General features: G+C 52.1%; 215 protein-coding genes, 2 tRNA genes and 6 pseudogenes (2 of these 223 running past the window's edge). 93 read left to right on the top strand and 130 right to left on the bottom strand.

All coding sequences use genetic code 11. The features are described from left to right. On the bottom strand, positions 1–826 hold the 5' portion of the coding sequence (locus RI501_RS02050) for an acyclic terpene utilization AtuA family protein (protein ID WP_313820120.1). The gene continues 515 nt to the left of window position 1, outside the view; the window shows 826 of its 1,341 coding nt (coding positions 1–826); the start codon lies at positions 824–826; its stop codon lies off the left edge, out of view. 219 nt (positions 827–1,045) lie between these two features. Between RI501_RS02050 and RI501_RS02045 the strand changes: the two genes are divergently transcribed. The 4 genes from RI501_RS02045 (at position 1,046) to brnQ (RI501_RS02030) (ending at position 6,413) form a co-directional block, all read left to right on the top strand. Continuing rightward, positions 1,046–1,927 (top strand): LysR family transcriptional regulator, encoded by an 882-nt coding sequence (locus RI501_RS02045; protein WP_313820119.1) that lies wholly within the window; start codon positions 1,046–1,048, stop codon positions 1,925–1,927. Positions 1,928–2,159: 232 nt separating this feature from the next. Further along, a complete protein-coding gene (locus RI501_RS02040) occupies positions 2,160–3,410 on the top strand; it encodes an MFS transporter (protein WP_313820118.1) in 1,251 nt (416 codons plus the stop codon). Positions 3,411–3,434: 24 nt separating this feature from the next. Continuing rightward, positions 3,435–4,379, top strand: a complete 945-nt coding sequence (locus RI501_RS02035; protein ID WP_313820117.1) for a 3-hydroxyacyl-CoA dehydrogenase family protein — start codon at positions 3,435–3,437, stop codon at positions 4,377–4,379. Positions 4,380–5,051: 672 nt separating this feature from the next. Further along, positions 5,052–6,413, top strand: coding sequence for a branched-chain amino acid transport system II carrier protein (brnQ, locus tag RI501_RS02030; protein ID WP_313820116.1), 1,362 nt, complete (start codon positions 5,052–5,054; stop codon positions 6,411–6,413). Positions 6,414–6,489: 76 nt separating this feature from the next. On the opposite strand, the gene RI501_RS02025 is transcribed toward brnQ (RI501_RS02030), so the two are convergent. Further along, complete coding sequence (locus RI501_RS02025) at positions 6,490–6,954, bottom strand: hypothetical protein (RefSeq protein ID WP_313820115.1); 465 nt, start codon at positions 6,952–6,954, stop codon at positions 6,490–6,492. A gap of 335 nt (positions 6,955–7,289) precedes the next feature. On the opposite strand from RI501_RS02025, the gene RI501_RS02020 reads away from it, so the two are divergent. From RI501_RS02020 to RI501_RS02010, 3 genes are all read left to right on the top strand, one after another. Further along, positions 7,290–7,730, top strand: coding sequence for a hypothetical protein (locus RI501_RS02020; RefSeq protein WP_313820114.1), 441 nt, complete (start codon positions 7,290–7,292; stop codon positions 7,728–7,730). A gap of 103 nt (positions 7,731–7,833) precedes the next feature. Further along, positions 7,834–8,616, top strand: coding sequence for a glutamate racemase (murI, locus tag RI501_RS02015; RefSeq protein WP_313820113.1), 783 nt, complete (start codon positions 7,834–7,836; stop codon positions 8,614–8,616). Between the two features lie 88 nt (positions 8,617–8,704). Continuing rightward, entirely contained in the window at positions 8,705–9,178 is a 474-nt protein-coding gene (locus RI501_RS02010; protein ID WP_313820112.1) for a hypothetical protein, read from the top strand. A gap of 40 nt (positions 9,179–9,218) precedes the next feature. Here the strand turns inward: RI501_RS02010 and RI501_RS02005 are convergent, their stop codons facing one another. The 3 genes from RI501_RS02005 to RI501_RS01995 form a co-directional block, all read right to left on the bottom strand. Further along, positions 9,219–9,722 (bottom strand): hypothetical protein, encoded by a 504-nt coding sequence (locus RI501_RS02005; RefSeq protein ID WP_313820111.1) that lies wholly within the window; start codon positions 9,720–9,722, stop codon positions 9,219–9,221. Positions 9,723–9,821: 99 nt separating this feature from the next. Continuing rightward, positions 9,822–10,664, bottom strand: coding sequence for an SDR family NAD(P)-dependent oxidoreductase (locus RI501_RS02000; RefSeq protein WP_057734522.1), 843 nt, complete (start codon positions 10,662–10,664; stop codon positions 9,822–9,824). Positions 10,665–10,973: 309 nt separating this feature from the next. Next, positions 10,974–11,255, bottom strand: a complete 282-nt coding sequence (locus RI501_RS01995; protein ID WP_313820110.1) for a hypothetical protein — start codon at positions 11,253–11,255, stop codon at positions 10,974–10,976. 229 nt (positions 11,256–11,484) lie between these two features. Here RI501_RS01995 and map point away from each other — a divergent pair, with 229 nt between their 5' ends. Further along, positions 11,485–12,279, top strand: a complete 795-nt coding sequence (gene map / locus RI501_RS01990) for a type I methionyl aminopeptidase (RefSeq protein ID WP_087741316.1) — start codon at positions 11,485–11,487, stop codon at positions 12,277–12,279. Between the two features lie 68 nt (positions 12,280–12,347). Here the strand turns inward: map and RI501_RS01985 are convergent, their stop codons facing one another. From RI501_RS01985 to RI501_RS01970, 4 genes are all read right to left on the bottom strand, one after another. Continuing rightward, positions 12,348–13,325, bottom strand: coding sequence for an aldo/keto reductase (locus RI501_RS01985; RefSeq protein WP_313820109.1), 978 nt, complete (start codon positions 13,323–13,325; stop codon positions 12,348–12,350). Positions 13,326–13,432: 107 nt separating this feature from the next. Beyond that, on the bottom strand, positions 13,433–16,006 hold the full coding sequence (locus RI501_RS01980; protein WP_313820108.1) for an FtsX-like permease family protein: 2,574 nt from the start codon (positions 16,004–16,006) through the stop codon (positions 13,433–13,435). A gap of 10 nt (positions 16,007–16,016) precedes the next feature. Beyond that, positions 16,017–16,718 (bottom strand): ABC transporter ATP-binding protein, encoded by a 702-nt coding sequence (locus tag RI501_RS01975; RefSeq protein WP_057734503.1) that lies wholly within the window; start codon positions 16,716–16,718, stop codon positions 16,017–16,019. A 105-nt stretch (positions 16,719–16,823) separates the two neighbouring features. Then, complete coding sequence (locus RI501_RS01970) at positions 16,824–17,381, bottom strand: TetR/AcrR family transcriptional regulator (protein WP_313820107.1); 558 nt, start codon at positions 17,379–17,381, stop codon at positions 16,824–16,826. 137 nt (positions 17,382–17,518) lie between these two features. On the opposite strand from RI501_RS01970, the gene RI501_RS01965 reads away from it, so the two are divergent. Both RI501_RS01965 and RI501_RS01960 read left to right on the top strand, forming a co-directional pair. Further along, the gene (locus RI501_RS01965; protein WP_313823112.1) at positions 17,519–18,550 is read left to right on the top strand and encodes an SDR family oxidoreductase; all 1,032 of its coding nucleotides are present in this window, start codon (positions 17,519–17,521) and stop codon (positions 18,548–18,550) included. 172 nt (positions 18,551–18,722) lie between these two features. Then, complete coding sequence (locus tag RI501_RS01960; RefSeq protein WP_313820106.1) at positions 18,723–19,823, top strand: family 20 glycosylhydrolase; 1,101 nt, start codon at positions 18,723–18,725, stop codon at positions 19,821–19,823. Between the two features lie 95 nt (positions 19,824–19,918). Here the strand turns inward: RI501_RS01960 and RI501_RS01955 are convergent, their stop codons facing one another. Continuing rightward, positions 19,919–20,671, bottom strand: a complete 753-nt coding sequence (locus RI501_RS01955; RefSeq protein ID WP_313820105.1) for a hypothetical protein — start codon at positions 20,669–20,671, stop codon at positions 19,919–19,921. A gap of 587 nt (positions 20,672–21,258) precedes the next feature. Here RI501_RS01955 and RI501_RS01950 point away from each other — a divergent pair. Together RI501_RS01950 and RI501_RS01945 are read left to right on the top strand one after the other, a co-directional pair. Further along, the gene (locus RI501_RS01950; protein WP_313819825.1) at positions 21,259–22,188 is read left to right on the top strand and encodes an IS30-like element ISLpl1 family transposase; all 930 of its coding nucleotides are present in this window, start codon (positions 21,259–21,261) and stop codon (positions 22,186–22,188) included. Between the two features lie 501 nt (positions 22,189–22,689). After that, on the top strand, positions 22,690–23,691 hold the full coding sequence (locus RI501_RS01945; RefSeq protein ID WP_313820104.1) for a choloylglycine hydrolase family protein: 1,002 nt from the start codon (positions 22,690–22,692) through the stop codon (positions 23,689–23,691). Between the two features lie 68 nt (positions 23,692–23,759). Here the strand turns inward: RI501_RS01945 and RI501_RS01940 are convergent, their stop codons facing one another. From RI501_RS01940 to RI501_RS01925, 4 genes are all read right to left on the bottom strand, one after another. Then, on the bottom strand, positions 23,760–26,432 hold the full coding sequence (locus tag RI501_RS01940) for a MucBP domain-containing protein (RefSeq protein WP_313820103.1): 2,673 nt from the start codon (positions 26,430–26,432) through the stop codon (positions 23,760–23,762). A gap of 552 nt (positions 26,433–26,984) precedes the next feature. After that, positions 26,985–28,478: an MFS transporter gene (locus tag RI501_RS01935; RefSeq protein WP_313820102.1), complete on the bottom strand. Its 1,494-nt coding sequence runs from the start codon at positions 28,476–28,478 to the stop codon at positions 26,985–26,987. 195 nt (positions 28,479–28,673) lie between these two features. Beyond that, complete coding sequence (locus RI501_RS01930; RefSeq protein WP_313820101.1) at positions 28,674–29,117, bottom strand: hypothetical protein; 444 nt, start codon at positions 29,115–29,117, stop codon at positions 28,674–28,676. After that, positions 29,114–30,613, bottom strand: a complete 1,500-nt coding sequence (locus tag RI501_RS01925; protein ID WP_313820100.1) for a Y-family DNA polymerase — start codon at positions 30,611–30,613, stop codon at positions 29,114–29,116. Before RI501_RS01925 ends, RI501_RS01930 begins: the two co-directional genes overlap by 4 nt. Before the next feature lie 182 nt (positions 30,614–30,795). Between RI501_RS01925 and RI501_RS01920 the strand changes: the two genes are divergently transcribed. Together RI501_RS01920 and RI501_RS01915 are read left to right on the top strand one after the other, a co-directional pair. Continuing rightward, a complete protein-coding gene (locus RI501_RS01920; protein WP_313820099.1) occupies positions 30,796–31,473 on the top strand; it encodes a type 1 glutamine amidotransferase domain-containing protein in 678 nt (225 codons plus the stop codon). 102 nt (positions 31,474–31,575) lie between these two features. After that, a complete protein-coding gene (locus RI501_RS01915; RefSeq protein ID WP_313820098.1) occupies positions 31,576–32,370 on the top strand; it encodes an SDR family NAD(P)-dependent oxidoreductase in 795 nt (264 codons plus the stop codon). Between the two features lie 38 nt (positions 32,371–32,408). Here the strand turns inward: RI501_RS01915 and RI501_RS01910 are convergent, their stop codons facing one another. Together RI501_RS01910 and RI501_RS01905 are read right to left on the bottom strand one after the other, a co-directional pair. Further along, positions 32,409–33,101 (bottom strand): TVP38/TMEM64 family protein, encoded by a 693-nt coding sequence (locus RI501_RS01910; RefSeq protein WP_313820097.1) that lies wholly within the window; start codon positions 33,099–33,101, stop codon positions 32,409–32,411. Positions 33,102–33,475: 374 nt separating this feature from the next. Beyond that, positions 33,476–34,897, bottom strand: coding sequence for an APC family permease (locus RI501_RS01905; protein WP_313820096.1), 1,422 nt, complete (start codon positions 34,895–34,897; stop codon positions 33,476–33,478). Between the two features lie 225 nt (positions 34,898–35,122). Here RI501_RS01905 and RI501_RS01900 point away from each other — a divergent pair, with 225 nt between their 5' ends. Further along, a complete protein-coding gene (locus RI501_RS01900) occupies positions 35,123–35,803 on the top strand; it encodes a matrixin family metalloprotease (protein WP_313820095.1) in 681 nt (226 codons plus the stop codon). A gap of 241 nt (positions 35,804–36,044) precedes the next feature. On the opposite strand, the gene RI501_RS01895 is transcribed toward RI501_RS01900, so the two are convergent. The 5 genes from RI501_RS01895 to thiD all read right to left on the bottom strand — a co-directional run bounded on the left by RI501_RS01895 (position 36,045) and on the right by thiD (position 41,601). Then, positions 36,045–36,884 carry an alpha/beta hydrolase gene (locus RI501_RS01895; protein WP_313820094.1) on the bottom strand — a complete coding sequence of 280 codons (840 nt, stop codon included), beginning with the start codon at positions 36,882–36,884 and terminating at the stop codon, positions 36,045–36,047. Between the two features lie 256 nt (positions 36,885–37,140). Continuing rightward, complete coding sequence (locus RI501_RS01890; protein ID WP_313820093.1) at positions 37,141–39,345, bottom strand: lectin-like domain-containing protein; 2,205 nt, start codon at positions 39,343–39,345, stop codon at positions 37,141–37,143. Positions 39,346–39,741: 396 nt separating this feature from the next. Beyond that, positions 39,742–40,293: a TIGR01440 family protein gene (locus tag RI501_RS01885; protein ID WP_396442505.1), complete on the bottom strand. Its 552-nt coding sequence runs from the start codon at positions 40,291–40,293 to the stop codon at positions 39,742–39,744. A gap of 5 nt (positions 40,294–40,298) precedes the next feature. Beyond that, a complete protein-coding gene (locus RI501_RS01880) occupies positions 40,299–40,820 on the bottom strand; it encodes an ECF transporter S component (RefSeq protein WP_396442504.1) in 522 nt (173 codons plus the stop codon). Then, positions 40,792–41,601 carry a bifunctional hydroxymethylpyrimidine kinase/phosphomethylpyrimidine kinase gene (thiD, locus tag RI501_RS01875; RefSeq protein ID WP_313820089.1) on the bottom strand — a complete coding sequence of 270 codons (810 nt, stop codon included), beginning with the start codon at positions 41,599–41,601 and terminating at the stop codon, positions 40,792–40,794. The genes RI501_RS01880 and thiD overlap by 29 nt, the downstream gene beginning before the upstream one ends. Positions 41,602–41,714: 113 nt before the next feature. On the opposite strand from thiD, the gene RI501_RS01870 reads away from it, so the two are divergent. Then, positions 41,715–43,127 carry an aminotransferase-like domain-containing protein gene (locus RI501_RS01870; RefSeq protein ID WP_313820088.1) on the top strand — a complete coding sequence of 471 codons (1,413 nt, stop codon included), beginning with the start codon at positions 41,715–41,717 and terminating at the stop codon, positions 43,125–43,127. A gap of 111 nt (positions 43,128–43,238) precedes the next feature. On the opposite strand, the gene asnS is transcribed toward RI501_RS01870, so the two are convergent. From asnS to RI501_RS01835, 7 genes are all read right to left on the bottom strand, one after another. Continuing rightward, on the bottom strand, positions 43,239–44,633 hold the full coding sequence (gene asnS, locus RI501_RS01865) for an asparagine--tRNA ligase (protein WP_313820087.1): 1,395 nt from the start codon (positions 44,631–44,633) through the stop codon (positions 43,239–43,241). Positions 44,634–44,996: 363 nt separating this feature from the next. Beyond that, positions 44,997–45,560 carry a matrixin family metalloprotease gene (locus tag RI501_RS01860; RefSeq protein ID WP_313820086.1) on the bottom strand — a complete coding sequence of 188 codons (564 nt, stop codon included), beginning with the start codon at positions 45,558–45,560 and terminating at the stop codon, positions 44,997–44,999. Between the two features lie 776 nt (positions 45,561–46,336). Further along, positions 46,337–47,227 carry an EamA family transporter gene (locus tag RI501_RS01855; RefSeq protein WP_313820085.1) on the bottom strand — a complete coding sequence of 297 codons (891 nt, stop codon included), beginning with the start codon at positions 47,225–47,227 and terminating at the stop codon, positions 46,337–46,339. Positions 47,228–47,369: 142 nt separating this feature from the next. Next, positions 47,370–49,295 (bottom strand): copper-translocating P-type ATPase, encoded by a 1,926-nt coding sequence (locus RI501_RS01850; RefSeq protein ID WP_313820084.1) that lies wholly within the window; start codon positions 49,293–49,295, stop codon positions 47,370–47,372. After that, on the bottom strand, positions 49,292–49,555 hold the full coding sequence (locus RI501_RS01845) for a cupredoxin domain-containing protein (protein WP_313820083.1): 264 nt from the start codon (positions 49,553–49,555) through the stop codon (positions 49,292–49,294). The genes RI501_RS01850 and RI501_RS01845 overlap by 4 nt, the downstream gene beginning before the upstream one ends. A gap of 14 nt (positions 49,556–49,569) precedes the next feature. Then, positions 49,570–49,941 carry a cupredoxin domain-containing protein gene (locus RI501_RS01840; protein ID WP_313820082.1) on the bottom strand — a complete coding sequence of 124 codons (372 nt, stop codon included), beginning with the start codon at positions 49,939–49,941 and terminating at the stop codon, positions 49,570–49,572. 136 nt (positions 49,942–50,077) lie between these two features. Further along, entirely contained in the window at positions 50,078–51,433 is a 1,356-nt protein-coding gene (locus RI501_RS01835; RefSeq protein WP_313820081.1) for a threonine/serine exporter family protein, read from the bottom strand. Between the two features lie 165 nt (positions 51,434–51,598). Here RI501_RS01835 and RI501_RS01830 point away from each other — a divergent pair, with 165 nt between their 5' ends. Continuing rightward, positions 51,599–51,829: a PLDc N-terminal domain-containing protein gene (locus RI501_RS01830; RefSeq protein WP_313820080.1), complete on the top strand. Its 231-nt coding sequence runs from the start codon at positions 51,599–51,601 to the stop codon at positions 51,827–51,829. A 54-nt stretch (positions 51,830–51,883) separates the two neighbouring features. On the opposite strand, the gene RI501_RS01825 is transcribed toward RI501_RS01830, so the two are convergent. After that, positions 51,884–52,522 (bottom strand): type 1 glutamine amidotransferase, encoded by a 639-nt coding sequence (locus tag RI501_RS01825; protein ID WP_313820079.1) that lies wholly within the window; start codon positions 52,520–52,522, stop codon positions 51,884–51,886. Positions 52,523–52,672: 150 nt separating this feature from the next. After that, the gene (locus RI501_RS01820; RefSeq protein ID WP_313820078.1) at positions 52,673–54,280 is read right to left on the bottom strand and encodes a cation:proton antiporter; all 1,608 of its coding nucleotides are present in this window, start codon (positions 54,278–54,280) and stop codon (positions 52,673–52,675) included. Between the two features lie 265 nt (positions 54,281–54,545). On the opposite strand from RI501_RS01820, the gene RI501_RS01815 reads away from it, so the two are divergent. After that, positions 54,546–54,863: a DMT family transporter gene (locus RI501_RS01815; RefSeq protein WP_057730357.1), complete on the top strand. Its 318-nt coding sequence runs from the start codon at positions 54,546–54,548 to the stop codon at positions 54,861–54,863. A gap of 368 nt (positions 54,864–55,231) precedes the next feature. Here the strand turns inward: RI501_RS01815 and RI501_RS01810 are convergent, their stop codons facing one another. The 4 genes from RI501_RS01810 to RI501_RS01795 form a co-directional block, all read right to left on the bottom strand. Then, positions 55,232–57,619 carry a phosphoketolase family protein gene (locus RI501_RS01810; RefSeq protein WP_313820077.1) on the bottom strand — a complete coding sequence of 796 codons (2,388 nt, stop codon included), beginning with the start codon at positions 57,617–57,619 and terminating at the stop codon, positions 55,232–55,234. A 155-nt stretch (positions 57,620–57,774) separates the two neighbouring features. After that, positions 57,775–58,704: an IS30-like element ISLpl1 family transposase gene (locus RI501_RS01805; protein WP_313820076.1), complete on the bottom strand. Its 930-nt coding sequence runs from the start codon at positions 58,702–58,704 to the stop codon at positions 57,775–57,777. A 106-nt stretch (positions 58,705–58,810) separates the two neighbouring features. Beyond that, positions 58,811–59,638: a LysR family transcriptional regulator gene (locus RI501_RS01800; RefSeq protein WP_313820075.1), complete on the bottom strand. Its 828-nt coding sequence runs from the start codon at positions 59,636–59,638 to the stop codon at positions 58,811–58,813. Continuing rightward, complete coding sequence (locus tag RI501_RS01795) at positions 59,631–60,167, bottom strand: GNAT family N-acetyltransferase (protein ID WP_313820074.1); 537 nt, start codon at positions 60,165–60,167, stop codon at positions 59,631–59,633. Before RI501_RS01795 ends, RI501_RS01800 begins: the two co-directional genes overlap by 8 nt. 136 nt (positions 60,168–60,303) lie before the next feature. Here RI501_RS01795 and RI501_RS01790 point away from each other — a divergent pair, with 136 nt between their 5' ends. From RI501_RS01790 to RI501_RS01780, 3 genes and pseudogenes are all read left to right on the top strand, one after another. Next, complete coding sequence (locus RI501_RS01790) at positions 60,304–60,786, top strand: MerR family transcriptional regulator (RefSeq protein WP_057730363.1); 483 nt, start codon at positions 60,304–60,306, stop codon at positions 60,784–60,786. 289 nt (positions 60,787–61,075) lie between these two features. After that, positions 61,076–61,792: pseudogene (locus RI501_RS01785) on the top strand (sulfite exporter TauE/SafE family protein). Positions 61,793–61,916: 124 nt separating this feature from the next. Further along, complete coding sequence (locus RI501_RS01780; protein ID WP_313820073.1) at positions 61,917–63,245, top strand: dihydrolipoyl dehydrogenase family protein; 1,329 nt, start codon at positions 61,917–61,919, stop codon at positions 63,243–63,245. A gap of 73 nt (positions 63,246–63,318) precedes the next feature. On the opposite strand, the gene RI501_RS01775 is transcribed toward RI501_RS01780, so the two are convergent. From RI501_RS01775 to uidA, 3 genes are all read right to left on the bottom strand, one after another. Beyond that, positions 63,319–63,900: a uracil-DNA glycosylase family protein gene (locus tag RI501_RS01775; RefSeq protein WP_313820072.1), complete on the bottom strand. Its 582-nt coding sequence runs from the start codon at positions 63,898–63,900 to the stop codon at positions 63,319–63,321. Positions 63,901–64,079: 179 nt separating this feature from the next. After that, a complete protein-coding gene (locus tag RI501_RS01770) occupies positions 64,080–65,495 on the bottom strand; it encodes an MFS transporter (protein WP_313820071.1) in 1,416 nt (471 codons plus the stop codon). Positions 65,496–65,507: 12 nt separating this feature from the next. Continuing rightward, positions 65,508–67,316, bottom strand: a complete 1,809-nt coding sequence (uidA, locus tag RI501_RS01765; RefSeq protein ID WP_313820070.1) for a beta-glucuronidase — start codon at positions 67,314–67,316, stop codon at positions 65,508–65,510. 138 nt (positions 67,317–67,454) lie between these two features. On the opposite strand from uidA, the gene RI501_RS01760 reads away from it, so the two are divergent. Together RI501_RS01760 and RI501_RS01755 are read left to right on the top strand one after the other, a co-directional pair. Continuing rightward, positions 67,455–68,546 (top strand): helix-turn-helix transcriptional regulator, encoded by a 1,092-nt coding sequence (locus tag RI501_RS01760; RefSeq protein WP_313820069.1) that lies wholly within the window; start codon positions 67,455–67,457, stop codon positions 68,544–68,546. An 87-nt stretch (positions 68,547–68,633) separates the two neighbouring features. Then, positions 68,634–69,053, top strand: a complete 420-nt coding sequence (locus tag RI501_RS01755) for a Zn-Finger Containing protein (protein WP_313820068.1) — start codon at positions 68,634–68,636, stop codon at positions 69,051–69,053. Positions 69,054–69,325: 272 nt separating this feature from the next. Here RI501_RS01755 and RI501_RS01750 read toward each other — a convergent pair whose 3' ends face one another. After that, positions 69,326–69,667, bottom strand: a complete 342-nt coding sequence (locus RI501_RS01750; RefSeq protein WP_313820067.1) for an FUSC family protein — start codon at positions 69,665–69,667, stop codon at positions 69,326–69,328. Between the two features lie 53 nt (positions 69,668–69,720). Continuing rightward, positions 69,721–70,368, bottom strand: coding sequence for a hypothetical protein (locus RI501_RS01745; protein ID WP_313820066.1), 648 nt, complete (start codon positions 70,366–70,368; stop codon positions 69,721–69,723). Positions 70,369–70,517: 149 nt separating this feature from the next. On the opposite strand from RI501_RS01745, the gene RI501_RS01740 reads away from it, so the two are divergent. Further along, positions 70,518–71,201, top strand: a complete 684-nt coding sequence (locus RI501_RS01740; RefSeq protein ID WP_313820065.1) for a YjjG family noncanonical pyrimidine nucleotidase — start codon at positions 70,518–70,520, stop codon at positions 71,199–71,201. Between the two features lie 232 nt (positions 71,202–71,433). On the opposite strand, the gene RI501_RS01735 is transcribed toward RI501_RS01740, so the two are convergent. After that, on the bottom strand, positions 71,434–71,973 hold the full coding sequence (locus RI501_RS01735; protein WP_313820064.1) for a phenolic acid decarboxylase: 540 nt from the start codon (positions 71,971–71,973) through the stop codon (positions 71,434–71,436). A gap of 171 nt (positions 71,974–72,144) precedes the next feature. Here RI501_RS01735 and RI501_RS01730 point away from each other — a divergent pair, with 171 nt between their 5' ends. Then, the gene (locus tag RI501_RS01730) at positions 72,145–72,693 is read left to right on the top strand and encodes a PadR family transcriptional regulator (protein ID WP_313823110.1); all 549 of its coding nucleotides are present in this window, start codon (positions 72,145–72,147) and stop codon (positions 72,691–72,693) included. Positions 72,694–72,735: 42 nt separating this feature from the next. Here the strand turns inward: RI501_RS01730 and RI501_RS01725 are convergent, their stop codons facing one another. After that, entirely contained in the window at positions 72,736–73,272 is a 537-nt protein-coding gene (locus tag RI501_RS01725; protein WP_313820063.1) for a hypothetical protein, read from the bottom strand. Positions 73,273–73,498: 226 nt separating this feature from the next. Between RI501_RS01725 and RI501_RS01720 the strand changes: the two genes are divergently transcribed. Continuing rightward, complete coding sequence (locus tag RI501_RS01720; protein WP_313820062.1) at positions 73,499–73,924, top strand: flavodoxin family protein; 426 nt, start codon at positions 73,499–73,501, stop codon at positions 73,922–73,924. A gap of 49 nt (positions 73,925–73,973) precedes the next feature. Here the strand turns inward: RI501_RS01720 and arsC are convergent, their stop codons facing one another. Then, positions 73,974–74,387 (bottom strand): arsenate reductase (thioredoxin), encoded by a 414-nt coding sequence (gene arsC / locus RI501_RS01715; RefSeq protein WP_313820061.1) that lies wholly within the window; start codon positions 74,385–74,387, stop codon positions 73,974–73,976. A gap of 100 nt (positions 74,388–74,487) precedes the next feature. Here arsC and RI501_RS01710 point away from each other — a divergent pair, with 100 nt between their 5' ends. Together RI501_RS01710 and RI501_RS01705 are read left to right on the top strand one after the other, a co-directional pair. Then, complete coding sequence (locus RI501_RS01710) at positions 74,488–75,447, top strand: zinc-binding dehydrogenase (RefSeq protein ID WP_313820060.1); 960 nt, start codon at positions 74,488–74,490, stop codon at positions 75,445–75,447. A gap of 27 nt (positions 75,448–75,474) precedes the next feature. Beyond that, positions 75,475–76,095 (top strand): GyrI-like domain-containing protein, encoded by a 621-nt coding sequence (locus RI501_RS01705; protein ID WP_313820059.1) that lies wholly within the window; start codon positions 75,475–75,477, stop codon positions 76,093–76,095. Positions 76,096–76,178: 83 nt separating this feature from the next. Here RI501_RS01705 and RI501_RS01700 read toward each other — a convergent pair whose 3' ends face one another. Continuing rightward, positions 76,179–76,799, bottom strand: coding sequence for a MarR family winged helix-turn-helix transcriptional regulator (locus RI501_RS01700; protein WP_313820058.1), 621 nt, complete (start codon positions 76,797–76,799; stop codon positions 76,179–76,181). Between the two features lie 180 nt (positions 76,800–76,979). Between RI501_RS01700 and RI501_RS01695 the strand changes: the two genes are divergently transcribed. Then, positions 76,980–77,375, top strand: coding sequence for an iron-sulfur cluster biosynthesis family protein (locus RI501_RS01695; protein ID WP_313820057.1), 396 nt, complete (start codon positions 76,980–76,982; stop codon positions 77,373–77,375). A gap of 92 nt (positions 77,376–77,467) precedes the next feature. Here RI501_RS01695 and RI501_RS01690 read toward each other — a convergent pair whose 3' ends face one another. The 3 genes from RI501_RS01690 to RI501_RS01680 all read right to left on the bottom strand — a co-directional run bounded on the left by RI501_RS01690 (position 77,468) and on the right by RI501_RS01680 (position 81,517). Then, complete coding sequence (locus RI501_RS01690) at positions 77,468–77,878, bottom strand: type II toxin-antitoxin system HicB family antitoxin (RefSeq protein ID WP_313820056.1); 411 nt, start codon at positions 77,876–77,878, stop codon at positions 77,468–77,470. 152 nt (positions 77,879–78,030) lie between these two features. Beyond that, the gene (locus RI501_RS01685; RefSeq protein ID WP_313820055.1) at positions 78,031–79,797 is read right to left on the bottom strand and encodes an ABC transporter ATP-binding protein; all 1,767 of its coding nucleotides are present in this window, start codon (positions 79,795–79,797) and stop codon (positions 78,031–78,033) included. Then, positions 79,790–81,517: an ABC transporter ATP-binding protein gene (locus RI501_RS01680; protein WP_313820054.1), complete on the bottom strand. Its 1,728-nt coding sequence runs from the start codon at positions 81,515–81,517 to the stop codon at positions 79,790–79,792. The genes RI501_RS01685 and RI501_RS01680 overlap by 8 nt, the downstream gene beginning before the upstream one ends. 870 nt (positions 81,518–82,387) lie before the next feature. Between RI501_RS01680 and RI501_RS01675 the strand changes: the two genes are divergently transcribed. After that, positions 82,388–83,113, top strand: a complete 726-nt coding sequence (locus tag RI501_RS01675; RefSeq protein ID WP_313820053.1) for a WxL domain-containing protein — start codon at positions 82,388–82,390, stop codon at positions 83,111–83,113. A 310-nt stretch (positions 83,114–83,423) separates the two neighbouring features. Here the strand turns inward: RI501_RS01675 and RI501_RS01670 are convergent, their stop codons facing one another. Continuing rightward, positions 83,424–84,344, bottom strand: a complete 921-nt coding sequence (locus RI501_RS01670; RefSeq protein ID WP_082265524.1) for an IS30-like element ISLsa1 family transposase — start codon at positions 84,342–84,344, stop codon at positions 83,424–83,426. A 107-nt stretch (positions 84,345–84,451) separates the two neighbouring features. On the opposite strand from RI501_RS01670, the gene RI501_RS01665 reads away from it, so the two are divergent. Beyond that, entirely contained in the window at positions 84,452–85,351 is a 900-nt protein-coding gene (locus RI501_RS01665; RefSeq protein ID WP_313820052.1) for a DUF916 and DUF3324 domain-containing protein, read from the top strand. A gap of 32 nt (positions 85,352–85,383) precedes the next feature. Continuing rightward, on the top strand, positions 85,384–85,863 hold the full coding sequence (locus RI501_RS01660; RefSeq protein WP_313820051.1) for an LPXTG cell wall anchor domain-containing protein: 480 nt from the start codon (positions 85,384–85,386) through the stop codon (positions 85,861–85,863). 148 nt (positions 85,864–86,011) lie between these two features. Here RI501_RS01660 and RI501_RS01655 read toward each other — a convergent pair. After that, positions 86,012–86,786 (bottom strand): IS5-like element ISLpl3 family transposase gene (locus tag RI501_RS01655; RefSeq protein ID WP_313820050.1). Its coding sequence is split into 2 segments (ribosomal slippage): positions 86,012–86,459 and positions 86,458–86,786, totalling 777 coding nucleotides; the frame shifts between segments, so codons are not numbered across the junction. A gap of 285 nt (positions 86,787–87,071) precedes the next feature. Between RI501_RS01655 and RI501_RS01650 the strand changes: the two genes are divergently transcribed. Then, complete coding sequence (locus tag RI501_RS01650; RefSeq protein WP_313820049.1) at positions 87,072–88,409, top strand: hypothetical protein; 1,338 nt, start codon at positions 87,072–87,074, stop codon at positions 88,407–88,409. A gap of 41 nt (positions 88,410–88,450) precedes the next feature. Here the strand turns inward: RI501_RS01650 and RI501_RS01645 are convergent, their stop codons facing one another. From RI501_RS01645 to RI501_RS01630, 4 genes are read right to left on the bottom strand one after another with little or no spacing between them, the layout of a single operon-like run. Further along, positions 88,451–89,767 carry a TIGR03111 family XrtG-associated glycosyltransferase gene (locus tag RI501_RS01645; RefSeq protein WP_313820048.1) on the bottom strand — a complete coding sequence of 439 codons (1,317 nt, stop codon included), beginning with the start codon at positions 89,765–89,767 and terminating at the stop codon, positions 88,451–88,453. A 32-nt stretch (positions 89,768–89,799) separates the two neighbouring features. Beyond that, positions 89,800–90,402: an exosortase family protein XrtG gene (xrtG, locus tag RI501_RS01640; RefSeq protein ID WP_313820047.1), complete on the bottom strand. Its 603-nt coding sequence runs from the start codon at positions 90,400–90,402 to the stop codon at positions 89,800–89,802. Further along, the gene (locus tag RI501_RS01635; RefSeq protein ID WP_313820046.1) at positions 90,399–91,715 is read right to left on the bottom strand and encodes a Firmicu-CTERM sorting domain-containing protein; all 1,317 of its coding nucleotides are present in this window, start codon (positions 91,713–91,715) and stop codon (positions 90,399–90,401) included. The genes xrtG and RI501_RS01635 overlap by 4 nt, the downstream gene beginning before the upstream one ends. Positions 91,716–91,767: 52 nt before the next feature. Continuing rightward, the gene (locus tag RI501_RS01630; RefSeq protein WP_313820045.1) at positions 91,768–92,166 is read right to left on the bottom strand and encodes a 6-carboxytetrahydropterin synthase; all 399 of its coding nucleotides are present in this window, start codon (positions 92,164–92,166) and stop codon (positions 91,768–91,770) included. 178 nt (positions 92,167–92,344) lie between these two features. Here RI501_RS01630 and RI501_RS01625 point away from each other — a divergent pair, with 178 nt between their 5' ends. The 3 genes from RI501_RS01625 to RI501_RS01615 all read left to right on the top strand — a co-directional run bounded on the left by RI501_RS01625 (position 92,345) and on the right by RI501_RS01615 (position 94,724). Continuing rightward, the gene (locus RI501_RS01625; RefSeq protein ID WP_313820044.1) at positions 92,345–93,916 is read left to right on the top strand and encodes a TIGR03766 family XrtG-associated glycosyltransferase; all 1,572 of its coding nucleotides are present in this window, start codon (positions 92,345–92,347) and stop codon (positions 93,914–93,916) included. A 143-nt stretch (positions 93,917–94,059) separates the two neighbouring features. Next, positions 94,060–94,380, top strand: a complete 321-nt coding sequence (locus RI501_RS01620; protein WP_313820043.1) for a PadR family transcriptional regulator — start codon at positions 94,060–94,062, stop codon at positions 94,378–94,380. Positions 94,381–94,382: 2 nt separating this feature from the next. Then, positions 94,383–94,724 carry a DUF1048 domain-containing protein gene (locus RI501_RS01615; protein WP_313820042.1) on the top strand — a complete coding sequence of 114 codons (342 nt, stop codon included), beginning with the start codon at positions 94,383–94,385 and terminating at the stop codon, positions 94,722–94,724. A 70-nt stretch (positions 94,725–94,794) separates the two neighbouring features. Here the strand turns inward: RI501_RS01615 and RI501_RS01610 are convergent, their stop codons facing one another. Next, on the bottom strand, positions 94,795–95,115 hold the full coding sequence (locus RI501_RS01610; RefSeq protein WP_313820041.1) for a type II toxin-antitoxin system HicB family antitoxin: 321 nt from the start codon (positions 95,113–95,115) through the stop codon (positions 94,795–94,797). 208 nt (positions 95,116–95,323) lie between these two features. Between RI501_RS01610 and RI501_RS01605 the strand changes: the two genes are divergently transcribed. Next, entirely contained in the window at positions 95,324–96,250 is a 927-nt protein-coding gene (locus RI501_RS01605; RefSeq protein ID WP_313820040.1) for a DNA/RNA non-specific endonuclease, read from the top strand. A gap of 86 nt (positions 96,251–96,336) precedes the next feature. Here the strand turns inward: RI501_RS01605 and RI501_RS01600 are convergent, their stop codons facing one another. Genes RI501_RS01600 through RI501_RS01590 form a run of 3 tightly spaced genes read right to left on the bottom strand, consistent with a single transcriptional unit; the run spans position 96,337 to position 97,406 of the window. After that, entirely contained in the window at positions 96,337–96,768 is a 432-nt protein-coding gene (locus RI501_RS01600) for a hypothetical protein (protein ID WP_313820039.1), read from the bottom strand. A gap of 56 nt (positions 96,769–96,824) precedes the next feature. Beyond that, positions 96,825–97,130, bottom strand: coding sequence for a hypothetical protein (locus tag RI501_RS01595; protein ID WP_313820038.1), 306 nt, complete (start codon positions 97,128–97,130; stop codon positions 96,825–96,827). Beyond that, positions 97,131–97,406: a Mor transcription activator family protein gene (locus RI501_RS01590; protein WP_313820037.1), complete on the bottom strand. Its 276-nt coding sequence runs from the start codon at positions 97,404–97,406 to the stop codon at positions 97,131–97,133. 361 nt (positions 97,407–97,767) lie between these two features. Between RI501_RS01590 and RI501_RS01585 the strand changes: the two genes are divergently transcribed. From RI501_RS01585 to RI501_RS01570, 4 genes and pseudogenes are all read left to right on the top strand, one after another. Continuing rightward, positions 97,768–98,838: a mandelate racemase/muconate lactonizing enzyme family protein gene (locus RI501_RS01585; protein WP_313820036.1), complete on the top strand. Its 1,071-nt coding sequence runs from the start codon at positions 97,768–97,770 to the stop codon at positions 98,836–98,838. Between the two features lie 51 nt (positions 98,839–98,889). Then, on the top strand, positions 98,890–100,521 hold the full coding sequence (locus RI501_RS01580; protein WP_313820035.1) for a peptide ABC transporter substrate-binding protein: 1,632 nt from the start codon (positions 98,890–98,892) through the stop codon (positions 100,519–100,521). A gap of 144 nt (positions 100,522–100,665) precedes the next feature. Further along, entirely contained in the window at positions 100,666–101,853 is a 1,188-nt protein-coding gene (locus RI501_RS01575) for a CocE/NonD family hydrolase (RefSeq protein WP_313823108.1), read from the top strand. After that, positions 101,850–102,560, top strand: a pseudogene (locus tag RI501_RS01570) (CocE/NonD family hydrolase); the annotation flags it as partial. The gene RI501_RS01575 and the pseudogene RI501_RS01570, both read left to right, overlap by 4 nt. Positions 102,561–102,894: 334 nt before the next feature. Here the strand turns inward: RI501_RS01570 and RI501_RS01565 are convergent. From RI501_RS01565 to RI501_RS01550, 4 genes are all read right to left on the bottom strand, one after another. Next, positions 102,895–103,542, bottom strand: coding sequence for an arginase family protein (locus RI501_RS01565; RefSeq protein WP_313823106.1), 648 nt, complete (start codon positions 103,540–103,542; stop codon positions 102,895–102,897). 15 nt (positions 103,543–103,557) lie between these two features. Beyond that, positions 103,558–103,761, bottom strand: coding sequence for an arginase family protein (locus tag RI501_RS01560; protein ID WP_313820034.1), 204 nt, complete (start codon positions 103,759–103,761; stop codon positions 103,558–103,560). A 169-nt stretch (positions 103,762–103,930) separates the two neighbouring features. Then, complete coding sequence (locus tag RI501_RS01555; RefSeq protein ID WP_313820033.1) at positions 103,931–105,205, bottom strand: ISL3 family transposase; 1,275 nt, start codon at positions 105,203–105,205, stop codon at positions 103,931–103,933. 130 nt (positions 105,206–105,335) lie between these two features. After that, entirely contained in the window at positions 105,336–106,259 is a 924-nt protein-coding gene (locus RI501_RS01550) for an IS30 family transposase (protein ID WP_099267109.1), read from the bottom strand. A 175-nt stretch (positions 106,260–106,434) separates the two neighbouring features. On the opposite strand from RI501_RS01550, the gene RI501_RS01545 reads away from it, so the two are divergent. Next, a complete protein-coding gene (locus tag RI501_RS01545; RefSeq protein ID WP_313820032.1) occupies positions 106,435–107,211 on the top strand; it encodes a MerR family transcriptional regulator in 777 nt (258 codons plus the stop codon). A gap of 226 nt (positions 107,212–107,437) precedes the next feature. Continuing rightward, the gene (locus RI501_RS01540; RefSeq protein WP_313820031.1) at positions 107,438–108,415 is read left to right on the top strand and encodes a D-alanyl-D-alanine carboxypeptidase; all 978 of its coding nucleotides are present in this window, start codon (positions 107,438–107,440) and stop codon (positions 108,413–108,415) included. Between the two features lie 71 nt (positions 108,416–108,486). Here the strand turns inward: RI501_RS01540 and RI501_RS01535 are convergent, their stop codons facing one another. From RI501_RS01535 to RI501_RS01525, 3 genes are all read right to left on the bottom strand, one after another. Further along, complete coding sequence (locus RI501_RS01535) at positions 108,487–108,831, bottom strand: hypothetical protein (RefSeq protein ID WP_313820030.1); 345 nt, start codon at positions 108,829–108,831, stop codon at positions 108,487–108,489. Positions 108,832–108,840: 9 nt separating this feature from the next. Then, the gene (locus RI501_RS01530) at positions 108,841–110,310 is read right to left on the bottom strand and encodes a hypothetical protein (RefSeq protein ID WP_313820029.1); all 1,470 of its coding nucleotides are present in this window, start codon (positions 110,308–110,310) and stop codon (positions 108,841–108,843) included. A 150-nt stretch (positions 110,311–110,460) separates the two neighbouring features. After that, complete coding sequence (locus RI501_RS01525) at positions 110,461–110,853, bottom strand: DUF2255 family protein (RefSeq protein ID WP_313820028.1); 393 nt, start codon at positions 110,851–110,853, stop codon at positions 110,461–110,463. Positions 110,854–110,959: 106 nt separating this feature from the next. On the opposite strand from RI501_RS01525, the gene RI501_RS01520 reads away from it, so the two are divergent. After that, the gene (locus tag RI501_RS01520; protein ID WP_313820027.1) at positions 110,960–111,847 is read left to right on the top strand and encodes a LysR family transcriptional regulator; all 888 of its coding nucleotides are present in this window, start codon (positions 110,960–110,962) and stop codon (positions 111,845–111,847) included. Positions 111,848–111,875: 28 nt separating this feature from the next. Here the strand turns inward: RI501_RS01520 and RI501_RS01515 are convergent, their stop codons facing one another. Further along, on the bottom strand, positions 111,876–112,622 hold the full coding sequence (locus tag RI501_RS01515; protein WP_313820026.1) for an SDR family oxidoreductase: 747 nt from the start codon (positions 112,620–112,622) through the stop codon (positions 111,876–111,878). 19 nt (positions 112,623–112,641) lie between these two features. Continuing rightward, positions 112,642–113,154: a DapH/DapD/GlmU-related protein gene (locus tag RI501_RS01510; protein ID WP_313823104.1), complete on the bottom strand. Its 513-nt coding sequence runs from the start codon at positions 113,152–113,154 to the stop codon at positions 112,642–112,644. Positions 113,155–113,513: 359 nt separating this feature from the next. Here RI501_RS01510 and RI501_RS01505 point away from each other — a divergent pair. Further along, a protein-coding gene (locus tag RI501_RS01505; RefSeq protein ID WP_096109514.1) for an IS5-like element ISLpl3 family transposase occupies positions 113,514–114,289 on the top strand; the annotation gives its coding sequence in 2 pieces (ribosomal slippage) (positions 113,514–113,838 and positions 113,838–114,289; 777 coding nt in all). A gap of 34 nt (positions 114,290–114,323) precedes the next feature. After that, entirely contained in the window at positions 114,324–115,490 is a 1,167-nt protein-coding gene (locus RI501_RS01500) for a DUF2075 domain-containing protein (protein WP_313820025.1), read from the top strand. Between the two features lie 312 nt (positions 115,491–115,802). Here RI501_RS01500 and RI501_RS01495 read toward each other — a convergent pair whose 3' ends face one another. Then, positions 115,803–116,288, bottom strand: a complete 486-nt coding sequence (locus RI501_RS01495) for an RpiB/LacA/LacB family sugar-phosphate isomerase (protein WP_313820024.1) — start codon at positions 116,286–116,288, stop codon at positions 115,803–115,805. A gap of 180 nt (positions 116,289–116,468) precedes the next feature. Between RI501_RS01495 and RI501_RS01490 the strand changes: the two genes are divergently transcribed. The 3 genes from RI501_RS01490 (at position 116,469) to RI501_RS01480 (ending at position 117,801) form a co-directional block, all read left to right on the top strand. After that, entirely contained in the window at positions 116,469–116,672 is a 204-nt protein-coding gene (locus RI501_RS01490) for a helix-turn-helix transcriptional regulator (protein WP_057730414.1), read from the top strand. After that, the gene (locus RI501_RS01485) at positions 116,669–117,109 is read left to right on the top strand and encodes a hypothetical protein (protein ID WP_313820023.1); all 441 of its coding nucleotides are present in this window, start codon (positions 116,669–116,671) and stop codon (positions 117,107–117,109) included. The genes RI501_RS01490 and RI501_RS01485 overlap by 4 nt, the downstream gene beginning before the upstream one ends. A 254-nt stretch (positions 117,110–117,363) precedes the next feature. After that, complete coding sequence (locus tag RI501_RS01480; protein ID WP_313820022.1) at positions 117,364–117,801, top strand: hypothetical protein; 438 nt, start codon at positions 117,364–117,366, stop codon at positions 117,799–117,801. Between the two features lie 171 nt (positions 117,802–117,972). On the opposite strand, the gene RI501_RS01475 is transcribed toward RI501_RS01480, so the two are convergent. Together RI501_RS01475 and RI501_RS01470 are read right to left on the bottom strand one after the other, a co-directional pair. Beyond that, entirely contained in the window at positions 117,973–119,190 is a 1,218-nt protein-coding gene (locus RI501_RS01475; RefSeq protein ID WP_313820021.1) for an NADH:flavin oxidoreductase/NADH oxidase family protein, read from the bottom strand. Between the two features lie 63 nt (positions 119,191–119,253). After that, positions 119,254–119,568, bottom strand: coding sequence for an ArsR/SmtB family transcription factor (locus RI501_RS01470; protein ID WP_313820020.1), 315 nt, complete (start codon positions 119,566–119,568; stop codon positions 119,254–119,256). A 186-nt stretch (positions 119,569–119,754) separates the two neighbouring features. On the opposite strand from RI501_RS01470, the gene RI501_RS01465 reads away from it, so the two are divergent. Genes RI501_RS01465 through RI501_RS01455 form a run of 3 tightly spaced genes read left to right on the top strand, consistent with a single transcriptional unit; the run spans position 119,755 to position 121,962 of the window. Continuing rightward, on the top strand, positions 119,755–120,768 hold the full coding sequence (locus tag RI501_RS01465) for an NADP-dependent oxidoreductase (RefSeq protein ID WP_313823102.1): 1,014 nt from the start codon (positions 119,755–119,757) through the stop codon (positions 120,766–120,768). A gap of 3 nt (positions 120,769–120,771) precedes the next feature. Continuing rightward, positions 120,772–121,257 (top strand): hypothetical protein, encoded by a 486-nt coding sequence (locus RI501_RS01460; protein WP_313820019.1) that lies wholly within the window; start codon positions 120,772–120,774, stop codon positions 121,255–121,257. Between the two features lie 15 nt (positions 121,258–121,272). Then, positions 121,273–121,962 carry a type 1 glutamine amidotransferase domain-containing protein gene (locus tag RI501_RS01455; RefSeq protein WP_313820018.1) on the top strand — a complete coding sequence of 230 codons (690 nt, stop codon included), beginning with the start codon at positions 121,273–121,275 and terminating at the stop codon, positions 121,960–121,962. 105 nt (positions 121,963–122,067) lie between these two features. Here RI501_RS01455 and RI501_RS01450 read toward each other — a convergent pair whose 3' ends face one another. Beyond that, positions 122,068–122,964 carry a LysR family transcriptional regulator gene (locus RI501_RS01450; protein ID WP_313820017.1) on the bottom strand — a complete coding sequence of 299 codons (897 nt, stop codon included), beginning with the start codon at positions 122,962–122,964 and terminating at the stop codon, positions 122,068–122,070. 118 nt (positions 122,965–123,082) lie between these two features. On the opposite strand from RI501_RS01450, the gene RI501_RS01445 reads away from it, so the two are divergent. Then, complete coding sequence (locus RI501_RS01445; protein WP_313820016.1) at positions 123,083–123,811, top strand: DUF554 domain-containing protein; 729 nt, start codon at positions 123,083–123,085, stop codon at positions 123,809–123,811. Between the two features lie 88 nt (positions 123,812–123,899). Here RI501_RS01445 and RI501_RS01440 read toward each other — a convergent pair whose 3' ends face one another. Continuing rightward, on the bottom strand, positions 123,900–124,535 hold the full coding sequence (locus RI501_RS01440; protein ID WP_313820015.1) for an HAD family hydrolase: 636 nt from the start codon (positions 124,533–124,535) through the stop codon (positions 123,900–123,902). A 91-nt stretch (positions 124,536–124,626) separates the two neighbouring features. Between RI501_RS01440 and RI501_RS01435 the strand changes: the two genes are divergently transcribed. From RI501_RS01435 to RI501_RS01425, 3 genes are all read left to right on the top strand, one after another. Next, the gene (locus tag RI501_RS01435; RefSeq protein ID WP_313820014.1) at positions 124,627–125,562 is read left to right on the top strand and encodes a LacI family DNA-binding transcriptional regulator; all 936 of its coding nucleotides are present in this window, start codon (positions 124,627–124,629) and stop codon (positions 125,560–125,562) included. An 82-nt stretch (positions 125,563–125,644) separates the two neighbouring features. Then, on the top strand, positions 125,645–126,742 hold the full coding sequence (locus tag RI501_RS01430; protein ID WP_313820013.1) for a glycerol dehydrogenase: 1,098 nt from the start codon (positions 125,645–125,647) through the stop codon (positions 126,740–126,742). A gap of 216 nt (positions 126,743–126,958) precedes the next feature. Then, positions 126,959–127,519, top strand: a complete 561-nt coding sequence (locus RI501_RS01425; RefSeq protein ID WP_313820012.1) for a GNAT family N-acetyltransferase — start codon at positions 126,959–126,961, stop codon at positions 127,517–127,519. Here the strand turns inward: RI501_RS01425 and RI501_RS01420 are convergent. From RI501_RS01420 to RI501_RS01400, 5 genes are all read right to left on the bottom strand, one after another. Beyond that, entirely contained in the window at positions 127,488–127,841 is a 354-nt protein-coding gene (locus RI501_RS01420; protein WP_313820011.1) for a maltose acetyltransferase domain-containing protein, read from the bottom strand. The two genes, RI501_RS01425 and RI501_RS01420, sit on opposite strands and share 32 nt — an antisense overlap. Positions 127,842–127,950: 109 nt before the next feature. Continuing rightward, positions 127,951–128,904, bottom strand: coding sequence for an aldo/keto reductase (locus RI501_RS01415; RefSeq protein ID WP_313820010.1), 954 nt, complete (start codon positions 128,902–128,904; stop codon positions 127,951–127,953). A gap of 3 nt (positions 128,905–128,907) precedes the next feature. Then, positions 128,908–129,840: an amidohydrolase family protein gene (locus RI501_RS01410; protein ID WP_313820009.1), complete on the bottom strand. Its 933-nt coding sequence runs from the start codon at positions 129,838–129,840 to the stop codon at positions 128,908–128,910. A gap of 27 nt (positions 129,841–129,867) precedes the next feature. Further along, positions 129,868–130,509, bottom strand: a complete 642-nt coding sequence (locus RI501_RS01405; protein ID WP_313820008.1) for an NAD(P)H-binding protein — start codon at positions 130,507–130,509, stop codon at positions 129,868–129,870. 39 nt (positions 130,510–130,548) lie between these two features. After that, complete coding sequence (locus RI501_RS01400; protein WP_313820007.1) at positions 130,549–131,556, bottom strand: aldo/keto reductase; 1,008 nt, start codon at positions 131,554–131,556, stop codon at positions 130,549–130,551. Positions 131,557–131,630: 74 nt separating this feature from the next. Here RI501_RS01400 and RI501_RS01395 point away from each other — a divergent pair, with 74 nt between their 5' ends. Continuing rightward, entirely contained in the window at positions 131,631–132,005 is a 375-nt protein-coding gene (locus tag RI501_RS01395) for a MerR family transcriptional regulator (protein WP_313820006.1), read from the top strand. Positions 132,006–132,248: 243 nt separating this feature from the next. On the opposite strand, the gene RI501_RS01390 is transcribed toward RI501_RS01395, so the two are convergent. Continuing rightward, complete coding sequence (locus tag RI501_RS01390; RefSeq protein WP_313820005.1) at positions 132,249–132,581, bottom strand: NAD(P)H-binding protein; 333 nt, start codon at positions 132,579–132,581, stop codon at positions 132,249–132,251. Between the two features lie 110 nt (positions 132,582–132,691). Then, complete coding sequence (locus RI501_RS01385; RefSeq protein WP_313820004.1) at positions 132,692–133,246, bottom strand: TetR/AcrR family transcriptional regulator; 555 nt, start codon at positions 133,244–133,246, stop codon at positions 132,692–132,694. Positions 133,247–133,333: 87 nt separating this feature from the next. Here RI501_RS01385 and RI501_RS01380 point away from each other — a divergent pair, with 87 nt between their 5' ends. Beyond that, complete coding sequence (locus RI501_RS01380) at positions 133,334–134,668, top strand: MFS transporter (protein ID WP_313820003.1); 1,335 nt, start codon at positions 133,334–133,336, stop codon at positions 134,666–134,668. A 77-nt stretch (positions 134,669–134,745) separates the two neighbouring features. Here RI501_RS01380 and RI501_RS01375 read toward each other — a convergent pair whose 3' ends face one another. Further along, the gene (locus RI501_RS01375) at positions 134,746–135,207 is read right to left on the bottom strand and encodes a hypothetical protein (RefSeq protein ID WP_313820002.1); all 462 of its coding nucleotides are present in this window, start codon (positions 135,205–135,207) and stop codon (positions 134,746–134,748) included. Between the two features lie 199 nt (positions 135,208–135,406). Between RI501_RS01375 and RI501_RS01370 the strand changes: the two genes are divergently transcribed. Next, positions 135,407–136,630 carry a chloride channel protein gene (locus RI501_RS01370; RefSeq protein WP_313820001.1) on the top strand — a complete coding sequence of 408 codons (1,224 nt, stop codon included), beginning with the start codon at positions 135,407–135,409 and terminating at the stop codon, positions 136,628–136,630. A 119-nt stretch (positions 136,631–136,749) separates the two neighbouring features. Here the strand turns inward: RI501_RS01370 and RI501_RS01365 are convergent, their stop codons facing one another. The 3 genes from RI501_RS01365 to RI501_RS01355 all read right to left on the bottom strand — a co-directional run bounded on the left by RI501_RS01365 (position 136,750) and on the right by RI501_RS01355 (position 140,722). Next, entirely contained in the window at positions 136,750–139,500 is a 2,751-nt protein-coding gene (locus RI501_RS01365) for a MucBP domain-containing protein (protein WP_313820000.1), read from the bottom strand. A 271-nt stretch (positions 139,501–139,771) separates the two neighbouring features. Next, positions 139,772–140,344: a YdeI/OmpD-associated family protein gene (locus tag RI501_RS01360; protein ID WP_313819999.1), complete on the bottom strand. Its 573-nt coding sequence runs from the start codon at positions 140,342–140,344 to the stop codon at positions 139,772–139,774. A gap of 66 nt (positions 140,345–140,410) precedes the next feature. After that, positions 140,411–140,722 carry a nuclear transport factor 2 family protein gene (locus RI501_RS01355; protein ID WP_313819998.1) on the bottom strand — a complete coding sequence of 104 codons (312 nt, stop codon included), beginning with the start codon at positions 140,720–140,722 and terminating at the stop codon, positions 140,411–140,413. A gap of 173 nt (positions 140,723–140,895) precedes the next feature. Here RI501_RS01355 and RI501_RS01350 point away from each other — a divergent pair, with 173 nt between their 5' ends. Further along, positions 140,896–141,810 carry a helix-turn-helix transcriptional regulator gene (locus RI501_RS01350; RefSeq protein WP_313819997.1) on the top strand — a complete coding sequence of 305 codons (915 nt, stop codon included), beginning with the start codon at positions 140,896–140,898 and terminating at the stop codon, positions 141,808–141,810. 204 nt (positions 141,811–142,014) lie between these two features. On the opposite strand, the gene RI501_RS01345 is transcribed toward RI501_RS01350, so the two are convergent. From RI501_RS01345 to RI501_RS01335, 3 genes are all read right to left on the bottom strand, one after another. After that, the gene (locus RI501_RS01345) at positions 142,015–145,032 is read right to left on the bottom strand and encodes a type I restriction endonuclease subunit R (RefSeq protein ID WP_313819996.1); all 3,018 of its coding nucleotides are present in this window, start codon (positions 145,030–145,032) and stop codon (positions 142,015–142,017) included. A gap of 71 nt (positions 145,033–145,103) precedes the next feature. Continuing rightward, a complete protein-coding gene (locus RI501_RS01340) occupies positions 145,104–146,249 on the bottom strand; it encodes a restriction endonuclease subunit S (RefSeq protein WP_313819995.1) in 1,146 nt (381 codons plus the stop codon). Beyond that, positions 146,242–146,589, bottom strand: coding sequence for an N-6 DNA methylase (locus RI501_RS01335; protein ID WP_313819994.1), 348 nt, complete (start codon positions 146,587–146,589; stop codon positions 146,242–146,244). Before RI501_RS01335 ends, RI501_RS01340 begins: the two co-directional genes overlap by 8 nt. A 93-nt stretch (positions 146,590–146,682) precedes the next feature. On the opposite strand from RI501_RS01335, the gene RI501_RS01330 reads away from it, so the two are divergent. After that, on the top strand, positions 146,683–147,603 hold the full coding sequence (locus tag RI501_RS01330) for an IS30-like element ISLsa1 family transposase (RefSeq protein WP_011373852.1): 921 nt from the start codon (positions 146,683–146,685) through the stop codon (positions 147,601–147,603). Here the strand turns inward: RI501_RS01330 and RI501_RS01325 are convergent. Further along, positions 147,600–148,868, bottom strand: coding sequence for a type I restriction-modification system subunit M (locus RI501_RS01325; RefSeq protein ID WP_396442503.1), 1,269 nt, complete (start codon positions 148,866–148,868; stop codon positions 147,600–147,602). The two genes, RI501_RS01330 and RI501_RS01325, sit on opposite strands and share 4 nt — an antisense overlap. A gap of 116 nt (positions 148,869–148,984) precedes the next feature. On the opposite strand from RI501_RS01325, the gene RI501_RS01320 reads away from it, so the two are divergent. Beyond that, positions 148,985–150,154: an IS256 family transposase gene (locus tag RI501_RS01320; protein WP_313819991.1), complete on the top strand. Its 1,170-nt coding sequence runs from the start codon at positions 148,985–148,987 to the stop codon at positions 150,152–150,154. Positions 150,155–150,483: 329 nt separating this feature from the next. On the opposite strand, the gene RI501_RS01315 is transcribed toward RI501_RS01320, so the two are convergent. Beyond that, a complete protein-coding gene (locus RI501_RS01315) occupies positions 150,484–152,007 on the bottom strand; it encodes a type I restriction-modification system subunit M (RefSeq protein WP_313823100.1) in 1,524 nt (507 codons plus the stop codon). Between the two features lie 81 nt (positions 152,008–152,088). Next, positions 152,089–152,640, bottom strand: a complete 552-nt coding sequence (locus RI501_RS01310) for a hypothetical protein (RefSeq protein ID WP_313819993.1) — start codon at positions 152,638–152,640, stop codon at positions 152,089–152,091. Positions 152,641–153,122: 482 nt separating this feature from the next. Here RI501_RS01310 and RI501_RS01305 point away from each other — a divergent pair. The 4 genes and pseudogenes from RI501_RS01305 to RI501_RS01290 all read left to right on the top strand — a co-directional run. Beyond that, positions 153,123–153,821 (top strand): annotated as a pseudogene (locus RI501_RS01305) (IS30-like element ISLpl1 family transposase); the annotation flags it as partial. A 106-nt stretch (positions 153,822–153,927) separates the two neighbouring features. Then, positions 153,928–155,145 (top strand): IS21 family transposase, encoded by a 1,218-nt coding sequence (gene istA / locus RI501_RS01300; protein ID WP_048734103.1) that lies wholly within the window; start codon positions 153,928–153,930, stop codon positions 155,143–155,145. Positions 155,146–155,156: 11 nt separating this feature from the next. Beyond that, the gene (gene istB / locus RI501_RS01295; protein ID WP_048734105.1) at positions 155,157–155,894 is read left to right on the top strand and encodes an IS21-like element helper ATPase IstB; all 738 of its coding nucleotides are present in this window, start codon (positions 155,157–155,159) and stop codon (positions 155,892–155,894) included. A gap of 59 nt (positions 155,895–155,953) precedes the next feature. Then, positions 155,954–156,190: pseudogene (locus RI501_RS01290) on the top strand (transposase); the annotation flags it as partial. Between the two features lie 9 nt (positions 156,191–156,199). On the opposite strand, the gene RI501_RS01285 reads toward RI501_RS01290, so the two are convergent. The 4 genes from RI501_RS01285 to RI501_RS01270 form a co-directional block, all read right to left on the bottom strand. Beyond that, positions 156,200–157,000, bottom strand: a complete 801-nt coding sequence (locus tag RI501_RS01285; RefSeq protein ID WP_463673216.1) for a DUF4393 domain-containing protein — start codon at positions 156,998–157,000, stop codon at positions 156,200–156,202. Between the two features lie 47 nt (positions 157,001–157,047). Continuing rightward, positions 157,048–158,217, bottom strand: a complete 1,170-nt coding sequence (locus RI501_RS01280) for an IS256 family transposase (RefSeq protein WP_313819991.1) — start codon at positions 158,215–158,217, stop codon at positions 157,048–157,050. A gap of 70 nt (positions 158,218–158,287) precedes the next feature. Beyond that, entirely contained in the window at positions 158,288–158,449 is a 162-nt protein-coding gene (locus RI501_RS01275; RefSeq protein ID WP_313819990.1) for a hypothetical protein, read from the bottom strand. A gap of 87 nt (positions 158,450–158,536) precedes the next feature. Beyond that, positions 158,537–159,418, bottom strand: a complete 882-nt coding sequence (locus RI501_RS01270; protein ID WP_313819989.1) for a LysR family transcriptional regulator — start codon at positions 159,416–159,418, stop codon at positions 158,537–158,539. 83 nt (positions 159,419–159,501) lie between these two features. Between RI501_RS01270 and RI501_RS01265 the strand changes: the two genes are divergently transcribed. Both RI501_RS01265 and RI501_RS01260 read left to right on the top strand, forming a co-directional pair. Next, positions 159,502–159,747, top strand: coding sequence for a hypothetical protein (locus RI501_RS01265; protein ID WP_313819988.1), 246 nt, complete (start codon positions 159,502–159,504; stop codon positions 159,745–159,747). Position 159,748: 1 nt separating this feature from the next. Then, positions 159,749–160,756 carry an alpha/beta hydrolase gene (locus RI501_RS01260; RefSeq protein WP_313819987.1) on the top strand — a complete coding sequence of 336 codons (1,008 nt, stop codon included), beginning with the start codon at positions 159,749–159,751 and terminating at the stop codon, positions 160,754–160,756. 92 nt (positions 160,757–160,848) lie between these two features. Here RI501_RS01260 and RI501_RS01255 read toward each other — a convergent pair whose 3' ends face one another. Continuing rightward, positions 160,849–161,253: a winged helix-turn-helix transcriptional regulator gene (locus RI501_RS01255; protein WP_396442502.1), complete on the bottom strand. Its 405-nt coding sequence runs from the start codon at positions 161,251–161,253 to the stop codon at positions 160,849–160,851. A gap of 147 nt (positions 161,254–161,400) precedes the next feature. Between RI501_RS01255 and RI501_RS01250 the strand changes: the two genes are divergently transcribed. Both RI501_RS01250 and RI501_RS01245 read left to right on the top strand, forming a co-directional pair. After that, positions 161,401–162,051 (top strand): nitroreductase, encoded by a 651-nt coding sequence (locus RI501_RS01250; RefSeq protein WP_313819986.1) that lies wholly within the window; start codon positions 161,401–161,403, stop codon positions 162,049–162,051. A gap of 15 nt (positions 162,052–162,066) precedes the next feature. Further along, positions 162,067–162,732, top strand: coding sequence for an NAD(P)H-binding protein (locus RI501_RS01245; RefSeq protein WP_313819985.1), 666 nt, complete (start codon positions 162,067–162,069; stop codon positions 162,730–162,732). A gap of 928 nt (positions 162,733–163,660) precedes the next feature. On the opposite strand, the gene RI501_RS01240 is transcribed toward RI501_RS01245, so the two are convergent. The 9 genes from RI501_RS01240 to yycF form a co-directional block, all read right to left on the bottom strand. Further along, positions 163,661–164,053, bottom strand: coding sequence for a hypothetical protein (locus RI501_RS01240; protein ID WP_313819984.1), 393 nt, complete (start codon positions 164,051–164,053; stop codon positions 163,661–163,663). A gap of 82 nt (positions 164,054–164,135) precedes the next feature. Then, the gene (locus RI501_RS01235; RefSeq protein ID WP_313819983.1) at positions 164,136–164,903 is read right to left on the bottom strand and encodes a hypothetical protein; all 768 of its coding nucleotides are present in this window, start codon (positions 164,901–164,903) and stop codon (positions 164,136–164,138) included. 175 nt (positions 164,904–165,078) lie between these two features. After that, complete coding sequence (gene rlmH, locus RI501_RS01230; RefSeq protein WP_313819982.1) at positions 165,079–165,558, bottom strand: 23S rRNA (pseudouridine(1915)-N(3))-methyltransferase RlmH; 480 nt, start codon at positions 165,556–165,558, stop codon at positions 165,079–165,081. A 1,002-nt stretch (positions 165,559–166,560) separates the two neighbouring features. Beyond that, entirely contained in the window at positions 166,561–167,904 is a 1,344-nt protein-coding gene (locus RI501_RS01225) for a S1C family serine protease (protein ID WP_396442501.1), read from the bottom strand. Between the two features lie 231 nt (positions 167,905–168,135). Further along, on the bottom strand, positions 168,136–168,951 hold the full coding sequence (locus RI501_RS01220) for an MBL fold metallo-hydrolase (protein WP_313819981.1): 816 nt from the start codon (positions 168,949–168,951) through the stop codon (positions 168,136–168,138). A 353-nt stretch (positions 168,952–169,304) separates the two neighbouring features. Then, positions 169,305–170,162, bottom strand: coding sequence for a two-component system regulatory protein YycI (locus RI501_RS01215; RefSeq protein WP_313819980.1), 858 nt, complete (start codon positions 170,160–170,162; stop codon positions 169,305–169,307). Between the two features lie 24 nt (positions 170,163–170,186). Beyond that, a complete protein-coding gene (locus RI501_RS01210; RefSeq protein WP_313819979.1) occupies positions 170,187–171,479 on the bottom strand; it encodes a YycH family regulatory protein in 1,293 nt (430 codons plus the stop codon). Then, entirely contained in the window at positions 171,466–173,322 is a 1,857-nt protein-coding gene (gene walK, locus RI501_RS01205; RefSeq protein WP_313819978.1) for a cell wall metabolism sensor histidine kinase WalK, read from the bottom strand. Before walK ends, RI501_RS01210 begins: the two co-directional genes overlap by 14 nt. A 44-nt stretch (positions 173,323–173,366) precedes the next feature. Continuing rightward, entirely contained in the window at positions 173,367–174,083 is a 717-nt protein-coding gene (gene yycF / locus RI501_RS01200) for a response regulator YycF (protein WP_313819977.1), read from the bottom strand. Between the two features lie 608 nt (positions 174,084–174,691). Here yycF and RI501_RS01195 point away from each other — a divergent pair. Further along, positions 174,692–174,764 (top strand) — tRNA-Lys (locus tag RI501_RS01195). A gap of 142 nt (positions 174,765–174,906) precedes the next feature. Here RI501_RS01195 and RI501_RS01190 read toward each other — a convergent pair. Further along, positions 174,907–176,190 carry an ISL3 family transposase gene (locus tag RI501_RS01190; protein ID WP_010620868.1) on the bottom strand — a complete coding sequence of 428 codons (1,284 nt, stop codon included), beginning with the start codon at positions 176,188–176,190 and terminating at the stop codon, positions 174,907–174,909. A gap of 208 nt (positions 176,191–176,398) precedes the next feature. Between RI501_RS01190 and RI501_RS01185 the strand changes: the two genes are divergently transcribed. Next, positions 176,399–176,471: transfer RNA gene (locus RI501_RS01185), tRNA-Lys, on the top strand. A 180-nt stretch (positions 176,472–176,651) separates the two neighbouring features. Here RI501_RS01185 and RI501_RS01180 read toward each other — a convergent pair. The 4 genes from RI501_RS01180 to RI501_RS01165 all read right to left on the bottom strand — a co-directional run bounded on the left by RI501_RS01180 (position 176,652) and on the right by RI501_RS01165 (position 181,023). Next, entirely contained in the window at positions 176,652–177,257 is a 606-nt protein-coding gene (locus RI501_RS01180; RefSeq protein WP_313823094.1) for a DUF3021 family protein, read from the bottom strand. 169 nt (positions 177,258–177,426) lie between these two features. Next, positions 177,427–179,049, bottom strand: a complete 1,623-nt coding sequence (locus tag RI501_RS01175; protein WP_313819976.1) for a peptide ABC transporter substrate-binding protein — start codon at positions 179,047–179,049, stop codon at positions 177,427–177,429. Positions 179,050–179,507: 458 nt separating this feature from the next. Beyond that, positions 179,508–179,783: a hypothetical protein gene (locus tag RI501_RS01170; protein WP_313819975.1), complete on the bottom strand. Its 276-nt coding sequence runs from the start codon at positions 179,781–179,783 to the stop codon at positions 179,508–179,510. A 64-nt stretch (positions 179,784–179,847) separates the two neighbouring features. After that, the gene (locus RI501_RS01165; protein WP_313819974.1) at positions 179,848–181,023 is read right to left on the bottom strand and encodes an MDR family MFS transporter; all 1,176 of its coding nucleotides are present in this window, start codon (positions 181,021–181,023) and stop codon (positions 179,848–179,850) included. Positions 181,024–181,259: 236 nt separating this feature from the next. Between RI501_RS01165 and RI501_RS01160 the strand changes: the two genes are divergently transcribed. Beyond that, positions 181,260–181,796 (top strand): flavodoxin family protein, encoded by a 537-nt coding sequence (locus RI501_RS01160; RefSeq protein ID WP_313819973.1) that lies wholly within the window; start codon positions 181,260–181,262, stop codon positions 181,794–181,796. Positions 181,797–181,809: 13 nt separating this feature from the next. Beyond that, positions 181,810–182,313 carry a methylated-DNA--[protein]-cysteine S-methyltransferase gene (locus RI501_RS01155; protein ID WP_313819972.1) on the top strand — a complete coding sequence of 168 codons (504 nt, stop codon included), beginning with the start codon at positions 181,810–181,812 and terminating at the stop codon, positions 182,311–182,313. A gap of 49 nt (positions 182,314–182,362) precedes the next feature. Here RI501_RS01155 and RI501_RS01150 read toward each other — a convergent pair whose 3' ends face one another. From RI501_RS01150 to RI501_RS01135, 4 genes are all read right to left on the bottom strand, one after another. Then, entirely contained in the window at positions 182,363–184,132 is a 1,770-nt protein-coding gene (locus RI501_RS01150) for an ABC transporter ATP-binding protein (RefSeq protein ID WP_313819971.1), read from the bottom strand. Positions 184,133–184,840: 708 nt separating this feature from the next. Beyond that, a complete protein-coding gene (dnaB, locus tag RI501_RS01145; RefSeq protein ID WP_313819970.1) occupies positions 184,841–186,235 on the bottom strand; it encodes a replicative DNA helicase in 1,395 nt (464 codons plus the stop codon). 388 nt (positions 186,236–186,623) lie between these two features. Continuing rightward, positions 186,624–187,082 (bottom strand): 50S ribosomal protein L9, encoded by a 459-nt coding sequence (gene rplI, locus RI501_RS01140; RefSeq protein ID WP_313819969.1) that lies wholly within the window; start codon positions 187,080–187,082, stop codon positions 186,624–186,626. Between the two features lie 63 nt (positions 187,083–187,145). Continuing rightward, positions 187,146–189,161 carry a DHH family phosphoesterase gene (locus RI501_RS01135; RefSeq protein WP_313819968.1) on the bottom strand — a complete coding sequence of 672 codons (2,016 nt, stop codon included), beginning with the start codon at positions 189,159–189,161 and terminating at the stop codon, positions 187,146–187,148. Between the two features lie 253 nt (positions 189,162–189,414). On the opposite strand from RI501_RS01135, the gene RI501_RS01130 reads away from it, so the two are divergent. The 4 genes from RI501_RS01130 to RI501_RS01115 all read left to right on the top strand — a co-directional run bounded on the left by RI501_RS01130 (position 189,415) and on the right by RI501_RS01115 (position 194,282). After that, positions 189,415–190,176 carry a MerR family transcriptional regulator gene (locus RI501_RS01130; protein ID WP_313819967.1) on the top strand — a complete coding sequence of 254 codons (762 nt, stop codon included), beginning with the start codon at positions 189,415–189,417 and terminating at the stop codon, positions 190,174–190,176. Between the two features lie 85 nt (positions 190,177–190,261). Further along, the gene (locus tag RI501_RS01125; protein ID WP_313819966.1) at positions 190,262–190,906 is read left to right on the top strand and encodes a nitroreductase; all 645 of its coding nucleotides are present in this window, start codon (positions 190,262–190,264) and stop codon (positions 190,904–190,906) included. Positions 190,907–191,418: 512 nt separating this feature from the next. Next, entirely contained in the window at positions 191,419–193,020 is a 1,602-nt protein-coding gene (locus tag RI501_RS01120; RefSeq protein WP_313819965.1) for a peptide ABC transporter substrate-binding protein, read from the top strand. 80 nt (positions 193,021–193,100) lie between these two features. Continuing rightward, entirely contained in the window at positions 193,101–194,282 is a 1,182-nt protein-coding gene (locus RI501_RS01115; protein WP_313819964.1) for a metal-dependent hydrolase family protein, read from the top strand. Between the two features lie 62 nt (positions 194,283–194,344). Here the strand turns inward: RI501_RS01115 and RI501_RS01110 are convergent, their stop codons facing one another. From RI501_RS01110 to dnaA, 12 genes are all read right to left on the bottom strand, one after another. Continuing rightward, a complete protein-coding gene (locus tag RI501_RS01110) occupies positions 194,345–195,037 on the bottom strand; it encodes a YoaK family protein (RefSeq protein WP_313819963.1) in 693 nt (230 codons plus the stop codon). A gap of 449 nt (positions 195,038–195,486) precedes the next feature. Then, a complete protein-coding gene (gene rpsR, locus RI501_RS01105) occupies positions 195,487–195,723 on the bottom strand; it encodes a 30S ribosomal protein S18 (RefSeq protein WP_045807732.1) in 237 nt (78 codons plus the stop codon). Positions 195,724–195,754: 31 nt separating this feature from the next. Further along, positions 195,755–196,345, bottom strand: coding sequence for a single-stranded DNA-binding protein (ssb, locus tag RI501_RS01100; RefSeq protein ID WP_313819962.1), 591 nt, complete (start codon positions 196,343–196,345; stop codon positions 195,755–195,757). Positions 196,346–196,385: 40 nt separating this feature from the next. Continuing rightward, the gene (gene rpsF, locus RI501_RS01095) at positions 196,386–196,682 is read right to left on the bottom strand and encodes a 30S ribosomal protein S6 (RefSeq protein ID WP_313819961.1); all 297 of its coding nucleotides are present in this window, start codon (positions 196,680–196,682) and stop codon (positions 196,386–196,388) included. Positions 196,683–196,895: 213 nt separating this feature from the next. Further along, entirely contained in the window at positions 196,896–197,381 is a 486-nt protein-coding gene (locus RI501_RS01090; RefSeq protein WP_313819960.1) for a hypothetical protein, read from the bottom strand. Positions 197,382–198,001: 620 nt separating this feature from the next. After that, on the bottom strand, positions 198,002–200,527 hold the full coding sequence (gyrA, locus tag RI501_RS01085) for a DNA gyrase subunit A (RefSeq protein WP_313819959.1): 2,526 nt from the start codon (positions 200,525–200,527) through the stop codon (positions 198,002–198,004). A 66-nt stretch (positions 200,528–200,593) separates the two neighbouring features. Further along, positions 200,594–202,540, bottom strand: a complete 1,947-nt coding sequence (gene gyrB, locus RI501_RS01080) for a DNA topoisomerase (ATP-hydrolyzing) subunit B (RefSeq protein ID WP_313819958.1) — start codon at positions 202,538–202,540, stop codon at positions 200,594–200,596. A gap of 21 nt (positions 202,541–202,561) precedes the next feature. Then, positions 202,562–203,704 (bottom strand): DNA replication/repair protein RecF, encoded by a 1,143-nt coding sequence (recF, locus tag RI501_RS01075; protein WP_313819957.1) that lies wholly within the window; start codon positions 203,702–203,704, stop codon positions 202,562–202,564. After that, positions 203,704–203,931 carry a S4 domain-containing protein YaaA gene (gene yaaA, locus RI501_RS01070; RefSeq protein ID WP_313819956.1) on the bottom strand — a complete coding sequence of 76 codons (228 nt, stop codon included), beginning with the start codon at positions 203,929–203,931 and terminating at the stop codon, positions 203,704–203,706. The genes recF and yaaA overlap by 1 nt, the downstream gene beginning before the upstream one ends. Then, positions 203,928–204,131 (bottom strand): hypothetical protein, encoded by a 204-nt coding sequence (locus tag RI501_RS01065; RefSeq protein ID WP_313819955.1) that lies wholly within the window; start codon positions 204,129–204,131, stop codon positions 203,928–203,930. The genes yaaA and RI501_RS01065 overlap by 4 nt, the downstream gene beginning before the upstream one ends. A gap of 607 nt (positions 204,132–204,738) precedes the next feature. Continuing rightward, positions 204,739–205,878, bottom strand: a complete 1,140-nt coding sequence (gene dnaN, locus RI501_RS01060; protein ID WP_313819954.1) for a DNA polymerase III subunit beta — start codon at positions 205,876–205,878, stop codon at positions 204,739–204,741. A gap of 276 nt (positions 205,879–206,154) precedes the next feature. Further along, positions 206,155–207,510, bottom strand: a complete 1,356-nt coding sequence (dnaA, locus tag RI501_RS01055) for a chromosomal replication initiator protein DnaA (RefSeq protein ID WP_313819953.1) — start codon at positions 207,508–207,510, stop codon at positions 206,155–206,157. A gap of 538 nt (positions 207,511–208,048) precedes the next feature. Here dnaA and rpmH point away from each other — a divergent pair. The 6 genes from rpmH to mnmG all read left to right on the top strand — a co-directional run bounded on the left by rpmH (position 208,049) and on the right by mnmG (position 214,155). Further along, complete coding sequence (rpmH, locus tag RI501_RS01050) at positions 208,049–208,183, top strand: 50S ribosomal protein L34 (protein ID WP_083484058.1); 135 nt, start codon at positions 208,049–208,051, stop codon at positions 208,181–208,183. A gap of 138 nt (positions 208,184–208,321) precedes the next feature. After that, complete coding sequence (rnpA, locus tag RI501_RS01045; RefSeq protein ID WP_313819952.1) at positions 208,322–208,678, top strand: ribonuclease P protein component; 357 nt, start codon at positions 208,322–208,324, stop codon at positions 208,676–208,678. A gap of 2 nt (positions 208,679–208,680) precedes the next feature. After that, positions 208,681–209,514, top strand: a complete 834-nt coding sequence (locus RI501_RS01040; protein WP_313819951.1) for a YidC/Oxa1 family membrane protein insertase — start codon at positions 208,681–208,683, stop codon at positions 209,512–209,514. A 208-nt stretch (positions 209,515–209,722) separates the two neighbouring features. Further along, on the top strand, positions 209,723–210,514 hold the full coding sequence (gene jag / locus RI501_RS01035; RefSeq protein WP_313819950.1) for an RNA-binding cell elongation regulator Jag/EloR: 792 nt from the start codon (positions 209,723–209,725) through the stop codon (positions 210,512–210,514). Positions 210,515–210,699: 185 nt separating this feature from the next. Continuing rightward, positions 210,700–212,091: a tRNA uridine-5-carboxymethylaminomethyl(34) synthesis GTPase MnmE gene (gene mnmE, locus RI501_RS01030; protein ID WP_313819949.1), complete on the top strand. Its 1,392-nt coding sequence runs from the start codon at positions 210,700–210,702 to the stop codon at positions 212,089–212,091. Between the two features lie 153 nt (positions 212,092–212,244). Then, positions 212,245–214,155, top strand: a complete 1,911-nt coding sequence (gene mnmG, locus RI501_RS01025) for a tRNA uridine-5-carboxymethylaminomethyl(34) synthesis enzyme MnmG (RefSeq protein ID WP_313819948.1) — start codon at positions 212,245–212,247, stop codon at positions 214,153–214,155. Between the two features lie 688 nt (positions 214,156–214,843). On the opposite strand, the gene brnQ (RI501_RS01020) is transcribed toward mnmG, so the two are convergent. The 3 genes from brnQ (RI501_RS01020) to RI501_RS01010 form a co-directional block, all read right to left on the bottom strand. Beyond that, on the bottom strand, positions 214,844–216,184 hold the full coding sequence (gene brnQ, locus RI501_RS01020) for a branched-chain amino acid transport system II carrier protein (protein ID WP_313819947.1): 1,341 nt from the start codon (positions 216,182–216,184) through the stop codon (positions 214,844–214,846). A 97-nt stretch (positions 216,185–216,281) separates the two neighbouring features. Beyond that, entirely contained in the window at positions 216,282–216,929 is a 648-nt protein-coding gene (locus tag RI501_RS01015; RefSeq protein ID WP_313819946.1) for an NAD(P)-dependent oxidoreductase, read from the bottom strand. Between the two features lie 106 nt (positions 216,930–217,035). Then, entirely contained in the window at positions 217,036–217,596 is a 561-nt protein-coding gene (locus RI501_RS01010; RefSeq protein WP_313819945.1) for an acyl-CoA thioesterase, read from the bottom strand. Between the two features lie 128 nt (positions 217,597–217,724). Here RI501_RS01010 and RI501_RS01005 point away from each other — a divergent pair, with 128 nt between their 5' ends. The 8 genes and pseudogenes from RI501_RS01005 to RI501_RS00970 all read left to right on the top strand — a co-directional run bounded on the left by RI501_RS01005 (position 217,725) and on the right by RI501_RS00970 (position 225,100). Continuing rightward, positions 217,725–218,942, top strand: coding sequence for a phthiocerol/phthiodiolone dimycocerosyl transferase family protein (locus tag RI501_RS01005; RefSeq protein ID WP_313819944.1), 1,218 nt, complete (start codon positions 217,725–217,727; stop codon positions 218,940–218,942). Positions 218,943–219,356: 414 nt separating this feature from the next. After that, positions 219,357–219,620, top strand: coding sequence for a hypothetical protein (locus tag RI501_RS01000; protein WP_313819943.1), 264 nt, complete (start codon positions 219,357–219,359; stop codon positions 219,618–219,620). Between the two features lie 124 nt (positions 219,621–219,744). After that, complete coding sequence (locus RI501_RS00995) at positions 219,745–220,290, top strand: restriction endonuclease subunit S domain-containing protein (RefSeq protein WP_313819942.1); 546 nt, start codon at positions 219,745–219,747, stop codon at positions 220,288–220,290. A gap of 87 nt (positions 220,291–220,377) precedes the next feature. Continuing rightward, on the top strand, positions 220,378–221,568 hold the full coding sequence (locus RI501_RS00990) for an MFS transporter (protein WP_313819941.1): 1,191 nt from the start codon (positions 220,378–220,380) through the stop codon (positions 221,566–221,568). 119 nt (positions 221,569–221,687) lie between these two features. Beyond that, on the top strand, positions 221,688–222,509 hold the full coding sequence (locus tag RI501_RS00985) for a Cof-type HAD-IIB family hydrolase (RefSeq protein WP_313819940.1): 822 nt from the start codon (positions 221,688–221,690) through the stop codon (positions 222,507–222,509). Positions 222,510–222,876: 367 nt separating this feature from the next. After that, positions 222,877–224,043 carry an RNA-guided endonuclease TnpB family protein gene (locus RI501_RS00980; protein WP_313819939.1) on the top strand — a complete coding sequence of 389 codons (1,167 nt, stop codon included), beginning with the start codon at positions 222,877–222,879 and terminating at the stop codon, positions 224,041–224,043. Between the two features lie 125 nt (positions 224,044–224,168). Next, positions 224,169–224,732, top strand: a pseudogene (locus RI501_RS00975) (MFS transporter); the annotation flags it as partial. Positions 224,733–224,878: 146 nt separating this feature from the next. Continuing rightward, a complete protein-coding gene (locus tag RI501_RS00970; RefSeq protein WP_313819938.1) occupies positions 224,879–225,100 on the top strand; it encodes a hypothetical protein in 222 nt (73 codons plus the stop codon). Positions 225,101–225,172: 72 nt separating this feature from the next. On the opposite strand, the gene asnA is transcribed toward RI501_RS00970, so the two are convergent. From asnA to RI501_RS00950, 4 genes are all read right to left on the bottom strand, one after another. Then, entirely contained in the window at positions 225,173–226,180 is a 1,008-nt protein-coding gene (gene asnA / locus RI501_RS00965; RefSeq protein WP_313819937.1) for an aspartate--ammonia ligase, read from the bottom strand. Between the two features lie 544 nt (positions 226,181–226,724). Beyond that, positions 226,725–227,108: an HAD family hydrolase gene (locus RI501_RS00960; RefSeq protein WP_396442529.1), complete on the bottom strand. Its 384-nt coding sequence runs from the start codon at positions 227,106–227,108 to the stop codon at positions 226,725–226,727. 37 nt (positions 227,109–227,145) lie between these two features. Next, positions 227,146–227,373, bottom strand: a complete 228-nt coding sequence (locus tag RI501_RS00955) for an HAD family hydrolase (protein WP_313819935.1) — start codon at positions 227,371–227,373, stop codon at positions 227,146–227,148. Positions 227,374–227,459: 86 nt separating this feature from the next. Then, the gene (locus RI501_RS00950; RefSeq protein WP_057733003.1) at positions 227,460–228,632 is read right to left on the bottom strand and encodes an iron-containing alcohol dehydrogenase; all 1,173 of its coding nucleotides are present in this window, start codon (positions 228,630–228,632) and stop codon (positions 227,460–227,462) included. Between the two features lie 342 nt (positions 228,633–228,974). On the opposite strand from RI501_RS00950, the pseudogene RI501_RS00945 reads away from it, so the two are divergent. Continuing rightward, positions 228,975–229,988 (top strand): annotated as a pseudogene (locus RI501_RS00945) (cation diffusion facilitator family transporter). 68 nt (positions 229,989–230,056) lie between these two features. On the opposite strand, the gene RI501_RS00940 reads toward RI501_RS00945, so the two are convergent. Further along, positions 230,057–230,686: the 3' portion of a S66 family peptidase gene (locus RI501_RS00940; protein ID WP_313819934.1), read on the bottom strand. It continues 432 nt past the right edge of the window; the window shows 630 of its 1,062 coding nt (coding positions 433–1,062); its start codon lies beyond the right edge, outside the window — the gene reads right to left on this strand; its stop codon occupies positions 230,057–230,059.

The raw sequence follows: 230,686 nt of genomic DNA, 5'->3' as shown, positions 1-230,686 counted from the left end.
TATAGTACTTCGTCGGATCTTGAATTTCATAAATTAGCTGTTCCTTGACGGTGTCCTCGTTCAACAAACCACCAGTATTTGGCAATTTATGTAAGACAATATCGCCATCAGCTTGAACATCTGCGTACGGAAATCCTAATTCCCACAAGTTGTCGACATCCTTATAGCCCGGATCGGCAAAATAGCCACCGCTAACTTGTCCCGCACATTCCAGCAAATGCCCCAGTAAGGTTCCTTTGCCTAACTTATCATAATCCTCAAACGACCACCCAAATTCGTGGACTAAGGGAGCAATAAATAATGACGGATCGGCTACCCGCCCCGTGATAACAATGTCAGCACCCTGGTCTAGCGCTTCGACAATTGGCTGAGCCCCCAGATAAGCATTGGCAGAAATAACGTGTCGGTTCAACGTCGATAACGCTTGGTGATTTTCCATCATCGGTTGTTGTCCGAATTGACTAATCTTATGCGTTACATCATCGCCCGTTACCGTCGCCACTTTTAGATGCGACAATCCCGCCTTTTGCGCCATCTCCACAACCTTGGCGGTAGCTGCTTGGGGGTTCGCAGCGCCCATATTCGTGATGACCTTAGTGGGATGTGCTTTAATGGCCGGTAAGATTTTACTAAACCTATATTCTAACAAGTCATTGTAACCTTTGGTTGGATCCGCCTGCTTTTGATTTTGAGCAATGGCAATCGTTCGTTCCGCTAAGCATTCGAAGCCAATATAATCAAGATTTCCGCGATTAATTAAATCAATCGCCGGTTCAATCCGATCATCTGCATAGCCGGCACCAGAACCTATTCGAATCTTTTTCATGGGTTTGACCTCCTACAATTTCAATTCGCGTTTCTGGTGCCATTATAAAAAGCGCTCCCAACAAATTACAATGCCCAATTATTTTACCAAAATGAAAATTTTAAAGTCGTTATCGTTTTATCTTTGTGAATATATTATCATTACAATGCTCCGAGTAGTTTACATATTCTGATAATTCATATAAAATCAGAATTAAAGCTATACGAGGAGGTCACTCTATTGAACATCGTCCAGCTTATTTATTTTATCGAAATTGTTTCTTCCGACTTCAACATCAGCCTAGCTGCAGAGAAAGTCCACGTTTCCCAATCAACCATGAGTAAATCTGTGCTTAACTTTGAGGAAACCGAACAAGTTAAATTATTTGCTCGCCATGGTAAACGACTTATTGGGCTAACTAACGAAGGCAAACGATTCTATCGTGACGCCAAAAAGGTGGTCCGTGACTACAACCACATGATCACTAACGTTCACCAGCGACAACAATTTTCAGGTAAAATTCGCCTGGGAATTGCTTCGGCCGTACTGGTCTCCCATTTCGCCCAAATCCTTCCAGAGTTCATTCTAGAGCACCCGGATATTCGAATTGAAATTGATGACGACGGCGGTGAAAGCCTTCAACAGAAATTACTCTTAGAGAAAGTCGACCTTGCCTACGTCGTCGCTCCCTTAAAGTACGATTCCCTGGAAAAGAAAAGCTTAATTCGCGATAGTGGTGCCCTTGTCTTCAACCCCAAGCTGATTAAAGTCACCCCCGACATTACCATAGCGGCACTTTCCAGATTACCCTTAATTTTATTAAACCGTTCGTTCACGATTCGTGAGCAATTATATACACTCTTTGGCTACGAAAAAGAAGCGCCCAATATCGTCATGTCCTCATCATCTGAGAGCTTTCTATTGAATGCTTGTCGAACTCAACCGCTAGTTACCGTGCTGCCGCGTAACATCCTTAAAGGTTACCAAATCAACGACCTCAGTGTCGTTCCCTTTCCTCAATTAAGTTGGGAACTCTTATCAGCAGTGTCCAAGAAAAACACAGATCCACTAGTAGCGCAGGTTCGTCGAATTTTTGATCAGGCGGTTAGTTCCCAAGCGTAAGTCATTATATTATTTCCTAATATTTTATATGAATAAAAATCATATAAAAAGCAATAATAAATGCTACTCTCAACCAATATTCTTCAGATATTTTCCTAAACAACTATCAGTTTTACATTTTGATATTTTTTTCACATATTGTCTTTTCCTAATAGACCCGCTATGCTTTTGATTGTACAGAAATAAGTAAGCGCTTACCGTTATTGATACTCTATTTAGGAGATGATGAATCGTGCATAAAATTCATTATGGCTGGTGGATCTTTCTAAGTACCTGTGTTATCTCATTAGTTGGTTTTGGGATGGTCGTTGATACTATTGGGCTATTCTTCGAACCCGTTAGCGCTTCCTTCGGGATTACTCGTGCTGGGGTATCCCTTATGGTCACATTCCAGAATATCGCTTGTGCCATTACGTTACTTTTTGCCGGTAAACTCATGGAAAAGATTAATATCCGCTTATTACTAACCATCTGCTTTACCATCATTGGTTTAGGTTTTATTAGTTTGGGCTTCGCACACAGCATCGTTCAGTTTTACGTTGTTTGGACCATCATTGGTATTATGCAGCCCTTCGCCTTAACTCTGTCCATTCCCGTCTTGCTAGGAAATTGGTTTCAAAAGTATCTCGGAACCGTTTTAGGCATTGCTTTAGGATTGTCAGCAATTGGTGGATCATTATTTAATCCCATCGTTAGTTCTGTTATCACTAATTTTGGTTGGCGCTCTGGTTGGATTGTTGAGGGAGCCATCACCTTAATTGCCATATTACCGTTTACGCTCTTCGTCATTCGATACAAGCCCACTGGACAAACTAAACCCTTTGGCTACCAAGAAGTGACAACCACCGAAACTAGCGAGGCAGACTGGCAAGGCTTGTCATTCAAACAAGCCCTTAAGACGCCGATGTTTTACCTCATCACCTTCGCTATGATTGCCTTACAATGGGTCGCCGGTCTTGTTCAACACGTTTCCCCCTATATTGTAAGCATCCATCTTCCCTTAACGATCGGTGCAACCGTCGTTTCCGGGATTATGCTAGGGGCCGCCGCTGGTAAGGTCAGCATCGGATGGTTCCTGGACCACTTCAATAATCAAGTCGTCATTATTATGTACGCTGTTTTTGGCATTGTTGGTTGGTTGAGCTTACTGATTTTCAGGGACACCTCCTTATTAGTTGGTTCCGGTTTCGTTTTGGGGTTGGGCCAAGGAATTATGCTAGTTTCGTTGCCCTACTTTATTCGCAAACAATTTGGTCCCAAGGATTATAACAATATCCTGTCTATCATTTCTATGTTTGGTAATTTTGCCACCGCCATCGCCGTTTCGGTGGATGGTAAGATCTTCGATATCACCGGCTCATATAGTCTACCTATCACGACTAATGGTGTTCTGTACGCCCTAGGTGGCGCAGCTGTGGTCATCTCAATCACACTCTCCCATCACTATTTAAAGCAAAAATCAGCCAAAAAAGCTGTTGCTTAAAGAACAGAAAGGATCTATTACATCATGGACTTATCAAAATTTAAAGTTATTGGCAATATCGGTGCTGGTACTATGGGTCATGCCACTGCATTACAATTCGCCATGCATGGCTACACCGTCAACTTATTAGACACCAGCGACGACGCCTTAAACAACGGAATGGCTGGCATCAAACATGACCTTGAAACGTTTGAACAAGCGGGAATTCTATCCGACACCCCCCAGACTATTTTGAGCAGAATTCACCCCACTACCAATTATCAAGAGGCACTGACTGCCGCCGACTTTGTAATTGAATCCGTTGTGGAAAAATTAGACGTTAAGCGCCTGGTTTGGCAAGAAGCTGAAAAATACGTTTCCGATCAGACCATCCTCGCCACCAACACCTCCGGCCTCAGCCCCACCGCCATTCAACAGACGTTGACGCATCCCGAACGCTTCGTGGTCGCCCACTTCTGGAACCCCGCGCAACTGATGCCACTGGTCGAGGTGGTGCCTGGCGAACAGACTGACGCGGCCACCGTCACCACCACCGTGGCGCTAATGACCCACATCGGCAAACACGCGGTTCCGTTGCAAAAGGAAGCACTGGGCTTCGTGGGCAACCGGATTCAACTGGCCGTCTTGCGCGAAGCTCTGCACATCATCGATGACGGCATCGCCACGCCCGAAGCGGTCGACGACATCATCAAGTACAGTCTGGGCCGACGTTGGAGTCTGGTGGGTCCCGTGGCCAGTGCCGATCTCGGTGGCCTAGACGTGTTCAACAATATCAGTGCCTACCTCTACGCCGACTTAGCCAACGATACCGGGACCGACCCCGCGCTAGCCAAGAAGGTCGCGGCTCATCAGCTGGGGCTCAAAACCGGCCAGGGTTTCTACAACTGGACCGGGACGGCTGGCCAAGAGGTCGTGGCCCAACGCGACCGCGACCTGCTGAACTTACTGAAGGCTGATCAGTCTCATTAAAATAATTTTTCTCCGCCATTAATCCTCGTACCAATCAGTCCCTCCATGCGTTGAGGGGTGGCGGTCATGCTCGCCGTGGTCTCCCGCCACCCAACCATTTACGATTAACTTGCACCAAATGCGATCCGCCGCTGGGCAGATCGCATTTTCTCATCAAATTAACAGATATCGTATTTCCCTAGTTTAGCCGTAGTCAACCGCCATCACCAAATCATTGTTATACCAGCGATTCCAGTCTAAAAGATAGGTTGATTCGGCAATTGTCGCTCCTAATTAAAATTAGAATTTCCTCATATTCCCTATTGACTTCTCGAAAAATCCGACTATGATAAACAGCATAGTTAAATAATTTTTAACGACAATGCGTAGAAGAGTAGTCGGTGTCACGATGCTCAGGGAGCTCCGGGTCAGTGCAACGGGGCCATCACCACACCACACGAAAGTAATCTACAAGTCGTGGCCGCGACGGCTCAGCCGAAGTGGTCACTGGGAATGCGCCCATTACAGCAATGAAGTCTCATCACCGGTCTGCGCAGGCGGTGGTGGTACTTGTCGAGCTGATCATCGTGAGGTGGTCAGAAATTAAGGTGGTACACGTTCAGTCACGTCCTTAGCAATTCTTGCTAAGGGCGTTTTTTTCGTCCCACCGCACCTACACAGGAGGTCATTTTTATGAATAAACCATTAACCAAACGGCAATACTTAATCTTAGGGTCCTTACTCTTCGGTCTTTTTTTCGGGGCCGGCAACCTGATTTTTCCGATTCACCTGGGCCAACTCAGCGCCGGCAACTGGGGACCAGCCACCATCGGCTTTCTACTGACGGCCATTCTGTTGCCCCTCTTGTCCATCCTGGCCATCAGCCTGACGCGCAGCAATAGCGCCTACGACCTGGCCGCGCCCGCCGGTAAAAAGTTTGCGCTCTTCTTCCTAATCTTGATTCACCTGACGCTGGGGATCTTAGTCGCTTCCCCCCGGACCGCGACCACGACCTTTGCCATCGGGATTCAGCCCTTCTTGCCCCAGCGCTACGACCATCTCGGCCTGTTGATTTTCTCCGCATTGTTCTTCGGCATCGCCTACCTGATGGCCTACAATCAAAATAAAATTGCTGATTACGTGGGCAAATTCTTAAACCCCATCCTGCTAGCCTTATTGGCCTTCATCTTCTTCATGGCCTTCGTCATCAAGGGCGACCTGCGCCACATCAACCTTTTCCCCACCTCGACCGGTGCCGGGAGTAACCTAATCAACGGGTTCTTGCAGGGTTACAACACCATGGACGCTCTGGCTGGTCTGGGCTTTGGGGTCACCATCATCGCCGCACTCAAATTGTTTGGGCTGACCGATAGCCGTCAACGGTCCCGTGCCGTTGCGAAGGTCGGCGCCATCAGTATGAGTCTCGAGGCGTTAATCTACATCTTCTTGATTGCCCTGGGGGCGTCTAGTCTCAGCTACCTGCACCTTTCCGCGGAAGGCGGCACCGCCTTTACCCAAATTATGACCCACTACACCGGCCTGGCCGGCACCGCCATCCTGGGCGCCGTTACCTTTCTGGCCTGTATCACCTCGTGTATCGGCATGATGGCCGCCCTGTCGCAGGACTGGGGCGAACGGTTCCCTAAGTTAGGCTACCACTTCTTCTTGACCATCAGTTGCCTGGGCGCCTTTATCATCGCTAACTTCGGCCTGACGCAGATCATCCTCTACTCCACGCCGCTATTGAGTTTCATCTACCCGTTTGCCATGGCGCTGATCTTCTTGGGCGTGCTGCATCCCCTGATTGGGCAAAACCCGCTCATCTACAAAACCACGGTGGCCTTCACCTTGATTCCGGCCATCCTGGACGCCATCCACAACCTGCCCCCGTTCTTCGCCAACCTGACGTTCTTTAAAACCATCGACGCCTGGGCGGGCAACACGATTCCCCTGTTCAACGTGGGCTTAGATTTCTTCCCGTTCGTCCTGGTTGGACTGGGCGGGAGTTGGGCCCTAACCGCGTTGCTGAAACGCCGGACGCCCGCCGCCGATTGATCTAAGAAATAGGCGCCAACCCGAAACGCCCCCGTCATCAAATCATGGTGCCGGGGGCGTTTTTGGCCACTAATCTTCACAATCGCTTGCGCCACCCGTAAAGTAGGAGCATCCCCAGCAAAACGAACGGCGTAAAAATCAACCCTAAAACGAGAAGAACCAGTCGAATCAACGGCACGTCGCCGGGCCCGAGCAGCCGCAAGTTAAGCGGCAGTTGGCGCAGCAGAGTTGACGTCCGGGCAACGGTATCGGGCTGATCAGTGGGGGCATGGCGTCGTACGGCGGCCGGAGAACGCCCGGACCGGTTCAAAACCGCGCCAAAAATTCGTTCCACCGGTAGCAGTAAGTAGCAGCCCGTCACGTACCACGACGCCCAATCCCAGTTAAAAATGAACGTGCCCCGAATAAACCGACAATTAAGGACGATCAGCACTAGGTAGCCGGGCAATCCCAGGCAGTAGACCACGAGATAATTGGTGAGCCGGTGAAAGTCGGGACTGACCCGCACCGGCGTATTCAGAAACTTCTTCAACCGTTTCAAGTTATCCTCACCTGCCTCGAAAATTAGCCCTAGTATAGGCCGGCTTAGCGCAACGACTAGCTGGTGCTCATTCGCCGCGAGTGGTTGGGTAATTATCTACGAAAATAGCCACTAATCAGTTTAATGGCTTAAGCCGGTAGTGCCGATCCATCAGTCGCTTCGCCCGTTTTGCTAACCGTCACCAGCGTACGGCCCCAAGCACAATTGACTTTATTAAGTCCCAACTAAACGGACTTTAGTTTTGCCGCTCCCCCCCCGACCGCCTAATAATAGGGTCAATCCACGGGGCCCACTTGCCCCACGAAAATCCAGTTCACTCTAACCAGGTGATTCGAATGCTCGCAAAGTTAACGTCTCTACTCAAAGCCTACCTCAAGGGTCTCTTTCCCCTAAGTCTCATCCTGTTGTTTACGGCGCGCACGGTGGGGCTGGCCGTTCATCTCGACTGGACGGGCTTTGATACCTACTTTTTGATTGCTGTTCTGGGCTTTTACCCGGTCGTGGCGCCCCTGGAGAAACGGTACACGACTCACCTTGCCAACCAAACGCCCCGCCAGCTGGTCACTCGGTTGCACGGTGCCGATATCGTGAACGCCGATCGGGGGTCCCTGTGGCGTGTCGCCCATACCAAGGCCACGCTACTGCCCTTCGACGACAACCCGTTGGCCGACCTCTTGAACTTCGTCTGCCGGCAATTGGTCCGCATCCTCCTGATTCTCTTAGCCCCACTCCTCGCCAGCGTGATCTGGTGGCGGCGCGCCCACCGTTCCCGTTAGCGGTCCCCGCCTTCCGGTTAATTTTTCTGGACGTTTTCGCAAACTCAGGTCTTGCAGAAAACGCCAAAAGGGACTTTAATGGAAGCTTAGGAGGCGTTTCGTTATGTCAAAGCAACAAGCACCCATCGGCGTGTTCGATTCTGGCGTCGGGGGCATCAGCACCTTGCGGACGCTCGCAAAAGTGCTCCCAAACGAAGACTTTGTGTTTTACGGGGATTCCGCCAACGCCCCATACGGTGAAAAAAGTTCCACGGCGGTCCGACACCTGGCCGCCAACGTCATGGCGCAACTTAAACTGCACCAGGTCAAGGCGGTGGTCATCGCCTGCAACACGGCGACCAGCGCGGCCAAACGCGACCTCATGGCGGCCAATCCCGAGATGACCATCTTAGGCATCGAGCCGGCCCTGAAGCAGGCGGTCGACGCCGGTAAGCAACACATCTTGGTGATGGCCACGCCGCTGACCATCGGCCTACCCAAGTACAACGCCCAGGTGGCGCGTTTTCAGGAGCGGACCCACATCGAGTCGTTGCCCTGTCCCGGTTTAGCGGACCATATTGAAAAGGGCTACGCCGGCATCGACCAGACCCAGGCACTGGTAGATCAATTGATGGCCCCGGTCCTCGACGATCCGATTGACGCAATCGTCTTGGGCTGCACGCACTACCCATTCATCGCCGACATGATTCGGCGCGAGTACGACCACCCCGTGACCGTCTACACCGGCTACGAGGGCTTGGCGAACAACCTCGCCACCCACCTTAAGCAGCAGGGGTTGTTGCGCCCGGAAAATGCTAACCGGCAAATTGAATTCTATAGTAGCCGCGATACCCCGGCCGAGTTGGCCCTGTACCAGCACCTTTACGAACACGGTATTGCCAAATAAGACAAAAAACGTCACCCGTTGCGGTGGCGTTTTTGCGTGGTGTCGGCGGTCCTGCGGTATACTGGAGACCTGAAGGAGGCGGCGTATTTTGAGGTTAATTAAAAGGATTGGTCTGGGGCTCACCGCCCTGACACTGGGGGGGCTCCTCGGTCTGGGGACCGTCACCCCGGCGCACGCGGCCACCCACGTTGGGACGCCCGCGGTACTGCGGGGGACCTGGCACACTGTTTATCACCGCTACGCCCACCCCACGGCGCGCCACTACTATTGGCGGGTGCGCTACACCACTAAGGTCGCCGGGCAATCGCGGGTCAACCGCTTGGACTATACCCGGCAAAAGCATTTCACTACGAGCCACCAGACTAGTGGCATCGTCCGGCGGGTTCACTACGCGCCGTTGGTGGACAACGGCGTCTTCCTGTATGGTAAGAACGCCCGGGGCAAAACCGAATACCAGGTCGCCGATTTTTCACAACACAACCACAAGATGATTCTGTTGCATTCGACCAGCGTGACATTTACGCCTTATTATTCTTACGGGACCTTTTATCGCGATAAGTAGCTAAAAGCCCAACGAAATTAAAATTTCGTTGGGCTTTTCGTTAATATGGAAAATGTTTAGCCATGGTCTTGGTCTTGAAATAATAGTCTGGATGTTTTTGCAAATCTATGCGAGAAGCAAGGACCTTAACCCGCTTCCCCTTATATTTAATGGTGGTAATTTTCATCATCTCACTATAGTTTTTGCGCCAGGTTGTCTTCGTGTAATCGGGCCAACTAGCGAGGACCAATTGATGTCGGTTCATAAAAGCAGCGTTCCAATCGCTATTCTTAGCAGTTAGTTTGGCGGCCTTGGAGCGGTTCAAATTGAGTTGATGAATTCGATACTTAGTTGGTACTTGATACTTGATATTGATGGTGAACCAGGTATACGATTTTGCGGAAACTCTAACGGCCATGTACGAAGTCGGGGCTCCCTTCACCCCTTGATACCAAGTCCCCCGATAGGCCTTTGGAATGCTTTTCATGCTCATTTTGGTTTGCGCCTGCGCCGTGCTGGTTGGCGTTGCGATGACGCCCACCACCCCAAACGTTGCGACGGCCAAAAGTGACGCTAAAAATAAATTGAATGCTGATCACCAAAAATCCGTCACGCGGCACCTCTGCCCCGTGACGGATTTTATAATCAAAATTGAAGTTAACCGTTACTTTTCCGGTTGGTCCGCCGATGCAGACAGGTCATGCAAGGCCTTGAAGTTCGCCAAGGTCTTGGTGTACTTGTCGATGGCCGTATCCGTCGACCACTGGCCTAGTGGCAAACGCAACGGCAAGTCCGCCGCGTGGTTGGTGACTTGGTCGTAAATGATGGCCGCGGCCTTGTCGGGATCGCCAGCCTCGTGGTGGGCCCCCTCTTCACTGCCTTCGATGCGGCTGGCGAATTGTTGGTAATCCGCCAACTTCGGCATGGTCTTTTGGGACGAACGCCCTGCCCAGTCGGTCCGGAAGCCGCTGGGTTCGATCAACATGAACTTGATGCCCAAACCGGCCACTTCCTGTGCCGCGGCTTCGGTGACCCCTTCGACCGCGTACTTACTACTATTGTAGAAGGATAGCGTTGGGAAGGAAGCCAGCCCGGCGATGGACGAGAAGTTGACCACGATACCGCGCTTTTGCGCCCGCATGGTGGGTAAGACCGCCCGGGTCATGTCGATTAGGCCCCAGACGTTCACGTCAAACATGTACCGAACGGCATCCCGGTCGCTTTCTTCGAAGGTCCCGAAGTAACCCAGACCGGCATTATTGATCAACACGTCGATGCCGTGGAACTTGTCGGTCGTGGCTTTGACCACGGCGGCGATTTCGTCGCGGTTGGTGACGTCCAACGTGGCCTTCAGGATTTGCCCGTGATCGTATTGGTCCAGGTAGCCCAGTTGGTCGGTGTGCCGCGCCGTAGCGACCAGGTTCACGTCATCCTTTTGGGCCAAGAAAGTGGCTAAGGACTTGCCAAAGCCCGTCGAAGTTCCCGTAATTAACCAAGTTTTTGTCATAGATTTGCACACTCCTATTCTTTAATCCACTGACCAGCTTACAACCTATAGTCCACTCGAGGTCAACTAAAAGGCCTGACTTTTCTGAAAAAAGCCAGACCCGCTCAGTGACCTAATTAATTTTGCCAATCGTTATCGGGGTGATGCGTAATCAGAACGCAACCTAACGCACCGTTGTTTCACGTGAAACACTCAATTCTGGGTTGCTGGCGTTAGTTGCATTTGCAAGTTACCAATCCGTTCAGCACCGTTCCACCGTTAATCTATCTTGATAACAAAAAAGCCGTTCCTCTCAAGAACGACCGGTCGTTAATCCTTTAATTTCTGAAAATAGTGCGGGTCCAAGCGATTCAAGTTCTTTTGGACATTATCGGGACCAATCTTGGTCAAAACCCGGTAGACCGTCCCGCTGGAAACCACTAAATCTCCCCGGTGATACGTCTTATCGGGTGAGTAGTTACTAATATTAGGGTTGGTCTGCGCCGTTAAGCTCGAGGATGACGAGGACCCCGTCGATTTACCTTGAACCATAAACACCAGGACGCCCAACATCACCGTTAAGACTAACGCATACTCTATGATTCTTTTCATTCAGATTTTTCTCCTAAATTGCAAACGCGACATTATGGGTCAGTTGCCTAAGTTTATCCCCTTCAACTAGGGTCGACAACGTCCACTTTTGCCAAAGTGGACAGCTCACCCCCCGAAACACTTGCTGCTTTCCTCACACGCCGCCGTTTTTGTCCGGCCATTATCTGGATATCGGGCCCCAAGTAGTGTACATTTGAACTCGTAGAGAATATTTTAGGGAGGTTTTCCATTGATTACCATTAAGTCACCACGTGAAATTGAAAAAATGAACGAAGCGGGGACCCTGCTAGCCAACATCCACATCGGCCTGCGCGATTTGATCAAACCGGGCATCGACAGCTGGGAAATTGAAAAGTTTACCACGCAATACTGTGCCGACCACGGCGCCATCCCGTCCGAAAAAGACGTCGACGGTTACCACTACGCCACCTGCATCAGCATCAACGATGAAGTTGCCCACATGGCCCCACAAAAGGGCCGCCTGTTAAAGAACGGCGATTTGGTCAAAGTCGACATGACCGTTTCCTTAGACGGCTACCAAGCCGACTCCTGCTGGGCTTACGCGGTCGGTGACGTGAGCGACGACGTCAAACACATCATGGACGTCACCAAGAAGGCCCTGTACCTGGGCATCGACCAATCCGTCATCGGTAACCGCATCGGGGACATCGGCGCGGCCATCCAGGACTACGTCGAAACCCAGAACCACATGGGCGACGTCCGCGACCTGATTGGCCACGGCATCGGTACCGAAATGCACGAAGAACCCGACGTTCCCGCCTACGGGGAAGCCGGCCACGGCATTCGGTTACGCGAAGGCATGGTCATCACCATCGAACCCATGGTCAACCTGGGCACCTTCGAACTGACCGACAAGCTCGACAAGGACAACTGGGAATACTACGTGTCCGCCGACGGTTCCCTGTCGTGCCAATACGAACACACCCTGGCCATCACCAAGGACGGTCCCAAGATTTTGACGTCCCAAGATCCCGAATTCGATGCCAAGTACCTGTTGAAATAAGTTATTTAACTGCAAAAAAATCGGCGCTGCTCGCTAGAAGAGCAACGCCGGTTTTGTCGTCCCGTCGGTTACCAGAGGTAGTCCACGGGGTTCTTAATGTATTGGTCGTAAACGTCACGCACGATGGCCATCTGCGCCTCGCTCAGTGCCGGTAACTCGGCCGCACTGGTGTTGCGTTCGATCTGCGTCGGGTTGCTGGCACCCGGAATCACCGCGGAAACGGCATCGTACATCAAGATGTACCGTAGCGCCGTGGCCGCCAAGTTATCCGTGCCCAACCGTTCCTTGAGTTCGGCCGCCGCCTTGACTCCGGTCAGGTAATCCACGCCGGAGAAGGTTTCCCCTTTGTCGAAGTGTTGGCCGTCCCGGTTGTTGTTCCGGTGGTCGGCCGTGGAGAACTTGGTGTCGGCGGTAAACTTCCCGGTCAACAGACCACTGGCCAACGGCACACGGGCTAAGACACCAATGTTATTTTGCTTCGCTAAATCGAAGAACAGGTTGGCCGGCCGCAACCGGAACATGTTAAAGATGATTTCTACCGCGGAAATGTCGTAGTCCATGGCTTTGATGGCCTGTTCGACCTTTTCAACGCTGACCCCGTAGTTACGGATCTTACCGGCCTTTTTCAGTTTATCCAACTCGAAGAAGGTTTCCGGCGTGTAGTAGATGTCGGTCGGTGGGCAGTGTAACAGGACCATGTCCAGCGCATCGACGCCCATGTTTTGCAGCGACTCGTCCACGTAGCGGTCCACGTGAGCCGGGTTAAAGTGTTCCAAGGATAGTGGTTCTTCCTTGCGGCCCAGCTTGGTGGTGAAGTGGACGTCGGGGTGCGTCTTGATGAACGTCCCCACGGCTTTTTCACTCAACCCACCCTGATAGCCATCAGCGGTGTCAAAGAAGTTCACGCCGCGGTCGTAGGCTTCGGCTAGGGTATCCAAGGCATCCTTTTCGCTAAATTCGGCGCCCCATTTGCCCCCGAGTTGCCAGGTGCCTAACGACACTTCGCTAATATTGAAGCCGGTCTTCCCAAATTGTCGGTATTCCATGTATTTTCTTCCCTTCATGCTTAAAGTTAATTGTTCTATTTATTTAAACCGTCATCTAATTGATTGACCCTAGTGTACAAGTTAGAGCCGCCTCTAAGTCAAGCGATTTAATCGACTGATTTTAACGCGTCTAACATGTTGACCTGCTTCAGCTTGACGTGCATGATGCCCATCACGAGCAGGCTAAAGACCAGGGTCAACGCCGCCGCGTACAGATAGCTGACCGGATGAATCCCCGGCGAGAACATTAACGCGTTGGTTTCCGCCGTTTGGAGAATGTAGGCGTGGAGCCCATCCCCCAGCAGGCAGCCCACCAGAATCCCCAGCACCGTTAGAATCAGGTTTTCTCTGAAGATGTAGAGGGTGACTTCGTTGTCGTAAAAGCCCAGCACCTTGATGGTCGACAACTCGCGAATCCGCTCGGATACGTTGATGTTGGTCAGGTTGTAGAGCACCACCAGCGCCAAGGCGCCCGCCGAGATCACGAAGATCAGGACCACGAGATTCATACTGTCGAACATCTTGAAATTGGTCTGGCGTTCGGTCTGCATCAACGTCACGTTGACTATGCCCGCCTGTTTCAACAGTCGGTTGGCGTAGGCGTTGCCGGCCGCTTCACCAGAATGGTTGAGTTGCACGAAATTACTATTATAGGTCGGTGCGGTATGAAACACCTGGCGGTAGTAACGCGGACTCAGGTACACGAAGTGGTTGATATAGTTTTCGGCGATGGCGGCGACCTTCACGTGCCGGGTGGTCTGCCCCGCCGCCTTCAAGGCCAGGGTGTCGCCCACCTTCACGTGGGTCAGCTTGGCCAACTTCTCGTCGATGATGGCGCCGTGATCGGTCAAGCGGTAGTTGCGCTGCGTTTGCCGGTCGCGTAAGGTCACGAACCGGTTCAGCTGGCGTGGCGTCTGCGGGACCCCCAGGGTGACGGTTTGTTCCGCTACCCCGGCCTGCTTGACCGTCACCTGACTGGATTTCAGCGTCAGGCTGCGCCGGTAGTTGGCCGGTTGACGCAGGGCTTGTCGCTGACCAGCCGTTTCCGCCCCGCTCCGGGTCACGATGGCGTCGTAGTGCCACAGGTCGTTGAACTGCTTGGTGCTGATGTCGCCGATGGAGTCCTTCAGGCCAAAACCGGTGATCATCATGGCCATGCAGCCAGCGATACCCAGCACCGTCATGAACAGGCGTTGCTTGTAGCGTAAGAGGTTGCGTAGCGTGATCTTGTGGTTAAAACTCAACCGCCGCCATAGACCGGTCCAGCGTTCCAGCCAGAGGGTCTTGCCGGCCTTGGGCGCCTTGGGCTGGAGAAGTTGCGTCGGCAGGCTGCGCAGGTCGACGCGCAGGACCACCCACGCGCTACCCAACGTGCAGGCCAGCGCAATTGCCAGGGCGACCCCAATGTCGCCCCAGAGGTACTGGACCTGAATCGCGGGCAGATTGTACATACTGCCGTACGCCTGGGCGATGAACCGGGGGAAGAAGTTGACGCCAAACAGCACGCCCAAACCGGTTCCCAACAATGCGGCCAAACCACCGTACAGCATGAACTCGCTGCCGACCGCGGCGTTGCCGTACCCCAGGGCCTTGAGCGTTCCCATTTGTAGGCGCAGTTCCTCGACCATCCGGGTCATGGTGGTCAGACAGATCAACGCGGCAATCGCGATGAAGAATAGCGGGAACACGGTCGCTAAGGCCACCACCCGTTGCGTGTTTTCGTGATATTCGGTGTATCCCGGATTATCGGTCCGGTCCGTGTACAGGTAGGTCGGCCGCGGAATCGCGGTGACCTGCGCCTGAGCGGCCCGGAGCTTGGCCGTTAGTTTGGTGAGAACCGGGCTGGTCGCCGGCAGTTGTTGGCTCAACGCGGCCACCTGCCGTTTCAGCGGCGCTAATTTCGCGGTGGCCTGCGTTTGTAGCTGGCCCTGGCGTTGGCGGGCTTGCGGGGCCAACCAGGTCTTTAGCCGCTGCGTGTTGGCCCGGTTAAGCTTTTTATAGCGCGCCGAATACGGCGTGACGTGGCGCAGGTTCTGGAAGTTGACGTCCAAGCGGGTAATCACCCGCGACTTCAACGTGCCCGGCCGCACGTAGGCCAGGTAATCCAGGGTCCCCTTGCCCACCGTGGTGACGCCCCGGTCCACGTTTTCCACGTAGCGCGGCGAATTGACGAACCCCACGATGGTAAACGTCCGCCGGGTCAACTGGCGGTTCTGAGCGGCCGTGCTGGCGATACGGTAAGTTCCGCCCACCTTAAGTTGCGGCTGCAGGCGCCGGGCCTGGGCGTCCAACACGATTTCGTTGGCCCGCCGTGGCAGGCGCCCGCTAGTCACCGTCAAGCGGTCGAGTTTCTGGGTGGTCGGTAACTCGGTCACCCGCACCACCCGGTTATTGTTCAGTTGGGTGAGATCCAGGTACCGTACGGCCTGCGCGGTCACCCCGGCGTGTTGGTTCACGGCTTTTAGGTCGGCGGTGGTCAGGCCCAGGGTCGATTGCACGCTGTTGGTCGCCAGGCGCTGAGTCCGGTAGTAGCGGGTGGCGGCTTGGGACATGTCCGGTCCAGTCGCCCGGATACCGGTGTAGAAGGCCACGCCCAGAAAAATAATAATCAGAATCGAGCAGAAACGGGCCTTCGAGCGCCAAATTTCCCGCAAAATGGTTTTAAAATAGGCTGGTGTCATTCTCCATCACCTACCATTCAATCTCGGCCAGCGGCGTCGGGTGCGCGTTGGGCGTGATCGACTGAATCTGCGCGTCGTTGATTCGAATCACCAGGTCACCCATCTGCGCGATGGCGCTGTTGTGGGTCACGATGATCACCGTGGTCGCGGTCTGTTTAGCGGCGTCTTGGATCACCTGCAAGACCTGCTTACCGGTCTGGTAATCTAGCGCCCCCGTGGGTTCGTCGCACAGCAAGAGTTTCGGGTTCTTGGCGACGGCGCGGGCGATGGCCACGCGTTGTTGCTCCCCACCAGACAACTGGGCGGGAAAGTTTTGCGCGCGGTCCTGGAGCCCCACCAACGCCAGCGTGTCGTCGACGTCTCTGGCGTCCTGGGTGATCTGGGAGGCCAGTTCGACGTTCTCGCGGGCGGTCAGGTTGGGAATTAGATTATAGAATTGAAACACGAACCCGACGGCTTGGCGCCGGTAGGTCGTGAGTTGTTTTGGGGAAAACTGGGCGATGTCCACCCCGTCGATCAAGACGCGACCGCTGGTGGGTGAGTCCATCCCCCCAAGAATGTTGAGTAGCGTGGATTTCCCGGCGCCGCTGGGTCCCAGAATGGTCACCACGGCGCCCTGGTCCACGGTAAACGAGATGTCGCGGTTGGCCACCGTGGTCTGGTCGCCGCTGCGAAACTCGCGGGTCGCGTGTTGGACTTCGATATAGGCCATGTGCCTACCTCCTTTTGTGTATCCGGTTACATAGATTCATTTTAGCACGTTCCCCCGTAAACCTGCCGGCCGATATCATTGCCGACCAGTAACCGGGGACCGCTCCTAGGCCCGTAGACTCGCCATAGTCTGCGTCTGAAACCCCGCAATCAACCCGTGGATCGTGGTTAACGACTCGCGTTGACCGGTCAACAGCCACTTGCGCCAAATCGCGTAGACCCCGGCACTCATGAACTTAGTCCAGTAGCGCCGCTGCACCGGCGTTAGGAGCGTCTCCGCCAAAGTGGTCTGGTAAAAAGCCTCCATATTCTGGTTAAACACCTGCCGAATGATCTCCTCAAATCCCCGTTGGGTGGCCAGCTGCAGGGTCGGCGCCAACTCCTGGAAAAATTGGCCCATCGCCGCTAGTTTTTCGGCTTGTGGAACGCCGTTGACCACGTCGTTGAAGCGCGCGGTCAGTTTGGGCCGAAAGTACGCCGCTAAGAGATCGTCGAGCGTTTCAAAGTTGCGGTAAAAGGCCATTCGACTGACCCCCGCGCGTTTGACCACCTGGGTGACGCTGATGGTGTTCAAGTCGTGCGTTTCCAATAACTGCAAAAGCGCCGTGGTCAGGTACGTTTGCGAGTCCTGTTTCAGTTGTTGAGCATGTTGGGTCGCTGCCATAACAATTCCTCCGTTCTGTCACAGATGCCCGGTAGTCGCTTGTTTTCGGGCTAAGTCCATTGTATAGTCTGGTCACAGATGTTACAAGTGTCACGCAAAACTAAATTCGATTTAACTGAAAATTGGAGGAATTTTTCATACAAAAACAACTCGTGAGCGTTACCGGCGGCAGCGGCTTCATCGCCATTCACATCATCTTACAACTCCTGCAACAAGGTTACGCGGTCCGGGCCACGGTCCGGAACCTGGCCAAACGTGCCGTTATCGAAGACATGCTGACCAACGGCGGCATCACCGACTTCAGCAACCTCGACGTCGTTGCCGCCGACCTGGGTAGTGACGCGAACTGGGACCAGGTCATGGCCGGTGCCACCTACGCGATTCACGTGGCCTCGCCCACCCCAAAGCTGAATTTCAAGCATGAAGACGAGATGATTCGCCCGGCCGTCGACGGCGTCCGCCGCGTACTTCGGGCCGCCCGCGACGCCGGGGTCAAGCGCGTGGTGCTGACCTCGGCCTACGGTGCCATTTTCGCCGGCCACCCGCACCGGACCACCCCCTATACCGAAGAAGACTGGTCCGACCTGTCCGCCAAGAACATTCACCCCTACCAAAAATCCAAGACGTTAGCCGAACGAGCCGCTTGGCAATTCATCCGCGAAGAAGGCCAGGGCCTCGAACTCGCCGCCGTGAACCCGGTCGGCGTGATGGGTCCCGTCTTATCGGCCAAGTACTCGCATTCCAACGTGCAAATTCAACAGCTCCTCGAAGGTCAGGTTAAGGCCGTCCCGCACGTCGATTCCGGTTACGTGGACGTGCGCGACGTCGCCAGCCTGCACCTGCTGGCCATGACTAGTCCCCAGGCCAACGGGCAACGTTTCCTGGCCACGACCGGCGAGACCTTATCGATGCTCGACGTCGCCAATCTTTTACGGGACGCCTTCCCGCAATACGCGGCCAACTTACCGACCAAGACCATCCCCAACTTAGCCGTCAAAGCTGCGGCCGTTGCCAACCCGCAACTGCGGATGATTGCGTCCATCGTGGGTCAGTACGCCGGCACCAGCAACCACAAGGCCCAGACGCTGCTCAACTGGCACCCCCGCTCCGCCAAGACCGCCATCCTCGCCACGGCCCAGTCCATGATCGACCTGGGCATCGTCAAATAATTTCATTAAAACCGGCCCGTCAGATGACACCTGATGGGCCGGTTTTGGCGCTAGGCCACTGATGTTTCTAATCCCACAACCGGCCACTTTTGCGTCCCGTGAGCTAATGCGTGGTCAAACCACCTGGAAACTCGTATATTAATGGTAAACACTATGAAACGAGGGGATTGGAATGCGTCATTGGCACATTTGGCTGGGGCTCATCACCCTAGCCCTCACGCTTAGTCTGGGTGTTCCGACCGCTCAGGCCGCCACTAAGTCCAAGGGGTTGATCCTGGACAACGCGCGGCAGTACTATTCCGTGACCACCATCAAGAAATTTATTCGCGAGATTCACGCGGGCGGCGGCACCTTTTTACAGCTCCACCTGACCGACGACAGCCGCTACGGCGTGGAAAGCGCTAAGCTCGGCCAGACCGTCAAGGCCGCGAAAAAGAAGGGCGACGTCTACTACAACCGGAAAACCAAGCTAGCCTTCTTGAGCAAGAAACAGTTGCGGGCCTTAGTGGTCTACGGGCACCAACGCCACGTCGAAGTGATCCCGGAGATTGATACGCCCGGGCACACGACCGCGCTGATCAAGCTCCTCAAAACGTCGAGCAAGGCGAACCGCAAGCTGGCGCAGCAAATCGCCCACGGCAACGAACTGAACCTCCACGTCAGTCAAACCCAGCGCTTCGTCAAATCACTATTGGGTGAATACACCGGCCTCCTCTACCGGGGCCAACACCTGGCCATCGGTGGCGACGAGTACAGCAGTACCACCAAGGCCACCCAGCCCACGGCGGTCAGCTATACCAACGGGTTAAACCGCTACCTCAACCGCAAGGGGCTCAAGACCAGTATGTGGAACGACGGGTTGATGCGCGCTGATTTACCCAAGCTCGACCACAATATTCTGGTCACCTACTGGAGCTACGACGGGGAAACCAACGACGCCAAGCTGATCCAAACCCACCGGCAGATTCGGGCGACGTTGCCCCAGCTCAACGCGGCCGGGTTTCAAACCATCAACGCCAACCTTTGGTACCTCTACGTCATCACCCGGCCCAAGACCTTCGTCCCCGCCAACGTGACCTATTGGCAACAAGATCTGACCCGTAACTGGACGGTCCAGGTCTGGGACAAGACCAGCCATCAGAATTTAGCCACCAGCACTAAGAACATCGGCTCAGCCATTTCTATCTGGGGCGACGGAAAGAAGACCTATTCACAAACCCAGGTCTACCAGAAGACACGGCCCTTCTTGACCACGTACTTTCAGTTGAAGTAAGGCCCACCTTATTAAAAATGACGTACTTTAGGCTAATGACTCAGCCTAAAGTACGTCATTAAGTGTTGATTAAATTGTTGACCTCTGTGTATCTATTATTCGGTATCGATATCTGTGTAGGAACGAATATAAGAAGATTTGACCCAACCAGCGTAGTGATATTGGTCGGTTGAGACGATGTAATCAAAGACGTCACCCTCGCGAGTTCGTTTAGCGGCCTTGACAATCTTAAACTTTGCGGCGTGTGGTAATGAAGTTGCGACGGTTTCTTTCATTTGGCCTAATTTCTTAGTGGGATATTGGGTGTAAGGGACAACATTCCATAATATGCCTGGAACGGCAATCCCAACAGATTCATTTGCATGATTATAGCTCGTAACGGTAGAAGTAGTTTTGGCAGTTCTGAGACCACCAGCAAATTTATTGATCTTTTTACCACCGTATACGTAGCCCCGATATTTTTTATTCATGGAAACCACGCGATAGTAAACCGAACCGGTATTAGTCACTTTATAACCGTAAGCTCGGAAATAGTAGGTTGATCCCTTATAGGCTGGGTTTTTAGTGGTATCAGCATAAGTTTGGGCGTCTTTAGTTGTATAGGTGCCAAACTTTTTCATTAGGGATTTGGAAGCAACTAACTTAGCACCTTTGATCGTACCTGGCTTAGTATATAAAGCGTATTTTCCAGTTGTGGCGACATTGCGTTTTGAAGCGGCTGTTTTAAGCGTGGTATAACCAGTCTTTATGGTGGCGGCATGTACTTTTTGCTGAGATTCTAATGTCATACCTAAAGTACCCAGTATGAGCATCGACGATAGTAGTAAGTGCTTGGTAACTGGTTTCATTGGGCAAACCTCCTTTGATGGTGTTAAGTATAACGCCAATCATATGTAAATTACATTACAAAAACAATAATTTTATACCTTAAAATATTCTTAAACGTTAAATATATCAATTGATACATTTAGTTGATGTTAAGCTTCCTGTTTTATGGTTATCTTGTTTTCTAAAGTTCTATTTAAAACCAACTGGAGGCGGTTTAAATGGATAAACTGGATGAACGTTTTGATTTGGGACAGATATCGTCTATCCATTTAAAAGTTTCTGGAACGCACCACAATACACCCAATACAAAGCAAAACTCATTGCACAGGCCTATGACTACCCAACTGACAAATTAACGGTTGTGAAATCAGTCATCCGAACTAGAGAACATGATAGTTTTCTGTACGTTAACAATCAGACACATCCCAAATTAAGTGGTTGGACAAGACTCGTAGCGGGTTATCCAAACGAGAATTGGGTCTAGTCTATTTCAGAAATCATAGCTTAAGGTAGATTGTAAAATTAATCCGAACGCTGTTCGGACAAAAAAGATCAGCTTCCTTTAAAATGGTGTTTACCACAAACCCATCTTTTAGGAGCTGATCTTTTGTCTAGTATAACCTATTCCGAACGAATTAAAATCGAAACCTTTTGTGAACTAGGGCTGTCCAATATCCAAATGGGCGTTCGGCTGAACCGATCACCGTCAACAATTTCTTATGAATTATCTCGATGTCAACCTTATCAGGCTGAATTAGCACAAACAGATGCCGAATACAAGCGATCACGATGTGGTCGGAAAACTAAGCTGAGCGATGAGTTAAAGCAAAAAATTCTCAACCATTTACGTCTAAGCTGGTCACCAGGAATGATTGCTCACGAATTTAAACTAGCTACTAAATCTATTTATAATTGGCTAAATCAGGGGAGAATTGATTTCTCCTTGAATGATCTACCTGAACATGGCGTACGCCAACGGCGTAACGTTGACCAACGATCCAAATATAATCAATCTTTGGGGCGATCAATTGAACAGCGTCCCATGATGATTAATCAACGTAATCGCATCGGCGATTTTGAACTAGATACAGTCGTTGGTCCTCGTGGGCATAGTAAGGCAGTTTTATTAACTTTAATCGATCGAAAATCACGGTTCCTTTGGGCATACCGGTTAAAAGATCGAACGACAGCGAGTGTTAATGAAGCACTGACTAAGTTCCTAACAACTTTTAATGGACCGGTGCACAGTTTTACTGTGGACCGTGGTACTGAGTTTAGTGGGCTAGTATCATTTGAATCACAATATGGTATTAAGACCTATTACTGTCATGCTTATACGCCAGCTGAACGTGGTAGTAATGAACGCTTTAATCGGAATTTACGTTATTTTTATCCTAAGGGGACTCGTTTTGAGCACATTAGTGCTCAAGATTTAACGACGACGTTACTCCAAATTAACCAGCGACCGCTTAAAATACTCGACTGGCAAACACCGTATCAGGTTATGCTGACCAATTTGTCCAAAAATTCGGATTAAATTTGCAATCTACCTTAATACAAGCATCTAAAATGAACCACAAAGCTCCCAACAACGATTGGACAGATACGTCTAACGATTGTCGGGAGCTTCATTAGTTTTACATGTAGTTGACTAGAGAGCTGTCTTAGGCGCTGTATAGCTGACATGACTTACCGCTTGTGCGTCAACGTTCTCGCTAAATTGGGAGTTATTGATTTTCAGCTATACTCACCAACAATTGCCGCTTCACTTCTGACACGGCAACGTCTTCTTAATCATCAGCGCCCGTCAGAGGTGACTTCAGTAGTCCGGCCACCTTGGCGTTGTGCTGGTGACTTAACCAATCCCCCTCCGGAACCGCCCCCCGGTCGCATAACCTTTCGGCCCCACAACAGCGACTAACCCCACCAGTTCAAATAATCGACTTACTATTGACGCAATTAATTAGCCAATCAATCATCATTTTGCCGGTCAGGCCTTAGAATGGGGGCAACTACTAAAAGAAATGAGATGGTTTTGATGTGTACCAGTTTAACCTATGAAAACAGTCGCGGGGATCATTTCTTGGCCCGGACCATGGACTTTGATATCGATTTTGGGGCTCGAATTATGGTAATGCCCCGCAATCGTACCGTTGCTGGCGATGCCGGGGAATACACCACCCAGTACGGGTTCGTCGGGGCCGGTCGCTTACTCGACCACGAGATGTACACCGACGGGGTCAACGAATGTGGGGTCGGGGTCGCCACGTTATATTTCCCAGGAAATGTCTACTATTTCGACGACACTCCGGCCGATAAGTTGGGGATTGCCCCCCAAGACTTCGTGGCCTGGGCGCTGGGTAACGCCGCCAGCGTGGACGACTTAGCCGAAAAGGTTGAACAGGTTGCTTTGATTAACAAGGCCGCCGACTTCATCGGGGCGGTTCCACCCCTGCACTTCATCATCAGTGACACCACCGGCAAGACCATGTTGCTGGAACCACAGGGCGGGGAACTACATTTAATTGACGATCCCGTCGGCGTGATGACCAACTCGCCCGACCTGGCCTGGCAACTCCAAAACCTCAGCACCTATGGCACCCTGACCAACCAGGAACGGCCGTTAACGCCGCTGATGGGCCACACGCTCGCCACCCAAGGGCCCGGCACCGGTGCCCTGGGGTTACCCGGTGATTTCACGTCACCATCGCGGTTCGTCCGAACTACCTTCCTCAAGAATTATGCCGCGCACACCAGCACCGTGCGCGAGTCATTGAACCTTCTGCAGCACATCTTAAATTCGGTCACGATTCCCAAGGGCGTCAAGCTCAAGGACAATGGTGACAGTGATTACACCGAATACCGGGGCTACATGAGTCTCGACGAACGGGCCTATTACATGGAGCCCTACGATAATCTCGTTCTCCAACGGGTCGCGTTAACCGACGACTTGCTGGAAAATTTAACCGAACCACAAGAATACCCCATCAGCCATCAGGTCCACGTACAGGAACTGACGCCCGATGCCGTTTCCGATTAGGTTCAACTCAGTCAAAGACGCCCAACGGGAAATTTCCGTTGGGCGTCTTTTAGGCGATTAAACAGCCGTTATTCAGATTTCTTCTTCCGCCAACCGGCTAAGCCTAACAGGCTCAACAGTAGGCCCAGGCCCCCAACGAACCAGCTGTGTTGCGATTGTTCGTTAGTTTGTGGTAACTGTGTCGTCGTGGTTGGCGTCCCCGCAGCCGTAGCAGGCGTTGTGGCGGCCACCGTTCTTGACACTGATTGGCCAGACTTAGTCCCTAACGCGGTGGGCCGGCTGGTAGTCGAGATCGCCGCAGCGCCCCCCGTCACTACCTGGTCCGGCTTGGTTGCCGTAGGTTTAGTGGGCTTAGTTGGCTTGGTTGGCTTGGTTGGCTTGGTTGGTGTCGTCGGCTTGTCGGGATCGACGGTATCCCCGCCACCACCTTGGGTCGTCTTCACGTACACGTAGGTCACGTCAACGTTCCCCGCGGTGTAGGTCCCGGTAGCGTTGTCTGGCGTCGTGGTTAACTGGTAGCCATTAATCGTAGCTGGCGTCGTGGCGTAAGCATCTCCCGCGGTTCCCGTCATGGTCGTTGGCGCTTGGATGACGTTCCCCTGGTCATCGACGTAGTGGACCGTCACCGTCCCGGTCGTCACGGGTGGGACAACGGGCGTCGTGGCGTCCTTGCGGTACACGTAGGTCACGTCGACGTTAGCCGCGCCGTAAGTCCCGGTAGCGTTGTCTGGCGTCGTGGTTAACGTGTAACCGTTAATCGTGGCCGCCGTGGTGGTGTAAGTGTCTCCCTGATTTCCAGTTAAGATGTCCGGATCCTGGAGAACGTTTCCTTGATCGTCGACGTAGTGGACCGTCACGCTACCTTGGTCGCGGGTATAAACGTAGGTCACGTTGATGGCGTCCTTGCCATAAACCCCGGTGGCGTTCGCCGGTGTGGTCTTCAACGTGTAATACTGAATGACTTCCGGTGTGGTCGTGTATTCTGCGCCCTGGTCCCCTGTCAGTGTGACGGGGTCGTGAATAGTCTTACCCTGTTCATCCACGTAATTGACCGTCACCGTTCCTTGGTCCTTTGCATAAATATAAGTAACGGTCTGCGGCGAAGTGGTAAATGTCCCCGTAGCTGCACCTTGAACTTCCTTTAAATGGTAACCATCAAAGGTCTTCTCGACGGTTGTATACTTGTCATTGACAAATCCTGTTAACTTCAGATCGCCAGTAAGTTCAGTTCCATCTTGCGTCTGATACTTAACCGTCACAGGTTGTGCTAAATCACCCAGCTGATATCGCTGAACAATTGAAAAAACGGCCGTTCCGTTAGCATCCACCGCTGAACCGGTTAAATAAAACATTTCCGGTAATTGGTCAACCTGAACCCACTCCTGGCCTGGAAAGTAATCAATCCCCGGGGTTATCTGATTACGAATGTTCGTATATAGCAAACCGCCTTGACCATCCGCTGTCACATTATTTGCATCCGAAGCCGAATAGTACAGCCTGTACGTTAACGGCGACGCTTTCACCGGATAACCAACTCCCTGAGCTGGGATTAACGTCGCTTTCGAGCCGTCCGGAAGGTAAAACTCCGGCGTAAAGTGATAAGTACGGGCGTTTTGATCAATCTTTACAATATCATCAAGCATAATAAATTGATTGTTATATTGAAAATCACCGTAATGATTTCCCTTCAGACTAGAAAAATCCGAAATACTGTTAAATTGGAGTTGTAATAAATCTAGATTATTGAGGCCAGCAATGGGGGTAACGTCTTGGATGCGATTACTAAATAGGCTTAATTTCTTTAACTTAGTTAATTTCTTCAAGGGAGAAATATCAGTAATATTGCCATAATAGGCCGTATCTAGATTAGAAACTAAATATAAGCTCGTTAAGTTGGTTGCATATTGGAGACCCTCCAACGAATATTGAGAACCATCTTCATTGTACGTATTACTATCAGATAGTGATGTTAAAAATAACATATCATTTTGAGTAATATCTGAGGGACTCGCCCATGTCTTACCGTCCGGTTTTAACCGGTTTAATTGTGCGAAAACTAGGTTTTGTAGCTTCTTATTGGGCATCCACTGATCAATTGTCTGGTCGGCATCGCTCAATGCCGTTGTTTCGGCGACCGGGGCCACCACATGGCGTAACTTAACGTTAGTCGTCATTGGTTGAACCTCGGCCAGCTTCTTAGTCGAACGCAGGGCCGGGGTGACACCTTCCGGCTGGGCATCCACCTTAGCCGCGGCCTGCTTAACCGTTGGCTTGGCCGTCGTTGCCGCCTGAGGCGTTGAGGTCTTAGATGCCGGGGCCTGCGCCCCCGCTGATTCGGTGGCTGGAGTGGTCGGCTCAGACGTCGAGGCCGATTGTGTCTTGGCTGGATCCGTGGTCGTAGTATCCGTCGTTGCCGGATCAGTTTCCGGTAAAGCGGTCTCATTCTTGGTCGTTTCAGTGGAACTCGTGGCGGTCTGCGCCGGGTCCGTTTCTTGAGCGTCGTTTTCCGCTGTCGACGCCGTTGCTGCCGAGGTGGTCTTCGTCGAAGTCAAGGCGACCTCTTTAGGCTGCTGGGCCGCGGCCCCCGTGGTTTCGGTTTCCGCAGTTGCCTTGGCTGGGGTGGCGTCCGCATGGGCCACTTGCCCGCCTAAAGTCATCATCGCCAGCGTCATTGCCGCTGCGCTAGTTAACACCCAACGATTTTGTCGGGTTTTTCCGGTCAACAATTTTTTCGTATTCAAAACAGTCTCCCCCTTAAGTTTTGCAGCATATGGGCTTGAAATTATCCATTTTAATCCGAATATAAATGCTGTAATCGTTTCATTGAGGCCAGTATAACATCATTTGTGGGGATTAACTACAGTCTGAAACTTTTGAGGGCGTTTTTATTTTATTTAATTTAATCAAAATCGTTTGAAAGCATTGATATCACTGGATTAGCGTAAAAGTTATTCACTAACGACGTTCTTTTAAATCCGTTGCCACACATTCAACTATTTGTGATATTATTTAACACCGATAATCATCTCTGCCGACTCATAATGTCCCTTCAGAATCATCATAAATCCAAACCATCGCTCATGGTTCATGGTATTCATGGTTAACCATCGACGAGCCGGTAACTCCTGCAATCTACGACAGTCACGACCTAGGGCCCCACCGGGACATCTCTAGCCGCAATATTTCCCGGGACATTTTTCTCCCCCTTGCGGTCGGTAAACTGCGCGTGGTCGTTTGATTTGTTCCCGTGAACCTAAAAAATGGTCACCCAGCGCGACTGGGTGACCATTCGATTAAGCGGTATGCCGTTGTCGTTTCAGGACTAAGGCGTGGCGATGTTGACGGAATAACAGCCAACCGATCAGTACGACAATCACCAAGACCAGCCCCAACGCCAAGACCATAATGTTGTGCATCCCCTGATACAGGATGGTGCGCATGGCCGGTAATAGTTTGGCTGGGAGCCCACTGGCCGTTTGCGAATTGGTCAATTTATTGAGCATCCCCATGGTGATCCGCCCGTGATTAGCTTGCACACCCGCGGCCAAGGCCTTACTCAAGACAACCCCGTAAATCGAGGACATGAAGGTCTGACTGAGAATCCGGACCAGGTAGGCAAACGACGTGGCAATTGGTACATCGTTTACGGCCACATCACTTTGGACGGCAACCTGCAGAGTCGTGAAGCAGACCCCGATACCGAAGCCGTTGAAGGCTCCCATCACCAACAAGAAGGTGTAGCTGGCCGTCTGCGCCACCCAGCTCATGCCCACGAAGGTCACCAGAAACGTGAGGGTCCCCATCGCGAGGACCCCGTACCGGCCAATTCTGGGTTGAACGGCCGGCGCCAGTTCGGAACCAATGAAGTTAGCGATGGATCCGGGAATCTGCGTCATACCCCCGATTAATGCGCTAAGGCCCATAATTCCCTGCGCCCACATCGGCACGTAGATGTTAAAGGCTACAAATGCGCCCCAGAGAACGGCGAAGATAATTAAATCGATGACTAGCTTAGAATTGCGAAACAACCGGTTGGGGACGATGGGGTCCGTGACCTGGTTCTCTACCCGGTGCATCCAGCCCAGGAGTCCTAGACCCACGATGACCAGACCAATGGTCCAGCCCAACGGTTGAGTGCCCAGTAACTGAATCCCCGTCAGGATGGCGACTAAGCCTAAGACCATTAGGACCGATCCCTGATAGTCTACCGGCTGTTGGTTCCGTTCACGTGTCGATTTGAAGAAGACCGCCACGATCCCCACGGACACTAACGCCAATGGTAGGTTGACGTAAAAGACCCAGTGCCAGCTGAAGGTGTCGACGATCCAACCCCCGAAGAGCGGACCGATGATCGACGCAGTACTGAAACTGGCCGAGGTGATCCCAATCACCTGGGCCCGCCGTTTCAAGTTTTCGAACAATTGGGCGTAGATGATGAAGGGAATGGTACTCATTCCCCCAGCGCCTAACCCCATTATTCCCCGGGCAATAATGAACCAGGTAATATTCCCGGCTAGTCCTTGAAACAACGCCCCCACGGCAAATACCGTGGTCGCCGTGATGTACGCACATTTATTGCCCTTCCGCTCACCGAACTTACTCCATAGCGGTGTGGCCACGGCCATCCCTAACAGGAAAATGGCCACGATCCACCCCATGTACTGAATCCCGTGTAGGTCACTGACGATGGCCGGCAGGGCCGTGTTGATGATGGTGCCGTCTAGCCCCGCCATGGCGTTCGATAGCAGTAAGGCAAACGTGATAATAATTTTCCGATTTCGACTCACTAATCTTCTTCCCCTCAATGAACTAATTTAAGAATAAGTGCAAAAGAATACAACACTTAAAATGTTAGGCCGGCAAGCAATTGCTTGTCAATAACTTCTCCTGAGCGTAAGGGGTTTCATTGGTAAATAAACTTATTCCGGGACAGTTTCCCCGTAAATTCGGCACTTAAAAACCCACTTGCGTTCAAGTGGGCCTCAGTGATTATTTTTCAACAACTGAATTGCCTGGAGATTCTCCACCAAGATCACCTGGCCGTCTAACAGCGTTAACCGCGTCTCGTCGGCCGCCCTGAGTCGTACCTGAATCGTCTGACATTCCCCGGTCTCCGGTTCAAAATAGGTTAATTCGACCCGGGGCTTGGTGGCGATGACCTGCCGGACAGCTTGTAGATTTCGCCGACACTTCGCCATCGCCTCGAACGGTAAATCCGAGCGCTGGCGCAAAGCCTGGGCGCTGTCGGCTAGTAAGTCGTCATACCCCGTGAGCGCCGCGAACGGGGCAAACTGGGCCGCTCGGTCGCCTCGCGGCATGGCCGGGTGACGGGACGACACGTGGTGCGGTAAATCCATGATGTCGGCGTAGGCGCTGGTGTCGTTAAAGAGTTGTTCGGCAATCCGCCGTTTAAGTTCCCGACTCATGCACGGTGGCCCCCAATCTCGTGATTGCATTTCTTAAACGTGGCGCCGTCCAGCAGGTCGGTCGCGCGCATGATGGCGTCCCGGCCGAAGCGATCCTGCACCTGCAAGATCGATTCCTGCACCTTACGTTCGTTGCGTCGCGCCCGCCGTTCCTGGGGCGTGGGGCCCGTGACCTGACCGAACAGATCCAACTGCTGGCTGTACTCGGTGGCCTGCGCCTGCTTCTCGGCAATCACGTGGTTGACGCTGACCGTGACCTTACGGATCAGGTAGTGCGGGTTAACCTTACGCCGATAGATGGCCGACACCGCGCGTTTTAAATCCGTGGTTAGCGACGTGGGTACTTGGAAGTCGTAGCTGCCGTGGGCCGGCTTGGGCGTTGGCCGCCCGTAGTAATCGTGGGTGGTCGATGCGGTCGGTTGCCCGGACAAGCTCTTCCTATCGTAAGCAATGTGCAACACCACCTGATCACACACTAATCGTTGGCGAACCAGGTCCAGGGCCAACCCGTCAATCATTTCGCGGGCAACCAACTCGCCGTGCGCAAAGTCGTAGGGCGAGGGTAGGACCTGGCCCGACCCGAGACTATGTGCGGCCGGACGGTAGCTTTTAATGTAGCGCAGGGTCGCGGATTCGTAACCCCAGGCATGGTCGATGATCAGCTCGGCCACCACCCCAAATTCGCGGTACAACGTTTCTTCATTACGAAAATCCGTGGGCTGCCCCAGCGAACAGCGGGCGATATCACCCATGGTGTGTAACCCTAGCTTCTCCAGCCGCTTGGCGTACCCCCGCCCGATACGCCAAAAATCGGTCAAGGGTTGATGGGCCCAGAGATACTTGCGGTAACTATGTTCGTTTAGTTTGGCGATGCGCACCCCGTCTTGGTCGGCGGGAATCTTCTTGGCCACGATGTCCATGGCCACCTTGGCCAGATATAAATTGGTGCCGATGCCCGCCGTGGCGGTGATTCCGGTCTGGCGCTGAACGTCTTGGATGATTTGCTTAGCCAACCCGTGCGCCGAGATCTGGTACAGCTTCAGGTAGTCGGTCACGTCCATCAAGACCTCGTCGATCGAATAGACGTGAATCTGCTCGGCCGCCACGTACTTTAAGTAGATCTGATAGATTTGGTTGCTGACCTGCAGGTAGTACGCCATCCGCGGCTGGGCCACCCGGTAGGTCAGCTTCAACCTGGGGTTGCGTAACAGGTCATCCTTGTGATCCGACTGACCGTGCAGCCGCTGATGGACGGCTAAATAGCGCTCGCGATTCAGGTCGGCCACCCGCTGCTCCACCTCAAATAACCGGGGCCGCCCGGATACCCCAAAACTCTTGAGGGCCGGCGACACCGCGAGACAAATGGTCTTGTTGGTTCGGCTGGGGTCCGCGACCACCAGGTTCACGTTCAACGGATCCCAACCGCGCGCCGCACATTCCGCCGACGCGTAAAACGATTTCAAATCAATGGCTAGATACACCCGCTTTTGCGCCACGAAATCCCCCTCCTTCACTCATTCGTGACCTTATTATACCGAGTTTTGATTAGGGGAACAAGTGTTCAATCGCAAAATTAAAGTGATGCAACTTTTACGGGACTGTTGAGTCGTCCGCACGGGCCTGAACCGTTGTGTGTGGTAAGTTTAAGACAACTAGGTTTACGTGAGGAGGACTTTTCATGACTAAAGTTTTAATCGTTTTAACCAATACCACCCGCTACCACGGGACCACCGACGCAACGGGGCTGTGGCTGGGCGAAGCCACCGAATTTGCCGAAGAAATGCACCAAGCCGATATTGCCGTCGACTACATGAGTCCCCTGGGCGGATTCGTACCGCTTGATCCGCGCGGCATGAAGTACGCCGACGAAGCCATCCTGTCCTGGTACGAGACCGAGGACTTCCAGAAACGCGCGCTGTGTAACTCCTTAACGCCCAGCGCCATTCATCCGCAAGACTACGCCGCCATCTACTTTGCCGGCGGCCACGGCGTGATGTGGGATTTCCCCGAAAATGCCGATCTGCAGAAGATTACCTTAGCCATCGCCGAAAACGGCGGTTGGTTAACGTCCGTGTGTCACGGCATTGCCGGCCTGCTCAACGTCAAAGACGCCGCCGGTCACTACCTGGTTGCCGGTAAGAAGATCACCGGTTTCACCACCGCCGAAGAGGTCCTGGCCGGTAAGAAGAAGGTCGTCCCGTTTCTAAACGAGACCCTGGCCCGCCAACACGGGGCCGATTTCCAGAAGAAACACGCCTACAGTGAATTTGCCGTGGAGGATGGCCACCTGATTACGGGTCAAAACCCCTTCTCCGCACGGGCCGTGGCCAAGAAGCTAATCAACGAACTGATCTAAACTTACTAATTGGTGCCTATCCCACTTGAAAGTGCCGACTAGCTTTTGCGCCCGTTTCCGGGTAAGCTAGACCCATCAATTACTTATGGGAGGGATTCACCAATGGATTTACATTTAACGGCAAAAACCGCACTGATTACGGGCTCAACTAAGGGCATTGGCAAGGCCATCGCCACCGAACTGGCTCGCGAAGGCGTCAACGTCATCGTCAACGGTCGTCAACAGACCAGCGTCGATCAGGTCGTCGCCGAACTCGCGACCGCCTTTCCGGCCACCCAGCCCCAAGGCGTCGTGGCCGACATCGCCCAGCCCGCCGAACAACAAAAGCTGTTCGCACAGGTGCCGACGGTGGACATCCTGGTCAACAACATGGGGATCTTCAAACCTATGGATTACTGGGATATCGACGACGCTACCTGGAAAAAATTCTTCGACGTCAACGTGCTGGCCGGTAACGCCCTGGCAAAATTCTACCTCCCACACATGCTTGAACAGGACTTTGGCCGCGTCATCTTCATCGCCAGCGAAGAAGCCGTGATGCCGTCCGGTGAAATGCCACAATACAGCATGACCAAGACCATGAACCTGTCGTTAGCCAAGAGTCTCTCGAAGCTCACGGTGGCCACCCACGTGACGGTTAACACCATCATGCCGGGCTCCACGCTAACCGAAGGCGTCCAACAGATGCTCACCGACATGTACGCCGACAGTGGCTTACCACAAGACCAATGGGAAGCCGACTTCATGAAGCATCACCGTTCCCGTTCTCAGATTCAACGGCTGATTCGGCCGGAAGAAATCGGGCGTTTCACCGCCTTCGTGGCCAGCCCCGACGCCTCGTCATTCTCCGGCGAAGCCTTACGCTTAGACGGTGGCTTGGTCCCAACAATTATGTAAACGACTTAAAAAATTGAGCACCGCCACCATGGCGATGCTCAATTTTCATTGGTCACTTGGTTATCAGCCTTCCGGCGTTGATCACGGCGAATGACTTCATATAGTCCAATCATTAACAGGGTCAGGCCAATCGCCACCACGGCGGTCTTGGTATTCCCGAAGAGTAAGGCGTTGCCACCAAAGGCGTAGAGGTACGAAACCGGCAACGACCCGATGAAGATGCATAACGCCTTATTGGCCAACGAAAAGTTCAATTCCAAGGCGGCGTAATTAACCAACAACGTCGGTAACATTGGCACCGCGTACCCGATGCTCAGCCCCAGACGCGGATGGCGCATGGCGTTTAAGCGGTTGGTGATGAACCGAAACCGACTGGGCCGGACCCGGTGGGGAAACTTCCCCAGAATGTAGATGGCCAACAAATTGCCCAGTATGATGCCCACCACGTTGATGCCAAACCCCAGCCACTGACCGAAGCAGACGCCCACTAGCACCGCGACGGCGGCAATCGGCATCCCCGGAATCGCTGAGCCAATCGCAATCACGGCCATGAATAACGGCACGTTATGTTTCCCCTGGTGGCGCAACAAATCAATCAATCGTTGGCGGTCGAAGGCTTGCACGATAAACGTTTCAATCACGTGGCGATAGTTGAGCCATAGAAGGGCCAGCAGCCCCACTAGGCCCACCATCCCCAGCGTGATCAAGAGAAATTTTAACCACGATTTCACCGGCGACACCGTCCCTTCTACGTTACTAAGCTCAACTTACCACAGTTGGGACAGAAAGTAATCCGTTAACCCTTCGGCTCGGCCGGGGAACTTTAGGTTGACTTCCCGGAGTCACCGTGCGATACTAGCTCCTGGTGCCAAACCACGGTGAGGGTACGCGATCGGCGCGCAAGCGTTCCGAAGGTCGCCGCACCTCACCACTGAGTCCTCCGTTTACGCGGAGGACTTTTTAGTTCCCTTGGTGGGGGCTCAAATGGCCGGTTGCGGTCACCGATTGGCTATGATAACGTTTAAATTAAAAGAGCTCCGAAAAATCATAGCGATTTTTCGGAGCTTTATTGTATCCAGGCTAATTTTCATTCAGTCGCAACGCCTTAGTCTTCAGCATCCGCAGCTACCGGATGTTGCAGCTTTGAGTGGCGCACGCCGTAGACAAAGTAGATCACGATGCCTAAGACCAGCCACAGCCCAACCGACACCTTGGTGATGTTGGGCAGCATGATGATGAAGTACACGCTGGACAACCCCGCCAGGATCGGCAAGAACGGGTACAGCGGCATCTTGAAGCCGGTATTAACGATGTCCTTGCGGTGGCGCAACGGAATCACCCCAAACGAGATAAACGCAAAGGCCAATAACGTCCCCGCGTTGATCAGTGACGCCAGTTCGGTCAGCGGCACCAGTCCGGCAAAGAACGCCTGGACCACGGTCGCCACAATGATGGCGTTCATGGGAACCGTGTGTTTGTAGCTGATGGCCCCCATTTTGGCCGGTAACAGCCCGTCACGACCCAACGCGTAGACCAACCGCGACCCCCCAAAGAACATGGTGATCATGGCGGTAAAGATCCCAATCAGCGCCCTGATGGTAATTAACTTGTTCCAGGTGTTTAAGTGAATCAACTTCAGGGCGTAAGCCGCCGGGTCGTCCACGTTCAATTGTTTGTAGTTGACGATCCCCGTCAAGACGAACGAGAAGGCCACGTACAAGACCACGGAAACCAAGACCGTTCCCAGAATCCCGCGGACCACGTTCTTCTCAGGGTGAATGGTCTCGGCGGAATTGGCCGCCAAGGCGTCAAACCCGATGAAGGCAAAGAAGACGGTCGCCGCCGCCGTCGAAATCCCCCCCAAACCAAACGGCGTGGTCTGGAACTGCTTCGGGTAAAACGGCGTGTAGTTGCTGGTGTTGATGTAGAAAACACCCACGACGATGAACAGGATGATAATGGCCACCTTGATGACCACCGCCACGTTTTCCACCCGCTTCGAAAGATTAGCGCCCTGGGAGATAATCAGCGCGATCACCAACACAATCAGGGTGGCCGAGAGGTTGATGACGCCCCCCTCCATCGGACCAGCCTGCAGGGCCTTGGGAAGGTGAATTCCGATGGCGTCCAGGATGTTATTGTTAAAGTACGAGGCAAACCCCGTCGCTTCGGCGGACACCGCCAAGAAATACTCCAAAATCAGGGCCCAACCGAGAATCCAGCCGACAATCTCACCGTAAATCACGGACCCAAAGGAATACGCGGAGCCGGCCACCGGCATGGCCGAGGAGAATTCGGCGTAGGCCATCCCCACGATCCCCGAGACTAGCGCGGCCAGTAAGAACGCGATGGACACCGCCGGCCCCGCGTGTAGCGCGGCTTCGTGCCCCGGTAAGATGAAGATCCCGGTCCCAATCACGGCGCCAATCCCCAAGGCGACTAAATCGCGCGCACGTAAGGTCTTGGTCAACCGCGCGTCAGCTTTCAAATAAGTGCTCACGGATTCTTTCTTAAATATGTCTGTCATCTAATACTCCCTTTATTGAAAATTTCGGTTTAATGCCAATTTTCTAACCTTAATCTAATTTAAGGAAAATTTCAAGGGAATTCATGATTTAACTCACTTTGCGGCCGACTTTTTTTGGTGTGAAAGCGGCTTATAATGAGAGTTTTCTCATCGTAACTTGTTCCCGATCGACAATTTATGGTATAAATAATTATAAATTATTTCGTTTAGAAAAGAGGCCCCACCATGCGAAACGGACGTCGCGTTATTTTAGTCGTCATTCTCTTCATCCTGCTGGGCATCGGCGTTGCTTACCGCAGCGGTCGGTTCCCCGCGCTGACCCAACGCATCACCACGCTACGGACGGCCGCAGCCCAGGCACTGGGCGATTCCAGTCAACCAACAACCCACACTTCAGCCACCACCACGACTCCCAAGGGCGGTACTCCCATCGAAAGTGTCGTCCAGGCCGCTAACCTGCATCCGACCTACTACTACCACTTCAGCGACAAGCTTCCGGCCGCCGGCATCCGCGTCTTTAACGACGCCATTGATACCTACAACCGGACCGGCATCGTCCACCTGGTCGAAGGCACCGCCGCGAACCACGACAATCGGCTGACCTTTTCGGTCTACTACAAGCAGATGTCGCCGAAGCAACGCCTAGTCGAACTGGGACACGGGGGGCCGGAAATTATTCAGGAAACCAGCACCTGGGGCATGGCCACTTGGAACCACGCCACGGCCAGTCTCAACGGTAATTACCGTAAGGCCTACACGGATACGGTGGCTATCCACGAGTTAGGGCACGCCCTAGGCTTAGGCCACAGCAAGTCCCGCCAATCCGTGATGTATCCGTACAGTGAAGGCCGAACCCGGTTAGCCCCAGCCGATCTGACCAGTCTCAAAGCCATCTATCGTCAATAGGTGCTGGTGGAGAGTGGGACAGAAGGCGGTTAGCTAGCTTACGGGGTTAAGCGGAACCAGCTGCCTTTTGGCGCACGTTTCGACACCAAATATTCAGAGACACTACAGAGCCTGGGGCTTCTGTCCCAGACTTTTCCCCGTCAGTGATGGAACGCAGGGCTTTAAGCTAGAATTCAATTTCTCTTCAGCAAAAACGGACGACTCCCGCGTCAATTGACGTGGCGTCGCCCGTTTTTGGGATTTACCATAAGAATTTAATCAGGAGCTGATCAACGTGCTTGTTGTTGTGGAGACGGCTGTGTTGCGCACCGGCCCCGACGAGTTGCTTACTCCGGTAGCTCTTCGCCCGCCCGGCGACCAAGTACTTCAACGACCGCGACGAATTATTGCTGACGCGCCCGTCCGAATCCGTCCCGTTGTGCAGATCTCCGTAAATATTGAGGACCTTCGCCGATTTCGGATACAGCTTACGTAGCCGTAACATGTAGCGGTAGGCCGTATTCATGTGGTTGGGCTTGCCAGACTTGGCCAACTTCAAGTAGTGGGGATAATCCCCCTCACCAAAGACCCCGTCAAAGTGCCCACCCAACGCGACTTGCTTCTGTAATTGCGGTAGCTTCCGATTCTTGGCGTTGGCGATCAGGTAGTACACAATCGCCATATTGCCCATCGAATGCCCGACCATGTTCATTTTCTTAAAATGGTAGGTTTTCTGTAACTTCACCACCACGTTTTTGGCCCAGCGGCCCCAGGTTTGATAGTAGTGATTGTTACTGTTGAGGTAGTTAACCTCGACAATTGGATTTTTCGCCGTTGCCGGCAGTTTTCCGATTAACTTGACCTTCCCCTTCGACGACACATCCGCCCGAATCACCGATTTTTTCGTGGTGACCTTGGCCTTCTTAATGGCCCCCACCATGTGCACCTCAGCCTTATAGCTGCTGCTGGAGCCGTGGAAAAAAAGCGTTGGTTGCTGATCCGATAAATTAGTCGCCGCGTGAGCTGGGACCGTTCCCCAAAGTCCCCAAATCCCCACTAATGATAGTATCAATATCCCCAATTGTCGCTTAACGTTTCGCATAACTTCTGCTTAACCCTCCAGTTATTGTCTGGTTGGTAATAAATTTAGCGGTTGGGCTTCAAACCCGATTTAGGAAACCCGCTAAACATATTACACAATCTAAACAATTTGATTTTATGACTAAAGACTGTCCCCTAGTGTACCAAGTCCCGTCCCGGAATGAAACCACGAGTTTCTCATGGTTTCCTGTTTCGGTCGAAAATGAAAAGGGATTGAAACATTTAGCTTCAATCCCTTCAAGGTCTTCAATTATCGGTTAAGAAGGCACACTGTTGGTTAGCGTCCAGGTAATGCTCCCGGAATAACTCCCGGCCAACGCGTCACCGTTAACCTTCAACATAATCCCGTTCTTATCGGTCCAACCGCCCGCCACGTCGGTCGTGTCACTGACCTGTGTGGAGGTCTTAGACATAATCGTGGTTGGGGTCGCCGAAAGCGTGTGCGTCTGGTCCGCATTGTCCACGTAAATCACTTGGCCGCTCAACTGGTTGCCTAGGCCATCCGTAAACTTGCTAGCCGCCGCCTGCAACGTCCAGGACGTGCCACTGCCTAAGGTATTTTCCACTTCGACCTGCCAATCGTTCTTCCGCAGAACTTCTTGGTCGCTTCCGGTCAACGTGGTGTCCTTAAACGAGCTATTGGCGTTCACGGTTCCAAACTTCAGCTCACCGTTTAACACGATATCGAACGTGACCGTGTTGGACTTGTGTCCCCGGTCGTCGGTCGCGTACATGGTGATCTGGTTGACCCCCGGTGAGAGCTTGGAGGCTGGCAACTTAAAGTTAAACGCGCCCTCTTCGTCCGCATTACTGGTGGTCCCGTTTAGGGTAAAATCATCCAAGGTGTTGCCGTTAGACATCGTGGTGTGCAGGGTGATGTCCTTATTTTCAATCGGATCATCCGGCTTTTCAGAACTGTCGACCGACACGGTCCCGGAGAGCGGCAAGGTTTCGCCGGTCTCGACCGAACTACCGTTAGTCGACGACATCCGTAGGTACAGGCTCCGGGCCGGGTAGATGGTGTAAGCGGGTGAAGTTGTGCTGACCACGCTGTTCGACCCGTTGAACGACTGGTTTGCCGTCGCCACGGTCGTGGTCGTAGTTACCGCATCAGCCTTCCCGGTTAGTTTCACGGTAGCCGTCTGATTGGTACTAGATAAGGCCTTCCCCAACTTGTGCGTGATGGTGGATCCGCTGAGCTCGGCACTGGTTAAGTTCTCCGTGGACCCATCCGCATAAGTGATGGTCCCCCCGGAGAAGGTCACGCCGTTCGGATGCGGCAGCTGGGTCACAATATCTGACCACGATTGCTTCCCCCCGTTATACGTTAACTTGTATTGGTAGGTCAGGCTGTCGTTCCCGTTGACATAGTCGTCGCTGGACTTCAACGTCTTATCTAACGTCTCATCCTTGATGGTCATGTCCGCGGTTGCGTCCACCAACCCGGGCACCTGGTCAAAGGCCACCACGTTGTTGGCGTAAGCTCCCCCGGTGGATCCGGTGAAGCCCCAGTAGATGTCCCGGGCGGACCTAGCTGCATCGATTGGTGCCAGGTCCAGCTTAGCGATGTCCACCGTGGTTGACTGCGTCGAAGTTGGCGTTTGCGCCATGCCCGTGGTGGGGTTCTTATCGTTAAAGTCATAAGTCATGGTTCCAGTAGTTTCACCCACGGCCGGCGCCTTCCAACTTAAGGTTAAATGGTGCCAGGAACCATCGGATAACTTAGTAGCCGTTATCCCCTCATGCTCCATGGTGTAAAAATACTTAGCCCCGCTGCTAGACGTCCCGTGGCGAACGTAGGTACTGGCTTCACCCGGGTAGTTAAAAGCAATATGGGCCCCATCCTTCTTGTTTCCACTATCAAATCCGCCGTTATCATTCCCGTTGGTACTCCCATTATCGTATTCGTCAAACTCTAAGGCCCAACTCTTTTGAATAGCCCCTTTCGCGATGGTCGCGTTACTAGTGATTGTATTGTTAACATCCAGCCCCCAAACCCCTAGTGTTTGCCCAGGAGCTACCGTACTACTGATACCACTGGTGATTGCTGAAGTTCCCCGCTCGTCGTTCTGCAAGACGAAGGCCATCCCATCACCGGTCCCATTATCGGGCGTACTAGACGTTCCCCCAAAGTACAGCCACATCGAGGCGGTTTCGTCCTTGCTCAAGTCCAGCATATTCTCGGCCGTCGACCAGACCGCACCGACTTGGTTCTTGGCATCGGTGATCTGTACGGCGGGTTGACCGGACGTGCTGCTATTCGTTGAGGTGATTAACTTGGCACTGTTACTTAATTTTCCTGACAGGCTCGGCATCGTGAAGATGTTCTCGAGCGAGCTCACGCCTTGGGGCATCTCCGCGGTCGCGTTCGCATCCGTGGCATGAGCCGTCACGGAACTACCTAATAACATTGCGCCCATGACACCCAGCAATCCCAACCATTTTAACCGTCTCAATTGCATGGCAACCCCTCCCTCGTGGTCAGAAAAATACGTTCAAATTAGTTAAATGTTTCACAGTAAAAATCGATGATGTCATACTTCATTTAACTATAGTATGGCCATTATTAATAAACAAATAAAACAATCAGTTATCCGATAGTTCCGGTAAATTGTGACAAAACTTAATGGTCGTCACCATGATATCTAGTGACCATTGAACTAAAAAAGAGAGACCGTGGCAGAAGTCACGGTCTCTCTGGCATCTCCGCATGGATGGTGCCGAAACGTGCGCCAAAGGGCAGCTGGTTCCGCTTAACCTCGTAAGCCAAACAATCCAAGTTCAGGATTGTCCGTCTTACGACGTTAATGCTCACCAGCTAATCGCCCTTCGTCCCACTCTCTAACGCTCAACACTTTTTATTTAATCGGCTCGTAATTGGCCCGCGGACCACCGACATACTTCGGCCGGGACCGCAATGCCGTAACGTGGGCACCGCCCAGTTCTTGTTTCGTTGGCCGCACCGGTACCTGAACGAACTTCACGTGCATCCCAATGGCCGTGTCCCCAATGTCTAACCCGGCTTGGGCCACAATGTGTTCCACTTCGACCGGATCGTCGAACTGCTTGAACGCAGCAACGGAGCAAGCGCCCCCCGCGTGCATGGCCGGAACCACGTTGACGATTTCGAAGCCCATTTCTTCGGCTACTCGGCGTTCAACCACCACGCTGCGATTAATGTGTTCGCAGCCCTGCACGGCCAAGTTAATCTTTAGTGGCCGCAACTGGGCTAACATGGTCTTGATGATCCGTTCACCGACTTCGGGATTTGAGTCCTTGCCGATGTGGCCGCCCACCACTTCACTGGTGGAGCAGCCCAATACGAAGAGGTCGTTCGGCCGTAACTTGGCCGCTGCCAAAACGTCTTGAACCATTTGTGCTAAATCTGTTTCTAAGTTATCTAAAGTCATGTCAATCATCCTCTGCTTAATTTGGGACTAAATTTCATTAAACTGGCAACTAAGGCCAACGTCACGACCAGGCCAAAGCCGACCTGGATCAGGTTGCCCGGGATCGATGCTAATCCCGCTGGCCAACCGAATAAAAGACTGGTGGCGAAGTAGTAGCCGACCACCATGATCAGACTACCCAGCAGCATGGGTCCCACCATGCCACGCCAAATGCCGTGTTGCTTATTCGCAAAGTAAGCCACGGCAAAGCCCTGTAACCCGTGAATCACTAGCGAAAACAGACACCATTCCGGAAATCCGGACAACACATCGATCATGAATCCACTGGCCCCGCCCACGAAGGCGCCGACCGGGTTGCCGAATAAGATGGCACTGGTATAGATGCCGACCTCACACAGCGTCACCATCCCGTGAGTCGCCGGGACGGGAATCACAATCATCAACGATAATGCAATGGTCAACGCCGCTAACACGGCCGCGAGAATCTCTTGTTTCAACTTATGATTTTGCACGTTGGTTGCCCCCATATCTGCGCCAGGCCCCTTGCCAGACGCTGCCAAATTGATCGTTAAATTGAACGCCATAGACGATGCCGGCCCGCACAAACGCCTTGGCCCGGTCGACCGCTGCCGTTACCGGCACCCCACGAGCCAACCATGCCGTAATCGCCGCGGAGAAGGTACAGCCCGCGCCGTCCGTTGCCGGTGACGCCACCTTCAACGCCCGGAACCAGGTCTCCCCCTGGGGGGTAAACAGGTAGTCCACCGCGGTATCGCCGGCCAACCGACTGCCCCCCTTGATCACCACGTTGGGACAGCCCAACGCCTGAATCCGTCGGGCGGCCGCCGGTAGTTGCTCCGCGCTGGTCAACGTCAGGCCGCTCAGCAGCTCAGCTTCCTTCAGGTTCGGCGTGACCACCGTGGCTAGTGGCAGTAGCTCTTGTTTCAATGCTGCTATGTAGGCCGCTTGAGTGGCCGTCTTTCCTTCCTTAAAGACCAAGACCGGGTCGACGATGATCGGCACCGTCTGCTGCCGCAAAGCCGTCACCACCACCCGTAGCGTGGCCAGGTCCGGTAACAAGCCCGTCTTGATGGCGCTTAACGGAACCTGGGTCAACACGGATTTGAGTTGGCTTGCGATGAGGTCCGGACTTAACGGCGTCACCGTAAAGTCGTCCGGTAACACGGTGGCGATACTGGTCACCGCGCTGACCCCAAAGGTTTCTAGTTCCTGAAACGTCTTGAGATCCGCCTGCAGGCCGCCGCCGGCCAGGCTATCCGATCCCGCAATCGTTAACACGTTTTCCATCTCGTCATCTCCTCCCCTAACCATTATTTCAATGTAAGCGTTTTAAATCAACCGCCAATTGGCTTGTTTTAAATCCAGCCAATTTATATAATGGAGAAAAGGACGTGATAGTCATGATTAATTGGGCAACGAATCTTCCCGACCTCAAACCCAAGTACCTCGCCATCATGCAGCTGATCAAGTCGTTAATCCAAACCGATCAGCTCTTGCCCGGGCAACGCCTGCCCGCCGAACGCCAACTCGCCGCCTGGTTGCAGGTCGACCGTTCGACGGTTAGCCGGGCGCTAGCCGAGCTAACCACTCAGGGACTCCTCCGCAAGAAGCGGGGCAGTGGGACGTTTGTCTCCCAACTCCCCCAGCTGAAGCCCCTGACCACGACCGTCAATTGGCAACTGATGCTCCATCCCACCCACTCCACGGCCACCGCGATTCGTAACCAGATTGCCCAGGCCCAAGGCTTAGATCACGGGCAGCTGATTGACGGTTCCCGAGCCGACCTACCGACCGACCTGACCCCGCAACTGGGCCAGTTCACGCTAGATTGGCAAACTCATCTGGACCATCAGGCGCAGATCACCGCTACCGGCGACCCCGCGTTACTCACGACCCTGAGTCGACACACCGACCTCTTCCCCCAACTCGACCTCTCCCAGCAAACGTTGATGATTTCCGGTGGGGCGGAGCAGTCCCTCTTCTTAGTCCTAAGTAGCCTGTTACAACCCGGTGACGCGGTGGCCTGTGTGACGCCCTCGTACTTTAACGCCACGGCCGTCTTCCAAACGCTCGACATCCGGACCTATCCGGTGCCCCTCACCACCAGTCACTTCGACCTCGACCAGTTAGAACGCACGATTCGCCAACACCGGGTCAAGCTACTTTTAATGAACCCCACCTTCGAGAATCCAACGGGAGAAACCCTGACGCTAACCCAGCGTCAACAGCTTCTGCAGCTCTGCCAACACTACCAACTGCCCATCGTCGAAGATGACGTGTTCGGGTGGTTGGTGACCGACAAAGCCGCGATGCCCCCGCTGAAGGCCCTCGCACCGGCCAACGTGATCTACATCAGTTCCCTCTCTAAACTCCTAGGCCCCAATACCCGGATTGGCTGGTTAATTGCCCCCCAAGCGATTGGTCAGCGCCTGCTTCAGGTCCAAAAACAGTTGGACATGGTGCCTAGCCTACTAGCCCAAGAATGGGTGAACCTAGCGCTAAACAGCCCCCGCTTTAGTCAGGAACTGACCCGGGTCACAACCGCATTAACCCGGCGCCGGGCAGCCGTCGCTGCCATCTTTCGTCAGTACCGGCCCGAGTGGCGCTTCACCCTTCCCCAGGGGGGCTTCTACCTCTGGGTGACCCAGGACGATCGCGATATTTTCCATAAACTACTGGCCCAAGACATTTTAGTCCGACCGGGGACCCTGTTCGGAGCCAGCCGCAACGCCTTTCGGTTCAACGTCGCCGGCATGACACCGAACCGACTCACCCAACTCGCTGACCGGTTAAAGGCGCTGGACCCAGCGTAAAATGTTTCATGTGAAACAACGCTCCGTGGTGCTCACCAAATTTAAAATTTCCGGAAACCCAAAAGGCCGTGATGCGAATTTTCGCATCACGGCCTTGATTGAAATGATAATTTAGAATTCGGCGTTTCCTGGCGTCCGAGGGTAAGGGATCACGTCGCGGATGTTTTCCATCCCGGTGACGTACATCACTAACCGCTCGAACCCGATACCGAAGCCGGAGTGGACGGTCTCCCCGTACTTCCGGAGGTCTTCGTACCAGTCGTACTCGTCTTCCGGCATCTGGTTGTCGGCGATCTTTTGCTTGAGGACGTCGAGGCGTTCCTCACGCTGACTGCCCCCAACCAGTTCCCCAATTTCAGGAACTAACAGGTCGACCGCGGCGACGGTCTTGCCGTCGTCGTTGGCCCGCATGTAGAAGGCCTTAATTTCCTTCGGGTAGTCCGTCAAGAAGACCGGCTTGTTGTAGATGTGTTCACACAGGTAACGTTCGTGTTCCGCTTCCAGGTCGAGACCCCAGTAGACGGGTACGTCGAAGTCGACGTCGGCGTTCTTCAGTTCCTCGATGGCTTCCGTGTAGGTCAACCGGGCGAATTTCTCATCGCGGGTCTTTTCCAACCGTTCGATCAGGTGCTCATCGACGTTGTCGTTCAAGAAGGCCAATTCGTCTTGGGCGTGGTCCAGCACGTAGCTCACCACGGCCTTGATCAGCGCTTCGATGGTCACGATGTCGTCATCCAGGTCTTCGAAGGCCATTTCGGGTTCAATCATCCAGAATTCGGACGCGTGCCGTTGGGTGTGGGAATTTTCTGCCCGGAAGGTTGGGCCGAAGGTGTAGACCTTCCGCAAAGCCAAGGCAAAGGCTTCGGCTTCCAACTGACCACTCACCGTCAGGTTGGTTTCCTTGCGGAAGAAGTCCTTGCTGTTGTCGACCTGGCCATCCTCGGTCAGCGGCAAGTGGTTCAAGTCCAGCGTCGTGGCCCGGAACATCTGCCCGGCCCCTTCGGCGTCACTCCCGGTGATGATCGGGGTGTTCAGGTAGTTAAAACCGTGTTCTTGCAGGTATTGGTGCACCGCAAAGGCCGCCAACGACCGAATCCGGAAGACCGCGTAGAACGTGTTGGTCCGGGGCCGTAAGTGGGCGATGGTCCGCAGATATTCGTAGGTGTGGGCCTTCTTTTGTAACGGGTAGTCGCTATCCGAAGTGCCTTCGAGCACCACGGCGTCCGCGTGGATTTCTAAGGGTTGCTTGGCGTCCGGCGTGTAAACGACTTTCCCGGTCACCGCAATCGTGGAACTGATGGGGAACTTAGCGATTTCGGCGTAGTTGTCCAGGTCGCTAGCCTTCATCACGATCTGCGCGTTCTTAATGGTCGAGCCGTCGTTTAATTCGATGAACCCGATCTTCTTGGAACTCCGAATCGTCTTGACCCAGCCGTGAAGCGTGATGGTCTGATCTTCAGCGTAATGTTGGTCGCTGAATAAATCTTTTACTAAAATGTCTGACATGGTGGATTCTCCCTTCGTGTCCTGTCCTTGGTTAAAACCATAAAAAAAGACCCATCATCCCCTGGAATAGGGACGAAAGATCTTTCCGCGGTACCACCCAATTTGTTTATTGTTAAACCGACTTTAATGGGCATCTTATGAGATGCCCCGAACGATAACGTGTCGGCCACGGTGCTTCCTACTAACGGTGCGTTCAGAAGACAACAGAAAAGGTGTTTTTCCGATAAGTAACCGGGCTAAGCTTTCACTGACCTTAGCTCGCTAGACACGGTGGCGTTACCGTACTCTCGTTTTCTATAGTTTTTAACACTATTCAGATAAGCACAGGTTACCACGGATTACGATTAGACGCAATCCCTCGGCTTAGGCTCGTTGATGGGCGTAGGCCCCGCGTAACGCGATGCGGTCCTGCGCACTGATGGTGGCGTAACGGTTGGTGGCGTTCATCACGCTACGTTTATCTTGCGAATGGCTCAGGCCCAACGCGTGCCCTAATTCATGGGTGGCAACGTTGACGCGTTGCGTTTTAGTGTAGCGATAACTCGTGAGGATGCCCCGGTCCAAGATCGACTTGGCGAAGACGATGCGGTTGTCGTGGGGCCGTTTATAATAGCTGTAATCGGTATAGCCCGCAAAGACTTGGGCCCGGGTAATCGACTGTGCCGAGGTCAGTTCAATGTCGGCCTTCTGCCCCGTCGGCACGGCCCGTAACCGGACCACGCCGGTGCGATTCCACTGGCCAACGGCTTGTTGCCAGATACTCCGATAATAGGCCGACTTGGACGCACAATGGTAGGTAATGGTGAGCGATCCCCAGTGGCCCCAGGTCGGCGTCACCGTTGCTGCCGAGGAGGTTTGACTGCTTAGCCCCGTTAAGGCCCCCGCAGTGAGTAGTACGGTCAGGGTTTTCATGAGTAATTTGAACATCAATCAGCACTCGCTTTCGTTGAGAGAAATTTAGGAACCACATCAGCTAGCTAAGCTATGATGCTGGCCGCCAAGAGGGGCGGTCCAACCGGTTGGGTTTATTTGACATTTCAAATTGTACGCAATTGAATTGTGAAGAAAATTGTGACGCAGTTTTAACCGGTTTCCCGTGATTTATTTCGTCAATCCCCTCAGGCATGAGCGGCCTTCATCATCAGTCCGGATCACGACTTATTCACTGATTAACCACCTAAAAACGCCTACAGGACAAAGCCTGTAGGCGTTTTTAGGCGACACTAATTTTCCATGATTGGCTAACGGATTCACCCATTGGGCTGTCAGCCAGAACCTATTTCTAAGCGTTTTCACCCCACGCAAATTGCGTAAGTGGTGTCGGTCGCGCTTTCACGTCTCCCGCGAATCCCTTGCGTAACAAGGGATTTCGGTAGCCTTAAGCCGTTCGTTCAAATTTGAGCGCTCACCACTGGACGAAGTCACTAAACTCACTTAACCGCAGCAATCCGCGTCCCACCGGGGTTTTACCAACAGTGTTTCACCAAAGCGGGCCGGGCGTTCGTCGTCTACTTAACTTGTACGCAAAAATCATTTCATTACGCATAAAACTTGAAAATAACCAAAAAAACACTTCGTTTCGGCCGATTACCGAAGCGAAGTGTCCATTTCTGTTTAGCAGTCTAGCTATTCTGTCAGCTCATGATCCCCCGACAACTACTAACGTCACTAGTGCCTGCCGTTTCAGCCCATTGCTGACCAGGCTAATTCACCTGCTCGCGGTGCCACATCCCCCAGACGTTGGGGATAATCACCGCCGTGATAATTAGCAGGACCCCCACGATTTGCAGGCCGCTAACCGTTTCACCTAAGACCGCAAAGGCCACCACGATCGACGCCGGCAATTCCAGCGACGAGAGGATCGGGCCAATGCCGAGTTCTAGGTGCGGCATGAAAATCGAGTACGCCACCAACGGAAAGACCATCGAGAACAGCGCGATCCAAAAGCCCCACTTCAACGTCGGCCAAGTCGTCGGTGCCGTCACGATTTGCGGGCCCCAGACGATGGAAATCAGGATAAACGCCCCGAAACACAACAGCCAGGTCTTGGTCAACGGGTCGAGGTTGTTGCCCAGGTGCGCCGTGAACTGCATGGTGCAGGCGTACCCGCAAGCTGCCAGGAAGGCGTAAAACAGGCCCAGCGGCGATAACGCCTGGGTAATCGGGAACAGTCCCGCCGCCAGCACGGTCCCAATCAGGACCAAGATGATGCTTAGCACCTGCAGCCGTGACGGCCAGCGGCGCTGAATCAACGAGCCCAGTAACACGGACAACCACACGGCCTGCATCAGCATGACCGCGGCCGCCGCCACGGGAATCAACTTCAACGCCTGAATATAGAAGGTGTTGGTGAACCCCGAACCGGTCCCCGCCGCAATCACCAGCAGGAGTTGCTTCCAGTTCGTATGTTGATACCGTAGCCATTTGCGGCGGGCTAGATGCACGATGCCCAGCACGATCACCGCACTCAAAAACGACCAGAATAACAGGGGGCCGTTGACGACCCCTTCTTGGCGGGCAATCTTAAACAGTGTCGCGGGCACCCCAAAACTAATGGCCCCCAACGCCACAAAAATTGGCGCAATTTTCTTCACTTCACTCATCCTTTATGTAGTAAAAAGTTCTACTATCTTATGATACACGGCCAATTTACGATTGCCAAATCCCCGGGAGAAATTCCGATCAGATGAAAAACCCCACCGTATTTTTTCAACGGTGGGGCTGGCGATATTTAAGTTAAGCTGTTACTACTTTTGACGTAATCTTCGCTTTGTTCAACAGGACCGAACTGGTGACTACGGACAGAGAACTAAAGGCCATCGCCAAGCCGGCCAATTCCGGACTCAGGGTTAACCCAATGGCGAAGAAGACGCCGGCCGCCACCGGAATCCCCAAAACGTTGTAGACGAACGCCCAGAAGAGGTTGAGCTTGATGCGGTTGAAGGTCTTTTGGCTTAACGCCAAGGCCCGGTCCACGTCACGCAGGTCGTTTTTCATCAGCACGATACCCCCGGAATCGATGGCAATATCGGTGCCGGAGCCCATGGCGATGCCGACATCGGCGGTGGTCAGCGCGGGCGCGTCGTTGATTCCGTCACCCACGAAGGCCACCTTACCGGTTTGCTGGTACTGGTGAACCCGGTCGGCCTTGTCCCCCGGTAAGACGTCGGCAATCACATCGTCGATGCCCACCTGTTGGGCGACGGCGGCCGCGACCCGCTGGTTGTCCCCGGTCAACATGACCGTCTTCAACCCGCGCGCCTTTAAGGCCGCGATGGCCGCACGCGACGTCGGTTTGGGCGCGTCTTGAATGGCGATTAACCCGATGACCCGGTCAGCTAACCCGACCAGCACCACCGTCTTAGCTTCATTCTGCAGCCGCACCATTTCTCGCTTTAGGGTTGCGCTGAGTTGGTCAGCGGTGATCAACTTCTGGTTGCCGACAAAGCCGGTCTGACCGTCGAGTTGGGCCGTGACACCCTTCCCTTCAACGGCGCGAAAGGCCGTCGTTTCAATCGGTGTCAGGCTTAACGCCTTGGCCCGGGCCAAAATGGCGGCGGCCAAGGGGTGTTCCGAGGCGGCTTCCAGACTGGCGGCGACTTGCATTACTTGGGTTTCGTCGCCCACCACGTCGGTCACCTGCGGCTTGCCGACGGTGATGGTGCCCGTCTTGTCGAAAATCACGGTGTCCACGTCGTTCACGGCTTCGAGGACCTCCCCGTTCTTAATCAGGATGCCCATCTTCGCACCGCGGCCGGTCCCGACCATCAAAGCCGTGGGCGTGGCCAAACCCAGGGCACACGGACACGCGATGACCACCACGGAGACCGCAAAGATCAACGCGTTCGCCAGGCTGGCGCCCAGGAAAACGTACCAAATCAGGAAGGTCACGATGGCCAGATTCAACACCACCGGCACGAAGATATCGGACACCTTATCGGTCAACTTTTGAATTGGCGCGTGACTGTTTTGGGCCTTTTTAACTAATTCAACAATTTGCGCCAACATGGTCTTGTCGCCGACCTGGTTGACCCTAAACTGGAAGGTTCCCGTGCTGTTCAGGGTGGCGCCGATCACGGCGTCGTCGACGTGCTTGGCGACCGGCATACTTTCCCCGGTAACCATCGATTCGTCCACGTTGGAACTGCCGGCGGTGATTACACCGTCGACCGGCACCTTCTGCCCGGGCTTGACCCGCACGATGTCGCCCAATTGCACGTCCGCGATGGGGACCCGGACAAAGTCGCCGTGGCGTAAAACCTCGGCGTCCTTGGCCTGTAGCTTCATCAGTTTTTCCACGGCGTTGGCGGAGTTATTGCGCATCCGCTCCTCAAAGACCTGGCCCAGCAGGACGAAGGTGGTCACGAAGGCCGCACTTTCGAAGAAGACCGCCTGGTGGGTGAGCATGGCGTACAGACTATAGACGTACGCCGTGGCGGTCCCGATCGCCACTAAGGTGTCCATGTTGGCGTGGTGCTTGGTAAACGACGCCCAGGCACTCTGCCAAAACGGCCGCGCCGCCACCAGCATCACGATCGTGGTCAGAATTAACTGGGTCCAATCCCCGCCCGGCAACATCCAGCCGAACGGCATCCCGATCATCCCCGCCAACATTGGTAACGAAAAGATCAGGGAGACCCAGAAACGCTTGGTAATACTCATCGGTCGATCACCACTTTCCCGTGTACCATGTCCATGCCACAACTGAAGTCGAATACCCCGGCTTGATCCGTGGGAATCGTCACGGTTTGGGGCGCGTTTAGCGGTAAATCTAACTTAAACGCCAACTTTTCAGAATGGACTTGGTTTAAACAGCCACGGTCGCTGACCCGCTTAAAGGTCAGTTGTGTCGGTTCGCCCTGCTTTACGTGAATCTCTTGTGGGTCATAGCCCCCGTCTACCGTAATTTGTTTTTCAGTCATCTGTTTGTCCTCCGTTATTTGATAATCAATTTGCCGTGAAACATGTCCATCCCGCAGGCCCAGTCGTATTCGCCGGGCTTGCTGGTATCAATCTGGATGGCTTGCGGTTGGTTTTGTGGTAACTCCTGGTTGATGCCGAAGTCGCTAAACACCACCCGGTCCAAACAACTTGAGGCATCCTGCCGGGTAAAGTTCAACACGGCGGGCACCCCTTGTTTGAGCACCACTTGTTCGGGCGAATAGCCCCCGTTAACGTCGATATCCACGCGTTGTTGGTCGGCCGTTACGTTGGCGTGAACTTCCTGCACCGCGTGTTTGCCGAAGAACCACCAGGTGATGAAGCCCATCAGGACTAAGCCCCCCACTAGCACCATTAATTTGATCATGAGTTAACCGCTCCTTTTGTAGTTTACATTTGTAATCGATAAATACAGATTACCGCCATCGTTTACATTTGTCAATAGAAAGTGATTAAAAAAAACGGCGGTCACCCTCGCGATGACCGCCGTCCACTCATTTCAATTAATCGCAATGCCGCCAACGCTTATCCATCAAGGCGCGGGCTACGAACAACCCTAACGGCAGAAACATGATGATCAACACGGCCTTGGTTAGCCATAGGGCCCCCACACCGATCTGGTTCATCCCGATATTGTAGATGGCTCGATAGATGTACAACCCCGGGACCATGATGACGATGGCTGGGACCGTCAGCGAGATGCGTGGATACCCGTTATACCGGTTGACCAGTGAGGCAATCAGTCCCGCAACCAGCGCTCCGGTAAAGGCCGCCGCGGCCGGAGGCATCACCGTCCAATCGACCAATTCCAGCCGCAAGGTGTTGGCCACCGCCCCGATACAACCGGCCACCGTGGCCATTTTCTGCGAGCTATTGAACATAATGGAGAAACCGTAGACCCCACAGAAGCTAGCCGGAATCCGTAACAGACCAATCACCAGCGGGGAGAGCCCCAAGGGAAGAAAGTCGGCCGGCTTAAAGTGAAAGAGCGTGGCCACCAACCACCCGACTAGCGTAGCCACCAGCGTAATCATGATGGCATAGGCTAACCGTTCCAGACCAGACCGCATGTCGAGCTTTGAGATATCCAACATGCTGGTGATGAACGGGAACCCGGGAATCACGAATAACATGGCACCGATGTAGCCGGCTTCGTGTTGCGCCAGCACCTGAAACGACGCCTCGAATAACCGAAAGCTAAACATGTAGACCAGACAGGCTACCGCCACACTCACGGCAATCTTGGCAATCGTCGAGATGGTGTGTTTCCCCATCACGGCACGGACATAGTTCCCGATGCCGGCCCCCAGAAAGGAGCAGACCATTTCGGGAATTCCGCCGCCCAGCAGAAAAATAAAGGCACTGCAGGCCAAGGCCGCGGCCAGGCCCGAAATCAACGGGCTATACTGCTTGGGCCGCTGCTGAACCTCGTCGATCATGGTGTGAATTTCCCGGACCGTGAGAAAGGCAAAGTCGTTCTCGAAGTTCTTGACCAACTCTTCCATGATGTTAAGTTTATCGGTATTAACCCCCGTGTTCGGCAACGCGAGGACTTGGGTATAACTCTGCTCGCGACTGCTGAAGCAAGTGAATTGCAGCGAAATCAACCCAATGTCGGCCGAACAGGTCAGGTTCAGGCTGCGGGCCACCCGATCCATGGCGTCACGCACCCGCCAGGCCCCGGTGCCACACGATAACAGGGTGATCCCGATGCGCCCCACAATGGACGCCCGGGCCTGCACACTGGCCTCTCTGGCCGGAACGTTCTTATCTTGAATGAAATTTTTCCAACGAATCTGCATGTGATGCCGGCGAGACAGCTGACCCTCTGGGGCGCTCGCCGTTGGCTTCTTATCCATATTCTCCTCCGTTAACCCTTAACTAGTTTTAGGAAACGTTATTCAGTTAATCATCCTTTTCATTATAGAAGCATTGCCCTACCGGCTTCAATACAGGATTGTGCCGTTAGCGCTTACAATTGAAAGGGCGTATACTTAACCTAATTAATCTAGGAGGGGTTGTCGATGTTAAATCACCTATGGTCTACGCACCACCGTCCACTCTCTAAACGCGCCCGTCAGCGCTTATTACCGCTAGCGGCCTTCGAATTCACGGCGAGCACCCTGGCCCTCAGCGATCTGCTGCGCGCCAAGTCCTTCCGCCACGGCAATAAATTCTTGTGGTTCTGCCTGGCCTTCGTGCAGCCAATCGGGCCGTGGCTCTACTTTGCTTTTGGTCAGGAACGCGACGATTAAGTTCCCCCGACCCACCAAAAATGGATTCGACCACCCGGCCGAATCCATTTTTAATTATGAATTAATATAGTCCAATAACTGGAACAGGATCCGCCGATTTTGACGGGGAAGCGGATGAATCACCGACCCAATCAGGTAGGGATAGTCATTGACCATCATCTCGCGGACGTTGTTGCGCCGCGGTTCCAGGTGAAATTGAAGACCAATTACCCGGTGATTTAAGACAAAGCCCTGATTGCGGACCCGGTCGCTCGAAAACAGTAAGTCAGCGTGGGCCGGGATCTCGAACATGTCCTCGTGCCAGTGCAACACGTCGGCCTTTAGTGGAATCCCGCGAATCGCAGTGGTCTGCCGGTAAACCGGCGCCCAGCCCACCTCTTTGACCGGGGCCTTGGTCACCGGATAACCCAGCGTCTTGGTAATCTGTTGGGCGCCGAAGCACACGCCAAAGAGCGCCTTATTTTGGGTCAACAATTCCTTGATTAACTGCCGTTCCCGCGCAATCCACGGCAGGTCGTCGTTGGGACTCATCGGCCCGCCCAAGATGACCAGCATGTCGGTCTGCGCCGCACTGGGCAGGTGGCCGAACTGGTACGGGTGGTACACGTAGAGGTCAAATCCGTGGGTGTTGGCCCAATCCTCAATCATTCCGGGCCCCTCGTTGGGGGTGTGCTGCAAGACATTAATTCGCATAGAATCCCTTCCATCAACGGCAATGTTTGGCTGGGGATCGCCTGCAATTCCCCAAGATGGGCCTATTATAACATGTTTAATAAAGGGTCCCTAGCGCCCACCATTTAAAGCTCCCCTGCTTGCTGGCGTCTCTTCGCATCAGACGATCGTTTAATTCCGGCTTCCGTAATCCAACACCATCAGTTCGGCCATGGCGACTTCGCGATACAAATTATTGAACAGTTCCTCAGAGACCTCGTGTTGGGTGTAGTACAGGTCGATCAAGTATTGCCGCTCGGTCTTAAAGACCCGTTGATAGGTCGCAATCAATAGATTCATTTCGGCCTGCGTGTACTCGGGATGCCGGACCATCCGCCGCCACTCGCTGACAAACTGCCGCACCGTGGTGTGCCCGTCTTGGGATTTCAAATCAAACGTGACGGCCTGCTTAAACTCGTCAGACAGCTCCGGTAAATCATCCAGATGGTCGATGCCGCGCTGAATCATCTGCTCGCGCACTTGGCGGATATCTTGGGCCAACGCCTCATCAGTTTCGGTCTTGGGTAACATCAGCCGGAACAGAATCGTCGGCACCACCATGCTCAGGATGATTAGCACACTTTCCGACATCAACACCAGATTAAAGTCCTGCGTCTTGACCTGCGTTGCGGCCACGGTAAAGGCCAACGCGAAGGTGACCGCCCCGTGAATGCCGCCCAACGCAAAGATCCAAGCCAACCGGTTATCACGTCGTTGAACCAGCCGACAGTAGGCGTAACGCCCCAGTAGGTTGGCCACGTAGAGAATCACCCCAACTCCAATCCAAATTAAACTGCCGTGATAGGTCACCGACTTGTCCAGCGACGTCCGGACTAGCATGATTCCCAGCACTACGAAAACAACGCTATTGAGCAGGTCGCTGACCAGATCCATCAATTGAAAACTATCGTAGGCCAGTTTGGGGTTGGCTAAGGCGCTCCGTTCCCCTTCGGCGTTGTGCACCAGACCGGCGAAGACCACGGCGATAATCCCGGAGACGTGAAGCTCCTCGGCCCCAAAATATAGGAAGAACGGCGTCAACATGTAGATGACCTTCAACGGCGTTCCCCGGTTATAGGTATTGTTGATGAAGTTCAACCGCGACCGCAACATGCTTTGCCGCAGATAAATCAAAATGCCGCTAACCAGGGAGCCGAAAATCACGCCACCCAGGGCGGAATAGAGGAAATCACTCAACGTTTGGCCGTAATTAATGTAGCCGTTAACGTACCAGAGGATCGCCATGTTCAGTAGGATAATGCCAGATGCGTCGTTGAATAACGATTCGAGTTTCAACGACGTGGCTTCCCGACGCGGCAGTTCCAGCCCCATCACCACGGACTCAGTGGCCGTGGCGTCGGTCGGCGTGCTGATAGCCGCCAAGATAAAGGCCAACGGCAGCCCCAACGAGGTGAGCCAGGCCGTACTAAAGCCGGCAATCACGGCACACACGATGACCATCCCCACGGTTAAACTAATAATCTGGCGAAAGTTTCGCCCCACGCTATTCATCCGGGTGCCTTGGCCCTCGAAGAACAGCAGGGGCGCCACGATCAATCCAATAAACACGTCTGCATCAAACCTCGCCACCAACCCGTTTAGCACGGGAATTGCCGCTAACACACCACCCAAAACCATACTAACGTAATTGACCGAAATATTCGGTACCAATTGGCGGTTAACGATGATACTTAGGGTGGCCACCAAAATCAGGGTGGTCGTTGAGACTAAAAGCCCCATGCCCATCACTTCCTTATCCACCGGCTATTTCATTACACTAAAAACCATTACTAGCCATCATTATTTTTTAATTTCATCATACCGTTTCCGGTTTCTGCTGACCATCAAAGCGACCTTGCATAAAAAAATTTTTAGTCACCAGCACTTTTTTTAACCCATAACGGGCAAAATCGTGGTAGAATATCTTGATTCACAATATGCTGAATCATTAGTGATGTGTTATTTGTCCACACCACATAACTTTACGATGCGGAGGCGCACAAGCATGGGATACTTATACTTAGGCATTGCTATCACGGGGGAACTCGTGGGCACGAATTTGTTGAAGGCTTCGGCCGGATTCACACGGTTGTTTTTCACAATGGGGAGTTTAGCGGCGTATGTACTTTGCTTTTATTTCTTATCGTTAGCCATTAAAACGATTAACCTGAATATCGCCTATGCCTTGTGGGCCGGCGTCGGCATCGTGGCGACCACCGCGTTATCCGTGCTGGTCTGGCACGAGCAGCTCAATCCGGTGATCATCTTTGGCATTGGGTTCATCGTGGTCGGCACCATTCTATTAAACATCAACGTAAGCTAACACCGCTAAAACTAGGACCTGTCTTAAAAATCAATCTGGAGAATTCAACGCTTCCTGGCCAGTCAGAAACGGGCTGGAACGGAGTGGGCACGGCTTCAAGCCCACAGTTCAGGTCTTGAAGACCGACCTGTGTCTGAGGTTCAGCTGGCAGGAGACGCCAGCCAACACTAGCCCATTTCCCTCCTGAGCCCATTTCTGACTGGCCCTCCAGCTTACACGGGTTATCACAACAATTAAACTGGATTCTCTTCAACGAGAGGTAATGAATGGTTATGCAAATCAGTGTTTGATTTTTAAAACAGAACCTAGTAAAAGAGCAACGCCCGGCAGCAGGGGCGTTGCTCTTTTTTTAGGAAGTGAACCCAAAGTTAATTCCCTTGAAAGGGATTGGACCAGCGCCATGCCCGCACTTCGGGAATGTCCCGACCGTATTCGCGGATATAATCATGGTGCTTCTGGAGTAACTGATCCATATGGTGGTCGAAGTCCTGCGCTTGGGTTGCAAACGCTGTCTTGTGGATGGCTGATTTCGCCAGGTGGAACCGGTCCAGTTCGTTTAACACCCGCATATCGAACGGCGTGGTAATGTCCCCGTTTTCGCGGTAACCGTGGCAGTCGATATTGTGGTTGTGCCGGGCGTAAACCAGACCTCTAAACGTATTTTCAAAGCCGTGGAAGGCGAAAATTACCGGCGCATCCGTGGTAAAGTAGCGGTCAAATTCCGCATCCGTCAGACCACGACTGTCTTGGTCCGTCCCCGCCGGCCGGAGTTTCAAGATATTCACCACGTTGACGAAGCGCACCCGCAACTTCGGAAAGGCTTGGTGCAAAAGGTCGATGGCCGCCAAACATTCCATAGTGGCCTCCGTTCCGGCCGCCGCAAATACCACGTCGGGATGGCCTTCATCGTTGGACGCCCACGGAATGATGCCCAGGCCTTGGTGGACCAGCGTTTGCGCTTCGTCTAAGCTGAACCACTGGGGCCGAGGGTGCTTCGATGCCACGATCAGATTGATCTTTTCGCGCACGGTCAGAGCCTTGTGCATTACAGCCAGTAACGAGTTGGCATCGGCCGGGATGTATTCGTTCACCAATTCGTGGCCCTTTTCCGCCAGGTGACCCAGCATGCCGGGATCTTGGTGCGTGTACCCGTTATGGTCCTGCTGGAAGGCGTGTGAGACGTTCATGATGTTCAATGACGGGTAATCATGTCGCCAAGGTTGTTCGGACGCCTTACGCAACCACTTGTAGTGCTGCGTCAACATCGAGTCGATGACCCGGGTAAATGCCTCGTAGGAAGCAAAGAAGCCGTGCCGACCACTCAACACATACCCCTCTAACCAGCCCTCTACTTGGTGTTCCGACAACTGCGCGTCTAAGACCCGACCCGCGGGGGCCATGTCCTCGTCATTGGGTTCTTGAATCGGTTCTAGCCACTGCCGTTTACCGTAGTCCAGCATACTGAAAAATTTATTGGACTTGGTTTCGTCGGGGCCAAACGCCCGGAACGTGGACGGGTTGGTCTTCATCGTCTGGGTCAACATTTTCGCTAAGACCTCGGTATCCTGGGCGTCTTGAGCCCCCGGTCGGTCGATCTTCACCGCGTAAGGTTGGAGATCCGGCAAATTCAGCGGTTGTGGGGACAGCCCGCCGTTCACGATTGGATTCATCGCCATGCGTTGAGTCCCCTGTGGCGTGGTAGCCTGAATATCGGCGTTCAAGCGCCCATTTTCATCAAACAACATTTCTGGGTGATATGACCGTAACCAGTTCACCAAAAGCGCCTGATGGGTCATGTGCGTCGCATCCACCGGCAATGGGACTTGGTGGGCCCTAAACGATCCCGCGATTGGCAAGTGATTCAGGTCGTATTGTGGCCCCGTCCAGCCCTTAGGGGACCGTAGAATCAATAACGGCCAAGTCGGCAACGTTTCGTCATGAGTCAAACGCGCCTTGGACTGAATGGCCTGAATCTGTTCCACGATGCGGTCCATGGTTTGCGCCATGCGTTCGTGAACCGCCATTTCGTCACTGCGCTGGCCGTCCGTCTCGACGAAATAGGGTTGCCAGCCTAAGCCTTCGAAATAGTCGTTTAATTCTTGGTCCGTCATCCGCGATAAAATCGTGGGGTTCGAAATTTTGAAGCCGTTGAGGTTCAGCATCGGCAAAATGGCGCCGTCGTTGACCGGATTGATGAATTTATTAGAGAACCACGAGGTGGCTAACGGACCGGTCTCGGCCTCGCCGTCACCAATTTCCACGGCCGCGATTTGGTTCGGGTTGTCCAAGATGGCGCCAACCCCGTGCGAGATGGAATAGCCCAGTTCGCCCCCTTCGTGCATGGATCCCGGCGTTTCTGGTGCCGCGTGAGACGCGACCCCACCGGGGAACGAGAACTGTTTGAACAGGCGTTGAAGCCCCGTGGTGTCTCGCGTGATTCGAGGATAAATTTCACTATAACTGCCGTCCAGGTAGGAATTGGAAACCATCACCTGGCCCCCGTGACCGGAACCTTCGATGTAAAACATCTTCAGGTTGTACTTCTTGATGACCCGGTTCAGGTGCGCGTACATGAAGTTCTGTGAGGCAATGGTTCCCCAGTGCCCAATGGGTTTGAACTTCACGTCATCGACCCGCAACTCGCGTCTTAACAAAGGATTGTCGCGTAAATATAACTGGCCCACCGAAATGTAATTTGCCGCACGCCAATACTTGTCAACCAGCGTCAAATAGTCTCGTGAATCAAAATCAGTCATGCTAAAGCCCTCCTTGTTTAACCGTTTTGCAAATTGGAACGACCCAATTGATGGCTTTAGTTTAAGCGCAAACCCCAAGAACCACAAGGCTTTGGCGATTCCGATCCTTTATATCGGTCTATAAATTATTTTTATCGATAGGGTAGATTGCAAATTTAATCCGAATTTTTGGACAAATTGGTCAGCATAACCTGATACGGTGTTTCCCAGTCGAGTATTTTAAGCGGTCGCTGGTTAATTTGGAGTAACGTCGTCGTTAAATCTTGAGCACTAATGTGCTCAAAACGAGTCCCCTTAGGATAAAAATAACGTAAATTCCGATTAAAGCGTTCATTACTACCACGTTCAGCTGGCGTATAAGCATGACAGTAATAGGTCTTAATACCATATTGTGATTCAAATGATACTAGCCCACTAAACTCAGTACCACGGTCCACAGTAAAACTGTGCACCGGTCCATTAAAAGTTGTTAGGAACTTAGTCAGTGCTTCATTAACACTCGCTGTCGTTCGATCTTTTAACCGGTATGCCCAAAGGAACCGTGATTTTCGATCGATTAAAGTTAATAAAACTGCCTTACTATGCCCACGAGGACCAACGACTGTATCTAGTTCAAAATCGCCGATGCGATTACGTTGATTAATCATCATGGGACGCTGTTCAATTGATCGCCCCAAAGATTGATTATATTTGGATCGTTGGTCAACGTTACGCCGTTGGCGTACGCCATGTTCAGGTAGATCATTCAAGGAGAAATCAATTCTCCCCTGATTTAGCCAATTATAAATAGATTTAGTAGCTAGTTTAAATTCGTGAGCAATCATTCCTGGTGACCAGCTTAGACGTAAATGGTTGAGAATTTTTTGCTTTAACTCATCGCTCAGCTTAGTTTTCCGACCACATCGTGATCGCTTGTATTCGGCATCTGTTTGTGCTAATTCAGCCTGATAAGGTTGACATCGAGATAATTCATAAGAAATTGTTGACGGTGATCGGTTCAGCCGAACGCCCATTTGGATATTGGACAGCCCTAGTTCACAAAAGGTTTCGATTTTAATTCGTTCGGAATAGGTTATACTAGACAAAAGATCAGCTCCTAAAAGATGGGTTTGTGGTAAACACCATTTTAAAGGAAGCTGATCTTTTTTGTCCGAACAGCGTTCGGATTAATTTTACAATCTACCATAGGTCCTAATCGGTCGTCAATATTGATTGAAGGGCCTGATAAACCGCGCGCAACTGGCTGTCCAATACCACGTCGGCCTGATTCGATAGTAGGTAAAATTGCCGGTCGAAATGAGCGCCTAGCGGGTGCGCCGTGACGCCCGCGGGAACCAGGCGTTGGGAGACCACCGTTTGCCCCATCCCCCGTTGGACCAGGGACAAGATCAGGTTGACGTTGTCAATTTCAATCAGTTGTTGAGGCACAATGCCCGCTTCCTGCAGGTACTGGTGGGTGTATTGATAGGTCCCCGACCCCCGCTCACGGGTCAACCAGATGCCCGTGTCTTCGCCGATACGCACCAGTTGGTCATGCATCACCGCCACCCGTTCGATGCCGTTTGCCACCACCGGTTTTTCGATCAACCCGATTTGGAGTTGGTGGGCTTGGAGCTGTTGTAAGACCTGTTGGGAATTCATCATCTTGATGCGTAACGCCGCCTGGGGGAACTGCGCGTGTAACTGCGGAATCAGATCCGGCAAGAGGGTCAGCGCAATCGTCTGTGAGGCGCCCAAGACCACCATCAACGACTTCTGCTGGGTGGTGGCTTCTAGCTTACGGGTCGTGGCCTGCCACGTGGCCAATAGCTGAGTTGAATCGGCGTACAGGATTTGTGCCGCCGCGGTGGGTTCAACGTCGTGATTGCCACTGCGGTGAAAGAGCTGCACGCCCAGTTGGGCTTCCAGTTGTTTGATTTGGTGGGAAATGGTCGGTTGGGTCACGAAAAGTTGGGTGGCCGTTAGCGAAAAACTCCGGGTCTCGTACACCAAGCGAAAGGTTTTGAGGTAGTTAAACATGGGAGCTCGCCTCCCTGGTAGCCGAGCTAAACGAACGTTTGAACCACAGTGCCTCGGCCGGGTCCTGGTCGCTTGCCACGTCACTGGTTGGCGCCACCGGCTGAAAGTCCAACTTGGCTAAAACCCGCTGCGATTGGTGATTATCTGGCAGGCAATCCGCGTACAAGTCGGTCAGAAGGCCCCCTTCTCGGCGGATTAACGTCCAACTCTCCCGGACCGCCTCGGCCATGTAGCCGTGGCCCCAGGCGTTCGGCTCCAGGAAGTACCCCAGGTCGTAAACGGCCGGCTGGTTCTGGTGCGGATAATAGAGAATGGCGCCGATAAAGTGGTGTTCGATCCGGTCGATTACCGCAAAGGCGTAGGGACTGTGACGATCCTTTTCGAACCAGTAGGCGAGCAGGTCGGGCGCCGTACTACTAGTGGTGCCGTTCGCCGTGGCCATCACGGGGTAGGCCAGGATGCGTTGGTAGTCCGCCAGGTCACTTTCGACCAGGTTGCGCACCCGCACCCGTTGCGTTTCTTCAATCATGGAATGCCCTCTTTCGTCAGTGTGAATGCCCCCATTATACCGCGTGCGGTCCCCGCGCCCGGCGGAAACAGTTGCGAAATTTTAAACAAACAATTATAGTTAGACTTAACTTTAAGTCTAGAAAGTAGGTAATCCCATGCCCTATTCCATTGGTCAGGTGGCCAAACGCCTCGACATCAGTACGTACACCCTGCGCTATTACGACAAGGAAGGCTTACTCCCCTTCGTCGACCGCAACGCCGCGGGTCGGCGCGTCTTCAAGGACGCCGACTTCAACTATTTAGAAACCATCAGTTGCCTAAAGGAGGCCGGCTTACCGGTCAAACAAATCGGCACGTTCATCGATTTATGTCTGGCCGGTGACCGGACGCTCGACGAACGGTACGACTTCCTGGCCGAGCAGGAACAGGCCCTCGAAGAAAAAATGGCGGCGCTCCAACACACCATGGACTTCCTGCGCTGGAAGAAGTGGTACTACAAGCGCGCCATTCAAGCAGGGACGGAGACCGTCAACTACCTGCCGGACACCACACAGACCGACCCGGCCTTGCGCGAAAAATTCAACCAACTGGTCGCCGACGGGGCGGACCCCCAAGACTTGGGGCACCTCGACCGGTAACCAAAAAGGACGCCGCAATCGGCGTCCTTTTTAAGTGCAACAAGTGATCGGTTGTTATCGATCCTCAAAATGGACTACAACCCAGCGATCAACGGGGCAGACCTGCCCGGGGGAGTCGTCAATCGCTGAATCAAGCTCATTCAGTGTAAGCGTTAGAGTCGACTCTAAGTCAAGAGAACGGCCGATTTTTTTGCACGGCGTACTCACGTCCCGCTGACCGCCCGTTGACAGAAATCCACCCGTCCCCCACACTAGAGACAACACTTCAGAAAAAAGGAGGCCGGGTATCGTGACCTGGGCGTTAATTGCATTTCCCGCCTTATTCGCCGGTCTGGTTCAAGGCCTGACCGGCTTCGGGGCGGTCATCATCATGATGATTTTCTTCCCGACGATCCTGCCCATCGCGTAGGCCGCCGGCATCGGTGGCGTCATCATGCTTACCAGCGTTTTGGGGCTGACCATCCGCTACCGCCACCACGTTCAGCTCAAACGTCTCATCGTGCCGTTTCTAATCTACGCCACGGTGGCCACCTGGTCGGTCCATTTAGGCCACGTACTCGACACCCACCTGCTGCGAATGATGTTAGGTGGCTTGTTAGTGGCGTTAAGCCTATACTTCACGTTCGCCAAAAACGCCGGGGCGCACCGCTACCCCTGGTATATCGCCGGTAGTTTCATGATCATCTCCGGCTTTTTCAACGGGTTGTTCGGCATCGGTGGACCCCTGATGGCGCTCTACTACCTCTCGTTGTCCAAGTCCATGCCGGAATACATCGGCAACATTCAGGGGTTCTTCCTGATCGACACCTTCTACATCGCTAGCGTCCGGGTGGCCAACGGGATCTTAACAGTCCACGATATCCCCTACATTCTGGTGGGAATGGTCGCCGCCAGTCTGGGCACCATGCTGGCGGCACGCTTGTTGACCCGGCTGGACGGAGACACCATCAAAAAATGGATCTACGGCTTCATCGGGTTAAGCGGTATTTATTATCTCTTCTTCTGAGTTTCGCGCGTCACGGCAGAATTGCCGTGGCGTTTTTTTGCAGGCCGTAACAGGCTAAATGGTTGCGTTGGGGGATTATTTTCGGTACGTTTATCCTATAAAATACCACGAGGAGGAATCATTGATGACTTACGATTACGATGTCTTATACATTGGCGGCGGGCACGCCGCTCACGATGGTGCCGCACCACTGGCCGCCAGTGGACAACGGGTCGCCGTGGTCGAACGTGACTTAATGGGTGGGACCTGTACCAACTACGGCTGTAACGCCAAGATCACGCTCGACGAAGCCGTGAAATTGACCCGCGAACGGGCCCGGGTCGGCCAAATCGTCGACGGCCCGTTGACCATGAACTGGGCCCAGAGTCAGGCGCATAAACGGGCCGTCATCGACCCCCAGCCCCAAGAACTCATCGACAAACTCACCAGTCACGGGGCTACCGTTATCACCGGAAACGCAAAGTTCAAGGACGCCCACACCGTGACCATCGACGGAACCCGCGCCGTCACTGCCGAAAAGATCGTCATCGCGACCGGGTTGGTGCCCCACCGCCTGGCCATTCCGGGCAGCGAGCTCGCCCACGATAGCCACGACTTTCTCGACTTAGACCACTTACCGGCCCACCTGACCATCGTGGGCAGTGGTTACATCAGCCTGGAGTTCGCCACCATCGCCAACGCGGCCGGGGCCGCCGTGACCATCCTCTTGCACGGCGACACGGTGTTGCGCCACTTCTACCAACCCTACGTTCAACTAGTGGTCGCCGACCTCAAACGGCGGGGCATCACCTTCATCGCTAACGCCAACGTGCAGGCCTTCACCTGCGACCAGCCGGGGTACGGTGTGGATTACGGCGACCACCAACACCTCACGACCGACTGGATCTTAGACGCCACGGGGCGGGTCCCCCACCTCGATGATTTAGGCCTGGAAACCGTGGGCGTGCAGTTCGACCGTCACGGCATCGCGGTCAACGACCATTTACAGACCACGGTACCCAACATTTATGCGGCCGGCGACGTGATTGCCAGCGACCAGCCCAAGCTGACCCCGACCGCGACCTTCGAATCGAAATACCTCACCCAGCTGTTTACCGGCCAGACCACCGCACCCATTGATTTTCCGGTGATCCCGTCGGTGGTCTTCACCTCACCACGAATCGCGCAGGCCGGCGTCACGGTCAATGAAGCCCAGCAACGAGGGTTGACCATCACCCACAACGACTTGGAAACCTACTGGTACTACCGCATCGACCGCGAACCCCTCGTGAAGAGTACCCAGATTCACGACGCCCAGGGTCACCTAGTGGGCGTCACCGAGATCAGCGACCAGGCACCGGACGTGATCAACACCCTGTTGCCCGCCATCGAATTTCAGTTCAGCCGCGAGCAGATCAACCGGTTGGTCGGCCTCTTCCCGACCATGGGCTACGCCGCTTGGCACCGGGCCTAAACCCACTTTAAAATTCAAAATGACGAGTCCAGCCGGGAAATGAGCTGGACTCGTCATTTTTTCAGTTCTGATTCTAGTCAAAGGCCTTGCGCACGCGGGCCTGTAAGTCCGGCACCACGTCGGTCTGGAACCACGGGTTACGTTTCTGCCACCCGTAGTTCAACGGCGACGGGTGGACCAACGGGAAGAACTCCGGCAGGTAGTCGGTATAGTGCTGCACCGTAGCGGTCAGGGTCTTGTAGCGCTCGCGACCCAGGTAGTACTTAATGGCGTACTGCCCCACCAATAATTTCAGTTGGACGTTAGGCATTTGCGCCAACAGCGGTTCGTGCCACTTTTCGGCAAAGCCCTTGCGCGGCGGCAGGTCACCGCTCTTGCCCTTTCCCGGATAGTAGAAGTCCAGCGGCATCACGGCTACCTTATCGCTATCGTAGAACTCCTCGCGGGTGACGCCCATCCATTCACGCAGGCGTTTGCCGCTGGCGTCGTTGAAATAGGTCGCGGTGTCCTGGGCGATGCGACCTGGCGCCTGACTAATCACTAAGATGGTCGCACTGGGTAAGACGTGAAAGAGCGGGTCCCAGCCCTTGGCGGTGAACTCGGCGTTGGCCGGGTCGTCCTTGATGGCTTGCTTGATACTGGCAACGGTTGGCATGATAAAAACCTCCTGGATGACTAATTATTCCCCATTTTACCGCAAAATACGGGGAACGCTCAAAAAGGCCAGCCACAACCCCGGCTAGCCCCTTTGAATTTAGGAAGTAAATTTCATGAGTTAAGCCTTATAAATCACTCATCATGAATCAGAATTAAGCTTAGAGCTTATCAATTATATTAATCTTGGTCCATTGCTTTTAAAGCTTTGGCGTTTTCATCCACCTTTTGCTTGTTGAGTGGGTACCAGAAGAACATGATGATGGCCCCTAAGCCGAGGCAGACCGCGGGAATTCCCACGGAAAGTTGGTAGATCCCATTATTGACCGCTTCGGTCTGCAGTACCCCACCACTCGTGGAGGTCTTGTAGCCAATGAAGGACAGTAGCAACCCGGCGACCCCACCGGCGAGTGCCTGGGCCACCTTCCGGGCAAACGAGTTCACGCCGTAGACCACACCGTCTTCTCGAATTCCCGTTTGGGCTTGCTGATTATCGATCACGTCGGTAATGAAGGCCCAAACCATCAGGTTGAACATCCCCATCCCTAACGCCGCAAAGAAGGCCAGCACCAGGTACACCGTCACACTGTGGGTGTGTACGACCAGCAAAACCCCAAACATCAACGCACCAAAGGCCAGGAAACTTTCCGTAATTTCCTTCCGACCGAACCGGCGGTAAAGCTTGTTGGCAAAGGGCGCCAGCAGGAAGGTGGCCATCGACATGGATACCATGGCCAGTGCCATGGCCCCTTTGTCCTTGAAGTAATCGTTAAACAGGTACGACACCAACGCGGAGTAGGAGAATAAGCCCACACAAACCAACACGTCAATAACCACCAAAACGATCAGCGCCTTATCCGTCAGTAATTTCTGTCCGATCACCTTTAACGGAATGTTCTCACTCTTCTCGGTCCGCACCCGTTCCGTGGTCATCCGGCCCAGTAACGTGTAGGCCACGACCCCGGCGGCCGCACAAATCATCACGATGATGAATAAGCGGGTCGACGAAATCTGCTGAGACCCCTTGGCGTACATGAACATGGGCACAAAGTAGCTGACCAGCAAGGTCCCCACGGCGGCCCCGATACTCCGGAAGGTCGACAATGACGTCTTATCGGCCGGGTCGTTAGAGATGGCGGAGGCCATGGATCCGTACGGAATGTTCACCGTCGAGTACAGGATTCCCCAGGCAATGTAGGTCACGGAGATGTACCCAATTTTCAGTCCCATCGGTAGACCACTGACCCCCGGGAGGAACAGGAGAATCGAGAATAGAAATAAGGGGTACTTCATCCGACGAATCCAGGGATGGAAGCGACCATCAGCATGTAGCGAACTGTTGTCCACCAAGCGCCCAACGCCCAGATCGGCGAAGGCGTCGATGATTCGGGCCACTAGGAACAGGATCCCGATGATGCCCGCCGACACACCCAACGCGTTAGTGTAGAAGATCATCAGGAAGGTGGTGACCGTGGAGAACGTCAACGTGTTCCCCAGGTCCCCAAACATGTAGCCCAGTTTATCTTGCCGACCAAACGGTTTAGCTGGCGTAACCGGCATGGCCACAGCTTCTGCGTGTGTAATCGATTTTCGCATGTGAGTCGCCCCCTACTTCTTATAGTTAAAGTTCGGAATCTGGTTCCAACGCTTGCTCAACCAGACGGCGGCCGCCTTCGGTTCACGGGAGCGCGTCAGGATCCCCTTCTTGTTTCCTTGGATCCGGTTGATGCCGAATTTGGTCTGGAAGTCGGCAAAGTTCCAGAGTTGTTCACCCACGAAGTTCTCGATCTTATCGAAGATCTGCGTGTTCATCTCGTAGTAGGCCACTTGGTATTCCTCGGAGAACGGCTCGTTGTAGGCACTGTGCATCCCCGCCACCGTATCGGCACCGAATTCGGTAAACATGATCGGCTTATCCGGGTATTTCGCTTGCCAAGTCCGGAGTTCCTTTTCCTGAGCGGCCGCGGCCGCTTTCAGGTCACCCGTTTGCAGGTACCAACCGTAGTAACGGTTCAGGGTCAATAGGTCGGCCAGATCGGAACAGTTGTCGCGTTCCGGCGTCGACATCATGATGTTGATGTAGGTGCAAGGCCGCTCCTGCGGGTCTAACTTCCGGGCCAGGTCGAAGAGCGGTTCGAAGTAATCGTGAGCGCCCGGTAAGAAGGTCGCCGGTTCGTTGGCAATCGACCAGATGACCACGCTGGCGTGGTTCTTATCGCGGCTGATCATTTCGTGTAAGGCCTGTTCGTGAGCCTCCCGGGTACCTAGGTTCGCCCAGAAATCAGGATCAGTCACGTTGAAGGCCCCGGACACGTCGAAGCTAAAGTTTGGCATCAACCCTACGGCTGGAACTTCGTCGATTACCACGATTCCTTCGCGGTCACACAACCGCATCATTTCTTCGGAATACGGGTAATGCGAGGTTCTAAAGGAGTTCGCGCCCATCCGCTTCAACAGGTTCAGATCCAAGACGTTTAACGCTTCGTTGGTCCCCCGGCCAATCACGTAGAAGTCTTCGTGCTTACCGAAGCCCTTGAAGTAAAACGGTTCGCCGTTGATCAAGAATTGCCCCGCCTGGACGGCTACGGTCCGCATCCCAAACGGTTCCGTGTAGCTATCCACGACCTGGTCATCTTCGAGAATCTCAACCTGGGCCTGGTAGAGGTAGGCGTTCAACGGTTTCCAGAGGTGGATCTCGTCGAGGTCAACCGTCCCCTGACGCCCGGCTAAGGTTCCCACGACCGTCCCCGCTTCATCGAGCAGGGTCACCCGGACCTGGCCAGCCGGCTTGGTCGTCGTCACCGAAATCGCCACCGTGGCGTGCCGAGCCGCCAAATCAATCGTCGGCGTGACCGTCACGTCTTCAACCCGGTTCCACGGCGTCGCCAGCAAGTTCACGTTGCGGTGCAACCCCGCATAATTGAAGAAGTCGAAGTTTTCGTCCACGTGTGCCACCGTGTGGCCGTCAGCGTCTTGGGTTTCGGTGTAGTTCCCCACGGGCAACGTGGTGTGGTCCAACAGGTTACTTAACTTGACCGTCAAGCGGTTGGTTCCGGCTTGCACGGCGTCGTTAATGGGCAATTCAAACGGGGTAAACCCACCCTTGTGGTGCCCCACCGCCACACCGTTCACGAACACCCAGGCCTCGTGGGTCGCGGACCCAAAGCGCAGGCTTAAGCGTTGGGTTAGTAGGGCTGTTGGGACTGTGAAGTCACGTTCATACCAGAAATAACCGTCGTGTTCCCGCAGGTCCTGGTTCACGGTTTGGTCGTTGAACGAAGCGGGCACCGCCATGACGTCATCCGTTACCAACGGGGTGGTGGCATCGAGGTCTTCACCGGCAGCTTGCATCTTAAAGGACCAAATTCCGTTTAGACTCAGGACGGAACGGGTCGCGGTCATCAATGGGTATAACATGAAGAATCACTCCTAATTTTAGTTTGGCTTTGTAATCGCTTACAAATAAGATAAACTATAGGAGAGCCCTTTTCTTTAACAAACTTGCGAATTCTCAACCTATTTTGCGATTGCCGTATTTTAAGGAGTGTGTGCCCCATGTCAACCGATGCTTTACGCCACCTCATCCAGGACCTCGCCCGCATCAGTGGCGTCACCCTACGTCTCTGCGATCACCACCTGCAAACCGTTCTCTTAAGCGGTGACGAAGCGGCCCAACCGACCTTTCGCACGTTACCCACCCGCGCCACATTGGTCGAGCGGGCCATCACCGACCAAGGGGACTTTCTCCTATTAGGGATTTTTACCGACCAGCAGTGCCAAGGGTACCTGATTGCGGGACCTTGCCAAACGGCTAGCACGAGTCTGGCCAACGTGATCAGTACCGCCCTGAACGGGCCGCGCCCCATTCAAATACACGACGACCACGTTAAGGTCCTCCCCTTGCGCCTGGATCTTGCCGCCGCGGAGAGTGAAAACGACGCCGAGTTGGCCCAGCGCTACCAGTTACAGAACCAGCTAGCCGACGCCATCACCCGGGGCGACCCCGAAGGCCTAACCACCATCAGCGATCGTATCTTTCAAACCGCCGGCTTCGACGCCCTCATGACCCGGGTGCCCAACCGGCGACTACGTTCCGAAAAAAATATTTTGTACATCCTCAACACCACCTGCCGGATTGCCGCCGAACGCGGGCACATCTCTCCCGTCATCTTAGACCGCGTGTCCGGTCATTACGCCAGGTTGATTGAGGACCTCATCACCACCAAGACCTTTCAGCAGCTGGTCAACCAGATTTGCCGGCATTACTGCGACATCGTGGCCGCTCAACGGGATAACCGTTACAGCCACCAGGTCAACCTCACCATCCAGTTTATTTCACGGCATTACCAGCAGGATCTCACGTTAGCGGAACTGGCTGCTAACGTGCGTGTGACGCCAACTCATCTCGCGCACCTGTTCAAGCAAGAAACGGGCGAAACCCTGTTTGCATTCATTAACCGGTTTCGCATCCAGATGGCCCAACGCCAGCTGCACTACCAGACCGAATCAATCATGGACGTGGCCTTTCAGGTCGGGTTTAATAACGTGACGTACTTCAATAAGATGTTCAAACGCTATACCGGGATCACCCCCTCCGCCTATTTACGCAATAGTCGTCCCACCATCCCCACAGCCCATCTCGATTGAGCTTGTTTCACGTGGAACACGAGATTCTTTGGTCCCACCCGATGGTGTATGTTAGGATTAATTATCACAACAACGGAGGTGTTCTAGTTGAAGCCTAATTCTAAATTCATCCAGCGCCTGCAACGGCTCATGATCGGGCGCTATGGTCAAAACGACACGCTCAACCGCGTCCTAAACGGCTTAGCCATCATCCTCTTAATCCTGAGTTTCTGGGGGAAATACGCCGGTTGGTTCTTCTTAGCGGGCACGCTCCTCATCGCCGTGAGCTATTGGCGGTTATTCTCCCATAATATCTACCGCCAGGTCGCGATAAACCGCGGCTTTCAACGGTTCTGGTTCGCTTTGATGCGCCCGTTCAGCCGACTGACCTACCAAATCAGTCAACACTGGCACTACCGCTTCTTCCACTGTGCGCAGTGTCACCAGCGAATTCGGATTCCACGCCACCACGGTCACGTGCGGGTCACTTGTCCCAAGTGCGGTCACCAGTTCGACGCGCGCACCTGATGTTGAGAGTGGGACAGAAGGCGGTTAGCTGGTGAGCATTAACATTGTAAGACGGACAATCCTGAACTTGGATTGGCTGGCGACTTTACGGGGTTAAGCGGAACCAGCTGCCTTCTGGCGCACGTTTCAACACCAAATATTCGGAGACACCAACGAGTCTGAGACTTTTGTCCCAGACTCATCCATTTAGTACCGGACTCAACGTTTAATTAGTCAAATTAAAGGGGAAACTCGCTCGTCAATCGTCCGATTGACGAGCGAGTTTCCCTTTTTTACCGCTGCCACCGACGAGCCAACAGGCCCCCAATGGCAGCAACGCCCACGGCCGTGAGAATTCCCAGACCGTTATTCATAATTCGTAACCCCGCAGCGGCCGGGACGCCTAGCTGAAGGTAAACGATGCTCAACGCCCCGAAACAGTTGAGGATGCTGGCCCAGAAGTAACTGGGCGTCAGTCCCAAGCCCAACCCGGCCAACGGTGCCAGCAAGGCCACACCAGCGACCGGTAACCAGGCCGTCCCCAGCACAAACATCAGCGACCCGAGTACCACGCCGCTAAAGCGTAGAACCGCCCGGCCCCGCAGCTGCGTGGTTTGGGGTAACAACACCGACATACAGGCAAACCCCAGCCACATGGCCCGCTGGTGGTGTAAAGCCTGGCCCAGCATCAACGCCGCGGTGACGCCCAGGCTAGCCGCAGTTGCCAGCGCCAGGTCGCGTCGGTCAAGCGCGGGGGCTGAACCACCGACCACAGAGCTTGGTGGGCGTCGGCGTGGCGGTGGTGTTTCCAGAATACCGCGGCACAACAGAGGTAGGCCGTCAGGGTAGCCAGCCCGGTCCCCGTCACGGCCGCGGTCCCCACTGGCGGGACGCCCGTCACCAGGACGTAGCCGAAGGTGTACACCCCACCGTTGCCCATGATGGGGGCCGCCGTGGTCAATCGTAGGATCACCAGTAAACTCAACAGGTTCACTACGCCGGCTCCCCCCACACCCAGCTGCGGCAGAAGTATGCTGTTGCCCCACATCAGCCCCAGGACCACCGCCAGGGCGCCCAGACTGGCTCGCGCGTTATAGGTGTAGTTCACGAAACGGGCACTCAGTAAGATGCAGAAACTCGCCACACCGATGTAACTGCTGGCCGGGCCGAAGAGTTGGGTAAAGCCCGCGATGTAGGCGACGGCAAAACCCAATAATAGGCCGTCGCGCAAGACCAACGCTCTTAATAAGCGGCATTTAGTGGGCCAATCCGGGGCCTCGCGGATCTTCTGCCGCAGGATGCCCGGACTGAGTTGCATTAGGTCGTAAATGGCCATACGAAACCTCCTTAATTTTTGCGTTGAGCAGTATATCAAAGGTCGATTTCGCTTGTCAACGGGGAGTTGGCGCCGCTACGTCGATTCCCGTTTCCCCGCCAAGTGTGCTATATTTTACAGCAGAGACCCAAAACGATGGAGGTACTTAAATGAGTTATCGGACTTTACTGTTTGACCTGGATCAAACCCTCTTTGACACGGACACCAACGCCCAAAACGCCCTGCGTAAGATGACGTTACCCTTCGCCTTTCACTTCGGCCCGGAGGAGGTCACCTACTGGCACAACCTGCAATTCGCGATGTGGGGTGACCTGGAACAAAAGAAGCTGACCCGTGACGAGCTGGTTAACACCCGCTTCGCCCGCTTCTTCGCCCACTACGGCATCACCGTCGACGGCGTGCCCTATGAGCAACAGTTCCGCCGGTTATTCTACGCGGAACACGCCCTGATGCCCCACGTGCGCGAGGTCTTGACCCAGCTCAAGCCCGAATACCACCTGGTCGTGATTTCTAACGAGGTCCGCGCTAAGCAAACCCAGCAACTGGCCGACTCCCAAATCGCCCCGTTCTTCGAGCAGATGTTCTTAGCCGAGGACGTCGGTTACAGTAAGCCCGACCGGCGCTTCTTTGACACGGTCGAGGCCCAGCTTCCTGACGTCGACCCGGCCGATTTACTGGTGATTGGCGATTCACTGACGGCCGACATTCAAGGCGCCAACCACGCCGGACTCGACAGTGTGTGGTTCAACCCGCAGGCTCAACCGGTAACGGCCGTGGCCACGCCAACCTACCAAGTTAATAGTCTGACGCAAATTCCAGACCTACTGCATTAAAAATTAGAGTGCGCCCAAGAGCGTTTAGTTGGTGAGCATTAACGTAAAAGAGACCATTATTCCAGGTGCGGGAATAATGGTCTCTTTTGGGTTAAGCGGCGCAAACTGCCCTTGGGCGCACGTTTCAGCACCATTGTTGAAAAAATCAAGTTAAGATCCAATCAACCATTTAGGCTCAAAAACTGATCTTAATGGCGTTGCGTCACACTCTTCCGTCGTCTATTCTGCTAGATTATTTCTTCAGTCGCTTGTAGTTGGCGTCGTAGAACTTGCCAGCGCGAATATCGTCGGGCATCCCCGCGTATGGCGCTTCGTTGATCACGTCGCCGTTGTTCTGACCGGCATCACCCATGTAGGTGATGTTAGCCATTTCCGGCACCACCAGCTTCGGGTAAGTGGCGTACTTTTCCCGGGATTCCTCCATTAAATCGATGTGGTCGTTTTGGTAAGTGACCGTGATTTCGGGATGGTCCTGAACCCACTTGGGGAAGAAAATTGTCCCGTGCATCTTCTTTTCGTTGGGCAGGAAGTCCAGCGCCACGTCGGTCCCGGTTGGTTCCGTCCAGGAAATCTTGTAGAGTCCTGGCGCCAACATCACAATGTCGGCTTCCTGGTTCGTCACCCAGCGGCCGGCAACCATCCCGCCGTGAATCCGGTAATCCACGGTGTGGTCGTTCTTCGCGTACCATTCATACTCCCACCCGTTATCGTAGGTGTAAATGAAGTGGGTCCCCAAAAAATCGTCTAACGTTTCAAATTGCTTGTCAGCCATGTGCTCAAATTCTTTCTTTTTCAACATGTCATTAATTACATGTTTTAATTTACGATGATTACTATAAATCTCAGTCGCGGCAGAGTCAAGGATTATCTTGAACTTTTTGACGGAAACTGGTTCAATGGGGAAGAGCAGAACGGCCGAATGAGGCTTAAGGAGGTGGACATCATCGGACAACGGAATCGACTCCAATACATTATTCTGGGTCTTCTCAGTCAGCAGGACCAGACCGGTTACGACTTGACTAAGGCCTTCGAACACGAAATCGGTGAACTCTGGCAGGCCAGCCACAGCCAGATCTACCCCCAACTCCAGCGGTTGGAAACGGCCGGCGACATCACCCACCAGGACCAAATCGCCGGCGAAAAACTCGCCAAAAAGGTTTACCAGTTGACCGCTCAGGGACAAAAAAAGCTCGCCGCTTGGGTCAGCGAGCCGTCACCGGAACTCACCGCCACCAAGGACGAGTTTATTTTGAAACTGTACTTCATCAAATCGGCCAACGACCCGCGACTGGGCCCCATGTTACGGGAACAAACGCAACTCCACGCCGAACAGCTTGCGCACCTACAGCAGCGGCAGCGAGAGGTCTTCCCTAACCAAGCCGCCATCGACGCGGCTTTTGGGCACTACCTCATCTTGGAATACGCCATTGAGCGGGAAAATCACTACGTTGAGTGGCTTCAGCGGTATCAAACATCATCTAGTAAGCACTAATTAAAGGATTTCTGACCGTTAATTCATCTGGTCAGAAGTCCTTTAATTATTAGGCCGGTAGCGATCCCCTTCAAAATGCGCATTCGAATAGTGCCGGGCAAGGTGCTTCGTATGATACGCGTAGCCATCCGTCCAAATCCCAGCCCCACTTGCTAATTGCAAGGCTGGATGATACTTCCCCTCTAGATAATTACTGGTTCGCATATAGTAATTTCCAGCGCCGGCACCTTGGTACCAACCATACGTCCAAATCCAATCTTCATCTTGGTAATAAGCATGGGCCGCAATAATCCAACTAGGATGTACTCGTTTAGCCCACGGTTTCCCGGTAAAGTAGACATTTTTTCGTGAATGTAGTCGTTGGGTGGTCCCCGCTGAAATCATCTGTTTCGCGGTAATTTTTACCCGATAATAATGGTGATTATTGTAAGTATACCAAGTCCCCCGGATAGATTTAGGAAACGTTCTAAGCGTTCGGTTAGCCTTAGCAGAAGCCACCGTCACCGGTGTTGCCACTAATCCTACTCCCATTAGAGCTACCCCTAAACTGCCTAAAAATAGCCATTGTTTAATTCTCATCGTGCTCCTCCTTTAATTATCCCCATTCATATTCAGTATAGGTATGTATTCTGTTTTTGGCCATTTGTTCGACTTATAAATAATTTATTATCAGAACTTCGTTAAATTCGAAATTATTTTTTGATGGGCGACCATGACGGTCAATGACCAAAGTCGGGCGCTTCTTTGTAATCGGTTTCACAATAGCTTATACTAAACCTATCGACTCGAAACGGAGGGGTTTTCAATGACAGTAGCTATTCGTTATCAAACACGCAACGGGAACACCGAAGCGTTCGCTAAGGAGATTGCCGCCGTCGCCGGTGTACCGGCGGAAGACGTCAAGACGCCCGTCGAGGCGGCCGACCTTCTCTTCTTGGGCGGTGGGACCTATTTCATGCGGCCCGACAAAAGCGCCTCGGCCTTCATGGCGGGCCTGGACCCCGCTAAGATCAAGCGTATCGCCTTCTTCACCACCTCGGGCGGTCCCGAAGCCGTGACCGACAAAGCGTTGACCAAGCTGGCCGAGGAAAAGGGCATCCCGGTGATCGGCCACTTCCACCAGGTCATGGGCGGCAAAGGGATGAAGATCCTGGGCAGTTCCGGCGGGATCTTGAAAGACAACCAGGTCCAGTTAGTTAAAGAATTTGCGCAAAAAATGTTAAACGTCTAATGCCAAATCGACCGAACCCCTCGCGCTGAGGGGTCCGGTCGATTTGGGGTTAGTTTAGCGTTTGGGCCAAGTGCTCAACCCGTTGGCGAATCTGGTCACGGACCTGCCGAAAGACGGCCAACTGCTGGGCCGCACTGCCCGAAGCCTGCGCCGGGTCCGCCAGCGGCCAGTGGACCTTGCGCACGCTGGTCGGCGTTACGGGGCAGCGGTCGCGCGCATCCCCACACAGCGTCACCACCAAATCGCAGTGCGCCAGGTAATCCGGATCAATCAATTTGGACGTTTGCGCCGAGATGTCGAGGCCCGCCTCGGCCATTACCTGGACAGCCCGCGGATTCAGCCCGTGCGTTTCAACCCCAGCACTAGCGACTCGCCAAGTGGGCCCTAATAACTGACGGACAAACCCTTCGGCCATTTGGCTGCGACACGAGTTGCCGGTACATAGAAAGTAAACCTGTGGCATGGCTCTCAACTCCTTTTTATTGGTAACATAAGCCGTCTGGCCGACCTTGTCAACGGAAGAATATGCTATAGTGAAGCTAACATTAAGGAGGTCGTTTTTGATGAAAGCTATCGTTGTGCGTCATCTGGGCGGACCGGAAGTGCTCGAGTATACCGACGTGCCCACGCCGACCGTCAAACCCGGTTGGACGTTGATCACGGTGCGTGGTTTCGGGGTCAACCACTCCGAGATCTTTACACGCAAGGGCTTCTCGCCGTCGGTCACCTTCCCCCGGATTCTAGGTATCGAAGCCGTGGGAACCGTGGCGGCCACGTCAGCCCCCGATCGATTTTCCGTGGGCCAAACCGTGGTGTCCATCATGGGTGAAATGGGCCGGGCCGTCGACGGGGGCTACGCGGAAGCCGTCCTCCTGCCGAACGACCAAATCTACCCGGTCCACACCACCCTCGACTGGGCCGACTTGGCGGCGGTCCCTGAGACCTTCTACACGGCGTTCGGCATCGTGACCAGTCTGCGCATTCAACCGCACGACCGGGTGCTGATTCGCGCGGCCACCAGCGGCGTCGGCGTCGCGGCCTTTAAGTTGATCCGCGCCCTGGCCCCCCAGGCCGCGATCGTGGGAACAACCCGGTCGGCGAAAAAGGTTGCCGCCCTCGAAGCGCTAGGTTTTACTGAGGTGCTGGTCACGCCAGACCCCCTCGACCTGCCGACCAGTAGCGGCACTTTCGATAAAATCGTGGACCTGATTGGGGGCAAAGCTATCCGCGATTCCCTCCAACGCCTTAACGAATTTGGCATCGTGAATTCGACCGGTGAACTTGGCGGTGAATGGACCATTGACGACTTTGACCCCATTACCGACATCCCCAACAACCGCTACCTGACCGGCTTTTCTTCCGGTGACGTGGCGCCCGACGCGCTGCAACACCTGCTGGACTTCATCACCACGCACCATATCGACGTACACCCGGCAAAGGTCTTTGACCTGGCCCACACCGCCGACGCCCACCGGTACCTGGAAAGCGGGCAGAGCCTGGGCAAAGTCGTGGTCCTACCTTAATTCATTTAAAATTGGAGGAACTGATCCATGAAACACGAATGGCGTAAACAAGAACGTGACCTGTACCTGCCCAAAGGCATCCAGGTCGTCGACGTCCCGCAAGCCCACTTTCTCACGCTCACGGGGCACGGCGATCCGAATCAACCGGCCTTTGGCGCGCAGATTCAGGCCCTGTACCCCGTGGCCTACGCGGTGCGCATGGCCCTAAAGAAGGGTGAATTCGGGACGCCTTACGAGTACACGGTCTACCCGCTGGAGGGCGTCTGGACCACCACGGATGGTTCGCGCGACGCGACCCTGAACAAGGCCGCCCTGGCCTACACCATCATGCTTCGCCAACCGAACCAGGTAACCGCCGAACAAGTCCAACTCGCCATCGCGCGGACCCGGGTCAAACACCCCAGCCCCTACCTCGATCAACTCCAATTCGTGACCTACACCGAGGGGCGTTGCTTACAAGCCACCCACACCGGGTCCTTCGACACCGAGGGCAGAACATTTGCCACGATGCGCGATTACCTGACCGCTCATCAGCTAACCACCCAAACCACGATGGGCGACTACCAACACCGCGAAATCTACCTGTCCGATTTTCGCCGGGTAGCCCCAGAACGCCGTAAGACCACGTTGCGGTGGCGGTTGGCTTAACTAATTGAGCCCACAGAACGTGGTCTTATCAAAAAAGCACCATTTCGTTAAGGAAATGGTGCTTTTGTTATTAATAACAATTATTAATAATCATCATGCGGTCGCCGGGGCCCGTCACCGAATAGGTCGCGCATGTTGGGACCCATCCCGCCGTGTAGCCCCCGGCCACCATGCATGTGCATGCTGTGCCCACGGTGCAGGGTCTGAGCCTGTTCCATGAAGGCGCGATAGTCCGCCGACTGCGCCCAGTCGCTGGGTTGCTTGGCTTCGAGATCTTTGAGTAGCTTCTGGAGGATGTCCCGTAACTGAGCCTGTTCCGCCTCGCTAAGCGTGGTGAACAGGGCCTCCGAGAACTCGTCCTTGGCCTTGTGGGCCGTTTCGAGGAACTTACGGCCAGCCGCCGTCAGTGAAATCAACGCCACCCGTTTGTCGTCCGGTGACGCCTGGCGCTCGATCAGCCCGGCGTCTTCCAGCTTGGATACTAACGCGCTGACGGAGCTGGGCCGGATGTCGAGGTCTTCGACGATGTCGGAGTTGGTCAGGTGATCGTGTTCGGTTAACAGGTGTAGGAGTCGGAGTTGGTTAGAGTTACGTTGGGGATCGTGTTCGTTCATGCGGGTGCTGCGCACGGCCGCGGAAACGAAGGCCCGTTGTTGAAACAGCCGACCAAATAGGGTTAATAGTGCTTGTGAGTCATAAGTCATGTTGTGGTCACTCCCGTTTTGTATTTAGTTAGATTTTATATCTGTTAACTAACTAAATGCAGTATATCCCGATAGTTAGTTTCTGTCAACTAAAACTAACTAATAGATAAAGGATAATCACCCGCTCCCCCTTTTCGTGGTAAACTGGTCCCAACTTCACTCACGAAAGGATTGACGCGGATGACCCCCATTAAACTCACGCCCGCCTTCATGGCGGTGCTGGACCAAAAGAACTTAACCACTAAGGACCTGGTGCTGATCGCCGATGACGGTGGTGGCAAGTACTCCCTGCAAGGCGGGGCCTGCACCATCGGCACCAACTTCACGTTAATTGTGCTCGATGCACCGGACCCGGACTACCCGGTAGCCATCGCGAACGACCAAGGCTTACGGCTCTGGTCATCGGACTACGATCTCTACTTTCTCGGCGCCGGCCTGACCCTCGACGTGGCCCACCACAACATCCTGCTTAAGGACGACGCCGAACTCCTCGACAGCACGGTCAAAATCGCCCGCGGGCAGGACGTCCTGGACGCCTTTCAACGGGGCATTAAGCTCAGCGGAGACGACTGCTAGTGTTTCACGTGGAACACCGCAATACTATCTAACGCAAAAGGATGCGGCCCACCGGTGGGGTCCGCATCCTTTTTAAGTTAACCACGTCGCACCTAGTCTTGCTCAGGGTCCTGTAAGAGCTCCTTTAGCGCGTTGGTTAACACCGCACTAAAATTAACTCCCCGATCACTGGCCTGCTGGGCGAGGTCGTAGGGAATGGTCGTGTTCTTTTTCACCGTCGGCTTGGTGATTTCCTTAGCCGCCTGGACCAGATCAACGGCCGTTAACTGGACAAAATCGTGGGGATAGGCCGCCTGGACGTCCTCAAGGGGCGTCGCCGACGGAAGCTGTTTTTCGTCATACAGCATGAGGCCTAAGACCTCGCTAGCGTTCAACAGGGCTTGGCCCAGGTCGTCCGCTTGACTCAGAGCACCCGGAACATCCGGAAAACTAATCGTCAGCTGACCGGTTTGTGGATCTTGGTTAAACACTGCTGGGTAAACCACAATTTTCTTTTTTGCCAAAACTCATACACCTCTCCGATTCGGTCGTTAACCCCCTGATGGGGTAACCCCTATCATACTAAATTTCAAGGACATTAAATACCCCTATTTTCACCATTACAAAACACGCCTCAAGCCGGCTAAAGGGTCGACTTGAGGCGTGTTTTGGCTCATTAATCAAATACCATCTGGTTGCGATACAGCTCCGCGTAGAAGCCATTTTCGGCCAGTAACGCTTGGTGATTCCCCTGTTCGATGACCTGACCGTCCTTTAAGACCACAATCTTATCGGCGTTCAGAATCGTCTTCAAGCGGTGCGCAATCACGAAGCTGGTCCGGCCCTGGATCACGTTATCCATCGCGGCTTGAATTCGGTCCTCGGTGACCGTGTCCACGTTGGACGTGGCCTCGTCTAGGATCAACAGCCGCGGGTTGGTCAGAATCGTCCGGGCAATCGACATCAGCTGCTTCTGCCCCGCTGAGAAGATGCTTTGCTCGTCGGACACGCGGGTGTCGTACCCCGCCGGCAGACTGGTGATGAAGTCGTGAATGTTGGCCTGCTTGGCCGCATCGATCACGCGGTCCATCCCCGCCTGCGGGTCGCCGTAGCGAATGTTGTCGGCAATCGTGCCGGTAAACAGTTGCGGTTCCTGCAAAACGATGCCGACGTTGGTCCGGAGCGACTGCAAATCAAACTGCCGGATGTCGGTGCCGTCCAGGGTAATCGCGCCCTGATCGACGTCGTAAAAGCGGTTCAGCAGGTTCATGACCGTGGTCTTCCCCGACCCGGTCGGCCCGACCAACGCGACCATTTCGCCGCGATGCACGTCGATTGAGACCCCGTGGAGAATTTCCTTGCCCGGTACATAACTGAAGTGCACGTCGTCGATCTGCAACCCGTTTTGAATGGCGGGCATCTCATGGCCCCGCGCCGGGTTGGTTTCTTCCGGTTGGTTGCGGACCTCATCGACCCGCCGCGCCCCGGTAATCGCCAGTTGAATCATGCTGTAGAGGCTGGTCAGCGACATGATGGGCTGGTAATACTGTTGTGCGTAGTTGACGAACACCACCACCAGCGCCAACGCGGCCCCGGTGGACAGGCTGCCATTCAACGCGAACCAGGAGCCAAAGAAGATCACGATAGCCGTGTTGAGTAGCGACATTCCCTGCATCAACGGGTTCAGAATCCCCGACCAGATCTGCCCGGTCAGGGCCGACTGCCGCACCTTGGCGTTGTAGCCGGCAAAGCCCTTCAGCGAGTCTTGCTGCAGGCCGTTGGTGATCAACACCTTCTGGCCGGTGATCTGCTCGTTGATGTAGCCGTTGAGCTTCCCGATGTCGTCCTGTTGCTGGTTGACGGCCACGCCGGCCTTGCGCATCACGACCGCCGCCACGATCAGGGCTAGCGGCGTCGAGGCCATGGTGGCGTTTTGGTTGAACATCACGATCAGTAACCCGACGAACTGGGCCACCGCCAACAGGATTTCCAGCAGCGCTTGGTTCATGGCGTTGAAGATGTTATCCAAATCAGAGGTGAACCGCGCCAGGATATCGCCGTCGCTGTGGGTGTCGAAGTACTGGACCTTCATCCGTTGGAGCTTGCGGAACAGCCCCACCCGCATGGTCCCCGTCGAATGGGCGGTGACCCGCGCGAGAATCAGACTGGAAATAAAAATCGTGCTGGCATCCCCCACATACAACAAGATGTAGATGATCAGCGTGTGGTTAAACGGTGTCAGGCTGGCTTGCCCCCTGGTGGCCGGCGAACTCCACTGCTGGAGGTAGGTGGTCAGTTGTTCGACCGCCCGGCCCAGGTAGGTCGGCGCCACCACGATGCACCAGGTGGAAAAGGCGATCAGAAGCATACTGATGATAAAGCCGCGCCAGTAGCGCTTGAGATAGTGCCAGTAATACTTGCCGGCATTGCGTAAATCACTCATTGACCGTCCCCTCCTCTCGGGCCTTTTGGGTCTGGTAAATGGCTTGGTAAATCGCGTTATCGGCGACCAATTCGTGGTGCGTCCCCACGCCCGAAACGCGGCCGTGATCGAGCACTAGAATCTGATCGGCGTTGATGATCGACGAGATCTTTTCGGCAATCACCACGGTGGTGGTCCCCTTCAGGTCCCGGTTCAACGCCTCTTGGACCAGCTTTTCGGACCGGGCATCTAGTGCCGAGGTCGCGTCGTCTAAGATCAGAATCTTGGGGTTAGCAATCACACCACGGGTAATCGCGAGTCGTTGCTGCTGACCTCCGGAAAAGTTCTGGGAGCGTTCTTCGACGGGCGCGTCGTAGGTCTGCGGCAGGCGTTCGATGAATTCCGACGCCTGGGCGATGTTAGCCGCCCACTGCATGTGACCGACGCTGGCATCCGGCTGGACCTGTTTGAGGTTACCGGAGATGGTCCCGGAAAAGAGCGTCGAGCGTTGTAGGACGTAGGCCACGGTGGACCGTAGCGCCTTTTCGGGCAACTGGCGCACGTCGACGCCGCCGACCTTGACCTGACCGCTGTCCGGGTCGTACAGCCGCGCAATCAACTGCGCCAGCGTGGTCTTACCGGAACCCGTAGCCCCAACGATGCCTAACATGGTGCCGGCCTTTAAGGTAAAGCTGACGTCGCGTAACGTCGGGTGATCGTCACCGGGATAGGTGAAGGTCACGTGGTCGAACGTCACGTCGCCCTGGACCGGCTGGTCGTCGCCACTGACGTAGGTCATGCTGGGTGCCGTGTTCAGGACTTCGCCGATCCGCCCCAGCGAGATGAAGGCCCGTGACGCGAAGGTCATCAGAAAGCCCCCGTTGATCACGGCGAACAAGATTTGCATTAAGTAGGAAATAAAACTGGTGATGGCCGCCAGATAGGTCGGGTGGGTGGTGACGTTTTGCCCCACGATGTAGACCGCGATGCCGACCGCCAAGTTGGCGGTTAAGAAGAACGCCGGCATCAGGATGGCGAACCAGTACCCAATCTTAGCGGTCACGTTGGTCAACTCGTCCGACGCGCCGGAGAATTTCTTAATTTCGTTACCCTCCTGGACGAACGACTTGACCACGCGAATCCCCATCAGGTTTTCGCGGGCGACCGTGTTGACGTTTTCGATGTCCTGTTGGGTCTGACCGAAGTACTTGGTCATCCGCTTAACGGCGACCAGACAGACCAGCAGGATAATCACCATCATGGCCAGGATGACCCACCACTGTTGTGGCATGGTCACCAGTGCCAAGATCAGCGCCCCGATAAACAGCAACGGGATTCGAGTAATCTGTTGAAACCCGGCCATCACGATCTGTTGAACCTGGTTGATATCGTTGGTCATGCGGACCACCAGGTTGGACGCCGAAAATTTCTCGACGTCGGCGAAGGCCAGCGACTGAACGTGGGCGTATAAATCGGCCCGTAAGTCGGTCGCCACCCCCAACGCCACACGGGCGGAATAGATGGTGTTAACGATCCCACCAATGATGCCTAAAACGGCGAGCCCCAGTAAGAAGAGGCCCTGTTGAAAGACCGTCTGCTGGTCGTTTTTGATGATGGCTTCCATGACCACCTGTAAGAGGCGCGGTTGCCACAAGGTCGCAAAGACCAGCACGATGATCGAAAGGAGCGCTACCCACACGTCGCGGTGGTAACGCCGAAAATAGGGCATTAAAACTTTCATGTTGCGCATTCCTCCTTGACTCTTTGCCCGGGAAACGTGGCCGTCACCCGAGCGCCATTAAGCCGACGCCTTGCAGACTCCCCTAAAAAGTTGTGGCCCGTCACCATTGGCGATTCGTCATCTGAATCACCGGATAACGGCCCCCACTTCTCCGCGTTAAACGCCTTCTTGACCAGATTATACACGATATTATGGTAATTATATGGTTTGAGGGACTGAAAGGGGTAAGTCCCTCGGTCCCCCCACGTGCTTTCCCCTTTTCGGCGGTTCCAAAGACGTGTCGCTTTGATTGGACTAGCCCAGTTAAGGGTTATGTCATTTTATGTCCAAATTTTTTTGAAAACATTTTAGAATAATTCTTAATAACGCTCTTAATTATCGGATGATAATGTACTGTGTATACTATTGTGTGCAAGTATCTACTTGCACAAATTGTTTCCTGATTTTTTCATTTCACAATCCCTAGCTAAAGTTAGTTAGATCGCGGTTTGGTCAATGCTCAAAATTACTATTCATTTATAGAATCAACCATTATAGTTTAGCCCTTACTGGTGAGGTACGCTTTTTAACTAACACCTACTAGTTAAGAATTCTTTTAAATTGCTGCTAACACGGCCATCAGTTAACCTTATTTTTTTGTTAGAAAATCGTTTACATATGCCAAATTATCTTATATGATTAAGTTGTTACATAGATAATAACTTGTAACCTAATTTGTTTCATTGGTAATTATCTACGTTGGTTCCATTAACTAAAGAGTCGTATTTACCTCTTTAGAAGAAAAAATCATCGCAACACGGCATTTTGTATCACCACATCACAGTGTTTTTGGGAAGTTTCAAGAAGAGAAGCAAAAGGGGTGCTTTATTTATGAACAAAAAAGTAAGTAGCATGTTATTAGCCGGTGCATTGTTATTAGGGACGGTTGCACCAATCGTTGCCAATGCGGATGGCACAACTGGGACAACTAAAAGTAGTATCAGTTTTGCTAAGCCAGATCCAAGCACCAAGCCAGTTGATCCTGACAAGCCCGGTGAAATTGTGCCAGGTGATGGCGGTGGGACAACTGCTAGTGGTGAATTAACTTTCCTATACGTTTCAAAGTCCATGGATTTTGGTAAGAATCTAGCCATCCAGACTACTGCCAACGCTAAAGAATATCACCCAACGGTAGAGACTCAAGCAATGGGTGACGTTCCTGAAAATACTAAATTAATTGCTGAAGTTGCTGATACTCGTGGGACTAACGCAGGTTGGACAGTCCAAGTTAGCGCCGATAAGATGACTACCGAAGCCAACGGTGCCGGCGATGTCTTAACCGGGGCAACTTTGGATTTAGATGGATCAACAGCAACCATTAATAATTCCGCCGTTACAGATTATAAAGATGCAGGTATTTCAGGGGTTAATGCTGAATTATCTACCGATGGTACTTCTAAAACGCTTTTCAGTGCCAAAGAAGGTAGTGGTGTCTTAAATACCACTTTCCAATTAGATCCATCAAACATCACATTAGCTAACATCCCTGCCAACGTTAAAGCTGGAACTTATTCAGGAAATGTTAACTGGACCTTGAGTGATACACCAGGGGCCTAACGATAATCACATGGCGAAAGGTGTTCATTATACTCAAATGAGCACCTTTTTAGCTTACATAGTTGTATTATTAAACTGATATCAATTTAATAATCTAATGTATTAGATGGTCAGGAGTACAAAAATGTATAAACTAGGAAAAGCCCAACATATCGTTTTGTTGGTTGTCAGTTTAATAATTGGTGCATGTGTTCCCTTATTAGCCCGTGCGGATAATACTGCCAACACTGTTGGATATAGTGTCTCGGCTAAGATTCCCAGTAATCAAATTAATCGAGAAAATTCGTTTTTCGATTGGCAAATTACAAGTTTAATCCGAACAAGCCCGGAATCTTTCAATGGCAGTCTGTTGATGATGTATTTTTAATGGTCGTTGATTAATTAGTTCAAGTGCTGCTAGGATCTCATCAGTCGTTACTTGGCTAAAATTGGTCTTTTTCGGGAAGAACCAGCGTAACCGTCTATTAAAATATTCATTGGAACCTCGCTCCCATGGTGAATATGGATGGCAAAAATAAACTTTGATCTGATAATCCTGTTCTAAGGCCTGATAATTGGCAAACTCTTTACCATGATCAACAGTAATGGATTTTACTTGGGGACCGAAGGCCCCCATAAACTTGCCAAAGGCGGTGTTTAGAGCCTTAGCCGTTCTATTAGGGGCTTTGATGGCCCATAGAAGTCGGGTCTTACGTTCTACGAATGTAACCAGACATGATCGTGACTCACTTCGACTAGAAAGCACCGTATCTACTTCCCAATGACCAAAAGCTAACCGTTGATTAACAGTTGTTGGCCGTTGTTCGATGGAAGTCCCACTTGTAAATTTCCCACGATTTTCGCTCACTCGGTGCTGGCGGACATTCCGATTGGGTAGATCAGTCAATTTGAAGAGGAGCCAGCCACGATTAAGCCAATTATAAATTGACGCAGTGCTCAAGTTATAAGCGGCCGCAATGGTTTCTGGTGACCAGGTTAATCGTAAGTGATTGGTAATTAAAGTCGCTAATGCTGCCGTCAGCATCGAACGACGACCGCAATTCCGCCTTTTGCGATCTGCATCTTGCTGAGCTAATTCTGGATCATAAGGTTTAACCCGGTCCAACTCATAGCTAATCGTAGCTTTGGCGACGCCTAAGGCGTCAGCCATTACTTGGTAAGATTTATTCCCCTCATTGACCAGTTGTGCTAGTGCGCCACGTTGAAAACGTGATAAAGTAGATGTACCCAAAGTAATCACTCCCTATATTGGTTGGAATTAGCTACTACCATTGTAAGTGATTGCTTTGGGCTTTTTAATTTCTGTTCGGATTAATTATAGAATTTGCCGATTTAAAAATGAAATCTGGGCAAACGGAAAAACTTCAAGTTCGCGTTTATAATCTAACCAATCAGGAAATTAAAGTCCAAACTGCCATTCATACTGCTTGGACCAGTTCCGGTGGTGCTATCGAGTACGTTAAACCCGCGACCTCGTTTGATCCCTCACTTCGTTACAAAATGAGTGACATTAGTAAAATTCAAGGAAAAAAGACAATTACCATTCCATCCAAAGGATCTAAATTGGTTACTACAACCGTTAAAGTTCCCAAGACCAACTTTAACGGGGTTATCTTAGGAGGATGGTACTTTAAACGGATTGATAGCAAAGTAACTGGAAACGTTAAGGGCGCCAGTAATCTGCGGAATCAATACTCTTACGTTATTGGCATGAAGTATACGATGGGAACGGTCCCCGCTCCAGAAATGAAACTGGGCAAGGTCTCCGCCGGATTAGGAAACTATCACCGTGGTATCTTTGCCAATCTGCGTAACACCTCGGCGGTCATTATCCCAAACCTCAAAATGGATACTAAAATCACCGACCGAGATAACGGCGCCAAGGTCATCAAGCACGCCACTCAAGAAAACGTTCAGATGGCACCTAATACGACCTTTCGGTACCCAATGCTCTTTGGGAAGACGCCATTAAAGGCTGGTCACTATCACCTTCACATGGTCGTTAAAAATACCGATAGAACTTGGGTCTTTGACCGCAACTTCACCATCACCCAGGCTCAAGCTAACAAGTACAATCACGATGCTGTTGAAAATTCTGGAATTAGCGTGTGGTTACTTGTGGCCTTAGGAGCCCTAGGGATGCTCATTTTAGTCCTACTAATTTTACTCATCATCTATTTGATTCGGCGCAAGCGCAAACAAGACGATGAAGATTCTGATGCTTCGAACACCAAATAATGTAACTAAAACTAATAAGGGGGGCGTTGATTATGACAAAGAAGTTCATGCAACTTATGTTGGTTCTGACGTTAATTTTAGGTTTTAGCGGCGGAACATCAGCGCTCGCCGCAACCGGCACTGGTCATACGACCACGGGAATCACTTTTGTCGGGGGACCCACCAATACAACAAACGGTAGCTCATCCGAACTTAACTCTAATGGTGCTGGCGCAAACGGGACGACTGCCGCGGACAACGGTACCGATCCCGATGGTGCCGCCAGTAATAAAAAAATCCCCAATGGTAAGAAACCAATAACCAAAACCGGAAAGTCGGCCGATCAAGTTGCTCCGACGACCCATCGCTCCGCTGTCAAAGCAATAACAACGGCTGTGTTATCTGGTAGGCTCCCACAAACTAACGAAGTTCAATCAGTTTTGATTGAATTAATTGGACTACTCTTATTGGTTGTGCTAGTTCTAAGTATCATTATCCGACGGCAGGCCCGCCTATTGAGAGAGAAGGAGTGAATCAAGATGTCACATTTTAAACAAATAATGTTGAAGCTTGGTTTACTCATCATGACCATATTTGGTTGCGGCTTGATGTTAGAATCAGCTCACGCGGCCACGCTCCCTTCTGGAGCTAGTTTGGTTTCAACTAGGGTCCGTCTGAAAACTACTTAAGTAAGATGCAAATTGAGGCAATGTAAACCGTAGCCAGATAAACATGAGCGAGCTTATCATAACGCGTTGCAATCCTACGAAAGTTCTTCAACTGATTGAAGAAGTTCTCAATCAAATGGCGCTCACAATAAACGTGGTAATCACAGGTCCACTTGTCTTTGGTATTTTCCTTTGGCGGAATGGTATAGACGGCTGCTTTATCTTTAATACACTGGCGAAGTTTCGCGGTGCCATAGGCTTTATCCGCGATAATATTTGATTGAGAAATATCGAAGCCTTCCAGCAACTCACTGGCAACTTGGCTATCATGTACTTGACCACCTGTTAGGCGAAAACCCAAGGGATTCCCTAATCCGTCAACGAGTGCGTGAATCTTGGTCGTTCGGCCACCTCGACTTAGTCCAATAGCTTGATTTTCGACCATACATTCGGCGTTTTTTTGCCCCAGTGGCCTTTTGATGCGCTCGAACGATCGTTGAATCTAAGCTCAAGTTTTCCATGTCGGGATTGTCAATCAATTCGAGAAAAACCTGTTCGAACAAGCCTGAACTTACCCAGGCTCGGAAGCGACTATACACCGTTTTCCAAGAGCCATAGCGTTCAGGTAGATCACGCCAAGGAGCCCCGCTGCGCATGAGCCAGAGGATAGCGTTGAGGGCGGTACGGTTGTCTAGGCTTGATGGACGGCCAGTCCGGTATGGCGGGAAGTATCCTTTGATTCGGTCCCACTGAGCATCTTCCAGTTCGTATCGTTTAGGTGTTGTCATCGGAATGCCTCGATTCGTTTTTCCTCAGATTATACCTGAATTTTTAGTTTTCAGACAGTCCCTAGTTCTAACGTTTACTCATCCTTTGCATCCCCTCAGCGGATTGGAACAGTCAGCGGGACCGTTCCCACTACAATGCCCACTCTGACTTCGGTGGCTGCTAATAACCTATCTAGCACTAACCGAATTACTACCAAAACCACAGAAATCTATTTGGCCTTCTCCGGTAAGATTGCCATGCCATCTAGCTCAACGGCTAAGATTACGGAATTCACGCCTACCGTTATGACGAATACTAGCGGCGCTGCAGTTCCCGGAACTGGTGGGACTAACCTAGCTACTGGTACCAATAGTATTAGTTTTTCAGGAAATTACCTGAAAATTAATGTAGACTTCTCTAACTTAAATGATTTTCGTTTGGCTATGCCCATGGACTTTGGGTTCATCATTAAAACTAGTGATGGCAGCAAAACCATGAGCTACTACCTTGGCCAGAACAAAGCGGATTCATCTTCCCCTCTAACCATTGCAGATGTTTGGGAAGGTGGTTCCATTTCATCCAGCGGTCAAATTCTGACTCAGACTAAAAAACTGACTGTTAACAGTACCTATTCTCAGTCAATTACGACTCTGGCTAACATTAAATCTAGTGATACTTCAATCACGGGATATAATGCCTACACTAAGGACAATTTAACTATTTGGGCTGCACCTAAGGGGATTGACGGAACGACCAAAGTCTATAAGGGAACTATCAATAGTGATGGTACTTTTCAGATTGATTTTCCCCAAGCATTAGGGTTGTTAACCAACACCACTGTAATTTCGGTATTTGAAACCAACGATATGGGTGACCTCGTGGCTTCCGCAGCTAGTCTCAAAAACGTTTTAGATATCACTTCCGATAAATCTAGCATTGACGTATACCCAGATGATCTCACAGATAATATTAGTGGTAAGTCGGATAACGACGTCTTAAGTTGGCTTGTGAAACAGGCAGGCGTTAGCGTATCCCTTTTAGGAACTACCTTAAACAACAGTGATCTCACTTTCTCTGCGGATAAGTCAAACTTAGCGGATATTATTTCTAATCTAAACGATGGTGGTAGCACCACCATCACAATTAGTGCCAAAAATAGTGCCGGTGTCGCCACCGATGGCGGTGTCGCTATTACAGTTACGAAGCACAACGGCCAGATTGAATTCGGTACAATTGGTGATCTCGACTTTGGACTTAATGCCGTACCTACTAAAACCACTTTACTTGCACCCAAATCCGCTATCGTTAACGTTAACGATACGCGAACCGTCGATTCTAAATGGTCCGTCACGGCCGAAGCTTCACCGGTCACCAACGGCACTCGCTCCATCAACGGTCTCGTCTACAAATATGCTAATGGCAACGAAGAACCGATGACCAACCAAGCCGTTTTAGTAGCCAGTGGCAGTCGTGCTAAGGGCGTTAATACGGTTAACGCTGCTGATGATTGGGCAACCACCAGTAACGAAAAACAATCTGGAATTTACTTTAAAGCTGGCCCCACCATCTACTCAGGAGATAGCGGAACCACGTACACAGGAACTGTTACTTGGCGGCTATACGACACACCTGATGCTAATTGATTCTCAGTCAAAATAGACGCGCTCCCACACCGGGAACGCGTCTATTTTGATTGCTTATAATTTTCCCACAGAGCTTTCGCATCCGCTTTGACCTGTCGGCGCACCTCTTGGGCCTCCACGTTGGGACGTTTGCTGGTCCAGTTCGCCGAGCTGACCATCATATTGATGGTCCCAATCAGTCGAAACCAGAAGCACACCAGGTTATACCCTGGTAGTGTGAACATGGTCCACCACTGGTGGTCATAGAACTTACGCTCCTCCGGAAAGTTCGCCAATAACGTTCGCACGCAGATGAAGTTTAACGCCTCCACCAACACATACAGGAAGTAGATCAAGATGTACGATGCCGCCAACACCACCGCCGAGTAGCGGAAGAATAGTAGCACAATACTGGCGAAAAACCAGATCATCTTAGGAAACATGAAGGTGTGGTCAATCATCAACCGCCGCACCAGGAAGTTATTAAAGAAATTATCTAACCCGGCCTTCCCGCGATTGTAGTTGTGGACCGCCTCCAGTTCCCCCCGTTGCCAGCGTTGGCGCTGGGTGTATAACTCGCCCCACCCGCTGATGGGACCGATGTAGAAGATCGCATCGTGACACAGAATGATTTTATCACCCAGGCGTTGGCGAATCTGAAACGTCATGTCGGTATCTTCACCGACCGTTTCCGTATTGTACATAAACGTGCTGTAGAGCACATCACATCGAAACGCCGAGAACGCCCCGGACATGGTAAATAATTCATTTTTCCCGGACTCAATCGTCCGCCCCGACAAGAAGGCCTGCGCGTATTCGAAGTATTCGTTACGCTGCAGGGTCCGCAATCGGCGCCGCTTAGTCGCCATGATATCGTGCTTGTTCGACAAGATGGTCCCGGTCATGGCCGCGATGTGCGGGTCGTTTTCAAACCGCAGCACCAGGTTCGTTAACGCGTGGGGTTCCAAACGACCGTCACTATCGATATTAATGATATAGGTACCGATCGCGTTATACATGGCCACGTTAAGCGCCTGCGCCTTCCCCTTTTCCGTATGAATGATCGACAGGTGCAGGTCCGCGAAGTGGTTCTGGGCGTCCGCGAAGACCCCAAAGCTATTGTCGGTACTCTGGTTGTCGGCCACAATTACCTGGATAGAATCCTTCGGGTAGGTCGATTGCGCAATCGAATCCAAGCAATCGAACAGGGTGTCTTCCGAGTTGTAGACCGGCACTAAGATCGAAATCATCGGCCACTTCGCCGGTGGCTCTAAGTGCACCTGATGGGTTCCCTGATAATACACCCGAAACGCCGAAATCATCGACGGGATAATTTCCACGATGACCGGAATAATGGTCCAGGTGATCCAGAAGCCCATTTTAAAGAACGTCAGCTGTAACCAATATTGAATCAGTGTGTGTCACCCCTTTGCTTGGGATGGAACTTAAAGTACAGTCCCCGCGCCATTTGCGAATAGGTAAAGACGTTGTAGTACAGGATAATCACCAGCACGTAGAAGACCAATCGCCCGATGATGGTGTGGGCCAGAAAGAAGCTGCCCGGACCAAAGAAGTGCACGAGAATCACCACCAGACTAATCCGCAAGACGTTATCCAGGTAGATCCACACGATCCCAAAGACCGCGTAGAAGACCCGTTCCCGCCGCCGATAGGTCGGAAAAAAGGCGATCAACGCCAGAAAGGCCATGGTCTCGATGATTCCCGAACACTCGTAGTCGATGGTCATCAACGTGGTGGCGTTGGTACTGATGATGTGCACAATCCCGTATTTCGCCATGACCTGGCACATCCCCGTCACCGCGCCCAGCCCCGAGATGGCCGTGATCACCGCGTGGGTGAAGAACCAGACCCAGTATGGATCGCTTAACGTGATGAGGATAAAAAAGAGTCCCACGCTACCCACAATGAAGAAGTAGGCCGGCAATTGGACTCTCCGTAAGACTGACAAGGCATATAACCACACGATGGTGCCCAGAATCAATAACGGGTTCATTGGTCACCCTCGTGCCGCCGCTTGCGCCGGTTAAACTGCCAAAGACCAAACAACGCGATGCCGAACCCACTGCTGGCAAGCAGGACCGGTCCGGTGCTCCCACCGGTGACGGTCATGGATTGCTTCCCCAAGTTATCGTTTTTCAGGGTAATCGTTTGGCCGTCCGCGCTAGAGGCCTTGAAATCCTTGAGTGGCAACTTGATTTCAAAGACGTCACTGGAGCCACCGGTCTGGGTGGCCACCCGGGTAGCTGCCCCTTCGACATCATCGGGCTTAGCGGTCCAGGAATTAGTCTTCGCACAGTAGATTCCCATGGTAATGGACTGGGTCGCCCCCACGCTCGACAACGGTGTAAAGGTCCCGCCATCAGCGTTTTCCACGGTTAAATCATAGGTTGTGTTGCCAATCGTGAGCTTATAGCCCGATGGTTGGAGCCGCGCGTACCCGTTCCCCGTGTTCGGCGACATATTAATGTAGATATAGAGGTTGCCGCCATACTGAACCATGGCGCCATCCTTGACGTTATAGTCATCGTCGGATTCTCTAATCTTAGTCTTATCGACGTTGGCCCAGTCATCGAACGCGCCATCGATTACGATGTCCGGGTGCCCAGCGTAATCCTTACCGGCATCCCCCTTCGTGGTCGTGCCATCGCCCTCGGCAGTCTGTGCATCGTCATCTCCCGTGGTATCGGTGTCCGTCGCGGTCGTATCGCGAGTGTCCGTGACGGTGTAATTTCCTAAATTACTATAACTACCGCTACTTAACGTAAATTCGGCGGTGTCATCAGCCAACTGTAGGTCTAGCAGGGGGACCTCCCCCTCGAAGACGTCTTGGTACCCGGCCTGACTGGAATTTTTGACCGCCGTGACGTAACCAGTGGCCACGCCCGTGTTATTGTAGGCGCCCCAGTTTCCAGTAACGTTTACGGAAACTTCCGTTTTACTACCGACGGTGGTTGGCGGCGTATACGACCCGTTAAGCTTAGGCTCTGGCGTTAGCCAATAGGTTTGGTTGCCCGCTTGGAGCTGATAAGCCTGATAGAGCTGAAAGTCGTTACTGGCGGCCCAGCCGTTATCGTTACCCGCAACCGTCCCCGTTGGATTCATCGCGACGTAATAGTAGAGCGTGCTCTTGGTCACCACCATAGCTACCTGCGCCTTACTACCGGTCGTGACCTTGCTGACGTGATCCCAATCCGAAACGTCACCATCAATGTTAATCTTGGTGGCCGCGGCGGCCGAACTGGTCGCCCAGATGAGTCCCATGACGACCGCGACCATTGTTAAAATGACTTGTTGTGTTCGCTGCATGGTTGATTCCTCCCCATACTTAAATTGCTGACGTGTGTTTACCCAAATTACCTTACTTAGCTTGATCATCAACGTCCTTAGTCTGCCAGTCCCGTACATCGATGCAGTAGGCCCGAATCGGCGAATCACTCACTTCGATGCGCAACAGCTGGGCACCATTCTCGCGTAACGTCTTATCGATCTTCGTAAAGAGGTACTCCGTCACGTTTTCCACGGTCGGATTAACCGTCTTGAATTCCGGTAAATCGTTTAAAAACTTACCCGATAACCCATCCAAGACTTGATGTAAATTCTTTTCGATATCGTAGAAGGCAACCATCTCATCAATCGTATGCAACTCGCAAACGATTTCCCAGGTGTGCGTGTGCTTCTTCCCCGAGCCCGTGGCCCAGCGAATCGCGTGACTGGCATTCACGTAGGACTTGATTTTATAGGTCCGGTGTTTAACCATTCCATCGCCTCCCGTAAAAATATGACCTCACTGCTATCTTAGTTTAATATACTTACTTTGACAATAGTGTACTACTATAAGTGGTATAATTTTGTGCAGATAACTATAGATGCACGCTGTTAGTCGTTGGGGCTAAAATCTAACCCACCCGAACAGCGTGAAGACAGGAGTCCTCGTTGTGGATATACTCGCCACGTTGGGGCACCGGACCATTAACTTTTTCTGGCACGTGCTCTTCCTATTAACTTTATTTTTCGCCTGGACCTCGACCAACCTGACCATTGGTGATAATTGGACGTTCGGGACCAGCACCACCTGGGTCACCACTGGTTTCGTGTTGGTCCTGTTAGGTGGTAGCCTCGCGCTTTGGGCCTACCCCCGCTGTCGCCACCTGGCTAAACGGCTCTTCGTGGATCATCAATTGTGGGTAGCCGGGAGCTTACTGGTGGCCGTGGTGGTCTGGCAGATCGTTTTTGTCACCTACGTGCACCCCGTCAGTGGTTTTGACGCCGGCATGTTGCACTACGCCGCCGTGAGCCCCCGTCACGTCCTGGAAACCGGGGTAACCGCCTACTACAGCCTGAACCAAAACAACCTCCCCATTATGTTGGCCATGCGTTGGCTGGTGGTGCACACCGGTCAAACCTCCTGGCAATTTTTCGACTACCTCACGCTGGGCATGGTGGATTTGTCGGCCCTCTTGAACCTGCTCACCGTAGTGGTGCTTAAGCGCCGCTATCTGGGCGTCAGCTTGTACCTACACGCGGCGTGGTTGGCCGTGTTCCCCAGCATTTTGATGCCCTACACCGACGCCTGGGTGCTGCCCTTCGTTTCATTGATGCTACTCTGCGCCGCTCTCATCGGCCACCCCACCGTCCCCTTGCTGGGAAAGTGGGCCACCGCAGCCGTGTTGGGCATCACCATCGCCATCACCTACTTTATTAAGCCCTCGGCGATCATCCCCGTCATCGCGATGATCATTGTCGCGGGGTTGACCTGGCTGACGCAAGACCGGCTACTCACCGGCCACGGGATCGCCCTTACCGCCGGGGTGCTCCTTTTGGCCAGCCTCACCGCGGGCGGCACCTACCTGACCATCAACCGGGCCGTGCAACACCAAGACTATATCCAGATCGATAAGTCGCGGGCGATTCCCGCCATCCACTTTGCGGCCATGGGGGTCTACGGTGAAGGTGGCTACAGCGAAAAACAGGCCATCGCCATGGCGGTCCTCCCCACGGCTGAACAAAAAACGGCCTATTCCCAAAAGATGCTGGTCAGCCGGTTAAAACAGCTGGGACCACTGGGTTACCTGAAGTTTCTGGTCCTTAAACAGCGTAATAACACGGCCGATGGTACCTTCGGCTGGCTCAAGGAAGGGCACTTCTTCCGGGAGAATCAGAAACCCAGCCAGCACGGATTAGCGAACAAGTTCAAGAATTACATTTACCTCTACGGCACCCACATCGCCGACTTTCGCTTCATCGCGCAGGTCTGGTGGGTCGGCTTGTTGACCTTGATTGCGCTGGGTTGGGGCGACCAACGCGGGTTCCGCGAGGTTCTGCGGCTCTCCCTCATCGGGGGCTTCATGTTTCTACTGCTCTTCGAAGGGGGCCGGAGTCGCTACCTGATCCAGTACCTCCCCTGCTTCCTATTATTGGCCACCCTCGCTGCCAACCGTAGTCGGGCCACGGTTCGGTTACTGGTCAATCAATTTAACGGGGTTAAACCGACCCCCCAAACCGATTAATTTAAAACACCGCTCAGTGGCTTACCGCCAACTGGGTGGTGTTTTTGATTAGTTCCCTGCTTGACAGCAGTACTATATTGTTATACTATATAGCAGTACTCAGTTACGCAATGTAGTTCATTCATCCCCAAGGAGGTGCACCCGTGCAAGGTTTAACGGAATTACTCAAAGGCTCACTGGAGGGCATCGTGCTCCAACACATCAGCCGCGGCGAGACTTACGGTTACGAGATTACCCACTATCTGAGCGAATTGGGTTTCGACGACATCGTCGAGGGCACCGTCTACACGGTCCTCTTACGGCTCGAAAAGAAGGGGCTTCTAACGGTGGAACGACGCAAATCCGCCGTTGGACCCCAACGGAAATTTTATCAACTCAACGCCGCTGGGGAGGCCTACCTCCAGGATTTCTGGACCAAGTGGGACTTCCTAGCTCAAAAAATGACGCAATTAAAGGAGCGCTAAGCATGGCGAATATTTTACAAAAGCTCATCGGCGATAAAAAACGCTATCACCAGTTCCAACGCGACGTGGCGGCCCTACCGCAACCCTACGCCGCCACCCTGCAGGCCCTGGAAAAGTACATGTGGAACTTTGCCAAGGGCGAAGGCTTCCTGGACGCCCTGGAAGCCATCCTGCACCTCTTCGAAGAAAGCGCCGCCGACCAGGTGCCCGTCGCCCAAATCATCGGGGACGACCCTGTCAAATTCTGCGACGCCATCATGGCCCAATACCCCAACGACCTCTGGTTGATTACCTACCAGAACCGGCTGCGCCAACGCGTCGCGGCCATCGAAAATCAGCAGTAACTTAAAATCCCCCGCTGACCGGATTGGTCGGCGGGGGATTTACTTTTTTTAGGTAAGGCCTTGGGGGAGGTTACTTAGCTAAATTTAAGGGTAACACGCTCACATCAGCCTCGACTGGCTGGGTAGCCACGTTACTCAGATCAACGGCAACGAACTGAATGAAATCAGCGGGATAACGGTGAGCTAACTCCGTCATGGTACTAGCAACGGGCAGGTTTCCTTGATGATCCACCAGGAACCGGCCCAGCGTCGCGGTGGCGTTCACCAGGCTTTCGCCCAGATCCTGACCACCGGTAACGGCGTCGACGATGTCGGGGAAGATGACCGTGTAGCCATCGGCGTCGTCAGCGATAAAGACAGCGGGATACGTCACAATGCTTGTTTTCTTCATATTTACACCTCTTAGTTATTCACAATAAACGCATTATAGGCGGTCTGGCCGAGAACCTCAACCGCTGGTTCTTTCACTTAATTAAGCTTCAGCTAATCGAACCAAAAGCCGGCGTCGAATTGTGATAGCATTTGCATAATTCTTGCTATAAAATAAGTAGTGTTGAGGCGAATTGAATTCGCTAGTTAATCTTGGAGGAGGAACCATGATGCAAACTAAACCGGCTATCTGGGTGAAGTGGGTTCTGGCGATGATGTTAATCGTCGGGGGACTAGTTACCACTACCGCCGTCACCCCACCCACCCTGGCGCACGCCACTACGGTCTACGTCACCCGGACGGGGAAACACTACTTTTACAAACGGCACGACCGGGGCTTAAACCGAGCCAAGAAGGTCTACGCGGTCTCGCTGAAAACGGCGAAGCAACGCGGTTTGACCCTCTCGGCAACCGAAAAGGCCCCGGCTAAACGCCGGACGGTCAAGCGGGTCACGCGCAAAAAGGTGACCCGCAAGCGCACCGCTAAAAAGGTCACGGCTCGCGCCGCGGTCAAACCCCAGGGCACCTACACCGTGGGGGCCAAAACCTACCACGTCAAGGTGATCAACCACAATCACCCGGGCTTCAGTCGAGCCACCCTCTCGACCAAGCACGGCGCTTGGCAAACCTACGGCAACCTGGACGGCTATAACCGCGCCACGGCGGCCAACGCCCTGCTAAACCGGAAGTTGATGCCGAAGGGGCAGCGTCAAGTCCTATCCGTCAACCCGACCGCGTGGCACAACAAGCGCATCAAGACGGGCTGGCTGTACAACCGGTGCCACCTCATCGGGTACCAACTGACCGGTCAAAACAATAATCTGAAGAATCTGATCACCGGGACGCGGCAACTCAACGATCCCGGGATGACCACCTACGAAAACAAGGTGGCTGCCTACCTCAAAGCCAGTCCCAAGCATTACGTGCGTTACCGCGTCACCCCCGTCTTCAAGGGCCACGAACTGCTGGCTAGAGGCGTGAAGATGCAGATGCAATCCATCGGGTCGAACCGGATTCGCTACAACGTTTACCTGCCGAACACCCAACGTGGAATGAAGTTAAATTACGCTAACGGCCTAAGCCAGGTCGCCCGTTAATGGGATTGAGCGTCTAAATAAAGACGACTGCTAAGAAACCAAATTCTTAGCAGTCGTCTTTAATTTACACTGAGTTTCAAACGAGCTTAGTTAAAGTGCGTCACTTGATGAGCCACCGGAACCTTCTTAAAGCCCATCTTGCGGTAGTCGCTGTAATAAGTGAGCTTGAGGGTCTTCCCCTTCTTATAAATCACGTAATCGCGAGTCATTGCCAACACAATGCCGCGATGCGCGACGTGTCCCTTTAACCGGTACACATGTGCGCCCAGCTTCCGGTAGCGTAACCGGCTATGCGTCTGCAGTGGCATATTCGAGATCCCCCACAGAAACTTCTTGGCGGTAAAGGTATATTCGGTCGCAAATCCCTGAGCCGCGGTCTTATGCCGGTCCTGGAACTTCCCGCGCAGTGCCTTGGGTGTCCCCGTATGCCAAGTTGCCGCACTGGCCGTGGTCGTCGAAACGGTCCCTAGGGCCATGGTCGTTAAGGCCACTAAGGCCAGGTTGTTCAAACGTGTCATCAATTCTCCTCCTCTGATTAGCTAACTTGATCATGAATCCCCTTTAGTGTACCGCATTAGAACGGTCCCGTCCCATTTTTACGTCGCTCTTCTAATTCGTGGCGCGCCGCACTGCGCTCTTGGGGCGAATAACTATAGTTGTTGGCGTGATCTTTTAATTCTTCATTGTTATAAGTACTTAACCGGCGCACCCGTTCGTGGACTTGTTGATGTTCTTCGTGTTCCTGTTTGAAGGCCCAGCGTACTAGCAGAAACGCCACCGCACCAATACTGCCCCAGACCTGACCCCAGCTGACGTGAAACTTCGCGTGGGCGATCCAAGCGCCCCCACCGACTAAAATCACCAAAACGATAAATGACATTTATAATTCCCCCTTGTGTTTGGTCGTCCGGCGCAACACGGACTTAACCCACTTCTCACTATACCCGTACTTGCGCGCTAACGCCTGCTGATTCTTACCATTAAATTCCCGCAACACCATCTGGGCGGCCAGATCACGGTCATAGAGGTGCACCGGTATACTGATCTGAATGCCCCGATAATGGCGATAAACCTCCAGCATGGCCTCGGTCCCCACCAGTTCGCTTAGACCCCGATAAAAACTGTGGAGCGCCGCAATTTCGACTTTCTCCGCCATCTCGTCACCTCCTAAGCCCTAGTTTAGCCAATTCCGAAGACTTACATAATGCCACTTAGGCCCCCTATTTTCCTTGAACTAGGTGGGGACATCTGCCTTAGACTTGGCCAGCCAGTCCCAGGCCGCCGAAACGCCCGGTCACCCAACGCTCATGAACCCTCACGCACCGTTGTTTCACATGAAACAATCGCCACCCGATCGTCGCTGCCGGGAGCCATTGCCGGTAACTTTGAGGTGCTTGGTCCCATGTGCCCCGCCTATCCTGAAAAAAATTTATGGTTTACATTTTTTTCGTCCGGGTATAAAATTCCCTTTAATCATTAAAAAATGATTAGATTTATGAAAGGAGAATTACAAAACAATGAAAATAACCGAAATTACTGGCAAAACGGTCTCGGTCCAACTGACCAAGCCCTTCAAGGTGACCTTTGGCGAGATTCGGGCCATGGAATCTTTAATCCTAAAAATCACCACGGACACCGGGCTGGTGGGCTACGGCGAGGCCTGTCCCTTCGAACCCGTGACCGGGGAAAACATCGCGACCGAAAAACTCGCCCTCGCCGACTTTCGCCCCATCCTCATCGGGCAAGACCCCCGCGATATTGAGCAGCGCCACGCCGACATGGACCACCTCACCGTAGGCCATACCGCTTTAAAGGCGGGGATCGACATTGCTTTGTACGACCTTCTGGGCAAAGCCACCGGACTCCCGCTGTATCAACTCCTCGGAGGCCAAGCAAACCGGGTTAAAACGGATATCACCATTGCCATTGATACGCCCAGCGCCATGGCCGCCGAAGCACAACGCGACGTTGCGCGCGGTTTTACCCAGTTAAAAGTTAAGACCGGGCTCAACGTGCAGACCGATATTCAGGCCATTCAGCAGATTCTGGCCGTCGTCGATGACCGCGTCGAGGTTAAGGTCGACGCGAACCAGGGCTGGACCGCCAAGCAGACGATCGACGTCATGGATCGCTTCCAGCACACCAATTTAAAGGTTATCGAGCAGCCCTTGCCGTACTGGCAACACCCTGCTAACGCCCTCATTCGCCAACATATTTCGCAGAGCCTCATGCTCGACGAAAGCGTTCATTCGGCCCACGACGCCTTTGCCGTTCTTCAAGCCCACGAAGCCGACCTCATCAACATCAAACTCATGAAGTCCGCCGGCATCCTGGGGGCCGAACAGATCAACCACGTGGCCGCCGCGGCCGGCGTCCCCTGCATGATCGGCTGCATGGCCGAGTCGAGCATTGCCATCTGTGCGGCCGCCCACTTTGCCGCCGCTCACGCCAACATTACATATTGCGATCTAGATAGTTTCCTCATGTTTCAACAGCCCGACTGGCTCCGCGACGCCGGCTTCACAACCCATCACGATGTCATCCAACTAAGCGAACGACCGGGGTTAGGCGTGGAACTCGCTTTCTAGCGTCCCACTGCTAATTTCTTTACTTTAATAAATCATCTAGGAGGCTCCCGTATGAAAAAACACACCATCACGCTGGCCCTAGCGCTCTTAACCACAGTCTCCCTGAGCGCCTGTGGTCAGAAAAAAACGCAAGCCACCAAAACGTCCGCTAACTTCGGGCTCAACACCGAGGTGGCGTCCATGGACACCCTGAAGGCCCAAGATCCCAACAGCTTCGACGTGCAGGCCGCCGTTTTCAGCGGTCTCTACCGCATGAACGGGCAAGATAAGGTCGTCCCGGACGTCGCTAAGGGGCAACCCAAGCTCTCGAATGGCAATAAAACCTACACCATCAACTTGCGCCACAATGCGAAGTGGTCTAACGGCGATCCCGTTACCGCGCAAGATTTCGTCTACGCTTGGCAGCGCGGGGCGGATCCCAAGACCAAGAGCAATTACGCCTTCATCATTCAAACCGTGATCAAAAACGGCGATCGGGTGGCCACCGGCAAGCTCAGTCCGACCAAGCTCGGCGTAAAAGCGGTCGGTCGTTATCAACTGAAGGTGGACCTACAAAAGCCCACCCCTTACTTCAAATCGCTGTTAACCTTTAACCCGTACTTCCCCCAGAACAAGGCCTTCGAAAAAAAGGTGGGGAGCAAATACGCCACATCCCCGAGCACCATGGTTTACAACGGCCCTTACCAGCTCGCCAAGTACTCGCAAGGCGCCACCACCATCTCGTTGACGCGTAATGCCAAGTACACGGGATCCGTCACCCCCCACCTGAAGAAGCTTAACTTTCACGTGGTTAAGGATGCGTCCACCGGTTACGACCAATACCAGTCGCATAAGCTCGACATGACATTTTTAAGCACGAACCTGGTTAAAAACAATAAAAACAAGGCCGGCTTTAAGACCATCCCCAACTCGATGGTGACCTACCTTCAATTCAACATGCGCAAGAAGAGTCAATCGCCATTACTCAACAAGTCGCTGCGCCAAGCGCTGGCCAACGCCATCGATACCAAGCAGCTCGCCCAAAAGGTCCTACAAGACGAGTCCTCCCCGTTATCCGGGTACATCCCGCCGAAATTCGTTCGCAACACTGCTACGGGCAAAGACTTTCGTCAGGAAGGGGGGCAGCTGTACGTTGCTAATCAGCACAAGGTCGCCGCTGAGTGGGCCCAGGCCAAAAAGGCACTGGGGAAACAGAAAATCACCCTGCAACTGTTAATCGACGACGAGGATTGGCAAAAGACCACGGCCGAATACCTGCAGTCGGTCCTGGAAAAGAACCTCCCCGGCTTGAAGATCTCGATTCGTTCGTTACCGCAACAACAGGAACTGGGGATCGCCGCGCAAGGCAACTTCCAGATGGTTCTGGCGCAATGGGGCCCCGATTACCAAGATCCGATGACTTACCTCGGAAATTACACCAGCACCCCCGAACACACGGCCGGCTACCATAACTCAACCTATGATCGTTTGATTGCCAACGCTAACGGCAAGGACGTCAACCATGCCAAGCAGCGGTACGCCGACTTCCACGCGGCGGAAAAGCTACTGGTTAAAGATGAACAAGTGCTGGTACCGCTGAATCAGCAAGTCTATTCCGTCTTACAGCAGACCCAGTTAAAGGGCGTTCAACACCACATGGTCGGCGCGCCGTTCACCTACGCCACGGCTTACTGGCAGAAATAAGGGAGTGGTTTTTTGAAACTTGATTTTTACCTATCCGGCGTTAAACAGGCCGAATTCGTTGACGATGAAACGCAACTTAACCTGCTGGTCAACGGGAAAAGCCAACCCCTGACCGGCCCCCAGACCCAACGGTACACGCAACAGATGCAGGTCCCGCCCGCTAGCCTGCACCGCTACCTCCAGACCCCCTTTGACTTCTCAAAGTCGGTGATTACAACGGCGGCGGGTGAGGTCTTTCAGCAGACCCAGTCGGGAACGCTCTGGATCCAACGCGAACACAAACCCGCCGTCAACCTGGTTGTCAAAAACCAGCAGCTAGTGGGCTTTCAAATCACCGTCCGTGATACCACGGCCGTCATCATTCAGCCCGGCGATGAATCTCTGACCGTGCTGGCAGACTGGCAGGCCGCCCACCTACTCGTGACCCGACCATTAGCCGTGGCGACCCAATTTACCGCGCTGGTACCCATGCACGACCAGGTTAAGCTGGCCACCGAGGTCTTGTTACCGGCGGACGGTCAGCCCACCCACAGCACTATCCTCAGCCGCACCCCCTATGGTCGTCAGCTCTTCTACGCCGATTACCAGCGTTTTGTCCAACGAGGATATGCCGTGGTCGTCCAAGACGTCCGGGGACGCAACGATTCCGAGGGCGAGTGGCTCCCCATGGCCGCCGAGAGAGACGACGGCCGCGACACCGTCGACTGGATCGCGGCACAACCCTGGTCCAACCAAAACGTGGGGATGATTGGGGGCTCGTACGGTGGCTACGTCCAATGGGCCGCCGCTTCCTCGGGAACCCCGCACTTAAAGGCGTTGGTTAGCATGGTCACGGCCGGTGGCCCGTTCAACGACACGATTTACAAGAACGGGGCGCCCATCTCGGGCAGTCTAGCCTGGTTCTTCTCGACGGCCGAAAAACACTTCCACCCGGAAAACATGCAGCGCAATGATTGGCCGCAACTCCTCGGGATCCGGCCCTTAGAAAATATTCCCGTCGTGGGACTCGGTCACGCCATCCCGGGCTTCACCACCTTCATGACCCATCCCGCCTACGACGACTTCATGGCCAATATGGATTGGAAGACGCGCGCCGCGGCCATTACCGTGCCCGCGCTCATTCAAAGTGGTTGGTTTGACGACAACGGCGTCGGCACCACCGAAACCATCCGGGTGACGGATCATTATCCGGCCGGTAAACGCAAGTTAATCCTGGGGCCCTGGGTACACAGCGGTAACGCTCAGTACGACTTAGGGCCCATCCACCTGGGAGAACACGCGTTGCGCGCCGACATCGACCGCAACACGTTCGCTGGTTTGACCACTTTTTAAACGGTGTTGATAACGGTATCGACCGCGAACCCGTGGTGGATTACTACATGCTCAATACCGACGAATGGCGACACGCCGCTAGCTTCCCCGTGAACCCCCAGGCGACTACCTGGTTTTTAAACGCCCACGCCAACACGCTACAACCAACACTAGATAAGTCCGCTAAGACCAGTTACCGTTACGATCCGGCTCACCCCACCCCGCACTTGATTGACGTGTCGGCCAACGAGTTGGAGTTTCCTAACGATTACGCCCAGGTCGAACAGCGTCCCGATGTCGTCAGCTTTACCAGTGAACCCGTAAAAACGGCGCTCACGATTACCGGCTGGTTCCAGGTCACCTTTTTTGCCAGCAGCACCGCGGTGGACACCGATTGGGTGGTGCGCTTGACCGACGTCACGCCCACCGGTCAGTCCCTGAACATTGCCGAAGGCGTCCTCAACGCCAAGTTCCGTGAGTCCCCCCGGAAGCCGCAGTTGTTGGTTCCCGGCGAGGTCTACCGGTTCACCGTTGAAACCCAAAAGACGTCCATCCGGCTGCCCCAAGGCCACCGGCTCCGCCTCGACATTGCCAGTGCCGCGGACAACCTCATTTTCCCGAACAGCAACACCGCGCAGGGCGCCCAAACTACCGATGGCATTCCCGCCACCCAAACGATTTATACGGGACCGGACCATCCCTCAGCCTTACGCTTTAACCTGGAATAACCGGTGTCCATCATCCCAACCTAACGGACCGTTGGGTCACCTAGAGCAACTGAAAACGCGCCGTCCCGAGCGTCAGAGTCGTGAGGGTTACGCAAGCCAAGATCTTACTTTGATCATCGATTTTCTTTCTTAGGATGGCTATTTTCAACACAATAAATCATCTTGGTTTTACCGTTTCAGCCTGCTTCCGTCTCGTTTTTGGCTGATTTTCTCACACCACGCTCCGTTGTTTCACATGAAACAATTAAAAAAACGAGCCATTCTCCCCATCAACTTTTGGAGAATGGCTCGTTTTGGCTGATACCAATAGTTTATTCCCAGCGGACAACTGACATTAATCGTGAAAAATCCGGGTCTGGGTCATTAAGTCGTTTAGCTCCTGGGCATCCCAGGGTAAATATTCCGCGATGGTCAGTCCAACCAGGTCAATCTGTTGGCTGAGTTGCGCGATGGTGCGCCACACCGCTGATCGCCGAAGGCCCCCTCTCGCCGCATTATCCGGCAACGGACCCAAGTGGGGATTATTGAAGTAGGTCGCATAAAAGTTAGCCGGGTCTGGATCTAAGGCATCGATATCGAAGTGAATAGCCACGTGATCAAACTGGTTTTGCTTAATCCAGGCCAGTAACGGCGCCACCGTTAAATCGGCAGTCGTCTGTAATTGATACCGTAACTTTAATCGCCGTAATTCAGTCCGTTCAGCTAACGTGGGATCCTGTAATCCCGCAAAATAGACCTGTTCAGGCCGGAGTGGCGTTTGCACCAACTTGGCTAAAGTCGGGTCCCCCGCATGTAACAGGTTACCCAAAACCATGGCGTGTTCATGGTCGTACATCGCCGGATCAGAAATATCAGGATGGGCATCCAACCAAATCACACCTAGATTACCCCGGTAACGCCGATTGAGGTAGTCGAACGGCGCCTGGGAGACCAGACAATTCCCCCCAAACGTAATAATCTTATCCGGCGCGGCGACCTGAATTGCTTGCTGAGTGCGTTATACAGTCGCCTGCACGATTGACTGACCCGCTACCCCATTTTCCACTGGTAACTGTCGGGGTGTCGTAGGGACGGTAACGCGAATTTCTTCTTGCTTAACCGTGTGCGGAGCGATTGCCGCTAGAACTTGTGCGCCTAAGCGGTAAGTGGGCTGGTCACCTGCTTGCCAATCTGGAACAATTAACCGAATCGTTTTGGTCATTTGACTCATCCTTTCCTTTTTCACGATTTAGTCTAGACTCTATAGTAAGTAGAGAGTCAAGGAGGGGATTTTCATGTTTACTATCGGCCAAATGGCACAACTCTGCCAGACATCCGTTCAAACGTGGTTCTATGTCAACTGTTGTTGGTAATTCCATTTATAAAATTGTCTAATCCTTTGAGATTAGGCAATTTTTTTTGAGCCCAAATGCCAGATGAATCCTTAATCTAAAGCTTGTGAAACAGCCAAAGCCGTACGCAACTCGCTTTATTACCTTGATTTTGTTATTAATACCCTCCATTGGACCATTTGAGAATTCATATCTCAATGCATTATCAACCGATTCTCGGTTCTCAACCAGTGCGTTCAACGCCTTCGTCATTTCTTCTGAGCCATTGTCTTTTCCGTCTAGAACTGTTTCTAGTCGAGCGATGTCACGGTACCTAACGGCACTCATGACCGTCTGTAACTGGTTATATGCTTCGCGTAATTCTTCGTTGATATCAAGAAGATATTCGACTACGCTATTCTCAGTTTGGCTTCCAGGAATGTTAGTGTAATTAGAGTACTTCTTTAAGTCCAACTTCTCGTTGGGCTTAAAGAACAGTCGCCAGTAACGCTTTAAAGCCTTATATTTCATGTTTGAAGGCGCATAGGATTTCATGATACGAATCCTTACTCGAGTGAATCCCCGCATCACGGAGTTAACGATGTGGAACCGATCGGTTACCACAATCGCATTTGGAAAAATAGATTCAGCTAGTTTGGGATAAGTGTAGTTCATATCTGTCACAATGACTTTGACGCTTTCTCTAGCTTTCTTCGTATAACGTTTAAAGTAATTCTCCAAATCATAGAGTGTCCGCGATTCCAGAATGTCCAAGAATTCACACCGAATACCATCCATAAATACAAAGCTCATGGATCCCTTTGCGTCTTTGGTAGACTTGACCTCATCCATGTTAATTACAGCCGGTAACCAGTCAAAACGCGTTTTGACGTTGCCCTGATAGCTTCTCATGATTCGCAGGACCGTTGTACTTGAGATGCTTAATTCGGTAGCGACATGACGCATCGAAACTGTTTCACTTAATTTTAGAAAACAGGCAAGTTTGCTTGTGTTAGAGATGGTGTGGTTTCGTTGAACTAGTGGTGTTTCCGCAAGAAAGTATTGTAGGCAGTGCTTACACTTGAAGTCCCGCTTTTTAAGATGAAGCTGGACATCCCGTTCGGCAGTTCGAGGCAATTTAACATTGGCCCAGCGCCAGCCATATTTGATAATACTTTTTTGGTTTAAGACACCACATTTGGGGCATGCTTTTGGACGATAGTCCAAAATTGCCTGCACTTTAAGTGGGCCCATCATTTCCAAGGGGTTCATCACTTTTAACTTTTTGATGTTGGGGTCTTTTATCCCCAGGATAATTTTAGTATCATTAGTCATAGGATATAGTCACTTTCTCTTTCTTGAAATGTGGTAGTGGATGGATATAGGTCTGCGACTATATCCCTTTTTTGTACATTTTTTTACATTCTTTGATTATGGCAGATTGCAAGAAATAACTTGAACAAATTTAGTAACGCAGATTACGCAAAAAGATCTCAATAGGTGTTCGCCAATTTAAACATTTGAGTGGTCGGGAATTCAAATACCAGTTAATTTGAATCAATTCATCATCGGTAATCTCATCAATCGGTTGACCTTTGGGAATGAAGCGGCGTAGTACTCGGTTGCGATTTTCATTACTGCCTCGTTCATGTGGCGAATAAGCGTGCGCAAAGTACAGTGGAACACCGGCCTGTTCTTCAATCAAATTGTAGTTGGCGAATTCTTTCCCATGGTCAACAGTAAGGGTCTTGAGATTATCTCCTAACTGGTTAGCCAATTCTAAAATAGCCTTGGTCATTGAAGTACTATCTCGTCCATTAAGCCGTTTAACGATGGTAAGCCGACTCTTACGCTCGACAAACGTAGCTACTGCTTGACCTTTACGTTTTCCAGATAAAACTGTATCAGCTTCGAAGTGACCTGAAGTATTACGATCAGAAATTTCAGCTGGACGATCTTCGATGGAACGTCCATGACTAAAACTACCACGGGTTTCTTTAGATCGTTTGCGACGAATACCATGGTCAGGTAAATCAGTCACATTAATATCCAGTAGTCCCTGATCAATCCAGTTATAGATGGTTTTGTAGGCAATTCTAACTACATGAGCCACTTGTTCAATTGACCATTTTTGGATCTTGATTTTTTCTTCAATCAATCGCTTTAGGTTAGTCGTTAAGATGGTTTTACGACCACGATGACTAAGTTTAACTTCATGGTCAGTTTGAGCCTTAACTGCGTGATACTCACCAGCTAAGCGATGAACCTCATTAAAGATAGTGGTTTTACTAAAGCCTAAATAATCGGCAATATATTGAAGTGAGTGCTTTTCATGATGAAGTGTTTCGATGACAACGCGGTCTTCAAATGATAAAATAGTGGTGCCCATAAAGGTCCTTCTTTCTAGTGGAATGTTGTGGTGACACCATTAAAGACCCTTATGGGTTTTTCTGTCCACTAATATGTTCAACTTAAATTTTACAATCTACCTTATACAAAAATATCCGTTGCCAGTAATCAAATTCATTTGATTACCAACAACAGATATTTTAGAACCTCAAACGTTGCGCCTCTATGATCAAACCGGCCTGCTACCCGCGGCCCATAAGGACCCACAAACGGGCTACCGCTATTACCAAAGTAGTCAGATTTTTCAATTCACCATCATCAAGTATCTGCAGCAATCCGGGCTGACCCTCAACCAGATTCAAACGGCCTTTGCCACTCCCGAGACCACCCTGCCCGCTTTCTGGGAGCAACAGGAAGCCCACGCGCAAGAAGCCGTCCGTGCGGCCCAACGCGGATTACAGATCGTTCACTCCCAGCAACGCCAACTGCAGCGACTGCAAGCCCTGAAACAACACCTCGACCACGGTCCGTACCAGCAGACCGTTAACGAATTGGTAATCACCACCCCACTTACGACACCAGTCACCCCACACGATACGCCGGATGCCAGTGTCGCCACCTTGAATCACCAACTCATCACGGCGGGAGAACTTCCCAATTTAGAATACAGCTTTGCCTTCCCCCGCCGAGCCTACCAAAATCTCAGTGAGATTCACTACACCAGCACGTTTAAAACTCGCCTCTTCACCACACCTCTACCACCACAATTAACGGTGCGCCACCATCGCGGAACCTTTCTGTGCTTGGCCTTTCGCTGGGATACAACCAACTATCTCGCCCATTACCGCGACTTACTGGCCGCAACGAGCCCATATCCCAACGCCCAAGGGCCGGTGTATGAGCGGTCATTTCCGCTCAAATACGGACAAGTCGGCAGTGGCCAAAACTTTTTGACCGAATTGAGTCTACAAATCGGCGGGGAATTTTCTTAATCCAGCAAAATCGCTTATTATTAATCATTAAAATCAATTATTAATAATAAAATAACGTATCAGATTCAATTCAATCCCCGCCTTAAATCTGCGTTTCGGTGCCAAGCTCAATCCAGGCCTGCTTGGCCTGCCCGGCACGGCTCAGGCCGCCGTCCCCAAGCGGATTGGGAACTTCACCCAAGTCCACTACACCGAAGACGGCTACCTCTACAACCACTACGCCACCGTGGCCTACCACGCCAAGCACAAGACCCAAAACGCCTACGTGTGGAACGATACCCACACCAAGAAGCTAGCAAACCTAAAGCAGCACCCTAACTACACCTGGTACCAGCTGGCCACCGGGACCTACAAGGGCAGCAAGAACTGGGTGCGCGTGACCAACTTCCCCGACACCAAGCGTGGCTGGATCCATAAGTCCCAACTCAAAAAGGGGTTCAACCCCACGGGCTACCAGATCCTCCAGAAACGCTACGGGGCTTACGCGGGGCACGCCTTTCACCTGAACTCCCAGACCAAAAACGTCTATCTCTGGGACTGGTCGCACACCAAGAAGCGCGCCAACCTGAAGCACTACACCAACCAGACCTTTGGCCAGCGCCACTCCATCCTGGTCCGCCACAACGGCCACGAGAGTTGGTATTCCTACGTTGACGTGACGATCAAGGGCAAGACCGTTTCCGGCTACGTGCAGACCAAGCAACTGCTTAAGGGCCGCACGCCAAACCACGCGGGTCACAACCTCCTGTTCCCCGACGACTTCGTAGCCACCGCCGACTATCAGCAGTACATCCGCGACAGCAAGTACCAGAAGCTGGCCCGCTCGATCGTTAAGCTGTTCCCGAACACGCCCGTGGACTACGGCTTGTCACGCATCGCGGCATACAACTTCGCAACCAACGACACCTGGATCGAGGACGAACCGGAACCCATCTCAACTCAGGGCTACACCCAGTTCGTGACCTTCAAGCCCATCGTAACCTACCTGATGGCGCACAAGGACCAATCTAACGCCCAGAAGCTCGCCGCCGTGGAGCGTCTCTTGGCCAAGCAGGGCTACACCCCGGCTAAGCGGCAACAGCTTAAGGGCTACAAGCTCGGTATCTACATCATCAACAATTTAAAGGGCGGCCGCGTTGACGAAGCCGGCAACGCCTACAAGGGGAACTGGTACGGCCTAGTCTTGGCCAAACCTACCCGTTAATTGCGACACCAAAGGGAGCGTTCATCCGCCTAATCGCTGGATGAACGCTCCCTTTTAATTTCACTATTCTATTAGTCGTCGAGTGCGTAGCTCGTGTAGAACGTCTTACCGCCTAACTTCAAGAAACCGTAGTAACTCAACGAGGAATCCCCATCGCCTTCGTCGCCTTCGGGGTCAAAGTCCACCGCGTAGGTCTTTTGCGGGTTGACCAGCGCCAAGCGGTACTGGGTCTTCCCGTGAGACTTAACCTTGGTGGTCTTGAAGCCACTCAGCTTCTTGGCCAGGTACAGGTACCGCGTGTGGCCCTTGATGGTGGTCCGCTGAATCTTCACGGACGTCTTGGGTTGGGACCGGTATTCCGTATTGCGACCCGTGACATCATTTTGCCGCACTTCTACGTAACCGTTGGTGGTCAATTGAACGCTCTACTTATCAATCCCACCGGCCATCAACGCCTTGGTGGTGCTCCCTAGGTACAAGTCGCCGGCACTACCGTAACGCGGTAAGTACGCCGGGCGCTTGACACGGGTAAAGGCCGCCGTGTTCTTAGTGACCGTCGGTTCTTGACTGCCCCACAGCCCGCGTTGGTAACCCGGTTTCAACAGGTTAGCGCTCAACCGTGACGCGTCCAATTGCAGAACTTGTCTGGTCTGCTTCTTAGTCCGTTGCGTGGTCAGGATTCCCGCCACGATGGTGCCCTTGGGCAGGGTAATCTTGGAATTTAACGTTCCGGAGACGTACGCGTCAAACGGGGCGCTGACCGTAACCTTCTTGGTGGTCCGGTAGTAGGTTGGCGCCTTCGTGGCCTTGTCCAGACTGGCCAGGGTCTTGGCACTAACCTTCTTGGCCGTCACCGGTAAGGTCGTATCCGTTTCGTAGGTGAAAAACGGTTGGCCACCGATCAGGTAGGTGTCGTAGATCTTATCCTTGACCGTAGTGGTCTTAGCCTGTGGGGCAATCGTCAACTGGTAGCCCGCCTGGCCGTCCACCGTAGTCGGCGTGTCCTTCAAGCCCTTGATGTGCGTCCGGTATGCCACCGTGGTGACACCGTGGCTGGTACTGGACTGCAAGATCTTTTGACTAGCCGGCTTCCCCTGAGGAACCGCCTCACTTTGGGTTTGGGTCGCACCGTTGTCGTAGTATTCGACGTACCCATCACTGGTGGTCCGGAACAGCTGCTTTTGAGTGCCGGCGTTCGGCGTCCCCGCGAACAGGTTCGAGGCGTGGGTGTCCGCAAAGTCGTTGTGCTTGACCGTGTTGTAGGCCGGTTGGGCAACCGGGGTCACCTTAACGGCGTTCAAATCAACGGCTTTCAGGCGTTTGGTCCCCGTCAGGCCTAATTTTTGGCGGAGTTGGTAGCTCAGCGCATCGCCGTTAATGGTCAAGCTCTCGTGGCCGTCATACGCGCTATAGGCGATCTGCACCACCGTACCCTTGGGTAAGGTCACCGAGCCGCTGGGCGATACGCCAACCTTAGTGGCCGCGTCCAACCGGTAGTACCCGAAGTACGCCGCGTCCGTCTGGTAACCCTTAGAATAGCCCTTAACCATCGACTTGGCGTACACGTAGCCGTCATCGCTGTTGTATTCATCCCCGATATGTAGGTAGGTCGCCGACTTGCCGTTGTGCGTCATGGTCACCTTCTGGTCGGCCATCCAGCTCATAGTCTGGTTAGCGTCGTCCATCTGGTTTAAAATCCGCAGGCGTTTGGTGTGGGTCTTATCCCAGGTAAACAACGTCTTCTTGTCGTTCTTGACGTGGTAGGCCGTCCGTCTGATGGACTGGACCTTGGTGATCGTGTAACCGGCCTTGGCTTGCGCCGGGGTGGTCGCGAGTAACACGCCACCACCGATGACCGCCAAAACGGCCGTGAGTTGTCCCCAATGTTTCATCATATAATCTCCTCCTAGAATCATTTCCTCCCTGTAAGGATAACATAAGAATTTAGTCACCGATTCACCGTTCTGCGCGACCAAAAACCGGCGACCACCGCGAAATCGCGTGGTTCTCCGGTTTAAGTTCCTGATTAATTTTGCGTTACAGTTTTAGCTGCGCGGGCTCACCCGCAACGTTGACGCCCGGGGCCCCGCTTGGAGCATCCCCGTCAGGTAAGAACTATCGCCATACTTCTGGCGGTACGCGGCGTCTACTTGTTGGTTCACCGCCGCGTCTTCAAGCGGTGCGAACGTCACGTTGTAGTTCTTCCCCGCCAATAAAATGCGCCCGGCGCCTTGTTGGACCGCCGAACGGTGCCAACGCGACCCTAGCCCGTTCCACGCGCGGATAAATAATTGGCCGTCGACTACCACGGACCAGATCCAAGTCGGGGTCCCGTAAGTGTGGCCATCGCTATAGAACGGCGAGACCCGAAAGTTGTCCGCGGTAGCGAACCGGGTTAGCTCCGCAGTGGGCCAGGTTGGTGTTGTGTTTGCTGTCAAATGATCGAATCCTTTCTAGTGTTAAGCGGTCGTCAGTTGACGGTGGCGTGCGGGCCACCGTATATTAAAGATATAATTAACCATTTTTGTGTTAAGGAGTGATTTTATGGAACTACGCGTTCTGCGCTATTTTCAAGCGGTCGTGGCCGACCTGAACATCAGTCGGGCCGCCGAACGGCTCCACGTTTCGCAGCCGACCATTTCCCGGCAACTCAAGGATCTGGAAACCGAACTGGGGGTGACCTTGTTCGACCGGCACGGCCGGCACCTCCAACTCACCGCTAGCGGCGAGTACTTCGCCCACCAGGTCACCCAAATTCTGGCCCTGACCGACAAGACCCTCAGCAATATCCACACCACCCAAACCGTGCGTGGCACCGTCGTAATCGGCTGTGCCGAATCGCGGAGCTTTCTGAACGTGGCGCAGACCATCCGGACCCTTCAGCGGCAACATCCCCAGATCCAGGTCTCCCTGGTCAGCACCAACGCCGACGAGATTCGCGCCCATTTAAAGACGGGGACCTTTGACTTCGGGGTGGTCATGGACCCCACCGATAAAAGCGAGTTTGATTTCCTGAAGTTACCGGGCGAAAGCCGTTGGGGGCTCTTGGTTCCCCGTTCCTCGGCATTGGCGACCCGCGACCACTTGACGCTGACCGACCTGGAAAACCAAAACCTCATTCTCTCTCAGCAACGGGGGATTAGAGAACAGCTCCGAGACTGGTACGGCGAGAGCACGCCCAAGTTCAACGTGGTCGCCACCTATAATCTACTCTATAACGCGTCCTTACTGGTTTCGGCGGGCGTGGGGTACGCGCTATGCATCGACGGCATCATCAACACCAACCAATCCGACCTGGTGTTCATCCCGTTAACGCCGCGCTTGACCACCGGCACCAGTCTGGTCTGGCACACGGACCAGCATTTTTCCCCGGCCGCCGCGGCCTTTTTGAAACAGCTAGTGGCCGATAACCAGCAACCGCTCACCAGTTAATGCGCAACGTGTACGCACCGGCGCTGGGTTAAACTTCCTGTTCCGCCGGCCGGACCAAGACCTCACTGATGGCCACATGCTTGGGTTGGTCGATGGCGAACAACACGGCGTTGGCAATGTCTTCGGGATCTAGCGCCAGGCCGCTGGCTTCTTCACTGTTCATCAATTGGCTAATGCCCGCTTCGATGGCGGCATTCCCAATCGTTTTGACCAGTTCCGTCCGCACGGCCCCGGGAGACACGATGGTCGAACGAATCCCGTGGCCCTTTTCTTCCTGGCGTAAGCCTTCCATGATCGCCCGCACCGCGTACTTGGTGCCGTTGTAAACGGCCGAGGCGGGATAGACCACGTGACCGGCCACGGAATCAGTACTAATGATCTGACCGTCGTGTTGGGCCTGCATCACTGGCAGCACTTCACCGATACCGTTCAGCACGCCCATCACGTTGACGTCTAACATCAGCTGCCATTTGTCGTATTCGCGGTCACTGAGGTTGCCTTGGGGCATGGTGCCGGCGTTATTGTACAAAACGTCGACCCGACCAAATTCACTCACGGCCAGCTGAATCAGGTCGTGCACGGATTGCCGATCGGTCACGTCTGTTACGTGGTACCGTGCGTTCTCCCCGATGGTCTGGGCCAAGGCGGCTAACCGGTCTTCGCGCCGGGCCCCTAAGACGACCTTGGCGCCCTTGGCTGCTAACAGCTTGGCCGTCGCCGCCCCAATCCCACTGGAAGATCCGGTAATCACAACTACTTTATTTTCGATACTCATGTAAAACCCCTCCTTTAAGTTAAATAATCTTGATGACTTTAGCGGGCACACCCGCCACTACGGCATTGGCCGGCACGTCCTGGGTCACGACCGCACCGGCCGCGACCACCGCGTCTGACCCCACCGTGACGCCCGGCAAGATAATCGCCTTGGCGCCAATCCAGGCATTGCGTTCAACCGTAATCGGAGCCACCGTCAAAGCCCGACGGTGGGCCGGATTCAACTGATGGTTGACCGTGATCAACGCGGCACCCAGACCAATCAACACGTCGTCGGCCAAGGTGATGCCGCCTAAATCGGTAAACTGCACCTGGTCATTAATCATGACGCGTTTGCCAATGGTCAAGTTCCGCCCGTAATCCGTGTAGAATGGTAAGCGAATCTCGACGGAAGGGTCTAGCGGTTGCCCCGTCAGCTCCCCCACCACCGCGCGAATCTCAGCCGGTTGGTGCTGGCCCGTATTTAATTTCTGTACTAATAACTGGTTGCGATCGATGGCCGCTTGCTGAGCGGCAATCTCCGCCACACTCATGTTCTGTGCTGGCACGTTGTCAGCCCCCCTTTGTTTAACGATGAGTCCTAGTATAGGGGCGCCAACGGCATATGTAAAAGTCCTATATTGAATGATGATATATAGCAAATACGCATAGTTAGCCAGACCACGGTGATGTTTCATGTGAAACAAAAGCGCGGCGTTCCCAGGGGAGGAACGCCGCGCTTTCGTCATTTAACCATTGGCAGCGGTCAAGGCCCGACCAAACTGCTATAATAGGCAAGTGCTGGCGGCCGACCACTCGCTAGGCGGCCGTCAATTAAGAGAAATCGACTAGGGACTGTCTGAAAACTAAAAATTCAGGTATAATCTGAGGAAAAACGAATCGAGGCATTCCGATGACAACACCTAAACGATACGAACTGGAAGATGCTCAGTGGGACCGAATCAAAGGATACTTCCCGCCATACCGGACTGGCCGTCCATCAAGCCTAGACAACCGTACCGCCCTCAACGCTATCCTCTGGCTCATGCGCAGCGGGGCTCCTTGGCGTGATCTACCTGAACGCTATGGCTCTTGGAAAACGGTGTATAGTCGCTTCCGAGCCTGGGTAAGTTCAGGCTTGTTCGAACAGGTTTTTCTCGAATTGATTGACAATCCCGACATGGAAAACTTGAGCTTAGATTCAACGATCGTTCGAGCGCATCAAAAGGCCACTGGGGCAAAAAAAACGCCGAATGTATGGTCGAAAATCAAGCTATTGGACTAAGTCGAGGTGGCCGAACGACCAAGATTCACGCACTCGTTGACGGATTAGGGAATCCCTTGGGTTTTCGCCTAACAGGTGGTCAAGTACATGATAGCCAAGTTGCCAGTGAGTTGCTGGAAGGCTTCGATATTTCTCAATCAAATATTATCGCGGATAAAGCCTATGGCACCGCGAAACTTCGCCAGTATATTAAAGATAAAGCAGCCGTCTATACCATTCCGCCAAAGGAAAATACCAAAGACAAGTGGACCTGTGATTACCACGTTTATTGTGAGCGCCATTTGATTGAGAACTTCTTCAATCAGTTGAAGAACTTTCGTAGGATTGCAACGCGTTATGATAAGCTCGCTCATGTTTATCTGGCTACGGTTTACATTGCCTCAATTTGCATCTTACTTAAGTAGTTTTCAGACGGACCCTAGATTAGGAGTAACTATTTTGAATAAGATCTTACAGGAACAATTCTTCGTCAAGGACCTCTCCGACGATCAAAAACACGTCATCACCGACCTCAACGCCTACATTAAACAGGGGCTAACCGGCAAGCAATCGTCCGTCGCCATCATCGAAGGCGCCGCGGGAACCGGAAAATCCGTGGTCTTGATGGAACTGGTCCGTCAATACATGACCGACCCGCACTATCGCACCTCGCTGGTGGTCAACCACCCCGAACTATACAAGGCCTACCGGGACCTGGCCGCCTCGATTCCTAACATGCACGCCAAGGATATCCGCCGGCCCACGTCGTTGATCAACTTCGCCCAGAAGAATCACCAGAAATACGACATCATTTTTGTCGACGAAGCCCATCTGCTGTACTCCAAGTCCGAACCCTACGCGCACTACCGCGGCCAAAACCAACTTACCGATTTAATGGCCCTGGCCAAGGTGGTCGTGGTGGTCTACGACTTCGAACAGGTCTTCCAGTCCAAGATGTACTGGGATCAGGATCTCCTCTACAAGACCATCGGCGACCACCCGCACCGCCTCTTTAGCATGAACTTCCAGTACCGGATGGTGGCCAACGACGACCAGGTGGCCTGGATGGACGACCTGACCGCCGAAAAGCCGCTGCGGCCCTTCCCGGACGACAGCGACTTTGAATTTAAACTCTTCGATACCGCCGGTGGGATGTTTGACGCCATCAAAAAACGCAACAAGGAAGTCGGTATGAGCCGGATGGTCGCCACGTCCGGTTTCCCCCGGATCGACGGGCGCCACAACGTCGAGATGGATAGTTTCAACCTGCCGTGGGACGAATGGGACCCGCAACGGACCCACTGGGCCAAGCGGGAAGGGTCCATCACTCAAGTGGGGACCATCTACACGCTACAGGGCTTTGACCTGAACTACGTGGGGATGATCATCGGCCCGTCGTTTGGCTACGACCCGCAGACCGACACTATGACCGTGATTCCCGAAAAATACTCTCACAAGGAAATCTTCAAGAAACGCAAGGACATCCACTTCTCGCGTGACGAATACAAAACGTTTATCGCTAACGTCTTAAACGTCTTAATGAAGCGCGGTAAGTACGGCCTGTACCTGACGGCCTACGACGATGCCTTGCGCCACCGGTTGTTGGAACTGGGAACGACTAAATAATATTGATCTCCACGCTTCCAGGACAGTCAAAAACGGGCTGGAACGGGGTGGGCACGGCTTCAAGCCCGTAGCCCAGGTCTTGAAGGCCGACCTTTGTCTAGGCCAGTAAAAAACACTGACCAAGGCAAACGACACCCCTGAGCCCATTTCTGACTGTCCCTCCAGCTCACACTCGTGATAACAGCAACTTGGAATGCATTCTGCTTAATTAAACGGCAATAGGTCGTTGTTTTGTTCAACCATCGAATTTTAAAACAGGTTCCAATAAAAAGCTGAAACGTTAAGCCCAACTAGGCCTAGCGTTTCAGCTTTTCAATTAGTCGAATTTTTTTGTTGTTCGGCCACGATTTGCCGTTCCGTGGCCTGGGCGTGCTTAAAATTCACATCCAGGCTGGGATCTTCCGCCGCGCCCTGGTTGAACGGCGTGGTCATGAACAGATCGACCATTTCGTTCGCTAGGTCGGGGGTCACCAGGCGACTACCTAGCGCGAGGACGTTGGCGTTATTGAGTTCCCGAGCTAGCCGGGCCGACTTTGTACTTTCGCACAACGCACAGTAAACGCCCGCGTACTTGTTCGCCACGATGCTCTCCCCCATCCCGGTACTCCCGAAGATGAAGCCCCGTTTAAATTCACCACTCACCACGCCCCGGCCGACCTCGTAACCGGCCCGAAAATAATCGAATTCATTATCCGGCGTGACGTCCTGGACGATGATGCCTTGCGCTAAGAGGTGGCGGCGCACCTGGTCCTTTAACTCAGCCCCCAAGCGATCGGCCCCCACAATAACTTTGAGCATGTCTGCGTCTCCTTCTTAGTAAAACGTTTTATGTAAACCCTATCTTCAAATATAACTTAACGCTCCGCTCAACACAAGGCATCATCATCATTAATTTTGTAAGCGGATTTTCTTGCACCAAAATGTCAAATATGTTTTACTTAAATTGTAAAAGATGTTTGACATAAGGACGTGAGTAGGATGCAAAATACCATTGCGAGTCGGCGCAAGCAACGTAAGCTATCGCAGGCGGACCTCGCGGCGTTAACGGCCGTGACGCGCCAAACCATCAACGCAATCGAAAACGACAAGTATGATCCATCGTTATCGTTAGCCTTCAAGTTAGCGGCGGTGCTGGAGACCACGGTGGATGAGCTGTTCAATCAAGGGGAGGATCATCAATGAGTCGAGCAAAACGCATCGTGCGCGTGACATTCTGGAGTAATACCTTTTTTCTGATCGTGATTGCCGCACTAATGATCACTACTTTCGGCGGCCTGTTTCAGAGCCACTCCCTAATCTTGGGGTTAGATTTAGTGTTAGTAATCGGGATCTTCATCATGCTTTGGGTGCTGCAACGGCGCCTGGACGTTAAATCCTATAAGGGGCTGTACTGGGTCAGCGACGAACGGGAACGGGCAATCGCCCTCAAGGTTCATTCGGCCATTATGATGGGCAACACCTACTTTCTCTACGGGCTGTTAGTGGTCATCTTCCTGCTAATGAACTTCGGCCTGGCCACACAACGATTTGGACAGGTCCTGCTGGGATTGGTCTGGCTGTATCTGCTCTTCACCAACGGGCAATACCTCTGGCTGTGGAACCACTACGACCAGGACTAACCCCCGTCCCGTTAAAAAGTTAGGATTCTTGGTTAGAATCGGTTGCAGGTATGGTATACTCTTAGATGCGGAACTTCTTCATTCCAAGGATTCACCGAGGAGTTCCCAACGTATCTAGCCGCAATGTTGCCACATTGCGGTTTTTTTGTGCGCTGATTTTCCTCCGGTCTTTGGTTTAGGGTCAGCTAACTGGTGAATGGTCTTGATTAATTTTCCAAATAGCCCAATACTAAACCACAGAAGGAGTGGATTTTGTGATCAATCTAAAAAGAACCATTTTTGTAGCAACCCTTGCCTTAAGCTTTCCACTGGCCGCTTCTTTGACGACCACCGCAACCGCCCACGCCGCAACCTGGCATTCAGGTACCCCCAAGGTCCTGCGTGGCCATTGGCGTGGTAAGAAACAGACCATCAAGCAGTATAAGTATACGGGATACGCCAGCCTGAACATCAAGGCTAAGTCCCTGGTCAACACCCCGGGATTGCCCCCTAAAGATCCCAATTTCTCGGCTAAACTGCACTACAAAAAGACCGGTAAAACAACCTACACGATTACCGGTCGCGAATACAATAACGCCCCGCAAAAGGGCTTTAAAATCACCTTTAAGTTCAAAGTTTACAATCATCACAAGATTGCCTTTAAGCAGGTCCAAGGACGCACCGACGGTAACGGAATTTTTTACAAACGCTAAACGATCAATATACCTATTAAAAGAAGCATTGGCCCAATCGCCAATGCTTCTTTGTCGTTTTACGCTTAAAAATCACCCTAAAACAAGTAGTCCGTATTCCGTTCTGCACCGGTGCCGCGCCGTCCTCGCATCCGCAACTTAGGAAGTCCGCCGTGAATTAGACGCCCAACCTTACGCCCGCCGCGGGGTCAAAAACGACGGGCCCTGCGTACGTAACGCGTACCCCAGCGGTACCCACGCGTTCTTGGTGCGGCGGACGGGTTTGCCCTGCGCCAAGCGGGCCATCTGCATCTCGTAATAGCTGACCCCCACGTACGAGCCAACTCGGCGGTCTAACGCGCGAATCCCGGTACTCAACCGGGTAATATCGATGGCGTCGAACTGCCCCGTAGCCGCGCGGTGCGGCAGGTCCGGCATCAGCGCAATCGCCCGGGCCAACCCCACCAAATCCGTTTTGCCGTTCGCCACGGCCTGGGTCATCCCGTCCAGACTACGAAAGCCACCGGTCAATAAGATGGGGGCGGTTAACCCCTGCTTAGCCTTGGCCGCGTAGTCGATAAAGAGGGCCCCGCCACGATTACTGCCCTGAACCATGGTATTTTCGTAATTACCACCCGACACTTCGATCAGGTCCACCCCCAGATCCGCCATCCGGTGAATCACCTGCAGGGAGTCGGCCTCGCTGAAGCCCCCGTCCCGAAAGTCCGACGAATTGATTTTCAGCCCGATGGGAAATTTAGGGCCGACCTTGGCGCGAATGGCGTGATAGATTTCCTCGATAATCCGCATCCGGTTAGTCAGCGAACCGCCGTACTGATCCGTGCGGACGTTGGCGCTGGGCGACAAAAACTGGCTAAGCAGGTAGCCGTGGGCGGCGTGAATCTCCACCCCACCAAACCCGGCGGCTTGCACCACCAGCGCAGCCGTCGCAAACCGGTGTACGATGTCGTGAATCTCCCGGACGGTCAGAGCCCGGGGCGGGTTAAAGGCAAAGGCGTTATCGCCCGTCAACGGGACGGCGCTAGGCGCCACCGGATGCGAACTGAGATGTTTGGGGGACTGGCGGCCCGGATGGTTAAGCTGGACCCAGGTCTGGGCACCATTCCGGCTTCCCGCCGCGGCCCAGCGTTTTAGTTGGGGCAAATCCCGGTAACCCTCGATCACGATGTTGCCCTTCTCGCCCAAAGCCGTGGGGTCCACCATCACGTTACCCGTGATCAGGAGGCCGGTACCGCCCGCGGCCCAGCGCTGATACAGATGGCTAATGGCGGCGGTGGGCCGGAATTGTGCGTCGCCTAAAAGTTCACTCATGGCCGGCTTGACGAACCGGTTCTTTAAGACCGTTCCGTTGGGGAGTTCTAGGGGTTCAAATAAAAGATTAGTGGTCATTTCAAAGTCCTCTTTCTTATAGGTTTAAACTTACGAACATCAAAATCAAAAAATAAAACCGGCTTAGTCGGTTTCATCTTGTAGGTCGGCTTCTAGCGAGGCGGTCAAGCGCTTCAACAGGTTGAGGGCGTCCCCCATGTTGGCGCGGTAGTACCGTTCGATCCCGGTCTTGTTCACCGCGAGGATACCCGCGTCCAACATCAACTTCAAGTGATGGGACACGGCCGGCCGGGATAACGCGAGACGGTCCGTGATTTGGTTGACCGTCATTTCACCGTTCTTGCATAACATGACTAAAATCTGTTGCCGGTTCTCGTCTTGCAACATCGCAAAGATCGGGGCGCCAGCCTTAAAAATATCCAGGGTTTGTTCAGCCATTACAGTCAGTCCTTTCTATCAAATCTAGGTTCGTACTTTTAAACCATTAAACACCGAGTAACCAAATTTGTCAAACAATCTTAGTTGACATTCTTAAACCAATGAACTAAACTCATTTTCGTAAGTTCACGAGTTTAAACCAACAAAACAAACTACAAAAGGAGTTTTCTCATGTCAACCACTACCATGCAAGCCGCCGTCATCGACGCCTACCGGCAACCCCACCCCACGCTAAAACAAGTTCCCCGTCCCCAGATCCGTCCTAACGACGTGTTGGTGCGGATCGTCGCGGCCAGTATCAACCCCATCGACCTCAAGACCAAGGACGGCGGGTTAAAAATGCTTCTTAAATACGATCTGCCGCTCATTATGGGCAGCGACTTTGCCGGCACCATCACCGCCGTGGGGAGCGCCGTCCACGATTTTGCGGTAGGTGACGCGGTGTTCGGTCGCGTCCAGAAAGACCGCATCGGGACCTTCGCGGAATACCTCGCCGTCGACCAGGGCGATATTGCGCGTAAGCTCCGCAACCTCAGCTTCGAGGAAGCCGCGGCCCTGCCACTGGTAGGTCTCACCAGCTACCAAGCCCTCCACGACATCATGGCGTTGCAACCCGGCCAAAAGGTCCTGATTCAGGGCGGCTCCGGGGGCATCGGCACCATCGCCATCCAGCTAGCCAAGCACCTGGGTGCCTACGTGGCCACCACCACTTCACCGGCAAACTTCGACTTGGTCAAGTCGCTGGGGGCGGACCTCATCATCGACTACCACACCACCAACTTCGCCGACGTGTTGACGGACTACGACGCGGTCTTCGATACTCGTGGTGGGCAGACCCTCGCCGACGCCTTTCAGATTATCAAGCCCGGCGGTCAGGTGGTCAGCATCGCCGGCCTGCCCAACGCCCGTTTCGGCAAGGCTTACGGCGTGGCTTGGTGGAAACGACTAGCCTTTGGCTGGGTGACCCGACAACTGACCCGTTTAGAAAAACAACACCACGCCACCTACACCTTCCTCTTCATGCAACCCAGCGGCGCACAGTTGACGCAGCTCGCGCAGCTGGTCGAAGCCGGCAGCGTGACGCCCGTGATCGACCGGGTGGTGCCGTTTAGCCTGATCAACCAGGCGTTGGACTACTCCCACGCTGGCCAGGCCGTGGGCAAGATCATCCTGAAAATTGCTGAAAGCGAGGCGGACTAACCCATGCTTATCCTAGTTAGTATCCTGGTCGTCAACCTCCTCGCGGTGAGTTTAGCCCGCCGGTTGACCGACCGACACCCATCACATGGCGCCGTCACTCTCGAAATGCTCCTGACCGCCACGCTTAGTTACGGCGTGGCCCTGCTCCTATGGTGCTGGTTACACCCCATCAGCTGGGGACTGACGTTATTGGTATGGGCCCTCATGTTTGTCAGTGGCGTGGTCGGTATTCGCGTCCTGGGCCAACGTCTCACCAAGCTCCGGCAACGCATGACCGCTGCCCAGGACTTCCGGCGCTTTATCCAAACACTCGCCTATCACGCCGCGACCTTCTGGCAACTGGCCTTGATCATCGGCTTAGCCACCAGCTTAGCGGCGCAGCGCATTCCGGCACTTCCCATATTGATTGGATTTGGTCTGGTTCTCACGGTCGCCATTCTCCTAGAAAACGCCGTTCGCTTCGCCGCCCTCACCGATGAATCCCTTTAGAAAGCAGGTTTTCTGATGACAAGTAAAATCCTCGTGGTTCTCACTAACACCACCCACTATGCCGGCACTCACGACGCGACCGGTCTCTGGTTGGGTGAAGCAACCGAATTTGTGGCCCCCCTCCAAGCGGCCGGTTACGCTATCGACTACGTCAGCCCCCGGGGCGGCTTCGTCCCCCTAGATCCCCGCAGCATGGGCGCCCGGTACACCACGGCGGCCAGCATGCGCGTGTATGAAAGTGCCGACTTTCAATACCGGGCATTGACGGCTTCGCTTGCGCCCAGCCAAGTCGACCCGCACGACTACGCGGCCATCTACTTCACCGGCGGCCACGGCGTGATGTGGGACTTCCCGGACGATCCGGCGCTACAGAACCTCACCCGCCAAATCTACCACCAGGGTGGGCTAGTCACTTCCGTTTGTCACGGGGTCGCCGGACTCTTGAACGTCACCGACGACGCCGGCCACTACCTGATTGCGGGGAAGACCATTACCGGGTTCACCCACACCGAGGAACTGCTGGCCGGCAAACGCCGGGTCGTCCCCTTCCTGAACCGTCAGGTGGCCGAGGCCCACGGCGCTAATTTCCGTCAACGCCGGGCTTACCGGGAGTACGCCGTTCAGGACGGTCAACTGATCACCGGTCAAAATCCTTTCTCCGCCACGGCGGTGGCCCGGCTGGTCCTGGCCGCACTGGCAAAGTAAGACTGACAGACACCACCCAACCGTAACATTACGGCTTTCCCGACTGTTCCACGTGAAACACCGCCAATTCTTTTGCACGAAGAATTGGCGGTGTTTTTGAATTATCTATTCGGGTTGCGGCTCCTCACGCAGTTCTTGCGTGGCAAAGCGCCAAAACAACTGGGCCACGGCCGCCGAATTGTCTGCCTGCTTTAAGAAGGCCAGCTGACTGGTGATCTGCGGGCGCAGCGGCACCGCACAGATGTTAGGGTACGCCGCGTAGTCAAAGGCCTGACTCATCCCCACGGCGATTCCCGCCCCCTGGTTCAATAGCGTCAGGAACAATTCGGGACGCTGGCCGTCGTAGGTCAGTTGGGGCTGGGTGCCCAGTTCCTGCAAAACCGCGTACAGGGGATGGGTTGGACTGATGGTGTCACGTTGCAAGAGAAGCGGTTCGCCCCGCAACATCGCCGGGGTCACCGCCGCCTGCTGGGCCAACGGGTGGTCCTTGGTCATCAACACCACGGCCTGGTCGCGATCACTCACCAGTGTCTGGTAGGTGGTCGGGGGCGGCGTTAACAACCGGGTGAAGACGATATCGACGTTTTTCTGGTCCAACGCGTGGGCCAGATGGTCCTGGCTGGCTTCCTTAAAGGTCAATTGAACCTCCGGATAGTGCCGGGTGAACCGGGTCAGGATCTGAAAGGCCCGGTACTGTGGCAATGACGACAAGCCCTGAATCACCAACGGCCGTTCACGTTGCCAGAACCGCTGCTCGATGGCCTGGGTCAGCTCGGTCTCCCGTTGCAGGACTCGTTTAACCTGCGGCAAGATCAGCCGGCCCGCCCGCGTCAAATGAATCTGCCGGTGGGCGCGCACCACCAATTTGACCCGCCACTCCTGCTCCAAGGCCAGGATGTCCTTAGAAATGGTCGACTGGGATAGAAACAACCGCTCGGCACTTTGACTGTAGTTTAAGGTCTCTGCCAAGTCCACAAAGACCGCTAATTTTCTAGTATCCACCGTGTCCCCTCTCACTATTCGTCATGAGCATAGTTTAACACAAAATTGGAATTGTTCCCGGCGGCCGCCACCGCTAGACTAAGCCTTGTTCGCTAATCTAGGATAGGAGGCTTCAGCTATGCCCATTGGAATTATCACCAATACCTGTGCCATTCTGCTGGGGGGCATCGTGGGGGCGCTGGGCGGCCAGCGGATGTCGGCGGCGTTTAAAGACAACCTCAACCTGGCCTTTAGTATCTGCTCCATCACCATGGGGATCTACGCCATCGCGCCCCTCAAGAACCTGGCGGCCGTGACCTTTGCCGTGATTATCGGGACCATCATCGGGCTACTCATTCACCTGGGTACCCTGATCACCCGCGGGGCCGAGGCCATGCAGCACTTCATCTCCCGGTTCTTTCAACCCACGTCTCAGCTGGATAAACCCGTGTTCGACGCGTCGATGGTCACCGTCATCGTCCTCTTCTGTGCCAGCGGAACGGGGATCTACGGGACCTTGATCGAGGGGATGAACGGCGACCCCAGCATCCTGATTTCGAAGTCGATTCTCGACTTCTTCTGTGCCATTATTTTCGGAGCGAACCTGGGCGCCGTGGTCTCGCTGATTGCCGTGCCCTTTTTCGTGGTCCTCATGCTGATTTTTTCCATCGCCCACCTGGTCGTGCCCCTGACCACCCCGGATATGATCTTAGACTTTAAGGCGGCCGGCGGGGTCTTGATGCTGGCGAGTGGCTTTCGAATCGCCCGCATTAAAATGTTCCCCACCCCCGACATGATTCCGATCATGGTGGTCGTCATGCCCATCTCGTGGGCCTGGACCACGTGGATTGTGCCGCTTCTGCACTAAGGACAAAAGGCAAATCCAGCTGCCCCTTGACATACGTTTCAACACCAAAGCCGTGGCTTCCCTATTTGGGGGCCACGGATTTAGCGTCTCAGCATTTCAATAAATCGGTCGGACTGGCTAAATGGATGTCGGCTAACGCGAGTTTTCGCGGTACCACGCTACCATAATCCGCCCCCGCAAAACGCATCCCCGCGGCGTGCGCGGCCGCCAGATCCGTGGGCATGTCGCCCACGTAAAGGCTTGCCGCGGGCGTCGCCTGTAACCGCCGCAAGGCTAGCTGTAACGGAGCAGGATGGGGTTTATGTTGCCGGGTATCGTCGGCCGTGACCACCACCGCGAAATTCCGGGCGAACGCGTACCGGTGGGCAAAGTACTGTTCGTATTCGTGCCGATGTTTCGACGTTACGATGGCTAATTGGGTGCCTGCCGTTTGCGCCAAGCGCTGAATGGTCGTGGCGACCCCCGCAAACACCTTGACCTGGTCGACGTGTTGGTAGGCGGTCCGTAGCCAGTCCCGTTCAACAGCCGTCATCTGGTTTCGGGGCACGGCTAGCGCTTGCAGCGCGTCGGCGGCCGAAACACCATAGAGTAGCCGTAGGTCGGCGGCCGTCAGGCGAATTCCTAAGGGGGCCACCACTTGAGCTAAAGCGGGCATGTACATCTGATAGGTATCGATCAGGGTACCGTCGATGTCAAAGATAAAATTTTTAATAGGAACGTTCATGGTCTTCCTCCTCATTATGACTTGTGTCTGGCAACAACTAAGGTTACCTTAGGTTAAGAAACCAGTTTCCTGTCAAGAAAAGAGTGAAAAAATGACGACCATTTACGATATCGCCAAGGCCGTAGGGTGTGCGCCGTCCACGGTTTCCAAATACCTGACCCGCAACGGGTACGTCAGCGCGGAGTTAAGCGAACGCATCGCCCAGGCCATGCTGGCTCTTGATTACCACTACAACGGCTTAGCTAGCCAACTTAGCAAGCAGACCAGCAACCGCATCGGGGTCTTGGTCCCCTTCTTGGACCATCCCTACTTTCAGGCCCTCATTACCGCCATCAGTGTGGCCGCGGCCGCGCAGGGTAAAGAAATCGTGATCATGCCTACCGCATACCACCCCCTCCAAGAACGGCGCTACCTCAGTGAGTTGACTCATCAATTGGTGGGCGCCCTCATCGTGACGTCTCACGCCCTGCCCACCGCCGAAATTCTCAATTACCAACGATTCGGCACTTTGGTCTTCTGTGAGGATCTCACCGAAACCACGGTCAGTGTCGTGCGGGCCAACCGCACCGCCGTCTTACATCAATTATTTACCCGTTTGCAAGCCACGGCGTCCACGCCCACCGGACTGCTCCTGATTCGCGACCCCGCCGTCAGTCGGAGTACCCAGGAAATCTTTCAAGCGTACCAGGACGTTTGGGGCAGTGCGCCCGCCAAAACTGCCATCCAATACGGGTGCCATAACTTTCAAGAGGGTCAGGCGGGGATGCGCCAGCTCTTAGACGCGAATCCGCAGCTCAGCACCGTGGTCACCGAGAGCGACGCCACGGCCGCCGGGGCCCTCACCGTTTGCCAACAGGCCCACCGCGCCGTCACCGTGATTGGTCAGGGCAACCAACTCCCCAGTCAACTCATGCAGTTCTCGTCGATCGACCAGTCGACCACGGCCATGGGTCAGGCCGCCGTTCAATTGGCATTGAGTCAGCACCCCGCCACCCGCCAAGTCAAGTTTAAAATTAATTGGCGTTAGGCGGTTGACAGGAAACCGGTTTCCGCTCGTATGCTTGATTCGTAAGTAAGCGTTTACCATCAAACATAGGAGGTTCACGATTATGATCAAAGCATTCGGTTCACCATCGTCGTACGTTCAAGGCTCCGGGGTCCTGTTGAAGAGTGACCCGTATCTCAAAGGATTTGGTCAGCAACCGCTTTGGGTAACGGATAATGACGTTTATCAAATTATCGGTCAACGGTTGGAAACCTACCTGCAAGGCGCCGGTTATCGGGTCACCACGGTGAAATTCAGTGGGGAATCGTCGACTACGGAAATCGACCGGATCACTCAGATTGGCCAGGATCAACACGTTACCGTGGTCTACGGCCTAGGGGGCGGGAAAACTAGTGACTCGGCGAAGGCCATCGCCGACAACCTTAACCTCCCCGTCGTGATTATGCCGACGTTGGCGTCCACGGATGCGCCCTGTTCTCGCCTGTCCGTCATTTACACGGACGATGGTCGCTTCGACCACTACCGGTTCTACAGCCACAATCCCAACCTGGTCCTGGTTGATAGTCAATTGATCGCCGGGGCCCCCGTTCGCCTGTTGACCGCGGGAATCGCCGACGCATTAGCCACCAACGTCGAAGCCCAAGCCGTTGCTCAGGCGGGCGCCAAGACCATGTTGAACGAACACCAAACCTTGGTGGGCAACGCCATCGCGCAGACGTGTGAAGACACGCTCTTCAAGTACGCCCACCTCGCCGTTGCCGACGTTAAACACCACGTGGTCACGCGTGCTTTAGACCGCATCATCGAGGCCAACACGTTGATGAGTGGCCTGGGGTTTGAAAGTGGGGGCCTATCCGGGGCTCACGCCATTCACGACGGGCTAACCACGCTGCCCCAAACTCACGGTCTGAGCCACGGCGAGAAGGTCGCTTACGGGATCCTCACCCAGTTGATGCTCGAGGGGGTCTCCCAAGCGCGTTACGAGAAGTACTTCACCCTATTACTCTCCCTAGGTCTCCCCACCACGCTTAAAGCCCTACACTTAGCGGACGCCACCGACGACGATCTGCTGAGTGCCGCTAAGGCCGCGTGTGCCGCAAATGATACCATGGACCGGCTTCCCTTCCCGGTCACCCCGGCAGACGTGGCTCAAGCCTTCCGGGCCGTTGACGCTTACACCGCCGACTACTTAGCCCGTTAAATTTGCTTGTCCCTCCAAAAGTCGTGTTCCCACCCACCGGGAACACGGCTTTTTTGGCACCATCCTCGCAGTCGTCGCTCGAACCAGTTAAGCGGTCATTAATTCCAATTAACATCACCCAATCATTAATTAACTACTTAAATTTCTTATTTAAGGGTTTCCTCCATCCTGACGCCTGCTATAATTAAGGAAAATTCTAACGAAGGAGCCTCGTCGATGACCACCTTAACCAGTCACGTTTTAACCCGTCACTCATCCGAACTTGCCGCCGTCAAAACCCTCTTAAAAAGCCAATTTCCACCGGTCCAACAATTTCCTTTCTGGTTTTTACAGTGGCGCGCACGGCGACCGGGAATCGATTTTCTGACCTTTTCCGCCGACTCGCAATTAGTCGGTCTGGCCTACCTGATTACCTACGCCGACGTGACGTTGGTTCTCTTTTTGGCCGTGACCCCCGCCAGTCAGTCCCATGGTTATGGTCGGCAGATACTCACGGCGCTACAGGCCCGTTATCCGCACAACCGCTTTACGTTAAACATCGAGACCTTAGACCTCTACGCACCGAATAGTCACCAACGTGAGCAGCGCCGCAAGTTTTTCCTGAAAAACCACTACGTTCCCAGTGGTCTAACGATTGTCGACAGCGACATTCCCTACGAAGTGCTAGTGGCTAACGGTCACGTTAGCCTGACGGAATATCACGCGATTTACCGGCGCTTCGCGGGACCGATTCTCTACCCGTTGTTCAAGCCCACGCTACACCCCACCAACCTTTAACGAAATCTAAAACCCGATCATTGCACACAAAAAGTCCGATTACTCGGACTTTTTTTAATCTCTGTGACACAGCCTTTAAACCCGAGTAGCCTGGTCCCCGGCTTACGCCGTCAAGCGGTAACTGGCATCCAACATCCGGTAAACCTGGGTCGCCAACCTGCCCAAAGAGGTCGTGGATGATGGCCGTGCGTTCTGCCGGTTCCGAAGTAGTGTTCAATTGGGCCACCAGTTGGCGGCACCTGCTCAGCAACGCCTGAATCTCCGGGTCCCGGTAATCGTAATTTTCACCGGCCAGTAATTTTTCGTGTTCGCCTTTTGTCATGTGCTGAATCCTCCTATGTGCGCTAGTCCGTGACTGACGCCCAATTCATCTTCGGCATAGTCAAAAATCACCGCGACCTGCGCCAGGCCAACGATGATTTTTAGTCACTTTAGTTCATTTCGGCTTCCCACGCGGCGTGCGTGTCGATGCCCGTTTCGGCAGCCAGTTGTTCTAATCGCTGAATTTCAGCGGGCGTTAACTTCAGTTGGGCCGCCTGCAGGTTGTCGGCCAGATACTTTTCCTTGGTGATTCCGACGATGGGCACGGTGCCCTTCGCCATTGCGTAGGCCGTGGCGACGACCGCCACGGAAGCGTCGCGTTGGGCTCCGATGGCCGCCATGGCCGCCGTCAACTTTTCCAGTTGGGGTAAGACTTGGTTATAGGTGGCCGCCCGTTGACTCCCAGCGGGTAACGGGTGCTGAGCGTTGTACCGCCCCGTCAATGCGCCCTGTTCCAAGACCATGTAGGAGAAGAAGTCGATGTCGTTTTCACGGCAGTAGTCCAGCACGCCCGTGGTTTCCGAGGAACGCTCCAATAAGCTGTAGTGGTTCTGTACGGCGGAAAGCTGGATACCCTCGGCGCCTAAGATTTCCACCACCCGTTTGATCTGTGCGAGGTTGTGGTTGGAGACCCCGACCCGCTTGACCTGGCCGCTCTTGACCAGCGGGATCAACTGCGGCGTCCAGCGTTCGACGTCGGCGGAATTGTGAATCCAGTAGATGTCCACGTAGTCGGTGTTCAACCGGTCCAAACTCCCGGCCAACATATCGGCCATGGCGTTGTCTCCTTGGGCCATCTGGGGCGTGAACTTCGTCGACAATAAATAGTCTTGGCGGTGATACGGCTTCAGGAGGTCACCTAAAATGCGTTCGGAATCCCCGACTCCGTAGGCGTAAGCCGTATCGAAGAGGTTAAATCCGTCCGCTAGGGCTTGCGCCACGACCGGCTGGAGATCAGCGGTGGTCAAATGGTTCCCGAAAACTTGGTCGCCACCGGCCATGCCGGCGCCCCACGACCAGGTGCCTAAGGCGATACTGGGTAATGCTGATGCATGATTAGTCATTTTTTAGAAATGTCCTTTCTTTATTAGGGAGTCTGCGTTTTGAGTCAAAATTTGTTGTTTTTGGTCGGGCGTCAAAGCCATTTGGTCGATGGCCGCTAAGATGGCGGCACTGGCCCCCACGGGAAGGGTCCCAAACGGTGCGTCGGTCCCGAACATGACGTGGTCGACGCCAAAGTAGTCCACGGTCAAAGCCAGGGCCGCCGGATTGCCCAGAATTGCCGTGTCCACGTAGAAACGGTGGAAATCGGCGGCCTGCTGCGGCGGCAAGGTTGCGGCGATGCGGCCCGCAAAGAACGGGGCCATGGCCCCGGCGTGGTGGACGATGAGTTTTAGGTCGGGATGGCGCTGAAAGAGGCCGCCTGTCACCAGCTGCAACATGGCTTGGGTGAGCTCGTATTCCCAGCTAAACGTCACGTTGTTGTCCGGCTTCCGGTCGTCAAAGATGGGATGTAGCCAGATGGGCAATCCCAGTTGGGCGGCCACCGTAAATAATGGTTGGTAAGCGGGCGCGGCGATGGATTGGCCCAGCGCCCGGGTAAAGACCTGCACGCCCAACAATTCGGGAACCGTGGCCACCTGTTCGGTCAGGATGCGTTGCGCCCCAGCCAAATTATTCATTGGCACCATGGCCACCGCCCCCACGAATTGGTCGGGGTGGGTCCGTACCAAGTCGGCCAGTTCCTGGTTGGCCGCCCAGCACAGGTCAAACGCCTGCTTGGGGTCCACGTCATCTTCGGGATTGACGTTGACCATGCTGATGATCTGCCGCGTGGCAACGGTTTGCTGCGCCTGCCGGTACGTGAAATCCGTCAACGCGCGATTCTGGAGGTACGGCATTTGCTGGGGGATGGTGGGCGCCAACTGTAACATTTTCTGGTAAAACTCGGGGGCCAAGACGTGGGCGAATACGTCGATTGGCGTTTTAGCTAAAGTCATTTTAGCTTCCTTTCTGGCACCGCCGGCCTACAACCAGGCTGGTTTATCCGCCGTCGTGTTGGGCTTGTTCAAACCAATGCTTGCCCGCCGGTAGGTCGTCGGGGCTTGGCACACCCGAAAAGCAAAGTCCGCCACGCTTTGACGGGAGACCTCGGTCCCCTTGAAGGGTTCGTCTTGGGTCGTTTGTTCGTAGGTCACTTCATCCTTATCGGTCAACCAGGCCGGGCGAATCTCGGTGTACTGCACCGGTGACTCACTGAGCAGTTTAGCCGCTGCCCGGAAGCCCGGTAGAAAGGCGGCAATGGCCTGTTCGTTCCACGCGCCGAACTTACCGGGAACCTCGTGATGGGCCCCCAGCGCGCTGATGAAGATCAGCCGGTCCTTCCCGGTCTGAGCCATCGCCGCGAGAATGCTGCGGGTCTGGTCGGCCAGGTTGGTCCCCCCGGCGCTCGAGTAAATCAAATCGGCCGGCGCCATCGCGGTCGCCAAGGCCGGGGTGTCTAGGACGTCACCATCCACCAGCGTCACGCGCGAGTCTTCTCGGTATGCGGCCAAGCGGTCCGCCTGGCGTAAGAATAAAATCAACCGGTCGTCAGTTTCGTGTAACAGGCGCTCCGTTAAAATCCGGGCGGTGGCCCCGTGAGCGCCAATAATCATAATAGTTTGCATATACGTTTCTCCTATTCTGCTGTTAAATCCGCAACGTGGTTACTTTTTTTCGTCAATTAATACCGTGCCGGCGGCCGGGTTGTGGTCGATGGCCCCGACAATCGGGTGTGGCACGTAGGGTGCCTCGAGGCTGGCCAATTCCGCATCAGTCAGGTGCACGTCTAGCGCCGCCGCGGCGTCATCTAGGTGACTGGCCTTGGTCGAGCCCACGATGGGGGCGGTCACACCCCGCGCCCACTGCCAGGCTAACGCGATTTGCGCCATCGCCACGCCCTTTCCGGCTGCCAACTGGTGGACTTGCTGAACGATGCGTAGGTCGGCACTTTCCATCCGGTCGTACTTGCCCATAGCCACGCGGTCCGTTTGACTGCGCAGGGTATCGGTCTGCCAGTCTGGATGGCTCAGGTGCCCCGCCGCTAAGGGACTGTACGGCATCAACGACACGCCCTGCTGGCGACAAATCGGGATCAGTTCGTGTTCGTCCTCGCGATACAGCAAATTGTAGTGGTCTTCCATGGTCTGAAATGACGCCCAGCCGTGGTCCTTAGCGACCTGCTGCAGGTTGGCAAACTGATAGCCGTACATCGCCGAAGTCCCGATGGCCCGGACTTTACCGGCCACGACCAGGTCGTTGAGCGCCCCCATGGTTTCTTCGATTGGCGTCTCGTAGTCGAACCGGTGAATGATGTAGAGGTCCAGGTAGTCGGTTCCCAAGCGCTGCAAGGTGCCGTCAATCTCGCGGTTAATGGCCGCACGCGACAGCCGACCGGGATTGAAGTAGACCTTCGACGCTAGGACCACCTGGTCGCGAGCCACGTGGTTCTCCTTCAACGCCCGACCCAGGTATTCCTCGCTACTCCCCGCCGAGTAAACGTTGGCCGTATCGAAAAAGTTAATTCCCAAATCTAACGCGTGTTGGATCACCCGCTTACTCTGGGGATAATCCAGCGTCCAATCGTGCATGCTCCCCGGTTGGCCGAAGCTCATCGCCCCGACACAGACCTGAGACACCCGAATATCCGTCTGACCTAACTTGGCAAATTTCATCAGTCGCCATCCCTTTCTTTAACTGTTGCAAACTTTAGCACTTAAAGTATACTTGAAGTCAAGGAGGAACCCTTATGAAAATCGAAGCCGTCGCACGTCAATATCAGTTAACCACCCCCACCCTGCGCTATTACGAGCAGCAGGGACTCTTGGGCCCGATTCGCCGCAGCCACGGGATTCGGGACTACCAACCGGCCGACCTGGAGCGGCTGGATTTCATTATCTGTGTCAAACGTTGCGGGATGACCCTCCAACAGATTCGCCACTTCATCGACATCTACCAGCAGGGCGATGACACGATTCCAGAACGCCTGACCATCTTGCAGGACCAACTACGGGCCTCCCGGATTCGCCAAGCGCAACTGGCGGACTCCATCGACCACTTACAAGAAAAAATCGCCGACATCGAGGCCTTACAATCGGCCAGTGAAACTACGGCGGTCCATTAACCAACACAGCTAAAAACCGGGCCATCAGGGTTCCCATTTAAAGGGAGCCCCGATGGCCCGGTTTTCTATCACCAAGACATCGTTGATACTCAATCGGGACCAACCGCGGGATATTAAACGCGTTTTCCAGATTAACGATGTCCCTGTAAAGACACTTGTTCCACATGAAACATTTCGCAACTACGCCTAAAGGCCCCATCAAGCGGATACTTGATGGGGCCTTTATGGTAATTTCTGTTTAACTTAGTAGAAGCTTGGCTTCGTCCAGGCCGTGTTCGGTTCTCCGATTCCCAGGCTTTCGCGATGGTAGTCTTCCTTACCCGTTAACAGGTCGCTGGCAAATTTAGCCACCGCTTCCCGAGTAATCTGGGCGTCTTGGAAGGGTTCACCCTTCTTGGTGACGTCGACGGCCGTCTTAGACGCATCGTTGTACAACCAAGTCGTCCGTAAAACAACGTAGTCGAAGTCCGAGTTTTCGACAGCTTCGACCGTATCCACGTAGTTGGTCTGCCAAACCAGGCCGGTGTGTTCGCGGTACCAAGTTTTAAACGGCCCAGCAACTTCAAGGACCGACAATTAACCCGACTGGCAGCGGAATTTTTACAGTGCATTACGGCGTTAAAAAATGGCGAATCCTATAGGGGGTTCCGTCATTTTTTGCTCGCTATGCTTGTTACCAACTATCTTTAATTCACCGGAAACAGGGTAGTCATTATCTGCGCCAAGATTTCCGTTTCCGAATAGTGCCGGACATCGCGCTGTAACGCGTAACTATCACTCCGACAAAACGCGATGAGCATGTCCGTTTTAAACGTCACCTCCGCCGGATTTAGCTCCGGGTTGGCCCCCTGAATCAGGTCTGCAAAGAGGTGCACTAAGTCCTGATAATCTGGCCGTTGATAATACTGACTCGCCGGTTCTAGGCTCCCCTTGGGCAGGACCTGATAGCGGTTCTCTCGAAAAGCCAGGTAGGCCTTTAAAGCGTGCTGTAGGGCCGCACGGTCGGTCGGGTGGGTGGTTAAATAGGCCCGTTGCTGACTGACGTAATTTCCCAATTGGTCATAAGCCAGGGCCAAGAACAAATCGCCCTTGGTGGGAAAATTACGATACAACGTCCCGACCCCGACTTGTGCGGCCCGCGCGAGTTGGGCCATGGTCACGTCGGCCGCCGTTTGCTCGCGAAACAGTTGGTTGGCCGCGGTGAGAATTTTTTGTCGATTTTGCTGCGCATCCTGTCGCATAGTGATCGTCTCCTGATTGACAGATTCGATTTTTCCTTCTAGTATAGCATTATACTAAACGGAATATATTCCGGAAAGGATTTTTTCATGTTAGCACAAGCCCGTCAACGCATCGTTTTAATCATCGCGATGCTCAGTTACTTTTTAACCGCACTTTCCAATTCCATCGTCCTCACCAGCTTAACCAAGCTCACCGCGGACCTCGACCTCAACCAAGTCACCCTACCGTGGGTTCAAAACGCCTATGGGTTGGCCTTCGGGAGCTTTTTACTCATCGGCGGACGGCTCAGTGACGCCCTGAGTCGCCGTCGCGTCTTAAACCTTGCACTGGTCATCTTTATGCTGGGTTCGCTCCTCTCCGTTCTGGCTCCCAACGGCCTCATCATGATCATCTCCCGGTTCCTCCAAGGGATTGGCTCGGCGTTGCTGGCCCCGACCAGCATGGCGTTACTGATCGACTACTTTACGGGCTCCGGGCTGGTCAAGGCCATCGCCTGGTACAGCTCCGTGGCCGGATTAGGCTCTAGCGTGGGGCTCGTCATCGGGGGCGTCCTGGCCAGTTACCTGTCCTGGCGCATCGGCTTTTGCCTCAACGTCCCCCTGTGCCTGCTCATGCTGGGCCTAGCCTGGTGGGCCTTACGCCAGAGTCCGACCCCAACGCCCAGCCCCCTGGATGTCTGGGGCACGCTGACCTCGGTACTCGGTTGTGGCTTACTGGTGTACGCCCTCAACGGCGCAACTCAGCCACTGGTGACCCTCCTCGTCGCCCTGGTGATTTTGGCCGGCTTCGTGGTGACCGAACACCGGAGCGCCCACCCCATCTTGCCGCTCAGCATCTTTAACAACTGGACTCGCACCAACGGGTACCTCAGCCAGGCCATCCTCAACGGGGCGGTCATGGGCTACTGGTTCTTTATCTCGGAATACCTCCAACAAGCCCGGCACTACTCACCATTTAAGGTCGGCCTGGCCTACTTGCCGTTGTCGCTGACCATGTTTCTGGGGGCGATGATTGTCCCCCGCTTGATCGACCGGTGGCAAAATAAACGCGTGCTGGTTGCGGCCGTGACCGTGGAGTTTATCGGCTTCGCCCTGGCGTTATTCACGTTCGGCCAAGCCTACTGGCCCAGCGTTGGTTTACCAATGATGATCATTGGGATTGGCCAGGGACTGGCCCTCGCACCCTTGACCAATATGGGGATCGACCACGTCTCGGCCGACCGGTCCGGCGTGGCCTCCGGGCTGGTCAACGCCGCCCATCAATTGGGTGGGGTGCTGGGACTGGCGTTAATGGTCAACGTCGCCGCCAGCCTCTTCTCCGCCCAAGCCATCGCCAGTCAGTTTCGCGTCGCCCTCATGATTGCGTTAGTCATGGTCGCAGTGGTAACCGGTTTGGCGCTGACGGGGAAACGGGAAGGTTAAGCATTAAACCAAACGCGGATTAGCCAGTAACAGTGACTAATCCGCGTTTGATTTTCTCATACAGTGTCGCCATTGAATTACTTGCCACCGGCCGCGCCAATGCTAATGAAATGATACATGTGCCCAGTCTTAGCATCGATAGAGTGGGATTCATAGTTCCAACAGCCGCCCTTACCCTTTTTCGTAAAGTAAACGCTGGTGAACGTGTAGTATTTAGTGGTCTTAGACTTCCAGTATTTAGAATGATTTTTACCTGTGAGCGCGTTGTAGGTCCCTGAATTGGCGTACTTCACCTTACCCTCATAATAATTGTAAGAATTGTATCCCGTTCCCACCTTAACTTCCCGGTAGTGAAGCTTATATTTATTCCTCATCTGCTTCATCGTGTAGCTTTTTTTGCCAATTTTATACCTTTTAGGCGGTTTGACCTTAGTCGCTTTCTTAGCCGTTTTAGCCGCGGCTTGAATGGGAACGGGACTCAGGGTGGCCATCCCCAGCGTTGCGAGCATAACTAGCGTTAATACGTGCTGTTTTTGCATATGAACTACCTCCTTATAGGCCTAGTATACGGGACCATACCGGCGTTTCAAGCGCACAGTGAGTGGTCGCTTTCCTTACGTTTTTCCGTTCCCAATTTCCTGGTAATTACCAAAATTACTTTAGTTAAGCCGCCCCCGTTTCATCCCCGGGCCAGGTTTGCTAGACTGGACCTAACAACCTGTTTACGGGAGGCTTCACATGCACAAATCGCAACTCATTCGTCTCACGTTCGCCGGCCTACTCCTCAGCGTCTTGATTGCCGCCGTTTCCGGCATTTTCATGATTTTGGAGGGGGCCTTGATCACCCTGCTCTGGACCACGATTCCGGCAAAACTACCGTTCGACTGGCCCTACTATCTCCTGCTGTGCGGCCTAGGCGGCTGGCTGCTGACCCGGCTCAATCGCCGCTGGGGCCCCCTGCCGGCCACCGCGCACCAGGCCATGACCGAACCGCGCCAGACCCAGACCGTCCAGTACCGCAACACCTTTAAAAACTTAGTGGTCGCCCTGGTCATCTTGGCCGGTGGGGCGGGCGTCGGGCCCGAAGCCGCGCTGCTGGGCGCCGTGGTGTCGCTCTCCGTGTGGGAAATGGACCGACTGCGCTACTTTTACTTTAATCATGATACGCTCCAGGCCGTGCCGGTCTACCGGCGGCTCTGGTGGCTAGTTGCGCCGACCGGTCACCTGCAGCGATACCGCTCGACGCACAGCATCCCCGCCGAACAACTGGGGATGAAGAAAAAACTCAACGGATTGTTCATCGCCAACGGGTTGGTCGCCTTCTTCCTGCTGATGCGGGCCATCGGTCACCCCTCGTTCATCACCAAGATGGGGGCCTCGCACTGGACCTGGTCGCAACTCTGGGTGATGATTCCGATTCTGCTATTGAGCGTACCGTTGAGCGGATTGTACCACTGGGGCAGCCACCAACTGCACACGCTGCTCCAGCGGATCCCCCACCAATTCCCGCGGCCCTTCCTGGGTGCCGCCGTCATCTTCCTGTTCGCCGTGTTGGGACCCCGTCTGCTGTTTTCCGGTCAAACGTTTATGGCGCTGATTCCGCAGGTCAATCACCACCAGACCGCGGCGGTGATTCTAACGGCCGCCGTCCTGAAACTGATTTTCTTGCAGCTGTGTCTCAAAACCGGGTGGATTGGCGGGGACATCTTCCCGATTGCCTTTGCGGCGATCCTGTTGGGCTTCGGCATAGCCCAATTACTGCCGGGCTTAGACGCCCTGTTCATCGTGGCCGTGGTCGCCACCAGCTTGGCAACTAGCCTCCTGGGTAACGTCTGGGTGGCCGGGATCTTCATCGCCCTGTTCTTCCCGCTTAACCTGCTACCCGTGATTGCGCTGGTGGTGGTCCTGCGCTGGGGCGGGCAACGGGGCTGGCGGAAGTGGCGGCAACGAACCGCGTCCTAAACTCATGCAATCCTTAACTAACATCAAATAAAGCGGCTGGGACTAGCTGATTAGTCCCAGCCGCTTTATTTAGTTTAGGTGGGACCCCCCACTGTAAGCCTGGGTTACCGCCGCTACGCCTAGAAACGCCGCCACCGCCATACTCCCAGGATACTGCCCAAGACGGCTAGCACGGCCACGCCCCACCCGCTTGAAAAGCGCTGTTCATTCGTTTGCGGTAAGCGCGGCGTGGTCTGAGCCGCCTGCGAGCGCACGTTTTGCTTATTGGGTGTCGTTGAGATCCCGTGAACGGGAGCTTTCGGCGACCACTTTCCCGGTGTACCGTTGGTTGTCACGAGCCAAGGCGTCGTGGTCTTTCGTGGTCCCCGCGGCGTCCGGCTGGGCTGACGTGAATTTCCCTTCGCGTCGGCACTACCGATGACCAGCACAGCCCGATAGGTATAAGCCACATCCTGATGCTGGTTGGTATAAACGCCCGTCGCGTTCGTCGGCGTTGCCACCAGTTGGTACCCCGTCAAGGTCTTAGGGGTCGTCGTGTAAGTGGCGCCCACCGTGCCCGTCAGCGTGGTGTTAGCGGCCAATTGCTCACCGGTCTTGGTTTGGTAATGGACCGTCACCGTGCCGGTAGCCACCGGTACAACCGGGACTACTGGACTCACTGGCGGAACTGGGTTTCCCGGAACCGCCGGATCGACCGGCTTTACGGGTGGGGTCACGGGCTGACCGTTGGGCTTGTAGAACACATAGAGGTCTGAGTTAACATCTTGAATAGTCCCACTCAGCGTCTTCGCCGTTAAGGTGGCCTGACCACCGGTTACCCGGTCTGGATCGTACCCCGCAATCGTTGGCAGCGTGGCGTGCCAAGCAGTGCCGGTTTTCCCCGCCGCCTTTATCATCAGCGGCTGTTGATGCTGATCGACCAACGCCTGACCATTTTCATCAACCAAGTACACCCGCTGGAGGGGGGTGAACAACAACGTGAGCCGTTGCGCATCCTGATTGTAAGTCACGGTTGTTCCGGTCACCTGCTGATGATCAGCCGGCTTTTCGTAGGCAAACCCCCGGTCCTCCAGGTTAGCGATGGCTTGTTTAACCGTCGCGTCTGTCAGCACATCCAACGAGGACGCCGTCGGGCCGCTGAGGATCGTAAACGGCGCAATATTAACACCGCCGTCCAACCGATAGTTCACCGTGACCGCCCCGACATTGGCCTTCAACGTATACGGAATCGTCATGGTTCCCGAAAAGTTCAGGCCATCGGGGGCAACGGGCTGCCAGCTATCATTGTGGCGGCTAACATCCCAATTAAGATACAAGTTACCCGTATTTGCTTTAAACTGACTCCATTGAATCCAATTACTTGCCCCAATCGTTTGGGCGGTTGGCAAGTCGTTCAACGAAATTCCTAATTTCCCCGAACTCATAAACTCATTAAAATTATACAAGTTATCATAGGCAAACGACCACGTATCTAAATGTTGCGTTTCTGGGTTTAACACCACCTGTGGCGAACTCCAGGTTTGATTGTTGGCCGAGATGTTGTAGTAAGGCTCACCACCTATAAATGGTCGCCATTTAAGACTAAGCGCTGGCGTGATGTCAAAGATATGATTGCCACTCAGCCCGAAATTACTTGGTATGGCGGTAATGTTCCGTAGCACCGTAATGTCCGAAATATCATTATTTGCCAGCCCGATGATGGACAAATTAACTAACTTTTTAAGGGGGGCAAGGCTTTTGATCTTGTAGGCGCTATCCGCCAATTTATTGAACCCAATATCGGTGAGAGCCGTTAAGTTGGCTAAGAAAGCTAAATCGGTCACCCGGCTCCAATTCAACGTCAGTGTCGTCAATTGATGCAGCTGCGAAAGTGCCTGAACGTCCTCATCGCCAATTTGCGCTCCGTCCAAACTAATCGTCGTTAAATGGGTGAGCTGCGCTAGCGCCGCGATGTTTTGTAATTGCTCGGCTCGCTTCCCCCACTTCTTTGCTGCATCACTGTCTACCCGAATGATTAATTTTTGTAGGCCGGTCGCCTGGTACAGGCCAGCCAACGACTTAACGTTCACAATTGCGTTATAAAAGGCCCGATCTTGGTTTTGTTTCTTATCCGCTTGCCCGTCATCTACATCCAATACGGTCAATTTTTGCAGCAACTCGGGGGTGATTTGCGCCACGTTGGTAATGTTAAAATTTTGTTGTTGTAGCGCGTACAAGACCAACTGCTGGAGGTTCTTATCCGGAATCAGGTCATCAACCGTTTGACGGGGCGCCGCCAGTATTGCGGGTTTTGGGGCTGATGGGCCGCTGGGCTGCGGCACGGTTGGCCGACTCGGTTGCGGCATGCTGACGGTATTCGCTCCCGTAGTCGGCGCCGCCTGCTCGGACGTATCCGGGGCCCCATCCCGATCTCCAGCGACTGGTGCGGGGTCACCTACGCCTTCTGGATGGTCCCGGTCTTGAACCGGGGTCGGTTGATTAGCGACCGGGGGCTCGGGCTTATTCTGTGAAGCCGTAACGGCCCCCACTCCGGCTGGTTCGCGGGATTGCGCCGGAACCGCGACGTCGTCAGCAGGAGATTGAGGGACTGAATTTAGCTCATCTTTATCGGGATTGTACGTCGATTTAACTGTCGTTTTTTCCGCTGCGGGCGTCGGCGCCGGATCAGCCGTTGGCAGTTGAGCGTGCTGTTTGGATAACTGATCCTCCCGCGTTGCCTGACTAACGATCTTTTGTCCGGTGGTCAAGGTCGCGTCTGCATGGGCATCGCTTACCGTTAGCCCCACCGTTCCCAGCGTTAAGGCCACTGCACTGGTGAATAACCACCGACTGGATTGCCATTGATTGCCGTTCGTTCGTTTCGTTTGCATGTCTCCATCCCCCTACGTGCTGGTTCCTGTCACCCAACCATTGTTTAGATTTCTATCCGGTTATTGATGTCAATGTACCACCATTTAAGAAGATAGGCAATACTGTAAACGGTAAAATGAAATAATCGTTTTTATAAATCAAGCAGTAAGCCCCGACAGATCAGCACTTTGGTTCACCCTATTTTTCCACATCTGGTCCAATGTAACCAAAGGGGGCATTAACACAAAGCGACGGCCCCCTCACGGAGAACCGTCGCTTGTGATAATCGCCCTATTCCCCTAACCGGCCGTAATCGTTCCATTCCCCAAACATCTTATCGGCCGCCGATTGGTCGATCAACCGTTTTAGGCGCCGATCAAACACCGCGCGGTCCTTCCGTTTATCGCGCTGAATGGCATCGATGCGGACCCGCTGATAGAGTGCCGGGAACCGTTGGAAATTCGTCCACGCCACGGGGGCTTGGTCAAAGGCCCGCTGAATGTCGTCGTCAATCGCGAACTTAGCGGGATCCATTTCTGGTAACACTGCCCGTCCAGCCGGTGTCATCTGTCCCAGTCGTTCCAAACGACGACACCGTTCCTTGTTCAGTTCGGACCAAGGACTGCGGCGTGCGCGGGGCGTGAACTTTTGCAAGTTCCGGCCCACAATCGTTTTGTGCATGGTATCGATCCAGCCAAAGCAGAGCGCTTCTTCCACCGCATCCAAATACCAGACGCAACCGGTCGGCGGTTGTTTGCCCTTTTTCGCCACCAACCAGCATTCCGTTGCCTGGTCGTGGTGCGTCCTTAACCACTGCCGAAACTCGGCGCGCGTGGTGATTTCCAGTACATTTTTTGGATCCATGAGTTGACCTCCTAAAAATTACATCGCTGATTTTCCGGTGTGCCATGGCCGCTGACGCGCTTACTCCTAGTTTGCCATTTGGAGCGAGTCGCCGTAATCTCGCCAGTAACTAATTTTATGATTTTTGAGGGTCACAATTGAACAGAAGCGATTGTTATACTGACCATTCCGCCCGTGAACCTCGTATTCCAGAATCAGTGCATGCTGGTCAGGCGCCTTATAGACCCGCAGATGGTCGGCCCGCAGCCTAATGGGGTAGGTCTTGAACCACTCGAAGTACTGGGCCTTGCTCATCTGAAAGGGAAACCCGGGAATGCGATACTCAAACTCAAAGGTGGCATCGTCCGCGACGGCATCCCAGAACGACCCTTCAGGCACCTCCCCCTTGAGACCGGCCATGAGAATCTCAAAGAACGCCGCGTTAGTTTCTGTGTTCTGTGTAGCCTGGATAATTCGTTGCCATGTTAAACTCCCCTTTTCATCGAATAAAGCGAGTATAGTGGGTCATAGATGACATCTAGCTGTCACCTATCAAAAAATGGGAGGTCACCATGAAAATTGAACGGCTAATTGCGATTGTCATGCTATTACTGGAAAACGAAACGATGTCGGCCGCCACCTTGGCCCACCGGTTCAACGTCAGTAAGCGCACCATATTAAGGGACATGGATACCCTCAATTTAGCACGGATTCCCATCTACGCCGTTCGCGGGGCCAATGGCGGCTTTGGGATTATGGCCACTTACAAGTTCGATAAGCGGCTCCTCACCGTGACCGACCTACAAACCATCCTCACCGCCCTAGCCAAGCTGAACGACTGGACGCTCGACGACCAAACGCGCTTGACCCTAGATAAGATTCGGGCACTTTTGCCGCAAGTTCATGACCCGGCTAATTTTAGCATCAACGATACACCAACTACGGGGAGCCAACGATTAGCGACTCTCCGCAAAAAACTTCTGGCGGCCATTCAGCGGTCGACTTTAGTGCAACTCACCTATGTCGACCGGCTGGGCCACCAAACGGTACGGCGAATCGAACCTTATCAATTAACTTACCGGAACGCCAGTTGGTACTTGTTGGCCTATAGCTTAGAGCGCAACGCCTTCCGGACGTTTAAACTAGCACGAATCGTCAAACTAACGGTGTTAGAAGCCCCCTTCAGCAAACGCCAGCTGCCGGCGACTGATCAACCGGTGCCAACCGATTTCAAACTGGTCAACTTAACGGTGTTGGTGAAAAAGGACGTGCGAGACAAGCTCATCGAGGGCATCGATACGGGACCGTTAGTTGAGGTGGACCAGACTCATTACCAGACGACCTTCGTCATTCCGGATAACGAATACGGCTACCGCTACGTCGCTGAGTTTGGCACTAGTCTTCAGGTGCGCGCCCCTGCGGCGTTTGTCGCGCACTATCGGGAGTGGCTGCTGCAGATTGTTCGGTTGAATGGGCAGGGACTGTAGATGATAGCAATAGAGCTTAATTTTCTTATTTGCTTACTGATTTATTCATTATCTTAAAATCAATGTTTATCAAATTAAGGCCGCTTAAAAACGAGTTTATACAAGATTCTTGACGTATCGAAATCATCTGGTGTGGTGTAATTCATATCTATTTTTGTGCAATAAAGGCCCGAAAAATCGGGCCTTTACTGCACAACTTTGTTTTTAATCTTTAGTTAGAGAACTGAAAAATTTCAAAAGTTCATCCCTAAAGTCAGCAAGCTCAAAATAACTTAATTTTTGATCATTAGCAATCTGATCAACCTTTTCTTTAAGCTTAGGATTATCATTCATACTAATTCCTGGTAAATACGAACCAAAAGCGTCAACAATTGTATTTCCATTAAATTTATTATCAGCAGACCATCGTCGAATTTTTAGTTCAACTTGCTCTGTTCGGACGGCCCGACGAGCCTGCTTTAACGTTTCTGTATCAAAGTGGGTTGTGTAGACATGATTTTCAATTCCATCCAGAATTGCTTCAATCTCAGAACGGGAGTCATCGTCCATCGGCGTAATATGCTCCTCAACAGCCTGATGATTCTGAGTCGTTGTCTCATCCATGTAGGCGTTCAACAATGCAACTAGCATGTCGTAATCAATGATTTCGTGACGATAAAGGTCAATAGCCACCTTAACATTGGTTAAGTCCACCTGCTTATCCGGTGGTAGCAGATTGTTCACGTCATTCAAACGAGCTTGGAGTGCACTAAACTCATTCTCACTAGCAATATTTAAGCTTACCTGATTGCCTGTCTCTTTGCCACTTGCATCCAGTACATCAATAGTCGACCCTAGTGCATAGCCTTGTTGGACTAAACGTTGTACCTTTTGGTTAACCTCCGCTGCCAACACAGCAAAAATCTGTTGGTCTGTTTCCGATTGTGGCGTTTGACTGAAATCATCCCCAGCAATTTCCTTGAGCTTCGTAATCATTGGTTGAAGCTCTTCAATCTGGGTAGTCATCTCGGGCGCCAAAATATTATCATCCTGCAGTTCCTTTTGGTCCTGATCATCCGGTTGCTTGGCCGCGTCTTCAGCAGTATCATTACCACCTTTTGTATAGATAACTAATGCATTCTTGACATTTTCTTCCATCACATCGCCCTTTCGGTAGAAACGAACTTTACCGTGGGGTTTGGCATTCTTATCGATTGTACGATTCGTACGGGACATCGCCTGGATCAATGGACCTTCTTTTAGGAGTTTATCAATATAGATAATGTTAACGTACTTAGAATCAAATCCAGTCAACAATTGGTCAGATACGATCACGAGATCAAGACGTTGCGGTGTTGCTAGCTCTTGTTCAGCGCTTAGCTTCTGGTTATAAGGCTTTTTGTGAGCCAGCCGTTTAGTAATATCATTAACGTAGTCCCGTTCTGGATTCTGGCCTTCTAAAAAGTTTCGTGTGTGATACAGGGCAGCGTAGTCTTGCATCCCCTGCTTAAGAGCTGCTTGTAAGTCAGATGTCCCAATACCATTATCTTCATCCCGTGAATAAGTCATGGCAACCCGCAAATCCGGTGCTAACTTTTTAAATAATTGGTAATACGCCACAACTGCTTGTTTGCCAGATACAGCAAACAATCCATGAAACTGGTTAGGCTTTCGAACACCCATTTCAATAGGTCCTGAGTGATTCTCTTGCCAATGGTCGATAATATCTTGGACAACTGCCTGACGAAATGGAAGGGAGGTATAAACTTCTTTTTCTAATTCCTGTTCATTGAGTTCAGAATGATTAGTAACCTCAATATCGGGCGTGTAATAACTAACATCAAAGCCCAATACGTTACCGTCACCAATTGCATCTTTAATAGTATAACGATGAAGACGCTGCCCAAAAATATCATAAGTTGAGATATCACGTGACGTTTGTACATCGTGGACCTCATCACTATAAAAATTAGGTGTACCTGTGAAACCAAACCAAGTTGTTTTAGGAAAAGCACTTTTAATTCGGGCCACAGCATCCCCGCTGGCCGAACGATGGGCTTCATCCATCAAGATAACCTGCCGATCCATTGAGGATAACCCTGCTTTTACAGCCTTATCTAGTCCTTGAACGGTAATCAGGTAAATATGCGATGCTGCATCGGAAGCCTTAAGGGCCCTTTTTAATTCATGGCCTTTAACAACTTTAATTCGGCTTTCAAAAGTTCTATAGGCGTAAGACTTAAAGTTCTCAAACGTTTGGTTGATCAAATCAACACGGTCTACGATAAATAAAACGTTATGAACCCTCGGCATCGACGCTAACAACTGTGCGACCTTAAACGACGTAACCGTCTTCCCAGACCCCGTTGTATGCCAAACGTAGCCACCCTCTTTTTCAATGAAGTTATTATCATCCATGGTACGCATGCGTTCCATGATGGCTCGGGTGGCTTGAATCTGGTAAGACCGCATCACCATCAGATTATCATTGGCCGCATCTGGAATCATGTTGACCGTTACTAAACGATGCAACGCGGGGATTCCCATAACCTGATGAATAAAATCCATGGTATCCGTAACGTCTTTCCCTGTTGCATCCCGCCAACCAAAAACAAAGTCCTTATTGTAATCTGCCGAACTTTTGGGACGCGCAAAATAATGAGCTGAATGTTGCGATAAAATAAATTGGACCTGTACAAAAGAAAATAGGCCCGTATACATCCCATCACCAGCATATTTTTGTAACTGCTCGAACGCGTTCCACTGATTTTGCAGTGATTCATCCTTTTCTTCGATATGGGCAACGGGTATCCCATTAATTAACAGCATGATATCAATACGCCGCTTAGTGCTCAATGTGTACGGAAGATCATTAAAAGTGACTTGACTGACGACTTCATACTGCGAATGTCCCCCTGCAACTTCGTCACCATAAAAAATCTCAATTTCTAGCTTAGTACCATCATCACGGGTCAATGGCAACGTACCAATCCCTCCGGAACCGGCGAGCATCAGCTGTGCATCATAGGGTGTTTTATTTTTATTGAGTTCAAGTTTGAGGCTCTCAAACTCTGTATCTGAAAGAGGGACGTTCTCAAGCTTGCGGGCGTTGTTTTGGTTCAAGATATCTCGCCAATGATCATACAAGGCTTTGGTCGTAACGCTCGATAAATCTTTTCGTTCAGTCCAGCCTTCAGCTTTTAATTTTTTTATTACCGCGGCTTCAAACTTACTTTCAACCATAGTTTCATATCCTTTCTGAAGCATTTTTATCTTTATGTAACCGGGGAATTTTCCCCAGTAAATTAAATATGTTAGACGAACATTCTTTGAAGTAAAGCCTTCTTGAGGTTTCGTAGAATTTTACCTTTACGCTGATTGGAAGCGATAATGAAGTCTAGGTAAGTTAAAGTTAGTCCAATTTTTTCCTGTTCATCTAGTGTCGGATAGTATGAGGGGAAATTTACAACTTCAGACTTTGATAAATTTGTTTGACCAACACCATTATCAAATTTAAGAAAATATGAATTTCTGTTCATTAAATAATTCAGAAAGTTCATATCGGTATTCTTGTGAACTTTGATACCGGCAATCCGCTGGTTTAAACTATATATCCCAGTTTTATCTATTTGAAAGGTCCTTGCAATAGCTCTCCCATTAGGGACATCAGAGAGCACGAAAGAAATTTCTCCTTTATACAGAGGGGCTATCTGCTTATCAGAATATTTTTTTACTCTACCATTTGTTGAAACAAACTTTGAATTAACAATAACGTAGGATCCATTTTCAGTAACATTCTTTTCATGTGCTTTACCATTACGATAGTCAGCCACATCTTTTAACTTACGCTGTTCCCAGGCGTCAGTATATCCTGAGAACCTAATATCCGGAATTGTTTCTTTGCCAGATACGAACATTTTTTGTAGTAGAGCTTTTTTGAGATCTTTTAGGATCTTACCCTTACGCCGATTGGAAGCGATAAGGTTATCCAAAATGTTAAAAAATTCTCCAATACTATTTTGTTCACTTAAGCTAGGCACATTCAGTGGAATTTTATTAAGAGTGCCTTTTGATAAACTAGGTACGCCTGTTGATTCATCATACCGCTTCCATTGGACCAACTGACACCATGCATATAAGAAACGAAGGCTATTATTTCCCTCACTTGTCATAAAGAATAGTGTATCCACTGTCCAGAAAGGAGCCCTTAAAAATTGAGGCCTATCAATTGTCCCCTTTCTTCCTATGCCAATAGCATCATCCGAAGATAATTGGTCATTAACATTAAGCATAAATCCACCAGTACCATAAACAGGAATATTCCCCGGCTTAAGATCTTTATAGTCTCTACCAGAATTTACTTTTAACACATTTTTCAACTTACGCTGTTCCCATGCATCAGTGAATCCCTTAAAGCGAATGGCCGGCACCAGAGCTTTAGATGGTTGTGTCTTATTCATTATCCAAGATCCCCCTTAGATCATCTAGAATATGCTGGTCCTCCGGCTTAGTTACCACTAAGTCCGCCATCATGCGCTTTAATTCAGCCGTTTCTCGGACCTCTTCTTGGGTGACCGTCTTCATCTCTGCTAAGAGCTTCGCTGTATCGACCGGTGGCTCCTCCTCAAAGGTATCCACGTAACGCGGAATGTTGAGGTTATACTCGTTTTCCTGAATTTCTGACAACGGTGCAACGTGTGCATACTTTTCCACGTCTTTCCGCGCGAGATAAGTCTGAACAATCTTTTCAATATCTTCTGGCCGTAAGACATTGGAATTCTTTTGTTTTTCAAAGGGCAAATTCTATAATTAATCCGAACAGAAATTAAAAAGCCCAAAGCAATCACTTACAATGGTAGTAGCTAATTCCAACCAATATAGGGAGTGATTACTTTGGGTACATCTACTTTATCACGTTTTCAACGTGGCGCACTAGCACAACTGGTCAATGAGGGGAATAAATCTTACCAAGTAATGGCTGACGCCTTAGGCGTCGCCAAAGCTACGATTAGCTATGAGTTGGACCGGGTTAAACCTTATGATCCAGAATTAGCTCAGCAAGATGCAGATCGCAAAAGGCGGAATTGCGGTCGTCGTTCGATGCTGACGGCAGCATTAGCGACTTTAATTACCAATCACTTACGATTAACCTGGTCACCAGAAACCATTGCGGCCGCTTATAACTTGAGCACTGCGTCAATTTATAATTGGCTTAATCGTGGCTGGCTCCCCTTCAAATTGACTGATCTACCCAATCGGAATGTCCGCCAGCACCGAGTGAGCGAAAATCGTGGGAAATTTACAAGTGGGACTTCCATCGAACAACGGCCAACAACTGTTAATCAACGGTTAGCTTTTGGTCATTGGGAAGTAGATACGGTGCTTTCTAGTCGAAGTGAGTCACGATCATGTCTGGTTACATTCGTAGAACGTAAGACCCGACTTCTATGGGCCATCAAAGCCCCTAATAGAACGGCTAAGGCTCTAAACACCGCCTTTGGCAAGTTTATGGGGGCCTTCGGTCCCCAAGTAAAATCCATTACTGTTGATCATGGTAAAGAGTTTGCCAATTATCAGGCCTTAGAACAGGATTATCAGATCAAAGTTTATTTTTGCCATCCATATTCACCATGGGAGCGAGGTTCCAATGAATATTTTAATAGACGGTTACGCTGGTTCTTCCCGAAAAAGACCAATTTTAGCCAAGTAACGACTGATGAGATCCTAGCAGCACTTGAACTAATTAATCAACGACCATTAAAAATACATCATCAACAGACTGCCATTGAAAGATTCCGGGCTTGTTCGGATTAAACTTGTAATTTGCCAAAGCCTTTTGATGCGTCAATAAATAACACATTATCCGCCGTCCGGTTCTTCTCTAATACCAGAATCGCCGTAGGAATTGAGGTGTTGGTGAAAAGATTGGCTGGCAACCCAATAACCCCTGCAATATTATGGCTTTCCAATAATTCCTTCCGAATTCGTCCCTCAGCGGCGCCCCGGAACAGCACCCCGTGCGGCAAGACAATCGCCATCCGGCCGTCCGCCTTTAAATGGTACAGGCAGTGTAGCAAGAACGCGTAGTCGGCCTTCGATTTCGGCGCCACGCCCATTTTAAATCGTGGATCGTCTTCGCGGTCCGTGTTGTCCCACTTCAGGGAGTACGGTGGGTTTGCCATCACTGCATCGAACATCCGGGGGCTGTCCACTCCGTCAAGCACCCCATCCGGCCAGTCACCATTTAACGTATCAGCATTACGCAGATTAATGTCGTTATATTCGACCCCGTGCATCATCAAGTTCATTCGCGCTAAGTTGTAAGTTGTGGTAATAATTTCTTGTCCGTAGTATTTAATCGCTCCCCGTACACCAGCACGTTGCATATGCGACCCGGTGGTGAGCAATAACGATCCCGACCCCAATGCTGGGTCATAGAGCGTATACTCTTCTTGATTTTCGCGCCCAGCCGTTAAAATCTGTGCCATAATGTCAGAAACCTGGTGTGGCGTATAAAATTCCCCCGCCTTGTTTCCAGAGTTTGCCTGAAACATACCAATTAGGTACTCATAGAGGTCTCCTAAAAGGTCATTTTGTGTATCCAACTCAATCTTATCTAACAGCTCAATCCAATCTATTAACGTTGCTGTTCGTGTCTGTGCATTGGCACCCAGCCGCGATGACGTTAAATCCATGTCGGCAAAAATCCCAGCAAAGTCAGGTTTAGCTTCCTGGCTAATACCTTGATCGAAGTGCACAAGTGCGTCGGAAACCATCATGACGTTGAACTTATCTTCGTTGATAGCCGTCTTCCAGTCAGAAAACATCTCCCCTGGTTGAATGACATAGCCCAAATCTTTTTGCATAAATTCGGCCGCACGTTGGGCATCTTGGGACCACACACTCGTCCAAGTTTCACCACGTAACACACCACTTAACCAAGTTTGAGCCTTTTCGGACAAAAATTTATAAAACATAATGCCAAAGATGTAGTTTTTATATTCAGAGGGTTCAATTTTTCCTCGAGTATCGTTTAAAGTTTTCCAAATCATTGCTTTTTTTTCAGCTGTTAAGGCCATTTGGGAGCGTAAAATATCTTGTGTAAACGCTGATTCATTTATGTAATAGAAAAGGGAACGTCTTCCCTGTATGATTAAAGGTACCTACACCACAATCACAAAGGAGACGTTCCCATATGAATGAGCTTAGCACAGAAATCATGTCAGCACTAGCGAAAAAGGAAGATGTTGGTGAAATTATTCGTCAGGCCGTTGAGCAAGCCGTTAATGGCTTGCTTAAAACTGAACTCACAGCCTTCCTAGGCTACCAGGCATACCAACGTCCAGATCAAGCTACTAATTACCGTAACGGTGTTTATGAACGCCAATTGACGACAAAATACGGTGAGATTACCGTTCAGGTCCCACGGGACCGAGCAGGTCAATTTGAGCAACAAACGATTGATCGTTATCAGCGACGGACTGACAGCCTGGAAGATATGGTCATTCATCTGTATCGTCGGGGAATTACGACGAAAGAAATTGCCGAACTGATGGAAAAGATGTACGGCAGCTATTACACCCCAGCCACCATGTCGAACATTACGCAGAATGTGGCCGAACAGGTCGAACGTTTCCATCAGCGAAAGTTAGCTGATAAGTACGCAGTCGTGTACGTCGATGCGACTTACGTGCATCTACGGCGGGATACGGTGGAGAACGAAGCGGTCTACATCATGATTGGCATTCGTCCCAATGGACGTAAGGAAGTTCTCAACTACACTATCGCACCAACCGAATCAAAGACTATCTGGGAGGAACAACTCCAAACAATCAAAGACCAAGGCGTCCAGCAAGTCCTTTTATTTGTGGCCGACGGTGTCATTGGCTTAACCGATGCAGTCACACAATACTTTCCCAAAGCAAAGCTCCAGCGTTGTCTCGTCCATGTAGCTCGTAACTTTACAGCCAAGGTTCGGGTCAGTGACCGTAAGCCGATCAATGATGCCTTTCGTGATGTTCGCCAATCAGCTACGGCAGTAGCTGCAAAACAAGCCTTAACGGTTTTTATCGATAAGTGGGGTAAAAAGTATCCTAGCCTTAAGAAGCTTGCGCAAGAGGAGAATTTATTTACCTATTACGCTTTCCCCAAGGCCGTTCGTCATAGTATTTACTCAACCAACCTAATCGAATCTTTTAACAAGGTCTTCAAATCCAATCTCAGGAAGAAGCAACAATTTCCAAACGAGGATTCTCTAGCAAGGTTTACCGTCACTCAGTGTTTAGATTATAACGACCGCAATACCAATCGGACGCATCGCGGTTTTGCCAGTTGCCGGGACACTTTCGACTCAATGTTTGAGTAAACTAACTTAGAAGACTAGTCATACAAAGACGAGTTTACACAAGATTCTTGACACACCCGGCCATTTACTTTTTTCCTACTTTCGTTGACTAATTGACGACTAACGTACATACCATCCGCTCTAAGCTTTTATTATACAAGCAAATTTTTCGTTTAAGTGATTGGTGTTAATCATTTGCATAATTTATACCAGAAAAAGGCTCACTTAAATATATGGTTTTTATTTTTGATTCAAATCTTATTTCTGTTTGTATTAAAATTCTATTTTCTTTGAAGTAGCATAATGTAATTCCATTTGTAATCTCGAGCAGTAACCCGTTGATAACTATTCTAGTTCTCCTGATACTTTGTCATAATACGTTGTCCATCTTCCTCTAAGACAGATAACTGTTTATTTAGCTGGTTTAATTGATCTTCAAGGTCCATTAAAGGAATGATTTTAGGTGGAATAAAAGTATCCACATATCTGGGAATGTTCAAGTTATAATCGTTCTCAATGACCTCAGCCATCGTCGCAACATGTGAATAACGACTAACGTCTTCCCGTTTACGGTATGTCTCAATGATCTTATCAATATCTTCCTGGCGAAAGATATTTTTATTTTTATACTTTTCAAATCCCTTGGATGCATCTACAAAGAGAATATCATCACTTTCCCGATCTTTCTCTAGCACCATAATTACTGTAGGAATCGCAGTATTATTGAAGATATTGGCAGGCAACCCAATGATTGCAGAAATATTGTGATGTTCCAATAATTGTTTACGAATCTTCTTTTCAGCCGCACCACGGAACAACACCCCATGCGGTAAGACAATTGCCATTCGCCCATTGGATTTCAGATGATAAAGGCCGTGCAACAAAAAGGCATAATCAGCTTTAGACTTAGGCGCAACACCGTATCTAAAGCGAGGATCATCTTCTCTAGAAGTATTATCCCATCTTAAGGAGTAAGGCGGATTAACCATAACCGTATCAAACAATCGTGGCGTATCAACTCCGTTTATAGGACCATTCGGCCAGTCATTTTGCAGTGTGTCAGCATTCCGTAAATCAATATCCTTATAATCAACACCGTGCATCATGAGATTCATTCGTGCTAAGTTATAAGTTGTCGTAATGATTTCCTGACCATAGAATTTAATACCTTCCTTGGCAACTATATTATGCATATAAGATGAGGTGGTTAGTAATAATGAACCTGACCCCATCGCCGGATCGTACAATGTATGCTCTCTCTGGCGCTCGCATCCTTCGGTTAAGATTCGAGCCATAATATCCGATACCTGATGTGGTGTATAGAAATCTGTTGATTTTGCGCCGGAATTGTTCGCAAACATTTCAATTAAATATTCGTATAAATCCCCCGATACATTGTCTTGAGTATCAAGTTTAGTTTTATCTAACAATTTAATCCAAGATACTAACGTCGCAGTTCGTGTTTGGTTACTAGGGCCTAGTCGCGACGATACCAAATCCATACCATCAAAAATACCAGCAAGATTCTCTTTAGCATCCTGACTAACACCTTGATCAAAGTGACTTAACGCATCAATAACCATTGCTATATTAAATTTACCCTCATCGATAGCTTTCTTCCAATCGGAAAACATTTCTCCCGGCCGAATGATGTACCCCAATTTCTTTTGCATAGCCTTGAACAACTCGTCGGAATTTTGAATTTGGCTTTTTTTATGGTCCACACCTTCTAACCAAGTTTGTGCCTTTTCCGATAAAAACTTATAAAACATTATCCCAAAAATATAGTTTTTATATTCTGATGGTTCAATTCCTCCTCGAGTGTCATTTAAAGACTTCCAGATTAATGCTTTTTTTTCAGTTGTTAATACCATCATAGCCCACCTGCTTCCTTATATTTATTAACGCACCACATCTACTACAAAATTACGTTAAATTTTTTCGAAATCTTCGTATCATTCCTTCATCATTTTTTGACTAATAAATTGTAAGGTGTGCTCTTCCATTAAATCAGCTTTTTCTTTTAAAGTAAGTGCCTGTTTCTGACCAATAGCATAAAGGCATCCAATATCTTTTTGTAATAATAAATCAGGTACAGAAATAGTGACTTTACGCAAATCACTGGCTACTACTCGACGGCCCAACTGCCCAGAAGCTTTAAGTTGGCGTTGAGCCTCAATACTATGGTTAAACCACCATACAAAATAGCCTCGGTCTAATTGGCTATTAAATGTAACAGCAGTAAAATTTGCAGTTAAAACTTGCTCATCTACCTGAGGATAGTCTTCAACTAAGTAAGCTTCCCGTTGAAGCATGGAGATACCAACCTGCTCTGACGTAATCACTGGTAAATCAGAATCTCCATGGATATACTTAGTTGTCTCCGCTAACGGATTGTATATCATTCGACGACTCGGTATTTCATCAATGGTATCCGTAATTCTTGGTAATAGCTTCCCTGTAGTAAATTTAACAAGGTCCCCCAGTCTATGCTCTTCATATTTCATAAGTTTCCTCCTGTTAGTCTTTTGAATTACTTCACTTAATGGTGTAAGTATATCAAGTTGATTTATTAATGTCAATCGTTATTCTATAGAATTACAAAAATCGAATCCTATGCGATACCCAATTGATAAATTATAACGGCCCTATAGCAACCACAATGCAACCAAAAATGGGCCATCCCGCTAACGCTGAATGGCCTCTTACGTGTAGATTTTAAAAATTGCACCATTATATGGTACAGAACACCGTAATATACATAGTGCTTTCTAACTATCACTGCTAATATTTTTACATTTATTATAGGTCCTAACAACACTAACTATTTATCATTAGCACTGGGCAAACACACTTTACAAAAATTCTCCCCCAGAGAAGTTAGTTTTATGGTAGATTGTAAAATTAATCCGAACGCTGTTCGGACAAAAAAGATCAGCTTCCTTTAAAATGGTGTTTACCACAAACCCATCTTTTAGGAGCTGATCTTTTGTCTAGTATAACCTATTCCGAACGAATTAAAATCGAAACCTTTTGTGAACTAGGGCTGTCCAATATCCAAATGGGCGTTCGGCTGAACCGATCACCGTCAACAATTTCTTATGAATTATCTCGATGTCAACCTTATCAGGCTGAATTAGCACAAACAGATGCCGAATACAAGCGATCACGATGTGGTCGGAAAACTAAGCTGAGCGATGAGTTAAAGCAAAAAATTCTCAACCATTTACGTCTAAGCTGGTCACCAGGAATGATTGCTCACGAATTTAAACTAGCTACTAAATCTATTTATAATTGGCTAAATCAGGGGAGAATTGATTTCTCCTTGAATGATCTACCTGAACATGGCGTACGCCAACGGCGTAACGTTGACCAACGATCCAAATATAATCAATCTTTGGGGCGATCAATTGAACAGCGTCCCATGATGATTAATCAACGTAATCGCATCGGCGATTTTGAACTAGATACAGTCGTTGGTCCTCGTGGGCATAGTAAGGCAGTTTTATTAACTTTAATCGATCGAAAATCACGGTTCCTTTGGGCATACCGGTTAAAAGATCGAACGACAGCGAGTGTTAATGAAGCACTGACTAAGTTCCTAACAACTTTTAATGGACCGGTGCACAGTTTTACTGTGGACCGTGGTACTGAGTTTAGTGGGCTAGTATCATTTGAATCACAATATGTGTATATGGCGGTCGTAAAATGTAGGAAAATGGCAATTAGAAATTGTCGGTTTTCCTACATTTTTTGATATCATAAATCACATTGGAACCAAGGAGGTTATCGATGTGAGATACGATATTCGAGAAGGAGTGCAGACTTACGTGAAAAATAATTTAAAGCCTAACTACGCTGCCCTAGCCCGACAATACGGGGTTGATTACCGCACCGCCAAACGAGCATTTCAAGAGGCCCAAGCCCCAATAGCGTTGAAGAAAACGACTAAGCGTCCCAGTAAGCTTGACGCTTACCGAGACATTATTGAAGATAAGATTGAGCTTAACTGTTCAGCGATGGCTATCTTCAAATTCATTCAGAAGAAGGGATTTACTGGCCAATACACGATTGTCCGTAACTACTGCGCCGGTCTCAAAAAAGAAAAAGTTCATAAAGCTACAATACGTGTTGAACACACGCCTGGACTATCAGCTCAAGTGGATTGGAAGGAAGAAATGACGCTATATTCACGCGATGGGAAGCCACATCACTTCAATGTCTTCCTGTATGTTTTACCATTTTCAAAGTTGAAATTCATTACGTTAGTCTTCGATCGGAGTCAGGATACCCTGTTCAGTTGCTTAGATGATGCCTTCGAAGCAACTGGTGGCGTTCCTCATGAAATCTGGTTCGATAACATGAAGCAAGTCGTTGATCACTCAAAGTCTAATTTTGGAAGGGCCGTGTTCAACGAACGATTTAAACAATTCTGTCAAGATGCCGGTTATAAACCAATTGCTTGTCGGCCGTTAAGGCCACAAACAAAAGGAGTCGTGGAAGCCTTGGCACGAACCATCGAACGTCTCCGGCCATATAATTATGAGTTCGATGATGGCGTAGATTTGATTCATATCGTCGATGAACTCTGCGATGATTTAAATCACGAAGTGTCACAATCAACGAACCAAGTTCCTTTAGATAAATTTGAGTACGAAGAAAAAGAGTACCTCCACGAACTACCGGCTAACCTGCTAGATTCCTTCTTCGAAGAAGACATTACCCGTGTCGTATCGAAGGAATCGATGGTTAACTTCCGTAAGTGCAAGTACTCTGTAGATCCGCGTTACATAGGTCGGACAGTCAACATTGAACTATCTGATAATGCACGCCAACTTCAAATCTATTATAACGGAGAACCAATCCGTTCGCACGACATTACGACTCAAGCCTTAAATTATCATGAGGATGACCGCGTTCAAATCCTAAAATCCGACCTCCTTAAAGGTCGGAATGATCAAGAAATTAAGGCATTTATCGCAGAACATCTATCTCAATATGACGAAGTGTGAGGAGTAAATAAATGAATAGTAAATTCCAGGAATTAATGACCAACTTAGATACTTTGGGTTTAGCCAAGATGCATGCGTACTTACCAAACTTTCTTGATCAAATCAACGAGCAAGAACTCTCATTTACAGAGGCTATGCTTAAGCTCACTGACGTGGAGCTTGAATGGCAAGAACAACGTCAAGTTCAACGAATAGTTGAACGAGCAAGGTTCCCCCAGAATAAATCTTTGAGAACTTTTGACTTCTCATTTCAGCCCAGTATTAATCAGCAGAAAATAAAGAGTTTTAGCGACTTAGCGTTCTTGGAGAAACAAGAAAACTTAGTCTTTATCGGTAGTCCGGGCGTCGGTAAGACGCATCTAGCCATTGGAATAGGCATGGCGGCCTGTCAGCAAGGAAAACGAACCCTATTTATCAACTGTCATGACCTCTTACTAAGGCTGCATACGGCTTACGAGAAGGGCGCCCTAGACCGTTGTATTAACCGTTATGCACGATATGACTTATTGATTATCGACGAGATCGGCTATTTACCAGTAGAACATGACGAAGCCAACCTTCTTTTTCAGTTAATTAATGCGCGATATGAACGACACTCAACGATAATTACTAGCAATAGCGAGCTTTCAACATGGGTCGAGATTTTCAAGAATCCAACAGTCACCGCTGCCATTCTAGACCGCTTAGTTCATCATTCCCATATCATCAAGATAACTGGAAAATCATACCGCCTAAAAGCAACAAACTAACCGCCAAAAACCTACATTTTTAAACCGCCATTTTCCAACATTTCTACGCCGCTATTGACAAATATGGTATTAAGACCTATTACTGTCATGCTTATACGCCAGCTGAACGTGGTAGTAATGAACGCTTTAATCGGAATTTACGTTATTTTTATCCTAAGGGGACTCGTTTTGAGCACATTAGTGCTCAAGATTTAACGACGACGTTACTCCAAATTAACCAGCGACCGCTTAAAATACTCGACTGGCAAACACCGTATCAGGTTATGCTGACCAATTTGTCCAAAAATTCGGATTAAATTTGCAATCTACCTTATAAATGCATTCTCTTTAACAATTCTTCGTTGTTCAGCTTGTCGTAATCCAGCATCTAGGTCTTCCGTGAACGCATAGGTCTTTATTGTCTTTACACCGTCTTTTTCGACAATTTCTCTATTATCTCGCTTATGAATATCTGATCTATATTGTTCACGCTCTTTTTCTAAGTTTTCCTGTGCTAACATGACAGCACTGTTATTTTTAAACCACTCTGTAATAGATTTCATTCTCCAACTACTTAATCCACCAATATGCTTTTCAATAATTGATAATCTACTAAGATTATCAATTGAAGATGCCACCTCAGAAAATCCTTTTACCTTTAGTGTATCTACCAGAGAATCAGGAACAATGTTTTCATTTATTATCTGCATACTTCTATCATCTCTGGAACTAACATCAATTATCGGTATTGGCCCTCCTGCTGCAATGTGTAAAGTCTTATCTCCGTTTTTAATCAACACTTCCGTTTGCATCTGTCTCAATATTCTTGCATCCAAAGGCGTCATCTGTTTAATAAACTCGACAAATGCTGACCGATTTATGCCATCTAGTCGAGAGTCCATCGCACCGGCAGCAACATGAGCAAATAAATCCCGCATCGTTTTATCCTCAATATAATACTTAGTAGCATCTAATGCAGGACCCAAGATACTTAAATCTGGCTCTTTCATTTCATCATTAGGAATTTGGTTTATATTCTTATATAATGCCAATTTATATTCATCAAGATTATATTGTAGTTTAACCTTTCGTTTATCATTCCATGAACGTATCCAAGGGTGTGTCAAGAATCTTGTGTAAACTCGTCTTTGTATGACTAGTCTTCTAAGTTAGTTTACTCAAACATTGAGTCGAAAGTGTCCCGGCAACTGGCAAAACCGCGATGCGTCCGATTGGTATTGCGGTCGTTATAATCTAAACACTGAGTGACGGTAAACCTTGCTAGAGAATCCTCGTTTGGAAATTGTTGCTTCTTCCTGAGATTGGATTTGAAGACCTTGTTAAAAGATTCGATTAGGTTGGTTGAGTAAATACTATGACGAACGGCCTTGGGGAAAGCGTAATAGGTAAATAAATTCTCCTCTTGCGCAAGCTTCTTAAGGCTAGGATACTTTTTACCCCACTTATCGATAAAAACCGTTAAGGCTTGTTTTGCAGCTACTGCCGTAGCTGATTGGCGAACATCACGAAAGGCATCATTGATCGGCTTACGGTCACTGACCCGAACCTTGGCTGTAAAGTTACGAGCTACATGGACGAGACAACGCTGGAGCTTTGCTTTGGGAAAGTATTGTGTGACTGCATCGGTTAAGCCAATGACACCGTCGGCCACAAATAAAAGGACTTGCTGGACGCCTTGGTCTTTGATTGTTTGGAGTTGTTCCTCCCAGATAGTCTTTGATTCGGTTGGTGCGATAGTGTAGTTGAGAACTTCCTTACGTCCATTGGGACGAATGCCAATCATGATGTAGACCGCTTCGTTCTCCACCGTATCCCGCCGTAGATGCACGTAAGTCGCATCGACGTACACGACTGCGTACTTATCAGCTAACTTTCGCTGATGGAAACGTTCGACCTGTTCGGCCACATTCTGCGTAATGTTCGACATGGTGGCTGGGGTGTAATAGCTGCCGTACATCTTTTCCATCAGTTCGGCAATTTCTTTCGTCGTAATTCCCCGACGATACAGATGAATGACCATATCTTCCAGGCTGTCAGTCCGTCGCTGATAACGATCAATCGTTTGTTGCTCAAATTGACCTGCTCGGTCCCGTGGGACCTGAACGGTAATCTCACCGTATTTTGTCGTCAATTGGCGTTCATAAACACCGTTACGGTAATTAGTAGCTTGATCTGGACGTTGGTATGCCTGGTAGCCTAGGAAGGCTGTGAGTTCAGTTTTAAGCAAGCCATTAACGGCTTGCTCAACGGCCTGACGAATAATTTCACCAACATCTTCCTTTTTCGCTAGTGCTGACATGATTTCTGTGCTAAGCTCATTCATATGGGAACGTCTCCTTTGTGATTGTGGTGTAGGTACCTTTAATCATACAGGGAAGACGTTCCCTTTTCTATTACATAAATGAATCAGCGTTTACACAAGATATTTTACGCTCCCGTATCCAATCACCCACCGCAAAATCATAAGCATTATTTAACGATTCTACAACTGCCGGAGCAGCACTTTTTACGGCCATAATAAGCCCTGATAGTGCTGCCATTTCCGTTGCACCCATAATTAGTTTTCCTCCTTAACATTACTTACTGCATCACTTGTGATACGGAGACTCGTATCACCCTACACAGCGGTTCATCCTGCTCCATCAATCTCTTCCTATTGCTGCCTTCACCGCCGTTAATAGCGCCTGAGTCGTGTCCGAAAAGATCTGGTACTTCTTCCAAATCAGATTCACGGGAACCGCGATTTCTGGTGTAATGGGCCGACAGGTCAATTCTGCATCATGATACCCCACCAAGTCGTCAAAGACCAACGCAATCCCTAATCCACTCTCCACCAGCTTCTGCGCGCTGAGGTACATGTCAAACGTTCCCGCAATTCGCAAATCAGTTAAATCCCGCTGAAACCATTTGGCTAGCGAGCCGTCAGTTAACGCTTCCTGATAAAGAATCAGGGATTCCTGGACTAAATCAGCCGGAGTGAGCACCGCTTTAGCGGCCAACGGATGGTCACTGGGCAACAACGCTCCAAAACGATTCAACTGGGGCAACGGCAGGCTGTTAAAGACATTCTGATCGACTCGACCAAAGTATAACCCCAGGTCTACCAGACCACTATTAACCATGTTCAAGATTGATTCGTTGTTTCCATTGTGCAGTTTCAGCGTAATCTTGGGGTGGCGTTGAATCAAGTCCGCCGCGACCTGACCAATGAACCGAACCGCATCCGTCTCACTAACGCCTAGGAGAATATCGCCGTCTAACTCATGCTGATTGGTTCGGAGCTCATCACTGGTCTTCGTTACCAATTTAGTAATTTCCGCCGCCCGCTTCCGGAGCAGCACCCCATCTCTGGTCAACCGGACCTTTTTGGCCTCACGAACGAGTAACGGTTTTCCAAATTCCCGTTCCAGTGCCTTAATTTGGCGAGAAAGCGCCGGTTGTGAGAGATGGAGATAGTCCGCCGCGTGGGTAATGTTTTCTTCCTGGGCCACCACCAAGAAGTTTTGCAGCTGTTGTAAATCCATCATCATCCGCCCTTTCTAGTCATGTGTTCAAGTTATGACTCGCCATTCACAATTAGTATTTAACATTATAGGCGTTTCCTCGTATGATAACTAGCATAGAAGGGAGGTCGTTCGATACGCTAACACCTAGTGAAACGCAAACCACATTACAAGAAATCGGATTTTCAAAAACTTGGATTACCCAATTTCTACAGCTCCCCCGGGCACAGCAAGCCCAACGGTTGAACGAAGAACGCTCAGCGACCCTCGCCCAGCTCCACGTTGCTCAGGACCAGTTAGACCGTCTGGACTACCTCCGTTACCAATTGATTGATGAAAGGACCCACTAATATGTCAAAATTAGCCAACGATACGCGCGTCTTCAAGATCAACCCCGCCATCGACGTTCATAACGTCCGCTTTAACAACCGGTACGGCTTTACCCTGGCCGGCCACCTCTACCTCCCCCTTGACTTTAATGACCAGCAGACCTACCCGGCCATCGTGATTTCCGGACCGTTCGGAGCCGTAAAGGAACAATCCAGTGGACTTTACGCCCAGACGCTGGCCGAACGTGGGTTTGTCGCCTTGGCCTTCGATCAATCGACCACCGGTGAAAGCTCTGGCACGGTTCGTAACGTGGCCTCCCCGGACATCTTCGTGGAAGACTTCTCCGCAGCCGTTGACTTTATTGGGATTCAGGCCTTTGTTGGTCGCGAAAAAATTGGGGCGATTGGCATCTGTGGTCTTGGCTCTCACGTCCTGACCGCAGCGTCCATCGACACGCGAATCAAGGCCGTGGCCACCTCGGTCATGTACGACATGTCGGATTCGATGTGGAAGGGTGTTGGCAACACCAAGACCGACGAACAGCGCAACTTGGAGAAGGACTATCTCGCCAACCAGCGCTGGCAAGATGCCGAAAATGGTACTACTGGTCGGGGCCCCCACGAATTGATGTTTGACGACCAGAACCACCCACTGCTATTCCCAACCATCTTACCCGATCAACTCCCCGACAACGCCGACCCCATCACCACGGCGTTCTTTAAGTACTACAAGCAACGGGCGTTCCATCCCCGGTCCATCAATTCGACGAGTAGTTGGACCGCCACGACTCCGTGGAGCTATTACAACTTCCATTTGCAGGCCCACATCGATGAAATCTCCCCACGGCCAGTCCTGATTGTCACCGGTGAAAACGCCCACTCCCGCTATATGGCGGAGGAATCCTACCACCGGTTGAAGGATCACAAGGAACTGATCATCGTTCCCGGCGCGGATCACGTGGACCTGTACGACCAGCTGGACAAAATTCCATTCGACAAATTCTCTAGTTTCTTTAAAGAAAATCTCTAATCCAACTTAAAACGACGAGCACCTCTACTGGGGAACTCGTCGTTTTTTTAGTAACAGATCAGTTAGCCTCATCTATGCCTGTTAACCAGCAACTAAAGCGACTCATTATACGGAATCTTCATCCAATTGTTTTTCGGTGCGTCCAGATTGAACCGGGTGGCGACATAATCAGGATCCTTTTCGGCAACGTAATGGGCGCCCCAGTCATCCAGAACCTGAATCACGGGTCGCAGACTGTTCCCATCGTCCGTCAGACTATACTCAACCCGTGGCGGCACTTCCGGATAAATTCGCCGACTAACTAGCCCATCCGCTTCTAGCTCTTTTAGACTTTGCGTCAACATTTTTTGACTAACACCAAAGACCCGTTCGCGCAAATCGCGATAGCGACACGTTCCCTTAAGTAATTCACGCAGAATCAAAATCTTCCACTTACTGCTCAGCATCGCAATGGTAATAGCACACGGGCAAATCGACATCGGCTCATCTTTCTTCATGATTTTTTATCTCCTCAAAGTCCTATGGTTGTCCAATTCTTACTTTTAAGTGGCTAGCTAACAAAAAAGTGGTCTCTTACTAAAAGTAACTAATACGGTTATGATAGCCTCGTTCCTAAAATTCGTCATAAAGAAGGTTATGAAACGATGGACTTTCAAACTGTTTTAGCAAATCGGCATTCAGTCAGAGCGTTCAGCCAACGGCCGTTACCTACCGACACGATTACCAAAATCGTACAAGCTGCCGGGACCACCCCATCGTGGGCCAACGATCAAATTTGGCGGGTCGTGGTGGCAACCGGTGAACACCTCACGCAAATCAAACGGGCCCACCTAGCAGCCCTGCAATCAGGGCGCTCCGGAAATTCCGAATTTCCACCCCTTCATCGCGACGCTATGGCCGCGCAAGGCCGGTCCAACGTGCGGACTTGGTCAACTGACCTGCAGTCGTTTCTCGGGGCCCAATACGGGCAGATGACCACCGCTTCGGCACAGCTCTTTTCAGCGCCCGCCATTGCCTACCTCTTGATGCCCGCTAAGGCCTCTCTGTGGACCGCCTACGACCTTGGCGCCTTCGGTCAGACGCTCATGTTGGCCGCGACGGCGCTGGGGGTCGACTCAATGCCGGCCGCGGAATTCGTCGCTGACCCGCAACAATTACACACGATTTTAAACGTCCCAGCCGACTACCAATTTGGGATGGGGATTGGGCTGGGCTATCGCGATGAGCAAGCTAGAATCAACCAGTTTCGCTCCGAACGAATGCCCCTTGACCGTTACCTTACCATAACTGACTAGAAAGGTCGTCTAACCATGAAAAATATTTTAATTATTGGTGCTACCAGTCGCATTGCTCAATGGGCGGAACGAACCTTGTTACGCGACAAGACTATTCAGTTAACCCTGTTCTTGCGCAATCGGGCAAAGCTCCCCGCCGATTTGCAAGCCGCTAAGATTCTGGTCGGTGATGCCACCGATCCGGCGCAATTGACGTCAGCGATTCAGGGACAGGACGTTGTGTACGCCAGTCTAGGGGGCGATGTCGTCACGGCGGCGAAAACCTTAGTGACGGTGATGGACCAGCAAAACGTTAAACGGCTGATCTGGACCTCCTCACTGGGCATCTACGATGAGGTCCCCGGCAAATTTGGCGAGCTAAATAACCGGGCATTGCCCGACTATTTAAAGACCTACCGGGCCGCGGCAGACGTCATCGAAGCCAGTGACCTGGATTACACCATCGTTCGTCCCGCCTGGCTGACGAACGATGACGAGGTCAGTTATACCACGACACACCGCCACGATGCCTTCGTGGGAACCGAGGTCTCCCGGCAAAGCATTGCGGCTTACGCGGTCAGCCTGATTCAGAATCCGACTTTAGACGTTCGCGATTCCGTCGGCGTTAGCAAGCCCGGTACGAATGGAGACCGGCCTCGGGTCGCTGTGATGACTGGAAACGGGTTTGACCCGAACATGTAAACCAGCTAAAAATCGATGAAGAAGTCAAAGCGACGGACCCCCAATGGGATCCGCCGTTTTGATCTGGCCGCTCGTCCAAGCACAATCATTGATTTCCATAGTAATTCGCCTAAGCGCCTAAAAGGTGCTTCGAACAGTACGATTATTCCGAGAGGTCGCAAAAACCGCATCACTTATGATACGGAGACCCGTAACACACGACACAGCGGTTCCTAATTGTACACAACTGATTCTAATCATACATCAGAAATAAAATACACTGCCGTTCTCCGAGACACCCATCCTGATCAACTCAATAATAACATGCTACGAAACGTTTCACGTGAAACAGTTGTCACGGGAACGCAGCGACTTGTGGCCGACCGACGCTCCCTACCAGCAAATACCCATTCACCTAATAACAATCATCAAAAATACCTCTTTCAAAAAGAGATACAAACAGACTACCAACCTCAGTAACAAGCGACCTAAGAGCATGAACGCCCCTAGTTCATGCTTGCAAGGAGCAGCACAGCTGGAACAGCGTGCTTAGTAGACAGGCCCCTAGGCCGCATAACGGCCAATCCAAGTATCAATAACACAGCAAGAAAAAATCGGCGGAGCCCCCCAAAGGCCCCGCCGATTTTTGTTCATAAACATAATCAAATCAACAATACCCCGAAAACCCGCTAAAAAAGCGAGTAAGACATAAATACATAAAGCAAAACCTATAATAAATACTAACGGGAAAACGGGTCAACTAGCTGTCATCCCTGTCACACCAAGCACCCTGTCACCCCGCAGTTCTCCCGCAATCCCGAATCACAAGACAAACGCCACTGTCCGTTCGCTTTAAATTTCTACTTTTATAATTTTTTACTCACATAATAAGTACATATAGAATATGCTTTTCAGAATCAAGTTTACAAACTATGAAGAATAATTTTACTTATACCAATACTTGAGATAATTTACCTGCAATCATCTCAAACGATATTATTTGTCTCAATATGCCGCATCTTGTTCTAGCGGGAAAATCATTAGAAATACTGGCTATCACTCTGTCTAAAAGATCATCATCAACTCCCGCTGCCTCAGCTAACCAAACCAAGGTCTCAGGCCTACCGAAATTTATATACATTGTTCTGGCAGAATGATTGGGTCTGTGTGGATATCCCAGAACACCCCCGGTGGGCTGAAACATGCACCACACGCCCAAATGTTCTCGCTGTCCAGTCCACCACCTATCATGGTGCTGTCCCCATCTCAAATCGTATGCATTCGCCTTAGAAGTCTGGGTATCGATCATACTTATTCTTCTCCCAAAATCTTCTACGTCCATATGCGCCTCCATATTCTCTACATTTTAAGTTACAAAGCGAATCTCATTATTTACTTATATACTATATGTAAAACACCTAACATCACAATATAGTACTAATTCTTACAATATCTTCTTTAGCCGATTCCAAATCAAAATCTCCAAAAAATTCAATTAATTTCCAATAAACTAAAAACATTTTTGCGTACATATTCTCTTTGTCATTAAAATTAAAAATTACTTCCCCATTTTTTTCTTTATTATCTAACTCCGTTTTGAATAGAAATTCTCGTTCTGCACTGTTATATTCCAAATCAAAGTGTTTACTATGAGCTATATTTATGTCCCCATAGATATAACCTTCCATAGATTCATATCTAGCCATTATCTGTAAATGTAATTTTAAATTTTGGACGACAAACCACACAATGTCGTAATACAAATGAATAGTTTCTATATCAGGTGCAGAAAAGTCATGTTCAATCCCATTCCTAATAGTATTAAGCTTATCCGCAGAATAATTTTGTAGCACACCTATATCGACAAAAAATTGAGTTTTGTTCTTAAACTTTAAATTTCTCTTGTTGCTTAACTTTAGAAGACCTAGTCGGTTTAAAAAAACATTCATCATTTCATCCGCCGCGCGTTTTAAATGATTAACACAATTTATCCCATGACGAACATTATCATCACTTAATTCTTTACCTTTAATCGCATTCAATTCTACTTTTGCGTATCGTAAATAGTCATTAGGTGACACCGGATATTTTTTTGCTACTTCCAGGCTGCCTTGCGCACTATCAATACTCAATTGATTTATATGATCCGCCAAGTCCTTGATGAAATCTTGCATCACAATCTTAGAACTCATTAGTATTTCTCCCATCACTGTAAACGTCTATTATTTTTAGTAAGATATACACCTATCATTTATTTCCACAAAAGTGTTTTTGTTTATTTTCATAATTTTAAAAAATCAAACGCATCACTTGTGATACGGACTCCCGTAACACCCTACACAGCGGTTCCTGACTGAAAAAACCGCATCACTTGTGATATGGAGACCCCTCATTAATCATAAACGCCCGGTACACCTGCTCCGTCAACACCAACCGCATCAACTGGTGGGGTAACGTGAACCGACCAAAGGAGATCTGCGTGTTCGCGCGCTTCAGAACTTCCGGCGCCAGACCTAACGAGCCACCGATCACGAAAGTTAAATCCGAGTGCCCATAGGTGGTCAGGTCCTTAATTTCCTTGGCGAACTCCTCCGAGGAGCGTTCCTTGCCCAGAATGGCCAATGCAAAGACGTATTCGCGGTCCTTAATCTTCCCTAAGATCCGGTCGCCTTCCGCCTGCATCACCTGGTCCATTTGTGCCTGGGAGAGACTCTCCGGGGCCTTCTCATCGGGAACCTCCACAATCGAGAACTTACAGAAGCGGGAAAGCCGCTTGGCGTACTCCGCAATGCCCTGCTTAAAATACTTCTCCTTCAACTTACCTACCACCACAAACTTGATGTTCATAACGTCCTCCAATTTCAGTTATCCCCAGGTGCATAACGTTCTACGCTCTCGGAACCGACTACTTTATGGTTGATTATACCCCGAATCTCACCATCTCGGCAAATCCCCGCCAAGGCCGTTATTAGTTGTTTTCTAGATACCCCCCAGGGTAGATTGAAAGCACCATTATCACGGATTTCCACCCGAATTCGTTAACCGCTCGCCCCCGATGTTTCACATGAAACATTCCCACACTCGACCCACACCACGTTCCGTAATTCGACTCTCTTCCTCAATCCTGTTAAAAACGAGTGACCCCGGTAATCCCACCGGCCGTCACCCGTTTTTTTGCTTTCTACCGTTAACCTTGTCCCACTACCACGGTAATTCCGCTGTTTTCGTCCCATTGACCCCCGAATTCAGCACTCATTCCCGCCTCAAATCCCAGTAGCACACACCGAGCGGTCACTTTCGCACCCGCATCACTCAACCACCCACCGCTTCCAATCAGCCCGACTTATTCACAAAGTTATCCACAGGCTCAATCGCCAAAATGCCAGATATAGGGGGTTGCAAATTTCCCCACCCCCACATCTATTTCTTTTCGATTTGTCAATCGTTTTCGACTTATCCACAGTTATCCACAAAAACATATGTTTGTTCGCACAAAGACTAATTCCCGTCATAACAGCATTTCTAGCCATATGGTTCACAATTATCCTAACTTATCCCCACGAATTTTGCCAACCTGTGGATAACTTAATAACCGCTACCATCCCCAGTTTTCCACCATTCCTCATTTTTCGCTCAAGTTTGTGAATCGACTTATCCACAAGTTATCCACAGAATTTTCGTCACTTTTTAGCGACCTGAATTACCCCCATCTATCCCCTTTTTTCGTTCGGAGTGGTGACGGTCCCATCCGGCTTGCACCGCTTCTAACCGTTCTAAATTTTCGGCTTTTCCAGCCACGCAAAAAGCGGACCCCACTCTCCGTGAGATCCGCTTCTATTAACGTTAGATTTAGCTTTCCGAGTTAGCCGTGGTCGACGAACTCTTCAATTGGGACGACGTTTCCGTTAATTTCACAGTCGTAGTCTTCTTCTTACCGTTGTGGTAGTACGTCATCGAGACCGAATCATTCAACTTGTACTTGTACAACAGGTCCCGCAACGTGGACTGGCCGCTAATCTTGTGGCCACCCAGTTCGGTGATTACGTCGTACTTGGTCAAGCCCGCCTTCTTGGCCGGCGAGTCGGACGAGGTACTCATCACCACGACCCCGGCGTCGACGCTAGACGGCAACTTCAAGACCGACTTCTGTTGCGACGACGAAACGTTGGCTAAGTCGACGTAGGTAATCCCCAGCGCCGGCCGCACCACTTTACCCTTCTTGACCAGTTGGTTGATGATGTTGACCACTTCGTTCGACGGAATGGCAAAACCCATCCCCTCGACGCTGGTCCCCGAGGTGTCGCTCGCGATCTTCGAGGACGTGATCCCGATAACCTGACCACCGACGTTGATCAGCGCCCCACCGGAGTTCCCGGGGTTGATGGCAGCATCGGTCTGGATAACCGTGGCGTTCCCGGTTTGGGTGCCGGCCGAGTTGGTGGTTTCAATCGTCCGCTTCTTGGCGGAAACGATCCCTTCCGTCAGCGAGGTTGCGTACTGGCTGCCCAGCGGTGACCCGATCGCCAGGGCGGTTTCACCGACCTTGATCTTATCCGAGTCGCCAAAGGAGGCCACCGTCTTTAACGACGACCCGTTAACCTTCAACACGGCCAGGTCGGTCACGGAATCCTTCCCAACCAGCTTAGCCTGGAGTTGTTGGCCACTACTGGTGACCACCCGCAGCGCCGAGGACCCCGACACCACGTGGTTGTTGGTCACGATGTAGGCGGTATTGCCGCTCTTCTTGTAGACCACCCCGGACCCCTCGGAGGCCTCTTCCAAAGCGGATTTCGACGTCGAACCCGACGACGAACTCTGACCGAAGAGTTCCCCTAACGTGCCACTACTACTGCTTTGTTTTTGTAAATTAATCACGGACACCATGGCGCCCTTGACCTGATTAAAGGCCTTGGTGGCTTGGGTGTTCACGTTGACCGTCACGTTGGACGTCTTGGTGTTACCCGTCTTGTTAGAGCCCGCGGGCACCGCCGTCGAGGTGACGCCGCTATTATTGAGGTAATTCATGCCCCCATAAGCAACCCCACCACCTAACAGTCCGGCAATTGCCGCCGTCACGGCCACCTTGGTCATGGTCATCTGACCACGCTTCCGGGGTTGCGGCGTTGGCTCCGGCGTCGGTTGTGATTGATCATTAAATTGGTTTTGTGTGTTGTTATTGTTATTATCAGCCATCGTCTTTGCGCGTCTGCGCTAACCCTCCTCATATTCTGATCACACACAGCGTTGGGGTGTCGTTCCGCGTACTGATTGGCTCACCGGCCACCCAGGCAACGCTGTGTCACGTGCCCGAGTTCAGCGCGGAGTCTCGACCCCCATTACTGGTAATCTAAAATTTTATACCTCTTATTTTAGCGGGCGAGTGTGAATTTTTTGCGATGAAAGTTCGTGGAAGTCCTTAAAGTTTTAGATGGCTTCCAGTGGAGTGGCCTCTTCGGGATTGGTGTCGATCAACTTGAAGTCGTTGCCCACCCCGAAATCCTGGTTTTCCATCATCGAGGCCACGGTCAGATGACACAGCGACTTCATGTTATTGTGCAGGCTGCGGTGCCCCAGGTAGATTTTCTTGGTGCGGTTACCCAGCACGTCCATCAGCACGTCGGCGCCTTCCTCGTTGGACAGGTGCCCCTTGTCGCCCAAGATCCGTTGCTTCAACGGCCACGAATAGTCACCCATCCGCAGCATCTCGACGTCGTGGTTGCATTCTAACAGGTAGGCGTCGGCGTCCTTGATGACGCCCTCCACGTGCTCAGACACGTAGCCGGTATCCGTCAAGATCACGAAGGTCTTGTCGTGGTAGTGCAACGCGTAAAACTGGGGTTCGGCGGCGTCATGGGAGACCGAGAAGCTCTCCACGTCGATGTCGCCAAAGGTTTGGACCGTATCCGGCGCAAACAAATGCTTTTGCGCTAAATCGACCTTACCGATCCGTGGCGCCATCGCGTCCCAGGTCCCCTGGTTGGCGTAGACGTCTAATTGTTCGTAGCGGCGGGCCAGAATGCCCACGGCCTTGCGGTGATCCGTGTGCTCGTGGGTCACCAGTAACGCGTTGACGTCGGTCAAGCTCCGGTCGATATCGCCCATCAGTTTTTCAATTTTCTTACCACTCAAGCCTGCATCGATCAGCAGGCGTTCGTTGGGACTTTCCACATAACAGACATTGCCCGTACTGCCACTGGACAAAATGCTGATGCGTAAGTCGTCTACTTGTTGCGTACTCACTTTATCGAACCCTCTCTTGACCTAATACCGCTATAATACCGCATTCCGGGACGCTTGTAACGCGTTTTACGTAACCGTGACCGACCACCATCGTCACAAAACCGTCCCGACCGGTCTTCCTTACGCCGCGTAACCGGCGATGCGCAAAATAATTCTCCCAAATTTTACCGAATTTTTTTCACGATGACAAGCGGGAATCATGGTTGGCGGACCGTCGCTTTAACCGGCGGCCACACCATAAACCCCAGCCAGCCGTGCCCACCCCGTTCCAGCCCATTTTGACTGGACCGGAAGCGGCCAGTTTTCTTTCCAATAAAAAAGGCGACCATCACTGGCCGCTTTTTCATTATCCATTAACTACTGGTCGTGGTGCTCCCGCTGACCGTCTTGACGTTGCTATCCGACGTCAGGATGGTCCCCGTAAAGGCGTTCACGCGTTTGAGCTGTAAGACCCCCGCGTTGTTGCCACTAGTGGGTTTAACCGCGATGACCCAGGTTGGAATGTACACGCTACTGTTCTTCAAGGTGAAGTAACGCGTGTACGCCAACTTGGTCCACACGACCTTGGTGTTATTTTGAATCTGGTTATATTGATAGAGCCCGATTAACGCCTTACGTTCCGAAATTGTCTCGGTCTTTTCCCGCAACGTCTTGACGTCGGCTAGATACCCTTGCGTGTAGCCGGTCACAGCCCCGTCATTGGTCAGACTGAAGCGCAACTGCCCGTAGCGCGAATAGATCTGCCCGTCGGCCACCCGCTGCGTGTAAACCACCGTGTTGCGACTCGACAACTGTGCGTTGTATTGGTAGTCGGCCCCATCGAGAATCAAGGCACTGTTGCTCACCACGGTATCCATGACCTTGTTGGGGTGTTGGGTATCCACATTGGTGATGGGCGTCTTAAACGTCGCCGTAATCAACCCATCGGCGTACCGCACGGTCTGGTCCGTCAGACTGGTCAAGCTTGCCTTGATCTGCGTGGCACTATTGGTCGTGGAGATGTAATACCCCTCGCTACTTTGCTTGGAGGGCGTTTTAAACGTAATGTTGTCTGCGCGCATCTCCTTGACAATCGTGGTATCACTATCGGCCGAACGGCTCGAGGCCGCATCCGACTGACTGGTGGTATCGCGCTGAAAAGCCGCAAACAGGAAAATATCGATGGCGATAAAGGCGACTAAAAATAACCACTCAATGCGCCGAAAATCCATGCCGGACCGTCCCTCCTTGCCTGCCTATTTCAGCAGCTGCTTGTAATCCTTCCAACTGCCGTTGTAGTAAACGTACCAGGTCGGCGTCAGGTCAACCACCTTGTCAGAAGCCGACGAGGTCGCCCACTGGTAGCCCAACTGGATGCTACTAATCTTTTTCTTACTATACCCGGCCGCACTCAGCTGGTCAATCACGGCCTGCGTTCCCGGTAAGACCACCGACCGCTTATCGTTCGGGACCGGAACCTGGAGACTGTACAGCGAGAAGTTATACCGCCGCACCCCTTGCGAGAGCAGCTGAATCCGCGCCGCACCGTAGTTACTCTGGTTAAAGATCGGGAACCCTTCCACGAAGCTGCGGTAGATCATGGTCCGATTGGACGCACTGTACCCGTAGTAGCGCAGGTTTTCCATGGGAATCCCGATAGACTTAACGGCCTTGTAACTGGTGGTCAACTGTTGGCCAAAGCTTAGCGAGGTCTGTAACGCACTGTAATCCTCAAACAAAGCCATGCCCAGCTTGTTATAAATCGTCAACTGCCGCGACGTCCCATCACTATAGATGGTGTTGTCTTTGTTCTTCTTGGCCGTCACGTTGGTCGATTCCCCGTTATTCAACAACCGCGTCGTGAAGTAGTCACTCGATTGCTGGTTCACCAGGTAGCTGTACGACGGGACCGTAACCTGACTGGTAACGTACGCCATCGCCGTATTGGTCAACCACTGCATTTTAACGTTGATCCGAAAGAGGTTTTCTTTCAAAATCTTGCGTAAATCCTGCACGTCGGGGTGGCTAACGCGAATCCGGTAAACGGTTTGCTTGCGGTCATCCAGTAAATACAGGGACTTCGCATCGCTTAAGGGAACCATGATCCTAGAGAACTGCGTCGAGGTCCTTTTCAACTGACTGCCAAAGACCGTATTGAAGGTCTTGACGTTAATCGGACTGGCGTACGACAGCAACAAGCTATCCTTGTGTTGCAGATAACCCAGATAGTCGGCGTGCGTCACCCCATTCACCCGCGCTAACCGCCCCAGCTTCCATTTCGCCAGCGCTTCTCGTAACTCGGTGGTCAGGTTAATCTTCCGGTTATTCAGGAGTTTCTGCGTCCCCGTGGCGTCGGTTGCCACCACCTGGGTCGGCAAAAAGACGTCGCGTTGCGGCCGCGCGTTAATCTCCGTGGTCTGCGCGTTAGAACTGCGTTGCCGGTTATGCTCGTATTGCGCCGGGTTGGTCCAAATCAAGGCCGAGAAGGTGATGCTGATGGCCACCGCAACGGTGAGCCCCAGCGGTAACAGGACTTTAGTTATCTTCATCCCAGAGATCCTCCTCTTCGTACGGCTTGTAAGGTAAGGAAATGTAGAACGTCGAGCCGCGACCTTCGCGACTATCGACCCAAATCCGGCCGCCTAACATTTGGACAACTTCCCGGGAAATGGCTAACCCTAGTCCCGTCCCACCTTGGGCCCGAGAACGGGCTTTATCGACCCGGTAGAACCGGTCGAAGATCCGCGGAATATCGGCCCGCGGAATCCCCAAACCTTGGTCAGACACGCTTAAAATCACGTTGTTGTGCGTCTCCAACAGCCGGCAGGTAATGACTCCACCGTCCGGGGAATACTTGATGGCGTTATTCATCAAGTTATCCAGTACCTGGGTGAACCGGTCGGTATCGATTTCGACCCACAAGTCGCGCTTGGTAAATTCGCGCTTGATGGTGTAGGTCTTCTCGGGATGGTCGTCTTGCTTGATCATCATGTCGAACCGGTCCAAGACGTAGTTATAGAGCTCGTTTAAGTTGACCATTTCCAGGTCCAGCTTCTGCGTCCCGGAGTCCATCCGTGACAACGTCAGTAAGTCGTTAATCATGCGGATCATCCGGTCGGTTTCTTCCTGGGTGACCTTCAAGAAATCCGGGGCCACCTTGGGATCCTTCCAGGCCCCTTCGGACAACGCTTCGATGTACGAGCGCACACTGGTTAGTGGCGTTCGCAGCTCGTGTGACACGTTGGACACGAATTGCTTACGATCCTGATCAATCTTTTGTTGTTCGGTGACATCATGCAGGACGCACACAATCCCGGAAATAAACCCGGATTCCCGCTGAATCAAGGAGAAGTAGGCCTGTAAAATCAGGTCATGGTCCTTGGTCGAGAAGTCCAAGACTAAATCATCGGGATCTTCGAGCAGTTCCCGTAAGGTGTAATCCTGCCGAATGGCCAACAGGTCCAAGATAGACTTGCCAACCGCATCGTCGCCATCGGTATCCAAGAAGCTGCTGGCGGTTTCGTTGATAATCGTGACGTTCCCGCGGCGGTCGGTGGCAATGACCCCATCGGTCATGTGGGCCATCACGGAGTCCAAACGGCGTCGTTCCGATTCCGTGGATTCTTGAGCCTCTTCGACCCGCACGGACAGGTTATTGACGGCACTGGCCAACTGTCCCAGCTCATCGTTACCGTAGACGTGCACGTGGCCGGAGTAATCCCCCCGGGCAATCCGCAGCGTCTGTTTCTTCATTTCATCGATGGGCCGGGTAATTGCCCGGGAAATAATAATCGCCATGACCAACCCTAAGATGATGGCCACGAACGTCGCCGACACGTAAATCAGCGTGATTTGGTTAATGTTTTGGTAGACGGAGTCCAGACTAGCCCGCATATAAATAACCCCGACCAAATCACTGTTGTTGCCCTGGGTCCGAATGATCCGGGTAATCGTGGTGTAGTAGCGGCTATTGTTCTGCGAGTTATAGGTCGTCCGGACCACGTCGCGGTTGTTATAAATCGAATTTTTAATGTCACTATCGGTGGTCTTCTGACCGACAATTCCCTGGTTATCCACCTCGTTAGTGCCCCGGATGGTCCCTTTGTTATCGATCACCCGAATCTGGGCGTTGTTGGTGTTGGTAATTTCGGACAGCGTCGACTTAATCTGTTTATCCGACTTAGTGGTATTGGTTTCCGCCAGTTCGTCGGACAAGCGGTTGACGATGTAAGTCTGCACCACCTGTTGGGCCTTGAACGTGTTGAGGTTTTGGTGTTCCAATTGCCGCACGAAAACGGCCCCAACGATTTCCAACGTCAGTAACAGCAGCAGCGCAAAGACCAGCGCGATTTTAAAATGAATCGATTGAAAGAATCTAATTTTGCTATTCACGAAGTTACATACTCCTCCGCCAAAGATTTAGCGTGATCGCTAGCTTATGCCTGATCGGAATCAGGGTTGCGTAGATAGTACCCAACCCCCCGGCGCGTCACCAGCCAAATCGGGTGCGAAGGACTGTCTTCAATTTTTTCTCGGAGCCGCCGGACCGTCACATCAACGGTTCGCACGTCACCGAAGTAATCATAGCCCCAGACGGTCTGGAGTAAGTGTTCTCGCGTCATGACTTGCCCAATGTGTTGCGCTAAGTAGTGCAAGAGTTCGAACTCCCGGTGGGTCAACTCAATGTTAGCCCCCCGCTTCGACACGGAGTAGGCTTCGGGGTGAATGGTCAAATCCCCAATTTCGATGTCTTGATTTTCCGGTTCTTCGGGCTGAGCGTGCGCCGCGGTATTTTGCCGCCGCAAGTTGGCCTTGACCCGAGCCACAAGTTCTCGGTTGGAGAATGGCTTGGTCACGTAATCGTCGGCCCCTAATTCCAGGCCTAAGACCTTATCTAACTCGGAATCCTTAGCCGTCACCATAATGATCGGCATGTCGTGCTTCTTCCGAATTTCTCGGGCCACTTCCAGGCCATCAACTTTCGGTAACATCAGATCCAAGATCACCAGATCCGGGGTGTTTTCTTCAACGTGTTGTAGGGCGGCTTCACCGTCATAAGCGACATCGACCTCGTAGCCTTCCTTTTCCAGGCTAAACTTCATGATATCTGAGATGGGCTTTTCGTCGTCGACTACTAGAATTTTTTTGGCCATAATTAAAAATTTCCTCCTTAAGGAAAAAAGACAGATCAATCCGATAATTGCAGGATTATCGGCAGGTCAACCACCGGATGTCACAAAACCATCGTCGGTGGGACCACTCCAATTAAGTTGTGCTTGGTGTTACGTTCGTTTAAAGTCAAGGAATGTGGGGGCCACCACCAGGATGACCCACGTGAATCTCAAGTGCGCCGTTCGTCCCGATAAACTTCCGGTAAACGATACAATTCGGGCGCTACTTGAATTATAACACATCCGGCAGCAGGTTTCAGGCCCGTTCCATCCCGGCCTTAAGCTCTCCTTAACTTGAAATTTCCCAGGAAATACTCCCATTAGTCAATCCAAGTGAACGATTGTAGTTGTTACTCAAACATTAGCCTAATTATTTCATCTATCATGCACCGGTTGTTCGGTGAGTTGGTCCATTGACCGTTAAAAGTTCAATCGTTAATTAAATTAGCCCGAAATGCTGATTTCTCGGGGATTCCATCCGAATTGGTTACGGCTTATTTAAAAAATCGCCAATTTAAATCAAATTTTTTGACAAAAAGGATTGCATCCCCATAGCTGACATGCTATGATAGTTCTCGTCGAAAAGATATGGGCAGTTAGCTCAGCTGGCAGAGCAACGGACTCTTAATCCGTGGGTCCAGGGTTCGATCCCCTGACTGCCCATCATATCTTTACCATTAATCAGCTTGTACGAAGAATTGGCTTCGTGCTTGCTGATTTTTTTATTCCGTGAATGTATAAAAATCAATTTTTTTGGCTCTTTGTCAAATCCTGTTGATAGATGAATTTGGGACACTGTTAGAAGTTATGCAACTTCTAACAGTGTCTTTTTGTTTGGTTTGGTTCTCATTTGTTGTAATTTAACTCTTGAAACTAAGTGGTGATAATTTCGGAAACCGAAGGCAGTTCTTTGAATTTGCTTAATCATTCTATTGATCCCTTCAATTGGACCATTAGAATACTTTGATTCACTGGCATTGAGGACTATTTCAAGATTCTTTTTAAATGTGGTTAAAACATCTTTCATTTGCGAGCTAAGCTTATCGTTGTTATATAAATATTGAACAAGACCATCTTTGTCGTGATTTTTAAGACATATCATAATGCCTTGCATGGCGTTATAAGTATTTAACAGTCTTTCATCAACATCTAGACCTAACTGAACTCTTTCGAGTTGAGTTACTTGTTTCCTAAGGTGTCGATCGAAAAATGTTTTTTTAATCTCAAGCTCATCGAAGTGTTTTAAATAAAGTTTCCAGGAGAATTTAAGCATCCGATATTCCTTGGATTGTTTCTTGTATTCTTTCATAATTTGAACGCGACTTTGGTTAAAAGATCTAGTCATCATCGCAACAATATGAAAACGATCGACAATTATTTTGGCATTTGGAAATACCAATCTGGCGATATCTTGATAGTAACTATTAAGGTCCAGAGAAACTGTCTTTACTTGCTTTCTAGCGGTGCTGTCAAACTTATTAAAGTAATCAATAATAGTTTGTTTAAAGCGATCCGGTAGGATCTGTTGAATTTCATGATCACCATCACCGTTAATACAAAGAAAGTGGAAATCGCCGCCAACACCACGAAATTCATCCATAGATAAGTGCTCAGGTAAAGAATGATAATTTCTCCGAAATAGATCATCATAGTTGTCTAAATAGCGACAAACGGTACTGGGAGAAACACTATTATCTAAAGCAATACTAGTCTGAGTACGATCATCCTGAAGATGCATGAATATTTTTTGTCTGGTAGCTTTGGAAATATTACAATACTTATTGACGAGGTCTGTTGTTGCCATTACCGAGTTTCCACAATTTTTACAGATTAATCGTTCTTTATGAAGTTCAAGATAGACGGGCTCACTAGCGTTGGCCGACGGATATGAAACGCGTGACACATAGTGTCCGTTATGACTAAAGTTTTCAAAACCACATTGAGGACACCTTGTATAAGTGGCTTTTACATTGGCAACATAGACTTTAGCAGGTTTTGATTTTATGAATTGATGCTTATAACTGAAAAAAATAACATTTGGGTCTTTAATACTGAGTGAAAATTTTATATTATTATCTATAGGGTTCATGGTTTCTCACATCCTTTGATGATGCTGTAGTGGGTGGATTTTTTTGTGTGTGGGGACCTGTGGGCCTCTTTTTTTTTCAAAAAAATCCTGTTAATAGATTACCACATTGGTAGTTCATCAACAGGAAAAAGTATAGAGCCATTTTTTTCAAAAAAGACTTGCATCACCCCCGGCTGACATGCTATGATTATTTTCGTTGAAAAGATATGGGCAGTTAGCTCAGCTGGCAGAGCAACGGACTCTTAATCCGTGGGTCCAGGGTTCGATCCCCTGACTGCCCATCATATCGAAAACCGCTATCAGTGATGATGGCGGTTTTTTTGTGTCCCGAGTATTTATCCATTTTAAGAATGCTTATTCAAAATCACCCAACTCGGCCCACCGACTAAATACGCCTACTAAGACTCAACCGGTCTTAGCAGGCGTATTGTTTTACGCATCATTTTTAGATAGACGATGCTTTAGCGTTGCTTCAACGTTTGGTTCAACCGGGCAATCTCTCGGCGTGCGGCTCCCATTTCTAATGACCACACAACCAGGTAAACCACCGTGTAGATTCCGGTGTAAAAACTCAGCCAGAGCACATTCAGCGGGAACCAGCCACACAGGATGGCTAGCGTGGTCATCCCCAGGTAGGAAACGACCAAATGCCACCCGGTGGCGCGGGTAATGCTCCATCGCTCCACCGTGAAGAACAAGCTGGTCCACGTCCACAGCTCCCCAATCAACACCCACAACCCAGCCGAGACCACCGTGGCTAGTAGCGGCGTGGTGAACCGGGAAACGTAACTCGGCGGTGCCGGTAACCGCGCCATTAATTCGTATAACCGCCAGTGAATCAAATAGGTCCCCGTGGGCGTTTCCGCCCAGACCTGCTTATCGGCGGTATAAAATCGCGTCACCGTCAGCACGGCTAATTGCGTAGTTCGCTTCTCTTGATACCCCACCAACCACAATGGTTGCGTCACTTGCTCCAACGTCGTCTTGAGTTGGGCAATTTCCGGGGTCTCAGCGGGCGCGTGAATCGTTAGAAAGGCCTGCTTTAATTTAGTCGCCACTTCAACCATGACTTGCACGTCATCGTCTCCTCTCCTGAACACCTTTCAGTTTAGCTAACTCACGCGCTACCGCCTAGTCTTTCCCGCTAATCGGTCAATTAGGTCGCTAACTGGTCACAAAAAGGCGGCGCCGACTCACTGGTCGTCACCGCCTTGCCCACACACTTGATTTAAAAATTTACTTCCAGTAAGCGTACTTGTATTGCGCGTCGCTCATCATGGTGTACTTCAATCCGCCAACTTGCTTAGAAACTAAGTGGGCCTTCGCCTGCTGATACAGTGGGACTAAGCCCGCTTGCTGCGTCACGTAGGTATCGGCTTTCTTCATTAAATTCCACCGTTGTTGCGTGGTGTACTTGGCCGTGTTGTCGATCTCACTCATTAAATTGGTGAAATGGGCGTTCTTCCACTTGGTGAAGTTGACCGAACTGGTCCCGTCGGCCATCTGTAAGAAGTCCGCGGGGTCCCGCCAACCGGTGGTCCAGCCGTCCAGGTCGATATCGTAGTTGCCTTGCGAACCCTTGTTAATCTGTTGGGCCAGTGGTAAGGCCTTGATGGTAATCTTCAGACCTGGCATGTACTTTTGGGCCTGTTGTTGCAGATATTGGGCCACGTGCTGCTGTTCGTCCGTGTCGGCCGTCAGGAGCTCCAGACTCGCTTTCTTGATGCCCAATTCCTTTTTCGCCTGGTTCCAGAGGGTCGTAGCCTTCTGCGGATTGTAACTGACCAGGTTGCCGACTTCCTTGGCGAAGTCTTCACCGGTCTGCGGGTCGTTCCCGTCACCGGTTGGAATCAAGCTTTTAGCGGCCTGTGAGCCGTCCTGTAAGACGTTATCGGTCACCTGTTTCCGGTTGACGATGTACGAGAAGGCTTGCCGCACCTTGGTGTTGTGCGTCACGGTCCGTTTGTCGTTAAATTCCAGGAACCGCATCGAACTGTTCAACGTGGTGGTCATTTCCGGGTTCTTGGCGTTCTGCTTGATATATTGACCGGTCAGGTAGGTTTCTTGCACCTTGCCCGACTTGAACAGGTTGACCGCCGTCCCGGCATCCTTGACGACCTGGACGCTAACCTTCGGGATCTGGACACTCTTGGCGTTCCAGTAGTGGTCGTTCTTCACGTAGGTCCAACTATCACTGTTGCCACTCCAACCGACCAGTTTGTAAGGCCCTTCGGACATGGTCTTGGCGGCCGAGGTTCCGTAGTGACTGCCATACTTCTTGAAGAGGTCCGTCTTCATCGGGTATTCGGCCGTAGCCAAAATATCGGGTAGCCAGGGCTGTGGCTTGGAGAGGGTTAACTGTAACGTGTGCGCATCAAGGGCTTTGACGCCTAACTTACTAGGAGCTAACTTGCCGCTTTGCACGGCATCGTAATTCTTCAAGTACTTCAGCTTGTTGGCCACCTGGGATTTCGACTTAGGATTGACCTGCCACTCGAACGAGGTCACAAAGTCTTGGGCAGTCACGGGGTCCCCGTTTTGCCACTTGGCGTTCTTTTTAATTTTAAAGGTGTAGACGGTCCCATTCTGCGTAGGCTTGACCACTTTTTCGGCCACCCCGGCCACGACCTTACCGTTTTTATCCAGGGTGTACAGGCCTTCTTCGGTCTGCGCAATCATGCTGGAACTATTGACGTCCCCGGAAATGGCCGGGTCCGCCGTGGCGGGATTGCCCACCAAGGTAACCCCTAACGTCGCGTTCTTACTCTTACTTTGGGCCTGCGTCGTGCCACAGCCAGCCAGACCAACAATGGCTAATAAGCCTAAACTCAATCCTAATCCCATCACGTGTTTATTCATCGTCATCGCTCCTTAATTACCCAAAAACGCACCCGCCCTTGTTGACCATCGCTGGTCAACAAGGGCGAATGCGTCGCGGTACCACCTTGTTTTTTTACTCAATGCACTCCTCAAAAGTGCGCGTGGGGTAACGACCACGAACCGGCCACGGCTACTTCGGGTTCACCATGACGACGCCGAGATGCGCTTCGCGGGGGTTCGCGGGTTCGGCTGTCAGCTCTCCGAACTTGCTGGGCGGCTCCGCCCCGTTACTCTTCTCGACTTGCTCTTTACTTTTAATTTATATATAAGGTATCACCATTCATTTTTAGTGTCAAACGTTTTATAAACATTCAATTTTGTGCATATATTTTGAATATTCGCGTAAAAAAACGACGATCCCTTGTAACACTAGGACCGTCGTTTTGTATAAAAGCTGTTTTATTCCAAATTAATCGACTTATTTTCCGCAATATTCATTAATGATGGCATGGTTGCTTGTGCTGATACGTCATGGTTGTGGTTTCGCGACTGACCGTCTTCCCCGCCTGACTGGTGGTCGTTTGCGTCTTCATCTCAACGTGACCATGGCGCCCACTTGAATTCGTCAACTGGACCGCCGTTTGGCCGGATGTCGGCTGGACTACCGAGTCCGTCACGGTCGACTGGTTCTGCGCGGTGTGAGTTTCCCATAGGAAAAACCCAGCCACCAAGCCCAGTAACAGCCCGCTGATTCCCCGGATAATTTTTTTCATGTTCATTCCCCTAATTACAATATTCCGATGCTCTTAGTTTATTATACACCCAACCAATATTATTTTACTTATAAACTTCGACCTTCCGCCGGTTTCCCGTAATCACCAAGACGTTTAGCCCGAGAACTAACAAATTGGCGACCGCCGCCACCACGAAGAGTGCCGTATAGGATACGTAATCGATGACCAGTCCCCCGAATAAGGGACCTAGTGCCCGACCTAACGACGCCCACGCGTTGGCCATGCCTTGGTACTTACCCTTCACCACGTTGGGCGTCAGGCTGTTAACAATCGCCGGAATGGCCGGAAAGGCCGTCGCTTCACCCATGGTCAGAATCACCATGGCAATCACGAAGTGCAGGTAATCCTTCGCAAAGATCAGGGTCACAAACGATAGCGCCACGAAAAAGATCCCAGCGTACACCTGCAGATACAGGTTGGTGAAGAAACTGGACAACCAGTTGAGTAAGGCCTGAAAAACCACGATCAGCGTGGCGTTAATCGTCCATAACAAGCTGTAGTCGCGCATCAGGATACCCATCCCGGTCATGTAAACGGACAGGTTCGAGTTCCATTGTTCGTACATAATCCAGATGATCACCAGCGAGATGAAAAAGCTTCCCATAATGAAGCGGTTTGCCTTGGGTAACGCCACCTTCTGGGTCTCCTTGGTCCGCACCTGCCGTTGCGTCACGGCCGGCACGTGGTAGGTGCTTAACACCACTAGCATGAAGGCCACGAACAAGCTAGTCGCGATACTAAACAGCAGGGTGATGCTAATGCTGTAAATGAATCCGACCATGGCGGTCCCGATGACGATCCCGAAGTTTTGCGAGAAGTACAACATATTGAAGATGTAGCGCCCATCGCGGCTGTGAATCGTGGTCCCCAGTGAGTTAACCATGGTTAGTGTCCACCCCGAGGCAAACCCCAAGAAGAGCAGGGCAATTGGGAACGCGGGCCAACCGTGGTTAAAGATCAACGTTAACATGGTGATCAGTGACACGCTGACCCCACCCACCGTCAAGTAGAAGGGATTCAGGCGGTCGAAAAGTCGGCCCCCGATGACACTGCCAATCACGTTGGCTAAGGAATAAAATAGTAAGATGACACCGACCTGGGTTAGCGAAATTCCCAGGTGGTTATGTAAGTAGATGGTCGTTAATGGCCAGATAAAACTCATGCCGATACTACTGAAAAGTTCTCCCAGTAATAGCCAGCGCAGCCGAATTTCTCGCATCTGATAGCCTCCCTTTCGTTTATTGATTAAATTTAACATTGGAAAAAACGCCCCATAATGCCCGCTATGACGCGAACTAAAGCGTTTACTAAAAATTAAATTTAAATGAGATTAAGATTAAGACCCATTCTATCACGGGACCCCGCCTTTCGACCAGCCCCCCTCAGCCCCGTTAGCATTGCTTTTTGTGCGGGGATTTTCTACACTAGGCTTAATTGAAGGAGGCCGATTTACCCATGACGATACTTTTGATTGACGGGTCTTCACGGCCCAACAGTAATTCTGCGGCATTCGGGGAACGACTGCTGGTCGGGTTACCCCACCAGACCATTCACCTGGCTAGCGCTCACCTTAACTTTGAACACGATTACCGCGAAACCAATCACCCCCAGGGCGACCCTAGCGACGACTACGACCACCTGATGGCGCAGTTTCTAGCCGCCGAGACCATCGTCCTCAGTACGCCGGTCTACTGGTACAACATGAGTGGCCAGCTCAAGGTCTTTCTCGACCGTTGGTTCGACAGTTTCACCCACGGCGTCTCGTTTGCCGGTCATCGGCTCTCCCTATTGATTGTGGGGGCCGATGACCCGGTCCACAAGGCTCAGCCCGTGATTGAACAGTCAGTCAAGTTATCCTGTGACTGGCTTAAAATGACCTTCCTGGGCACCGCCACCGCCGTGGCCGATCTCCCCGGCGACATCCAAAAGTTACCCACTCTACCAGCCGACGCGCAAAAGCTCCGGCAGATTTTAACCCTCACCACCGACTAAAGGAGGAACGACCATGCGTTACCAACTCACCACTCCGTCGCCGTTAGGGCCTTTGACCCTGTTAGGCGACGACCAAGCCCTGTACGGCCTGTGGTTCGCCGACCAACAACACTTCGGGGCCGACTACGACTTAGCCGCCATGCCCACCGGTAGTTCCGCGCCGCTTAACCTGGCTCTGGATTGGTTGCGGGCCTACTTCGCCGGCCAAGCGCCCTCGCCGTTCGACCTGCCGCTCCATCCGGAAGTCACCGACTTTCGGGCCCGAGTCCTGCAGGGATTGACGCAGATTCCCTACGGCCAAACGGTGACCTACCAACAACTTGCCGACCAATTGGGCCAGCCCACCGCGGTCCGCGCAGTCGGCGGCGCCGTTGGTCACAACCCGTTGTCCATCGTCATTCCCTGTCACCGCGTACTCGGTCGGCACGGGGAATTGACCGGCTATGCCGGTGCTCTCGACCGTAAGATCGCGCTATTGACCCTGGAAGGTCACGACGCGGCCACGTTCACCCGTTAACTCGTCAAAAGCGCCACGGAGACTCACCGGTCTCCGTGGCGCTTTCGATTTAATCTTTAAACTGAATCTTAACGTAATCGCGGTACAACGGTAACCGGTCCATCAGTTCCTGATGCGTGCCGTGACCGCTGACCTGCCCGTGGTCGATGAAGTAGATGTTATCGGCATCCACGATGGTGCTCAACCGGTGGGCGATAATCAACGTCGTCCGCCCCTGCATCAGTTGGCCCAGCGCCTTTTGCACCATGGCCTCGGATTCGGAATCTAGACTGGCCGTGGCTTCGTCGAGCATCAGGATCTGGGGATCACGCAGGAAGGCCCGCGCAATCGCCAAGCGTTGCCGTTGGCCACCGCTAACCTTGACGCCCCGTTCACCCACCTGGGTGTCCAGGCCGTCCGGCATCTCGTGGACGAATTGATCGGCATAGGCCAGCTGCAGGACGTGCCAGAGTTGTTCGTCGGTAAAGTCCTGGGTCAAGCCGTAGGTCAGGTTGTGGCGAATCGTCCCGGCCATGATGGCAGAGTCCTGACTAACGTAACCGATTTGGGAACGCCAATCCATCAGGCTCAGGTCGTTGACGTCCTGGTCGTCCAGTAAGACCTTGCCGGCGGTTGGTTGGTAGTAGCGCTCTAACAGGCCAAAGATGGTCGACTTCCCCCCACCGGAAGGCCCGGCAAAGGCCACCACCGTGTTGGGCTTGGCTTCGATGTTGATGTCGTGCAACACGGGTTGACCGTCGTCTTCGTAAGCGAAGTCGACGTGCTCTAAGCGCAACGTGTGGTTGGTGATGGGCTGGGTCGTGCCGAGCGTCAAGGCTTCTTCGGGTTCGTTAAGCAGGTCGCGGACCCGTTCGGTCGACCCGTTGGCCTTGGACAGGTCGGTGAAGAACCGGGCCAGCATGCCGGCGGGACCCACGATTTGGAACAGGTACATCAGAAAGGAGACCAACGTCCCCATACTCATCGACCCGTCGGCCACCCGGGCTGCGGCGTAGACCAATACGCCGACAAACAATGCCAACATACCGGCCGTCATGATTGGACTCGCGATGGAATCATACACGGCTTCTTTGAGGCCAATGCGGTAGAGTTTTTGGATTTGGGCAAATCCGCTTTGCGTTTCGTAGGTTTCGGCGTTGGACGACTTGACCAAGCGAATCTCGCTTAACGTATCGTTCGCACTACCGCTAAAGGTGGCCAGCGCGTCTTGGCGTTGGCGACCGACCTTACTACTCAGCCGCATCACCGGCAACATGATCGCCATCAGTAACGGTAAGGCGATAAACATGATGGCCGTCATCTTCCAATCCATCAATGCCATGATGACCAACGCCCCTAACAATTGAAGTAGCGATGTGACCATCTGGGGAAACGAATTAGCCAATAGATCTTTGATCTGCGTCGAATCATTGACCAGCCGAGAGGTCATCTCCCCAGTCTTGACGCTATCGAAGTAGCTGACCCGCAGTCGGACCAGCTTTTGCCACAAAGTCTTCCGCAGGTTGGCGACCACGTTTTCGCCAAAGATCCCCAGCAAGGCTCCGGAAAGGGCACTAATCAGGGCACTCAGGACGAACAGGCCAATGATCAGGCCCAGCAATCCTTGATTAATCCCATGACTGAAGCCGTTGATCAGGGTCTGGGCAAACTTCGGGGCAGCTAGTTGGGCCCCGGTGGCGACTAGTCCTAGCGCCAAACCCACCCAGAGTTGCCAATATTTCGGTTGAGTTTGCCGAATCAGGTGTAAAAATGCTTTCAGGTTAAATTTCCCGGCGGACCGGGTTGGCGCCGTGCGCGGCGCGGTGACGCGACGTTCCATATTAAATCCCCTCTAACTTGGTTAAGTTTAATGATTAATTGCGGCGTGGTTGGCGCGAGCGAGTCGCGGACCGGCTGCTTAACTTCAACTGCATGGCCATTATCTTAACCCTTTAGTTAGATAAATACAACTAAAACTAACTATTTTTCTAACTAATTTACGAAAAATACGCGGTAACCCGGGTGGTGACTGGGTTACCGCGTGATTTGCTGATTGAAAGTTTTTTTCTGGATGGTGCCGAAACGTGCTTACTGGGGGCAACTGGTTCCGCTTAACCCCATTCGGAAAATTCACCCAGGTTCAGGGTGAATTCTCCGAATGACGTTAATGCTCGCCAGTTAACCGCCCCTGTTCGCACTCTTTTTAACCAAAAGAAAAACCATCGCTCGGGGAAAGCGATGGTCATCGGAGTAGGGGTAACGTCATAAAAATGACGTTAACTATTTTTTCATTATTCCAGGGGAGGAGGAGTACATGAAAAAAGATTGTTAATCTTTGGTAGAAGCAACCATTTGGTTAACTTCTATGTTGTATATATTAGCTGGTAAATATGACGAAAGTGTGAACTTTCTAGCACATCCGTATGAATTTTACCGAATTTGCTGATAAAACCACAGATTTTCGTTCAGTTTTTACTTATCCGGACGAATTAACACCCCAAATAAAAACAGGCGAGCCCCGGCGTAACGCCGACTCACCTGCTTTAGCTTATCCCTGTCCGTCCGGCACGTAGGCCACGGATGAGAATTTATTGAAGGACTTGACGAAAAGCAACTTGACCGTGCCCCGCGGACCCGACCGGTTCTTTTCAATAATGACTTCGACTTCCCCCACGTCTTCGTTGCCCTCTTCGCGGGGATCACTGTCGTTATTGTCCTCATCGCCGCCTTCGCGTTCGTAATAATCGTCCCGGTAGAGAAACGACACGATGTCGGCATCCTGTTCGATCGACCCAGATTCCCGGATATCGGACAGTACCGGCCGCTTATCTTGCCGCTGTTCCACGCCCCGTGATAGCTGTGAAAGCGCGATGACGGGCACGTGCAATTCCTTGGCCAGCTTCTTAAGCTGCCGCGAAATATCAGACACTTCTTGTTGCCGGCTTTCGTGGTTGGTCCCTTCAATCAGTTGCAGGTAATCGATCACGATGAGGCCTAGGTTTTGCTTTTCCTTGGCTAACCGCCGACACTTGGCCCGAATTTCGGTAATCTTGTTGCCGGCCGTGTCATCGATGTAGATGCTGGCCTTGGACAGGCTGCCCATGGCCATCACCAAATTGTTCCACTCGTCTTCGGTCAGTTGCCCGGTCCGTAAGTGGTTGGCGTCGATGGAGCCTTCCGCACATAACATCCGGTTAACCAACGATTCAGCACTCATTTCCAGACTAAAGATGGCGACGGTCTTATCGGTTCGGGTCCCCACGTTTTGCGCGATGTTCAGCGCAAAGGCGGTCTTCCCGACGGCCGGCCGCGCGGCGAGGATCATCAATTCGTCGTCGTGTAATCCGGTGGTCATCTTATCCAGTTCGGCATACCCGGTGGATAGCCCGGTAATCGTGTCGCCCTTTTCGGCCAACTCGTTGATGTCCTCGAAGGTCTGACTCAGAACTTCGCGAATCTGCTTAAAGCCGGATTGACTCCGCATCTCAGCCACGTTCATGATGTCTTTTTCGGCGTTGTCCAAAATTTCGGTCACGTCGCCGTCTTGTTGGTACCCTTGCGTCACAATGTTGGTCGCGGTTTGAATCAACCGCCGCAGGACCGCCTTATTTTGCACAATCTTGGCGTAGTAGGTGGCGTTGGCCGCGGTCGGCACGGAGCCGGCCAGTTCGGCAATGTAGGTCACGCCGCCCACGTCATCCAATTGGTTCTTGGCGGTCAATAGGTCCGTGATGGTCACGACATCGATGGCTTCATCGCGGTCGTTTAGATCCATCATGGCTTGAAAAATAATTTGATGTTCCCGGCGATAGAAATCTTCCGGGCTTAGGTATTCCAGCGCATCCACCAACGCGTCGGTACTCAAAAAGATCGCCCCTAAGACGGCCTTTTCGGCTTCGAGGTTCTGTGGTGGTGTGTGGTCTGTTAGTGCACTATTGTCCATTCTTAATCCTCACTAACTCCTTAACTAAAACTTGGCGAATACCTCTCCTAAACCTCCGCTATAATTCAACGAGATTTAACAACTAGTGGGGCGGATAAACTAGCCCATCTAGGTTAATCGAAATCCTTAGCCTCGGACTTTTCTCAATTAACTTTGATATTTTTTTACAACTGCTGTTGTCTATCAGAAATCAATCTTAACACATGCGTGGGGGCACGAAAAGACCGATGACCTTCCCACCCGTAAACGCCCGCGCTCAAGGCCCGCGCCAAGTGGGAACTTTGGTTAGAATTATACCAAATCTGGGGGACAAAAACCGGTCCCCCAAAATCCAAAGATCTTGGGGGACCGGTTGATATCAAGGGCTTAGTGAAACCACCCGTTTAGTTTATTTTTGCTTTTGGGCCACGTGAACCCGAATCTTGGCGGTCACGTCGGCGTGTAATTTAACTGGTACGTTGGTGTAGCCTAATGAACGAATTGGTTCCGGCAAATCAACCTTGTGCTTATCCAACTTCAAGTTGAACTGCTTGTCTAAGGCTTGGACGATTTGCTTGCTGGGGATGGATCCGAACAACCGACCGTCTTCACCGGCCTTGGCGAGGATTTCAACCACCGTTTTATCGTCTTCCAAGTGGGTCTTCAACTGGTTAGCTTCGGCTAATTCCTCAGCTTCGCGCCGCTGTTCGGCCTTCCGTTCCGCGTTGAGTTGACTCATCGCGGATTGGTTAGCTTCTTTAGCCATGCCCCGCTTGATCAAAAAGTTTTGCGCGTACCCGTCAGGCACGTTCTTAATTTCACCGCGTTTACCTTTGCCGCGGACGTCCTTGGTAAAAATCACTTTCACGTCGGTCACTCCTCAATAGTTCATAATTTTATCCTACGCCGAATCCCTAATGAACGCAATTAACTACTGTTCAACGGTTTCTGGGTCATCGGCATGGTTCAGAATATCTAATAATTGTTGCTTGACCTCGGCCACGGATTTATCGGCAATTTGGGTCGCCGCGTTGGAGAGATGCCCCCCACCGCCCATGGCTTCCATGGTCAGTTGCACGTTAATCCGACCTAACGACCGGGCGGAAATGCCGACCCGACCGTCATCACGCCGCGTAATCACAAACGACGCATCAACCCCCGACATATTCAACAGGTCGTCAGCGGCCTGAGCCGCGGTGACCGGATCGTAGGTTTGGTCCTCTTCGCCAGCCACCAGGGCCATGTCCTCGTTGACGAACTCGACCAGCTCAATCAGGTGGTTGCGTTGGAGGTAACTATCGACGTTTTCCTTCATATACTGTTGCATCTCGATGGCATCGGCTCCCGCTGAACGCAGGTAACTGGCGGCATCGAAGGTCCGCGTCCCGGTCCGTAACGAGAAGTGCTTGGTGTCCACGAAGATCCCGGTTAACATGGCCGTGGCCTCCACCTTGTTGATGGGTTCACCCTCCTGGGACTGGTACTCGAACATTTCGGTAATCAGTTCACAGGTCGAGCTGGCGTACGGTTCGATGTAGACCAATAACGGATTTTCGGGGAACTCTTCACCCCGCCGGTGATGGTCAAGGATCATCACTCGATTTTCCATCCGGTGATACAGGTCCGGCGCAATGGTAATCGACGGCTTGGAGTGGTCGACCATGATCAACATGCTTTGGTCGGTGGCCTTTTCCAGTGCCTTTTCCGGCGAAATGATGGTCGCCGCAATGTCGGGATAGCCTTTCAGGTCATCCAGCAACCGCTGAACGTCGGAGTGGACCATTTCCTGGTCTAAGACAATCCAACAGGTCTTGTTGTTCATCTTGGCGATCCGACGAATCCCCAGGCAAGCCCCCAGCGAATCCATATCCGGTTGGGTGTGCCCCTGGACGAAAATCTGGTCGGACTCGTTCATCAGCTCTTGTAGGGCTTGCGAAATCATCCGGGCACGGACCCGCGTTCGTTTCTCCATGGGGTTGGTCTTCCCGCCGTAGTAGCGGGCTTCCTGATCGGCAGCCTTGACCACGACCTGATCCCCACCCCGGCCCAGCGCCAGGTCCAGGTTACTCTGAGCTTGGTCGGCCAGTTTGTTTAAGTTCGGGTCCCCGTAGGCAATCCCGATACTTAACGTTAATGGGAAGTTCTGTTTCGACGTACTCTCCCGAATGGTGTCCAAAATCTTGAACTTATCGGCTTCAATTGCCGCTAACGACTTCGCGTAGGCTAAAATGAAGTAGTGATCATCGTCGAGCTGTTTCAAGTACATATCGAACTGTTGAACCCACGAAGATAATTCGTTGGTCACATAATTACGGAGGTTCGAAATGTCTTGGTCGGTCATCGATTGCGTAATTTCATCATAGTTATCCAAGAAAATCTGCCCAATGGCAATCTTTTCATCGTCGTATTGCTCCTGAATCAACTGGTAATGCGTGATATCGTAGAGGTACACGGCGTGAAAATCGGGCTGAACGTACATCGAAAACCGGTAATCGCGCCACTTAACCGTGGTCAACGTTTCCGGTTTGGTGGTCGCTACCAACTTCGCTAATTCGGCATCGACCGTATCCAACGACCGCCCCAACACGTTTTGGTCATCAAAGTACCGTTGTAAGTAGGGATTAAGCCATTCGACTTGGTTGCTGGTGCCCAAGATCATCACACCAGGCGGCATGCGAATCAACGACTCCTGCTCACCTTGTTGAATCCGGTAGGAGAGATCGGAGATGTACTGAGCGGTGTCGGCACCGATTTCTGCCATGGTGTTAAACACCCCGAACATCCCAATGCCGACTAAGACTAAAATGACGATACCAAAAATCCAATTAAGTAGGAACGACAGGACTATCCCAAGAATGGCTAAGCCAGCCGTCATGATTGCGAGCCCCCGGAGCCGCCGGTTCTGTAAGAACTCGGGGACGTTTGCCCGCGAAAATAGTTTGTGCATACTTACTCCTCATCTGATTCGTACAAAAAGTCTATCCACGGCGGTATCACCCGGTCAAAAAGCGGTGAGCCTGACCGCACTAAAGAATACTTTTATTTTATCACAACCCCGGCCGTTCACAAAATTTGATTCTCGCTTAAATCCCGGTCTGACGCGGTTACGCCGAACTTTAAATTTAACCAGCTTCCCCCTTGACCTTGACGTCACGACAACCTTTACACTAGAACTTAAGCAACTCAGGGAGGTCCTTTCCATGTCTTATTCGATTCAAGCACTCGCCCAGCTGGCAGGCCTTAGTCCACGAACTCTTCGGTATTATGATCAGATTGGTCTGTTACCCGCGCAACGCAATCCCCAAAACGGTTACCGCGAGTATTCCGCGGCGCAGGTCGATCAACTCCAACGAATTCGTTACTGGCAGGCCTTTGGCTTTACCTTGGCCGAAATTCAAGAATTATTGACCCAGTCTTTAGCGGACCAAGACGTGGCGCTCCGCCGACAACGGAACGCGTTGCGTGCTGAACAACTGCGCCTAACTGAGTTGCTCCAACAACTGGACCGCACGTTAGCGGCCCATCAAGGAGGTCCCCAAATGACCGATTCAGAAAAATTTGCCGCATTTAAGCAGCAAGCCCTCACCACTAACGACCAGCAATACGGTGCCGAAGCCCGCCAACGCTACGGCCAAGCCGCCGTCACCGCCAGTCAACAACGGTTCGCCCACCTGAGTGCCGCCGATTACCAGGCCATGCAGACCATCGAACAACATTTGCTCACCGATTTAGCCCAGGTGGCTCAGACCCAAGACACCACTGGTCCGATTGCCCAACGGATTTTTACGGCGCACAAAGACTGGCTATGTTTCACGTGGAACAATTACACGACTGCGCAGCACCGGGGTTTGGCCCAACTCTACCGTGCCGATCCGCGTTTTCAAGCCTACTACGACCGTAAGACCAACCAGCCCAATGCCGGTGTAACTTTGGCGGCCATCATCGAACACTTCACCGCCTAGCTTGGAAGCATCAAGGTTGTTTTCTGCGTTCAGCACGATAAAATGGGGATACAACCACTATGACATGCTGAAAGGAAGTTAGCAGATGAGCGATCAAAATCTTTTAACCAACCGGCATTCCGCCCGGGACTTTAGCGACCGCCCCGTAAACTTGGAGACGTTAAAGGCTATCCTCTACACCGCCCAAAACGCACCGTCGTGGGAGAATACCCAACCTTGGAAGGCTTACTTGGCCTTGGGCGACGTGGTGCAACGAATTCGCCAACATCACTTCGAATTAGCCAGTCAGGGCACCAAGAGTTGGACCGAAGTCGTGCCCCCGAAGACCTGGGCGGCGGCCCCCCAAGCCAATCTAGATGCGTGGCGGGCCAACATGTTGGCGTTTTTCTCCGCTAAAGAACAGACCCGTTTCGTTAGCAGCCAAAAGCACCTCTTCAACGCGCCGGCCATCGTGTACCTGCCCATGCCGCGGGACGCTTCGGCCTATTCGGCTTACGATGTCGGCGCCTTCGGGTACGGCATCTTACTGGCTGCGCAAGCCCACGGGGTTAGCGGCGTGCCGGCCTACGAACTGGTCCGGTATCCCGCCGAAATTCGCCAAGCATTCGACATTCCCACCGACGAAGCCCTCTTCATGGGAATCGCACTAGGATACCCTAAAGACAACCAGCTGAATCAATTACGACCTAAACGAGCCCCACTCGACAACATCTTGCAGGTTCGCCAGTAAATTCAATGGTTCCGCAGCAATCAGCCGATTGTTGCGGAATTTTTTTGAGCTAAATTTACTTACAGCCACCCGGGATTTACCCATTCAGTCAGCAATTAATTTTTTAAAAACGGTTGACATTTTACGGTCGCCTCGCTAAACTAGCAATCATTAACAATCGATGAGAAAATTAAAAAGTTATGAAGAAGACTAGTAACGTGGCCTTGGGCGTTAAGCGATCCCGGTTTAGTGTGAGCGGGAACCCCGACACCACGTGAACTCCCTTCCGAACTGTCAGCTGAATTCTAGTAAGCCCGACCGGCCGCAGCCGTTATCCCTGCACTTGAATCGCGGTGTGGCCCCCACAGGACCTAGCCTGTGAGAAATTGCCTCTAGGAGCCGCCGTTCATGTTAAGAACCAACTAAGGTGGTACCGTGCAAAAACTTGCGCCCTTACGGAGAAACATTTTCCGTAAGGGCGCTTTTTGTCGTTGGCCACCGCATCGATTGACACACCTAGGAGGTCCTTGCTTATGCATCGTTCACTATTTATGATTCCCGCCGCTTTTCTGTTGGCGGTCACGTTAAGCGCCTGCGGTCAAGCCAACGGCCAGACCAAGAACCGAACGTTAAACGTCACCTTAGCCGACGAACCGGCTACGGCCGACCCGAACAAATCCACCGATACCAACAGTGGTAGCGTCATTTCGCAGACCATGGAAGGCCTCTACACCTATAGCAAATCGAACAAGATTATCCCCGGCGTAGCGACCAAAATCGTGCAACCTACAAACCATGGGAAAACCTACACCTTCACCCTTAAGAAGAATGCCAAGTGGGCCAATGGTCAGCGCGTCACGGCCCAGGATTTCGTCACGTCCCTTCAACGGATGGCGAACCCCAAGACCAAGGCTCAATACGCCAGTCTCCTGTCGGCCTTCAAGAATTACGACGCGGTCCAGCACGGCAAGCTGGCCCCTTCAAAATTAGGCATTAAGGCCCTGAGTAAGACCAAGCTTCAAATCCAGCTGACTAAGGCCGTACCGTACTTCAACAGCCTAGTGGCCAGCGACTACTACCCGTTGAACACCGCCACCGTAAAGAAGTACGGTGCGCAGTACGGGACTAGCGCCGCCAAGACCATGAGTGACGGTCCCTACAAGTTGGTCGGTTGGACCGGCAGCAATTCCAGCTGGCACTACGTCAAGAATCCGCACTACTGGAACGCCAAGAACGTCCAGATCAACAACATCAAGGTCAGCGTCACCAAGGATGAAACCACAGCGGCCAACCTGTTCAAGTCCGGTAAGATCCAAGAAACCACGGTTAGTGGCCAATACGTTCGCTCCAACGGCAACGAAAAACAACTGAAAACCCATTTGCTGGGCCGGATGAGTCTTTTGGTCTTCAACAGCAAGCAAGCTAAGACGAGTTCCGAGAACCTGCGGCAGGCCGTTTCCTACGTGATCGACCGCAATCAACTGGTCAATCACGTCTTGGGTGATGGCTCCAAGGCCGCTACGAGCGCCGTTCCCTATGGTGACCAAGCCAACCCCAAGACCGGTGAAGACATGGCCAAGGAAGTGGGGAACCTGTTGCCTCACGACGTGACCAAAGCCAAGGCCTACTGGCAAAAGTATCTGAAGGAAACCGGCAAGTCCAAAGTCACGTTGAACATTCTGACCGACGATAGTGACGACGATAAACACGTGGGCACCTACATCCAATCCGTGATGGAAAAGAACTTCAAGGGCTTGACCGTCAACATCACCGCTTTGCCCCACGCCCAACACGTCGCCCGCGACTTCGCCGAGAAGTTCGACATTAATTTGATTGGTTGGTCGACCAGTTGGCTGGACGCCGACGACTATTTGGAATTAGCCGCTAAAGGCAACTCCGTCAACTTCACCAATTGGAACGATTCGCAATACAACCAGCTCCTGCAAAGCGCCAACGCCCAAACCGGGAGCGCTCGGTACAATGGCTTGATTGCCGCGGATAAGTACCTGATGAGCGTCAAGGGGTACGTTCCCGTCTATCAACCTTCCGAAGCCAAGTTGGTGAGCGACAAGGTCGGCGGCCTGACATACTCGCTGTTGAACGAAGCCCACTATCAATACGCTTATTGGAAGTAACGCCCAGCCCAACCGAGGAAGTGACCAATCTGTCCCACGCAACACACCCCGTATCTTAAAAAAACTTGGAGGAATCTGTTATGACAACTTTTTACAATTGCAACTTCTTTGACGGTACCACCGATCACAATACGGAAAATGCCTGGTTCACGGTCGACGATCAGACTGGCCGCATCACGGCCCGGGGGACCGGTACCCCCACCAGCACTGACCAGCGCGTTGACTTTCACGGACAATACGTGATGCCCGGCTTCTTCAACGTCCATACCCACATTACCGCGGGTCCCGACACTCCTGATGGGTCATACGGGCATACCGAAGCTGAATCGGCGGTCTTTGCCACGCAAAACCTCCATCAATTGCTCCAATCCGGTGTCACCTACATCCGGCAATGCGGCACCGAATACGACGTGGATATCGCCCTCAAACGGATGCAGTGCGACGGTAAATTGCCCCACACCCCACACATGATGACCTCGGGTAAGGCCTTCTCCATGACGGGTGGTCACGGTGATTCCCCGCACGGTGGCCATGCGGTCGATTCTCCCGATGAGATGCGTAAGGCCGTCCGCACGGCGTTTAAAAACGGGGCCGAAAGCATCAAAGTCATGGCAACCGGTGGGGTGATGACCCCTAACGACTTCATGGAAGATCCTCAGCTTTCCGTCGCCGAGATGCACGTGGCCGTGGAAGAAGCCCACCACAAACGGCGCATCGTTGCGGCTCACGCCGAAGGCAATCCCGGGATTCAAAACGCGATTGATGCCGGCGTTGACTCCATCGAACACGGCTTTTACGTGAATGAGCAGGAGGCCCAGCAGATGGTGGCCCAAGGGACCTACCTCACCCCGACGTTAATCGCCGAATGGGCGGCCGCCAAGGATGGCATTGGCGTATTGCCCGCCTGGGAAATCAAGAAGGCCGAAGACGCTCTAGACGATACCTACGTGAACCTCTCGCGGGCCTTCCAGATTGGCGTTAAGTTTACCTGTGGGACCGACGCCGGCACCCCGTTCAACGGGTTCGACAAGACCCCCGAAGAATTTAGAATGCTCACTAAGATTGGGATGACCCCCGCGCAGGCCTACCAATGCTCAAGCATCAATTCCGCCCAACTCCTGGGAGTTGCTGCCGATTACGGCACCCTGGAAGTGGGCAAGTTCGCCGACTTCCAAGTACTGAAGGCCGATCCCGTCGCTGACGTTCACGCCGTTGTGCAGGCCGATAAACAGGTCTACCTCGGCGGCCACCGCGAATTCTAAGTCAAAAAAACCCGACTAGTTACTGGTAACTCCGGTAACTGGTCGGGCTTTTTTGACTCGTTTTATGACGATCGAGTTGCTCGGGAGCGCCGAAACAATAACCAAATGTAGTACCCACCCACCAGGCCAATCACACCCATGGCGACCCAAATGGTCCGGGTTCCCCACAGCGTTTGTAAGAGCGCCGAGACCATCGCCCCACCGGCAAAGGCGCCCACCAGTTCAAAGTACACGCGGCTGATCATCAACTGATCCGGATCACTACTCATGCCGTACGCTGCCAGCGCGCTGGTTGCTTTCTTGAGGTTGCCGGTCGAAAAGACGTTATTGTAACCGTGACCGGCAATCGTCCCAAAGGCCGTGGTTTGCATGGCCATGACCAACGCTAGGGGTGGGGTAATCAGGTAGTTGGGGACGTTCGCGGGTAAGGCGCCCACCACACCACAAACCACTAGTTCGGCAACCAGGCTCAAAAGGCGCCAATAGTGTGACCGGGGCCGCAGCCGGTATTCCCAGACGCGGACCGCCATGACCCCCAGCATGAAGGCTAAGACGGTAGCCAACTTGGTCAACGCCCCCGGTAAATCACGTTGGGCCACGTCGACACTCAAGAAGATCAGGTTACCGGTCTGCCCCGCCGCCAACGCCCCACCGCGCTGCACAAAGGTATAGGCGTCAATAAATCCCCCAATAAAGGTGAGCCCCAGACCGATTTCTCTGAGTTGAAAAATCTGTGTCGTTTGATAGCGTCCCACAGCCGTTCCTCCCGTTTTCATGATATCCCCAGCATAAGGGAAGTCCCGGGGGAAACGCAAGTCGTGACCGTTCAAGACTTAACGTCCAATTATCCAGCTGATAGCCGGTTTAAGCTAGACAAAATAGTTTCCTCAGAAATGAAGTTATGCACAGAATTGTCCACAGATGGGGATAACAACACGAAAAATAGTCAAGATTTCTAAGTGCTCATAACTTGTATTTTCGCATATAGTTATTTTACTAAACTAACTTATCAATTCGTTCGCTGGTGACTCGCAACTGCATAAATCAGCACCTACTTGTATAGCTTCAGCAGATAGTGCAACATTTAGTGGTTTTGAGTCAGTTATCCACTAAATATGGTAGTTATCCACCATTTTCTGTGCATAACTCTTAATTTTGGGGGATAAAAAAAACGACACCCGTTAATAGGTGTCGTTCTTCAAAGCTAGTCTTCGCTGACGAATGGCATTAAGCCCATGATCCGTGAACGCTTGATAGCAATGGTTAACTTACGTTGGTTCTTGGCACTCGTACCAGTTACCCGGCGAGGTAAAATCTTGCCCCGTTCGGAAATGAATCGACGTAATAAGTCAGTGTCTTTGTAATCAATGTATTCGATGTGGTTGGCTGCGATGAAGTCAACCTTACGACGGCGACGGCCGCCACGACGTTGTCCTGCCATGGATAATTCCCTCCTCGTTTAGTGAGTTTTTTTAGAACGGTAAATCATCATCGGAAATATCAATCGAATCCCCAGTGTTCGCAAACGGATCGTTGGTATTGCTACCCTGGTTCCCGTTGTTGGACTGGTTATTCCCGGCCGGTGTGCTCGGCGCACTCGTTGCCGGATTAGCGTTACCTTGGGCGCCGTTGTTGGTGCCGCTGGTAAACGGATTGTTATTTTGATTCTGATTATTCTGAGGGGCGTTATTCACAGGAGCGCCGTAGTTATTCCCACCTTGGGGCGCCGCGTTACGATTGCTCGAACGTGGTTCCAAGAAGGAAAAGTTTTCGACGACCACTTCGGTCACATAGACCCGTTGGCCCTGCTGGTTTTCGTAGTTTCGGGTCTGAATCCGGCCTTCGATGCCGACCAAAGATCCCTTATGCATGTATTGGGCAAAATTCTCCGCGGATTTGCGCCAAATCACACAACTAACGAAATCAGCTTCCCGCTCACCTTGCTGGTTGGTGAACCGCCGATCAACGGCCAAAGTAAACGTGGCAACAGCAGCACCGCCTTGGGTGTATCGTAAGTCAACGTCCCGTGTCAGTCGGCCAGTAAGTACTACTCGGTTGATCATTGCTGAATAACTCCTCTCAAATTAAAAGTTAAAGTTAGAATTAGTCTTCGCACTTAACGATCATATGACGTAAGATATCGCCATTGATCTTGGATAAACGGTCGAATTCGTTCAAAGCTTCGTCATCGTTAGTGTTCAACGTGATAACGTGGTAGATACCTTCGTTGTAACCGCCGATTTCGTAAGCAAAACGACGCTTTGACCAGTCTTTCGAACTGATGATTTCTGCACCGTTATCCGTAACGATCTTGTCAAAACGTTCTACCAAAGCAGTCTTAGCAGCGTCGTCAAGATCTGGACGAATGATGTAGGTAATTTCGTATTTCGTAGTTTCCATGAATCGTACACCTCCTTATGGACTTCAGGCCCCCGCCTCTTGTGCGGAAGCAAGGAGAGTCACTAGCGTAAGCCAGATACTCACAAGCTAGTAGTATAGCATAAAAACAATTGCGACGCAAATCGGGGCCGACCGACTGGGCGTGACTGACGATACACCGTTAACTCCGACGGGAGCGGCTCGATTTTTGCCACGTCACTAAAAAATTTCCGCTTACCGGGGAAAATCGTTCAGATCCACCCGGAGTTGCACCCACCGGTTGGCTCGGGCCAATAACTGATAGGTCACCTGGACGCTCCCCAAAAAGTTAACTAGCGCACTTAATTCCCGCAGGTGTTGCGGGCGCCAAGTCATGACCCCCTCCGCCGGCTGGGTAGAGATGGTTAGCGGGGCGTGGGTGTCCAACAGAAACTGCAAGGCCGTTTTAATCTCCGTGACCCGTAAGTTGGCGATGGGGGGCGGCGTGGGCCGACAATCCACGTGAACTTGAAAGGATAGAATCTCCCCCCGTTCATTTACCAAGTCGTTGGTAGTAAATCGCTGATGCCACCGCCCCAATTGATCAAAAAACACGCAAAACTGTGCCACTCGAGAAATATGTAACGCAAGATCAATCTCCATGCCCTGCGTTTGTGTGGTTAACACGGCCGCTTCGCCCAATGCCGCGACCGCCCAGCGTTGAATCTCTGCTGGCGTCATACGCCTCGCCTCCTAATGGCCCCAGTGTAGCCAGCAGGTACCTGCAAGGCAAGTGGGGAAACCCTTTACATAACTAAATAAATATTTAATTGGTTATAACAAAGCAAATTCGCTTGGTCGTCGGCCGTTAGAGGCCTAGCTAGGCCCTAGAAAAAAAAGACCTCATCCCAAACGAGATAAGGTCGCAGTGGTGGCTTGCATGAATAAGACCGTCAAATGTCTTTTAGCCATGGTGAAAGCCAACCAATTGTATGATTACTCATACCACGGACTCAAGGTCCAATAAGGTTTTGCACCTTATGAATTAAATTCTAACAGTCTCACGTTGATATTTCCAATTTCAATCACCGCGAGACACTATTTCGTGTACGCTCAATTTAGCCGTGAGGGCGGTCCTGAAGGGGCTCAGTGGTGTCGTTTGGGTTATTCGGGGTTCTTTCCCGGATTACCCAAAGGCCGAGCTTGAAGACCTGGTACTTTCAGGGCTTCAAGTCGTGCCCACCACGTTCCAGCCTCTTCAGGACCAACCGGTAAGGCGGATAATTTCCACAATCTGCCCTTGACTAAACGTAGAAAGAGCCCGGGGCTTTTGTCCCAGGCTCTTCATCACTCAAATCAAGTTAGTTTTCAGTTGGTGACTCGTCGGTTGTCGGTGCCGTTTCGGTCCCCTCGGCGGTCGACGACTCAGCGTCGGTGTCGTCCTCGTCTTCCTTGGCGACCTTGGCCATAGTGGCCACTTCCGCGTCATCGTTCAACCGAATCAGGTGAACCCCTAAGGTGGCCCGACCCGTTTCCGACACGTCGGCCACGCTGAAGCGGATCATGACCCCTTTGTTGGTGATTAACATGATGTCTTCATCACCAGAAACCGTGGTCAGTCCCGCTAACGGTCCGTTCTTGGCGGTCACGTTGACGGTCTTGATCCCCTTACCGCCCCGACCTTTAATTGGGTAGTCGGTAGCGACGGTCTGCTTTCCGTAACCCTTTTCGGAAATCACGAAGACGTGATCCGTGGGTTTCAAGACACTGGCGCCAATCACGTAATCGTGATCACGCAGGCGAATCCCGCGAACCCCGGTTGCCGAACGACCCATCGATCGGACGTCGGCTGCCGCGAAGCTGACCGCGTAGCCTAAGTGCGTCCCAATGATCATGTTGGCATCATCCTGCACGATTGCCACGTTCATCAGTTCGTCGCCGTCCTTCAGGTTCAACGCCTTCAGACCGTTACTCCGAATGTTGGCGAATTCGTCCACTGGCGTCCGCTTAACCGTCCCGTGAACCGTAGTGAAGAACAGGTCGCTGTCGGCGTTTTGTCCCGGATTGGCCACGTTGATAACCGCCTGAACGTGCTCGTCGGTGTTAATGCCGAGGAGGTTGATCACCGGAATCCCCTTGGCCGACCGGCCGTACTCGGGGATTTCGTACCCCTTCATCCGGTAGACCTTTCCGGTGTTGGTGAAGAACAGGAGCATGTCGTGCGTCGACGTGGCAACTAAGTGTTCAATAAAGTCGTCTTCGTGCACGCCCATCCCCTGAACGCCCTTACCACCGCGATTTTGGGTCTTAAATTCAGTGGTCGGTAACCGCTTGATGTAGCCGTTGTGGGTCAGAGAGACCACCACGTCTTCTTCGGCGATCAGATCTTCATCTTCCAAGCTCAAGACTTCGCCGACCATTAATTCGGTCCGGCGCTTGTCGCCAAACTTGTTTTGGATGTCCAGCAGTTCTTGGTAGATGATTTCTTGTTGCCGTTCGCGTGAAGCCAAAATGGCCTTGTAGTCAGCAATGGCTGCTTGTAAGTCCTTGTATTCCTTCTCGACCTTTTCGCGTTCCAGACCGGTCAGACGCACCAACCGCATGTCCAAAATGGCTTGCGATTGCTTGTCGGAGAGACTAAAGCGCGAAATCAGTTCGTTCTTGGCGAGCTCGGCCGTCTGGGATTGGCGAATGATCGTGATGATCTCGTCAATGTGGTCCAGCGCGATCCGCAACCCTTCCAGGATGTGGGCCCGGGCTTCGGCCTTCTTCAGGTCAAAGGCCGTCCGTCGTTGGATCACTTGCAGCTGGAAGTCCAAGTAGTGTTGCAGAATGGACTTCAGGCCCAAGACCTTCGGTGCCCCATCCACGATCGCCAGCATGTTGATCCCAAAGGACGTCTGCATCAAGGTCATCTTGTACAGGTTGTTCAAGATGACTTCGGCACTGGCATCGCGCCGGACGTCGACCACGATCCGCATCCCGGTCCGGTCAGATTCATCGTTGACGTCGGTAATGCCTTCAATCCGCTTGTCACGGGCCAGTTCAGCGATCCGTTCGATCAACTTAGCCTTGTTCACCATGTACGGAATTTCGGTGGCCACGATGCGTTGCTTGCCATTCTTTTCTTCTTCGATGTCGACCTTGGCCCGTAAGGTAATGGTCCCCTTCCCGGTCTCGTAAGCCCGACGAATGGCGGCCTTGCCCATTACGATTCCCCCGGTTGGGAAATCAGGACCCGGTAAGACCTCCATTAAGTCGGCCAGCGTCGCATCGGGGTTCTTCATCAGAATGTGCAGGGCGCTAATCACTTCCGTCAGGTTATGCGGCGGAATGTTAGTGGCCATCCCCACGGCAATCCCGGACGCCCCGTTAACTAAGAGGTTCGGGAACCGCGATGGTAGGACCACCGGTTCGCGTTCACTGCCATCATAGTTATCTTGATAATCGATCGTATCTTTATTGATGTCGCGCAGCATTTCCAGCGCGATTTTACTCAGCCGCGCTTCGGTATACCGCATGGCGGCCGCCCCGTCCCCATCGACGGAGCCGAAGTTCCCGTGACCGTCCACTAACATGTAGCGGTACGAGAAGTCTTGCGCCATCCGCACCATGGATTCGTAGACCGCGGTATCCCCATGGGGGTGATACTTCCCTAACACGTCACCGACCACCCGGGCCGACTTCCGGAAAGGTTTATCGGGGGTAATCCCCAGTTCGTGCATATCGTATAGAATCCGCCGGTGTACTGGCTTGAGTCCATCCCGCACATCGGGAAGCGCCCGGGCCACGATGACACTCATCGCGTAATCCAAGAAGGAACTGCGCATGGTTTGCGACAGGTCCACGTCGGTAATTCGCGTATGGGTCAAATCTTGATCAGCCAAATTTTTATCCTCCGTTCCTACTTCCGTGTGCCAACCGTCGAGACGCGACGGCTCTTTGCGTGACGCTTAAACGTCCAGATCGGCAAAGGTGGCATTGTCTTCGATGAACTCCCGCCGGGGCGCCACTTTATCACCCATCAACATACTGAAGACCTGATCGGCGTTGATGGCATCCTTAGCGTCCATCCGCAAGAGTCGCCGGTTATCTGGGTTCATCGTGGTTTCCCACAGTTGTTCCGCATCCATTTCCCCGAGCCCTTTGTACCGTTGAATCTGGGGCTTCGGTGATGGTGACAACTGACCCAAGACTTCCTTCAACTCATCGTCCGAATCGATATACCGTTGGTACTTTCCTTGACGAACCCGGTACAACGGCGGGCAGGCAATGTACACGAAGCCGGCATCTAGGAGCGGCCGCATGTAGCGGTAGATCAACGTTAACAACAGAGTCCGAATGTGGGCCCCGTCGACATCGGCATCGGTCATGATGATCAGCTTATGGTAGTTGGCCTTAGCGACGTCAAAGTCGTCACCGAAGCCGGTCCCCATGGCCGTGAACAGCGAGCGAATTTCCTCGTTAGCCAAGATTCGGTCCATCGAGGCCTTTTCCACGTTCAAAATCTTCCCTCGAATGGGGAGAATGGCTTGCGTCAACCGGGAGCGACCTTGCTTGGCCGACCCACCGGCGGAGTCCCCTTCGACGATGAAGAGTTCCGAGATTTCCGGATCCTTGGAGGTGTTATCCGCCAATTTCCCGGGAAGGTTACTGATTTCCAGACCACTCTTCTTCCGGGTCACTTCCCGGGCACGTTTAGCGGCGACCCGGGCCTTGGAGGCTAAGGTCCCCTTATCCACAATCTTACGCGCCACGTCAGGGTGTTCCATCAAGAAACGCATGAAGTGGTCGGCAAAGGTGTGATCCACGGCCGTCCGGGCATCGGAGTTCCCCAACTTGGTTTTGGTCTGGCCTTCGAACTGCGGGTTCGGGTGCTTGACCGAAACCACGGCGGTGAGCCCTTCACGGACGTCATCCCCGGTCAGGTTAGCTTCGTTATCCTTCATCAACTTGTTTTGCCGGGCGTAGTCGTTCACTACCCGAGTCAAAGCACGCTTGAAGCCTTCCTCGTGGGTCCCCCCCTCGTAAGTGTGAATGTTGTTGGTAAAGGTCAGCAGATTGTTGTGGTAGTCGTCAGTGTACTGCAAGGCAACTTCCACGGTAATCCCGTTTTCTTGACCTTCCACGTAAATCGGGGGTTCAAACAGCGTGGTTTTATTTTCGTTTAGGTAGTCAACGTAGTGGCGAATCCCACCTTCGTAGTGGAAGTCGTCTTCGGTCGGCGTTTCTGGCCGTTCGTCGCGAATCGTAATCCGTAAGCCCTTGTTCAAGAAGGCCAGCTCACGAATCCGCGTGGTCAGCGTTTTAATGTCGTAGGTCGTGGTTTCCCGGAAGATGTCAGGATCTGGCAGGAAGTGCACGATCGTCCCGTGTTGGTCCTCCGGTAATCCAGTCTTAGTCACGTGCATCGGTGTCTTGACGTGGCCGCGGGTAAAGTCCATGGCGTAGCACTTACCGCCCCGAATAACCTGAACGTCCAATTCAGAGGACAACGCGTTCACTACGGACGCCCCGACCCCGTGCAGACCACCGGAAACCTTGTACCCACCACCGCCGAACTTTCCGCCGGCATGCAGGATAGTAAAGACGGTTTCCAGGGCGGGCTTCCCCGTCTTCTTCTGGATATCCACCGGAATCCCCCGGCCATTATCGGTCACGGTGATACTGTTATCTTTTTCCACCGTAACGTGAATGGCGTCGGCAAAGCCCGCTAAGGCTTCATCGATCCCGTTATCCACAATTTCCCACACCAAGTGGTGGAGACCTTGGGAACTCGTGGTCCCGATGTACATCCCGGGACGTTTACGAACCGCTTCCAGACCTTCTAGGACCTGGATTTGGCTGGCATCATATTCACGGGCACGTTCTTCCTTGGTTTCATTTTCGTTTTCAGCCACAGTCTAATCCTCCTTAACAGACTACTCGGCCGACGCAGTGTCGGTCGACCCATCGGCCACCACGGTCCCGGCGGTGACGTGAAAAATCGTCGGGTCCTTGATCAACTGGCGGGTAATCCCGCTCAAGCTGGTGGTGGTTATAAACGTTTGTACTTTGTCCTGAATGGCGGTCAATAGGTGCGTTTGCCGCGCATCGTCCAATTCGGACAGGACGTCATCAAGTAATAAGACCGGATATTCCCCGGTCTCAGCTTTCATTAAATCAATTTCTGCGAGTTTGACACTCAACGCCGTGGTCCGCTGTTGGCCCTGTGACCCGAACGTCTGCACGTTCTTGTCATTGACCTGGAACCGCAAATCATCCCGGTGCGGCCCAATCAGCGTGGTGCCCTGATAGAGTTCCTTATCACGTTGCTTCTGATAGAGCGCCGTAAGCGCATCACAGATGGTCTTGGGATCGCCTAACGCTGACTCGGCCACCTGTGTCGCGTAGTGAAAGGTTAGGGTCTCTCGGTGCTGGGAAATCTCAGCGTGAATCGACTGGGCCCACCGCTCCAAGCGGTGCAGCAAGACCAATCGTTGATGAATAATGTCGGCGCCGTATGCCGCCAGCTGGTCGGTCAACACGTCGAGTAACAGTAGATCGTGTTGGCGGTGATGCTGCAAATCCTTCAGGTACTGGTTGCGCTGCTTCAACAGCGTCCGGTACTGACTCAGGTTATACAGATACCGCGGGTTCATCTGACCAAATTCCATGTCCATGAACCGCCGCCGCACGGTGGGCGCCCCCTTAACAATCGCCAGGTCTTCCGGCGCAAATAAAATCACGTTGAGCTGACCCACATACTGGGAGAGGCGGGCCTGTTCTAAGTGATTGATTTTGGCACGTTTACCTTGACGTGAAAAAGTCAGCTCCAAAGGCGTCGTGCCGCTGGCCTTGACCACCCGACCACTGATGCGGGCCGTCTTGGCCTGCCAGTTAATCAGATCATGGTCATTAGCCGTTCGGTGGCTGCGAGTCAGGGCTAACGCGTAAATGGCCTCCAAGAGGTTGGTCTTCCCCTGCGCGTTTTCGCCCAACAGGACGTTAATCCCGTGACCTAACTGTAAATCCGCCGACGCGTAATTCCGAAAATTTTGGAGCTGCAACTCTTGCAAATACATTATTCACCCTGCTTTGAGCGTATAAAAAATAATCCGGCATCAGGTACGGCAATGCTATCGCCCGGGTACAACTTGCGACCACGCCGGTTATCCGGCTCGTCGTTCACCGTTACGGTGTTTTCCCGCAAGTACCACTTAGCTTGACCACCCGTACTGATAATGGATTCTTCCTTGAGCATCTGACCTAGTGTGATGTAGGGCGTCTCAATGAAAATTGCTTTTTTCACAACTTCACCCCTTCATTTTCTTTACTTATATTATACCGCTTTTGCGCAAAAAGTACAGGTTCACCGCCTGATTTCGGCGTTTTAAGCCCGTTATTAGCATTTTTGATATTTTTGCCAAAAAGCGGGTAAATCTGCTCAGAAACCGCAACAACGCCATCTGGCCAAAATAAACTGATTTTTAGCGAAATTTCAGCCAGCAACCTTTTGTGAAAAGATTGCGCCCGCAAATCCGGGAATTTTCACGATGTAAATCGTTATACTTCCCGGTTTAACGCGGCGATATTGAAAATTCACTGAAAACCGTTGGCCCAAATGAAAGCGGCCCTATTTTTCGCTGCTAAATAACTCGGCTACCACGGTCAAGCGGACGAATCCGGCTGGCAACTCGTCACCAGAGTTATCCCCTAAAAGTGGATAACCATGGCACTTTAGGGGATAACTTATGCGCCTAATCACGGTCATCCGGCGCTAACATCATCAAACGACCAACAATCCGCTCTTCTGGGGATAACTTTAGGGGGAGATCCCCCACGGTGCCGGGCCTTGCACCCCCTAGCTGATTAGGCAACGCCGCCGGCCCCAAAATTAGGCAACGCTCCGTGGTGTTCGTTTTTTCACCCCAATTTTTCAGTAATTATCCCTTAAACCAGCCGCTCACAACACCGATTTCCATTTTTGCTGACAAAAAAACGTGACCCACCCGTTCAGGTGAGTCACGTTAATCACATTTTGCCGGCGGTTATCCCCAGCCCTGGTGCCCAGAACGGCTAAACCACTGCAGTTATCCCCCGTTTTCGGGGATAACTTTTAGAACGTCCGTACTGGCGTAATCAGTTGAATGAAGTTACTGGTATCTTCAGTTGGAACCAACGTGAACGGCCGTAACGGCGAGGTAAATGCCACGCGAATCGCGGTTTGGCCGAAGGAACGTAAGGCATCTTTCATGTAGTCCGGGTTGAAGGAAATTTCCAGATCAGCCCCATCCATATCCTTAGGCGTTAACTCTTCTTCAACGTTCCCGACATCAGGGGAATTACTGAAGATGGTCACTTCTTTAGTTTCCGGCTTCAAGGTCAACTTGACCACGTTGTTCCGCGATTCGTGGGACAGCAGTGACGCCCGTTCCACGGCAGCCAACAATTCTGGCGCTTCGATTTCGACCGTGGTCGAAGCGGTCTTAGGAATCAGCCGCGACGTATCGGGGTAATTGCCTTCCAATAACCGAGAGTAAAACGAAGTGTCCCCCAAGAGGAATAAGACCTGATTTTCGGAGAATTGCATCTTCACGTCATCGTCTTCGTCACCAATCATCCGGGACAATTCGGTCAGACTCTTCCCGGGAATGATCACGTCAAAGTTGGCGTTAGTGGGCGTCGGTAATTCAATCTGCCGCTGACTCAACCGGTGACTATCCGTGGCCACCGCTAAGAATTGGTTGTCGTTTAAGACGAAGTGCACCCCGGTTAAAATTGGACGACTTTCCTGATTAGACACCGCAATAACGGTTTGGCTGATCAGTTCCTTGAACACCGCTCCGGATAGCACCACAGAATCCTCCGCATCCACTTCCGGCAGGTGGGGATAATTGTTAGCGTCTTGGCCGTTGATGTTGAAGGCCGCCGAGCCGGACGTAATTTCCGTCTGGAAGCCGTTCTTAACCGTGACCGTCATGGTTTTCTCGGGGAGCCGCTTAACGATTTCACTAAAGAAATGGGCGGTTAAGACAATTGACCCGTTATCCTCGATGGTCAAGCCATTGTCGGGATCGTCGGCGCGAATCAGGGTTTCAATCGAAATGTCGGCGTTAGAACCGGTCAAGACCAGACCGGCGTCACTGGCCACGATCTTGAGCCCCGTCAGGATGGGAATCGTGGTTTTAGATGAAATTGCCCGGGAAACGTTATTGAGTTCTTTAACGAAGGATGCCCGGTTAATCGTAAATTGCATACGAGATGACACTCCTTTTTTGATGGTCTCCGTGGAGACCAGGGTTTAACTTAATTAAAAGAAAAAACAGTAGTCGTAGTAGACCGGTGGATAATGTGGATAATCGTGCGGAACACACGGGCAATCAGCTTATCCACCTGTGGAAAACTTGTGGATAACCCGACGACTTTTGACTTGGCTATCCACATGCCGCTTGACGCGGGTAAGTCTATCATACACTAACGCCGTTAAAAAGGACCGTGAGATCGTTTAAAGTCCCCGGCCCCTAACCGGACGTTAGTGGCGTAATTCTTCCTTCAAATCGGCGATGTCTTTTTGTAAGTCGACATCGTCTTTGAGCGACGCCGCGATTTTATCGTAGGCGTGGATGACGGTCGTGTGGTCCTTACCGCCAAATTCGTTGCCGATGCGGGGTAACGACGAATCGGTTAACTCGCGGGACAAGTACATGGCAATTTGGCGGGGAATCACGATGGCTTTTTTTCGTTTCTTTCCTTTAAGGTCCTTTAAGGACACGTCAAAATACCGTGCCACGCAGTCCTGAATGGTTGGAATCGTCAAGGTCACTTCATTATTTGCGAGGTTGAGCCCCTTCAAGGCCTCGGCGGCTAAGTCCGTGGTAATCGGTTGCCGCATCAAACGGTGGTAGGCCTGGACGCGCGCCAGGGCGCCTTCGAGTTCCCGGACGTTGGAGTCGATTTGCCCGGCGATGTAACTGAGCGTGTCGTCGGGAATATCGACCTGGTCGGCATCCGCTTTATTCCGCAGGATGGCAATCCGCGTTTCGAGGTCCGGCGGGGTGATATCCACGGAGAGGCCCCAAGCAAACCGGGACACTAACCGGTCCTGGAGCTTGGGAATCTCGTTGGGTAAACGGTCGGAAGTTAAGACAATCTGTTTGCCTTCATCATATAAGGCATTAAATGTATGGAAGAACTCCTCTTGGGTTCCTTCCTTATTAGCGAAGAACTGAATATCATCGACGAGTAGTAGGTCGACGTTGCGGTACTCCTGTCGGAATTTTTCCTGCGTTCGTGTTTGGATCGCGTTAATGAAGTCATTCGTGAAGGCTTCGCTGGTCACATATTTAACTTTCGTTGCGGGATGGTCCTCCAGCATTTTGTTGCCGATGGCGTGCATCAAGTGGGTTTTGCCCAATCCGACGCCCCCGTAGAAGAACAGTGGATTGTACATCACACCGGGTTCTTCGGAGACCACCAAAGCGGCGGCGTGGGCCATTTGGTTGCCCTTACCGATAACGAAAGTATCAAACGTGTAGCGGGGATTCAAGGTCGTTTCCTTCATAAAAGTGGGCGTGGGTTCGCGTGATGCCGTGGCATCATCGTTGCTTTGGGCCTTAAGTGCGGCCTGTTGCTGACGCTCCCCTTCTAGAATCAAAACGGGTTGAACATCTTCGTGAGTGGCTTGATAGGCGTACTCTACCAATTGCTGGTCTAGGTGTTGATTAGTCCAGTAATCACGATGCAGGGGTGACGGTAGTTCCAACGTCAATTTATTCCCCACTAGGGAAATCGGCTTGGCAGATGCGATCCAAGTCGCGTAGGACGTCTTCGAGTAGCTCTGCTTGAACGACTCTTGGATATCAGTCCATAAAGTTGACATATCTGGCACTAATGGGATCCCCCTAAAATACAAATTTGACGATGTCCCCTGACCGCCAAAAACGAGTCAGTGGAAAACGTATATTCAGTGTAGCATGAAGAAAAAAAGTTTTCCACAGGCAAATTCAACCTGTGACTAATTGTTTCACAACAAGTTCATAACAGTTACCCACAGGATGCTGATTTCTGTGGATTTAGAAAGTTATTCCGAGTTATCCACATAGACGATATGCTGAGAAACATTATTGCGTTGCGTGTTTCACAAGTTATCCACATTTTCAACAAATCGAAAAAATCGGCAATTCACACGCTGTGAAACTGGGGATAACCCGGTGAGCAAGTCCGGGATAACTTTTCCAGCCTAACGCGGTTATCCACAGCAAATGTGCATGAAACAACTTCAAATTGAGGAGAACTTTTTGCTGGAAATTGTAACTTCTGGTTTTCATTCCGGTGGTTTTATGCTAATATGGTCAAGAAATGCATTTAGTCTGTTCGACCTTGTGTCGGACAACCAATCAAAAACTTGATATGAAGGAGGTGTCACGATGAAGCGCACTTACCAACCAAAGAAGCGTCACCGTTCACGTGTACACGGTTTCCGCAAACGGATGAGTACTAGTAACGGCCGTCACGTCTTAGCACGTCGCCGTCAAAAGGGACGTAAAGTATTGTCTGCATAGGCCGCTGAGGGTTCAGTGGTCTTTTTATTTTATCTGAGTCGGTACTGGGACCCCAATGCCCCTCGGACTGTTTGTGCCAGTCAGCCGACTGGACGTCAATTCTGATCATTAAGATCGTGAAAATTTTGGAGATGCTCCATGCGAAAATCTTACCGCATTAAGAAAGAAGCGGAATTTCAGCAGGTCTTTGAAACCAGAAATTCAGTCGCTAATCGGCAGTTTGTGGTGTATTCAATGGCCAAGCCAGGGCAAAAGCATTTTCGGGTCGGCGTATCCGTCGGCAAGAAGATTGGGAATGCCGTGCACCGCAACTGGGTCAAACGGCGAATTCGCCAGAGCCTTCTCGAGTTAAAGCCCTTCTTAAAACAAGATGTGGATTTCCTCGTGATCGCCCGGCCTAGAGCAGACGGGATTTCCATGGCGGATGCCAAGCAGAGTATGGTTCACGTACTCAAATTGGCACAACTGCTAGATTCCAACTATAGCGAGGAATAACTGTGAAAAAGTACAGACGTACCCTACTGATGTTAGGTATCGTGAGCCTGGTGTTCATTCTCTCCGCTTGTAGTAATAAACCAATCACTAATCAAAGTACGGGGATTTGGGACGGCTTGATCGTCTTAAACTTCTCGCGGGCGATTATCTGGTTGGCGCATTTCTTCGGCAATAGTTACGGGATGGGGATTATCCTCTTTACCATTATCATCCGGATTATCCTCTTGCCGTTAATGATCTTCCAAACGCGCAGCATGCGGAAGACCCAGGAGATTCAACCCAAGGTCAAGGCCTTACAAAAGAAATATTCATCTAAGGACCGGGAAACGGTCCAAAAATTACAAGCAGAGCAGCAAAAGCTGTACTCCGAAGCGGGGATTAACCCGTTATTGGGGTGTTTACCTGCCCTGGTCCAGTTGCCCATTATCTGGGCGCTGTACCAAGCCATCTGGCGGACCGAGATTTTACGGTCGGGGAGTTTCTTGTGGTTACAATTAGGTCACAAGGACCCGTACTTCATCCTGCCAATCCTCGCGGCATTAGCCACGATGGCCAGTTCCTGGTTAACGACTAAGTCGGCACCAGAAACTAGCTCGATGAACACCATGATGGTCTTCGGGATGCCGGTAGTGGTCTTCTTCACTGCCTTGAACGTGCCGTCATCCCTGTCACTATACTGGACGATCTCCTACGTGTTCCAAGTGGGGCAAACCCTCTTGATTCAAAACCCGTGGAAGATTCAAGCCGAACGTGACGCCAAAGAAAAGGCACAAGCCGATCACGAACGCGCCGTTCGGCGTGCCATTCGTAAGGCTAAACAAAGTCGTCGTAAATAAGACGCAACATTAAATGCATTTTAAAGCCGCTCAGCCGTTAAAGCTGGAGCGGCTTTTTTAGGCCTTGGGGATAACTAGCGCATGATTTTTCTAAAAAGTTATCCACCGGGGGATCACGCAGTTGGCGTCGGGGGCCGTTTTTCTCTGACGCTACGAAAAGAGAATGGTATACTAACAAATGATTGAAACGTAGAACGGAGGAAGAACCATGACGATCTTTACGGGGAAAACGGAAGCAGCCGCCATTGCGGCGGGATTGGCCGCGCTAAACGCGACACGCGAGCAGGTGACGGTGCAGGTTGTGACCGCCGCACGTAAGGGGTGGCTGGGGATCGGCCACCGCGAAGCCCAAATCGATGTGCAACTCAAGGTTCCGGCCGCGGCGGTCGCGCCCACGACTAGTCGTGCCCCGCAAGCCCCAGCCAGTGAAAATCCTAAGGCGGCTAGTTCCGCTAGTACTACCCCGCGGGTTGAACCGGCAGTGGCCGCCACAGCGACGTCTGAACAGCCAGCCCACCCGGCCCAGTCCGCGCAAAACAGTGCGCAGCGCCAAGCGGCCATCACGGCGGTGGCCGATTATGTGGCGACCATCGTTGACCAGTTGGGGATCCAGGCCACCGTTGCCGTGCAACAACCCGCTCGTCGTCAGGTCCGACTGGTGCTAACCACCGATAAGGAAGGCCTGTTGATTGGGAAGCATGGGCGGACCATCAACGCGCTCCAGAGTTTGGCCCAACTCTTTTTGAACCATCATGGCGCCGCCCACGTGATCGTGGAACTCGACGTCGCGGATTATCGTGAACGGCGGCAGGCGACCCTGGCTCGTCTGGCCGACAACACGGCCCGGGAGGTGGTGGCGTCCGGTAAGCCAATTTATTTGGACCCGATGCCGTCATTTGAACGCAAACAGATTCACGCGGCGTTGGCGAAAAACCGTTACGTGACTACGTATTCGGCGGGGAAAGAACCCCATCGAGCCGTGGTGATTGAACCGGCCTAGTCGTCGGGATTGACAAATCAGGCAAAGCACCTTATAGTGAAGACAATCATTCTTATCAAGTTTACGATAAAGTAGTGAAAGTACTTTATCCACGTCTGTTAGGTGGCGTGGAGTGGGTGCTTTTTTTTATGGCGTTAAATGACACGCCAGGGTAGTTGGCTTGAACAAGTAAAGGGAGGATCAGCATGGCAACGACCACAGAATTTGATACGATTGCGGCAATTTCGACACCACCTGGTGAGGGGGGCATCGCGATTATCCGCTTAAGCGGTGAAGCCGTCTTTGACGTCATCGAGAAGTTATTTAAGGGCAAGGACCTGCGGCAGGTCGCGACGCACACCATTAATTACGGGCACATCTACGACCCGGAGACGGGCGAGGAAGTCGACGAAGTGATGGTATCGGTGATGCGCGCACCCAAGACGTACACCAAAGAAGATATTATTGAAATCAACTGTCACGGGGGTATCGTGGCCACCAACCGGATTTTACAGCTATGTTTAAGCTATGGCGCACGCTTGGCCGAACCCGGCGAGTACACTAAACGGGCCTTTTTAAACGGCCGGATTGATTTGTCGCAAGCCGAAGCCGTGATGGACCTGATTCGGGCCAAGACCGATAAGTCCATGAAAGTCGCCTTAGACCAGCTCGATGGTGATCTATCGCACCTGATTCGCCACTTGCGCCAGGACATCTTGGATGCGTTGGCCCAGGTGGAGGTCAACATCGACTACCCCGAATACGACGACGTGGAAACCATGACCACCAAGATGTTGTTGGAAAAGGCCACCGAAGTGCAGGCCCAGATCAAGACCCTCTTAGCCACGGCGAAGCAGGGCAAGGTCCTGCGTGACGGGTTAGCGACCGCCATCGTGGGTCGGCCTAACGTGGGGAAGAGCAGCCTGCTCAACCACCTACTACACGAAGACAAAGCCATCGTGACCGACGTGGCCGGGACCACCCGGGACGTCATCGAAGAATACGTGAACGTCAAGGGGGTGCCGTTGAAGTTGATCGACACCGCTGGGATTCGTAAAACGAACGATAAGGTCGAAAAAATCGGGGTCGAACGATCGCGTAAGGCCATCAACACGGCCGATCTGGTGATGCTGGTCTTAAACGCCAGCGAACCGTTGACCGCCGAAGACCGCGAGCTGTTGACCGCCACGGCGCACACCCAGCGTATCTTGATTCTAAACAAGACCGATTTACCGCGGAAGTTGGACCTGGCGGCGGTCAAGGCGGCGGCCAGCGATAGTCCGTTGATCGAAACCTCGATTCTGCAGCGCACGGGGATGGATCAGCTGGAAAGCACCATTGCCCACCTGTTCTTCGACGAGGGCATTGAGTCCAGTCAAAACACGGTAATGGTCACCAACGCCCGGCACATTGGCCTGTTACATCAGGCCAGCACGGCCTTAGACGACGTCAAGCACGGGATCGCCGTCGGGATGCCGGTGGACCTGGTGCAGATCGATATGACGCGCGCCTGGGACTTGCTGGGAGAGATTACCGGTGATAGCTACCAAGACGAGCTGCTCGATCAGCTATTCAGTCAGTTCTGCTTAGGTAAATAGGGTTTATCCACTTGTGGACAACTTTTGAACGGCGTCCGCCGGTTAAACGCAATGATCCCCTTGTGGATAGACTTGGCTTGTTCAGCGAAAAAACGATAAAAAGGCGCTTGAGTGCGGCAATCGCCGGCTCAGGCATGGAGGGAAACAGTAACCATGACGGAAGTAAAACAATATCCTGGCGACGACTACGACGTCATCGTCGTAGGGGCCGGGCATGCCGGTAGCGAAGCTGCTTTAGCGGCCGCACGGATGGGCAACCGGACCCTGTTAATGACCATTAACCTAGACATGGTGTCATTTATGCCATGTAACCCGTCAGTCGGGGGACCAGCCAAAGGGATTGTGGTTCGCGAAATCGACGCGCTGGGTGGCGAAATGGGCAAAAACATTGATAAGACCTACGTCCAGATGCGGATGCTCAACACCGGGAAGGGTCCGGCGGTCCGGGCCTTACGGGCACAAGCCGATAAGCACGCCTACCACGCCGAAATGAAACACACCATCGAACAAGAACCCAACCTGACGTTACGCCAGGGAATCGTCGATGATTTGATCGTGGAAGACAACGAATGTAAAGGGGTCATCACCAACACCGGGGCGCGTTACCGGGCCAAGGCCGTGGTGATTGCCGCCGGCACCGCCGCTCGCGGGAAGATTATCATCGGGGAACTGATGTATTCGTCCGGTCCCAACAACTCCCAACCCGCCAACAAGTTGACGGCGAACCTGCCCAAGTACGGGTTCGAATTGGAACGGTTCAAGACCGGGACGCCGCCGCGGGTGGACGGTAACACCATCCACTACGACGAAACCGACGAACAACCGGGGGATGAAAAGCCTAATCACTTTAGCTTCACCACGCCGGATAGCGCCTACTTGGACCTGAAGAACCAGCTGTCCTGCTGGTTGACCTACACCAATACCAAGACCCACGAGATCATCAAGGCCAACCTCGACCGCGCGCCGATGTTTACCGGGGTGATCGAAGGGGTCGGGCCGCGGTACTGCCCATCCATCGAGGACAAGATCGTGCGCTTCGCCGATAAGCCACGTCACCAGCTCTTCCTGGAGCCAGAAGGCCGCAATACCGACGAATGGTACGTTCAGGGTCTGTCGACTTCGATGCCCGAAGAAGTTCAACAAAAGATCTTACACTCCATTCAGGGGTTGGAAGACGCCCAAATGATGCGGCCCGGCTACGCCATCGAATATGACGTTGTGGCACCGTACCAGTTACGGCCCACCCTGGAAACCAAGATTTTAAAGAACCTGTTCACGGCCGGTCAGACCAACGGAACCTCCGGGTACGAAGAAGCCGCCGGGCAGGGACTGTTAGCCGGGATCAACGCCGGGTTACGGGCCTTAGGCAAGCCAGGGTTTACCCTGAAGCGCTCGGACGCCTACATTGGGGTCATGGTCGACGATTTGGTCACCAAGGGCACCAAGGAGCCGTATCGCCTGCTGACCAGCCGGGCCGAATACCGGTTAATTTTACGGCACGATAATGCCGATCTGCGGTTGACCGCCAAAGGGCACGAGCTGGGTCTGATCAGTGACGAACGGTATCAAGCCTTTTTGGACAAGAAAGCCGCCATTCAGGCGGAAATCGATCGGTTGAACACGATTCGCATCAAGCCCAACGACGCCGTGAACGCCTTTATCGCCAGCCATGGCGATAAGCCGCTGCAGGACGGCGTCACGGCCGCCGTCTTCTTACGCCGGCCGTACGTGGACTACCAGACGTTACTGGACTTCATTCCGGCACCAGAACAGCCGTTAGACCGGCATATCATCGAGGAAATCGAGATTTCCTTGAAGTACGCCGGCTACATCAAGAAGGCCGAGGAAAACGTGATTAAGTTGAAACGGATGGAAGCTAAGGCCATCCCGGCTAACATCGATTACGATGCCATCGACGGCTTAGCCACGGAAGCCCACCAGAAGCTCAAGAAGATTCAACCCGAGACGTTGGCCCAGGCCAGTCGAATCAGTGGGGTCAATCCCGCCGACATCGCTATCCTGAGCGTCTACATCGAGCAGGGAAAGATTGCTAAAACCAAGTAACTGCGTTCAAGCGGGATTAGTTAATTCTTAACGTAAAGTGACCAGTATTTCCGAGTTTGGAAATACTGGTCACTTTTTTACGCCCAACGGGACTAGCTGGGGGCGCCCGGTTAGTTTTCTTATTATTAATAATTGAATATTAATAATAAAAGGTGCCGGTGCCGACGGACGAAATATACAAAAAATTTACAAGGTCTTTGCAAAACCAAAACATAGCGTTGGTATGCTAATAGCACAGTGAACGATTCAGTAACGGCCAAGCCCACGGTGCGAACGCCACGATGACGTTACATAGCTTAGGATTGTGGTTGACGGGGATAACGACGATTCGTTTGGCATGGCAGTTGATGGCCATTGGTTGATGTGATCGTGTTCCGCCATGGGGCGCGGTGAGTTTTCGCCGGGCTTGGTCGGAATCGGACGCTGGGGGAGATGGATTGAGGAGGAGAATTGCCTGGCCAGTTAGGTCGAGCGACTAGCATGAGGGTCGCTCGGCTGACGTCACTGGTCGTCATCCATTGCGTTAATCGTGGCTGGACCGTGAGTGTCCAACCACTAATGATTGGCTCCCTGATAATGGGGTTGGTTCCATGAGTGGTGGAACCGGCCCCGCTCATCCCAAAAGAAAAGCGGCACCCGGTGAGGGGGTGCCGCTTTTTGTGTTCGGTATTACGCTTGCGGGGCAGGACTAAGCCCGATTACCGCGGAACCAAGCCACCGCCCAGCCCACGAGCCCCCCGATTAAAGCGGGGACGGCCCAACCAAAACCGTTGGCGGCGAAAGGTAACTGGGCATTGGCCGCGAGAATGACACGACACCAACTAGCCGCTTGCCAACTGGCGGGCAGGGCACTGGCCGCAGAACCGATTGCGGGAAGTAGGGTGAATAGAATCGTGAGCCCGAAGAGCCACCGCGAGGTTCCTAGTAACGGAGATAGGACCGCCAGCACGATTAACGCAATCGCTAGCGGATAGAGGAACATCAAGACGGGGGTCGAGTAGGCAATCAAGCGAGTTAAGCCGACGTTGGCAAATAGGCAGGGCAGTAACGCCGCTAAACCGGTCAAGACGTTGTAGGGAATCCGGGGGAATAGGTCGTGCATGGTATCCCCGAAGGCCGAGATCAACCCAATTGCCGTTTTTAAGCAGGCAATGATGACCAGTAAGGCTAATAACCCGTTGCCCCAGGTCCCAAAGTAGTAGTGGGCGATCTGGGCTAGTGTGATGCCACCGTTAGCGGCCGGGGAAAAGTGCCCCAGGCTCATGGTCCCAATCAACGCTAACAACGTGTAAATGACACCCATCAAGACCATACTGATGGTGCCGGCTTTGATGGTGTCCTGGGCGATTTGCCGCGGGTCCGTTACCCCTAGGGCCCGAATACTGTCGATGACCACGATGCCGAAGGCCAACGCAGCCAAGGCGTCCATGGTGTTGTATCCCTCGGTGAACCCGCTTAATATGGGGTTCGTCGCGTAGGTGCCGTGACCAGTCCCACCGATGGGACCTAACGGATGTAATAGGGCAGCGCCCATGATGATGGCGAGTAAGCCCAAAAAGAGGGGGGTCAGCCATTTGCCAATGTAGGTCATCAACTTACCCGGGTGGCGGGCCAGGAGCCAGGCGGTAAAGAAGAAGACAACCGAGAAGATGGCTAGGGTCAAGGGTTGCGCTGTAGGCGCTACGAACGGCACAATGCCGATTTGAAAGGACGTGGTGGCTAGCCGGGGGACGGCGAAGAACGGCCCCAGCGTCAGGTATAAGAGGATCGTAAAGGCGTAGGCGAACGGACGGTTGACCTTACTCGCAAGGTCGAAAACGCCGGTGCTGCGGGTCAACCCCATCCCGGTTACCCCCAGTAAGGGGAGGCCGATTCCGGTCAATAACAGTCCCAAGATTGCCGCCCAAACGTGGCTACCAGCCTGCTGTCCCAGGTAAATGGGGAAAATCAGGTTTCCGGCACCGAAGAAGAGCCCGAAGAGCATGGTACCGATAAACCCGGTTTCCCGCCAGGTAAGACGAGTTTTCAAGATAATCGCAACTTTCTATTTAAAGTGTGAAACTCCTACTATCTTAGCAAATTAAAATAAAAACGCTAGTCCCAAACCGGACTAGCGTAAGAATGGGTTAACGATCGGCAACGGTAAAGCGGGTTTGGTGGTGTTGCGGCGTGGTCAACTCGTCGAGAATGGCGTTGGCCATGGTGCCCGCGGAAGTACCGGAGTCACCTTGGGCGTTGACTAGTAGTTCATCGGTTCCTGTGATGGTCGGAACGGCGGGACCGGGATGGAAATTAGCGGCTGGCGAGACGCCGACCCAGTTGACGTTGGTAACGGTCCGTAAAAAGGTCAATTCGGCCAATTGATTTTGGGGGACGCTCACGAAGGCGGCCGCTTGTGGATCCTGTTCGATATCGTGAACGAATAAGTGATGGTCCGCACCGGTCGTCAGACTACCGGCCCCCAAGATGAAGGCCAGCCGCGGCTGGGTGGTGTCTCGTAGTTGGGCCACCAGGTGGGCAGCCAGATCGACATGCCGGTAGGTCTGAGCTGGTGCCGTGGCAAAGGCGTCAATCACGGCGTCGTAGGCGGCCAAATCGGTCGTGGTCAGGGTGAAGGCGTCTTGGACCTGGGTGGTGAGGCGGTCGTTGGCCGGAAGTTGGGCCGGCTTGGCGGTCGACCGGGCCAGAGCGGTGACTTGGTGACCACGAGCTAAGGCTTCGGTGACTAGGGCGGAACCAGCCATTCCCGTTGCACCAATAATTAGAATCTTCATGAACGAATTCCTCCTTAATTAACGCTGGGATTAGTATAGTGACTTTCCCAACAAAAACCAAGAATTTAGCCACGCTGTACCGGGAGATGTTTCACGTGAAACAACGTTAGTCCGTTAACCAGGGCGCAGTTAGGGTCAGGTGTTGGGTTAGCTCGCGTTCACCGGAGCGGCGAACCCGGCGGTCCTGGTAGCGCTGCGCGTAGCCGGCACACAGGTAGTGCTGTTCAGCCGTTTCCGGTTGGATGTTCGGCAGTGTCGGGGCGGCGGGATTATCGAGGACGTAGGTGATAAAGCAAGTGAAGCCTAAGAACCGTTTGCCGGTGGTGAGGTTTTCGCCAATGACCTTGACGAAAACCTCCAGCGAGCGTTTACCGGTTCCCGTGACGTAGGCTTCGAGACATAACGAATCGTCGAGCCGGAAGGGGGCGAGGAAGTTCACGTGATCGAAGGCGGCCGTGACCACGGTAGCGTGGGTTAACCGGACGGCGGCGACCGAAGCGCTATCGTCGACTAGCGATAGAATCTTGCCACCGAAGACGGTTTGGTGTTCGTTCAAATCGGGTTCGAAGACCCGGTGGGTAGTCACCATCAGGGTTTGGTTACAGGTAATGGGTTGAGACGTTGACAAAATAATCACCTCATGAATTTGTGAAATCGCTATCTCCATTCTACCAGAGCGGTTCCCACAATGGCGGTAAGTTACAGGATTATTAATTTTTCACAATAACTCAAGTGTTTCAGGGGAGGTTTACCGATGGCTTTGCTATACTGAGGGCAACTAAGAGTGAAGGGGTGATGAGGGTGAATTACCATGGCGAACCGTTGGACCTAATGCCGACTTTAAATTTGACCCAGATTCGGCCGTTGCTGGAATGCACACTAAGTCTCACGCAACCGATTGACGTCGCGCGTCTGCAAGCGGCCGTCCAGGCGACAAAGGCCGTGGTGCCCCAGATTCAGGGACGGTATAACTTTACCTGGAATCGTTTTGAAGTGGATGACGATCCTCAACGACAACCCGTCATTGAAGAATATGCGGCTAGTCATGATCCCGAACGGGTACGCCTCGACGTCCTGGCGGGGCCTCAGCTTAAGATTCAGGTGATTCATCACGCCGGCTATGACCGGGTACGGTTGGCCATGAGTCGCTTACTAACCGATGGTGAGGGCTTCAAACACTACTTGTACCTCTTGTCGGCGGCCTACGCGGGGGATGATCTGACTAATTTCGTCAACGAGCGGAGTGGTCGGCGCATCGTCAGTTACTTACGCCATCCCCACCGGCCATTGCCGAATCCAAGTGATCTGATACAACCAACGGAACCGTTTCCTACCTTACAAGGAGACATCCACCACCATCACGGCGAGGTGTTGATTTCTCGGTTAGAGACCCGGCGGCTGCAACGCAAAGCACGACAAAAAGGGGTGACCTTAAACGCCGTGCTACTGGCGGCTTATGCGCTGGCCTTGGCCACGTTAACGGGAAACCGGCACTTGGTGATTCCCTACCAGGTTGATTTACGGTTACACGGGCCGGTCGCCGCGACCAACGTGGTCCAGGTGGCCAATTTGACCAGCGAGATGCCCATTCCCATTACGGTCCGGGACTTCGCTACCCTCGAAGACGTGGTGCAGCAGGTTCAAGCAACCTTGTCGGATCGACACGAGCGGTTGGCGTATCTGACGCCGCTGGTCGAAATCAATCGCATGAGTCGGGCCTTTCCACCCCAACTGGTGCGCCATTTAGCCAGCAAGTATCGCCCAACCGCGGCCATCTCGTTTGCCAACTTTGGCCGGATCGACCAAGCACGATTACAGTTCGCGGGCAGTCGGGTTTCGCAGGTCTACTTTGCCGGGGCCTACCATTCCATGCCGTACTTTCAATTGACGGCGAGTGGGTATCGGGATGCTTGGACGCTGGCCTTTCGGATGTTGGGGTCGGAACCGGACTACCAACTCGGTATTAAAATTTTAAAGAACGTGGCAACCCAGTTAACGCAATGGGTCCACTAGAACGCAACGATCCGTCACGGGATCGTTTTTTTATGTCATTTTTCAAAATGACATAAAAAATGCTAGCCGGTACGCACCGATTGGTGGGTAAAGTTTAGGCTTACTGCGTTAATTAATGCTGTCATTAATGCGACGAAAAATTAAATAATGGGAGCGCTGTGACGAAATTCGTTCTATCATGAGTGGGTTTAATCCCGAGTTACCGGGCGATCAGGCTCTCGCCAGTCGGGGTAGGGCGGTCGGTGATCAGTGAGGGCAAGCGCCTAAAATAAATTTAGTAATATTAAAAGATGACGGGCAAAAGGTCGTTAGTAAACGAATATTGCCCAGAAAACGCCCCTTAAATTTACCGTTAAGATTCCTTATGATAGGGGTGAATCAAATCTAGCGATAGTCGAGGAGGCCCAATGAATAATGGAGATTGATGAGAAACTGTTGAGTGGGGTGTATCGTGAAATTTATCGGGCGGAAGGGCCCAAGGTGTTAGAAGACCTGTTCCAAATCTTTCGCGGAAGCACCGTCAATTTTCCACTACACATGAACGACAAGACGCAAGCTAAGGTATACGTGCAGGCACATCCACAGCAGGATGCTAAAAGTTTGGCGAGTCAGCTAGGCTACAACGTACGGACCATTCGTACGTGGCGCAAAGCGGGTCCGGACCAGCCCGAGGTGTAGCCACGTCCTTCAAACACTCGAAACTGGACGACACCGCTTGTGTGGTCCAGTTTTCGTGTTGGTTGACAGAGAAAAGAATGCCGTGCTACATTGAGGGCAAAATGAGGGGAGAAGGTGGCCGTAAATGCGGTTAGGACAGCTAGTGACCATGAAGATGGGCGTCAACCAACGGCGGCTGCCCGGCGGTGTGCCGACCTGTCGCTATACCTATCAGGACCTCCTGAATGATTTGGCGGGGGGCGCGCCGAATGCCCCGACAGATCGGCGACCGGCGGGGACCCACACGATTCAGGTGGGTGACTTAGTGTACAGTCTCACGCGTGACCAGTTAGCCCCGGTGAGTGCCGCAACGGCCGGTAAGGTGTTGACCCAAAACTTTATTCGTTGGCAACTGGTTACGGACCAAGTGACGCCGCAGTATTTATGTTACTGCCTGAACCAGTCGCCGCTGATCGCCCAACAGTTAGGGCGGTTACGGGGAAGTAGCCCCACGGCTAAGTTGTCGTTGGGGCGTCTGCAACAACTCGACGTCCCCATCCTGCCATTAACCGAGCAACGACTATGGGGGCAACTCTACCTCAACCTTCAGCGGCAACGGGCGTTACGCCAACGCTTAACCACGTTACAAACCCAGCTTTTACGGGGGATGGATCTGCAGACATCCCGGTAGTGGGATCGGGCCGGTGGGCCGGGTCCCTTTTTTAGTTGGTTTTCTTTTGCGGAACAAAGGCCTAAACTTTATGAAGGAGGTTTTTGTATGCAGAAGAGAGAAACAAGCCTGTCACGGCGAACCATTTTACTCATGGCGGTGGTGACGGGGGTCATTGTGGCCAATCTTAACTTCATTCAACCGATTGAAAACTTGATTGCCACGGATTTTCAGTTAAGTAAGACGGTGGTCGGGGCCTTAGCCATGGTCACTCAGTTGGGGTACGCGTTTGGTCTACTGTTAATTGTGCCCTTGGGGGACATTTTTGACCGTTACCACCTGATTCAGGTGATGATGGGCCTATCGATCGGGTCACTCCTGTTAGCTTACTGGGCACCTAACGCCGGCGTCTTCGCGGTGGCCACCACGCTGGTTGGGATTACGTCGGTCGCACCGCAGATCATCATTCCCTATGCCGGGTACTTAGCCCCGAGCCTACAACGGGGCAAGGTGTTGGGGATTGTGTTAAGTGGGCTACTGACGGGGATTCTCCTGTCGCGTTCCTTTAGTGGGCTACTGGGAAGTTGGCTTCCCTGGCAGGATATTTACCTGATTGCGGCGGTCATCGATTTAATTTTTCTGTTGATTGTCCATTATCGGTTGCCGCACGATGCGCGGGGCCACCAAGCTCTGCGGTATTGGCCGGTGATTCGCACGCTGCCGCGGTTATTCGGTCAACAGCGGGCCCTCCGCGGTGCAGCCATCAACGGCTTTTGCCTGTTCGGGATGTCGAACGTCCTCTGGTCCACGCTGGCCTTTTATCTCGCGGCCCAGTACCACCTGGGGAGTAACGTCGCCGGCTTATTAGGGCTACTGGGTATCGCCGGTGTGTTAGCGGCCCCCATGATTGGTACGTTGGTCGATCAACGCTCACCCAAGCTCACCATTAGCCTCAGCATGATTCTTTCCGGGGTTGCCTTCGTAATCTTCTGGAGTCTGGGTAGTTGGCTGCTGGGCTTGATCTTGGGCATTATCCTGCTCGACTTGGGAACGCAATTCAGCCAGGTGTCCAACCAGGCGATCGTCCAGTCGTTGAACCGCCAGGCTAGTAGTCGGAATAACTCCGTCTTCATGTTCAGCTACTTTCTGGGCGGGTCCGTTGGCACGTTGAGCGCGACCTGGGCCTGGAGTCAGGCGGGCTGGTTCGGTGTGTGTGGCGTGGCCGCGGTGTTTTTGCTGCTGGCCGTGATTAGCCACCTCATAATTGGTGAGCCGGAGCGGTTGACTAGCGAAGCTTAGATTAATAATAGGAAGTAACGGTGGGAGCAATGTGCCGACCGTTTTTTTCTGGGCTGAACCGTGAAACCAGCTCATGGTTTGTGGTATGCTAAATTGATGATTTTTAAGGAGGCAACGGCATGACGATTAAATTAGTGGCGTTTGACATGGACGGAACGTTTTTGAACGATCAGAACACCTATAACCACCAGCGCTTTGCGGCGTTACTCACTCAGCTGCGGGCCAAGGGGATTCGCGTGGTGGCCGCCAGTGGGTCGCAGTATCAGCGCCTACAAACGCAATTTCAAGAGTTTCAACACCAAATGGATTTCGTTTCTCAAAACGGTGCGGTGGTCCACAGTAACGGTCGGCCATTAATCGTCACGGCCATGACCGCCGCGGCGGTGGCGGCGACGCTGGACGTGATCAATCACCAATTTTCTGCGACGGACATCGCCGAACATATCGTGGTGGGGGTCAAGTCGGCTTACGTTGACGACCGGATCTCGCAGGCCGCTTATGATCTGACGCACCGCTATTACGACCACCTGAAACTGGTGGCCGACCTCCCGACCGTGACGGCGCAACGCTTGGATGACCAGATCACTAGTATCGGTGTGACCTTCCAACCGTCCGTCAACTTTCCGCAGGTGATGACCACGCTCCGACAAGCGTTGCCAGCCGAATTAGCCAGTCAGACGTCGGGCTTTAACACCGAATTGATCAGCGAAAGCTCGGTGAACAAGGCCGCCGGCTTACGCCAGTTGCAGGACAAGTACCAGATTGCCGACGACGAGGTCATGACCTTTGGCGATAATGAAAATGACCTGAGTATGTTGCGGTTGACCCCGTACGGTTACGCGATGGCCAACGCCACTCCGGCCGTGAACGCGCAGGTCACCCACCATACCGGAACCAACAACGCCGAAGGGGTCTTGGACGTCTTGGCCACCTTAGTCTAATTTCAGAAATTGGTCTAGTAGACCGGTTTTCTTAAACCCGATTTTTCATGGAAGCATGAAGAAGCGGGTTTTTAAATTGGTAAATAAAAGCAATTAATTGAAAGCGTTTACAAAAGCGATAAAAAACACTATATTAAAAATGTAAAACGTGAACAAAGGAGTGGATTAACCATGAAACATCGTTTAAGTACGACATTTATCTTTATTGATATTTGGACGAGAAGACACGTGCTTTTAAAGACGTGATGAATTGCCTTAACTTTTTCGTATATTTGTAAACCGTATTACTAGTAAAGCGGACGTATACTAATATCGGAACAGTTACTTGAACAACCCTGAGATAGGCGCCACGAAAGGTGATGATTCGATGCTGAAAGGCATCAAGCTTCGTCTGTACCCGACTCGAGCTCAAGAAGGCCAGTTATGGCAATTGTTTGGCAATAATCGCTTTGTTTGGAATCAAATGTTAGCGATGGCCAAGGCTCGGTATAAAAATAACCCGAGTAGTCGCTTCATCAATGAATATGGTATGGATAATCTGCTCAAAACGCTCAAAACTGAATATCCCTTTCTCAAACTAAGTGATTCAACTAGTCTACAGGTCGTGAACCATCATTTGGCACAAGCCTTTTCAATGTTGTTTGAGCATCGTGGTGGTCAAACACGCTTTAAATCACGCCGGTCAGCTAAACAGGCGTACACCGGCCGATTTCCTGCCAGTACACAGTTAGTGGTGGCTAAACATCGCGTCAAATTACCAAAACTTGGTAGTATCAAGACTAGTAAAACAGGTCAGTTGGTTGATGGTCAAATTAAGCGCTACACCGTTAGTCACGACGCTACAGGACGTTACTATTTGAGTTTACAAGTTGAATTTCCGGAGCCTAAGCCACTTCCTAAAACCGGTGTTCAAGTGGGAATCGATTTGGGCGTAGCTGACCTGGCGATTACCTCTGACGGTCGAAAATATCCTAAATTTCAAGCACCCTGGGAAGAACAACAAGGGACTACATGGCAACGGAAGTTTGATCGGCGCAAACATCAAGCCAAGATCAACGTGATTCAGTGGAACCATGATAAAAATCACCTAATTGAGTTGGAACTCAATGACTATAAAAACTGGCAACGCGCCAGACAAATTAAGGCGCGCTACCAGCGTAAACTCGCTAATCAGCGCAAAGACTACTTGAACAAGCTGACGACTCAGTTGGTCAAAGCCTACGACGTGATTGTGATTGAAGATTTAAAAGTCAAGAATCTGATGCACAATCATCATCTGGCCAAGTCAATTGCCAATGCCAGTTGGTACCATTTTCGAACCATGCTAGCTTACAAGTGCCAGTGGTATGGAAAACAGCTTATTTTGGTGAACCCTAACTATACCAGTCAACAATGTTCTAGCTGTGGGTTTCAAAGTGGTCAGAAAACACTCGAAATTCGTGAATGGACTTGTCCAGAGTGTGGGACACACCACGATCGTGATATCAATGCGGCCGTTAATATCCTACATAGAGGGCTAAAAGCGGCTCAATAAAGTCCATCAGGCTAGGGACTAGCCTTGGTAAAAGAGTTGAGTTCCGTGAGTTAGGTACTCGGAATACCGCCATAACAGCCTAAACACTCCTCAATGTTCCCAGAAGCTCGGTCGTTCACGGCCGAGTAGTTCATTTCTTGCCGCAAGTCTTCATTAAGGGCTTCGGGTTTGCCGAAAGCAGTGCCATCTGGATCTCCGTGGGGATTGGGATTGTGAACTTCGTGGTCACCATCCTGGCGACGGCCATCATGGACAAATTCGATCGCAAGAAGCTGTTGACCTTTGGTTCCGTGGTTATGGCCGTGTCGTTAGGGATTCTAGCTGTGATGAACTTTACCATGAGTATTCACGCGACGGCTATCCCGACCATGATTCTGATTGGAATCTACATCTTCGGGTTCGCCATTTCCTGGGGCCCAATTGCCTGGGTTCTGATTGGGGAAATCTTCCCGTTGAGCGTGCGGGGAATCGGGTCGTCCATCGGCTCAGCGGCCAACTGGATTGGCAACTTCTTGGTTTCCCAGTTCTTCTTGGTCCTGCTGGATGCCTTTCACAACAACGTCGGCGGCCCGTTTGCCATCTTCGCCGTGTTCGCGGTCTTATCGCTGTTCTTCGTCCACTTCTTGGTTCCCGAAACCCGGGGCAAGTCGCTGGAACAGATTGAAATGGATCTGCGGCACGATAACTAAACCAGAGACAATGACGGAAACGATTGCCGCGCCACCGACACAGTGGCCAACGATCGTTTCTTTTTTTGGCTGAAGTCGCCAATGGCGGCCACGTGATTTTCTGCTAAAGTTGACCCTTATTGGCAAAAAGAGAGGAAGCTCGCACCATGACAAAATTGACACGACAACTGGGCCTCGTGACCCTGATTTTACTGGGGTTAGGTGGCGTCACCACGTCTGCCACGGCTAGTGCCCGGACCAGCACTAAATCGCCACTAGCGGCGGCGGTTACGGCCAGCGTCACGGAGACCGAACCTACGGCCGTGCGCCCCGCTTACCAGCACGTGGTTCGGGTCCAAACCCACCGCGCCCAACAGCTCAATTCCTAATGTCTAGACCCAAAGAACGCCCAACTCCGAATCGAGTTGGGCGTTCTTTTAAATGATTACATGACGTATTGTTTAGAGAATCTGAATCTTGTGAGCGTAGCAGGTGTCGATCATGTCTTGCGGCCAAACACTAGCTTGCACTTCACCCACGTGGGCCTTACCCAACAAGAGCATGCATAGCCGGGATTGGCCGATCCCGCCCCCGATGGTGTAGGGGAGTTCGCCGTTTAACAGCATCTTGTGAAACGGCAGGGTCGCCCGGTCTTCAGCGTCCGCTTCCTTTAATTGGGCGCGCATCGATTCTTCACTGACCCGGATCCCCATGCTGGAGATTTCCAAGGCGTGTTGCAGCGGTTCGTACCAGAAGAGGATGTCGCCGTTGAGTTGCCAGTCGTCGTAGTCGGGAGCCCGGCCGTCGTGACGCTTGCCACTCTTAAGCTTACCACCGATCTGCATCAAGAAGACGGCCCCGTAACGCTTAGTGATGGCGTCTTCGCGTTCCTTGGGCGTCAGGGTTGGAAATTCGTCTTCGAGTTCTTGGGTCGTGACGAAGTAAATGTCGTCGGGTAAATGGTGGACGGCTTTAGGGAACTTGTACCAGACCTCGTGTTCCATGTGCTTGATGACCTTGAAGATGGTCCGCACCGTGGCTTCGAGAGTCGCCGTGGTCCGTTCTTCCTTAGCGATGATCTTTTCCCAGTCCCACTGGTCGACGTAAATCGAGTGGATGTTATCCAGGTTTTCGTCCTTCCGAATGGCGTTCATGTTGGTGTACAGGCCACTGTGCATCTTAAAGCCGTACCGCTTTAAGGCCAGGCGTTTCCACTTGGCTAAGGAGTGGACGATTTCGATGGTCTTACCGGGCATGTCCTGCATGGTGAAGGAAACCGGCTTTTCGATGCCGTTTAAGTTATCGTTCAACCCGGTGCCCTTTTCGACAAACATGGGGGCGGATAACCGCGTTAAATTCAATTCCTTCCCGAATTCGTCTTGGAAGGTTTCACGGATGTAACGAATTGCCTTTTGCGTTTCAATCACGTCTAGTTTTGGATCGTAGTCCTTGGGAATAATTAAGTCCATAAGCGCACACTCCTTAAAAGTTTAGAATCAAGTTAATCACAAAATAAAAAAGTCTCCCGTCCCCAATACAGGGACGAAAGACTTTTCGCGGTACCACCCAGATTGCCTATCTCAAATAGGCCACCTCAAATAAGAGCACAACCATGCTCCACCGCTGGTAACGTACCGGTCAACGTCTAAACCTACTCTCCGCACGGGATTTCAGCCAGAAACCTAAGAAAGGGTTATTCAGCTAACTCAAAGTCTGGGTTGGGTTTTCACTAGTCCCAATTCACTGTCAGGATGAAGAAGCTTACTCTGCTTTCTTTTCGCTTTTATCTTGTTGCCAATAACAATAACACTAAAAAATAAAAAGTAAACGAGAAATTTGAAATTAATTAGAGTTATGGCTGATTTTTAATGATTTGGGCGGGGCCCGGAACCCGCAAATAACCTAGATTTGACGGGGATTGGTCGTTAATATTCGGGTCTAGAAAAAATTTACTTAAAATCTAGCAAAATTGGTCTATACCGTGATGACTGGCCTAGGAAAGATTCGGTCAATTTAGGGCAGCAGGGGCAAGACCTGGTCGAGGGTGGTGACCATCTGGGTGGGGCGAACGACGGTGGTGGGGGTCGCCTGGTCGCGGTTAACCCAGATAGACGGCCAGCCCAGTTGGTCGGCGGGCACGATGTCGCTGGCGTAGCCCTGGGCGATGTGCCAATGATTAGTGGTGGTTAAGCCGTATTCCTGCGCGATGGTCCGAAAGAAGTGCAGGTCCGGCTTATAGGCGTGGACGTCCTCGGCGGTCCAGACGTCAAACGGCACGGTCAACGCCGCGGCGTTGGCGTCAATGATGTCCCACGACGAATTGGACATCATGATTAGGTGGTAGCCGCGTTGTTGGAGGGCCTTGAGGGTTGCAATCACTTCGGGAAACGGCGTCAGGCTGCGGTGAGCGATCAGAACGTCGACGTAGTAGCGTTCAAATTGCGAACTGGTAATCCAGATGAATTAGGTTGTTGCGGGTCAGAAGCGCGTAGTCCAGGTAGGGGTGCATGTTGTTGCGGTCGTCCTGGTAGGCGATGAAACGCTGGCGGGCCAGCTTGGGGGCCACACCAAGCTTAGTGGCGGCCGTTTCGATGGCGGCGTAAGTGGCTTCTTCGTTTAACAGGGTACCGTAGCAGTCAAAGGTGAGGTATTTTTGAGACATTTGATCAGCTCCTTAATCACCATCAGTATAAACAAAAAACTGCCGGTTGCCCGACAGTTTCATGGAATATCAATCAATCTTTAAAATTATTCAGCGTCGTAAGCAGCTTGGAAGATCTTGATGATGTCTTCCTTGGTTCCCTTACGAGGGTTGGAGAAGGCGTTACCGTCCTTCAAGGCGTTTTCGGCCATCAGTTCGAAGTCTTCTGGCTTAGCACCGATTTCCTTGATGGACTTTGGAATACCAACGTCTTGGCTCATCTGCTTCATGGCCTTGATGGCTAATTCGGCAGCGTCACGCGTGGATAAGCCGTCGGTGTTTTCACCCATGATCTTGGCTAATTCAGCGAACCGTTCTGGGCAGGCGATGATGTTGTATTCTTCCACGTATGGGAGTAACAGCGCACAGCAGACACCGTGGGGTGCGTCATATTGACCACCTAATTGGTGCGCCATGGCGTGCACGTAACCCAAGTTGGCGTTGTTGAAGGCCATCCCGGCTAACATTTCGGCTTCGACCATCTTGGTCCGAGCTTCCAGGTTGTGGCCGTTAGCAACGGCTTCACGTAAGGACGTTTCAATCAACTTGATGGCTTCCACACATTGGGAGTCGGTGATTGGGTTGTGGTCCACGGACACGTAAGGTTCGATGGATTGCACGAAAGCGTCCATCCCGGTAGCGGCCGTTAAGCCCTTAGGGACGTCCAACATCAACGATGGGTCGTTGAAGGAAACCAACGGAATGTTCCGCCATGAAACGACCACGAACTTCAAGTGGGTTTCTTCGTTAGTGATCACGGCGTGACGGGTCAGTTCGGAACCGGTCCCGGCGGTCGTGTTTACGGCGATCAATGGTGGTAAGGCCTTGTCGAGCGTTTCGATCCCGGCCAACTTAGTGATGTCGTCACCGTTGGTCAAGATGATTCCGGCACCCTTACCAGTATCGTGGGCGGACCCACCACCAACCGTGATGATGGAGTCGGCACCGGAGTCTTGGTAAAGCTTCTTAACTTCTTTGATGTTGCGAATCTTTGGGTTTGGTTCGACGTTGTTGTAAACCACGTAATCAACCCCGGCGGCCTTTAATGACGCTAAGGTCTGTTGAACGGCGCCACCCTTTAAACCTTCGAGGAATTTGTCCGTGACGATCACGGGCTTCTTCATCCCCAACATTTTTGCACGTTCACCAATTTTAGTAATTACACCAGGGCCAAAAAAGTTGACACTGGGCATCAGAAAATCATAACTACGTTCAGCCATTTTACAAATGCCTTCTTTCGGAAGTTTTGAAAATCTTTGATACCTATTTCACAACGTAATTATAACCGATAGGCTTACAGTTCGCAACCGGTTTCACTAAAAAGTTTGTAAAGTCAGCGTTAAAAGGGGCAACGAGTGCGGTTGTCCCTAGGGGTTCGTCATTTTTAATTTTTTATTGGTCGCTTTCATTGAATGCAACCATTAAGGAAAAGACAAACAAGCCAGTTTCATTTTTCGACGTGCAGTGGGTCATTAGAGCAGCAAAAACGTTTCGCTAACGCAAACGTTTTTGGGGTGGCTGGCGTTAAAAAGTGGGTATAATGGGGGCGACCGATCGCGGTCATTGGGAGGAACGACAGGCAAAGTTTAAAGACACATCGCCAAGCGGAAAACGCCGCGTGGAAGACGATCCAAACCCAGGAGTTACGCAAACTCCGGAGCGCCCAACAACACCTGTGGTTCAACGTGGGCGCCTACTTGTTGATTTCGGTCATCGAATTTTATCTGGCCATCATCGGCCATTCACAGACGCTGCGGGCCGACGCCTTCAATAACCTTGCCGGCATCATTTCGGCGGCGTTATTGCTGGTGGGGATCTTCATCGCCCGCGACATCGACGACGATGATTTGATGGGGCAACCCCTACCCCAAGACCTGCAAAAAACGGGACAACGCCTGTAACTGACACGGTTTCACTACGAGACGGTCTTCACCCTGATTACGGGAATCGTGATGGTCGCCATCGCCGTGAGCGTCATCTACGGTGGCTTGAAGAGCCTGGTCAAACCGGCAACGCAGGAGATTCCCCGGCCCATCACGTTGGTCGGGGCGGCCATCGCTATGGGCATCATGCTGATTGTCTGGTGGTTCAACCGGCAGGGGGGCCGCAAGCTCAACAACGCGGCGTTGACGGCTGCCGCCCAGGACAGCCTGAGCGACGCGTTGACCAGTCTGGGCACGTTGGTCGCCATTGGTGGCGCGCTGTGGTTTCGGGTGACCTGGCTGGATGGCGTGGCCAGTATCGTCGTCGGCTTCTTCATCCTGGCGGCGGGGATTCAGATTTTTCGCGAGAGTAGTTTGAATCTAGCCGATTATTTTGATCCCCAGGCCGAAGCCCAGTTTCGGGCGGCCATCGAGCAACACGCGCAGGTGGTCCGCGTCGAGGAGCTCAACGCGCACTATAGTGGCAACATGGTCACGCTGGACGTGATCATCGCCGTCGACGCTCACATGGAGGTTCAAGATAGCTACCGGTTGGGTGAGGAAATCGAAGCCCAGATGCGCCGGCAATTTGGCATCGTCGACACCGACGTGATGGCGGTGCCGGCCACCAGTGAAGAGCAACGAGGCCGGTAAATTTTAGTAAAAATCAGTCAAGCGACCTTATCCCTGAATTGGGGATAAGGTCGCTTTGTGTTAAGGATTTAATCGGTCGGGCCCGCAAAATAGGGTTCCGTGATGGTCAGGGTCGCTTGGTCTAAGTCCAAGCGCGCCGTGGCGCCGTACGGGAGTGCCGTCCGTGGGTAAGCGTGGCCGAAGTTGAGGTTGGTCATGAGGGGCGTCTGTAAGTCGGCGGTGACCGCCTGTAGCACCCGGCAGTAGTCGGGATAGTAGACCTCGTCTTGGGGCTTGCCCGTGATGATGGCGGCTGCGGCCCCCAAGATACCGGCGGCTTTTAGATGTTCCAACATAGCTTGGTAGGCCGCCGGGGTGGGCCGTTCTTCGCTGGTTTCCAAGAAGAGAACCTTCCCCGCAAAGTCGGCGGCACTGGGAAGCAGATGGTAGCGGGCGTTAACGGTGGGCTCGTCGGGAAAGCGCGTGTCGGTCAGCAGGCTGTTCAGACTGTCGAGACAGCCGCCCAATAAGGGACCGGTCACTTGTCCGTGGCCGCGTAAGACCTGGTAGCCCCGTGTTTCGGGATGACTGATGCGGAGGGTATCGAGGGCCGCGGGCGAGAAATCGGTGCGCTCCTGGTACCAGACGGGACTACTGGTAATGGCCGTCGTGGCGGGATTGGTGAAGTAGTGGCGTAGCGTCTGAGCCGTGTACGGCAG

This window comes from Levilactobacillus zymae, assembly GCF_032190635.1.
Lineage (GTDB): Bacteria > Bacillota > Bacilli > Lactobacillales > Lactobacillaceae > Levilactobacillus > Levilactobacillus zymae_A.
Note: the sequence above shows the minus strand (reverse complement) of the source record. Positions and strands in the feature narration are given on the sequence as shown.

Excerpts from the sequence above, each read along its gene's own strand:
- RI501_RS02035 (WP_313820117.1), top strand. The coding sequence starts at position 3,435 with ATGGACTTATCAAAATTTAAAGTTATTGGCAATATCGGTGCTGGTACT.
- brnQ (WP_313820116.1), top strand. The coding sequence starts at position 5,052 with ATGAATAAACCATTAACCAAACGGCAATACTTAATCTTAGGGTCCTTA.
- RI501_RS02020 (WP_313820114.1), top strand. The coding sequence starts at position 7,290 with ATGCTCGCAAAGTTAACGTCTCTACTCAAAGCCTACCTCAAGGGTCTC.
- murI (WP_313820113.1), top strand. The coding sequence starts at position 7,834 with ATGTCAAAGCAACAAGCACCCATCGGCGTGTTCGATTCTGGCGTCGGG.
- RI501_RS02000 (WP_057734522.1), bottom strand. The coding sequence starts at position 10,664 with ATGACAAAAACTTGGTTAATTACGGGAACTTCGACGGGCTTTGGCAAG.
- RI501_RS01995 (WP_313820110.1), bottom strand. The coding sequence starts at position 11,255 with ATGAAAAGAATCATAGAGTATGCGTTAGTCTTAACGGTGATGTTGGGC.
- RI501_RS01985 (WP_313820109.1), bottom strand. The coding sequence starts at position 13,325 with ATGGAATACCGACAATTTGGGAAGACCGGCTTCAATATTAGCGAAGTG.
- RI501_RS01980 (WP_313820108.1), bottom strand. The coding sequence starts at position 16,006 with ATGACACCAGCCTATTTTAAAACCATTTTGCGGGAAATTTGGCGCTCG.
- RI501_RS01975 (WP_057734503.1), bottom strand. The coding sequence starts at position 16,718 with ATGGCCTATATCGAAGTCCAACACGCGACCCGCGAGTTTCGCAGCGGC.
- RI501_RS01970 (WP_313820107.1), bottom strand. The coding sequence starts at position 17,381 with ATGGCAGCGACCCAACATGCTCAACAACTGAAACAGGACTCGCAAACG.
- RI501_RS01960 (WP_313820106.1), top strand. The coding sequence starts at position 18,723 with ATGCGTCATTGGCACATTTGGCTGGGGCTCATCACCCTAGCCCTCACG.
- RI501_RS01955 (WP_313820105.1), bottom strand. The coding sequence starts at position 20,671 with ATGAAACCAGTTACCAAGCACTTACTACTATCGTCGATGCTCATACTG.
- RI501_RS01945 (WP_313820104.1), top strand. The coding sequence starts at position 22,690 with ATGTGTACCAGTTTAACCTATGAAAACAGTCGCGGGGATCATTTCTTG.
- RI501_RS01930 (WP_313820101.1), bottom strand. The coding sequence starts at position 29,117 with ATGAGTCGGGAACTTAAACGGCGGATTGCCGAACAACTCTTTAACGAC.
- RI501_RS01920 (WP_313820099.1), top strand. The coding sequence starts at position 30,796 with ATGACTAAAGTTTTAATCGTTTTAACCAATACCACCCGCTACCACGGG.
- RI501_RS01915 (WP_313820098.1), top strand. The coding sequence starts at position 31,576 with ATGGATTTACATTTAACGGCAAAAACCGCACTGATTACGGGCTCAACT.
- RI501_RS01905 (WP_313820096.1), bottom strand. The coding sequence starts at position 34,897 with ATGACAGACATATTTAAGAAAGAATCCGTGAGCACTTATTTGAAAGCT.
- RI501_RS01900 (WP_313820095.1), top strand. The coding sequence starts at position 35,123 with ATGCGAAACGGACGTCGCGTTATTTTAGTCGTCATTCTCTTCATCCTG.
- RI501_RS01895 (WP_313820094.1), bottom strand. The coding sequence starts at position 36,884 with ATGCGAAACGTTAAGCGACAATTGGGGATATTGATACTATCATTAGTG.
- RI501_RS01890 (WP_313820093.1), bottom strand. The coding sequence starts at position 39,345 with ATGCAATTGAGACGGTTAAAATGGTTGGGATTGCTGGGTGTCATGGGC.
- RI501_RS01885 (WP_396442505.1), bottom strand. The coding sequence starts at position 40,293 with ATGACTTTAGATAACTTAGAAACAGATTTAGCACAAATGGTTCAAGAC.
- RI501_RS01880 (WP_396442504.1), bottom strand. The coding sequence starts at position 40,820 with ATGGGGGCAACCAACGTGCAAAATCATAAGTTGAAACAAGAGATTCTC.
- thiD (WP_313820089.1), bottom strand. The coding sequence starts at position 41,601 with ATGGAAAACGTGTTAACGATTGCGGGATCGGATAGCCTGGCCGGCGGC.
- RI501_RS01870 (WP_313820088.1), top strand. The coding sequence starts at position 41,715 with ATGATTAATTGGGCAACGAATCTTCCCGACCTCAAACCCAAGTACCTC.
- asnS (WP_313820087.1), bottom strand. The coding sequence starts at position 44,633 with ATGTCAGACATTTTAGTAAAAGATTTATTCAGCGACCAACATTACGCT.
- RI501_RS01860 (WP_313820086.1), bottom strand. The coding sequence starts at position 45,560 with ATGTTCAAATTACTCATGAAAACCCTGACCGTACTACTCACTGCGGGG.
- RI501_RS01850 (WP_313820084.1), bottom strand. The coding sequence starts at position 49,295 with ATGAGTATTACCAAGCGTTTCTGGGTCTCCCTGATCTTTTCGTTACCA.
- RI501_RS01845 (WP_313820083.1), bottom strand. The coding sequence starts at position 49,555 with ATGACTGAAAAACAAATTACGGTAGACGGGGGCTATGACCCACAAGAG.
- RI501_RS01840 (WP_313820082.1), bottom strand. The coding sequence starts at position 49,941 with ATGATCAAATTAATGGTGCTAGTGGGGGGCTTAGTCCTGATGGGCTTC.
- RI501_RS01835 (WP_313820081.1), bottom strand. The coding sequence starts at position 51,433 with ATGGATAAGAAGCCAACGGCGAGCGCCCCAGAGGGTCAGCTGTCTCGC.
- RI501_RS01830 (WP_313820080.1), top strand. The coding sequence starts at position 51,599 with ATGTTAAATCACCTATGGTCTACGCACCACCGTCCACTCTCTAAACGC.
- RI501_RS01825 (WP_313820079.1), bottom strand. The coding sequence starts at position 52,522 with ATGCGAATTAATGTCTTGCAGCACACCCCCAACGAGGGGCCCGGAATG.
- RI501_RS01820 (WP_313820078.1), bottom strand. The coding sequence starts at position 54,280 with ATGGGGCTTTTAGTCTCAACGACCACCCTGATTTTGGTGGCCACCCTA.
- RI501_RS01815 (WP_057730357.1), top strand. The coding sequence starts at position 54,546 with ATGGGATACTTATACTTAGGCATTGCTATCACGGGGGAACTCGTGGGC.
- RI501_RS01810 (WP_313820077.1), bottom strand. The coding sequence starts at position 57,619 with ATGACTGATTTTGATTCACGAGACTATTTGACGCTGGTTGACAAGTAT.
- RI501_RS01800 (WP_313820075.1), bottom strand. The coding sequence starts at position 59,638 with ATGTTTAACTACCTCAAAACCTTTCGCTTGGTGTACGAGACCCGGAGT.
- RI501_RS01795 (WP_313820074.1), bottom strand. The coding sequence starts at position 60,167 with ATGATTGAAGAAACGCAACGGGTGCGGGTGCGCAACCTGGTCGAAAGT.
- RI501_RS01790 (WP_057730363.1), top strand. The coding sequence starts at position 60,304 with ATGCCCTATTCCATTGGTCAGGTGGCCAAACGCCTCGACATCAGTACG.
- RI501_RS01780 (WP_313820073.1), top strand. The coding sequence starts at position 61,917 with ATGACTTACGATTACGATGTCTTATACATTGGCGGCGGGCACGCCGCT.
- RI501_RS01775 (WP_313820072.1), bottom strand. The coding sequence starts at position 63,900 with ATGCCAACCGTTGCCAGTATCAAGCAAGCCATCAAGGACGACCCGGCC.
- RI501_RS01770 (WP_313820071.1), bottom strand. The coding sequence starts at position 65,495 with ATGCGAAAATCGATTACACACGCAGAAGCTGTGGCCATGCCGGTTACG.
- uidA (WP_313820070.1), bottom strand. The coding sequence starts at position 67,316 with ATGTTATACCCATTGATGACCGCGACCCGTTCCGTCCTGAGTCTAAAC.
- RI501_RS01760 (WP_313820069.1), top strand. The coding sequence starts at position 67,455 with ATGTCAACCGATGCTTTACGCCACCTCATCCAGGACCTCGCCCGCATC.
- RI501_RS01750 (WP_313820067.1), bottom strand. The coding sequence starts at position 69,667 with ATGTCGGTGTTGTTACCCCAAACCACGCAGCTGCGGGGCCGGGCGGTT.
- RI501_RS01745 (WP_313820066.1), bottom strand. The coding sequence starts at position 70,368 with ATGGCCATTTACGACCTAATGCAACTCAGTCCGGGCATCCTGCGGCAG.
- RI501_RS01740 (WP_313820065.1), top strand. The coding sequence starts at position 70,518 with ATGAGTTATCGGACTTTACTGTTTGACCTGGATCAAACCCTCTTTGAC.
- RI501_RS01735 (WP_313820064.1), bottom strand. The coding sequence starts at position 71,973 with ATGGCTGACAAGCAATTTGAAACGTTAGACGATTTTTTGGGGACCCAC.
- RI501_RS01725 (WP_313820063.1), bottom strand. The coding sequence starts at position 73,272 with ATGAGAATTAAACAATGGCTATTTTTAGGCAGTTTAGGGGTAGCTCTA.
- RI501_RS01720 (WP_313820062.1), top strand. The coding sequence starts at position 73,499 with ATGACAGTAGCTATTCGTTATCAAACACGCAACGGGAACACCGAAGCG.
- arsC (WP_313820061.1), bottom strand. The coding sequence starts at position 74,387 with ATGCCACAGGTTTACTTTCTATGTACCGGCAACTCGTGTCGCAGCCAA.
- RI501_RS01710 (WP_313820060.1), top strand. The coding sequence starts at position 74,488 with ATGAAAGCTATCGTTGTGCGTCATCTGGGCGGACCGGAAGTGCTCGAG.
- RI501_RS01705 (WP_313820059.1), top strand. The coding sequence starts at position 75,475 with ATGAAACACGAATGGCGTAAACAAGAACGTGACCTGTACCTGCCCAAA.
- RI501_RS01700 (WP_313820058.1), bottom strand. The coding sequence starts at position 76,799 with ATGACTTATGACTCACAAGCACTATTAACCCTATTTGGTCGGCTGTTT.
- RI501_RS01695 (WP_313820057.1), top strand. The coding sequence starts at position 76,980 with ATGACCCCCATTAAACTCACGCCCGCCTTCATGGCGGTGCTGGACCAA.
- RI501_RS01685 (WP_313820055.1), bottom strand. The coding sequence starts at position 79,797 with ATGAGTGATTTACGCAATGCCGGCAAGTATTACTGGCACTATCTCAAG.
- RI501_RS01680 (WP_313820054.1), bottom strand. The coding sequence starts at position 81,517 with ATGAAAGTTTTAATGCCCTATTTTCGGCGTTACCACCGCGACGTGTGG.
- RI501_RS01675 (WP_313820053.1), top strand. The coding sequence starts at position 82,388 with ATGAACAAAAAAGTAAGTAGCATGTTATTAGCCGGTGCATTGTTATTA.
- RI501_RS01665 (WP_313820052.1), top strand. The coding sequence starts at position 84,452 with ATGAAATCTGGGCAAACGGAAAAACTTCAAGTTCGCGTTTATAATCTA.
- RI501_RS01660 (WP_313820051.1), top strand. The coding sequence starts at position 85,384 with ATGACAAAGAAGTTCATGCAACTTATGTTGGTTCTGACGTTAATTTTA.
- RI501_RS01650 (WP_313820049.1), top strand. The coding sequence starts at position 87,072 with ATGACGAATACTAGCGGCGCTGCAGTTCCCGGAACTGGTGGGACTAAC.
- RI501_RS01645 (WP_313820048.1), bottom strand. The coding sequence starts at position 89,767 with ATGGGCTTCTGGATCACCTGGACCATTATTCCGGTCATCGTGGAAATT.
- xrtG (WP_313820047.1), bottom strand. The coding sequence starts at position 90,402 with ATGAACCCGTTATTGATTCTGGGCACCATCGTGTGGTTATATGCCTTG.
- RI501_RS01635 (WP_313820046.1), bottom strand. The coding sequence starts at position 91,715 with ATGCAGCGAACACAACAAGTCATTTTAACAATGGTCGCGGTCGTCATG.
- RI501_RS01630 (WP_313820045.1), bottom strand. The coding sequence starts at position 92,166 with ATGGTTAAACACCGGACCTATAAAATCAAGTCCTACGTGAATGCCAGT.
- RI501_RS01615 (WP_313820042.1), top strand. The coding sequence starts at position 94,383 with ATGGCGAATATTTTACAAAAGCTCATCGGCGATAAAAAACGCTATCAC.
- RI501_RS01610 (WP_313820041.1), bottom strand. The coding sequence starts at position 95,115 with ATGAAGAAAACAAGCATTGTGACGTATCCCGCTGTCTTTATCGCTGAC.
- RI501_RS01605 (WP_313820040.1), top strand. The coding sequence starts at position 95,324 with ATGCAAACTAAACCGGCTATCTGGGTGAAGTGGGTTCTGGCGATGATG.
- RI501_RS01600 (WP_313820039.1), bottom strand. The coding sequence starts at position 96,768 with ATGACACGTTTGAACAACCTGGCCTTAGTGGCCTTAACGACCATGGCC.
- RI501_RS01595 (WP_313820038.1), bottom strand. The coding sequence starts at position 97,130 with ATGTCATTTATCGTTTTGGTGATTTTAGTCGGTGGGGGCGCTTGGATC.
- RI501_RS01590 (WP_313820037.1), bottom strand. The coding sequence starts at position 97,406 with ATGGCGGAGAAAGTCGAAATTGCGGCGCTCCACAGTTTTTATCGGGGT.
- RI501_RS01585 (WP_313820036.1), top strand. The coding sequence starts at position 97,768 with ATGAAAATAACCGAAATTACTGGCAAAACGGTCTCGGTCCAACTGACC.
- RI501_RS01580 (WP_313820035.1), top strand. The coding sequence starts at position 98,890 with ATGAAAAAACACACCATCACGCTGGCCCTAGCGCTCTTAACCACAGTC.
- RI501_RS01575 (WP_313823108.1), top strand. The coding sequence starts at position 100,666 with ATGCAGGTCCCGCCCGCTAGCCTGCACCGCTACCTCCAGACCCCCTTT.
- RI501_RS01560 (WP_313820034.1), bottom strand. The coding sequence starts at position 103,761 with ATGACCAAAACGATTCGGTTAATTGTTCCAGATTGGCAAGCAGGTGAC.
- RI501_RS01555 (WP_313820033.1), bottom strand. The coding sequence starts at position 105,205 with ATGACTAATGATACTAAAATTATCCTGGGGATAAAAGACCCCAACATC.
- RI501_RS01550 (WP_099267109.1), bottom strand. The coding sequence starts at position 106,259 with ATGGGCACCACTATTTTATCATTTGAAGACCGCGTTGTCATCGAAACA.
- RI501_RS01530 (WP_313820029.1), bottom strand. The coding sequence starts at position 110,310 with ATGATGAAACATTGGGGACAACTCACGGCCGTTTTGGCGGTCATCGGT.
- RI501_RS01520 (WP_313820027.1), top strand. The coding sequence starts at position 110,960 with ATGGAACTACGCGTTCTGCGCTATTTTCAAGCGGTCGTGGCCGACCTG.
- RI501_RS01515 (WP_313820026.1), bottom strand. The coding sequence starts at position 112,622 with ATGAGTATCGAAAATAAAGTAGTTGTGATTACCGGATCTTCCAGTGGG.
- RI501_RS01510 (WP_313823104.1), bottom strand. The coding sequence starts at position 113,154 with ATGAGTGTGGCGGAGATTGCCGCTCAGCAAGCGGCCATCGATCGCAAC.
- RI501_RS01495 (WP_313820024.1), bottom strand. The coding sequence starts at position 116,288 with ATGCTCAAAGTTATTGTGGGGGCCGATCGCTTGGGGGCTGAGTTAAAG.
- RI501_RS01490 (WP_057730414.1), top strand. The coding sequence starts at position 116,469 with ATGCAAAATACCATTGCGAGTCGGCGCAAGCAACGTAAGCTATCGCAG.
- RI501_RS01485 (WP_313820023.1), top strand. The coding sequence starts at position 116,669 with ATGAGTCGAGCAAAACGCATCGTGCGCGTGACATTCTGGAGTAATACC.
- RI501_RS01475 (WP_313820021.1), bottom strand. The coding sequence starts at position 119,190 with ATGACCACTAATCTTTTATTTGAACCCCTAGAACTCCCCAACGGAACG.
- RI501_RS01470 (WP_313820020.1), bottom strand. The coding sequence starts at position 119,568 with ATGGCTGAACAAACCCTGGATATTTTTAAGGCTGGCGCCCCGATCTTT.
- RI501_RS01465 (WP_313823102.1), top strand. The coding sequence starts at position 119,755 with ATGCAAGCCGCCGTCATCGACGCCTACCGGCAACCCCACCCCACGCTA.
- RI501_RS01460 (WP_313820019.1), top strand. The coding sequence starts at position 120,772 with ATGCTTATCCTAGTTAGTATCCTGGTCGTCAACCTCCTCGCGGTGAGT.
- RI501_RS01455 (WP_313820018.1), top strand. The coding sequence starts at position 121,273 with ATGACAAGTAAAATCCTCGTGGTTCTCACTAACACCACCCACTATGCC.
- RI501_RS01445 (WP_313820016.1), top strand. The coding sequence starts at position 123,083 with ATGCCCATTGGAATTATCACCAATACCTGTGCCATTCTGCTGGGGGGC.
- RI501_RS01440 (WP_313820015.1), bottom strand. The coding sequence starts at position 124,535 with ATGAACGTTCCTATTAAAAATTTTATCTTTGACATCGACGGTACCCTG.
- RI501_RS01435 (WP_313820014.1), top strand. The coding sequence starts at position 124,627 with ATGACGACCATTTACGATATCGCCAAGGCCGTAGGGTGTGCGCCGTCC.
- RI501_RS01430 (WP_313820013.1), top strand. The coding sequence starts at position 125,645 with ATGATCAAAGCATTCGGTTCACCATCGTCGTACGTTCAAGGCTCCGGG.
- RI501_RS01425 (WP_313820012.1), top strand. The coding sequence starts at position 126,959 with ATGACCACCTTAACCAGTCACGTTTTAACCCGTCACTCATCCGAACTT.
- RI501_RS01420 (WP_313820011.1), bottom strand. The coding sequence starts at position 127,841 with ATGACAAAAGGCGAACACGAAAAATTACTGGCCGGTGAAAATTACGAT.
- RI501_RS01415 (WP_313820010.1), bottom strand. The coding sequence starts at position 128,904 with ATGACTAATCATGCATCAGCATTACCCAGTATCGCCTTAGGCACCTGG.
- RI501_RS01410 (WP_313820009.1), bottom strand. The coding sequence starts at position 129,840 with ATGACTTTAGCTAAAACGCCAATCGACGTATTCGCCCACGTCTTGGCC.
- RI501_RS01405 (WP_313820008.1), bottom strand. The coding sequence starts at position 130,509 with ATGCAAACTATTATGATTATTGGCGCTCACGGGGCCACCGCCCGGATT.
- RI501_RS01400 (WP_313820007.1), bottom strand. The coding sequence starts at position 131,556 with ATGAAATTTGCCAAGTTAGGTCAGACGGATATTCGGGTGTCTCAGGTC.
- RI501_RS01395 (WP_313820006.1), top strand. The coding sequence starts at position 131,631 with ATGAAAATCGAAGCCGTCGCACGTCAATATCAGTTAACCACCCCCACC.
- RI501_RS01385 (WP_313820004.1), bottom strand. The coding sequence starts at position 133,246 with ATGCGACAGGATGCGCAGCAAAATCGACAAAAAATTCTCACCGCGGCC.
- RI501_RS01380 (WP_313820003.1), top strand. The coding sequence starts at position 133,334 with ATGTTAGCACAAGCCCGTCAACGCATCGTTTTAATCATCGCGATGCTC.
- RI501_RS01375 (WP_313820002.1), bottom strand. The coding sequence starts at position 135,207 with ATGCAAAAACAGCACGTATTAACGCTAGTTATGCTCGCAACGCTGGGG.
- RI501_RS01370 (WP_313820001.1), top strand. The coding sequence starts at position 135,407 with ATGCACAAATCGCAACTCATTCGTCTCACGTTCGCCGGCCTACTCCTC.
- RI501_RS01365 (WP_313820000.1), bottom strand. The coding sequence starts at position 139,500 with ATGCAAACGAAACGAACGAACGGCAATCAATGGCAATCCAGTCGGTGG.
- RI501_RS01360 (WP_313819999.1), bottom strand. The coding sequence starts at position 140,344 with ATGGATCCAAAAAATGTACTGGAAATCACCACGCGCGCCGAGTTTCGG.
- RI501_RS01350 (WP_313819997.1), top strand. The coding sequence starts at position 140,896 with ATGAAAATTGAACGGCTAATTGCGATTGTCATGCTATTACTGGAAAAC.
- RI501_RS01345 (WP_313819996.1), bottom strand. The coding sequence starts at position 145,032 with ATGGTTGAAAGTAAGTTTGAAGCCGCGGTAATAAAAAAATTAAAAGCT.
- RI501_RS01340 (WP_313819995.1), bottom strand. The coding sequence starts at position 146,249 with ATGAATAAGACACAACCATCTAAAGCTCTGGTGCCGGCCATTCGCTTT.
- RI501_RS01325 (WP_396442503.1), bottom strand. The coding sequence starts at position 148,868 with ATGGCCTTAACAGCTGAAAAAAAAGCAATGATTTGGAAAACTTTAAAC.
- RI501_RS01320 (WP_313819991.1), top strand. The coding sequence starts at position 148,985 with ATGAATGAGCTTAGCACAGAAATCATGTCAGCACTAGCGAAAAAGGAA.
- RI501_RS01315 (WP_313823100.1), bottom strand. The coding sequence starts at position 152,007 with ATGGTATTAACAACTGAAAAAAAAGCATTAATCTGGAAGTCTTTAAAT.
- RI501_RS01310 (WP_313819993.1), bottom strand. The coding sequence starts at position 152,640 with ATGAAATATGAAGAGCATAGACTGGGGGACCTTGTTAAATTTACTACA.
- istB (WP_048734105.1), top strand. The coding sequence starts at position 155,157 with ATGAATAGTAAATTCCAGGAATTAATGACCAACTTAGATACTTTGGGT.
- RI501_RS01280 (WP_313819991.1), bottom strand. The coding sequence starts at position 158,217 with ATGAATGAGCTTAGCACAGAAATCATGTCAGCACTAGCGAAAAAGGAA.
- RI501_RS01275 (WP_313819990.1), bottom strand. The coding sequence starts at position 158,449 with ATGGGTGCAACGGAAATGGCAGCACTATCAGGGCTTATTATGGCCGTA.
- RI501_RS01270 (WP_313819989.1), bottom strand. The coding sequence starts at position 159,418 with ATGGATTTACAACAGCTGCAAAACTTCTTGGTGGTGGCCCAGGAAGAA.
- RI501_RS01265 (WP_313819988.1), top strand. The coding sequence starts at position 159,502 with ATGATAACTAGCATAGAAGGGAGGTCGTTCGATACGCTAACACCTAGT.
- RI501_RS01260 (WP_313819987.1), top strand. The coding sequence starts at position 159,749 with ATGTCAAAATTAGCCAACGATACGCGCGTCTTCAAGATCAACCCCGCC.
- RI501_RS01255 (WP_396442502.1), bottom strand. The coding sequence starts at position 161,253 with ATGAAGAAAGATGAGCCGATGTCGATTTGCCCGTGTGCTATTACCATT.
- RI501_RS01250 (WP_313819986.1), top strand. The coding sequence starts at position 161,401 with ATGGACTTTCAAACTGTTTTAGCAAATCGGCATTCAGTCAGAGCGTTC.
- RI501_RS01245 (WP_313819985.1), top strand. The coding sequence starts at position 162,067 with ATGAAAAATATTTTAATTATTGGTGCTACCAGTCGCATTGCTCAATGG.
- RI501_RS01240 (WP_313819984.1), bottom strand. The coding sequence starts at position 164,053 with ATGGACGTAGAAGATTTTGGGAGAAGAATAAGTATGATCGATACCCAG.
- RI501_RS01235 (WP_313819983.1), bottom strand. The coding sequence starts at position 164,903 with ATGAGTTCTAAGATTGTGATGCAAGATTTCATCAAGGACTTGGCGGAT.
- rlmH (WP_313819982.1), bottom strand. The coding sequence starts at position 165,558 with ATGAACATCAAGTTTGTGGTGGTAGGTAAGTTGAAGGAGAAGTATTTT.
- RI501_RS01225 (WP_396442501.1), bottom strand. The coding sequence starts at position 167,904 with ATGGCTGATAATAACAATAACAACACACAAAACCAATTTAATGATCAA.
- RI501_RS01215 (WP_313819980.1), bottom strand. The coding sequence starts at position 170,162 with ATGGATTTTCGGCGCATTGAGTGGTTATTTTTAGTCGCCTTTATCGCC.
- RI501_RS01210 (WP_313819979.1), bottom strand. The coding sequence starts at position 171,479 with ATGAAGATAACTAAAGTCCTGTTACCGCTGGGGCTCACCGTTGCGGTG.
- yycF (WP_313819977.1), bottom strand. The coding sequence starts at position 174,083 with ATGGCCAAAAAAATTCTAGTAGTCGACGACGAAAAGCCCATCTCAGAT.
- RI501_RS01190 (WP_010620868.1), bottom strand. The coding sequence starts at position 176,190 with ATGAACCCTATAGATAATAATATAAAATTTTCACTCAGTATTAAAGAC.
- RI501_RS01180 (WP_313823094.1), bottom strand. The coding sequence starts at position 177,257 with ATGGTTGAAGTGGCGACTAAATTAAAGCAGGCCTTTCTAACGATTCAC.
- RI501_RS01175 (WP_313819976.1), bottom strand. The coding sequence starts at position 179,049 with ATGAATAAACACGTGATGGGATTAGGATTGAGTTTAGGCTTATTAGCC.
- RI501_RS01170 (WP_313819975.1), bottom strand. The coding sequence starts at position 179,783 with ATGAAAAAAATTATCCGGGGAATCAGCGGGCTGTTACTGGGCTTGGTG.
- RI501_RS01165 (WP_313819974.1), bottom strand. The coding sequence starts at position 181,023 with ATGCGAGAAATTCGGCTGCGCTGGCTATTACTGGGAGAACTTTTCAGT.
- RI501_RS01160 (WP_313819973.1), top strand. The coding sequence starts at position 181,260 with ATGACGATACTTTTGATTGACGGGTCTTCACGGCCCAACAGTAATTCT.
- RI501_RS01155 (WP_313819972.1), top strand. The coding sequence starts at position 181,810 with ATGCGTTACCAACTCACCACTCCGTCGCCGTTAGGGCCTTTGACCCTG.
- RI501_RS01150 (WP_313819971.1), bottom strand. The coding sequence starts at position 184,132 with ATGGAACGTCGCGTCACCGCGCCGCGCACGGCGCCAACCCGGTCCGCC.
- dnaB (WP_313819970.1), bottom strand. The coding sequence starts at position 186,235 with ATGGACAATAGTGCACTAACAGACCACACACCACCACAGAACCTCGAA.
- RI501_RS01135 (WP_313819968.1), bottom strand. The coding sequence starts at position 189,161 with ATGCACAAACTATTTTCGCGGGCAAACGTCCCCGAGTTCTTACAGAAC.
- RI501_RS01130 (WP_313819967.1), top strand. The coding sequence starts at position 189,415 with ATGTCTTATTCGATTCAAGCACTCGCCCAGCTGGCAGGCCTTAGTCCA.
- RI501_RS01125 (WP_313819966.1), top strand. The coding sequence starts at position 190,262 with ATGAGCGATCAAAATCTTTTAACCAACCGGCATTCCGCCCGGGACTTT.
- RI501_RS01120 (WP_313819965.1), top strand. The coding sequence starts at position 191,419 with ATGCATCGTTCACTATTTATGATTCCCGCCGCTTTTCTGTTGGCGGTC.
- RI501_RS01115 (WP_313819964.1), top strand. The coding sequence starts at position 193,101 with ATGACAACTTTTTACAATTGCAACTTCTTTGACGGTACCACCGATCAC.
- rpsR (WP_045807732.1), bottom strand. The coding sequence starts at position 195,723 with ATGGCAGGACAACGTCGTGGCGGCCGTCGCCGTCGTAAGGTTGACTTC.
- ssb (WP_313819962.1), bottom strand. The coding sequence starts at position 196,345 with ATGATCAACCGAGTAGTACTTACTGGCCGACTGACACGGGACGTTGAC.
- rpsF (WP_313819961.1), bottom strand. The coding sequence starts at position 196,682 with ATGGAAACTACGAAATACGAAATTACCTACATCATTCGTCCAGATCTT.
- RI501_RS01090 (WP_313819960.1), bottom strand. The coding sequence starts at position 197,381 with ATGACGCCAGCAGAGATTCAACGCTGGGCGGTCGCGGCATTGGGCGAA.
- recF (WP_313819957.1), bottom strand. The coding sequence starts at position 203,704 with ATGTATTTGCAAGAGTTGCAGCTCCAAAATTTTCGGAATTACGCGTCG.
- dnaN (WP_313819954.1), bottom strand. The coding sequence starts at position 205,878 with ATGCAATTTACGATTAACCGGGCATCCTTCGTTAAAGAACTCAATAAC.
- rpmH (WP_083484058.1), top strand. The coding sequence starts at position 208,049 with ATGAAGCGCACTTACCAACCAAAGAAGCGTCACCGTTCACGTGTACAC.
- rnpA (WP_313819952.1), top strand. The coding sequence starts at position 208,322 with ATGCGAAAATCTTACCGCATTAAGAAAGAAGCGGAATTTCAGCAGGTC.
- jag (WP_313819950.1), top strand. The coding sequence starts at position 209,723 with ATGACGATCTTTACGGGGAAAACGGAAGCAGCCGCCATTGCGGCGGGA.
- mnmE (WP_313819949.1), top strand. The coding sequence starts at position 210,700 with ATGGCAACGACCACAGAATTTGATACGATTGCGGCAATTTCGACACCA.
- mnmG (WP_313819948.1), top strand. The coding sequence starts at position 212,245 with ATGACGGAAGTAAAACAATATCCTGGCGACGACTACGACGTCATCGTC.
- RI501_RS01015 (WP_313819946.1), bottom strand. The coding sequence starts at position 216,929 with ATGAAGATTCTAATTATTGGTGCAACGGGAATGGCTGGTTCCGCCCTA.
- RI501_RS01010 (WP_313819945.1), bottom strand. The coding sequence starts at position 217,596 with ATGGAGATAGCGATTTCACAAATTCATGAGGTGATTATTTTGTCAACG.
- RI501_RS01005 (WP_313819944.1), top strand. The coding sequence starts at position 217,725 with ATGAGGGTGAATTACCATGGCGAACCGTTGGACCTAATGCCGACTTTA.
- RI501_RS01000 (WP_313819943.1), top strand. The coding sequence starts at position 219,357 with ATGGAGATTGATGAGAAACTGTTGAGTGGGGTGTATCGTGAAATTTAT.
- RI501_RS00995 (WP_313819942.1), top strand. The coding sequence starts at position 219,745 with ATGCGGTTAGGACAGCTAGTGACCATGAAGATGGGCGTCAACCAACGG.
- RI501_RS00990 (WP_313819941.1), top strand. The coding sequence starts at position 220,378 with ATGCAGAAGAGAGAAACAAGCCTGTCACGGCGAACCATTTTACTCATG.
- RI501_RS00985 (WP_313819940.1), top strand. The coding sequence starts at position 221,688 with ATGACGATTAAATTAGTGGCGTTTGACATGGACGGAACGTTTTTGAAC.
- RI501_RS00980 (WP_313819939.1), top strand. The coding sequence starts at position 222,877 with ATGCTGAAAGGCATCAAGCTTCGTCTGTACCCGACTCGAGCTCAAGAA.
- RI501_RS00970 (WP_313819938.1), top strand. The coding sequence starts at position 224,879 with ATGACAAAATTGACACGACAACTGGGCCTCGTGACCCTGATTTTACTG.
- asnA (WP_313819937.1), bottom strand. The coding sequence starts at position 226,180 with ATGGACTTAATTATTCCCAAGGACTACGATCCAAAACTAGACGTGATT.
- RI501_RS00955 (WP_313819935.1), bottom strand. The coding sequence starts at position 227,373 with ATGTCTCAAAAATACCTCACCTTTGACTGCTACGGTACCCTGTTAAAC.
- RI501_RS00950 (WP_057733003.1), bottom strand. The coding sequence starts at position 228,632 with ATGGCTGAACGTAGTTATGATTTTCTGATGCCCAGTGTCAACTTTTTT.